General features: G+C 44.2%; 186 protein-coding genes, 6 tRNA genes, 7 pseudogenes and 1 riboswitch (2 of these 200 running past the window's edge). Of the genes and pseudogenes, 107 read left to right on the forward strand and 92 right to left on the reverse strand.

Features of this window, described 5'->3' with window-relative positions; genetic code table 11:
• Positions 1–1036 carry the 3' portion of a glycoside hydrolase family 3 N-terminal domain-containing protein gene (locus CI959_RS11230; protein WP_057317381.1) on the forward strand. The gene continues 1964 nt to the left of window position 1, outside the view, so only the last 1036 of its 3000 coding nucleotides appear in the window; the start codon falls outside the window, past its left edge; the stop codon is at positions 1034–1036.
• A 46-nt stretch (positions 1037–1082) separates the two neighbouring features.
• Complete coding sequence (locus CI959_RS11235) at positions 1083–2111, forward strand: histidinol-phosphate transaminase (protein ID WP_008779949.1); 1029 nt, start codon at positions 1083–1085, stop codon at positions 2109–2111.
• Positions 2112–2162: 51 nt separating this feature from the next.
• Here CI959_RS11235 and CI959_RS11240 read toward each other — a convergent pair whose 3' ends face one another.
• The gene (locus tag CI959_RS11240; RefSeq protein ID WP_008779950.1) at positions 2163–2744 is read right to left on the reverse strand and encodes an RNA polymerase sigma-70 factor; all 582 of its coding nucleotides are present in this window, start codon (positions 2742–2744) and stop codon (positions 2163–2165) included.
• 236 nt (positions 2745–2980) lie between these two features.
• Between CI959_RS11240 and CI959_RS11245 the strand changes: the two genes are divergently transcribed.
• The 4 genes from CI959_RS11245 to CI959_RS11260 all read left to right on the forward strand — a co-directional run bounded on the left by CI959_RS11245 (position 2981) and on the right by CI959_RS11260 (position 11915).
• Positions 2981–3928, forward strand: coding sequence for a FecR family protein (locus tag CI959_RS11245; protein ID WP_057317382.1), 948 nt, complete (start codon positions 2981–2983; stop codon positions 3926–3928).
• A gap of 42 nt (positions 3929–3970) precedes the next feature.
• On the forward strand, positions 3971–7420 hold the full coding sequence (locus CI959_RS11250; RefSeq protein WP_057317383.1) for a TonB-dependent receptor: 3450 nt from the start codon (positions 3971–3973) through the stop codon (positions 7418–7420).
• A gap of 20 nt (positions 7421–7440) precedes the next feature.
• Complete coding sequence (locus CI959_RS11255; protein ID WP_005854053.1) at positions 7441–9072, forward strand: RagB/SusD family nutrient uptake outer membrane protein; 1632 nt, start codon at positions 7441–7443, stop codon at positions 9070–9072.
• Between the two features lie 83 nt (positions 9073–9155).
• The gene (locus CI959_RS11260; RefSeq protein WP_057317384.1) at positions 9156–11915 is read left to right on the forward strand and encodes a GH92 family glycosyl hydrolase; all 2760 of its coding nucleotides are present in this window, start codon (positions 9156–9158) and stop codon (positions 11913–11915) included.
• Between the two features lie 104 nt (positions 11916–12019).
• Here the strand turns inward: CI959_RS11260 and CI959_RS21525 are convergent, their stop codons facing one another.
• On the reverse strand, positions 12020–12190 hold the full coding sequence (locus CI959_RS21525) for a hypothetical protein (RefSeq protein WP_005854067.1): 171 nt from the start codon (positions 12188–12190) through the stop codon (positions 12020–12022).
• A gap of 137 nt (positions 12191–12327) precedes the next feature.
• On the opposite strand from CI959_RS21525, the gene CI959_RS11265 reads away from it, so the two are divergent.
• Entirely contained in the window at positions 12328–13065 is a 738-nt protein-coding gene (locus CI959_RS11265) for a 1-acyl-sn-glycerol-3-phosphate acyltransferase (RefSeq protein WP_005867165.1), read from the forward strand.
• Between the two features lie 9 nt (positions 13066–13074).
• Here CI959_RS11265 and CI959_RS11270 read toward each other — a convergent pair whose 3' ends face one another.
• A complete protein-coding gene (locus CI959_RS11270) occupies positions 13075–14562 on the reverse strand; it encodes a capsule assembly Wzi family protein (protein ID WP_008779955.1) in 1488 nt (495 codons plus the stop codon).
• A 59-nt stretch (positions 14563–14621) separates the two neighbouring features.
• A complete protein-coding gene (locus CI959_RS11275; protein ID WP_022191758.1) occupies positions 14622–15623 on the reverse strand; it encodes an alpha/beta hydrolase in 1002 nt (333 codons plus the stop codon).
• 222 nt (positions 15624–15845) lie between these two features.
• Between CI959_RS11275 and CI959_RS11280 the strand changes: the two genes are divergently transcribed.
• On the forward strand, positions 15846–16607 hold the full coding sequence (locus tag CI959_RS11280) for a LytTR family DNA-binding domain-containing protein (protein ID WP_022191757.1): 762 nt from the start codon (positions 15846–15848) through the stop codon (positions 16605–16607).
• 300 nt (positions 16608–16907) lie between these two features.
• On the opposite strand, the gene CI959_RS11285 is transcribed toward CI959_RS11280, so the two are convergent.
• Complete coding sequence (locus CI959_RS11285) at positions 16908–18047, reverse strand: ATP-binding protein (protein WP_057317403.1); 1140 nt, start codon at positions 18045–18047, stop codon at positions 16908–16910.
• A gap of 228 nt (positions 18048–18275) precedes the next feature.
• Here CI959_RS11285 and CI959_RS11290 point away from each other — a divergent pair, with 228 nt between their 5' ends.
• From CI959_RS11290 to CI959_RS11355, 14 genes are all read left to right on the forward strand, one after another.
• Positions 18276–18920 (forward strand): HD domain-containing protein, encoded by a 645-nt coding sequence (locus CI959_RS11290; protein ID WP_008779959.1) that lies wholly within the window; start codon positions 18276–18278, stop codon positions 18918–18920.
• A 9-nt stretch (positions 18921–18929) separates the two neighbouring features.
• The gene (locus CI959_RS11295; protein WP_005854082.1) at positions 18930–19523 is read left to right on the forward strand and encodes an RNA polymerase sigma factor; all 594 of its coding nucleotides are present in this window, start codon (positions 18930–18932) and stop codon (positions 19521–19523) included.
• A gap of 35 nt (positions 19524–19558) precedes the next feature.
• Positions 19559–20548, forward strand: coding sequence for a FecR family protein (locus CI959_RS11300; protein ID WP_005854084.1), 990 nt, complete (start codon positions 19559–19561; stop codon positions 20546–20548).
• Positions 20549–20761: 213 nt separating this feature from the next.
• Positions 20762–24139, forward strand: coding sequence for a TonB-dependent receptor (locus CI959_RS11305; protein WP_005854086.1), 3378 nt, complete (start codon positions 20762–20764; stop codon positions 24137–24139).
• Between the two features lie 4 nt (positions 24140–24143).
• The gene (locus CI959_RS11310; protein ID WP_057317385.1) at positions 24144–25703 is read left to right on the forward strand and encodes a RagB/SusD family nutrient uptake outer membrane protein; all 1560 of its coding nucleotides are present in this window, start codon (positions 24144–24146) and stop codon (positions 25701–25703) included.
• 23 nt (positions 25704–25726) lie between these two features.
• Entirely contained in the window at positions 25727–27133 is a 1407-nt protein-coding gene (locus CI959_RS11315; RefSeq protein WP_008779963.1) for a sulfatase, read from the forward strand.
• Positions 27134–27145: 12 nt separating this feature from the next.
• Entirely contained in the window at positions 27146–28525 is a 1380-nt protein-coding gene (locus tag CI959_RS11320; protein WP_009017994.1) for a sulfatase, read from the forward strand.
• A gap of 24 nt (positions 28526–28549) precedes the next feature.
• On the forward strand, positions 28550–29908 hold the full coding sequence (locus CI959_RS11325) for a sulfatase (RefSeq protein WP_057317386.1): 1359 nt from the start codon (positions 28550–28552) through the stop codon (positions 29906–29908).
• A gap of 149 nt (positions 29909–30057) precedes the next feature.
• Entirely contained in the window at positions 30058–30651 is a 594-nt protein-coding gene (locus CI959_RS11330; protein WP_049762389.1) for an RNA polymerase sigma factor, read from the forward strand.
• Positions 30652–31129: 478 nt separating this feature from the next.
• Positions 31130–32209: a FecR family protein gene (locus tag CI959_RS11335; RefSeq protein ID WP_005854096.1), complete on the forward strand. Its 1080-nt coding sequence runs from the start codon at positions 31130–31132 to the stop codon at positions 32207–32209.
• Between the two features lie 150 nt (positions 32210–32359).
• A complete protein-coding gene (locus CI959_RS11340; protein ID WP_011966815.1) occupies positions 32360–35746 on the forward strand; it encodes a TonB-dependent receptor in 3387 nt (1128 codons plus the stop codon).
• Between the two features lie 4 nt (positions 35747–35750).
• Positions 35751–37310: a RagB/SusD family nutrient uptake outer membrane protein gene (locus tag CI959_RS11345; protein ID WP_036629955.1), complete on the forward strand. Its 1560-nt coding sequence runs from the start codon at positions 35751–35753 to the stop codon at positions 37308–37310.
• Between the two features lie 38 nt (positions 37311–37348).
• The gene (locus CI959_RS11350; protein ID WP_057317387.1) at positions 37349–38800 is read left to right on the forward strand and encodes a sulfatase-like hydrolase/transferase; all 1452 of its coding nucleotides are present in this window, start codon (positions 37349–37351) and stop codon (positions 38798–38800) included.
• 188 nt (positions 38801–38988) lie between these two features.
• The gene (locus CI959_RS11355; protein ID WP_011966813.1) at positions 38989–40032 is read left to right on the forward strand and encodes an SPOR domain-containing protein; all 1044 of its coding nucleotides are present in this window, start codon (positions 38989–38991) and stop codon (positions 40030–40032) included.
• 32 nt (positions 40033–40064) lie between these two features.
• Here the strand turns inward: CI959_RS11355 and CI959_RS11360 are convergent, their stop codons facing one another.
• Together CI959_RS11360 and CI959_RS11365 are read right to left on the reverse strand one after the other, a co-directional pair.
• Positions 40065–40265: an Arc family DNA-binding protein gene (locus CI959_RS11360; RefSeq protein WP_005854106.1), complete on the reverse strand. Its 201-nt coding sequence runs from the start codon at positions 40263–40265 to the stop codon at positions 40065–40067.
• A 28-nt stretch (positions 40266–40293) separates the two neighbouring features.
• Entirely contained in the window at positions 40294–41244 is a 951-nt protein-coding gene (locus tag CI959_RS11365; RefSeq protein ID WP_011966812.1) for an SPFH domain-containing protein, read from the reverse strand.
• Positions 41245–41379: 135 nt separating this feature from the next.
• On the opposite strand from CI959_RS11365, the gene CI959_RS11370 reads away from it, so the two are divergent.
• On the forward strand, positions 41380–43383 hold the full coding sequence (locus CI959_RS11370; RefSeq protein ID WP_057317388.1) for a tetratricopeptide repeat protein: 2004 nt from the start codon (positions 41380–41382) through the stop codon (positions 43381–43383).
• Positions 43384–43443: 60 nt separating this feature from the next.
• Here the strand turns inward: CI959_RS11370 and CI959_RS11375 are convergent, their stop codons facing one another.
• Entirely contained in the window at positions 43444–46734 is a 3291-nt protein-coding gene (locus tag CI959_RS11375) for a TonB-dependent receptor (protein WP_005854112.1), read from the reverse strand.
• Positions 46735–47170: 436 nt separating this feature from the next.
• On the opposite strand from CI959_RS11375, the gene CI959_RS11380 reads away from it, so the two are divergent.
• Both CI959_RS11380 and CI959_RS11385 read left to right on the forward strand, forming a co-directional pair.
• Positions 47171–50524 carry a TonB-dependent receptor gene (locus tag CI959_RS11380; protein WP_009275592.1) on the forward strand — a complete coding sequence of 1118 codons (3354 nt, stop codon included), beginning with the start codon at positions 47171–47173 and terminating at the stop codon, positions 50522–50524.
• A gap of 81 nt (positions 50525–50605) precedes the next feature.
• Positions 50606–51811, forward strand: coding sequence for an ectonucleotide pyrophosphatase/phosphodiesterase (locus CI959_RS11385; RefSeq protein WP_057317389.1), 1206 nt, complete (start codon positions 50606–50608; stop codon positions 51809–51811).
• A gap of 85 nt (positions 51812–51896) precedes the next feature.
• On the opposite strand, the gene CI959_RS11390 is transcribed toward CI959_RS11385, so the two are convergent.
• The 4 genes from CI959_RS11390 to CI959_RS11405 form a co-directional block, all read right to left on the reverse strand.
• Positions 51897–52745 (reverse strand): sugar phosphate isomerase/epimerase, encoded by an 849-nt coding sequence (locus tag CI959_RS11390; RefSeq protein WP_005854118.1) that lies wholly within the window; start codon positions 52743–52745, stop codon positions 51897–51899.
• A 104-nt stretch (positions 52746–52849) separates the two neighbouring features.
• Positions 52850–53065, reverse strand: coding sequence for a winged helix-turn-helix domain-containing protein (locus CI959_RS11395; RefSeq protein WP_005854120.1), 216 nt, complete (start codon positions 53063–53065; stop codon positions 52850–52852).
• A 126-nt stretch (positions 53066–53191) separates the two neighbouring features.
• Positions 53192–54685, reverse strand: a complete 1494-nt coding sequence (locus CI959_RS11400; RefSeq protein ID WP_009018004.1) for an NAD(P)-dependent oxidoreductase — start codon at positions 54683–54685, stop codon at positions 53192–53194.
• Positions 54686–54780: 95 nt separating this feature from the next.
• A tRNA-Glu gene (locus CI959_RS11405) sits at positions 54781–54852 on the reverse strand.
• 271 nt (positions 54853–55123) lie between these two features.
• Here CI959_RS11405 and mutA point away from each other — a divergent pair.
• From mutA to CI959_RS11435, 6 genes are all read left to right on the forward strand, one after another.
• Complete coding sequence (gene mutA, locus CI959_RS11410; protein WP_011966808.1) at positions 55124–56983, forward strand: methylmalonyl-CoA mutase small subunit; 1860 nt, start codon at positions 55124–55126, stop codon at positions 56981–56983.
• A gap of 12 nt (positions 56984–56995) precedes the next feature.
• Positions 56996–59143, forward strand: coding sequence for a methylmalonyl-CoA mutase (gene scpA, locus CI959_RS11415; RefSeq protein WP_005854126.1), 2148 nt, complete (start codon positions 56996–56998; stop codon positions 59141–59143).
• 129 nt (positions 59144–59272) lie between these two features.
• Positions 59273–60127: a type II pantothenate kinase gene (gene coaW, locus CI959_RS11420; protein ID WP_008773692.1), complete on the forward strand. Its 855-nt coding sequence runs from the start codon at positions 59273–59275 to the stop codon at positions 60125–60127.
• Positions 60128–60146: 19 nt separating this feature from the next.
• A riboswitch (cobalamin riboswitch) is annotated at positions 60147–60350 on the forward strand.
• 291 nt (positions 60351–60641) lie between these two features.
• On the forward strand, positions 60642–61250 hold the full coding sequence (locus CI959_RS11425; RefSeq protein WP_005867222.1) for a porin family protein: 609 nt from the start codon (positions 60642–60644) through the stop codon (positions 61248–61250).
• A gap of 87 nt (positions 61251–61337) precedes the next feature.
• Positions 61338–63800, forward strand: a complete 2463-nt coding sequence (priA, locus tag CI959_RS11430) for a primosomal protein N' (protein WP_057317390.1) — start codon at positions 61338–61340, stop codon at positions 63798–63800.
• A gap of 27 nt (positions 63801–63827) precedes the next feature.
• Positions 63828–64331, forward strand: coding sequence for a low molecular weight protein-tyrosine-phosphatase (locus CI959_RS11435; protein WP_057317391.1), 504 nt, complete (start codon positions 63828–63830; stop codon positions 64329–64331).
• A gap of 15 nt (positions 64332–64346) precedes the next feature.
• On the opposite strand, the gene CI959_RS11440 is transcribed toward CI959_RS11435, so the two are convergent.
• Together CI959_RS11440 and CI959_RS11445 are read right to left on the reverse strand one after the other, a co-directional pair.
• On the reverse strand, positions 64347–64688 hold the full coding sequence (locus tag CI959_RS11440; protein ID WP_008779978.1) for a type II toxin-antitoxin system RelE/ParE family toxin: 342 nt from the start codon (positions 64686–64688) through the stop codon (positions 64347–64349).
• Positions 64678–64929, reverse strand: a complete 252-nt coding sequence (locus CI959_RS11445) for a hypothetical protein (protein WP_005854139.1) — start codon at positions 64927–64929, stop codon at positions 64678–64680. Before CI959_RS11445 ends, CI959_RS11440 begins: the two co-directional genes overlap by 11 nt.
• Positions 64930–65007: 78 nt before the next feature.
• On the opposite strand from CI959_RS11445, the pseudogene CI959_RS21825 reads away from it, so the two are divergent.
• Positions 65008–65103 (forward strand): annotated as a pseudogene (locus CI959_RS21825) (low molecular weight phosphotyrosine protein phosphatase); the annotation flags it as partial.
• Between the two features lie 58 nt (positions 65104–65161).
• Here CI959_RS21825 and CI959_RS11450 read toward each other — a convergent pair.
• From CI959_RS11450 to CI959_RS11470, 5 genes are all read right to left on the reverse strand, one after another.
• Positions 65162–67297 (reverse strand): T9SS type A sorting domain-containing protein, encoded by a 2136-nt coding sequence (locus tag CI959_RS11450; RefSeq protein ID WP_057317392.1) that lies wholly within the window; start codon positions 67295–67297, stop codon positions 65162–65164.
• Between the two features lie 39 nt (positions 67298–67336).
• Complete coding sequence (locus tag CI959_RS11455; RefSeq protein ID WP_057317393.1) at positions 67337–70021, reverse strand: hypothetical protein; 2685 nt, start codon at positions 70019–70021, stop codon at positions 67337–67339.
• Positions 70022–70133: 112 nt separating this feature from the next.
• Positions 70134–70895, reverse strand: coding sequence for a DUF4469 domain-containing protein (locus CI959_RS11460; protein ID WP_008773685.1), 762 nt, complete (start codon positions 70893–70895; stop codon positions 70134–70136).
• Between the two features lie 105 nt (positions 70896–71000).
• Complete coding sequence (locus CI959_RS11465; protein WP_005854148.1) at positions 71001–72179, reverse strand: helix-turn-helix domain-containing protein; 1179 nt, start codon at positions 72177–72179, stop codon at positions 71001–71003.
• Positions 72180–72188: 9 nt separating this feature from the next.
• Entirely contained in the window at positions 72189–74228 is a 2040-nt protein-coding gene (locus CI959_RS11470; protein WP_057317394.1) for an HD family phosphohydrolase, read from the reverse strand.
• Positions 74229–74323: 95 nt separating this feature from the next.
• Between CI959_RS11470 and gltX the strand changes: the two genes are divergently transcribed.
• Positions 74324–75841 (forward strand): glutamate--tRNA ligase, encoded by a 1518-nt coding sequence (gltX, locus tag CI959_RS11475; RefSeq protein WP_005854152.1) that lies wholly within the window; start codon positions 74324–74326, stop codon positions 75839–75841.
• Between the two features lie 2 nt (positions 75842–75843).
• Positions 75844–77079 carry a 3-deoxy-D-manno-octulosonic acid transferase gene (locus tag CI959_RS11480; protein WP_008773682.1) on the forward strand — a complete coding sequence of 412 codons (1236 nt, stop codon included), beginning with the start codon at positions 75844–75846 and terminating at the stop codon, positions 77077–77079.
• A 134-nt stretch (positions 77080–77213) separates the two neighbouring features.
• Here CI959_RS11480 and CI959_RS11485 read toward each other — a convergent pair whose 3' ends face one another.
• From CI959_RS11485 to CI959_RS11510, 6 genes are all read right to left on the reverse strand, one after another.
• Positions 77214–78617 carry a C1 family peptidase gene (locus CI959_RS11485; protein ID WP_057317395.1) on the reverse strand — a complete coding sequence of 468 codons (1404 nt, stop codon included), beginning with the start codon at positions 78615–78617 and terminating at the stop codon, positions 77214–77216.
• A 27-nt stretch (positions 78618–78644) separates the two neighbouring features.
• Positions 78645–79763: a carbohydrate-binding family 9-like protein gene (locus tag CI959_RS11490; protein ID WP_057317396.1), complete on the reverse strand. Its 1119-nt coding sequence runs from the start codon at positions 79761–79763 to the stop codon at positions 78645–78647.
• Between the two features lie 36 nt (positions 79764–79799).
• Positions 79800–80993, reverse strand: a complete 1194-nt coding sequence (locus tag CI959_RS11495; RefSeq protein WP_011966799.1) for a serine hydrolase — start codon at positions 80991–80993, stop codon at positions 79800–79802.
• Positions 80994–81063: 70 nt separating this feature from the next.
• Entirely contained in the window at positions 81064–81579 is a 516-nt protein-coding gene (locus CI959_RS11500) for a gamma carbonic anhydrase family protein (RefSeq protein WP_005854163.1), read from the reverse strand.
• A gap of 10 nt (positions 81580–81589) precedes the next feature.
• On the reverse strand, positions 81590–83377 hold the full coding sequence (locus tag CI959_RS11505; protein WP_057317397.1) for an aminopeptidase P family protein: 1788 nt from the start codon (positions 83375–83377) through the stop codon (positions 81590–81592).
• A gap of 44 nt (positions 83378–83421) precedes the next feature.
• On the reverse strand, positions 83422–84057 hold the full coding sequence (locus tag CI959_RS11510; protein ID WP_005867237.1) for an HU family DNA-binding protein: 636 nt from the start codon (positions 84055–84057) through the stop codon (positions 83422–83424).
• Positions 84058–84458: 401 nt separating this feature from the next.
• Here CI959_RS11510 and CI959_RS11515 point away from each other — a divergent pair, with 401 nt between their 5' ends.
• The 22 genes from CI959_RS11515 (at position 84459) to CI959_RS11620 (ending at position 103603) form a co-directional block, all read left to right on the forward strand.
• Positions 84459–85316: a hypothetical protein gene (locus CI959_RS11515; protein WP_008773678.1), complete on the forward strand. Its 858-nt coding sequence runs from the start codon at positions 84459–84461 to the stop codon at positions 85314–85316.
• Positions 85317–85330: 14 nt separating this feature from the next.
• Positions 85331–86368, forward strand: coding sequence for an S-methyl-5-thioribose-1-phosphate isomerase (gene mtnA / locus CI959_RS11520; protein ID WP_005854172.1), 1038 nt, complete (start codon positions 85331–85333; stop codon positions 86366–86368).
• An 84-nt stretch (positions 86369–86452) separates the two neighbouring features.
• The gene (gene rpsU / locus CI959_RS11525) at positions 86453–86644 is read left to right on the forward strand and encodes a 30S ribosomal protein S21 (RefSeq protein ID WP_005854174.1); all 192 of its coding nucleotides are present in this window, start codon (positions 86453–86455) and stop codon (positions 86642–86644) included.
• A 73-nt stretch (positions 86645–86717) separates the two neighbouring features.
• The gene (locus CI959_RS11530; protein ID WP_005854176.1) at positions 86718–87626 is read left to right on the forward strand and encodes a tyrosine-type recombinase/integrase; all 909 of its coding nucleotides are present in this window, start codon (positions 86718–86720) and stop codon (positions 87624–87626) included.
• Positions 87616–87915, forward strand: a complete 300-nt coding sequence (gene raiA, locus CI959_RS11535; protein ID WP_008778704.1) for a ribosome-associated translation inhibitor RaiA — start codon at positions 87616–87618, stop codon at positions 87913–87915. The genes CI959_RS11530 and raiA overlap by 11 nt, the downstream gene beginning before the upstream one ends.
• 93 nt (positions 87916–88008) lie before the next feature.
• Positions 88009–88082 (forward strand) — tRNA-Thr (locus CI959_RS11540).
• A gap of 19 nt (positions 88083–88101) precedes the next feature.
• Positions 88102–88184, forward strand: a tRNA-Tyr gene (locus CI959_RS11545).
• 44 nt (positions 88185–88228) lie between these two features.
• Positions 88229–88301, forward strand: a tRNA-Gly gene (locus CI959_RS11550).
• Between the two features lie 10 nt (positions 88302–88311).
• Positions 88312–88383, forward strand: a tRNA-Thr gene (locus CI959_RS11555).
• 49 nt (positions 88384–88432) lie between these two features.
• Entirely contained in the window at positions 88433–89620 is a 1188-nt protein-coding gene (tuf, locus tag CI959_RS11560) for an elongation factor Tu (RefSeq protein ID WP_005854209.1), read from the forward strand.
• Between the two features lie 52 nt (positions 89621–89672).
• A tRNA-Trp gene (locus CI959_RS11565) sits at positions 89673–89745 on the forward strand.
• Positions 89746–89763: 18 nt separating this feature from the next.
• The gene (gene secE / locus CI959_RS11570) at positions 89764–89958 is read left to right on the forward strand and encodes a preprotein translocase subunit SecE (protein ID WP_005854211.1); all 195 of its coding nucleotides are present in this window, start codon (positions 89764–89766) and stop codon (positions 89956–89958) included.
• An 11-nt stretch (positions 89959–89969) separates the two neighbouring features.
• Positions 89970–90512, forward strand: coding sequence for a transcription termination/antitermination protein NusG (gene nusG, locus CI959_RS11575; RefSeq protein ID WP_005854213.1), 543 nt, complete (start codon positions 89970–89972; stop codon positions 90510–90512).
• A 67-nt stretch (positions 90513–90579) separates the two neighbouring features.
• Positions 90580–91023, forward strand: coding sequence for a 50S ribosomal protein L11 (gene rplK, locus CI959_RS11580; protein WP_057317399.1), 444 nt, complete (start codon positions 90580–90582; stop codon positions 91021–91023).
• Between the two features lie 15 nt (positions 91024–91038).
• Positions 91039–91737 carry a 50S ribosomal protein L1 gene (gene rplA / locus CI959_RS11585; RefSeq protein ID WP_005854218.1) on the forward strand — a complete coding sequence of 233 codons (699 nt, stop codon included), beginning with the start codon at positions 91039–91041 and terminating at the stop codon, positions 91735–91737.
• Between the two features lie 14 nt (positions 91738–91751).
• Complete coding sequence (gene rplJ / locus CI959_RS11590) at positions 91752–92282, forward strand: 50S ribosomal protein L10 (protein ID WP_005867245.1); 531 nt, start codon at positions 91752–91754, stop codon at positions 92280–92282.
• A 50-nt stretch (positions 92283–92332) separates the two neighbouring features.
• Complete coding sequence (gene rplL, locus CI959_RS11595) at positions 92333–92710, forward strand: 50S ribosomal protein L7/L12 (protein WP_005854220.1); 378 nt, start codon at positions 92333–92335, stop codon at positions 92708–92710.
• A gap of 107 nt (positions 92711–92817) precedes the next feature.
• Positions 92818–96630, forward strand: coding sequence for a DNA-directed RNA polymerase subunit beta (gene rpoB / locus CI959_RS11600; protein WP_057317400.1), 3813 nt, complete (start codon positions 92818–92820; stop codon positions 96628–96630).
• 76 nt (positions 96631–96706) lie between these two features.
• Positions 96707–101002: a DNA-directed RNA polymerase subunit beta' gene (gene rpoC / locus CI959_RS11605; protein ID WP_008779989.1), complete on the forward strand. Its 4296-nt coding sequence runs from the start codon at positions 96707–96709 to the stop codon at positions 101000–101002.
• Between the two features lie 160 nt (positions 101003–101162).
• Positions 101163–102026 (forward strand): endonuclease/exonuclease/phosphatase family protein, encoded by an 864-nt coding sequence (locus CI959_RS11610; protein ID WP_095231443.1) that lies wholly within the window; start codon positions 101163–101165, stop codon positions 102024–102026.
• A gap of 15 nt (positions 102027–102041) precedes the next feature.
• On the forward strand, positions 102042–102926 hold the full coding sequence (locus CI959_RS11615; RefSeq protein ID WP_095231444.1) for an AraC family transcriptional regulator: 885 nt from the start codon (positions 102042–102044) through the stop codon (positions 102924–102926).
• Between the two features lie 362 nt (positions 102927–103288).
• Positions 103289–103603 (forward strand): DUF3467 domain-containing protein, encoded by a 315-nt coding sequence (locus tag CI959_RS11620; protein WP_005854225.1) that lies wholly within the window; start codon positions 103289–103291, stop codon positions 103601–103603.
• 199 nt (positions 103604–103802) lie between these two features.
• Here the strand turns inward: CI959_RS11620 and CI959_RS11625 are convergent, their stop codons facing one another.
• The 8 genes from CI959_RS11625 to CI959_RS11660 all read right to left on the reverse strand — a co-directional run bounded on the left by CI959_RS11625 (position 103803) and on the right by CI959_RS11660 (position 112629).
• A complete protein-coding gene (locus tag CI959_RS11625) occupies positions 103803–104765 on the reverse strand; it encodes an N-acetylornithine carbamoyltransferase (RefSeq protein ID WP_022192799.1) in 963 nt (320 codons plus the stop codon).
• Between the two features lie 79 nt (positions 104766–104844).
• Complete coding sequence (locus CI959_RS11630; protein ID WP_095231445.1) at positions 104845–106320, reverse strand: HAMP domain-containing sensor histidine kinase; 1476 nt, start codon at positions 106318–106320, stop codon at positions 104845–104847.
• Positions 106321–106370: 50 nt separating this feature from the next.
• Positions 106371–107618, reverse strand: coding sequence for a glutamate-5-semialdehyde dehydrogenase (locus CI959_RS11635; RefSeq protein ID WP_095231446.1), 1248 nt, complete (start codon positions 107616–107618; stop codon positions 106371–106373).
• Between the two features lie 5 nt (positions 107619–107623).
• On the reverse strand, positions 107624–108697 hold the full coding sequence (gene proB / locus CI959_RS11640; RefSeq protein ID WP_005854230.1) for a glutamate 5-kinase: 1074 nt from the start codon (positions 108695–108697) through the stop codon (positions 107624–107626).
• Positions 108698–108712: 15 nt separating this feature from the next.
• A complete protein-coding gene (locus tag CI959_RS11645) occupies positions 108713–110368 on the reverse strand; it encodes an AMP-binding protein (protein ID WP_009275612.1) in 1656 nt (551 codons plus the stop codon).
• 12 nt (positions 110369–110380) lie between these two features.
• On the reverse strand, positions 110381–110935 hold the full coding sequence (locus CI959_RS11650; RefSeq protein WP_005854235.1) for a helix-turn-helix domain-containing protein: 555 nt from the start codon (positions 110933–110935) through the stop codon (positions 110381–110383).
• Positions 110936–111633: 698 nt separating this feature from the next.
• Entirely contained in the window at positions 111634–112287 is a 654-nt protein-coding gene (locus tag CI959_RS11655; RefSeq protein WP_005854236.1) for a DUF1349 domain-containing protein, read from the reverse strand.
• Between the two features lie 153 nt (positions 112288–112440).
• A complete protein-coding gene (locus CI959_RS11660; protein WP_005854237.1) occupies positions 112441–112629 on the reverse strand; it encodes a ferredoxin in 189 nt (62 codons plus the stop codon).
• 216 nt (positions 112630–112845) lie between these two features.
• On the opposite strand from CI959_RS11660, the gene pruA reads away from it, so the two are divergent.
• On the forward strand, positions 112846–114477 hold the full coding sequence (gene pruA, locus CI959_RS11665) for an L-glutamate gamma-semialdehyde dehydrogenase (protein ID WP_005854238.1): 1632 nt from the start codon (positions 112846–112848) through the stop codon (positions 114475–114477).
• 90 nt (positions 114478–114567) lie between these two features.
• Positions 114568–115755 (forward strand): proline dehydrogenase family protein, encoded by a 1188-nt coding sequence (locus CI959_RS11670; protein ID WP_008779995.1) that lies wholly within the window; start codon positions 114568–114570, stop codon positions 115753–115755.
• A 62-nt stretch (positions 115756–115817) separates the two neighbouring features.
• Here CI959_RS11670 and proC read toward each other — a convergent pair whose 3' ends face one another.
• Positions 115818–116621: a pyrroline-5-carboxylate reductase gene (gene proC, locus CI959_RS11675; RefSeq protein WP_005854240.1), complete on the reverse strand. Its 804-nt coding sequence runs from the start codon at positions 116619–116621 to the stop codon at positions 115818–115820.
• 154 nt (positions 116622–116775) lie between these two features.
• On the opposite strand from proC, the gene CI959_RS11680 reads away from it, so the two are divergent.
• Complete coding sequence (locus tag CI959_RS11680) at positions 116776–117993, forward strand: aminopeptidase C (RefSeq protein WP_095231447.1); 1218 nt, start codon at positions 116776–116778, stop codon at positions 117991–117993.
• A gap of 108 nt (positions 117994–118101) precedes the next feature.
• Here the strand turns inward: CI959_RS11680 and CI959_RS11685 are convergent, their stop codons facing one another.
• The 3 genes from CI959_RS11685 to CI959_RS11695 all read right to left on the reverse strand — a co-directional run bounded on the left by CI959_RS11685 (position 118102) and on the right by CI959_RS11695 (position 122920).
• Positions 118102–118710: a hypothetical protein gene (locus CI959_RS11685; protein ID WP_005854244.1), complete on the reverse strand. Its 609-nt coding sequence runs from the start codon at positions 118708–118710 to the stop codon at positions 118102–118104.
• Positions 118711–118810: 100 nt separating this feature from the next.
• Entirely contained in the window at positions 118811–120670 is a 1860-nt protein-coding gene (locus CI959_RS11690; protein ID WP_005854246.1) for a mechanosensitive ion channel family protein, read from the reverse strand.
• A gap of 15 nt (positions 120671–120685) precedes the next feature.
• Positions 120686–122920, reverse strand: coding sequence for a S9 family peptidase (locus CI959_RS11695; protein WP_009018026.1), 2235 nt, complete (start codon positions 122918–122920; stop codon positions 120686–120688).
• A gap of 129 nt (positions 122921–123049) precedes the next feature.
• On the opposite strand from CI959_RS11695, the gene CI959_RS11700 reads away from it, so the two are divergent.
• Positions 123050–123565 (forward strand): FKBP-type peptidyl-prolyl cis-trans isomerase, encoded by a 516-nt coding sequence (locus CI959_RS11700; protein WP_011966791.1) that lies wholly within the window; start codon positions 123050–123052, stop codon positions 123563–123565.
• A 222-nt stretch (positions 123566–123787) separates the two neighbouring features.
• Positions 123788–125902, forward strand: coding sequence for an outer membrane beta-barrel family protein (locus tag CI959_RS11705; protein ID WP_022192800.1), 2115 nt, complete (start codon positions 123788–123790; stop codon positions 125900–125902).
• A gap of 5 nt (positions 125903–125907) precedes the next feature.
• Here the strand turns inward: CI959_RS11705 and CI959_RS11710 are convergent, their stop codons facing one another.
• Positions 125908–126495 carry a hypothetical protein gene (locus tag CI959_RS11710; RefSeq protein WP_009018029.1) on the reverse strand — a complete coding sequence of 196 codons (588 nt, stop codon included), beginning with the start codon at positions 126493–126495 and terminating at the stop codon, positions 125908–125910.
• A gap of 148 nt (positions 126496–126643) precedes the next feature.
• The gene (locus CI959_RS11715; RefSeq protein ID WP_005854258.1) at positions 126644–129322 is read right to left on the reverse strand and encodes a calcium-translocating P-type ATPase, PMCA-type; all 2679 of its coding nucleotides are present in this window, start codon (positions 129320–129322) and stop codon (positions 126644–126646) included.
• Between the two features lie 122 nt (positions 129323–129444).
• Between CI959_RS11715 and CI959_RS11720 the strand changes: the two genes are divergently transcribed.
• The 3 genes from CI959_RS11720 to CI959_RS11730 all read left to right on the forward strand — a co-directional run bounded on the left by CI959_RS11720 (position 129445) and on the right by CI959_RS11730 (position 131383).
• A complete protein-coding gene (locus CI959_RS11720; RefSeq protein WP_005854260.1) occupies positions 129445–129780 on the forward strand; it encodes a DUF6565 domain-containing protein in 336 nt (111 codons plus the stop codon).
• Positions 129781–129799: 19 nt separating this feature from the next.
• The gene (locus CI959_RS11725; protein WP_011966749.1) at positions 129800–130774 is read left to right on the forward strand and encodes a S9 family peptidase; all 975 of its coding nucleotides are present in this window, start codon (positions 129800–129802) and stop codon (positions 130772–130774) included.
• 114 nt (positions 130775–130888) lie between these two features.
• Positions 130889–131383, forward strand: a complete 495-nt coding sequence (locus tag CI959_RS11730) for a DUF4251 domain-containing protein (protein ID WP_005854264.1) — start codon at positions 130889–130891, stop codon at positions 131381–131383.
• On the opposite strand, the gene CI959_RS11735 is transcribed toward CI959_RS11730, so the two are convergent.
• Positions 131369–132295 (reverse strand): TIGR01212 family radical SAM protein, encoded by a 927-nt coding sequence (locus tag CI959_RS11735; protein ID WP_005854266.1) that lies wholly within the window; start codon positions 132293–132295, stop codon positions 131369–131371. The two genes, CI959_RS11730 and CI959_RS11735, sit on opposite strands and share 15 nt — an antisense overlap.
• Positions 132296–132375: 80 nt before the next feature.
• On the opposite strand from CI959_RS11735, the gene CI959_RS11740 reads away from it, so the two are divergent.
• The 3 genes from CI959_RS11740 to CI959_RS11750 all read left to right on the forward strand — a co-directional run bounded on the left by CI959_RS11740 (position 132376) and on the right by CI959_RS11750 (position 136581).
• Positions 132376–134550: a S9 family peptidase gene (locus CI959_RS11740; RefSeq protein ID WP_005854268.1), complete on the forward strand. Its 2175-nt coding sequence runs from the start codon at positions 132376–132378 to the stop codon at positions 134548–134550.
• Between the two features lie 3 nt (positions 134551–134553).
• Positions 134554–135399 carry a lipoyl synthase gene (lipA, locus tag CI959_RS11745; protein ID WP_005864229.1) on the forward strand — a complete coding sequence of 282 codons (846 nt, stop codon included), beginning with the start codon at positions 134554–134556 and terminating at the stop codon, positions 135397–135399.
• Positions 135400–135462: 63 nt separating this feature from the next.
• Positions 135463–136581 carry a hypothetical protein gene (locus tag CI959_RS11750; RefSeq protein WP_005864231.1) on the forward strand — a complete coding sequence of 373 codons (1119 nt, stop codon included), beginning with the start codon at positions 135463–135465 and terminating at the stop codon, positions 136579–136581.
• A 5-nt stretch (positions 136582–136586) separates the two neighbouring features.
• Here CI959_RS11750 and CI959_RS11755 read toward each other — a convergent pair whose 3' ends face one another.
• A complete protein-coding gene (locus tag CI959_RS11755) occupies positions 136587–137087 on the reverse strand; it encodes a metallophosphoesterase (protein WP_005864233.1) in 501 nt (166 codons plus the stop codon).
• 58 nt (positions 137088–137145) lie between these two features.
• Here CI959_RS11755 and CI959_RS11760 point away from each other — a divergent pair, with 58 nt between their 5' ends.
• The 3 genes from CI959_RS11760 (at position 137146) to CI959_RS11770 (ending at position 141115) form a co-directional block, all read left to right on the forward strand.
• A complete protein-coding gene (locus tag CI959_RS11760; RefSeq protein ID WP_057317424.1) occupies positions 137146–139224 on the forward strand; it encodes an RNA degradosome polyphosphate kinase in 2079 nt (692 codons plus the stop codon).
• A 5-nt stretch (positions 139225–139229) separates the two neighbouring features.
• A complete protein-coding gene (locus CI959_RS11765; RefSeq protein WP_057317425.1) occupies positions 139230–139913 on the forward strand; it encodes a hypothetical protein in 684 nt (227 codons plus the stop codon).
• Between the two features lie 197 nt (positions 139914–140110).
• Positions 140111–141115 carry a DUF4837 family protein gene (locus CI959_RS11770; RefSeq protein WP_057317426.1) on the forward strand — a complete coding sequence of 335 codons (1005 nt, stop codon included), beginning with the start codon at positions 140111–140113 and terminating at the stop codon, positions 141113–141115.
• A 116-nt stretch (positions 141116–141231) separates the two neighbouring features.
• Here the strand turns inward: CI959_RS11770 and CI959_RS11775 are convergent, their stop codons facing one another.
• Positions 141232–142629, reverse strand: a complete 1398-nt coding sequence (locus tag CI959_RS11775; protein WP_057317427.1) for an rRNA cytosine-C5-methyltransferase — start codon at positions 142627–142629, stop codon at positions 141232–141234.
• Positions 142630–142682: 53 nt separating this feature from the next.
• Here CI959_RS11775 and CI959_RS11780 point away from each other — a divergent pair, with 53 nt between their 5' ends.
• The 5 genes from CI959_RS11780 (at position 142683) to CI959_RS11800 (ending at position 148044) form a co-directional block, all read left to right on the forward strand.
• The gene (locus CI959_RS11780; RefSeq protein WP_005854278.1) at positions 142683–143387 is read left to right on the forward strand and encodes an SAM-dependent methyltransferase; all 705 of its coding nucleotides are present in this window, start codon (positions 142683–142685) and stop codon (positions 143385–143387) included.
• A gap of 10 nt (positions 143388–143397) precedes the next feature.
• Positions 143398–144000 (forward strand): acyltransferase, encoded by a 603-nt coding sequence (locus tag CI959_RS11785; protein WP_022192807.1) that lies wholly within the window; start codon positions 143398–143400, stop codon positions 143998–144000.
• Positions 144001–144014: 14 nt separating this feature from the next.
• Positions 144015–146291 carry a GH92 family glycosyl hydrolase gene (locus tag CI959_RS11790; RefSeq protein ID WP_008780005.1) on the forward strand — a complete coding sequence of 759 codons (2277 nt, stop codon included), beginning with the start codon at positions 144015–144017 and terminating at the stop codon, positions 146289–146291.
• Positions 146292–146498: 207 nt separating this feature from the next.
• Positions 146499–147872, forward strand: a complete 1374-nt coding sequence (locus tag CI959_RS11795; RefSeq protein WP_036628612.1) for an MATE family efflux transporter — start codon at positions 146499–146501, stop codon at positions 147870–147872.
• Positions 147841–148044, forward strand: coding sequence for a hypothetical protein (locus CI959_RS11800; protein ID WP_005854287.1), 204 nt, complete (start codon positions 147841–147843; stop codon positions 148042–148044). Before CI959_RS11795 ends, CI959_RS11800 begins: the two co-directional genes overlap by 32 nt.
• Positions 148045–148064: 20 nt before the next feature.
• Here CI959_RS11800 and CI959_RS11805 read toward each other — a convergent pair whose 3' ends face one another.
• Genes CI959_RS11805 through CI959_RS11845 form a run of 9 tightly spaced genes read right to left on the reverse strand, consistent with a single transcriptional unit; the run spans position 148065 to position 155130 of the window.
• Complete coding sequence (locus CI959_RS11805) at positions 148065–148667, reverse strand: sugar O-acetyltransferase (protein ID WP_057317428.1); 603 nt, start codon at positions 148665–148667, stop codon at positions 148065–148067.
• Positions 148668–148695: 28 nt separating this feature from the next.
• On the reverse strand, positions 148696–148926 hold the full coding sequence (locus CI959_RS11810) for a hypothetical protein (RefSeq protein WP_005854290.1): 231 nt from the start codon (positions 148924–148926) through the stop codon (positions 148696–148698).
• Between the two features lie 39 nt (positions 148927–148965).
• A complete protein-coding gene (locus CI959_RS11815; RefSeq protein WP_057317517.1) occupies positions 148966–150603 on the reverse strand; it encodes an RluA family pseudouridine synthase in 1638 nt (545 codons plus the stop codon).
• The gene (locus CI959_RS11820) at positions 150603–152144 is read right to left on the reverse strand and encodes a family 43 glycosylhydrolase (protein ID WP_057317429.1); all 1542 of its coding nucleotides are present in this window, start codon (positions 152142–152144) and stop codon (positions 150603–150605) included. The genes CI959_RS11815 and CI959_RS11820 overlap by 1 nt, the downstream gene beginning before the upstream one ends.
• A 3-nt stretch (positions 152145–152147) precedes the next feature.
• Positions 152148–152660 (reverse strand): hypothetical protein, encoded by a 513-nt coding sequence (locus tag CI959_RS11825; protein ID WP_005854295.1) that lies wholly within the window; start codon positions 152658–152660, stop codon positions 152148–152150.
• A gap of 56 nt (positions 152661–152716) precedes the next feature.
• Positions 152717–153181, reverse strand: coding sequence for a GNAT family N-acetyltransferase (locus CI959_RS11830; protein WP_057317430.1), 465 nt, complete (start codon positions 153179–153181; stop codon positions 152717–152719).
• A 7-nt stretch (positions 153182–153188) separates the two neighbouring features.
• Positions 153189–153734: a GNAT family N-acetyltransferase gene (locus tag CI959_RS11835; RefSeq protein WP_005854299.1), complete on the reverse strand. Its 546-nt coding sequence runs from the start codon at positions 153732–153734 to the stop codon at positions 153189–153191.
• Positions 153731–154288: a GNAT family N-acetyltransferase gene (locus CI959_RS11840; RefSeq protein WP_036633169.1), complete on the reverse strand. Its 558-nt coding sequence runs from the start codon at positions 154286–154288 to the stop codon at positions 153731–153733. Before CI959_RS11840 ends, CI959_RS11835 begins: the two co-directional genes overlap by 4 nt.
• 14 nt (positions 154289–154302) lie before the next feature.
• Positions 154303–155130, reverse strand: a complete 828-nt coding sequence (locus CI959_RS11845) for an SDR family NAD(P)-dependent oxidoreductase (protein WP_057317431.1) — start codon at positions 155128–155130, stop codon at positions 154303–154305.
• A 149-nt stretch (positions 155131–155279) separates the two neighbouring features.
• Between CI959_RS11845 and CI959_RS11850 the strand changes: the two genes are divergently transcribed.
• Positions 155280–156566 carry a TIGR01777 family oxidoreductase gene (locus tag CI959_RS11850; RefSeq protein WP_057317432.1) on the forward strand — a complete coding sequence of 429 codons (1287 nt, stop codon included), beginning with the start codon at positions 155280–155282 and terminating at the stop codon, positions 156564–156566.
• Between the two features lie 106 nt (positions 156567–156672).
• Here the strand turns inward: CI959_RS11850 and CI959_RS11855 are convergent, their stop codons facing one another.
• The 3 genes from CI959_RS11855 to CI959_RS11865 form a co-directional block, all read right to left on the reverse strand.
• The gene (locus CI959_RS11855; RefSeq protein ID WP_005864275.1) at positions 156673–156975 is read right to left on the reverse strand and encodes a helix-turn-helix domain-containing protein; all 303 of its coding nucleotides are present in this window, start codon (positions 156973–156975) and stop codon (positions 156673–156675) included.
• Between the two features lie 74 nt (positions 156976–157049).
• Positions 157050–157613: a flavin reductase family protein gene (locus CI959_RS11860; protein WP_057317518.1), complete on the reverse strand. Its 564-nt coding sequence runs from the start codon at positions 157611–157613 to the stop codon at positions 157050–157052.
• Between the two features lie 6 nt (positions 157614–157619).
• Positions 157620–158162 (reverse strand): flavodoxin, encoded by a 543-nt coding sequence (locus tag CI959_RS11865; RefSeq protein WP_011966743.1) that lies wholly within the window; start codon positions 158160–158162, stop codon positions 157620–157622.
• 173 nt (positions 158163–158335) lie between these two features.
• On the opposite strand from CI959_RS11865, the gene CI959_RS11875 reads away from it, so the two are divergent.
• Complete coding sequence (locus CI959_RS11875) at positions 158336–159409, forward strand: alcohol dehydrogenase (protein WP_057317433.1); 1074 nt, start codon at positions 158336–158338, stop codon at positions 159407–159409.
• On the opposite strand, the gene CI959_RS11880 is transcribed toward CI959_RS11875, so the two are convergent.
• Together CI959_RS11880 and CI959_RS11885 are read right to left on the reverse strand one after the other, a co-directional pair.
• Complete coding sequence (locus CI959_RS11880; protein ID WP_011966741.1) at positions 159375–160271, reverse strand: HEPN domain-containing protein; 897 nt, start codon at positions 160269–160271, stop codon at positions 159375–159377. The two genes, CI959_RS11875 and CI959_RS11880, sit on opposite strands and share 35 nt — an antisense overlap.
• Positions 160272–160431: 160 nt before the next feature.
• Positions 160432–160746, reverse strand: a pseudogene (locus CI959_RS11885) (hypothetical protein); the annotation flags it as partial.
• A gap of 323 nt (positions 160747–161069) precedes the next feature.
• On the opposite strand from CI959_RS11885, the gene CI959_RS11890 reads away from it, so the two are divergent.
• Entirely contained in the window at positions 161070–161510 is a 441-nt protein-coding gene (locus tag CI959_RS11890; protein WP_011966740.1) for a DUF6078 family protein, read from the forward strand.
• Positions 161511–161693: 183 nt separating this feature from the next.
• The gene (locus tag CI959_RS11895; protein ID WP_057317434.1) at positions 161694–163769 is read left to right on the forward strand and encodes a BT4734/BF3469 family protein; all 2076 of its coding nucleotides are present in this window, start codon (positions 161694–161696) and stop codon (positions 163767–163769) included.
• Between the two features lie 68 nt (positions 163770–163837).
• On the opposite strand, the gene CI959_RS11900 is transcribed toward CI959_RS11895, so the two are convergent.
• The gene (locus CI959_RS11900) at positions 163838–164446 is read right to left on the reverse strand and encodes a type 1 glutamine amidotransferase family protein (RefSeq protein WP_057317435.1); all 609 of its coding nucleotides are present in this window, start codon (positions 164444–164446) and stop codon (positions 163838–163840) included.
• A gap of 317 nt (positions 164447–164763) precedes the next feature.
• Between CI959_RS11900 and CI959_RS22100 the strand changes: the two genes are divergently transcribed.
• From CI959_RS22100 to CI959_RS11950, 8 genes and pseudogenes are all read left to right on the forward strand, one after another.
• Positions 164764–164949 (forward strand): hypothetical protein, encoded by a 186-nt coding sequence (locus CI959_RS22100; RefSeq protein ID WP_305953584.1) that lies wholly within the window; start codon positions 164764–164766, stop codon positions 164947–164949.
• 109 nt (positions 164950–165058) lie between these two features.
• Positions 165059–165295, forward strand: coding sequence for a hypothetical protein (locus tag CI959_RS11910; protein ID WP_034532173.1), 237 nt, complete (start codon positions 165059–165061; stop codon positions 165293–165295).
• A 36-nt stretch (positions 165296–165331) separates the two neighbouring features.
• A pseudogene (locus CI959_RS11915) lies at positions 165332–165490 on the forward strand (ATP/GTP-binding protein); the annotation flags it as partial.
• Between the two features lie 487 nt (positions 165491–165977).
• The gene (locus CI959_RS11920) at positions 165978–166556 is read left to right on the forward strand and encodes a metallophosphoesterase (protein WP_008773628.1); all 579 of its coding nucleotides are present in this window, start codon (positions 165978–165980) and stop codon (positions 166554–166556) included.
• 28 nt (positions 166557–166584) lie between these two features.
• Positions 166585–166824, forward strand: a pseudogene (locus tag CI959_RS21830) (hypothetical protein); the annotation flags it as partial.
• A 2624-nt stretch (positions 166825–169448) separates the two neighbouring features.
• Positions 169449–169769 carry a helix-turn-helix domain-containing protein gene (locus CI959_RS11940; RefSeq protein WP_057317436.1) on the forward strand — a complete coding sequence of 107 codons (321 nt, stop codon included), beginning with the start codon at positions 169449–169451 and terminating at the stop codon, positions 169767–169769.
• A 270-nt stretch (positions 169770–170039) separates the two neighbouring features.
• A complete protein-coding gene (locus CI959_RS11945; protein ID WP_057317437.1) occupies positions 170040–170828 on the forward strand; it encodes a Hachiman antiphage defense system protein HamA in 789 nt (262 codons plus the stop codon).
• Complete coding sequence (locus tag CI959_RS11950) at positions 170828–173746, forward strand: DEAD/DEAH box helicase (RefSeq protein ID WP_057317438.1); 2919 nt, start codon at positions 170828–170830, stop codon at positions 173744–173746. The genes CI959_RS11945 and CI959_RS11950 overlap by 1 nt, the downstream gene beginning before the upstream one ends.
• Positions 173747–174025: 279 nt before the next feature.
• On the opposite strand, the gene CI959_RS11955 is transcribed toward CI959_RS11950, so the two are convergent.
• The 3 genes from CI959_RS11955 to CI959_RS11965 are packed head-to-tail and all read right to left on the reverse strand — an operon-like array spanning position 174026 to position 176624.
• Positions 174026–174715: a TatD family hydrolase gene (locus tag CI959_RS11955; RefSeq protein ID WP_057317439.1), complete on the reverse strand. Its 690-nt coding sequence runs from the start codon at positions 174713–174715 to the stop codon at positions 174026–174028.
• Entirely contained in the window at positions 174712–176127 is a 1416-nt protein-coding gene (gene qatC / locus CI959_RS11960; RefSeq protein WP_057317440.1) for a Qat anti-phage system QueC-like protein QatC, read from the reverse strand. Before qatC ends, CI959_RS11955 begins: the two co-directional genes overlap by 4 nt.
• Positions 176112–176624: a hypothetical protein gene (locus CI959_RS11965; protein WP_253282340.1), complete on the reverse strand. Its 513-nt coding sequence runs from the start codon at positions 176622–176624 to the stop codon at positions 176112–176114. The genes qatC and CI959_RS11965 overlap by 16 nt, the downstream gene beginning before the upstream one ends.
• A gap of 382 nt (positions 176625–177006) precedes the next feature.
• On the opposite strand from CI959_RS11965, the gene CI959_RS11970 reads away from it, so the two are divergent.
• From CI959_RS11970 to CI959_RS11990, 5 genes and pseudogenes are all read left to right on the forward strand, one after another.
• A complete protein-coding gene (locus CI959_RS11970) occupies positions 177007–178167 on the forward strand; it encodes a site-specific integrase (RefSeq protein ID WP_057317442.1) in 1161 nt (386 codons plus the stop codon).
• Positions 178168–178717: 550 nt separating this feature from the next.
• A complete protein-coding gene (locus tag CI959_RS11975) occupies positions 178718–180526 on the forward strand; it encodes a reverse transcriptase/maturase family protein (protein ID WP_057317443.1) in 1809 nt (602 codons plus the stop codon).
• 201 nt (positions 180527–180727) lie between these two features.
• The gene (locus CI959_RS11980) at positions 180728–181099 is read left to right on the forward strand and encodes a hypothetical protein (protein WP_018712106.1); all 372 of its coding nucleotides are present in this window, start codon (positions 180728–180730) and stop codon (positions 181097–181099) included.
• Between the two features lie 33 nt (positions 181100–181132).
• Positions 181133–181249: pseudogene (locus CI959_RS11985) on the forward strand (RteC protein); the annotation flags it as partial.
• A 183-nt stretch (positions 181250–181432) separates the two neighbouring features.
• On the forward strand, positions 181433–182074 hold the full coding sequence (locus CI959_RS11990) for an NYN domain-containing protein (protein WP_018712107.1): 642 nt from the start codon (positions 181433–181435) through the stop codon (positions 182072–182074).
• Between the two features lie 92 nt (positions 182075–182166).
• On the opposite strand, the pseudogene CI959_RS21530 reads toward CI959_RS11990, so the two are convergent.
• Positions 182167–182385: pseudogene (locus CI959_RS21530) on the reverse strand (conjugal transfer protein TraG); the annotation flags it as partial.
• A 604-nt stretch (positions 182386–182989) separates the two neighbouring features.
• On the opposite strand from CI959_RS21530, the gene mobV reads away from it, so the two are divergent.
• The 6 genes and pseudogenes from mobV (at position 182990) to CI959_RS12025 (ending at position 190098) form a co-directional block, all read left to right on the forward strand.
• Positions 182990–184297, forward strand: coding sequence for a MobV family relaxase (gene mobV, locus CI959_RS12000; protein ID WP_057317444.1), 1308 nt, complete (start codon positions 182990–182992; stop codon positions 184295–184297).
• A 287-nt stretch (positions 184298–184584) separates the two neighbouring features.
• Positions 184585–185829 carry a DarT ssDNA thymidine ADP-ribosyltransferase family protein gene (locus CI959_RS12005; RefSeq protein ID WP_057317445.1) on the forward strand — a complete coding sequence of 415 codons (1245 nt, stop codon included), beginning with the start codon at positions 184585–184587 and terminating at the stop codon, positions 185827–185829.
• A 3-nt stretch (positions 185830–185832) separates the two neighbouring features.
• Positions 185833–186525 (forward strand): hypothetical protein, encoded by a 693-nt coding sequence (locus tag CI959_RS12010; RefSeq protein WP_057317446.1) that lies wholly within the window; start codon positions 185833–185835, stop codon positions 186523–186525.
• A gap of 24 nt (positions 186526–186549) precedes the next feature.
• On the forward strand, positions 186550–188055 hold the full coding sequence (locus CI959_RS12015; protein WP_255223116.1) for a hypothetical protein: 1506 nt from the start codon (positions 186550–186552) through the stop codon (positions 188053–188055).
• Positions 188056–188057: 2 nt separating this feature from the next.
• A complete protein-coding gene (locus CI959_RS12020) occupies positions 188058–188702 on the forward strand; it encodes an OmpA family protein (RefSeq protein ID WP_095231448.1) in 645 nt (214 codons plus the stop codon).
• Positions 188703–188865: 163 nt separating this feature from the next.
• A pseudogene (locus CI959_RS12025) lies at positions 188866–190098 on the forward strand (IS256 family transposase).
• Between the two features lie 382 nt (positions 190099–190480).
• Here the strand turns inward: CI959_RS12025 and CI959_RS12030 are convergent.
• The 7 genes from CI959_RS12030 to CI959_RS12060 all read right to left on the reverse strand — a co-directional run bounded on the left by CI959_RS12030 (position 190481) and on the right by CI959_RS12060 (position 200703).
• Entirely contained in the window at positions 190481–192313 is a 1833-nt protein-coding gene (locus CI959_RS12030) for a P-loop NTPase fold protein (protein WP_057317447.1), read from the reverse strand.
• A 23-nt stretch (positions 192314–192336) separates the two neighbouring features.
• Positions 192337–193923: an ATP-binding protein gene (locus CI959_RS12035; RefSeq protein WP_057317448.1), complete on the reverse strand. Its 1587-nt coding sequence runs from the start codon at positions 193921–193923 to the stop codon at positions 192337–192339.
• Positions 193924–193928: 5 nt separating this feature from the next.
• Positions 193929–195929: an AAA family ATPase gene (locus CI959_RS12040; protein WP_057317449.1), complete on the reverse strand. Its 2001-nt coding sequence runs from the start codon at positions 195927–195929 to the stop codon at positions 193929–193931.
• A gap of 8 nt (positions 195930–195937) precedes the next feature.
• Positions 195938–196156, reverse strand: a complete 219-nt coding sequence (locus tag CI959_RS12045) for a DNA modification system-associated small protein (RefSeq protein ID WP_057317450.1) — start codon at positions 196154–196156, stop codon at positions 195938–195940.
• Between the two features lie 5 nt (positions 196157–196161).
• The gene (locus tag CI959_RS12050) at positions 196162–198507 is read right to left on the reverse strand and encodes a DEAD/DEAH box helicase (RefSeq protein ID WP_057317451.1); all 2346 of its coding nucleotides are present in this window, start codon (positions 198505–198507) and stop codon (positions 196162–196164) included.
• 109 nt (positions 198508–198616) lie between these two features.
• On the reverse strand, positions 198617–200446 hold the full coding sequence (locus CI959_RS12055) for a site-specific DNA-methyltransferase (RefSeq protein ID WP_057317452.1): 1830 nt from the start codon (positions 200444–200446) through the stop codon (positions 198617–198619).
• Positions 200447–200460: 14 nt separating this feature from the next.
• The gene (locus CI959_RS12060; RefSeq protein WP_057317453.1) at positions 200461–200703 is read right to left on the reverse strand and encodes a helix-turn-helix transcriptional regulator; all 243 of its coding nucleotides are present in this window, start codon (positions 200701–200703) and stop codon (positions 200461–200463) included.
• A 212-nt stretch (positions 200704–200915) separates the two neighbouring features.
• Here CI959_RS12060 and CI959_RS12065 point away from each other — a divergent pair, with 212 nt between their 5' ends.
• On the forward strand, positions 200916–201731 hold the full coding sequence (locus CI959_RS12065) for a hypothetical protein (RefSeq protein WP_057317454.1): 816 nt from the start codon (positions 200916–200918) through the stop codon (positions 201729–201731).
• Positions 201732–201791: 60 nt separating this feature from the next.
• Here CI959_RS12065 and CI959_RS12070 read toward each other — a convergent pair whose 3' ends face one another.
• The 6 genes from CI959_RS12070 to CI959_RS12095 all read right to left on the reverse strand — a co-directional run bounded on the left by CI959_RS12070 (position 201792) and on the right by CI959_RS12095 (position 206512).
• Positions 201792–202196: a hypothetical protein gene (locus CI959_RS12070; protein WP_081033158.1), complete on the reverse strand. Its 405-nt coding sequence runs from the start codon at positions 202194–202196 to the stop codon at positions 201792–201794.
• Between the two features lie 35 nt (positions 202197–202231).
• Positions 202232–203170: a relaxase/mobilization nuclease domain-containing protein gene (locus CI959_RS12075; protein WP_057317456.1), complete on the reverse strand. Its 939-nt coding sequence runs from the start codon at positions 203168–203170 to the stop codon at positions 202232–202234.
• A complete protein-coding gene (locus CI959_RS12080; protein ID WP_057317457.1) occupies positions 203160–203468 on the reverse strand; it encodes a MobC family plasmid mobilization relaxosome protein in 309 nt (102 codons plus the stop codon). The genes CI959_RS12075 and CI959_RS12080 overlap by 11 nt, the downstream gene beginning before the upstream one ends.
• Positions 203469–203628: 160 nt before the next feature.
• Positions 203629–204681, reverse strand: coding sequence for a DUF6371 domain-containing protein (locus tag CI959_RS12085; RefSeq protein ID WP_057317458.1), 1053 nt, complete (start codon positions 204679–204681; stop codon positions 203629–203631).
• 83 nt (positions 204682–204764) lie between these two features.
• A complete protein-coding gene (locus CI959_RS12090) occupies positions 204765–206132 on the reverse strand; it encodes a DUF3987 domain-containing protein (protein ID WP_095231449.1) in 1368 nt (455 codons plus the stop codon).
• Between the two features lie 11 nt (positions 206133–206143).
• On the reverse strand, positions 206144–206512 hold the full coding sequence (locus CI959_RS12095) for a helix-turn-helix domain-containing protein (protein WP_044229252.1): 369 nt from the start codon (positions 206510–206512) through the stop codon (positions 206144–206146).
• Between the two features lie 240 nt (positions 206513–206752).
• On the opposite strand from CI959_RS12095, the gene CI959_RS12100 reads away from it, so the two are divergent.
• The gene (locus CI959_RS12100; RefSeq protein WP_057317521.1) at positions 206753–207688 is read left to right on the forward strand and encodes a restriction endonuclease; all 936 of its coding nucleotides are present in this window, start codon (positions 206753–206755) and stop codon (positions 207686–207688) included.
• Between the two features lie 6 nt (positions 207689–207694).
• On the opposite strand, the gene CI959_RS12105 is transcribed toward CI959_RS12100, so the two are convergent.
• Positions 207695–208462: a hypothetical protein gene (locus CI959_RS12105; protein ID WP_057317459.1), complete on the reverse strand. Its 768-nt coding sequence runs from the start codon at positions 208460–208462 to the stop codon at positions 207695–207697.
• A 242-nt stretch (positions 208463–208704) separates the two neighbouring features.
• Here CI959_RS12105 and CI959_RS12110 point away from each other — a divergent pair, with 242 nt between their 5' ends.
• Positions 208705–209478, forward strand: a complete 774-nt coding sequence (locus CI959_RS12110; protein ID WP_141235917.1) for a hypothetical protein — start codon at positions 208705–208707, stop codon at positions 209476–209478.
• A gap of 65 nt (positions 209479–209543) precedes the next feature.
• On the opposite strand, the gene CI959_RS12115 is transcribed toward CI959_RS12110, so the two are convergent.
• The 4 genes from CI959_RS12115 to CI959_RS12130 form a co-directional block, all read right to left on the reverse strand.
• On the reverse strand, positions 209544–210650 hold the full coding sequence (locus CI959_RS12115) for a site-specific integrase (protein ID WP_035449428.1): 1107 nt from the start codon (positions 210648–210650) through the stop codon (positions 209544–209546).
• Positions 210651–210742: 92 nt separating this feature from the next.
• Positions 210743–211654 carry a helix-turn-helix domain-containing protein gene (locus CI959_RS12120; RefSeq protein WP_057317461.1) on the reverse strand — a complete coding sequence of 304 codons (912 nt, stop codon included), beginning with the start codon at positions 211652–211654 and terminating at the stop codon, positions 210743–210745.
• A gap of 269 nt (positions 211655–211923) precedes the next feature.
• A complete protein-coding gene (gene mnmE / locus CI959_RS12125; RefSeq protein ID WP_011966701.1) occupies positions 211924–213309 on the reverse strand; it encodes a tRNA uridine-5-carboxymethylaminomethyl(34) synthesis GTPase MnmE in 1386 nt (461 codons plus the stop codon).
• Positions 213310–213317: 8 nt separating this feature from the next.
• Positions 213318–214436, reverse strand: a complete 1119-nt coding sequence (locus CI959_RS12130; protein ID WP_095231450.1) for a DUF362 domain-containing protein — start codon at positions 214434–214436, stop codon at positions 213318–213320.
• Between the two features lie 77 nt (positions 214437–214513).
• On the opposite strand from CI959_RS12130, the gene CI959_RS12135 reads away from it, so the two are divergent.
• Together CI959_RS12135 and CI959_RS12140 are read left to right on the forward strand one after the other, a co-directional pair.
• A complete protein-coding gene (locus tag CI959_RS12135; RefSeq protein WP_057317708.1) occupies positions 214514–215698 on the forward strand; it encodes an AAA family ATPase in 1185 nt (394 codons plus the stop codon).
• Positions 215699–215719: 21 nt separating this feature from the next.
• Positions 215720–216466 (forward strand): nitroreductase family protein, encoded by a 747-nt coding sequence (locus tag CI959_RS12140; protein WP_011966699.1) that lies wholly within the window; start codon positions 215720–215722, stop codon positions 216464–216466.
• On the opposite strand, the gene rpiA is transcribed toward CI959_RS12140, so the two are convergent.
• The 5 genes from rpiA to CI959_RS12165 all read right to left on the reverse strand — a co-directional run bounded on the left by rpiA (position 216456) and on the right by CI959_RS12165 (position 221082).
• Complete coding sequence (gene rpiA / locus CI959_RS12145; RefSeq protein WP_057317694.1) at positions 216456–217160, reverse strand: ribose 5-phosphate isomerase A; 705 nt, start codon at positions 217158–217160, stop codon at positions 216456–216458. The genes CI959_RS12140 and rpiA overlap by 11 nt on opposite strands.
• Before the next feature lie 13 nt (positions 217161–217173).
• Positions 217174–218043: a nucleoside phosphorylase gene (locus CI959_RS12150; protein ID WP_057317695.1), complete on the reverse strand. Its 870-nt coding sequence runs from the start codon at positions 218041–218043 to the stop codon at positions 217174–217176.
• Between the two features lie 90 nt (positions 218044–218133).
• The gene (gene floA / locus CI959_RS12155; protein ID WP_008780036.1) at positions 218134–219126 is read right to left on the reverse strand and encodes a flotillin-like protein FloA; all 993 of its coding nucleotides are present in this window, start codon (positions 219124–219126) and stop codon (positions 218134–218136) included.
• A gap of 10 nt (positions 219127–219136) precedes the next feature.
• Positions 219137–219625: an NfeD family protein gene (locus tag CI959_RS12160; protein WP_009275728.1), complete on the reverse strand. Its 489-nt coding sequence runs from the start codon at positions 219623–219625 to the stop codon at positions 219137–219139.
• An 8-nt stretch (positions 219626–219633) separates the two neighbouring features.
• Positions 219634–221082, reverse strand: a complete 1449-nt coding sequence (locus tag CI959_RS12165; RefSeq protein WP_057317696.1) for a tetratricopeptide repeat protein — start codon at positions 221080–221082, stop codon at positions 219634–219636.
• A gap of 113 nt (positions 221083–221195) precedes the next feature.
• Here CI959_RS12165 and CI959_RS12170 point away from each other — a divergent pair, with 113 nt between their 5' ends.
• Together CI959_RS12170 and CI959_RS12175 are read left to right on the forward strand one after the other, a co-directional pair.
• A complete protein-coding gene (locus tag CI959_RS12170; RefSeq protein ID WP_008780038.1) occupies positions 221196–221942 on the forward strand; it encodes a tRNA 2-thiocytidine biosynthesis TtcA family protein in 747 nt (248 codons plus the stop codon).
• Position 221943: 1 nt separating this feature from the next.
• Positions 221944–222315, forward strand: coding sequence for a DMT family protein (locus CI959_RS12175; protein ID WP_005854365.1), 372 nt, complete (start codon positions 221944–221946; stop codon positions 222313–222315).
• 127 nt (positions 222316–222442) lie between these two features.
• Here CI959_RS12175 and miaA read toward each other — a convergent pair whose 3' ends face one another.
• Both miaA and CI959_RS12185 read right to left on the reverse strand, forming a co-directional pair.
• Positions 222443–223342, reverse strand: coding sequence for a tRNA (adenosine(37)-N6)-dimethylallyltransferase MiaA (gene miaA / locus CI959_RS12180; protein WP_005854367.1), 900 nt, complete (start codon positions 223340–223342; stop codon positions 222443–222445).
• Positions 223342–223902 carry a hypothetical protein gene (locus tag CI959_RS12185; protein WP_005854369.1) on the reverse strand — a complete coding sequence of 187 codons (561 nt, stop codon included), beginning with the start codon at positions 223900–223902 and terminating at the stop codon, positions 223342–223344. Before CI959_RS12185 ends, miaA begins: the two co-directional genes overlap by 1 nt.
• A 335-nt stretch (positions 223903–224237) precedes the next feature.
• Between CI959_RS12185 and CI959_RS12190 the strand changes: the two genes are divergently transcribed.
• Together CI959_RS12190 and CI959_RS12195 are read left to right on the forward strand one after the other, a co-directional pair.
• Positions 224238–224501 carry a hypothetical protein gene (locus CI959_RS12190; RefSeq protein WP_011966693.1) on the forward strand — a complete coding sequence of 88 codons (264 nt, stop codon included), beginning with the start codon at positions 224238–224240 and terminating at the stop codon, positions 224499–224501.
• A 3-nt stretch (positions 224502–224504) separates the two neighbouring features.
• Complete coding sequence (locus CI959_RS12195; protein ID WP_081033170.1) at positions 224505–225170, forward strand: PD-(D/E)XK nuclease family transposase; 666 nt, start codon at positions 224505–224507, stop codon at positions 225168–225170.
• 101 nt (positions 225171–225271) lie between these two features.
• Here the strand turns inward: CI959_RS12195 and lpxA are convergent, their stop codons facing one another.
• The 6 genes from lpxA to CI959_RS12225 form a co-directional block, all read right to left on the reverse strand.
• Positions 225272–226057, reverse strand: coding sequence for an acyl-ACP--UDP-N-acetylglucosamine O-acyltransferase (gene lpxA / locus CI959_RS12200; RefSeq protein ID WP_009018102.1), 786 nt, complete (start codon positions 226055–226057; stop codon positions 225272–225274).
• A gap of 17 nt (positions 226058–226074) precedes the next feature.
• The gene (locus tag CI959_RS12205; RefSeq protein ID WP_005864349.1) at positions 226075–227460 is read right to left on the reverse strand and encodes a bifunctional UDP-3-O-[3-hydroxymyristoyl] N-acetylglucosamine deacetylase/3-hydroxyacyl-ACP dehydratase; all 1386 of its coding nucleotides are present in this window, start codon (positions 227458–227460) and stop codon (positions 226075–226077) included.
• A 6-nt stretch (positions 227461–227466) separates the two neighbouring features.
• Complete coding sequence (gene lpxD / locus CI959_RS12210; protein ID WP_057317698.1) at positions 227467–228510, reverse strand: UDP-3-O-(3-hydroxymyristoyl)glucosamine N-acyltransferase; 1044 nt, start codon at positions 228508–228510, stop codon at positions 227467–227469.
• An 89-nt stretch (positions 228511–228599) separates the two neighbouring features.
• The gene (gene pyrF, locus CI959_RS12215; protein WP_005854382.1) at positions 228600–229442 is read right to left on the reverse strand and encodes an orotidine-5'-phosphate decarboxylase; all 843 of its coding nucleotides are present in this window, start codon (positions 229440–229442) and stop codon (positions 228600–228602) included.
• 32 nt (positions 229443–229474) lie between these two features.
• The gene (prfA, locus tag CI959_RS12220) at positions 229475–230584 is read right to left on the reverse strand and encodes a peptide chain release factor 1 (RefSeq protein WP_005854384.1); all 1110 of its coding nucleotides are present in this window, start codon (positions 230582–230584) and stop codon (positions 229475–229477) included.
• Between the two features lie 9 nt (positions 230585–230593).
• Positions 230594–230686: the end of an AIR synthase related protein gene (locus CI959_RS12225; protein WP_005854386.1), read on the reverse strand. It continues 1074 nt past the right edge of the window; only the last 93 of its 1167 coding nucleotides appear in the window; its start codon lies beyond the right edge, outside the window; its stop codon occupies positions 230594–230596.

Here is a 230686-nt window from a genome sequence, read left to right on the forward strand (position 1 = left end):
GAAATTCACCTTGAACAATAAGATCTCCGATTTTATACCGGAGTTGAAAGAGTCTAATAAAAAGGATTTATCGATAAAAGAGTTACTATATCATCAATCGGGAGTGACTCCAACTATTAATTTCTATCTGGATGCTATTGATAAGGATAGTTATAAAGGCAGTTTATATAGTTCGGCGAAGAACGCCACGCACCCGGTTCGTTTTGACGCTAAAACGTATGTCCGGAATGATTTTAAATATCTTCCGGATATAGTATCAGATACACGGAAACCCGGATTTACGACTGAGGTAGCCCGTAATTTCTATGTGAGTGATTCCTTTAAAGATACGATCCTTCAAGATATCAAGAAATCCCGTTTGGGTACGAGAGGTAGGTACGTATATAGTTGCGTGAATTTCATTATGCTGAAAATGATGGTGGAAAATCTGATGAAATCTCCGATGGACCAGCTTCTTCGGGATGATTTCTACAGCGGGTTAGGGGCTTGGCATACCACTTATAATCCGTTGAAGCGAATGGATACCTTGCAAATTGTACCTACGGAACAAGATGGATTTGTCCGCCGCCAATTGCTTCGCGGATATGTACATGATGAGGCAGCCGCTTTTCAAGGGGGTGTTTCTGGAAACGCCGGATTATTTTCGAATGCGAATGATTTGGCGAAGGTGCTCCAATTGATGCTAAACCAAGGGACTTATGGCGGCGAGCGCTATCTTTCTTTGGAAACCAGCCGTTTGTTTACACAAAGCAAGAGCCCGACTTGCCGTAGAGGGTTAGGCTTTGATAAGCCGGTGATTGGTAATCCGAAAGCCTCGCCTTGTGGGGCTTTGGCTCCCGCCTCGGTCTATGGACATACAGGATTTACGGGTACTTGTTTTTGGGTAGATCCGGATAACCAGCTTATTTATATATTTTTGAGTAACCGGGTGAATCCTAGCCGGGCAAATAATAAACTGGGATCGCTTGATATACGTACTCGCATACAGGATGCGATCTATAAGGCGATTGATAGGAAAAGCCAAAAAGATTCGTAATTTTGTGACAGTTTTAACAGATAGGTATTAATTAAAAAGCAGGTATATGTTATACGGACACGGTGATGATTTTTATAACGCAAAGAACGAGGTAAAGATAAACTTTAGCTCGAATGTGTGGCACGGAGCTAATTTAGATAAACTGAAGGAACATTTGATCGAGCATTTTGATAAGCTGACTCGTTATCCGGAGCCGGACGCCGCTACTTTGAAAAGATTGTTGGCCCGCCGGTATGAGATCAAGGAAGAGAATATTGTAGTGACGAATGGCTCGATCACGGCTTTTTATTTGTTAGCGCAAGCTTGGCGAGGTGCGAAATCCATGATCGCTATTCCTTCTTTCTCTGAATATGAGGACGCTTGCCGTTTGCATGAGCATGAGATCTCTTTCTTCCCGACATCGGACGATTTATCAGAGTTATCCTTGGAGGGACAGGATTTCTGTTGGATTTGTAATCCGAATAATCCGGATGGAAAGCTGATCCACCGTACGGAGCTTCTCCGTTTGATCTCGGCGAATCCGCAGACTACCTTCATTATTGACCAGGCATACGTGGCTTTTACGACGGAAGACATGCTAAAGCCGAGTGACGTGAAAACGCATAAGAACTTAATCCTTGTCCAGTCTATCTCGAAGGCCTATAATATCCCCGGCTTGCGTATCGGTTATCTGGTCGCTTCTCCGGAGATTGCGGAGAAAGTGAACAAGTATATCATACCTTGGTCGGTAAATGCTATCGCTATCGAGGCAAGTAAATATATCTTGATCCATCCGGCGCAATTTACGTTGCCGATCCGTAAATGGCAGCGTGAGACAGCGGATTTTATTTATCAATTAAGTAAATTGGATGGCTTGGAGGTAATCCCGACCTCTACGACTTTCTTCCTTGTCCGTTTGAAGAAGGGTACAGCCGCTGATTTAAAGCAATTCCTTTTAGATAATTACGGGATCTTGATCCGTGACGCTTCGAATTTCCGGGGCTTGGATGAGACTTATCTACGGCTCTCTACCCAGAAGTCTGATGAGAACCAGATCTTACTTGAAGGGGTGAAGGTTTGGTTGGAGCAACAATAAATTGAGGACGAGAAACTTCCGGAGGTATGTGGGTATTTCCGGAAGTTTTTGTTAAAATAGCCAACCAATGAACAGGGGCAAGTAGTCTTTCAACTCTGTCTTTAATATTTCAATCGCCTTATTTTTATATCTTTCTACTGTCCGTATGGATATTTGCATATCCTCCGCGATCTCGCCGTAACTCTTATTCTCAAAGCGATTCTTCTCGAATACATATCGATAGTTTTCAGGTAATTTAGCAAGTGCCTCTCGAAGTAGGGTTTGTAATTCTTCCCAAGTATAAAGCTCCTCGCCACTTTCCGCATAGATAGGGATTTGCTCTTGAGAGAATTGGTCTACATATTCTTCGTGATTGCGTTGCAGATAGTTGAGACTGTGGTTCTTGGTAGCTGTGATGAGATAATTGCGCGCGGAAGTTCTTATTACGATGCGTTTACGATTTTCCCAGATGGAGGAAAAAACTTCCTGTACGATATCTTCTCTCGTTTCCCGGTCAGAGATAAAACGTTTGGTATATATGCAAAGAGCCGGATAATATAACTCAAATAAACGTTGGAAGGAGAGCTTATTATCCTCGGTCGTGATTTGCCGTAAAAGGAAATCGATATCAGTCATTGTTGGATTTCTTTCCATAATGGGACAAATGTATATATTTTTAGAATATATTCCCCTTTGTTTCACAAGCTAAAATCCTTGCTTTTTGTGCAATTGGTGAGGAGGGCCCACACATATATACGTGTTGGGCAATACCTGCTTAGGTGATTTCCTTGCTTTATTGTGGGGTACAAGAGGAAGAAAAATATAAAAAAAGTCGTTTTGCTGTCGTGTTTTTGTTTTGACTGTGTCTATATAGAAAAAGACAATCATATATGCGAGAAAGCGGAGACGAAAAAAGTACATTACGGCAGATTGAGAAGATTAAAGCTCTGTCTGAGGATATGCTAGAATACCAAGCGATAGATGTGCATAAGGCTTGGCAAAGCATGGAACGTCGTGCTAAGCGGAAAGCCTCTATGAGGATGTTTTCGTTGTTTTTTACCCGTGCCGCAGCTATTCTTGTAGTACCGTTGCTCATATCCTCGTTATTTTTTTCTTATTTATATTATACCACAGGTAGGAATGTTAAGACGGGGGCATCTGTGGTTTTTGCGGAGATTAGTTCCATGCCTGGTACAATTACCCGTTTGGTGTTACCTGATCAATCTGTTGTTTGGTTGAATGCCGGCAGCCGCTTGGTTTATCCATCGGTCTTTGATGAGAAAGAACGTAAAGTTCAGCTCTTTGGTGAGGGCTATTTTGAAGTTGAAGCCGATTCGGAACATCCTTTTAGTGTGTCTACCTCTGAGGGATTGCGGGTAATAGCGTATGGAACGAAGTTCAATGTGAATGCCTATGACGATGAACCTTTTATCGAGGCTGTGCTGGAAAAAGGAAAGATCGATGTTATCCGGAACGATGAACGGATCCGCTTGGAACCGAACAAACAGGTCGTGCTTAATAAGGAAAGCGGTGTGTTCCGTGTTTCTGCTGTCAATTTGGATGAGAAGATGGATTGGAGAAAGGGGCGGATGGTATTTCGAAATACTCCTTTAGAGAAGGTACTAAAGCGACTGGAAAAACGATATAATGTGGAGATCGTACTGCATAAGAACTCGAATGCGGAGTATAAATACCGTGCGACTTTCACAAATGAGACCTTGGAGCAAATATTGGATTATCTAAAACAGACTGCCCCTATTGAATGGTCTGCCCGACAACTTTCCTCTCATTCGGATTCCACGTTTGTCCGGCAGAGGATAGATGTTTATCAACGATAAAAAATCATTTCAAAATAAATTTTGTGTAATCACTAAATCTACATGCTTATGAGTGCATTTCATTTACGTAAGAGGAATCTTACTCGGTATTTACCTCAATCGAATCGTATCTTAAATCTTGGTACGGCATTTACATTCTTGACTGCCTTCCAGTTATATGCAGGTACCTCTTATTCACAGACAACAACACTTTCCTTGTCGTTGAAAAACGCTACGTTGGAGCAAGCGATCGATCGGATAGAGGAGGAAACGGGTTATTCATTCTTGTATGCGGATCATGTTTTGGATGTGAGTCGTATTGTCAATTTAGAGGCCAATAATAAGGATATTAATTTGGTTTTATCCCGGGTTTTCGATAATATGAATGTCGATTATAAGATTGTAGATAAGCAGATTATCTTATCTCGTAAATTAGAGTCTATTCCTTTGGCACAGCAACAAGGACGCATGGTACAAGGAGTCGTGTTGGATTCGAACCAAGAACCAGTAATCGGCGCTAATGTATTGGTGAAGGGAACGACTGTCGGTACGATTACAGATATTGAGGGGCGTTTCACGTTGGAAGTTCCGAATAATGCTGTATTGGTTGTTTCTTATATTGGTTATTTATCTACAGAGCTGGTACCCGGTTCAAAGACGGATTTGACCATTTCGTTGAAAGAGGACTCACAAAACTTGGACGAGATTGTGGTCGTAGGTTATGGTGTATCGCGTAAAAAAGATCTTACGGGTGCGGTTTCGGTCTTGAAGATCGATGACTTGAAAGATACACCGGTTTCTAGCGTAGATCAAATGATGCAGGGTAAGCTCTCCGGAGTGAACGTGATGCCGGATAATATGCCGGGTGGAGGAGTTGCGGTGCGTATTCGCGGTTTCAGTACGATCCGTAACAATGATCCGCTTTATATCATTGATGGTATTCCTGTGGATGGTGGTATTAATTTTTTGAATCCAAACGATATCGAGTCTATGCAGGTATTGAAAGATGCTTCCTCAGCCTCTATCTATGGAGCACGTGCGGCTAATGGTGTCGTTATTATCAATACAAAAAGAGGGAAAGAGGGTGAGTTTAATGTCAATTTAGATGCTTACTTTGGTGTACAAAAAGCAGCGAAGCAATTGAGGATGTTGAATGCGCAACAGTTTGGTGATATGTTGTGGCAGGCTATGAAAAATGATGGAAAAACTCCTTCGCATGATGTCTACGGAAATGGTGATCAGGCAGTTGTTCCTGAATATTTGGATAGTAATCATTTAATTCCTTCCGATGATGTGGATTGGGTCGATGAGATTTTACGTGCGGCCGTGGTACAGTCTTATAACCTCTCTTTTACGAAAGCAGATAAAAAATCTAATCAATTATTCTCGTTAGGATACTATGATCAGCAGGGACTGGTTAAGTTTAGTGATTTCAAGCGTGTGAGCGGTCGTTTTAATTCCGAGTATAAATTGTTTGATGATCATCTCCGTATAGGAGAAAATATCTCTCTTTCTCATTCTTGGGGAACAAGTGTCTCTAACAATGCCGCCTTGGGAGGAACTTTGTATGAGGCTTATAAATTCCAGTCTATCACGCCTGTGAAGAATCTGGAAGATGAGTATGCCGGAAATGTATTCTCGGATATACCGAATCCCATGGGTAAATTGTATAGGAACAAGGATAATCAGGATAAGAAGAGTCGTTTGGTAGGTAATTTGTATGCCGAGTTACATTTGTTTGATGGGCTTATGTTTAAGACCTCTTTTGGTGTTGATTACAATAATCTGTATAGACGTTCTTTCAGTCCAAAATATGATGAGTTGAATGCCTCGGAGAAATTAAGTAGTTTATCCAACCGAAATGCTTGGAATTTTAACTGGGTATTCACGAATACCTTGACTTATAATAAGACATTTGGCGACCATACGATCAATGCCTTATTAGGTATGGAGTCTTTGAGAAATAGATATGAGTATTTTACAGCTTCAAGAGACGGTTTTCCGTCAGACGATCCTAACTTCCGTTTTTTAGATGCGGGGGATGTAGGAACCCAGAAGAACTCGGGTGCTGCTACGGAGTATAGTATGGTCTCTTATTTCGGTAAGCTCGATTATAATTATCATGATCGGTATTTGGTGGCGTTTACTTTGCGTCGGGATGGTTCATCTCGTTTAGGTAATAACAAATGGGGTAATTTCCCTGCGGCATCAGTTGGATGGCGCATTAGTAATGAGCCGTTTTTTGATGTTGAGGCAATTAGTAATTTGAAAGTACGCGTTGGTTGGGGACAGAATGGAAACTCGGATGTTCCGTCGTATGCGACGATTGACTCATATAAGAGTAATTCTACGAACTCGAATTACCCGATTGATGGAAATCAAAGTGGTGTAGATCTAGGATTGGTGCAGACTCGAAACGGAAACGTTAATTTGAAATGGGAGACAACCACACAAACGAATGTCGGTGTGGATTTGGGTTTTTTGAATGGTGACTTGAATTTGACTTTGGACTATTTTAATAAAGATACCAAGGACTTATTGTGGCGTAGAGCCTTACCTGCCTCGATCGGGGGAACAAATATGACTGTTTGGGATAATGTAGGTAAGATGAACAACAAAGGTTTTGAGATGGAGATAAATTATCAAAAGCAAATCAATCAGGATTTTGGTTTCTCTGTCGCATATAACTTCTCTGTTATCAAGAATAAAATGACCGAACTGAATGGGGTGGATTATATAGGTCTTTCCAGTAGTGAACTTCACGGACGTAATTTCGATCAAGAGACTTCTCGTTCAGCGGTAGGACAACCGATCGGATCCTTCTTCGTGTATGAGGCTGATGGTCTGTTCCAAAGCGATGCGGAGATCCAAAACTATAAGAATGATAGAGGTGAGTTATTACAACCGAATGCGAAACCGGGTGATATTCGCTTCAAGGATTTGAATGGAGATGGCGTTATCAATAGTGATGACCGCGATTTCAAGGGAAATCCGTTGCCTGATTGTAGCATGGGGTTGACGTTGGGTTTCAATTATAAAAACTTTGATGTTAGTGCCTTCTTCCAAGGTGTATTTGGTAATGAGGTCTATAATTTGACGAATTATTTGGGTGAGTTTTATAACCAGGCTCAATATAATAAAAATTCTACGATCTTGGATGCTTGGCGTCCGGATAATACGGATACGGATATACCTCGTGTCACATTGGATGATCCGAATAATAATATTCGTCCTTCTACCTATTATATCCATAATGCCTCTTTTGTCCGTTTAAAGAACTTAAAGGTGGGGTATACACTACCGGATAAAGTAGCATCTAAGTTGAAGTTGAAACGTACGTATATTTATTTGCAAGGACAGAACTTGTTTACCATAACGGGATATGAAGGTATTGATCCGGAGGTTGGTTTGCAGAGTTATTCTTCTGAGAACCGTAATTTGGATATGGGGGTGGATCGTGGAGTGTATCCATTACCAAGAACATTTACTTTAGGGGTTAACGTTAGTTTTTAACATAAAAAGAGATATATACAATGAAAAAGATATTTTATTTTGCGGCATCAGTGTTGATGATGTGTTCTTGTGCGGACTCATTCCTTTCTGAGGAGCCTGTGGGTGAGTTCTTGCCCGGACAGGTAGAGAGTGAGGAAAATATAGAGGGTATCGTGACCGGTGCATATGCTGTGTTGGATGGGTATTATGCCTCTGATGCGATTAATTCCGGTTGCTCAAACTGGCAGTTCGGGGATGTTGTCTCTGACGATGCGTATAAAGGTGGCGGCGGTACCGGTGACCAGAACCAAATCCATTTGATGGAGATCTTTAATGCGAATCCCACAGGGATTGACTTTGAAGCTCGATGGGCTGCTCTTTATGAGGGAATAAAACGTTGTAACCAAGCGATTCGTTTATTGAATGGTAGTGAGGTTAAAAACAAGGAACAGCGTTTAGCTGAGATGCGCTTTTTGAGGGGGCATTATTATTTCAACTTAAAAATCATTTATAATCAGATTCCTTGGATCGATGAAACGTTGGTGGATCCAAATGAATACAATAAGAAATCGAATATCGAGTTTTCATCCGATCAATTGTGGGAGAAGATTTTAGAAGAGTTCTCTGCTGCTTATAAAGTATTGCCGGAGAGCCAAGCGGATTATGGCCGGCCTACTAAAATGGCAGCTAGAGCTTATATGGCAAAGGTTTATTTATATCAGTCCAAGTGGAAAGAATGTTTGGAAGCTTGTGATGAGGTGATTCAATCTGGAAAATATGAGCTATTCCCTGATTTCCGGAATGTGTTCTTGCCTGAAAATGATAATTGCTCGGAGATTATCTTTGCGATCCAGCTGTCCATTAATGATGGTTCTCCCAATAATGAGAACGGAAGTTATGGCGATCGCTTGTTGCCTCCGGGAGGTCCTTATCCTGTATATGGCTTTTTGCGGCCGACTCAAAATTTGGTAAATGCTTATAAAACGGATGTTAAAGGCTTGCCTTATAATGATGGTAAAGATGTGTCAGAGAATGACTATGTAGATGTTCGTTTGGATCATACATTAGCTAGACCAAATATACCGTTTATGGATGTACAATTGTATGATTGGACTCCTAGAGAGGCTAGTGTGTATGGCCCGTATAGCCCGAAGAAGCGTTTGGTTTCATTGAATTCTACTTATTATTCGCCGATATGGCCTTATGTGAATGCTTTGAATTTCTATGTGATTCGTTATGCGGATTTGTTATTGTGGAGAGCTGAGGCTGCTATTGAGACAGGTGATTTAGAGACTGGGCGTAAGTATATCAATATGATTAGAGAGCGTGCGAAAAATACTCAGCATGTCAAGACAATGGATCAATCACAAGATGCTGCTAATTATAAGGTAGGGGTTTATGATGAGCCTTTTAAATCAAAAAATGAAGCCGTGCAAGCGTTACGTATGGAGAGACGTTTGGAGATGGCGCATGAGGGAATTCGTTTCTTTGATTTGGTGCGTTGGGGTGTCGCGGATGAAGTTATCAACGCTTATATCGCCAAAGAGAAAGTGTTCCGTTCCCACTTGCAAAATGCTCATTTCGTAAAAGGTAAGCATGAGTATTTCCCGATACCTCAGTCTATGATTGATATTTGTGGTACGGAAGTAATGAAACAGAATCCGGGTTATTGATAAATTAAATGAAAGAAAAGGCGGTGTGTCAAATAGTTTAATATCCATTTGATGCACCGCTTTTTCACGATGTAATAAAAAATATGAAGCAGCTAGGAGTTATTTTATATCTATTGTGTTTGACTACCTGTTATGAGTTATGGGCAACCCCTCATAATGTCGCTTATCAAGCTAAAGTTTCCTGTTCGTCTGCCTTGAGCCAAGAGCAGGAAGGTAAGTATGTGATAGATCAGGTGATTCGTATTTCCGGAAAGGGAGAATGGGTAGCCAAGACAAAATTGGATGCGCGTGGTCGGGTGTATCCGTATCCTTGGATACAATTAGATTGGGATCATGCGATTTATACGAATAAGGTTATTTTATACGATCGGGTGGATGAGCGAAGCCATTGTGCTGCGGGTACCTTGTTCTTTAGTGACGGTAGTTCGGTAACGGTTAATTTGATTCCCAATGATGGAGCGCCAAGGGTGGTTGAATTTGATACTCGGAAGACGGAATGGATTCGTTTTCAAATGACGGATGGAGAAGGACAAGATTTAGGGCTGTCTGAGATAGAGGTGTATCCTGCTCCTGAGTCTTATCCGGATTATATCTCTTGGGTGAATCCTTATGTCGAGACCGCTAAAGGTCGATATTTTTTCTTTGTGACCGGAAGTTTGCCTTTCGGTATGATAAGTTCCGCTCCATTAACCCGCAATATCAATCAAGGAGGAGGAGGTTATAATTATAATTCTACTAAGGTTTTAGGCTTCCCTCAAATTCATAATTGGATGATTTCAGGATTGTCTTTGATGCCGGTGAAAGATGAGGTAGATGTTTGCAGAGGAGATAAGGTTTGGCGTTCTTCTTTTTCTCATGATGATGAGATTGTCCAACCTGGTTATCACCGTTTGTTCTTGGATACTTATAAAATATGGGTAGAACAGACGGTTACGGATAGGGTAGGACTTTATCGTTTTACGTATACGCAAGATGGTTTGGCGAAGGTCTTGGTAAATCTGGGAGGTCATATAGCTACTTCTACTTTGTTGAACGCTCATGTGACAAAGGTGAATGATACAGAGATCTCCGGATATTTTGATACGGCTGGTCGTGTATGGGGAGGTGTCGATGTGGCTAAAGTTTATTTTGTTGTTCAATTTGATAAACCTATGGATGCTTTGAACGGTTGGGTTGGAGATAGAAAGGAAACGGATATCAATAGTTTGATAGGTTCTCCAGAATTAATTACCGTGCCTAAGTCTTCTTTTAAACAATCTCCTTCTTCTGGCGTAGAAGCTTGTTTTGGATCTTTTAAGGCTGGTGATGAGCTATTGTTGAAGACCGCTATCTCTTATGTGAGTGAGGAAAATGCCCGTGAGAATATAGAGCGGGAATGTAAACATTGGGATTTTGATCAAGTTAAGAGTGCGTCCGAGCGTATTTGGAATGAGTGGTTGGGAAAAATTGATGTGCAAGGTGGTTCTTTTCAGCAAAAGACCAAGTTTTATACCGATTTGTGGCACGTATTGTTGGGGCGTCATAAGATAGATGATAGCAATGGCGAGTATCCGGATTATTTGTCCGGAGGAGAACGTATTGGAAAACAAACAAGGATACATACGATTGCTCCTAAATTCCAAGTACGGACTTTGCCTAAAGATAAAACAGGAAAATCAAGGTTTCATATGTATAATTCAGATGCTCTATGGTTGACACAGTGGAATTTAAACACGTTGTGGGGACTGGCGTATCCTTCTGTTTTAGACGAGTTTTCCGCTTCTTTTATCGAATATGACAAGAATGGAGGTCTATTACCTCGTGGGCCGTCCATAGGGTCTTATACTTATATTATGACGGGCTGTCCGGCTACCTCCTTGATTACTTCCGCTTATCAGCGGGGGGTGTTTCATAAATGGTCGCCCAAGGAGGGATATGCGGCTATGAAAAGGAATCATGAGAAAGGTGGTATGCTTGCCTTTGATATGGATAAAGAGTTGGAGTTCTATATTAAACACGGATATTGCCCAGAAGAGGCAGGCTTGACTATTCAATGGGCCTTTGAGGATTGGGCTTTGGGAGAAATGGCGAAAGCTATGGGAAAACTCAAGGATTATAATTATTATAGAAATCGTTCCTTGGGCTGGCCTGCGTCTTGGCATCCGGATTTGAGGTTGATGATGCCTAGAAAAGAAACAGGAGAGTGGGTCCATTTGGATCCTTTGTCCGAGCGTGGGTTTGTACAAGCCAATGCTTGGCAGGCTACTTTTGGATTATCTCATGACATTGAAACATTGGCTCGTTTGATGGGAGGTAATGACAGCTTAGCTACTCAATTGAATTATGTGTTTGAGATGTCGAAAAATGCAAGATTCCTGTCTAGTTATGTTAGTTATGCCAATCAACCCGGTTGCTCGAATGCGCACATTTTCTCACATGTAGGAAAGCCTTGGCTGACTCAATATTGGGTGCGTCAGGTCGCTAAACAGACCTATGGTGATATTACGCCAGAGCGAGGCTACGGCGAAAATGATGAAGATCAAGGACAGATGGCTGGAATAAGTGCACTGATGGCTATGGGATTATTCAGTTTGGATGGAGGCTCTGCCTATAATCCGATGTATGATATTACAAGCCCTGTTTTCAATGAGATTACGATTCGATTGGATTCTCGGTATTATAAAGGGAACGAGTTTAAGATTAAAGTACATGATAACTCCCCTGAGAATTGTTATATCCAGAAAGCTTCTTTGAACGGAGAGATGTATCATAAATATCAATTGCCGCATACCGTATTTGAGCAAGGTGGCCTTTTGGAATTATGGCTTAGCGATAAACCAAACAAGGAATGGGGAACTCAATAACGATTTGGGCATATCTCTCAATTTGCATGATGATTCAAAAAAAGGATGTGCGAAACAATGAGGCACATCCTTTTTCATTTCCTTTTAAATCTAAGTAGCGTGTATTATTCTACTCGTTTGTTGATTACGATATGACCAAAATAGCCAAGGAGAACCAATCCCAGACCTGTAAGTAGAATACTATTTGTCATACCACCGGTAAAAAACGGTACAGCCAAAACTGCCGCACCAATAATGAGTACGATCACTCCTAGATTTTTAATTAACTCATTCATGGTTATAGATATTTTATAATTATTTTCTTTTCTACCGCAAATAAAGCAATAATAACCCGATCGTGAAAATATTTTCGGAGAAAAATAATGAAACGATTGAAATTAGCTTCTATATTTGTGTTATAATATAGTTACGTATGGGAAGAATACTTTACATAGTTTATTTGTGGCTGTTTTTTGTACCTGTATTTCTGGTACTGACTATACTTACGGCTGTGACGGTTATCATCGGTTGTCTATTGGGGGGAGAGAAAATCTTCGCTTATTATCCGGGTATGATCTGGTCTCGATTGACTTGCTATCTGGCGCTTTGTCCGGTGACGGTAAAAGGGCGTGAGCATATAGACCGGAAACAATCGTATGTTTTCGTAGCTAATCATCAAGGTGCGTTTGATATTTTCTTGATATATGGTTTCTTAGGCGTTCCCATTAAGTGGGTGATGAAGGCGGGTATCGCTAAAATTCCATTTGTCGGTACCGCCTGCCGTGCGGCCGGTTTTATCTTTGTCGATAATTCTACGCCGAAGGCTGCCGCTCGTAGTGTTTTGGAGGCGGAGCGTTGTCTTCGGAACGGGGCTTCCGTGGTTGTTTTCCCGGAAGGTTCGCGTACGTATACCGGGAAAATGATCCGTTTCAAGAAAGGGGCTTATCAAATGGCGCTAGATCAGCATTTGCCTATTATTCCGATCACCTTAAACGGGCCGTTTGATGTCTTGCCGATCGGGTCGTTGAATGTCCATCGTCATCGGATGGAGATGGTGATCCATCCGGCGGTTTCTACCGAGAATATAGACACTTCCCACAAAGGAATGCAAGCGTTCGCTGATCAGACTCAAGAAATCATAGCATCTGCCTTGTGGGAAGAATATAAATAATTTAGGTTATTATTTCCAGCTTTTCAAGATGCCACGTTTCGCTACTTTCAGGCTGAATCCGAAGTTATCGCCGAACATGGAACCGGCATCAGCTGCCAAAGACCCTGTAAATTCCCATCCCGATAAACGGGGATGTTGATAAGAGATATCTAAAAGTCCGGAAGCTCCTCTTTTCTTGCTAAGGAAAGGGGTGGCATGTCTACCCCAACTATTCATCACGGTGACTAATACCCGATAAGATACTTGTGAGGAGATAGCGCCTTCCGCACCGAAATGCCAGTCACGAACACGGTTGTTCTTGAATCCTAATGAACCGTTCTCGTTATACTCCGGACTTGGGATCAGAGGAGAACCTATCGCCCGGTTAAAATAAGAGGCTCCGGTAGTGTATTCTCCGTTGTTATAATAATCATCACCACCGCCACCTACGCCGGGATGTAGGTCGTGATCAAAATCGATGAAGTGGAACTGTCCGCTTTGGTCTCTTGTAACCAGATACTCCACGACCACCTTACGCAACCACGGGAATTTTGGTAAATCCAATTGTCCTCCCCATAATCCGTCGGTATTGTTTACGAATATCATACCGGATTTATCCTCGAAGAAATGTTGGTAATAGGCGGATACTTGCCAGTTAGGTTGTGTAAAAGCCAATTTGAAATCGTAAGAGCCATAATGATTACCCAGTACGTTGATTTGATCGGAGACTGTTGCGTCGCCACCCCCTTCGCTGCCGCAAATAACCCGGATAAGGTCCTTGATGGATTGAGGCTGCTTTCCGATCTTAGGATTGGTTGAGGTTCCTCCCCATTGTGCCCAATGCTGTACTCCGATTACACCGGATAACGGGAAGTCATTGCGTGTATCCTTAATCTGTACAAATAATGATTTATGATGCCATAAAACGTTATCTACATAAGTCTGCTTATTGTTTGTGAAGTTAGCCAGATAATCCTTGTCGAAAGAACGACCGACGGCAAAGTCTCCTTTGACTTGCATCCAGCCTTTAGTTAAAGGAACGACGGTAAATTCCGGAATGCTGATGTTCACTTCCGGAATCGGGCGGGCATTGGCGGATTGCACGATATCGCCCGAGCTAAGCCAACGATCCCAAAGTGAATTATAGCGTTCCTTGCTTCCTACACTCAATAGCAAGCATTTGTAACCTAACTCGGCATATATTTGTTGGATAAAGAAATTGCGATGACGAGGAACTGCGGCCACTACGTCTAATCCGGCTCCCCAGCGAAAACCTTTGCCAAAAGTTTGATTATGGAATACTCCCGCATTCAAATATCCGTTATTCGCTTCCAAAGGAACAATTCCGTATCGATTGCTAACCATCCAGAAAGGGGCATTGTCGCCACTAGCTACCGATCCGAATATTTCGGCCTTGTAGGTAGTCGCTTCCGGAGTTGTCTCTTCTTCTTGAGCGAAACTAGCCGTTGCCATCCCCAGACAAGTCAGACCTATAAAAATTGATCGCACTGATTTCATGTATATATAAATGTTTTGTCTGGGCGCAAAGGTAAGGATTTATATGTTTGGTGCAACCATTATTGTTTCTTTAACCACTCGAATATAGTTTGATAGGCATCGTTCCGATAGGGCTTTTGAGATAGGATCAGATCGTGGATGCCGTTTGGAATGGTATCTCTCGTGACTTTGTCTCCTAGTTTCTCCCCGTATTTTTGAATGTCTTGAACATCCAAGACGATGTCGGAGGTCATGTATTCCTCATGCCATGTCTCTGTTTCCGGAAAAGATTTGTTGGAAGACATCACTAGTATCGGACAATCCAGTTTTAACCCTTTTTGTACCGTCTGTTGCGCTTCTTGTATGGCTTTGATCCATCCGGCTTTTTTCGGATGCCCGAATATCATTTTCCAGTTCGTATCAAATTCCCATTCTCCTTTATACTGCTTAAGCAGGCTATAAGCGTAATTCGGATCACCCAAACCTTGTACGGTAAGATTCGGAAATAGCCTCCCGACAAACGCAACGGTTGGCAGTACGACTTTCTCCATTAACCATCCGAAATTCCAATCTAGAAAAGGGCTGTTCAAGATAAGCCCGTCTATCGGTAACTCCCCTTTCTTGCTATTCAAATAATAAGGTGTGATCAACCCGCCCGTAGAATGCGCCATTAATAATATCCGTTCATTACCTTCGGACCGGATGGTGGCTAAAGCGGTATCGATATCAGCGAAATACTCTTTTAGGCTCTTGCAAAAGAACGGGTTTTGATTGGGTAATATCGAACGTCCGTATTTCCGCAAGTCCATCGCATAGAAATTATATCCGTGAGCGTTTACGCTATCCCCTAATTGTTTCTGGAAAAAATAGTCATTATAGCCATGGATATACAGCACGGCCTGTTTTACGCTATCCAGTTGAGGTTTCTTGACCAGTGTGCAAACTACCTTCCCCTCATAATCATCCGGCATCTGGAAGGTACGGCGTAAATAACCATCTCCCAATACATCGGGTACGTATTGGGCATATACCTCGCATAAAATGAAACAGAGGAATATAATAAGATTTATTTTTCGAGACATAAATATATTGTTTCTATTTTATAACTGTATTTGCAAAGATAGGGTTTATCAATCAATGGTAATTAACCAAGATCATAAAATAAAAAATGACAGATAAGCATGAAAAACGATAGGATAAACGTAAATATTGCAACTTATACGTAAAAAGCACTATTTATGGTAAGTCGTTAATTTTTTATCTTAACAATAAATATTTTACTTTGTTGGAAAATGGAAGCGTGTATGGAACCGGAAATAACAGTAATAATCATAGATGATGACCTTGGATCGATTCAAAAATTGCAAAACGATCTATTGGCCTTCTCGGAAATAAGGATATTGGATACAGCGACAACGGCGGAATTGGGCAAGAGGCATATCCTTAAGTATCAACCGGATTTGGTGTTTTTGGATGTGGAACTTCCGGACATGTCTGGCTTTGATTTGCTGGATGATATACGGGATGATATTCTTCCGAACTTGAGAGTCGTTTTCTATACGGTATACGATAAATATATATTGGATGCCCTACGTGCCTCTGCGTTTGATTATTTGTTAAAACCTTATTTAATTGATGAGTTAGCGGCACTCATCGAACGTTTTCATACGACAGAACCTGCGGATGTTGCCTGCATGGAGAGATCTTTGCGGAAAATATTGAATCGGGATAGTCGATTTGCGATCCAAACCGTCTCGGGTCTTTTACTAGTCCGTTGTGAGGAGATATTCCTGTTTCAGTTCTTGGGAGACCAACGTTGCTGGCAGATTGTCTTGACTTCCCGTACTACTCATAAACTAAAAATGAGCACGACAGCGAAAGATTTGTTGTCTATCAATAATACGTTTGTTCAAATAAGCCAAGATTGCATTGTGAACTTGACTTATTTGATGTTCATCGAGAATAAGACCTTACGATGCGAGTTCTATCCCCCCTTCCAAGAGGAGGAGAGGATCGCCTCGCATCGCTATTTTAAACAACTGAGAGAACGGTTGGATATTATTTGATGGTTACTCTTCTTTTCTCCCTAATTTTATCTGTTTTGCAGGGTGTAATAGGCTTCTGAAGTGAATAACTAACGGCTTGTCGAGTGAATAACTAACGGCTATACCTAGCCGCTAGTTAACGGCTTGGGAAGTGAATAACTAATCACTTGAGAAGCCTTTTGCAAGCGATTAAGTATGTTGTCTAAATAATTCATTTTCACCGCATAAGGAATTTACATTTCAAGTCGTAAATTATTTACTTCAGTAACGGATAGTGCCTACTAAGATTTGCTTATTTTCTGACATTTACATACAAGAGAGTCAATATATTCTAGCCATCCAATCCGCAAAAAAGTAGTCATATACCCTATAAAAGCCATCTTCCTGTGTTATCAAATCATTTTTCAACAGAGGTTTGACCGCAGATTGTACAGAACTGGCTGAAGGTAGCTTGTATTTTTTGATAAATGCTGATGACGTGAGACCTTCTGCTCTGCCCTCTTTGGCGATAGCTTGTAAAACAAGTTTTTGTTTGGGAGCAAGATTGGCAAGTAGATCCTTGTAACTACTTTCTTGTGTTAGAATCACATTCTTGCGGGCTATTTCTATCTTATCCATACCACAACGCTCACCTTCTTCGGTCAATGCGAAAAGTTCGTTCATTATCATTTGCACAAACCAAGTATAGCCATCGAACATCCGATAAACTTCTTCTATTACGGATTTGTCAATAAGCTTTCCCCTTTGCTCAAAAAGCCGGTTGGCGAACTCCACATAGATATGAATGGGTATTGGCTCAAGTCCTATACTAATAGCGCTTTGATAAAAAGGCTTGGAAGAGGAATTAAACATATTACTCATCAAATGGCGTTTACTGCCGGAGAAGATAAACATAGTCTGCTTGCATTGTTGAATCTTGGTTCGCAACAACGCTTCTACATTTTTCTCCTCATAGCCGCCAATTTGTTGGAACTCATCGATCGCCACGATACATGGTTTATCTGCGGTCTCTAGATAAGCGAAGATCTCATCAAGTGTTGTTTGTGGTGCTTGAATGTCTCCTAGCCCAATATCAAAACAAGGTTCTCCGGTTACCATATCCAGTTTAAAACCCGCACGCAATGAGGTTATGATTTGAAAGAACCGTTCCGTCCAAACCGTTTTCTTTGGCTTCAATTCGTCATAGATGGCTTTTCCTAATAGATATACGAACTCTGTTAATGAAGTAGTGGCATAAATATCCACAAAGAACGCATGATAATTTTTTTCTATCGATTCTTGACGAAAAAGATGTTGGATCAATCCGGTCTTACCCAAACGGCGTGGAGAAATCAATGCGACATTACGTCCGTTCTCAATCTGTTTAATCAAGAAGCTTGTCTCTCCCTCACGGTCACAAAAATATTTGTCTGATACATACCTACCCACGACAAAAGGATTCATCATTGCGATTGTCTCCATAATATAAATACATTTTATTGCAAATATAATAATTATATCCATAATAAAGAAAGGAAACGGTATGTTTCACTTGCACGTGTGGGAGTCCGTGGCAAATAATTTGATATATAGTGATTTAATTCGATTATTTATATATCTTCGCATTGTAGAAACCGTCGTTTCGGAAACAGCGGTTTCGGAACTGTGTATTATTGCCATGCGTAAAGATTAATCTTTAGTATCGAAAGAATGGAAAAACAATCATTTATCGCTCTAGTAAAGCGTTATTATCCTTGGATCTGCAGTATGGAGAAGGCTGCTTTTCGTATACATGATGATGTGAATCAGAAATATGATCATGTGTTGCCTTATGGATTTCATCTGAAAATGACGGTATCGTATGTCTCTCGCTACGGATATCTGGTAGCTGAGACCGAGGCGGATATACTGATATTGTATGCCTCTGCTTTTCTGCATGATACGATAGAAGATGCACGGATGACCTATAATGATGTCGTGAAATTTCTGAAAGAGTTCAAGGGGGGAGGCTTTGTCTTGCCGGAAGGCGTGAGACAGCACTTGGAAGACCAAGTTCCGGAAATCGTATACGCCTTAACGAATGAAAAAGGACGAAACCGGGGAGAACGGGCGAATGACCTGTATTATCAAGGAATACGGCAGACTAAATTCGCTTCTTTTATAAAAATATGTGATCGGCTGGCGAATATCCAATATACGATGATGTTTGTTTTTGCGAACCGGATGTTGGATGTTTATCGTAGAGAGTATCCGGAATTTATCCGATCGATCAGTGAAGGTGCGGTTACACAGGTGCCGGATGCCATGAAGGAGGAAGCGGAACGTCTGTTAAATAGCGAATCGTATATTATATAGTCTCCTCGAATGTCTTTTTTTCAGAAATCCATACGGAGCGATGAAGATCTGCTCACCTCATTGAGGCAGGGGAGCGAGGATGCGTTTACTGTTATTTATGAGCGGTATCATAAATTATTGTATGTGTTGGCCTATAAATATTTGAAAAGTACATATTCTTCGGAAGATGCCGTACAGCAAGTTTTTCTGAAATTGTGGGAGGCACGTTCCCTACTGATGGTGAACGTGAATTTAAGGAACTATCTCTATACAATGCTAAAGAATCACGTATTAAATGAGATCCGGAATAATAATAGCGCCGTAGAGAAAAATTATGAGATCGTACAATCAGCGCCGGAATATGAGGATGAACTGCTTATAAAGATAGAGGAACAAGATATGATGTCTCATTTTTACCAAGCGATCGATCACTTGCCGGAGCAGAAACGCCAAGTCTGTCTGTATAAGCTGAAAGGGAATCTTTCTAATCAAGAAATCGCCGATAAGATGAATATCTCGGTCCCCACGGTAAAAACACATTATGCGCAAGCGATAAAAATACTGCGGGCACATTTCGAGAGACTATTTTTATTTCTTTTATATTTGTGGAACTCATCCTATTGATGGCTTTGCGTGTCAATTGATAAAAGAAAATGAATATGAAAATACCCGATCTATCGATCATAGAGAAAACGCTAAATAATGAGGCTACTTCCGAGGAGTCTTGTGAGGTTGTTCGTTGGTTTAAGACCCCGGAAGGACAGGCATGGCTTGCTGAGCGTATCGATCAGGATGAGAAAACGATTCATATGGGGGAGGAAGAGGCATGGATCGACCATCCGATACCCTCAGCCGTAATGTATCAGAATATTATGCGGCAACTCCGCCGACAAAAAATACGCCGTTTTATAGCGTATGCGGCTGCGGTCTTTATACCGATCGCTTTAATTATAGGACTTTTCATACGCATAAACTCACAAGTGGATTTGTTGGCGGATGATGGCTATGACGAGGTGTACGTACCTAATGGGGAACGCATGCAAGTGCTTTTTCAAGATGGGAGTAAGGTCCATTTGAATTCGGGAAGCCGTATTCGTTATCCGAAAAAATTCGGTCTCTCCGAACGTAAGGTTTATTTGGAAGGAGAGGCTTGGTTCGAGGTCGCCAAGAACAAGAATCGGCCTTTTATCGTGGATCTTTCTTATATGGATATAAAAGTGTTGGGTACTACCTTTGATGTGAAAGCCTATCCGGAGGAAGAAGCTATATTCGTCGCTTTAGAGACAGGATCTATCGAGTTGAAATCAAGATCCTTCAAATCTTATCAATTACGCCCGGGAGAAAAAGCGGTTTATAACAAGGCTTCCGGACGTTGTGAGGTACTCCGTTCCCACGATGTCAAGATGTATTCGGCATGGAGACGTAATGTGCTCGTATTTAAGAGCGCCCCTTTATCGGACGTAATGAAAACATTGGCTCGAACTTATGATATATCCTTTGACGTGAAGGATTCTGCCGCTTTGCGATATACGTATACGATAACGACCGATAGCGTCAATTTGACCACGGTATTAAAAGAATTGGAAAAAATCACGCCTGTACTATTCGAGGAAAAAGGGGGCAAGATAGAAGTCCGGATGAAAAAATAAAAAAATTAGCTATAACGACTCATCCTTTTAGATTTGTCGTGTGTCTATTTGATAGGAGAGCAGGAAACAGAGTGTTAACCTTAAAATAGATATGCGTATGGATTCCTCATAAATAGATAACATAAGAACAGCCGAAAAGCTCCTACCCTTTTCGGCTGCCGATCGTATTAAAAATAAATTTCTAATACCAACTATTAAAATCAATACAAATATATGAAAGAAAAGCAAGAAAGCCCTCGGCGTAGGTGCCTTTTAATATTAATTGAGAAAATACCGAATGCCATGAAGTTAACCTTTCTATTTTTAGTCATATCCTTGCTGAGTTTCACGGCTACCGCCTCGGCTCAGCGGGTTTCTATTGTGCTGGACAATGCGAAAGTGGAGAAAGTTTTAGCTACCATCACCCACCAAACCGGGTTGAGTGTTGCGTATAGCAAACAAATCGTAGATTTGAATCGGAGAGTGAGCGTTAATTTTACGAATGCAGAATTGACAAATGTATTGGATAAAATAACGGAGGGCACGTCATTAAGTTATGAAGTTAAAAATGGAAAGATCTACTTATTTGAAAAACCTATAGCGAATGCGGTCACCCAGCAAGCCAAAAAAATAACGGGTGTTGTTGTCGATTCAAAAGGGGAACCTATCATTGGAGCGAATGTTGTGGAGAAAGGTACTCAAAATGGTACGATAACAGACTTTGATGGTAAATTTATTTTGGAGGTATCGGATAACGCGACACTTCAATTTTCTTATATCGGCTTTATGCCAACAACTGTCGCTATTGCGGGACAGACTTCATTGAATGTACGTTTAAAGGAGGATACACAGGCTTTGGAAGAGGTTGTGGTTGTTGGTTATGGAACCCAGAAGAAGGTGAATTTGACAGGTTCTGTTTCTTCAGTCAAATTTGATGAGGAATTGGCGAACCGTCCGATCACTGATGCTTCTCAAGCACTTTCCGGAAAGGTTTCCGGCGTGTGGATCAGCCAGAATTCGGGTAAGCCGGGAGATGATGGAGCGCAATTGAGAATTCGTGGCTGGGGTACATTGAATAATTCGGACCCGTTGGTGATTATTGACGGAGTAGAAGGGGTATTCAGCCAAGTAAATCCGAGTGACATCGAAAGTATCACAGTCTTGAAGGATGCGGCTAGTGCGGCTATTTACGGATCAAAGGCCGCTAACGGTGTCGTTTTGGTTACGACGAAGATGGGAAAGAATAATGAGAAAACCCAAGTAGAGTTGAACTCTTACGTCGGAATGCAGCAGATCGGACGTCATTTTGATTTAGTGACGAATAGCGCCGAGCATATGACTATGGCGAATCAAGCTTTGGTGAATGGGGGAGAGAACCCTCTTTTCTCGGAAACATTGATCTCTAATTTCGCTAATGGAACAGATACTTATAAATACCCGAATACGGATTGGTATGACTCTCTTTATCGGAATGCTTTAATAACAGGGCATAATTTATCCATTCGCGGTGGATCGGAGAAACTATCTTCCTTCTTGTCTTTGAACTATTTGAGTCAGGAAGGTATTTTGATGAACTCTAAGGCGGAGCGGTTCGGTATCCGGGCAAATGTGGAGTATAAAGTGAATTCATGGTTGAGAGTTGGCGCTCGTTTGAATTATACTCGTAGGAATTCCCAAGAGCCTTTTGATTTGTTCCGTGTATTCGAACAGCAACAAGGTGCGGCTCCTTTCATCGCTCCATATACCCGGGATGGCCGTTTCGGTTCGGTAGAAGCGATTAAGGATGATGGTACTTTATTGTATACGACTTATCAGCCGGTTATAGACGCTTCGAACGGGGCGACTAAAACATCCAAGGATTATATGGCTGTAAATGCTTTCGCTACCGTAGATTTTACGAAAGACTTGAACTTACAAGTAACATGGGCCTCTAATGGCAATTGGAAAATGGTTGATAAATATAATGAGACCCTTTATGGATATACGGATTCTGGCATAGAGACGATACCGAAAAATTACAATCGTGATGGTATTGTGTTGAGTAGAGAGCAAGTATCGACTATGCGTAATAATTTCCAAGCGACATTAAACTATAGCAAGCGATTTGCGGATAAGCATTATGTTGCCGCTATCCTTGGTACCCAATTGGAGAATTACAGTATAAAGAACGTATTTGCCCGAAGAACCAACCCACCCAAAGAAGGATTAACCCAAGTGGATGCGGGAACGGAAGGTATCAAGGGAGAGGGAAATTTTGAAGGTCTACGCATGGCATCTTATTTTGGTCGATTGAATTATGCCTTTGCGGATAAATATTTATTTGAGATGAATCTCCGTGCCGATGCCTCCTCTCGTTTTAAACGGGGAAATCGCTGGGGTGTTTTTCCGGGCTTCTCTGCAGGATGGCGTTTGAGTGAAGAGGCGTTTATTAAGAACCTGAATCTGTTTTCTAATTTGAAACTACGTGCGTCGTGGGGACAATTAGGCAATCAAACCATTGAAGGATATTGGCCTTATTTAACAGTGATCTCCCAAAATTATGACTTGAGTTATAATTATGGAGGCTCATTGGCTCCGGGTGCTGCCGTAACCGCTTTGGTGGATGAGGATATTACTTGGGAAACTACCTCTTCCTTGGATATTGGCGTGGATTTGGGCTTCTTAGGTAATAAGTTGAATATAGAAGCTGATTACTTCAATAAAAAAACAACCGATATTATCGTTCAATTGCCAATACCAAACGTATTAGGGGATAAGACCGCACCGTTTGAGAATGTGGGCGAGATGAAAAATAATGGTTTTGAGTTAGTCGTGAATTATGATAATCTTGAGACGAGCAGAGATCGCCTTGGATTTAACGTAGGACTAAACTTTACGTATATCGATAATAAAGTAACGAAATTTCAAGGTGGAAACTCTCCGGACCAGCTTTATTTGATTCGTGAGGGATATCCGTATAAGGCTTTGTATGGCTATAAAGCGGTTGGCATCTATCAATCGGACGAAGAAGCCGCTCAACATATGCATAGCAATGGGCTTAAGCCGGAAATGGGAAATCTGAAATACGAGGATGTTAATAATGATGGAAAATTAGACTATCAAGATAAACAAGTACTTGGTAATACGATTCCTAAAATTACGTATGGACTTACTGCCGGCTTACGCTATAAAGGGTTTGACTTAAATATCTTATTCCAAGGTTTGGGACAGGCGAATGCGTTTACGAAGAGCGGCATGACCCGTATGCAATACGAATGGCTGACTATTTCTGATAAATGGCGGGATGCGTGGAGCCCAGAGAATCCGGACTCAAATATACCGATGCTTCGGTTTGACTCTTCATGGGACACGTATGACTCCTCATTTTGGGTACATCGTATCGATTTCTTGAAATTGAAGAACTTACAATTAGGTTATGCGTTCCCTGAATGGATTACCTCAAAGCTAAAAATGCAACGGTTGTATGTATATGCGAATGCCCAGAACCTGTTTACGATTATGTGGAAAAAAGGGTATGAAGGATATGATCCGGAAAGAAATACGTTTGATTCGGGTACCAATTATTACCCGACTCCGAGAATATTTACATTTGGTATAAATCTTAATTTCTAAAAGTATGAAACAGTTATTAGCATATTGCTTATCAATTATACTATGTGTCTCTTTCACGGGATGTATGGAGAATTATTTGGATTTGTATCCTGAGGATAAGATTACTTCGGCGAGTTTCCCGGAAAATGAATCGGATATCAAACTCCTTTTAAATGGTGTCTATGCTCAATTGAGGGAAAAAGAGGTTTATAATCAAGGCTTGTTTGGCTTTGGCATAACGGATGGAGCTACCCCTAACGCATTTAACTGGGGAACGGATGAGGTTTTTAATAAGTTGGGTGCCGGGCGATTGAGCTCTAGTGACGGAGGAGTCGTAACGTATCGTTGGAAAAGATGTTATGAGATAATCTCCCGGGCAAACTATTTGTTGGCCTGTATGGATTTAGTGGATTTATCGGAAGAAGCGAAAGCCAAATATTCAGGTGAGACTCATTTTCTACGGGGACTGGCTTATTCTGTGCTAGCGGAAACCTATGGTGGGGTACCTATTATATTGACGAACATTTCCACGGAAGAAGCTCGTAGCTTGAAGCGGGCGAGCTTGGAGGAGACTTGGCAACAAGCGCTGGATGATTATGAGGTTGCGATCACCAATCTGGGAGTGGATGCTCCTGAGCCGGGGCGTGCTACCAAGGGGGCGGCTTTAGGTATGAAAATGCGAGCCTACTTATACCAAGGTAAATACAAGGAGGTTCTGTCTTGTGTCGAGCAAATTGATGCGTTGAAGAAATATGGTCTATTCCATAGTTATGAGGGTTTGTTTGATCCGGCTAATGAGAACAATAAGGAAGTATTGTTTGATATCCAATATATTGAAGGCGAGAATTCGCAAGGTTCCTATATTGACCAGTATTGCGGAACGGGTACCGGAAGTTGGACCCGTGGAAGCCGTTATGTCCCTACGGATGATTTGGTAGCGGCTTATGAGACGATCGACGGCTCTCCTGTAGATCCCGAGAATCCTTATGAGAACCGGGATCCTCGTTTAGGTTTCACGGCTGTACTTCCGGGTTCTTATTTCTTGGGCTATCGTTTCCCTAATTACCTGTATCCGGGAGGTGCGTTTAATCATGCCGGTAATCGGTTGAAACATTTAAGTACCCGTAAATATCGGATTCAGGATGAGTCAAAGCTTCCTCCTTCCGGGCAGTCTTATATCAATGATATCATACTGAGATATGCGGATGTCTTATTGTCAAAAGCGGAGGCGATTATAGAGACGAATGGAAGTGTAGCGGATGCGATCGCTATCCTCAACCGGATCCGTACGGAAAGGGATGACGTTAAGATCTCTTTGCTGCCGACATCTATGAGTCGTGAGGAGGCTCGTGAGAAAGTGAGACATGAGAGACGGATTGAGTTAGCATTAGAAGGACGTTATTGGTCAGATGTAAAACGTTGGAAAATCGGTAAGGAACTTTACCCTATGATTATTAAGGATCATGAGGGTAGCGTGATCGAGAGGAAGTTCCCAAATGGCTATTTGGAATATTACGATTTATTACCGATTCCTGATAGCGAGCGTTCTTTGAATCCGAATTTGGATCAGAATCCGGGTTGGTAATGTGCAACTAAAAGAAAAATGAAATGAAACTTATATCTAACATAATATCGGTATTAGCCTTTTCAGGAGCGGCCGTGGCTACTCAAGCGGCGGAAAGGCCAAATGTGATCATCGTATTTATCGATGATTTCGGATATGGGGATTTAGGTTGTTACGGGAGTACGAAGCATCGTACTCCCCATATCGACCAGATGGCTAAAGAGGGAATACGACTGACCGATTTTTATGTGGGTTCGAGCGTGAGCACACCTTCCAGATCGGCTTTATTGACAGGGTGTTATCCAAGGCGAGTCTCCATGCATGTAAATGCGGACCCTACACCTTTGATGTCCAAAGGGAGGCAAGTGCTATTTCCAGCTTCGCATAAAGGCTTGAATCCCGGTGAGATAACGATCGCCGAGTTGATGAAGGAGCAGGGATATGCGACGGCTTGTATCGGGAAATGGCATCTAGGGGATCAATTGCCATTTCTTCCTACCCGGCAGGGTTTCGACTACTATTATGGTATTCCTTATAGTAACGATATGGATCGTCCGTATTGTCCGTTACCCTTGATGGAACAGGAGGAGGTAATAGTGGCTCCTGTCGGTCATGATTCCTTGACGATTCGTTATACCAATAAGACTGTGGAGTTTATAAAGTCTCATAAGGAATCTCCGTTCTTTATTTACTTGTGCCATAATATGACTCATAATCCGTTAGCGGCTTCTCCCGCTTTCAAGGGAAAGTCTCAGAACGGACTCTATGGAGATGCGACCGAGGAATTGGATTGGTCGATGGGAGTCTTGCTTGAGACTTTAAAGGAGGAAGGATTGGATCAAAATACCTTGATTATCTTTACTTCCGATAATGGTGCGGATGAACACTTCGGTGGTACGAACCGTCCGTTGAGAGGCCAAAAGGGTACGACGTATGAAGGTGGGTTCAGGGTGCCTTGTATAATGAGATGGCCCGCTAAAATACCGGCGGGACAGGAGACTGATAATCTGGTGACTTCGATGGATTTCTTACCGACATTGGCGCATTATTGCGGTTATGCGGTTCCTTCCGACCGGGTGATAGATGGGCATAATGTGTCTGGAATCTTGGAGGGAGAATCGATGGCATCGCCCACGGAGACTTTCTATTATTACCAGAAACAACAATTACAAGCGGTACGTTGGGGAAACTGGAAGTATCATTTACCTTTGAAGGAACGTATCAAAGGCCCTCACTTCCCGGATACGGAAGTCGGTGAAGCTCGTTTATATAATTTGGCGAATGATTTGTCGGAAACAACCAATGTCATCGATAAACATCCCGAAGTAGTAACGAAGATGAATCAATGGATCGAACAGGTTCGTAGTGATATGGGAGATTGGGGATATGAAGGCCGGAACCAGCGTCCTGCCGGTATCATAGATGAACCTTTTCCCCGTTTACTTAAATAAAAAGATACGTATATGAAAACACTGAAATCATTGTCTGTTTTAACAGCGGCGGTATTATCGAACAGCTTGAGCTTGAACGCTGCCTCGGATGCGGCCAATAAGCCTAATTTTGTAATCATATTCTGTGACGATATGGGATATGGGGATTTGAGTTGCTATGGGAATCCCACGATCCGCACACCGAATATAGACCGTATGGCTTGTGAAGGAATGAAGCTGACCCAGTTTTATGTGGGGGCCGGAGTTTCTACGCCAAGTCGGGCCGCGTTAATGACCGGACGTTTGCCGGTTCGAAATGGATTATATGGAGATCGGGTAGCCGTACTTTTCCCTAACTCAAAGGCTGGGTTAGGACAAGATGAGGTCACGATCGCCAAGGTTTTACAACAAAGCGGGTATGCGACCGGCTGTGTAGGCAAATGGCATTTAGGAGCGTTCTCTCCCTATTTACCGACGGATCATGGTTTTGATACCTATTTCGGCATACCTTATTCCAATGATATGAGCCCCGTTCAGAATAAAGGCGCGCATGCCCGGAATTTTCCACCGACTCCATTGATATTGGATGGTAAGGAAATCGAATCGGAACCGGATCAGGGAGAATTAACCCGTCGCTATACGGAGAAAGCGGTATCGTTCATCAAGGATCATTCAAAGGAACCTTTCTTCCTTTATTTCGCTCATACCTTCCCGCATATCCCATTGTACACGAATGCCCGTTTCGAGGGAACGAGCAAACGAGGCCTGTACGGAGATGTGGTTGAGGAAATAGACTGGAGCGTTGGGGAGGTGTTGAAGGCTCTGCGTGAAAATGGCTTGGACGAGAATACGTTTGTTATTTTTACCAGCGATAACGGCCCTTGGCTGACGGAGCATGAGAATGGTGGTTCCGCAGGTCCGTTGAAGGATGGCAAGGGTACTTGGTGGGAAGGTGGCTTCCGGGTTCCGGCCATTTGTTGGATGCCGGGAAAAATCAATCCGGCGATCAACGATGAGATTATGACCTCGATGGATTTATATCCGACTTTCCTCTCGATGGCGGGTATCGAGCAACCGAAAGATCTTGTATTGGATGGCGTGAATCAAACCGGATTATTGTTTGAGGAAAAGCATTCCGCCCGTGATGAGGTTTATTATTGGTGGGGAAGCGAGTTGATGGCGATCCGTAAAGGGGAGTGGAAGTATTATTTTAAGACGATCAAGGACCAATATCTGCGAACCTGTAAGATCGAGACTCCGGCAGAACCCTTGTTGTATAACGTGGAGACAGATATCTCGGAGAGGTTCAATCAGGCGGAGAAGCATCCGGAGATCGTGAAATTACTGATCGAGGCCGGTGAGAAACATAAGAAAGGAATGAAGATCAAACCTTCCGTATGTGATATGATGTAATGGGAAATTAAAAACAACAGATAGATGAATAAATATATACTGACAGCGGCTTGCGGATTGGCTTTTTCCGCAGCTTCCGCACAAACAAAGGCTTTGCCGGATAGCCCGAATATCCTGCTGATTTTGGTGGATGATTTGGGATATGGTGATTTGTCCTGTCAAGGAGCCGCCAAGGACATTCAAACTCCACATATCGATAAATTATTAAATGAAGGAGTTCGTTTCACGAATTTCCATGCGAACTGTCCGGTCTCCTCTCCTAGTAGAGCTTCCTTATTAACCGGTCGTTATCCGGATATGGTAGGCGTACCGGGAGTTATTCGTACGCATAAAGAGGATAGCTGGGGGTATCTGTCGGAGGATGCCGTATTATTACCCCAGATGTTGAAGAAAAGAGGCTATCATAATGCGATGGTTGGAAAATGGAATTTAGGATTGGAGTCTCCGAATACCCCTACGGAAAGGGGCTTCGATTTCTACCGGGGATTTTTAGGGGATATGATGGATGATTATTATACCCATCGTCGTTTCGGAAATAATTATATGCGTGAGAATTTGAAAGAGATCGATCCACAAGGACATGCTACAGAGGTTTTCTCTGATTGGGCGATCCGTTACCTGTCGGATATGAAGCAAAAGCAAGAGCCTTGCTTCTTGTATCTAGCTTATAATGCCCCACATACCCCGATACAACCTCCTCAGGAATGGCTGGAAAAGGTGAAAAAGCGTGAACCGTCACTTCCTGAGAAGCGTGCTAAGATTGTCGCCTTGATTGAGCATTTGGATTATAACGTCGGACGTGTGTATGAGGCCTTGGAACAGAATGGCCAGTTGGAGAATACGATCATTATATTTACCTCTGATAATGGAGGGCAGGACGATGCGGGTGCGAATAACGGCCCGTTCAGAGGCGCGAAGCAGGATATGTATGAGGGAGGGATCCGGGTAGCCGGAGGTATTTATTGGAAGAACCAGATCCGTCCGGCGGTACGTGATAATTTCGTCATGCTTTCGGATATGTTCCCGACCTTATGCGATCTGACAGCCGTGCCTGTATCGCATGAGATCGACGGTATCAGTATCTTGCCTCTTTTACGGGGTGAGGAACAAGATACCGGAGATCGAATGGTGCATTGGGTGCGAAGGGAAGGTAATTCCCGATATGGTGGTAAAGCCTATTACGCATCTCGCTATAAAGATTATAAGATCTTACAAAACACACCTTGGGAACCTATCCAATTCTTCAATCTGAAAGAAGACCCTAAAGAGCAAAACCCGATCGCAGAGCGTTCTTCCGCTGCCTATAAAAACTTGTTCAATGGCTTGATGGAGCATATCCGCCAGACGGGTATGATCCCTTGGCAAAGTAAGCGATATAAGTAACCTTTTCGTATTATTTCAATGAACACGTGTATAATGTATTTTGCGTTATACACGTGTTTTTCTATAAAATCTCTTCTAGCTAATCTGAAAATCGAATGTTTTGTGTATGTTTGCGTCAAATCTGCGGGAGTTATTTCTACATGATCTATATGAAAATATCCGATGAGGGGCTTTGGGAACTGTGTCTGAAGGGAGATATGAGAGCTTTCCGTGAGCTGTATTGCCGATTTTACGCCTTATTGCGCAATTATGGTATCAAGCTACTTCCTGACAAGAGCTTGGTGGAAGATTGCGTACAGGATATTTTTATCAAATTGATTCAAAACCACGAGACTTTATCTCCAACTGTAAATGTCAAAGGTTACTTACTCAAGACTTTAAGGCATAAGTTGTATGATACGATCGAGAAAAACAGGAAGATGGAGGACATCTCTCTTTATGAGGATACTTTCCAAACAGATGAATTATTTTCTCGTATCTCACTGGATACGACGGAAGCGGACGAACGGGTTAAACTCTTAATGAAGGCTTTGACAAAACTTTCCCCCCACCAGAGAGAGATTATTTATCTTTATTATGTAAATGGATTGGGACACGATGAGATTGCGGAGATCTTAGGTATAAATTATCAATCGAGTAAAAATTTATTATCCAGAACGCTTAGTAAGTTAAGAAGGTGGTTTTCCCTGGACGCTTTAATAATGGGGGGCATCCATTATGTTTTATTCCCTATGCTTACATAAGCGATTGGTTTTTAAAATATCTACCATATCTACAACTATGTCTTATATGCCCTATAAATAAGTATATTACATGGTGGTTGTAGATATAAAAACATCTACAATTATCACTCTTGACCTACCATGTTTTAAGGAGAATGGCAAGAAAGCAATTTATCACTTAGGCTTGTGAGTAGGGAATGGAGTCTTTAAGAGTTGTTTCCCTTAGGGAAAACAAAAGTTTCGTACTGAAGAAACTTTTGTTTTACTATAGGTAAACTAAGGTTTAGTGTACGGAAAACTTTTGTTTGATACTAAGAAAAAACTGTAAATGTCATATTATTAGTTATTTATGTATATTGGAGGGATACCGGGTGTCGATATATAGCGAGTGTGGAAGATCGTGCTTTTCAAAACACAAGAATATGAAAAATTGTGTTTTTTTCCGCAAAAGTGAGTACCAAAATCAAATTGATCCGTAATAAGAATAAAAATGTAACCTGTGAATAAGAAACGAGACATATTTGAAAAAGATTTATTCCGGCAAGCTGGAGAGGATTTATGGCGTAAAGTCCGAGAAGTGGAACAATTGGATTCCAAGTTCGCTTTATCCTCATGGCAGAAGGTCGAGGAACGTTTGAAAGCTCCCCGTAAAACCTTTGTTTTACGCATACGCTATCTAGCTTCTTCTGTGGCGGCGGCGGTCGTGTTACTCCTTGCCATAGGATGTTATTTCTGGATGGTGGGGGATGATAAATCCTCCTTGCCATTGGCTTTGTTGGAAGAAAAGAGCATAGACTCTTTGCCGGACGATGAGATTGTGCTGGTGGAAAATGGAAGCTGGGTACAGCTTAAAAATGGGGCTACAATTACGCATGATAATATAGGTAAACCAAGTGTAAAAGACTCTCAGATAAAGAAGAAAGTATTAGCTACTAAGACTGGAAATTTGAATCAAATCATAGTACCGAAGGGCAAGCGGGCAAATATTATATTTTCAGATGGTACCCAGATATATGTAAATGCCGATACCCGTGTGATTTATCCGGCCGTGTTTGCTAAAGATAAACGAGAGATCTTAGTTACGGGAGAAGCCTATTTGGATGTTACCCCAGATTCTTCCCGCCCTTTTATCGTAAAGACAAATGCGTTTAATGTAAAGGTACTCGGTACCCAATTTAATGTTTGCGTCTATGGAGATGAGCCGAAGGCTTCCGTTGTATTAGTCGAAGGCCGGGTGGAGGTAGAGAATGATAAGCATGTTAAAGAGGTGCTAGCTCCTAACCAGATGATAGAGTTGGGAAATAAAGGGGTATCTATTAAGGAAGTGGATGTGTTTGAGTATATCTGTTGGAAAGATAATCTGATGCAAGTGAACGATCGTAAGGTTGGGGATGTCTTAAATAAATTAGCCCGATACTATGGGCGTACGATTGTGTTTGATAAAGAGATCGCGGAAATACCTCTTTCCGGTAAACTTGATTTGCGAGGAAGTTTGGAAGATGTTGTTGAGATTATTTGTCAATCTCTATTCTTGCGACAAGAGACGGATAAAGAGAATAATATAATCATATTAAAATAGATTGCCTATGTAAAAGAACTATTTGGTGAAAAGACTTTGTGTTAAAAAGAAAAATTGACAAAAAGAACCGGAAGATACCGTCATATCCACCGGTTCAAAGACTTCGTTTAATCAATTAATTATGTATTAAAGAAAAAACATTACAAATGTATGAAAAAAAAAGATGATTTCTGTAGAGAATCGAATCATTTTCTCAAAAGTGTTTGTTTAGCCTTATGCTTGATCAGTTCTGGAGGCTCTGCGGTGTACGCCGCTACCTTGCAGACGGAACAAACCACGTTGACAGTCCGTATGAATAATTGTACCATAAAGGATGTATTTGACCACATTGAGAAAAATAGTGAGTTTGTTTTTGTTTATCATGGCGCTAATATCGACTTGCATCGCAGGGTAAATTTTGACGTACGGGATAAGTCCGTTGAGGTTATATTGGAAAGGTTATTTAAAGGAACGGATGTTGAATATATTATCAACAACCGACAAATTATCGTACGAAGGAACGAGAAAAAAGAAAACTCGTCCCTTTCTATTCAGCAAGCTAAAAAAATCACGGTCACTGGTATTGTGAAAGATACTCATGGGGAACCTCTCATTGGTGTAAATGTACTGGTGAAGGGGAGTAGAACGGGTACGATTACGGATATGGACGGACATTTTTTATTAAATGAGGTAAGTCCGAATGCGATGGTCTCTATTTCTTATATAGGGTATAAGACAGAAGAAATAGCCTTGAATAATCGTTCTAGCCTAACGATTACACTGACAGAGGATAGTGAACAACTGGATGAGGTTGTCGTTGTTGGCTATGGTACTCAGAAGAAAGTGAATTTGACAGGATCTGTTTCTTCCGTGAAGTTTGATGAGGAATTGGCAAACCGGCCTATAACGGATGCCTCACAAGCCCTTTCTGGTAAAGTGTCGGGTGTATGGATCAGTCAAAATTCGGGAAAGCCGGGGGATGATGGCGCTCAGTTAAGAATCCGGGGTTGGGGTACGCTGAATAACTCGGATCCGTTGGTAATTATTGATGGAGTAGAAGGCGTTTTTAGTCAGATCAATCCAAGCGATATTGAGAGTATCACCGTGTTGAAGGATGCGGCTAGCGCAGCTATCTATGGATCGAAAGCAGCGAATGGAGTCGTTTTGGTAACGACGAAGATGGGTAAAAATAATGAGAAGACGCATGTGGAATTGAACTCATATGTAGGTGTACAACAGTTGGGGCGGAGATTTGATCTGGTGACAAATAGTGCGGAGTTAATGACCATGGCAAACCAAGCCTTGGCTAATGGTGGCGAGAGTCCTTTATATCCCGAGTCCTTGATCTCTGATTTCAAGAATGGCACGGATCCTTATAAATACCCGAATACGGATTGGTACGAACACGTTTATCGGAATGCTCTAATTACAGGCCATAATTTATCAATTCGAGGTGGTTCGGAAAAATTATCTTCTTTTTTGTCCTTAAATTATTTGAAGCAAGAGGGTATTATTACGAATACAGATGCGGAGAGATTCGGTATGCGGGCTAATCTGGAATATAAGGTTAATTCGTGGTTGAAAGTTGGCGCTCGTTTAAATTATATACGCCGGAATTCTCAAGAACCGTTTGATTTATCGCGTGTATTCTTTATACAATCGGGAGCAGCCCCTTTTATCGCTCCTTATACGAGAGATGGACGTTTTGGTTCGGTTGAGGCGATTGCGCAGGATGGAACTTTATTGTATGATAACAGGAACCCGTTAATTGATGCTTCCAATGGCGCTACCAAGACGACTTTGGATTATATGTCGTTAAATGCGTTCGCTACTGTTGACTTTACGAAGGACTTGAATTTGCAAGTCACTTGGGCCTCTAATGGCAATTGGAAAATGGTCGATAAATATAATGAGACCCTTTATGGATACACGGATTCCGGTATAGAGACAATGACCATAAATTATAACCGGGATGGCTTGGAGATGAGTAGAGAGCAAATATCTACTATGCGTAATAACTTTCATGCGACCTTGAACTATAGCAAGAAGTTTGTGGAAAAACATTCGGTCGCGGGAATCTTGGGTGCTCAATTAGAAAATTATAATATTAAGAACGTATATGCACGTAGGACGGATCCCGCTAAAGACGGATTAACCCAAGTGGATGCGGGAACGAATGGCATTCAGGGCAAGGGTAATATGCAAGGATTACGTATGGCTTCTTACTTCGGTCGTCTAAATTATGCTTTCGCTGATAAATATTTATTCGAGATGAATCTTCGTGCGGATGCCTCCTCCCGTTTCAAACGAGGTAATCGATGGGGTGTTTTTCCCGGTTTCTCAGCTGGTTGGCGGTTGAGTGAGGAAAGCTTCATTAAGAATGTGAATATTTTTTCTAACATGAAATTGCGAGCTTCTTGGGGACAATTGGGTAACCAGACGATCGAGGGGTATTGGCCTTATTTAACTGTTATCAATCAGAATTATAATTTAAGTTATAATTATGGAGGTTCCTTGGCTCCGGGTGCGGCTGTAACAGCCTTGGTTGATGAGGATATTACTTGGGAAACAACTTCTTCTCTAGATATTGGTCTGGATCTGGGCTTCTTAAATAATAAATTAAGCATTGAAGCGGACTATTTCAATAAAAAGACTACCGATATTATTGTTCAATTACCAATCTCCAATATCTTAGGTGATAAGACAGCGCCTTTCGAGAATGTTGGGGAGATGAAAAATAACGGTTTTGAATTGGTTGCGAATTATGATAATTTGGAAGCCAGTAGGGATCGATTGGGATTTAATGTAGGATTTAATTTTACTTACATAAATAATGAAGTAACAAAGTTCCAAGGTGGTAATTCTCCGGATCAACTGTATTTGATCCGTGAGGGATATCCTTACAAAGCGTTGTATGGTTATAAAGCGATTGGCATTTACCAATCGGATGAAGAAGCGGTAGAGCATATGCATAATAATGGCTATAAGCCTGCCATGGGTAATTTGAAGTATGAGGATGTAAATAATGATGGAAAATTGGACTATCAAGATAAGCAAGTATTAGGAAATACGATTCCGAAGATCACTTATGGTATTTCTGCAGGGCTGCGTTATAAGGGATTTGATCTGAGCCTCTTGTTTCAGGGTTTAGGAAAGGCGAATGTCTTTACTCAAAATGAAATGACTCGCTTAGGATATGAGTATATGCGAATCGCGGGCTTTTGGAGAGACGCATGGACACCGGAGAATTCAGGTTCTAGTATCCCTATGCTTCGATATGACTCTACTTGGGATCGATACGACTCCTCATTTTGGGTACATCGGATTGACTTCTTGAAATTGAAGAACTTACAATTGGGTTATGCATTTCCGGAAAGGATTACGTCAAAGTTGAAAATGCAACGGCTTTATGTATACGCTAATGCTCAGAATTTATTTACGGTTATGTGGAAAAAAGGCTATGAGGGATACGATCCGGAAAGAAATACGTTTGATGCGGGAGGTTCTCCGTATCCGACACCGAGAATATTCACATTTGGTTTAAATCTTAATTTCTAAAGCTATGAAACGTTTAATAATATATTGTTTGTCGTTTTTGTTATTGATCTCTTTTGGTGGTTGTATGGAGAATTATCTGGATTTGTATCCGGAGGATAAAATCACGGCCGCTAACTTTCCGGAAAAAGAATCGGATATTAAGTTACTGTTAGATGGAACGTATGCTTGTCTAAGGGAGACCGCTGTCATAGATCAAGGTTTGTTTGGGTTTGGAATGACAGATTGTGCGACTCCCAATGCATATAATTGGGGAACTGTCGAGGTTTTCAATAAATTGGGAGCCGGACGTTTGAGCTCTAGTGATGGCGGTGTCGTTACTTTTCGTTGGAAAAGATGTTATGAAATGATCTCTAGGGCTAATTATTTATTGGCTTGTTTAGAAAAAATAGAATTAGCGGGGGAGGCGAAAAAGTTGTATGTTGGCGAGGCTCATTTCTTGAGGGGATTGGCTTATTCGGTACTTGCGGAAACTTATGGGGGTGTTCCTGTCGTACTTTCAGAAATCTCAACATCGGAGGCTCGTAACCTAAAGCGTTCCAGTCGAGAAGATACATGGCAACAGGCGTTGGATGATTATGATGTCGCCATCGCTAATTTAGGTGCGGATGCTCCGGAGAAAGGACGTGCTACGAAAGGCGCTGCCTTGGGTATGAAAATGCGTGCGTATTTATATCAAGGTAAGTATAAGGCGGTTTTGGAATGTGTAGATCAGATTGATGCTCTGAAGAAATATGGCTTGTTTCATAGTTATGCGACATTGTTCGATCCGGCTAATGAAGGAAATAAGGAGGTTCTATTTGATATCCAATATATAGAGGGTGAAAATTCACAGGGTACTTTTCTGGATCAATACTGCGGAACGGGAACCGGTAGTTGGACACGTGGTAGTCGCTATGTTCCTACAGATGATTTGGTGGCGGCTTATGAGACCGTGGATGGGAGCCCTATTGATCCGGAAAATCCTTATGAGAACCGTGATCCTCGTTTAGCGTTCACGGTTGTGCTTCCGGGCTCTTATATTTTAGGACATCGTTTCCCTAGTTATTTGTATCCGGGGGGAGCTTTTAATCATGCGGGTAATCGATTGAAACATTTGAGTACTCGTAAGTACCGGATTCAGAACGAGGCGGATTTACCTCCCGCCGGCCAGTCTTATATCAACGATATTATCTTGCGATATGCGGATGTGCTATTGTCGAAAGCGGAAGCGATTATTGAATCTGGTGGAAATGTTTCGGAGGCGATCGTTATATTAAACCGGATCCGTACGGAACGAGATGACGTGAAAATTTCCCCATTGCCTTTGTCCTTATCTCGGGATGAGGCCCGTGAGAAACTAAGGCATGAAAGAAGAATAGAATTGGCGTTGGAAGGTCGTTATTGGTCGGATGTGAAGCGTTGGAAAATAGGAAAGGAGCTTTATCCGATGATTATAAAGGATCATGAAGGAAGCGTGATTGAGACAAAATTCCCGAACGGCTATTTGGAATACTATGATTTATTACCTATTCCTGATAGTGAGCGCTCTTTGAATCCAAATTTAGAGCAAAATCCGGGTTGGTGATTTAGAGAATATATTTATTAGAATTTAGATTATATAAAATGAATTATAAAGAGATCTTTGTTGCGGTTAATAGTGCCGCATTGATGTTGTCAACCGTAAGTTGTGGCGCAAAAGAGGAAGCTGTTCCTAAGCCGAATATCATAATTTTATTAGCGGATGATTTGGGATATAATGATGTCTCTTGTTATCGAAATGAGAATTTTCCGCAGCAGTCGGATAGCTTTCCTACTTCCCAAACTCCGAATTTGGACTTATTGGCCCGGCAAGGTATTCGCTTTACGAATTTTTATTGTGGTGCGGCTGTTAGCTCTCCATCTCGTGCGGCTCTAATGACCGGTCGGAATTGTACTCGTACAGGGGTTTATAATTATCTGGAGCAAAACTCACCGATGCATTTGAGAGATAGTGAGGTTACTATAGCAGAAGTACTGAAACAAGCAGATTATGCGACGGGGCATTTTGGAAAGTGGCATTTAAGTTCGGGACGTCCGGATCAACCTTATCCCAATGATCAAGGTTTTGATTATAGTTTTTATGCCTTGAATAATTCAGTCCCGTCTCATCATAATCCCACGAGCTTTTTCCGGAATGGAGAACCGCAAGGTGAGATCGAAGGTTATTCCTGTGATATTGTGGTAACGGAAGCACTCCAATGGCTAGACAAGAATAAACAGGAACCTTTCTTCTTAAATGTTTGGTTCAATGAGCCTCATTTTCCAATGGCGGCCCCGGAGGAGTTGAAGAAAAGGCATGCTATTAATCCTGAGTATTATGGGTGTATCGAAAATATGGATATAGCGATTGGTAAATTAATGAATTATCTAAAAGAACAGAATCTGGAAGATAATACGATTGTCATATTTGCTTCTGATAATGGTTCTCAGTGGGATTATTCTAATTTGCCATTTCGGGGAGAGAAACATTTTAATTATGAGGGAGGATTGCGAGTTCCATGTATTGTTAGATGGAATAAACATGTACCAACCGGTGTGATTAGTGAGTTTAACGGTTGTTTCACGGATATATTACCAACGTTAGCGTCTTTAGCGGATGCTCCGGTTCCTACAGATCGTGTTATTGATGGTATGGATATTTCTCCGGTGTTTTTGGGGAAAGCTGAAACGTTGGAAAGAGAAAACCCTTTGTTCTTTTTCCGGTATATTCATGATCCTATTTGTATGATACGTGAAGGCGACTGGTGTCTACTGGGATACGATGAGCCTCTACCATGGGCTTTTAGTTTGGATGAATTAGCGCTTGGTAAAGTGAAGCCTTGGTATTTGACAAAAGAACATATGGAGTTCGCCAAGAAGGTGTTTCCAAAATATTTTGAGTTATATAATTTGAGAGATGATCGTGAGGAACGAATAGATGTGGCAGATAAACATCCTGAAATTGTAGCGAGACTGAAATCAAAGATGTTGAAACTTAAGCAGGAAGTTGTAGCTGAAGGTGGAGATTGGTTTGCGGAAGACGTGGATGAAAGATGACAAAGTTGCTTGCGTGTCAAATGATATGAGAAAATAAGTCCTAATAACTTGTTTAAAATTCATAGTTATGATTTTCTTGAGACATAGTTATGTTTTGAGTATTTCATAACTATGTTTTTCCGGGTCATTTCAAAGGAAAAAAGTGCTCTTTTTTTGTTATTTCTATAAAGATATTTACCTTTGTCTCTATGTTAAGGATAATAACACATATTGAACGCTTATTGCTGACGCATGATTGTGTGATCTTGCCGAAGTTTGGTGGTTTCGTGCTGCAAATCTTGCCGGCGACGTATGAGGAAGAGGAACATTCGTTTCGGCCGATGCGTAAAGAGGTTATGTTCAATGTAACGCTACAGCATACAGACGGCTTGCTTTCCGAGTCGTATATGCAGACGTATGGCGTTGATTACCGGAAAGCTCAATTGATGCTGGAAGAGGATATCGAGGCTTTGAATGTTTCTTTGGAACAAGACAAGCGGATAACATTGGGGCGAATCGGGACTTTCTCTATAGGAGAGGAAGGGCAGACCATTTTTACGCCGGGCGATTCTGGGGTATTTAATGCGGATTCGTATGGTTTATCATCGTTTCATTTTCCGGTTTTGCGATCGTTGGAGGAAGAGCGGGAAGAGGTTGCCTTACTTACGGGTAAGAAAAAGAAAGATGTGTTCTATATCCCGGTTAGTCGTAAGTTGATCCGGGTTGTTGCGGCGTCAGCTGCTGCTGTCGCATTATTCTTTGTGGTTTCGACTCCGGTGAAAGAAGTAAACCTGTCCGCTTATACAGCTAGTTTTGTTCCTACGGAGATGATAAATTATAGGTTTGAGGAACCGATTTCTCAGCTGGAGGAAATTCAAGTATCCCAAGAGGACGAGATGGTAGCGGAGGTAACTCCCAAAATAGAAGCGACTAAGGAGACAGAGATTGCCAAAGCGGCTTCTGCTCCTGAGGTAAAGAAAGAGCTTGTTGCTCCCGCTCCGAAAGTGAAATCCGTGGCACCAAAGAAGATGTATCATATCGTGATAGCGAGTTTCCCGACAGAGGAGCAGGCGAATGAGTATATATCCGGTGTAGACCGTGCGCAATGTAAAAATGTAAGCAAGGTGGTTCGTGATGGTAAATATCGTATTTATGCGGATAAGTTTAATAACCGGGCGGATGCCGAGAGCTACATGGCGACACTTCGAAAAATAGAAAAGTATAAAGATGCTTGGCTGTTCATTAGCCGTTAATAAAAAAGCCTGATCGAAAGATCAGGCTTTTTTTATGACTTGTCGTCGTTTTGTGGCCGGGGCAGTCTTTTCTTCTTCAACCGTCCTGCCTTTCGTAAGGCTTGGTCCAGAATGTACTGGATTTGGCCATTGGTGCTGCGAAATTCGTCCGCAGCCCAAGCTTCGATAGCTTCCATCATATCAGCGTCCACCCGCAGGATGAAGCTTTTGACAGTATTATCTTTTTTGGCCATATACTAGTATTAATATTAAATTCTTACATTAATGATGTAGAGTCCCGGTATTTACGACAGGTTGCGCTGCCTCGTCAGCACAAAGGACAACCAACAGATTACTGACCATTGCGGCCTTTCGTTCCTCATCCAGTTCCACAATATTGTCTTTATCCAGTTTGTTCAAGGCGAGTTGAACCATGCTAACCGCTCCTTCCACGATCCGTTCTCTGGCGGCGATAATTGCTTCCGCTTGCTGGCGGCGTAACATGACTCCGGCGATCTCGGAAGCATACGCTAAGTAATTGATACGGGCTTCCAATACCTCAATACCTGCTATCGCCAGACGGCTGTTTAATTCCTCCTCCAGCTTTTGAGCGACCTCCCCGTCATCGGACCGTAAGGTCACGGGATCTTTGCTCTCGTTATAATCATAGGCATACATGCCAGCGATCTTACGGATGGCGGCATCACTTTGTATCTGCACGAAATTCTCATAATTCTGCATTCGTTGGGATAATTCAGAGGATTCTCCCATTGATATGAATGATTTATTCGAAGAGATACTAATGGACGAAGAATCGATGTCGAACATCGCTCTATAAGTATCCTTGACTTTCCATACCATCACGGCCCCGATCATAACCGGATTACCGACCTTATCGTTAACCTTGATAGGAGGGACATCTAAGTTACGGGCACGTAACGTGATTTTCTTTTTGCTGTAAAGTGGATTGACCCAGAAAAATCCGTTATCAGTAATTGTCCCTTTATATTTTCCGAAAAAGAGCATTACTCGGGCATTGTTGGGCTCGATTTCCATGAATCCCAATAAACAAACCACTAACAGGCAGAGTCCGACGATGCCGGTGATTACGCTCCAAGTCCCGTTGGTGCCTGCGATTAAATAGCAGCAGAGACCCGATAGAGCCAATAGGAGAAAAAGAGCAATAAACCCCGAGATTCTCAGTCCGTTGAATGTCTTTTCGGTTGCTTTCATGATGATTTGTTTTTGATATTAATTTGATATCACAAAATAAGTGATTTTTATGGAGACTGCCAAATATTTTGAGGGATATTATTAGAGTGATCTGTAAATATTTTCATAGCTTTGTCTCATCTAAAAATTATATACTTGGACTTTCAGTTAGACACGAACAATAAGGAGTTTCAGGATGCCTTGCAACTGATCACCCACACTCGCCAGTCTGTTTTCCTGACAGGGAAAGCAGGGACCGGCAAGTCTACTTTTTTGAAGTATATTTGCAATCATACGAAGAAAAAGTATGTGGTGCTGGCTCCTACCGGAATAGCGGCCATAAATGCGGGCGGCGTTACCTTGCATTCCTTTTTCAAGCTCCCTTTTCGGCCGATGTTGCCGGATGATCCGGATTTAAGTTTGTCTCATGGTCGTATCTTTGAGTTTTTTAAGTATCCGAAGGAGAAACGGAAAATTATCGCGGAGGTCGATTTGATCATCATTGACGAGATATCGATGGTGAGGGCGGATATTATTGATTGTGTAGATCGTATCTTGAGGGTCTATTCCGGTAATATGCGATTGCCTTTTGGCGGAAAGCAGCTATTGTTCGTGGGAGATGTCTTCCAGTTGGAACCGGTTGTTCCGTCGGATCAAAAAGAGATATTGAGTTTGTTCTATGCGAGCCCTTTCTTTTTCTCGGCTCGTGTGTTCAAGGACATTAATTTAGTGCCGATCGAGTTGCAAAAAGTGTATCGCCAGACCGATTCTGTTTTTATCAATATATTGGATCGGATTCGTAATAATGCCGCTAGAAAACAGGAGTTGGATACGTTGAACGGTCGTTATTTTCCGTCTTTCGAGCCTCAGAATGAGGATATGTATATCACGTTGGCCACTCGCCGGGATCAGGTTGATTTTATCAATGAGAAGAAGTTGGCCGAGCTTCCCGGAGAAGAGTACGTCTCCGTGGGAAAGATCGAGGGGGATTTTCCAGAATCCTCACTACCTACCCAGCTGAATTTATCCATCAAGGAACAGGCGCAGGTTATTTTTATCGATAATGATTATGAGCGTCGTTGGGTGAACGGGACGATTGGTATGGTATCGGGTATCGATGAGAATGGAAATGTTTATGTCTTGCTGGAGAGCGGTGTGGAACATTTGGTGGAACCTACCTCATGGCGAAATTATAAATACAAATATAACGAGAAAGAGAAACGGATCGAGGAAGAGATTGTCGGTACGTTCGAACAATTGCCGATTCGTTTGGCTTGGGCGATCACGGTGCATAAGAGTCAAGGCTTGACTTTTAGCCGGGTGGTAGTTGATTTGACCGGGGGGGTATTCGCCGGGGGACAAACCTATGTGGCGTTGAGCCGTTGTACCTCATTGGAGGGATTGGTGCTAAAAAGCAAGATCTCTTCCCGGGATATCTTTATCCGGAAAGAGATCGTGGAATTCAGCCAAATATTCAACAACCAAGCGTTAATAGAGAAAAGCCTCAAGGAAAGTGAGGCGGAACTACAATATGGTCGGGCGGCTCAGGGATTTCGGCTAGGTAATATGCAAGAGGCGGTCGAGGCTTTTGCCGCCGCTGTATCTAAACGGAATGAATTGGATAATCCGATGGTACAACGGCTGCTTCGTTTGAAATTGCAAGCGTTGAATAGTCAAAAGGCACAGATTAAGGCTTTGCGGGAAGAGTTGCATTCGCTTCGTGAGACCCAGAAAGAGTATGCGCATGAATATTACTTGATGGGCAACGAGTGCATAACGAAGGCCCATGACGCGAATGCCGCTATCCGTTGTTTTGATAAGGCCTTGAATTTGAATCCGAATTATGTGGAAGCTTGGGTACGCAAAGGGGTTACTTTATTGGATATAGGTGAGGACTATGACGCTCAGGTTTGTTTAAACAAGGCGGTAAAATTAAGCCCGAAGTCTTTTAAGGCTCGCTATAACCGTGGAAAATGCCTATTGAAACTCAAATATTACGATGAAGCTATTCTGGATTTCCAGCAGGCGATAAGCATCAAACCTAAACATGCGGCTTCCCACGAATATCTAGCGGAAGGGTTCCGGGCGATAGGAGAGGACGAATTAGCCCAGCAGCATCAAGATATTGCGGATGCCTTGCGAGGGGGAGAGGATATATGATGAAATAGAAAAGGCGAGAAAATTTATTTCCCGCCTTTTTTATGGAGTTATATCTCTTGATTAATTAAAGATGTAACGGATACCAACCTGCATTTTCCAGCATTCAGTATAGATACGGTTATAAGAATAAGTCTCAGTCGGATATTCACCATTGATCTTATACATGGAGAAAATTGGAGTCTTGTTATCATCCATGCCTTCATATTTCAAGATACGGCAACCGTTGGAAGAAGATGCGTTCTTCATTACACCCCATTTCGAGTTGATCATATTACCGATATTCATGAAATCAAGGCTCAATTGGAAATGATGTTCGGTTTTACCTGCCTTGAATGAGAAATCTTCCGTGATACGAAGGTCGAAACGATGTACCCAAGGTGCACGTGCGGCATAAGCCTCAGCGTATTCTCCCTTGTGATTCTTTAAATAAGAATCTTGGTCTACGAAGTTCCAGAAAGCGGTTCTATCTGCTTCATTCTTGAATTTGATTTCACTGTCATCTTTCGGGATATACATCATATCATTATTGATACCGTCGCCATTCATATCATTCGTATAAGCGAAGCTATATCCGGAAGCGGAATAACCGGAATAGAACAGATTTAAGCTTGTTTTTCTGAGCAGACCTTTATGGCGGAAGGGTAGATTATAATTGATCGCTGCGATTACCTTGTCGGGCACTACATACCGTGAACGTTGTACGGTTGCGAAATTCGGTCCGTCTATCGTTAACATTCCCTGCCATGTAGATACAGGGTCGCTACCCGGAAGACCGGAAATTTCTTTGGATTCCGTGTGCGTATAAGCCAACATCATGTTCAAATCCTCTACGGGTTGAGCGTTAACCGTAACATTGGCGGTATAACCATGTCCTTTGGATGTGTTAGTTAATACAACCGCATTCTTACCGGATACATACGTATAATCAGATGGATAAATCAAACGGTTATCCGCTCCGTTAAAATGTTCCCAATTTGACGGGTCCTTGATGTTGATATTCTCAAGGGTTACGGCATTGATGTTCTTGTTATAGATGAACTCGCCGGTTACGGATAATGGGAAGGAAGTAGGGAGCTGATAATCTACAGCCAAGGAGGTTTTCCATATTTGTGGCATCTTGAAGTTGTCCTTTACGCCAGAGATCTTAGAACCGGCAACCGGATTCTCTATCGTGGTAGGAAGGCCGAATTTCTTGATCGCATCGTCTACATTCGTAATCATGCCGCCAGCCAATTGATCCAGACGGGAATCATGACTTACCGCAATTCCATTCTCATATTTTGTACCGAATACTACAGCATTTTGTACCATATTCGAGTTTGTCGGCATATTCGTAAAGAATACCAAGGGTAAACGTCCGGTAAATATACCTGTACCACCACGTACTTTTAAGGAATTATCCTTGAACACATCCCAAACGAAACCTACACGAGGGGATATTTGCATTCTAGACTTAGGCCATTTGCCGGTGTCGATATGTTTGCCTCCGAAATCAAGATCGTAGATTGCGTCGTTTCTTTGAAGATCACTATTGTCGAAAATTAAATCATCGAAACGTATGCCATAAGTTAACTTCACGTTCGGACGAATGTTCCACTCATCCTGTGCGTAGAATCCGATCTGGTTAAAAGTAACCTGAGCTTTCGGGTCGGAAACACCGTTGTAACCGTATGTCCATGCGAACGTTTCAGGAGCGGCACCGTTCAAGAAATCATCTAAGCTGCTGTAACGATAATATCCCGTACCGTTGCGCATATAAGCATTGCTAGCAAGTTGGTGCTCGAAACTGATACCAGCTGTGATCTTATGGTCGCCGGCAAAGTAAGTGAAGTTATCGATAACACTTGTGATCTTGTTCTTCACGCCGTTGTTGTAAGTAAATAATTCATATCCGGCACTCATATAAGGCTCCATGATTTGGTTACCTTCCGCATCTTTACCTGCCAAGATATCAATAAAGGGAAAAGGGGAAGAGTTGGTTCCGCGCATATCCTCGATATCCGTATAAGTGAAAAGTAACTGATTGGAAATCTTATCAGAGAAGCGACTGTTCAAATCAGCGGATACGGAAGACACTTTATTGTCTTGGGAATACATGCTGTTGGCAAAAGACATGGATTGGTAACCTACACGGCTTGTATTATACAGACGAGAGCCGGAACCACCATCCATAGAGTTAGCGTTGGGAGCGTTCCATGCGGTATTCTTTGTATAGTTGTACCGTACGCTCAATTTATGGCCATTCGTGATATTCCAGTCGATACGACCTAACAATTTCAAATTCTTTTCGTCTGCGGGGAAGTTCGTGGCTGATCCTGTATCATAACCATATTTATCTCTTAAGAAATCGGATACCTTTTGCATGTCGGAGAGTGTAGTGCGAGATATGTAGTTATTCTCGTCCGGTTGCTCTCCTTCGGTACGAGCTCTCCATTTGATCACTTGTTGCGGTTGTTTTTCCACCTCTACATTGGCGAAGAAGAATAATTTATTCTTGATGATCGGACCGCCGAACGTAGCTCCGTAAATCGTTTTGGATTCCTTAGCACGTGCGCCCAAGTCTTCTCCATCGATTGAGTTTCCTCGCATATTCTGGTTCTGGAAGTAAGTGTAAGCGGAACCTTTGAATGTGTTTGTACCGGATTTGGTGATAGCGTTGATACCGCCACCAATGAAGTTTGTCTGGCGGACATCGAACGGGGCGATTACCACTTGTACTTCCTCGATAGCGTCCATAGAGATCGGGTTACCGCCTCCGGGAAGATTATCCGAAAGGCCGAAGTTGTTATTAAAGTTCGCTCCATCTACCGTAAAGTTCGTGGAACGGCCATCGCCACCGGCAAAACTCATGTCGGAGGCATAAGGAGAAAGGCGTGCGATATCGGAGATACTACGGTTAATGGTGGGTAAAGAGGTGATCTGTGACGAGGAGATATTGGTTGTCGCACCCGTCTTTTCCGTATTGAACTTCGTTTTCGCCGCTGTGATTACGATCTCGTCCAAGGTCTCAGAAGATTCTTTCAACTTAACATTCAAGTTGTAGTTCTCTCCCAATTGCAGGGTAATGCCGGAATAAACGGCAGATTGATAACCAACGTAAGAGATCGTAACTTTGTATGGACCTCCTGTACGCATACCTTGTAAGGAAAAGCGTCCGTCAACGTTTGTGATCGTACCATAATTTGTCCCAGAAGGTTCGTGAACCGCCAAAACGGTCGCACCAATAACGGGTTCATCTTGAAACATAACTGTTCCACTCATACTGGCTGTTGTTACCTGTGCTTGTGTCGGGATGACAAACAAGAAACTCAGTACAGCTAAAAGGAATAGCGTCTGTAAATGTCTGCTCATAATTTAAAATAGTTAATGTAATAAAAACTTTCGCAAAGTTATGGGTTATTTTTTAATATCATTGTATGTTTCTTATTTAATACTTGTTTCATATTCATGAAGTTGTTGTGACGGGGCGGAATTGAGTAATGTCCTTATTCGGAGATGGATGGCTTGTATTGGCAAAACAAGAGGGTTCTTTATGAAATTTTTAATTTGATGATTCTTAACTAACATTCCCTGTTGGGCGGTGATTTAAAAGAATTATAGACGCTTTTCCTGCATATTGTTGGATTATGGATGTGATTGGTTGAGAATAATAATCTGGAGATCTGTGTGAGGAATGTTAATGCTATGAATATTATATATAGTTTGTGACAAAAAGAGATATCTAATCCCTATCTTTGCGGCGATATACAAAAATGTTATAATTATTTTAAATATAAATACTTCTTGTATGAGGAAAACTTATCTACTTTTAACGTTACTTTTGTTGTGCGTGGGAATATCCATACATGCTCAGGTGACGACGGCGAGTATGAGTGGTAAAGTCACGGATACATCATCGGAAGCGATGATCGGAGTGAATATCAAGGCTACGCATACGCCAACGGGTACCGAATACTACACGATTACCCAGCCGAATGGTTCTTATTCTTTTAACAACCTTCGTATCGGAGGCCCTTATGTGGTAGAGTTCTCTTATATTGGATACAATACGGAGAGCCGGACAGGAATAAACTTGGTTTTGGGTGAGGATCTGAAACTGAATGTAGTAATGCGGGAAGATACCCAAGCTCTCGATGAGGTAGTCGTGGTTGCGGATAAGAACCCCATTATTTCAGGAAGCCGTACAGGTGCGCAGGAAATCATCACTCGTGAGAAGATGGATAAGCTGCCTACGATTAACCGTTCTTTGGATGATTTCGTGAAATTAACCCCGATGAGTAGCGGAAAGAATTTTGGCGGTGTCTCTTACCGTTTTAATAATGTAACGGTGGACGGTGCCTCCTTTAATAACTCGTTTGGTCTGGCTTCTGCTCTTGGAGCTTCCGGTACGGAACCGATTTCTTTGGAGGCACTCGAGCAGGTACAGGTGATGATCGCTCCTTTTGATGTTCGAAATGGAGGATTCACGGGTGCGGGTATTAACTCCGTAACGAAATCCGGTTCGAATGAGTTTCATGCTTCTGTATATATGTACACGAAGAGTCCGTCTATGATGGGATATCGTGTGAAGGATGAGACGATTGGTGTTTCAGAGTTCTCTAATCACCAATACGGTATCAGTTTATCCGGTCCGATCATTAAGAATAAGTTATTCTTCTTCATCAATGGTGAGATGGATCGTCAGGAGGAACCGATTTCTTATACGACCGCTAATTCTGCGGCGGATGCGACAGTCTTGCAGGGTTTATCTGATTTCTTAGGTGATGAGCTTGGGTATAATCCGGGTAAATTCGACGTGAATAAGACAAATACTCAAGCGGATCGAATCACGGCTCGTTTAGACTGGAATATCAACTCAAATAATGTGTTGAGCTTAAAATATTATTATTTGAAATCGTTTAATACGAATAACCCTTCTACTTCCGGTGCGCCGAATAACGGACGTGGACCGAATGCGTTCGCTATTCCGTTCTCTTCTTCTTTCTACCGGACGAATAATAACTTCAATATTTGGATGGCCGACTTGAATACGACCATTAATGACCGTATGTCTAATTATTTGAAGATCGGTTATTCCCGTTTGCGTGATTATCGCGATATGGATGGTGGTTACTTCCCGCAAGTGGATATCTTGGATGGTGATAACAATGCTTATACGACTTTCGGAACCGAGGCAAACTCCTATAATAACCAGTTGAACAGTGATATCTGGCAGATACAGGATAACTTCTTGATGAATTTTGGCAAACATCAGATTACGGTTGGAACGCAAAGTGACTATCGCGCCTTTAAGAATGGTTTCGCTCAAAACTATCCGGGTTCTTGGGTATTTAACTCTGTCGATGATTTCAAGTTCAACGTATTGGCTACAAAACAATACATGGCCGCTCATAACGGAAGTGTACAAGGATTTGATATCCGTGAGTTTAATCCGAAAGATTTTGGATTTGGTTCCAATGTGACAGGTATTACGAATTCTTCTTCTACGGGGTACCAGTACTATGCGCAAAGATATTCGATGACGGATGATTTTCCATTCGCCGAGATAAATGTATTCCAGTTAGGTTTGTATGCCCAAGATAAGTGGACGGTAAGTGATAAATTGAACTTGACGTTAGGTTTACGTATTGATGTTCCGTTCTTTATGACTGATTTGCAGTCGAATGATAAAGTCGCCGCCGAGACCTATCGGGATGGCATCAAGATCGATGTTTCTAAATATCCGAACGCCAAACCTCAGTTCTCTCCTCGATTTGGTTTTAACTACAAACCGTTTGACGATGAGAATGGAAGTTTGCAGATCCGTGGTGGTACGGGACTCTTCACGGGTACTCCTCCTTATGTATGGATCAGTAATCAAGCCGGCAACAATGGCGTTTTGTTTGGTGACTTGAATGTCCGGGCGGTAAAGGACAAGAATGACAATATCATTAGCGATGGCAGACCTTCGCTAGGTTTTACCGGAAATATGGATACTTATAAACCGGCTGAAGGTAGCGCTACCCGTTCGGATATAGCGATTACGGATCCGGACTTTAAATATCCGAGCTTATGGAAAAGTAATATCGCTGCCGATTATAAGTTTGGTGATGGCTGGGTAGCTACCGTAGAGTTGCTGTACTCAAAAGACATTAACGCTATTTATCATGACAATATCGGATTGTATCGGACCGAGCAATTTGTAAATGACGGTGGAGCGGGTAACGCACGTCCATATTATAATGGCTATTATAGCGATAGGGAAGGAAATCAAAAGGCCGCGAATCATGTCGTGATGCTGCGTAATACCAGCAAAGGACATTCGCTTTATACGACCTTCCAGTTGCAGAAAAACTTTGTTGATGGAATCTTGAAGGGATTGTATTTGAATGGATCTTACTCTTTCGGGCAGTCTAGAGGTGTAACAGACGGAACATCGTCTGTGGCGACTTCCGCTTGGAAGTACCGTGCGGCCTTGGATGGAAATGCGGAAGAAGTAGGTTATACGGCAGGTTCTTTTGATGGTCGTTTGTTATTGTCCGCTTCTTATACGGCTAACTGGAGTAAATATGCGGCAACAAGTTTTGGTTTGATCTATCAGCGTTATCGTCCGTTCCGTTATTCTTATTGTTATAATGGTGACGCGAATGGCGATTCTCAGTTCTCCAATGACTTGATGTATATCCCTGCGAATTTTGACGAGGTAAAAGATCATTTGTTACCGGGCGATTTCGATAGCCAAGAAGATGCATGGAAAGCGATGAATGCCTTTATCGAGCAAGATCCTTATTTGAGCAAACATAGAGGTGAGTATGCCGAACGTAACGGTGCTGTCGCTCCATTTGCGAATCAATTGGATTTGAGCGTTTCTCATGATATAAAGATTTACCAGAAGAATGGTCGCTCACATACCTTGCGCTTTAGTTTCAATATCGCCAACTTCTTGAATTTGTTGAATCGTAACTGGGGTGTGGTACAAACAACCGTTTTGGGTAATCAGCAATATCAGTTCTTGACGATCCCGAAAGGACAAGGCCCGAGTGCGGCGAACAACTATACGTTGAAGTATACGATGGCGAAAGATTTGGATGAGACCTTCAAGGATAATTTGAACGATGTGTCTCGTTGGCAGATGCAATTCGGTATCAAGTATATCTTCTAAAAGAAAAATCTTTCATTAGATAAAATTTAATAATTAGAAGAGGTTCACTATCTTTGTGGACCTCTTTTTTAATTTAATGATATGTGGAATAATCGTATTGAGTTCTTACTCGTTAGTTTCTTTTGTATTTGTTCATTGGCTTTTACCGGTTGCCAAACGAAAAAACGATCGGATCGTTATGTCGTAGTTTTATCAATGGACGGTTTCCGCTCTGATTATCCCTCACGTGCTCATACTCCGACGTTGGATTCTTTGGCGAATGTAGGGGTTCGCTCCACGTTTCGCCCATGTTATCCCAGCGTGACTTTCCCGAATCATTATAGCATGGCTACCGGATTGCATCCGGATCACCATGGTTTGGTAAATAATTTCTTTTATGACGCGGAGCTTGATAGTTCATACCGGATGGGAAACCTGGATCCGCGATTTTATGGTGGAGAACCTATTTGGAATACGGCGGAACGCCAAGGGGTTCGTACCGTTTCCTTCTATTGGGTTGGTAGCGAGGTGCCTTTGGCGAGTGGCCAGCCTTCAATATGGAAGCCGTTTGATAAATCGGTTTCTTTTTCAGATCGTGCTGATTCCGTGATCTCTTGGCTGAAGTTGCCGGAAGATATACGTCCTCATTTGATTATGTGGTATATGGAAGAGCCGGATGCGATAGGTCATTCCGCTACCCCGGATTCCTCGGCAACCTTGGATGTGGTAGAGAACTTGGATAAAGTCTTGAATCATTTCTTCACGGAAGCCCGTAAGCTGGATATTTTCGATAAGATCGATTTTATCGTTCTCTCGGATCATGGAATGGCCACCTATTATCCCGAGAGATATGTGAACTTGAATGATTATCTACCCCGGGATAGTTTCGATTATGTCTTTGATGGCGTTCCTACATTATTATATCCGAAGAAAACCTATGTGGATACGGCCTATGCGATTTTACAGAAAGTGCCGAATATAACCGTATGGAAGAAAAACGAGATCCCTGAGAAATTGGTTTACGGAAAGAATCCTCGAGTTAGTGATCTGGTTGTTTCTCCACATATTGGAACGTATGTGCAATTCCGCGAGAAATCATCTCCCCGTTATGCGGCGACACATGGTTACGATAATTTTACACCGGAGATGGAGGCTATATTCTATGCGGCAGGTCCCTCGTTCAAGAAACACGTAGAGGTTCCGCAAATGGCGAACGTGAACCTCTATTTGATGATCGCACGCTTATTGAATATACAGCCCGCCCCGAATGATGGAGATAGCGCTGTCGTTCAGCGGTTATTTAAATGATAGGACTTCGCGCTACTTTCTAAATGGGGATTTACTGCACGGGCCTTGCAGTACTACTGTAAAGCCGGTTGCAGTAATTGATGCCTTATTGATGTTCGCATGTCATCTTACGCATGAAAGCGAGACTGCCTTTAGCTAGCTCATCTGCGTTGTATTTAGATGGACGCCAAAGAGATACGGCTTCCGCCATGCCGGGAACGGAATTGGAGAAATTCTCCAGAACTAAGTTTCCATTGAAATCGATTTCCTGTAGTCCCCGAAACAAATCATCCCAGCGTACGTTTCCTTCACCCAGCATTCCCCGGTTGCTTTCAGTCATGTGAATATGGCGAAGTCGGCTGCCTGCGGCGATAACCGGTTCATAGAAACTAGTCTCTTCTATATTCATATGGAAAGTATCCAGATGCAAAGATAAATTCGGAGCGTCTACGCGTTTGATAAAGCGCAAGACTTCCTCCGCGGAGGTACACATATAGCTTTCATAGCGATTGATCGGCTCTATACCGATCGTGATTCCGGATCGGCCGGCGTATTCGGCAACCTCCGCCCATACCTCACAAAGCGTATTCTCTTCTTCCCGTGTTCGCTGTTTGCCGGAGAAGACCCCGATGCCGGAATGTAAGACCCCTCCCAAGTAATCAACCTCCAGTTCGCTCGCTTTATCCAGCGCCGCCTTGATCAGGCGAGTCGCTTCCTTGGGATAAAAAGGAATATGCGCTTCTTGGGGAAGGTTGAGAGAACAAGTCGCCTTCAATCCGTGTTGTTTCAATTGTCGCTTTACGGTTGGAGCGTCGAACTCCATGGAAGGAGGCAATAAGATTTCCAGTAAATCAAAACCGGCGGCAGATGCTTGCTGGATGGCGAAAAGACCGCCTTCTGGTGTCCACATAGGTGGTATCCAAGAAAGGATGGAAGCTCCGAAAGTAGGATTCATAATCGTATTGTTTTTATTCGTTAGGGTTACAAAGTAAGTACTTTTTTGAAGATTTCATTGCGAAGAAAGTGAAATCCTTCGCAATGAAATATCATAAATGTCATTTAAAAATAAAAGTTGGTACCCGGACAGAAGATAGGGTGGCTGCTGGTGTTATCAATTTCAATCTTATTTTCTCTAGCGAGCCAACCGATAGCGGACCATAGATCCGCATCTGTTAGAGCGGATTTTGCTCTCAACGCCTCAAAACTCCAATGTTGGCCATCTGAAAGCAAATTCCAGATAGCTCCTGCATTTAATCCGATCGATCCTTTTGTCATGATAAAATCTGTTTTTATGTTTATGGTATATAGTGCTTATATTGTTATAACAGATAATATCCGGTAAAAGTATGTTGCGTTGAGATAAATAATCTAAAAAACAAAAATCTCTTGATGCGTTGAATTTTATTCCTTGAAGTCAGCGAATATGGATTCATCGTATACATTGTGTTCCTTTTTATCGTGGAATGGATACCATACTTGGGCGAAGAACGGATTTCCTTTAGCGATCTCGTCGTAATTCCAAGGGAGCGGTAAACATTCCGGGCACCAATGGCCTCCTAATAATACTAATGTGGGAGAGGCCTTAAAACGGTGACCGAATTGGCATTCCCAATCGAGTGGGGTCGATAAGTCTCCTTTTGTCATGGCCGGGGACAAGCATTTTCCTCCCCTGAATTCTGCGGCTTTACGCATATCCTCGATATCCCATTCCGACTTCGGCTTACTTTCATCATAACCATGATCCAGAAAGACGGGTGTTTCGGAGGGGCGTTTTGTCCGGATCTTATCCCAACCCGGGATTGCTTGCCAATCCTCATACGAGCCAAAATAGGCGGATATACGATCTTGGTGTCTGTTCTTGATCCAGTTACGGGTTCCCAGTCCCGGCTTTTTAGCGATGGCTCCCATACCCAGTTTTATGAAGATAGGAGGGACGATCTTTGCTAGGTGGAAATACCAAGGGACTTGGCTGGCCATCCATTTAAAATAATCGTCGCAAGTTTGGTTACTGCGGAAATGCAGATATCCTTCTAATAGATCTGAATCGGTATACCATTGTCCGTGGAAATTACGGGTAGCGAACCAGTTCGGTTCGAATATTTTCTCCGGGGCGGGACAGCCGATCGCTTTTAACAATTTACTCTCAAACTCATAATTCGTCAGGCGGAAAGATGGGCCGCTACTAATGTTATAGAAACGGTTCCAAAACTCATCCGGCACCTCTTCCTCGCATACATTCGCTAGTAAGCGACCGGAATCCTCGGCGGTAGCCCATTCCAGCACGCCGTCTAGCGGTACGTGGAATGTGATTGGGTCCGAACCCTTGAATAATAATTCGGGGCATAAGATACCGGTTTGGCGAAGGCACGCCCAATGTTTAATACCCGACTCCACGAAAATACGTTCGGCTATTGTCTTTGAGATGGCATAATGATCATAGACACTTATATTGATCGGATCTCCCGTACGTCCCCAATGAACCGGTGCGTTACGGTGGCCGGTTTGCGCCACGGAGCCGATATAGACTACCTTGATCTGATCTGCGTTCGGTTGCGCTTTTACGGCATCCACGATGTGTTGAGCGGCGGTCGTGTTTACTTTCAAGGTCTTTTTAGGGAAATAATCCGCCGCCGGCGAAACCATTCCACCTACGTGTAATACGTAGTCCGCCCCCGTTACTCCATTTAAGACATCTTGATAACTCGTCAAGTCTCCCCAAACGATACGGATCCCTTCCATAGCCTCATAGGTGGCCAACTTCTCTTTATTGATTTTGCTCGGACGAGCCAAGAGTGTTATATTAAAACGATCTAGCCGTTTGGACAACTCGACCAATCCGGCATGGCCCATCGTCCCGGTGGCTCCGGTCAGAAAGACGGTCTTTTTACTTTTCATGATATAATTTAAGTGTATAATAAAAATCTTAGGATACTATCGGGTAGCGAAGGTATATAAAAAAAAGCTCCCAACCAATAGGTTGAGAGCTTTTGTAGTGGATACGAGAATCGAACTCGTATTGCATGCGTGAGAGGCATGTGTCCTAACCGTTAGACGAATCCACCATTTAGATGTCATTGTTTTTGTTTGACGATGCAAAGGTAGATATATTTTTTAATTCTGCAATAGTTGGACTGAGTTTTTTTGAAGAAAAAGTGTGTTTTTTATCAAAATGCCAAGAAAACGGGGAGAATACCACTAAAAGGCGTTAAAAGTAGTTGCGATTTCATTGTTTTTTCATTGTCGGTACTGTTTATTTATTCTACCTTTGCCATCTGTAATTGAACAAAATAGTATTGAACATTACTAATACCAGTTTAATAAACAACTAATATTATGGCAGAACTTAAAGAAAAACTTTTCTCAGAATTCGCACCTGTGTCTACTGAAGAGTGGATGGCGAAGATAACGGCCGACCTGAAAGGGGTACCGTTTGAGAAAAAGCTTGTTTGGAAGACAGGCGAAGGATTTAATGTAAATCCTTTCTATCGTGCAGAAGACATCGAGGGTTTAAAGACTACAGAGTCTCTTCCCGGTGAATTCCCTTATGTTCGTGGAACGAAGAAAGACAACGATTGGAAGGTACGCCAGAACATTGAAGTTTGCTGCTTCAAGGGTGCTAACGAGAAAGCACTAGACCTTTTGACGAAAGGTGTTACTTCTCTTGGGTTCATCATCAAAGGTGATGAGGTGAACGAGGAGAACATAGCTACTTTATTAGAGGGTATTTGTCCGGCTTCCGTAGAATTGAACTTCAACACTTGCAACTGCAAAGCGGAGAAGTTGATCGGTATCTTGGCTGACTACTTCAAAGGCAAGGGTGTCGATGCAGAGAAGTGCTACGGTTCTGTAAACTATGACGCTTTCAAGAAACCTTTAGTAAAAGGTAAAGAAAACAGTGAGTGGGTAGAAGGTGCCGCAGCTGTGCTCAAAGCTGGACAGGCTTTGCCTAACTACCGTGTATTGGCTGTAAATGCGTTCCTTTTCAACAATGCTGGCGCTTACATTTCTCAGGAATTAGGTTACGCCTTGGCTTGGGGTAACGAATTGATGGCAAAACTAACCGAGGCTGGTTTCACCGCTGACGAGGTTGCCAAGAAGATCAAATTCAATTTTGGTATCAGCTCTAACTACTTCATGGAAATCGCTAAGTTCCGTGCGGCTCGTTGGTTGTGGGCCGAGATCGTAGCCGCTTATAAGCCGGCCTGCGAATGCGCTTGCAAGATGGTTGCTCACGCACAGACTTCAGAGTGGAACATGACGGTTTACGATGCTCACGTAAACTTGCTTCGTTCTCAAACTGAGGCTATGTCTGCCGCTCTTGCTGGCGTAGACTCTATCACGGTTCGCCCGTTTGATAAGATTTACCAGACTCCGGACGATTTCTCCGAGCGTATCGCACGTAACCAACAATTATTATTGAAGGAAGAGTGCCACTTGGATAAGGTCGTTGACCCGTCTGCCGGTTCTTATTATGTAGAGGTATTGACGAATTCCTTGGCCGATGTCGCTTGGAAGTTGTTCTTGGAGGTTGAGGAAAAAGGAGGATTCTCCGTTGCCGTGAACGCAGGTGAGATCCAAAATGCCGTTAACGCTTCGAATGTAGTTCGTAAGAAAGCGGTTGCTACCCGTCGTGAGATCCTGTTGGGTTCTAACCAGTATCCTAACTTCACGGAAGTAGCTGCCGATAAGATTCAGGAAAAAGGTTCTTGCTGTTGTGGCGGTGGTCATTGCGGCGAGGCAACGATCCCGGCTCTTGATTTCTCTCGCGGCGCTTCCGAATTCGAGGCTTTGCGTATGGCGACAGAGAAGAGTGGCAAGACTCCGAAGGTATTCATGTTGACGATCGGTAACTTGGCGATGCGTTTGGCTCGTTCACAGTTCTCCGCTAACTTCTTCGCTTGTGCCGGATATAAGATAATTGATAACTTAGGCTTCGATACGGTTGAGGCTGGTGTTGAGGCTGCAGTCAAGGCGGGTGCTGAGATAGTGGTTCTTTGCTCTAGTGATGACGAGTATGCTGAATTCGCTCCTGCTGCTTACAAGGCTTTGGCCGGACGTGCCGAATTCGTTGTAGCCGGAGCTCCTGCTTGTGCGGACGACTTGAAGGCTCAAGGTATCGACCAGTTCGTAAATGTAAAGAGCAATGTGCTTGAGACATTGAAAGCATTCAACGCTAAATTAGGAATCGCTTAAGTATAAACAATTATGAGACCAAATTTTAAAAACATAGATATAAAGAATGCCGGATTCGCAGCTACAAACGCTGCCGAATGGGCAAAAGCCAATGGTATCGAGCCCAATTGGAAAACACCCGAGCATATCGAGGTGAAACCTGTATATACAAAAGAAGACTTGGAGGGTATGGAGCACTTGAACTATGCTTCCGGTCTGCCTCCTTATCTACGTGGCCCGTACAGCGGTATGTACGCTATGCGTCCTTGGACAATCCGTCAGTACGCGGGTTTCTCTACCGCTGAGGAGTCTAACGCTTTCTATCGCCGTAACTTGGCTTCCGGTCAGAAAGGTTTGTCCGTTGCGTTCGACCTTCCGACTCACCGTGGTTACGATGCCGACAACGAACGTGTGGTTGGTGATGTAGGTAAAGCGGGTGTATCTATCTGTTCCTTGGAGAACATGAAAGTGTTGTTCGATGGTATTCCTTTGAACAAGATGTCTGTTTCCATGACCATGAATGGTGGTGTGCTTCCGGTATTGGCATTCTATATCAACGCAGGTTTGGAGCAAGGTGCTAAGTTGGAGGAAATGGCCGGTACGATCCAGAACGATATATTGAAAGAGTTCATGGTACGTAATACCTATATTTACCCGCCTGAGTTCTCCATGAAGATTATCGCTGATATCTTCGAGTATACCTCTCAGAAGATGCCGAAGTTCAATTCTATCTCTATCTCCGGTTATCATATGCAGGAGGCTGGTGCTACGGCTGATATCGAGATGGCTTATACGTTGTGCGACGGTATGGAATATCTTCGTGCCGGTATCAACGCCGGTATCGATGTGGATGCGTTCGCTCCCCGTTTGTCATTCTTCTGGGCTATCGGTGTAAATCACTTCATGGAGATCGCCAAGATGCGTGCGGCTCGTATGTTGTGGGCGAAGATCGTGAAGAGCTTCGGCGCTAAGAACCCGAAATCATTGGCATTGCGTACACATAGCCAGACTTCCGGTTGGTCATTGACCGAGCAAGATCCGTTCAATAACGTAGGACGTACTTGTATCGAGGCTATGGCCGCTACATTAGGACATACACAATCTTTGCATACGAACGCATTGGATGAGGCGATCGCTTTGCCGACCGATTTCTCCGCTCGTATCGCTCGTAATACACAGATTTACATTCAGGAAGAGACTAAGATCTGTAAGGAAATCGACCCGTGGGCTGGTTCTTACTATGTAGAGTCTTTGACGAATGAATTGGTACATAAAGGTTGGGCGTTGATCCAAGAGATCGAGAGCATGGGTGGTATGGCGAAAGCCATCGAGACAGGTCTTCCTAAGATGCGTATCGAGGAAGCGGCCGCTCGTACACAGGCTCGTATCGACTCAGGTGTTCAGACCATCGTTGGTGTTAACAAATATCGTTTGCCGAAGGAAGATCCGATCGATATCCTTGAGATTGATAATACAGCCGTACGTAACGAGCAGATCGCCGCTTTGAAGGAGTTGCGTGCTAACCGTGACGAAGCCGCTGTTCAAAAAGCTTTGGCTGATATCACGGAGTGCGTGAAGACGAAGAAGGGCAATTTATTAGAGTTGGCTGTTAAGGCTGCCGGCTTGCGTGCGTCATTGGGAGAGATCTCCGATGCTTGCGAGGTGGTTGTAGGTCGTTATAAAGCAATCATTAGAACTATTTCAGGCGTGTATTCATCAGAAACTAAGAAAGACGCAGACTTCCAGAAAGCTTGCGAGCTTTGCGAGCAATTCGCTAAGAAAGAGGGCCGTCAGCCTCGTATCATGATCGCTAAGATGGGTCAGGACGGACATGACCGTGGCGCTAAGGTTGTTGCTACCGGTTATGCTGACTGTGGGTTCGACGTAGATATGGGACCGTTGTTCCAGACTCCGGCCGAGGCTGCCCGTCAAGCTGTAGAGAACGATGTTCACGTAATGGGCGTTTCTTCTTTGGCCGCTGGTCATAAGACGTTGGTTCCGCAGGTTATCGAGGAGTTGAAGAAATTAGGTCGTGAGGATATCATCGTTATCGCTGGTGGTGTAATCCCGGCTCAAGACTATGACTTCTTGTATAAGGCTGGCGTTGCCGCTATCTTTGGCCCGGGTACTTCCGTATCGAAGGCAGCTTGCCAGATCCTAGAGATCTTGTTAGGCGAATAAATAGCATTTAAACCTTACGGTTTTTTAATAAAGAGAGGCTGGACAATTGATTTTGTCCGGCCTTTTTTAGTATTGTATACGGGTTTATGTACTTTTGTAGCGATTATTCAATTAAAAAGGGAAAGAATCATGGGAATCGTTATAGGTATAGATGTGGGAGGTAGCACGACTAAGATCGTCGGCGTGGAGGATAAGAAGATCAAGAACCCGATGTTCGTGAAAGCTACCGATCCGGTAACCTCTTTATTCGGAGCCTTCGGTAAGTATATTTATGATAATAACATCTCGCTCTCGAATATAGAGAAAGTGATCTTGACGGGTGTAGGTAGCGCCTATATCGATCAACCTTTATATGGCTTACCAACTGCGAAGACGGATGAGTTCCTTGCGAATGGGCTAGGGGCGCAATATAATACGGGACTGGACAGTCTATTGGTGGTCAGCATGGGAACGGGTACCTCCTTTGTCAAGGTACAAGGCTCCACGATCGAGCATATCGGGGGATTGGGTATCGGTGGCGGAACAATCCTCGGCTTGTCTAAGCTATTATTGAAAACGCATGACTTTCACCAAATAGCGTCTTTGGCCGAGCACGGTTCCTTGAATGATATCGACTTGCATATCCGGGATATTACGCCGCATCCGCTACCCGGCCTGCCGCTGGACGTGACAGCCTCTATTTTCGGAAAAGCGGACGCGAACGCTAAGGTTGAGGATATCGCTCTCGGTATCGTTCATATGGTCTTGCAGACCATCGGGCAAGGAGCTGTTTTCGCCTCGTTAAATGGCGATATCAAGAATATCGTATTGATCGGTAACCTAACTCGCTTGCCACAATGCCCGGATATTTTCCCCCGTCTGGAGGAGATGTGCGATGTCCATTTCAAGATACCGGAGTATGCCGAGTATCGCACGGCTATCGGGGCGGCTTTATGCTATATCAGGAACCGGGAATATAAGGATATTTTTTGTGGAAAGTGTTAGGCTACATCAAAACTTTATGTATCTTTGCTACATGCTTTGTTCCCTTTCGGCAATCGCCGGATAGGGATTAAAAGGGAATCGGGTGAGAATCCCGGACAGTCCCGCTGCTGTAAGCTTCATAAACGGGTTGAGCAATACTGTTGCCACTGTTCATTCAAGTGAATGGGAAGGCGCTTAAGACCGGAAGTAAGTCAGAAGACCTGCAAGGCGTGTATATTTTCGACGGCTTCGAGGAAAGGCCGGAAGAGAACGCAAGAACCGTATCCGGTTTTTACTATTCTTTATCCAAGGTTTTCTTATCAAGTCGTCTCATGGTTTCGGATAATTATTTTGCCATAATAATTAGGGAAAGAAGCATGAATCTGACCGACGGGATGAGCTCCGTGTGTAAGATGCATGCTTTCTTTGCGTTTAAAGGACTGGGGTATTCCGTGAACACTCTATAGAGAATATTTGTTTATTATTAGAAAAGTGCGTTTATTTGCAACGAGTAATTAACAAAAGAAGTATGAATATGAAGAAAATTGTGGGACTTGTTATGGTTGCCTTGCTAGCGTTGATGGCGCTTCCGGCGAACGCTCAGCTTAAATTCGGTATCAAGGGAGGTGTGAATATATCGTCTGTTCATTTCAACTCGGACGTGTTGAAAGCGGATAATGTAACCGGCTTCCAAGTGGGTCCGATGATCGAGACGACCTTACCGTTGGTCGGTGTCGGGATCGATGCGGCGGTGTTGTATTCGCAAAAAGGTTTGGAGACGACCTCGGCTGGCGGGGTTAAGACTTCGATGAAGACGGATTATATCGATGTTCCGGTCAACTTGAAATGGAAATTCGGTTTACCGATCGTCAAGGCGTATTTGGCAGCCGGTCCGTATATCGGTTTCCGTGTAGGCGGTGATAAATTTTGGGATATCCCGGGTTCCGTAGCGGATCAGGTGAAGGCGAAGAATTTCAGCGCAGGTCTTAACTTCGGTGCCGGCGTGGAGCTGATCAGTCACTTGCAGGTGGGTTTCAATTATGGTCTGGGACTGACTGATAACTATAGCATTGAGAAGGTGAACCTCTCCGACGGTGCCGGAAAGAACCGTGGATGGTCTATCACGGCAGCGATCTTGTTCTAAATAGGTGAAAATAAAATGAGAGAGGCTGGGCTTTAGAAGTCCGGCCTTTTTTGTTATTTTTGGGCTCGTAATGAAACACCTGTTTGAATGAAATACGCGGACGTCATACTTCCCCTTCCTTTGGAGAATAGCTATACCTATCGGATACCCGAAGATCTGGAAAGAGCCGTGACTCCCGGTTGCCGGGTGATCGTGCATTTCGGGAAGAAACGATATTATACGGCCATCGTCATGGAGGTACACGACCGGGAACCGGTATCCGATTTTGAGACGAAGGAGATCTACGCTTTGCTGGATGCCACGCCGGTGCTCCGCCGTCCGCAACTCCGTTTCTGGAAATGGATATCTTCTTATTATATATGTAAGCTGGGCGACGTGTATAAGGCGGCCTTGCCTTCCGGTTTAAAGTTGGAAAGCGAGACGGCGGTTACCTATAATGAGGATTTCGAGGCCACCGCCCCCTTGCGCCCGAATGAGCAAGCGGTACTGGATGCCTTTAGCGGGATCTTGAAATTGACGATCTCGGAGTTGGAGAAGAAGACCGGTCTTCGAAATGTTGTCCCGATCGTCTCTTCCTTGATGGTGAAAGGGGCGGTCGAGGTGAGCGAGGAGCTAAAGCGAGGATTCGTTCCCAAGACACAGGCGTTTATCCGTTTGGCCGAGGCTTACCGGGATGAGACGAAATTACAGGCGGTGTTCGAGGATTTGAAACGAGCGAAGAAGCAAGAGCTTCTGCTGGTCAGTTTCTTGGATTTAAGTCATACGTTAAATCCTGCTTTATCGAAGGAGCTTTCCAAGAAAGAGCTATTGGAACGCAGTGGTTATACCTCTGCGGTATTGGAGGGTCTGCTGAAACGGGGTATCTTGGAGAGTTACGAGAAAGAGGTGGGGCGTTTGCAAGTATCCGTCTGCCGCTTGCAAGAGCCGAATCCGCTCAGTCCGGCGCAAGAGAAAGCCTATGGAGAGATCCATGAGGCTTTCAAGACGAAGGAGGTCTGCTTGCTTCATGGCGTGACTTCCAGTGGTAAGACCGAGATATACGTCCGTTTGATCCATGAGGTCTTGCGGCTGGGGCGGCAGGTTTTATATATGTTGCCGGAGATCGCTATCACGACCCAGATCACGGAACGGCTGGCGAAATTATTCGGGGATAAGCTATTGGTCTACCACTCTAAGTTCTCGGACAACGAGCGGGTGGAGGTCTGGAACAAGCTGCTGCATAGCGACGAGCCTATGCTGGTATTGGGGGTCCGTTCTTCCCTCTTCCTTCCGTTTAAGGACTTGGGCTTGATTATCGTGGACGAGGAGCATGAGAATACGTATAAGCAGCAGGACCCGGCACCCCGTTACCATGCCCGTAACGCTGCCATCGTCTTGGCGGGTATGCACGGCGGTAAGACCTTATTGGGTTCCGCCACTCCCTCCATCGATTCCTATTTCAACGCTACGGCGGGGAAATACGGTCTGGTCGAGCTATCTACCCGCTACGGTGATTGCTTGATGCCGGAGATTATTACGGTGGACGTGAAGGAGCTAAAGCGCAAGAAGATCATGAAAGATACCCTTTTCTCTCCTCAGTTGCTGGAGAAGGTGCGGGAGGCCCTATCCCGGGGCGAGCAGGCGATCCTATTCCAAAACCGCCGGGGATTCGCCCCGATGATCGAGTGCCGAGGGTGCGGGTGGGTGCCTCGTTGCGTGAATTGCGACGTTAGCCTTACCTACCACAAGGCGCATAATCAGCTGGTTTGCCATTATTGCGGTTATACCTACCGCTTGCCGCAGGTATGTCCAGAGTGTAAGGGGACGGAGTTCAAGATGCAAGGCTTCGGTACGGAGAAGGTAGAGGAGGAGATCGCTGGGCAATTCCCAGCGGCGAAGGTGGAGCGGCTGGATTTCGATACGGCCCGTACCCGCACGGCTTACGAGCGGATCATCTCGGATTTCGAGAAGGGGAAGACACAAATCTTGATTGGTACCCAGATGTTGTCGAAGGGATTGGATTTCGGGAATGTCAGCGTGGTCGGAATCCTGAGTGCCGATAGCCTGATGAATTTCCCTGACTTCCGGGCGCACGAGCGGGCTTATCAATTGATGGTACAGGTTAGCGGACGTGCCGGACGACGGGATAAGCGGGGTACGGTGATCTTGCAGACTACTCAGCCGGAGCATCCTTTGATCCGTATGGTGCAGCATTTTGCTTATAAGGAAATGGTGAGCTTGCAATTGAGCGAGCGTAGTATGTTCCGTTACCCGCCTTACTACCGTTTGATCGTCTTGATCCTTCGAAGTCGGAATGAGGAGGCTTTGCAGGAAATGTCTGCTTTATACGCCGAGAAACTTCGTGCTCGTTTGGGTGAGCGGGTGTTGGGGCCGGTTACGCCGCCTATCACTCGGGTACAGACGCTTCATATCAAGAAGATCGTCTTGAAGATCGAGATATCCGCCGGGATCGCTCCGCTTCGTGAGATATTGGAGGGGATTCATACTGAGATGCAAGGATATGTACCGTTTAAGCAGTTGCTTGTTCATTATGATGTGGACCCGGCTTGAGAATTGAAAATGGAGAATTGAAAATTAATGGAAAGGAGCTTAGTGATGAAGGAGGAGAAGGTACGGTTATTGTTTGTGTGCTTGGGGAATATATGTCGCTCTCCGTCGGCGGAGGCAGTAATGAAGAGGTTGGTGAAGGATGCGGGATTGGGAGATCGGATTGAGATCGATTCCGCCGGGATAGCCGGGTATCATGAGGGAGACCGGGCGGATTCACGGATGCGGGCGCATGCGGCCCGTAGGGGATATGTGTTGGATTCGATCTCCCGTCCGGTACGTCAGTGGGACTTCCATGACTTCGATTTGATTATCGGCATGGACGACCAAAATATAACGGACTTGAAACGGATGGCTCCCGATCTGGAATCCGTCGCTAAGATACATCAGATGACAGAGTTCTCCCGGAATAAGTTGTACGATCACGTCCCGGATCCTTATTATAGCGGTGCCGAAGGTTTCGAGTTGGTCTTGGATCTATTGGAAGATGCTTGCGCCGGGTTGTTGGAATATTGTAAGGATCGTATCCTGTGAGTTTACTCTGATAGGCTACCTTAATCCGTTTTTATGAAGCAGTCTCTCTATTTCGTGTGTGCTGATGGAGGGACGATCCGCTTTATCATAGATATAAAGGAGATTAATTTCGCTTTCTTCCATCGATACAATAACAGTAAAAGTGATGACCCTTGCGCCACCACTTTTACCCTTTCCTTTGGAGGTGATCTGCATACGAATTTTGCGGAGACCACTTCCAAGGTCGATACCGAGTCGGGGATTTTGTGCCAGTTCATCAAGGAGTGCGGCATAGTCATTTGCGATGGATGCGTAGTGTTTACCAAGCCGCTTGATTTCTTTATCGAAAGATTTGGTTGTTTTTATTCTATAATTCATGACGTAACTCCTCTAATAACTCATTCGCTGGCCGTGTTCTGCCGGCTATCATGTCTTTCAGTCCGGCATCTATTCCCTCCAGTACCTCTTCCTTACTAATATATTCAGTCTCTTCAGTCTGTGCTTCCTTTTGCTGCGCAAGACGGCGGATGGCTTCTACGGCTTTACGCATCAAGGTCTCATCTTCGGCGATGATACTGAGTTGGCGGAATAATTCTGCGTTGAGTTCTAATGCTGTCATATCTTTATCCTTCTTTTGTCTCTGGTTTTCAATGGCAAATATACGAAATAGAATCAGTTAGACAATGCTTCGGTAGTTTATTCTTGTGACTGTCTTTATTCTATTCCCGTCCCGGATCCTTATTATAGCGGCGCCGAAGGCTTCGAGCTGGTCTTGGACTTATTGGAACGCTAAAAACGACCTCTTTTTGTGAGAGCGGCGATGACAGCCGCTCTCACTCGTGAAACCTTGCCTATCGGATTATCACTTTCTTCGTTATCTCATTGGATAGGCGGACGATATAGATACCGCTAGCCAAGCCATCTACACGACTGTCTCCGGCGGGAAGCCGTACCGTGCGGACTACGTTTCCGGTGAGGGCGATCACCTGCGCTGTCACGGAGACTGGCGTACGGATCAGCAAGGCTCCGCTCTCGGCACGGATCAAGGTAGCGTTTTCCACTTGCTCGATACCGGTTGTGGTATTTCTCACGATACCGGTGATCGCTACGGTCAGGTTGGCGGAAATATCGGCGATCGTGTACTTGCCGCTTGCGTCGGGGGTGAGGGCGTTTCCGTTCATGGTCACTACGGGGACGGACTGGTCATAGTCTGCGTCCAAGGTGAGGGTGAAGGAGAAGCCGTCGCCTTCGGTTACCGTATGCGCTCCGGCTGCCGGGGTGGTGGAGGCTCCTACCAAGGAGGGGAGGGTTACGGTATAGGTAGCGGGCTGTGGCGTTATGGGAGGAACGTAAGACGTTACGGCAGCCGGGGGCGTGGCGAGCGCTGTGGTCGTGGTCGTGCCGCCGTCTCCGGTTACGGTGGCGGTAACTAGGCAACGATACTGGCCTACGGTTCTCGTCCTGTAGGTATTCGAGGCGTTGCGCAGCTGCGAGTCATCCGGGGCGGTAGACCATGTGCCGGCCTGTGCGTTGAAAATCTGCCATAGATACGTCAAATTCATTTGGGTGCCTTCGGGGGCGGTTATGCCGGCCTCAAGCTCCGCGTAGCCGTCAGTGGATGGTATCGGGGTGCTTGCCGCCGGGTCTACCCGTTCGAGGGTGATGTTGCCGGGGAGTGTCACGGTGGGCACTCGTGCGGTAAGATCCGTGAAATGGCCCTTGTTGGTGACCGCGGTGTTGACAAGGTCGCCGGCATTCTCGCCGGGGGTGAGCGTCAATTCGTTGCCGGGCTCGATCGTGACCGCACCCAGACTGTTCGTGCCGTTCAAGGTGAGGTTGGTCTTCCCGGTCCCGTTGATGAGGGTGGTCGCGGAGGTTACCTCGTTGAGCTTTATTGTCATATCGGTATCGGCGGGAGGGGTGAGGGTGAGTTTGTTTATGGTCTTGCCCTCCTCTCCGTTGATCTCTCCGTTGAAGTAGTTGTCGGTACCACCGTCTTGTTGGAACTTGTTCTCGTCCGTTATCGTGATCTCGCCGTTGTCTTTCGGTATGATAGGGGAGGCTTCGAGGTAGACCTGCGTGGTGCCGGACATCACGTACCCATTGCCTTTCACGCCATCAGGCAGCGGTGTGGCTGTCCAGATGAAGGGGTTCTTCTTGCCGGGCGTGAGGTCGAGGGTAGCGCCGTCTTTCAGTTTCCACGAGATCGGGCTATCTATCACGTCGCCTCTGTCGGTGGTGAAGGTGAACTTGGGCCATGTGGCGGCAAGAGCGGCCAGAATCTCTTCGGCGGTCATGATGGTGGTGACGATCCGGGTCTCGTCCGGCCCTCCTACCACCTCTGCCAGCTCGCTCTCTTTCCATTGGGCGGTGAGGGAGAGATCGCAGGTGGAGCCTTTCGCCACGGTCGCTACCGTATTCCCGTCGGCGTCTTTCCAGCCCTCGAAGGAGAGGTAGGTATTGGCGTGTGTCGGCGTAGGGAGGGTGAGATCGTCCGATACTATGGTATATTGGGTGGGGCTGCCCTGCGGGAGGGTGCCGCCGGCCGGATCGTAGGTGATCGTGTAGCGGATAAGCTCGGCCTCGGCGGTAACCGTCACCGGCTGGGCGGGCATCGTGAAGCTACGCTGTGCGGTGTAGCCCTTGTCGTTCGGTGCTAGGGGCTCCGCGGTCGTAGCGTTGCCGTTGTAGGTGATGGAGCCTTCCGTCAGTCGGTAGCCTTCCTGCGGGGCGAAGAAGAGGTCTACCTTGGTCCCGTTGTAGACGGTCTGGCCGGAGGATACGGCGGTGTACGTGCCGGCGGCGTTCATGATCATTACGTCCAGCGTCGCTCCCTCGGCGGGTTGCTGGATGGTGAGGAGGTATGGGAAGACTGGGTCGGAAGGTTGCGCCTTCGTGCTCGTCTCCGGGGCTTGCGCCATCGCCGGCTGCGCCAGCAGGGCGAGCGTAGCGGCTAGCAAGGATAGGATATATCTGAATGTTCTCATATTTGTATCTGTTTTAGTGTATATAATATAATGTATGCTCTACAGGACGACCTTGATCGCGGTACCGCCTTGGCGGACGAGATAGATGCCGGAAGGAAGGGCGATCGTCGTCTCGCCGCGCAAGAGCGGCAGATAGCACTTCAAGGTCCCGCTGACGTGGTATACGGCCACCTTCTCGGCATGGTCGGCGCTAAGGTGCAAACGTCCGTCGGCGGTCCAAGCGCGGAAGCTGTTGTCCGCCGGGATCTCGGCCAGCTCCGTACCCGTGACGATACCGTCCAAGCGGAGGCTCTTCAGCAGGGCTTGGGTGGCGGCATTGGCCACGACATAGCTCTCAAAGGGTCGCAGGGTAACCCGGTCCTTCAGCTCGAAGCGGCTGCCGTCGTCGCTGAGGACGTATATGTTTCGCATCTCCACATTGTACGAGGCCCGATTGCCCTTGAAGAGGAACACGCCCATGTTGAGCGGCTCGGCGGGGCTGGTGGGCTCGACGGGGGAGTCGGGGCTGTCCTTGAAGAGGTAGGTATTGCCGTAATTGAGGCGCAGCGTGTCTGTCTCCGGGCCTTCGCCGGCGATCAGCACGGGGTCACCCGCGGCGAACTGCATATACAGGTTGTCGGGATCCGCCGGCTGCCAAGTCTGGTCGGTGGCGTCGGGATATCCGGTACGTACGTAGCAAGGGGTTCCCGCATCGCCGGCTAATTTGTCGGCATTATCGGCCGCTAGCGTGGTAGCCCGCCATTGGTTGCGGTTGGGGAAGAGGTGGGTGAAGCGGGCCGCTACGAGTCCTAGCACGCCGTCATCGGCGAACCGGATCTGCCCGCCGTCCTGCAGCTCGAGATCATTCACCAGTGGAAATACTCCATTTTCTCCTATCTTCCCTACCGTAAGGACACCCTTCTCGGTGACGCGCAGCCATTGGCCCGGCATGCTCGCGTCGAAGGCCGTCTCCTTGTCGATCACGATCCATGCGGGCGTGATTTCGCGCAATCCCGTGTAGCTTGTCAGCCGGTCGGGATGGGCGGCGGGGAAGGTGCTGAGGTAGGTTTGCTCCGGGTCGTCGGAGCGGTAGCCTTCCTGTTTCAAGCCCGTCGACTGATTCTCTAGGTAGAAGGAGAGCGGGTAGTTCGTGGCTATGCTCTTCATGCCTGTAATATTGAAGGTCAGACCATTCGGATTCTCCGCCGGTTCCGCCGGTTTGAGGTAGATGTAGCCAGACGGAGATTCCGGCCATGTGAGTTGGACAAGGCCCTTCACGGTGCCGCCGCCTTCGGGGTGGATGGCCTGCTCGGCGGCTGTAAGCGCCAAGGTGTTATCTGGGTCGGCGGGCGGCGAGATGAGGCAGGTGGCTCCCGTCTCTACCCGGAGCGCGTGGGTTCCGGACAGGAGGGCGTTGTAGGTGTTGTTTTGGAGCGTCACCGTCCCGCTCGCTACCGTGAGGGCCGTGCCCGTCGGGAGCTGGAAATTTACCTTGTCCAGCGTAAGCGTAGCCTCGCCCTCGGCATGGATGGTGGCGGGGATGTTGATGTAGGATGAGCTGCCGTTTGTCGTCACCGTCCCGTCGAACATCTTCTCGTCGCAGTACCATCCGTCCGCGGGGTCGAAGAAGAGGTCGATGCCGGTGCGGGTGCTGCCGTAGCCGTAGTCCTTGGAAAGGTCGAGCGGCTGCGGGGTGGGGCGGGTGGCGGTGGCGCCGGAGTATCGGCAGTATGCCCCGTCTGTCCGGAAGAAGGGGTAGTTTCCGTCTTTATAGGAAGACCCGCTGTAACGCCTGCCGGCATATAGCCGCTCGCCGTCGAGGGAGGCGGTATACCGCGTATCGGCCGCGGCGAGGAAGGCGTAACCCCAGCAGGTCCCGTCGGTCGCGAAGGTGGCCGCCGGCTCGTCGTCGCCTGCCGGGGTGACGGACAGCGTCCGGCCATCGGTCGGGGCGGTATCGAAATCCAGTTCGATAAAGCCGCTTACATAGGTGCAGAGCGCGTTCGCTTGCAGGTGGATCCGTGCGTTATCCCCGAACGTGATCGCGTCCGGCGAGGTATTGTCGTTTTTAAAGGCTGAGCCACCTGTTTTACTGATGACATGTATCTCTCCGTCCAGATGCATCCGGGCATTCTGGAAGTTGGAGATGGCGCCGATGCTGAGCGGCGCTTGGGCATAGACCGTGAGCGTACCCGTGCCCGCGGGAGATCCGTTTAGGATACCTTGGCTTATCTCCTGCGCATCGGCTACGGTCAGGGTGAGCGTGCCTAAGTTATAGATGAGGTCGCTCATGATCTCGATCCGGTTCTCCCCCTCGATCCGGAGGGTCGGTTCCGCGCCGGCCTTGATATAGAAGAGCTGGTTGAAACTTGAGGTTATGACGGCGTCTTTCAGCGTCAGCGCCGGTGGGTTGCCGCTGTCGGGATCGGCGGAGGGGTGTATGACGAACTGCCGGCCTACCTCGGGCATCGTGCCGGTGATGGTACCGTTGAAGGGGGTGCCGGTGGTCGGGGCCTGCGTGTCGGATGCCCCTACTTTGTACACCCACGTGCCGTTTAGGTACGCGAGGTTGATGTACCAGTTATTGTTCAGGGTGCCCGGCAGGGTGGCAAGGTCGAGTGCCCCGGGAGGTTCCGCTTGCGCGCGGGCCGCTGTCGGGAGGGTGGCGATCAGTGTCGCGACACTGATCAGCAAGGCGAATATTCGCCTTGCCGGTAGGTGGATGTCATGTAATGATGTTCTCATGTTCTATGTGTATAATAGGGTTTATAAATCGGTTGTTTTTTCCGGCAGGCTTGGCAGCCGTTGTCCTCGATGCTTGGCAGCCGTTGTCCGGACATGCCGGACAACGTTGTCCTCAGATCTCGTCCGGACTCTCGCTGTCGCCCCCACCGCCTTCTCCTACGATAAGGATGATGGGGAAGGTGTAGGTGCGGGGCTCTTTTACGTTACGGCTTCCGCTGTATTGCGTGGTGAGGCTCACGGTGTACTGCCCGTCGGCCAGCGTCGGCATCTGCACGATCACCTGCGAGGGCGAGTTGGCGATCACCACGGGTGCCTTCATCGGCGCGGCCCCTTCGGTGGTGGGGGTGAGGTAGACACCGATGGAGGGATCATCACCCTGTATCTTCAGGTTTACGCCGCCCAGCACGAGGGCTCCGCCGGAGCTGAGCTGCCCGTTGATGGCCTTGGAGGTGGAGTCGGTCACGGTATTGATCACCGGACCTACGGCCGCCACGCCGTTCACCACCACCTTCACCAGCTTGAGGGTCTCGCGCAAGAGCTTGCCCATGGTGTAGGTGATGCCGAGGGCGTGCTTCCCGGGTTCGAACTGAGCCTTCTCGCCTTCGAAGGCCCCCTGCACGTTGACGAGGTATTGGCCTACGCCGTCCACCACGCTCTTGCCCTCGGCGATGGCTTGCACCTTATGGCTGTCGGCCATGTCGAGGATGTTGAGGATCGTGCCGTGTTGGTACTCGGTACGTGCGGCCACGATGCGTGCGGCGATGTCCGTGTTATACAATGTTCCGGTGATGCGCGGCTTGGCGGTGTAGTCGCCCTTGCGCTCGGTGAGCAGGTTATCGTACAAGTCTGTGTTGAGAATGATTTGTTCTGCCATGGTATTCCTTTATTAAGTGATTACTGCCGGCAAAGAACGGGGTTCGGGGTAAGAATGAGAGGACAAATCCGGGAAAAAAGAGGACAGATCTCGGAAAAATGCTCATTATTGCGCCTGCCGCCGGTATTGGGCGGGGGTGACTCCCAGTATTTTCTGGAAGATACGTGAGAAGGTGCGGGAGCTGGTGAAGCCCGCGCCGACAGCGATCTCTTCCATGCTCCGGCTGTCGCCCGGCATCAACAGCTCGGTACGGGCGTGGTTCACCCGGTAGCGGTCGATGTATTCCTTGAGCGTGATGTTCAGCTTGTCCTTGATGGAGGTGGAGAGATACTTCTCGTTGGTACCGAGGGCACGTACTAGGTCTTGCCGGCTGAAATTCGGGTTGAGGAAGGGTGAGGAACTGGCCATATAGTTTTGCGCTTGCTGGAACAACTCGTCCTCCTCGATTTCCAGCAACCCGCCGATCAGATCCTCTAGGTCCATCCGGTTGGGATCGGTATCGGCGTCGGCTTGCGGGGCGAGGTTGAGCCGCAGGTATAGTTGGTCGTACGTGTAATGGTAGTTGGCGTAGTGGATCGATACCGAGGCGTAGAAGAGGGCGAACACGAAGTTGACCGCCGTGTTATAGTAATTATTCGGGAAGAAACAGAGGCTCACGGCGGCGATGCCGATACCCAGCGCCCATAGGAAGGCACGGGTTACCCAGCGCAATTCCAGTCGCTCGGGTGATTGGGGTATCTGTTTCAGGTTACCTAGATAGATCGCCCGCTCCCGGAAGAAAAAATGCGTATAGCCCCCTAGCTGGACAAGGTATACGAGGCACGTGAGCGTACGTATCAGCAGGGGCGGGTTCCCAATATTATCCCACCATACGTCGAAACGATACGTATGGACATCCTCCCGGAAGAGACAAGCGATCGTGTAGGCTACGGTAAGCGCGATCGTAGGCATGGCGTGGAGGAGGATATTCCTCCGGGTCACGTTCTTTCCCCTGAATAAGAGGGTGAGCAGGAACGTGAACAGCAACGCTTGCGAGGCGCTGATTAGCAGGATGGGGAAGTAGAACAACTCCATGATGGTTCGCTCGTCCGTGCCGGAAGACAAGATGAAGATATGCCCTATGCCTACCAATGCCGAGGCCAAGGCGAGATACTTGCAGGCCGTCCGGTACTTGGGGATCGTGCTTTCCCGCAAGGTCTTCAGCGACAACAGCAGTCCGCTGACCAGAAGACAGGTAAAGGCTACGATCCCTGTCGAGGCTAAGTAGAGTAGGTGGTCGTTCATGCTGGTTCGCTATTGTTTTTTCAAGTCCGGATAGCTGATTCGGGTATGGAACATGGTTTTCAGTTTGTCTACGAATACGCTCTTTATGGTCTCCACGTCCTTGAAGGTCAGCGGAGCGCTCTTTAGCAAGCCGTCGGCGATCTGCCCGTCGATGATCTTGTTCACCAAGGCGCTGATACTCTCTTCGGTATGTTCCTTCAAGCTGCGGGAGGCGGCTTCCACGGAATCGGCCATCATCAGTACGGCGGTCTCCTTCGAGAAGGGATTCGGGCCGGGGTAGGTAAATAGCTCGTCGTTAATCGGTTTGTCCGGGTATTGGTTCTTGAAAGAGTTGTAAAAATACTTCGCCTTGCCACGTCCGTGGTGCGTACGGATGAAGCTGATAACCGCCTTGGGTAACAGGGCCTTCTCGGCGATCTTCACGCCCTCGGTGACGTGGCTGATGATGATCTGCGCGCTTTGGTCGAACGATAACTGGTTATGCGGGTTCACGCTCGATTGGTTCTCGGTGAAGAAGACGGGGTTGCTCATCTTCCCGATGTCGTGATAAAGGGCGCCGGTACGTACCAGTTGGGCGTTGGCGCCGATCTTGGCGGCCGCCTCGGAAGCGAGGATGGATACCTGCAAGGAGTGCTGGAACGTGCCCGGGCAAGTCTCGCTAAGCTTCTTCAAGATCGGGTTGTTGATGTTGGACAGTTCCACTAGCGTGATGCTGGACACGTATCCGAACGTCTTCTCCAACATATATACCAATACGTAGGTGAACATCAGCAGGATGAAGTTGATACCGAAATAAAGCATCATCATCCAGTTGATCTTGTTTAAGTTCGCCTCTTGATACAACGTGAGACTGAGGTAGCAGGCGGCGTAGGAGAGGAAGATGAAGACGGCGCAACGGATCAGTTGCGAACGTTCGCTCAACTCCTTCAAGCTGAACGTCACTACCATACCCGCCACGATCTGCAACAACAGGAACTCATGCGGGAAAGGTACCATCAACGAGCAGATCAGCACGATAATAAGGTGCGTGAAAAGCGCCGTCCGGGAATCGAAGAAGGTACGTACCACGATCGGTACGATGGCGAACGGCAATATATATACGTTGAATAATGCGTAGGTAACACATAGTTCCGTAAAGATGCAGCTCACGAATATGCAGAGGATCAAGAATAGTACGTTCTTCCGGTTATGGAATATCTTCAAGCGGAAAGACCATAGGTAGAGCCAGAAACAGAACATCAGCCCGAAGACGAGCACGAATTGCCCGGCCAGTATGATGCCTTGCGTCTGCGTGCCCCCCGTCTTGGCCTCGTGTATGGCCTTTAGGGAACGGAGCACGTTGTAGGTATGGTTGTCGATGATCTCGCCCCGGTCTACGATACGCTCTCCGGCTTGTACCATACCGTTAGCGATAGATACGCTCTGTAGCATATCCTCCTTGATCTTGTCGGACATGTCGGCGGCATAGGATATGTTCTCGGTGAGGTAGTTATTGATGTCACACGATTGCAGGATCGATTTGTCCAGCCGCGGCGGGCAGTTGTTGATAATGAACTCGTAGGCGGTGCGCACGGTGAAGAAATCGCTCACGTAGCGGGGCTGCGCGACGGCGTTCTCCAAGAGGTTGACACGGGAGTATTCCTCTTTCCGTAGCTCGTCCAGATCCTGCGACGAGATGATACCGTTCTTGTATAAGTTGATCAGGCTGCTCTCTATATACTGCATGTAAGCGGGGGATACTTTGCTTCGCAAGTTATTGCCGTTATTGTAGTTGGCACGCAGTTTCTCGACCTCTTGCTTCTGGATGTCGGGGTTCATGCGGTAATAAGGCTCGAACTTACGGAGTACGCTGTCTTTCTCCGCTTTTACCTCGTCGTCGGTCTTGTAGATCGGGAAATCGCTCGGGGCGGTGAGTAATCCATATCTCCAAGGCTTGCCCTCATAGAACTGATAACGGAATTTTCCCTCCCGAGGGAAGAAGTAGGCGATAAGTAACGCGGTCACCACGAAGTAGACCACGGTCGGTATATTGTAATTCTTCTGTTTCATATAGATTCCTTTTTGCGTCCGAAATATACGTAAAAAACTTCACTAAGCGGAAAAAAAGGCGTACTTTTGCCGCATTATTATAGAATGTAAGTATTATGACTCAAAGAAAAGTAAGAGTACGCTTCGCACCTAGTCCTACGGGGGCGCTGCATATCGGAGGTGTCCGCACGGCTTTATACAACTATTTATTCGCTAAACAGAATGGCGGTGATATGATTCTCCGTATCGAGGATACGGATTCCCAACGCTTCGTTCCCGGGGCGGAAGACTATATCATCGAGGCCTTGACTTGGCTGGGTATCAAGTTCGACGAGGGCGTGAGCTTCGGCGGCAACTACGGTCCGTATCGCCAGAGCGAGCGTCGTGAGATCTACAAGAAGTATGTCGATCAATTGCTGAACGATGGCCATGCTTATATAGCGTTCGATACGCCTGCCGAGTTGGAGGAGAAACGGAAGGAGATCGCCAATTTCCAATACGACGCCTCTACCCGTTCGCAAATGCGCAACTCGTTGACGCTTTCTCCGGAAGAGGTTCAGAGCCTGATCGAGTCAGGTCATCAGTACGTAGTTCGTGCCAAGATCGAGCCGAATGAGGATATCCACGTGAACGACTTGATCCGTGGCGAGGTCGTTATCAACTCCTCTATCTTGGATGATAAGGTATTATATAAATCGGCCGACCAATTGCCTACTTACCACTTGGCGAATATTGTTGACGACCATTTGATGGAGGTTACCCATGTGATCCGTGGTGAGGAGTGGTTGCCGAGCGCGCCGCTTCACGTATTATTATATCGTTTCTTCGGTTGGGAAGATACGATGCCTAGTTTCGCCCACCTGTCATTGCTGTTGAAACCGGAAGGTAATGGTAAGTTGAGCAAGCGTGACGGCGATCGTCTGGGCTTCCCTGTATTCCCCTTGGAATGGCACGATCCGAAGACGGGTGATGTCTCATCGGGCTATCGTGAGAGTGGCTACTTCCCCGAGGCTGTCGTAAACTTCCTTGCTTTGCTGGGTTGGAATCCGGGTAACGATCAAGAGGTGATGAGCATGGATGATTTGATCCGTTTGTTCGACCTGTCTCGTTGCAGCAAGAGCGGTGCTAAGTTCGATTATGAGAAAGGCAGATGGTTTAACCATCACTATTTGCTGGAGAAGAGTAATACGGAGATCGCTGACCTATTCTTGCCGATCGTGGAAAGCCACGGTATCCAGACTACCCATGCTTATGTAGAGAAAGTAGTCGGCATGATGAAAGGCCGTGTCAATTTCGTGAGTGAGTTATGGGATCTTTGCTCTTTCTTCTTTATCGCCCCGACGGAGTACGATGAGAAGACTCGCAAGAAACGCTGGAAGGAAGATTCGGCTGTTCAATTGGGTGAGTTTATCGAGCAATTGCGTGCCCGTGAGCCGTTCGACGTAGAAGGTACCGAGAACGAGTGCAAGGCTTGGATCGAGAGCAAGGGATATCATTTGGGGAATATCATGAACGCCGCCCGTCTGGCCTTGGTTGGCGAGGGCAAGGGCCCCGGCATCTTTGATATCACCGAGGCTTTAGGTAAAGAGGAGTCTATCCGCCGTATCCAACGGGCTATCGAGATATTAAAATAATCATGTACAGTTTAGCAATACATCTCTACGCTTTTGTAGTCGCTTTGATCTCGCCTTTCCATAAAAAGGCGAGACTGATGCGATTCGGGCAATGGAAAACAAATTCCATACTTCGTGAGAAGATCGACCGGAACGCTAAATACATCTGGTTCCATGCCTCCTCGCTGGGCGAGTTCGAGCAAGGGCGCCCTATGATCGAGAAGATCAAGGCGGAACATCCGGAGTATAAGGTGTTGCTGACTTTCTTTTCTCCCTCTGGCTATGAGGTACGGAAGAATTACAAGGGAGCGGACGTGATCTGCTATCTTCCTTTCGATACGCCTTTCCGGGTGAAGAAGTTCCTGAATTTGGCGAACCCGGCGATCGCCATATTTATCAAGTACGAGTTTTGGGGGAACTATTTGCGTGAGTTGCGGAAGCGGGGAATACCGGTTTATATCATTTCCGCTATATTCCGCCCCGACCAGCTATTTTTCCAATGGTTCGGAAAGCCGTACCGGAAGATGCTATCTTATTTTAATCATCTTTTTGTTCAGGACGAGCGTTCGATGAAACTCTTGAACGAGTTCGGTATCACGAATGTGACGGTGACCGGCGATACCCGTTTTGATCGGGTGTTGGATGTCCGTAAGCAAGCTCGTGAGCTTCCGTTTATCGAACGTTTCTTGGAAAGCAAGGAGGGTAAGAGGCCGATCGTGATGGTGGCCGGCAGTTCATGGCCTCAAGACGAGGCGATCTTTATCCCTTATTTCCATGAGCATCCGGAGATGAAGTTGATTATCGCCCCGCATGAGATTCACCGGGAACATCTCCTTTCTATCGAGGCGATGCTAAAACGTCCGTCCGTCCGTCTATCGGAGGCGCATGAGGATGATCTGGCCGATAAGGATTGCTTGATCATCGACAGTTTCGGACTCTTATCTTCCATTTATCGCTATGGACAGATCGCTTATATCGGTGGTGGTTTCGGAGCGGGTATCCACAACACGTTGGAAGCCGCCGTTTATGGGATGCCGGTCTTATTCGGCCCGAGATACCATAAGTTTAAGGAGGCGAAGGATCTGATCGCCGTAGGTGGTGGTTTCTCCATCACAGACGATTCCTCTTTCCGAACGAAGATGGACGAGTTATTGACCGACCCGACAGCCTTGGAAACCTCCGGGCAAGCTGCCGGTGATTTTGTGAAAAACAGTGTAGGAGCGACGGATCAGATCTTGCGGCAAATCCATATCCGTTAATAGATAAAGCCGGGTTTGCTATTCGAGTGATTGTATGCCCAGACTCTTTTGATATAGCAATGGAATACGGATGAGATAGATGTACGGATTGGTAATTGAACGATTCGCGTTGTCTATCTCATCCGTGTTTTATTTTAATCCTCTTCAGCGAACATCGGGTCCCAAGCGGGAAGACGAGTCGGTGTTTGTTTCAAGATCTCTTTTACTTGATCCGTGATGTATTTCTTGTTGACTACCAGACGGAACATATACTCATTAAACCATTGGTCTGTCATGATGAGGTGGCCGGCGTTCGCTCCGGGGCCCCAACTATTCTCAACCATCCATTTCTTCGGCTTTCCATTCGCATCGAGGTCAACAGCCATCAAGGTCATGGCGTGTGAGGAACCGCTGGCGAATGTTTGGATACGTTGTTTCTTATCCATGCCGAAAGTCGTACCCATCAGTGAACCGTAATCGTAGAAGTTTACATCCAGAATACCTCTGTCACGATCGAAGAACTTGCCCACGTCGCAAGAGAAATACATCATGGTGCTGTCCTTGATGGAAGCGATAGCCATTTGTTTGATATCCTCGATCGGAAGGTTTACGTAAGTCCAGTTCTTGCCATCGTAAGCGTGGCGGTCGTAATCGATCTCATACAACTTATAATAATCGCGGCTCGGATCGTTCATTAACATGACATAGTTGTTTTTCAAATCGTCCCCGATATATTCTTGGAAGAAGGACTGAGGCGTATATTCCTTCGTCTCTACCGGATTCCCTTTAGCGTCTTTGCGAGTCCACGTGAATTTCGTAGGCGGCTCTCCCAAGTTCAATACGAGCATACGGTAAATCGTACCTAGCATCTCTGTTTTCTTTTTCTCCAGATCCGCTACGGTCGTGCCTTTGGTCGTAGACAGGTCGCGAAGTTGCAAGCCGTATTCTTTCAGCTTTAATCCGATCAGGTTGCTCATGCGTCCGGTACTGTTGCTACTGTTGGTCTCTACCATGACCTCGGCGGGAACCACGCCATACTTGGTCAAGATATCGGAGACACCCGTGAACTGCCCTCCGTCTCCGATCGGGTTCTTGAATAACCATTCCACCATCTTGTCGTCCATCGGTTTCAGACGAGTATCGATGATGCCCTGTAAGAAAAGGTTCGCTTTCTCCAATTGATCCCAGAAGAAAGAATAATTCTGGGAGAATTGGAATTCACCCATGTCGTATTTATGGATCGCCTGCGCACGGAATACGTTCAATCCCGTGAAAAGCCAGCAACGGCCCGAGGAACGTTGGTTGGAGATCCCTTTGCTCTCTACCTTATTGGAGAAGTAAGTATCCAAATTGTTCTTGCTCTCCCCATTAACGGCAAGCTTGTTGATATCGTTATTGGTGATTGCGTTACGGATCGCCTTATCGGTCGGCGTTCCTTGATAAGACTGTTTGATTTGCTGCAACATCGTGGGTGAGATGCCTCCACCGCTTTGTTGTCCGTGAGCCGATAGCGTGATGCCTAAAGCCAAGGCCGCTATCCATAAATTGTTTTGTTTCATGATATGTAAGTTGATTAATAAATTATGTTATTTCTTTTTAGGCCATACCAGACCGTCTTGCCGGATATTCCATACCGTACCGTCCGATGTGGGTAGCGATATCTCGTACATAGAAGGTGTCGTATGTATTTCCAGTTGATTGGCGATCTCTTGCGGGCATAGCTCGTTTGCCTTCAAGTCGTTGATGTTATCGGCATAATGCCCGAAGGTCGCGGCGAACTCATTCTGACGGTAATATAAATTACGCAAGATCCATTTCGTCTCCTCCGAAGGATGTTTTACGAAAGGAGTCTCACCTTCTCCCGCAATCTTATCCGATATTTGAACATAACCCCAGTATTCGGGCATATGGATATTGATTACCCCGGTAGGAGCCCATACCCAGTTGTACTCGCGAATCTTATCCTCTCCTTGGATAGGGACTTTCACGTATTTACCGTCTTTCACGTCCGTTGTCCATTCCACACGGGAGAAGTTCACACGGATCTGCTCGCCGATTTCCGGCTTTTCTTTTCCTCTGTCCATTTGGAATACGGAAGTCCAAGGAATGAATACCTCTACGCTCCATGATTTATCCGTGTCTTTCGGGTTATTCAGCGTACCGTCCACATAAACAGCGGATTTCATTCCGGCGAACTCCCAGTTATTCAATACTTGCGGATTATCCCGGTAGGGGCGGGTTAAGAACAAGTCCCATTCCGTACCTAAGGCGTTCACCTCGTACTCCAGATAATTATGGGTGTCGTTCGTAGGATTCAGGAAGATCTCGAAGTCGTTGTCATGGAAGATCACGGCGTCGTGTTCCGTGATGGTCGCCCATACGTGCGGCTCCTCCATAAGGACGGCGAAGTACATTCCGTTATCATCGTAAGTCATCTTGGCCCGGGTCTGGAAGTGAGGGGCCGGGCGTTTGTCGCCTTCGATATCTACGAAGTCGTTGGTCCAAGGTATCGCGTCCCATTCCCCGGGAGAAAGCTTTCCGTCGATCTTGATAGGAGCGGGGGCCTTGTAGCAAACATACGTTGGCGGATTGAACGGTGGTTGCGGCATATACGTGATGTCCGGTTTTTGCGTACTGGGTTTCTGTGCGCAAGAAAGCAATAAGAGTGCCGCCAATGGCGCTGTCGTTAAAATCGTTTTTCTCATGTGCGTTTATTTTTAGATCGTTTGATAAATAGATTCTTATTGAAGTAAGTCCATCGCCGCGTCCAACCATGTATTTATATCGTCCGGATAATGTTGGTCGGCGGTATAAGTATCGCTGCGTTTGTGCCCGAGTCTTACGATCACGGCGTTCTTTTCCGGGAGCGTGAAGACATATTGCCCCAAGATTCCTCTCATATAAGGGATCTTCATCCCTTTGTAATCGAGAATCCAGTATTGGAATCCGTAACAATGGTTGGGTTTGCCGAGATCCTTATAGACAAGACGGGTATCGGGGCTTGTCGCTTCCGCCAAATAAGCGGGAGAGATCAATTGCCGGTCATCCCATTGGCCGTTGTTGAGTAATAATTGTCCGAAGCGGGCGAAATCACGGGCGTTACTGTTGAAACAGCAATAGGCTTTTTCCATGCCGTCCTTCCGGTCGAGGCTCCAAAGGGCGCTTTCCTCGGCGTGCATCGGAGTCCATAGTTTGCGGGATACATAATCGCTGAGTTTCTCCCCGGTAGCCTTCTCCACGATAAAGCCTAGCAGTTGTGTCACGCCGCTTTGGTAGATAAAGTTTACGCCGGGCTCGTCGATCTCTTTCATCCCGAAGGCAATTTCCTGTAGGTCATCGCCATAATACAACTGGGTGGTAGGAGAGAAAGGAGAGCTGTAAGCCTCGTCGAAATCCACGCCGGCGCTCATGGTCAGCAAATGGCGAAGCGTTAGGGCCTTTCCGTCGTATCCCTTGAATTCCGGGAAAAAGTCGCTTACCGGTTGATCGACATCGCGGATAAATCCATCGTCGATAGCGCAGCCGATCGCTAACGAGACGATGCTTTTCGCCATCGAGAAGGAGTTGCTATGCGATTCCGGCGAGTAATCTTCCCAATATTGCTCGAATAGCAATCGATTGTCTTGGATGATTACATAGGCAACCGTACCCAGCTCCTCAAACCGGGGAAGATAACGCTCTGGAATACTTTTCGTATTGTAAGCTTCCGATAGTTCCCAAGGGCGGGGCGAACCTGCTTTTACGACCCGGTTCTCGAAAATCGGATATTGATCGATCTTGGGTAACAAATGGATAAGGGCCCTACGTAGATAATAATTGGAGGGTAACGCCAGATATCCGCCTATTCCCAGCATAAAAATAAACACTATCCATCCCACTCTTCGGGACAAATAGTGTTTATTGGCTGGAACCCTATTATTTGAATCATTTTTCATGTAACCCTTTGGTTGTTACTTTACAGATACAAATATATGGTTTATAATTCAAATAATCAAATACATGCTATTATTCTTTATACCAAGAAGAATACATATGATAGTTCTTGGCTATCTTTTGGTTGATCTCCTTCGCTTGCTCGGGATCTACCTTCTTGACGAACTTAGCGGGAACTCCGGCGTAGATACTGCCTGGCTCGACGATCGTTTTGCTTAGTACTACGGAACCTGCGGCGATGATCGCTCCCTCGCCTACTACGGCGTGATCCAATACCACGGAGCCCATTCCGATCAAGGCGCCATTGCAAATCTTCGCCCCGTGGATCGTTACGTTATGGCCGATGGATACATCATCGCCGATCTCGATCGTCGATTTCTCATATAAGGTGTGAAGGACGGAACCATCCTGTACGTTTACGCCGTTGCCGATGCGAATCGAGTTCACGTCGCCGCGAAGCACGGTGCCAAACCAGATGCTGCAACCTTCACCGATCTCTACGTCACCTATAATCGTGGCGTTGTCTGCTAAAAAAGTGTCTTTACCGATCTTCGGGGTAAAGCCACGAACGGATTTGATTAATGCCATTTTTAGTTGTTTAAATTTCTGTTGTTTTCTCTTTCAGCCAAGCTTTCTCCTCCTCGTTCAAGAACGGGCTGATCTTTTCGTAGACTATTTGGTGGTATTTGTTCAGCCAAGCGTGCTCACGGGCAGAGAGCATGGGGATGATAATCAGGCTCGTGTCGATAAAGCAAAGCGTCAGCGTATCGAATCCTAGGAATTTCCCGAATTCCGTCTCGCTGTCCTCACGTACCAAGATCATGTTCTCCGTACGGATACCGTATTCGCCGGTACGATACATGGCCGGCTCGTCGCTGATCACCATTCCGGGCTTCAAGGTCACCGGGTTCTCCTCCATGCGGATGCTTTGGGGGCCTTCGTGTACGTTTAGGCAATGGCCGATACCGTGACCGGTTCCGTGCAAGTAATTGATTCCGGAATCCCATAGCGCTTTACGGGCAAGGATATCGATCTGGGAACCTCGTGTACCGGCGGGAAACTTGCTTTTCGCCAAGCTGATCGTACCTTTCAATACACGGGTGAAATCCTTTTTCATCTGCTCCGTCGGTTCTCCAAGGGCGATCGTGCGGGTGATATCCGTCGTACCGTCCAGATATTGCGCGCCGGAATCGATCAAAAGCAATCCTTCCGGCTTCAAGGTCGCATCCGTTTCCGGCGTAGCGGAGTAATGAACGATCGCTCCATGCTCGGCGTAGCCGCAGATCGTGCCGAAGCTATCCATGATGTATTGCGGTTGTTCCGCACGTAAGGCTGTCAGCTTCTCGGCGGCGCTGATCTCTGTAACTTGGGTTCCTTCCGCCATTTGTTTCTCCAGCCAGATATAGAATTTTGTCAAGGCGACACCATCTTTTACCACGGCGTTTTGGAAGCCCTTGATCTCGGTCTCGTTTTTGATACTCTTCAAGTGGTTGGCGGGAGAGATCCCTTCCACGATCGTACAGTTTCCCGGGATCGCATCGTATAAGGAGACGTTCGTCTTGTTCATATCCACGAATACCCGGCTGTTTTCCGGTAGGCGGGACAGATATCTCTGGATCATGGAGTATTCGGCCAGCGTAACCCCTTCTTTCTTCAAATGCTCGGTGATCTCGGCGGTCAGCTTCTCCGGCTTGATGAATAGCACGCTCTCATCCTCCGATACGAAGGCGTAGCTGACTACGACTGGGTTATAGGTCACGTCCGTACCCCGGATATTGAATGTCCACGCGATCTCGTCTAAGGCGGCGAGGATCAAGCAGTCGGCGCCCTCGCTCCGCAACTGGTTATTGATTAGGTCTAGTTTCTCGTGCACGGAGGCTCCGCTTAATGCTTCCGGCATCTCGAATATCGGGTTTCCGGGAACGGCGGGACGGTCCTTCCAGATACCCTCGATCAGGTCGGCCGAGGTATCCAGCTTGATTTCTTTACGGCTTAGTTTATTTGCCAAGGCACTCGCTTCGGCGGCGCTATAGGTTTGCCCGTCTAGCCCAACGGCCTGTCCGGCGTGTAACTCATGCAAGAGGAATTCCGTGATAGACGGTGTCTCCGGAAGCGCCAACTTATAGAGTTCGATACCGGAACCTTCCAGTTGGCTGGCCGCTTGCAGGAAATACCGGGAATCAGTCCATAAGCCCGCCTTGTCCGCGGTGACCACGATCGTTCCCGCCGAGCCGGTGAAGCCGGATATCCATTCTCTCGATTTCCAGCGATCGGCCGGATACTCGCTTAGATGCGGGTCGGAACTGGGTATGATGTAAGCGTCAACCTTCTGTTGCCTCATAGCCTCCCGTAGGGCGGCGATACGTTCAGGAATGTTTGTTTTCATCGCATTTTATTTTAGTCAACATTAATACTCGCAAAGTTAATGAATTATTTTGGATTTGTCTCGCCGGAAACCGGCTCTTCTACCTTATAATATAGATGGGAAGTACCCAGCTTTTCCCACCGCAGTTTCCCTTCCTCTACCAGCCGCCGCAAGTCGAGGGAAGCCTTACTTCTGGAGCATCCGCAGAGCGACATATACTTCTTCTGGTGGATAAAAGGGTTCGTCTCCAGATAACGGAATACCTCTTGCTCGCATTCCTTGGCGGAGGGATATGCGGGATCGCTAACCGTGTACTCGTCACGAAACACCGGCATGGTCTTCAGCCGGTCTCTTAGTTCCTTGGACGATCTGAACTTCACGTCCTTGAAATGGATGGATTCCGCCCGGATCTCATTCTTTTCCATCACGGGCCGGCTTTTCAGTGAGACGCTGAAAGTACCGATCCCCTCTAGCTCCACGTTATAACCGAACATGAGGAAGTCCACCATCATGTCTTGGAAAAGCTGCAAGATCCCTTTCATATCCGCGGGAGAGAAAGAAGACCGGGACTTCGCTCTGCTGATGAACTCATCCGTATGTATCGTCCCGCAAGAGACCAAACGAGGATGTAGGGGTAATGACTTCCCGGATTCCTCTGGATTCGGGTTGGGATTTCTGACTAGCTTGTAATTTGCTGACATCTGTGTCGTGTTTAAATGGTTATAGATCTTTTGTCCGATTCTTCTAGATCGCTTACTCGTTTCTATAGGCGAGCTTAGCGGTTTCTTCAAGAAGAATTCATCTTCCAACAGCCGTTGCATGATCATGCACCAACTGTTGGAAGATCATCCACCATCCGTTAGATGATCGTCTAACGGATGGTGGATAATGAATACTTCAGCTTCAAAGGTACAATATATAAAAGAGAAAAGGGTAAGGATTCCGGATAAAAAAGCTAAAGGTTATGATAAATGTATATGGGCTCACAGCCTTGTGGTCCACAACCTTGTGAACCGATCCCTTTAAATCAAGTTAAAGATAAGGCACCCAATAGATATCAAGGAATAATTTGCTAGCTTTGTAGAAACAAATAAGAAGTGCCATGAGGAATCTACTTTATCTTTTTGTCTTTGCGGCTCTGCTTCTCGGCTTGAGCGCATGTTCTTCTTATTATTATTCGATGTTGAACTCGAATGACCCCGTCGGGGAGAAGAATGAGAGAGGTGATTTTGTGCAGGAAAACGATACGGTACGTATCTCTTATCGTTTCTGGGGAGAGAACGCCCCGGTTACTATTACCATTTATAATAAACTGGATGAACCCTTGTACGTGGATTGGGGGCGGTCGGCGCTGATTATCGATGACGTGGCTACCACCTACGACCCGAAAGTGGCCTCGGTGAGAGGCGAGAGCTCTAGCGTGGCATCCGGTAGCTCCTTTCATTGGAGCGATAGGAGCAGCAGCGGGTGGAGCTACTCGGAAGGTTCCTTCTCCGGTGATGTGAGTTTGCCAAAGGGCGTTGAGTTTATCCCGCCGCATTCCAAATTAGTCAATACGCCTTTGCAATTAGCCAACTTCCCGTTTAACGAGATCCCGAAAGAAGAGTATGTAAAGGAACAAATGACAACGAAAGCAAACACAACCGTAAATATCCGAGTGAAGGATTTTACAGAAGAAGATTCTCCGCTGAGATTCCGTAGCTACCTGACGTTGTTCGCCGGAGGGACTAATGGGAAGCCCTTGAAGCATTCCTCTTTTGAGCGGAACTTCTATCTGGCGAAATTGATCAAGGTCGGCGACGTGGCTCCCCAGTATTTCGATGAGGGACAGCAGCAATCCGGCGATTTCTTTTACGTGAAAGAGACTCATGGGGCTACGGCAGGCCTTGTCGTAGGAGCGATAGCGGTTACCGCCGCAGGGGTGGCGATAGAAGCTACGCTGGGTCCCGTGAACTATTAATATATTCATATCGAATGATACAAACTCTATCTGATTTAAAGACCGTGCGTTTCAACGAGCAAGCGGACGGTGTGATCATTTTGGACCAAACTCTGCTGCCGGGTAAGGAAGCGTATCTGACCCTTACCACTGCCGAGGAGATATGGGACGCTATCTATAAATTAAAGGTACGTGGAGCACCTGCTATCGGGGTAGCGGCCGCTTATGGTATCTATGTCTGCGCCCGTCGGATCGATACGGCGGAGAAATCCGTTTTCGTGAATGAGTTTCGGAAGATCAAGGAGTATCTGGCCGGTTCCCGTCCGACAGCGGTGAATCTGGTGGCGGCGCTGAACCGGATGGAGCGGGTATTGGTCGCTCATCCAACCTTGTCTGTCCCGGAATGGAAAGAGCTATTATATAAGGAAGCGATCGCGATCCGGGAGGAAGACGCCGCCGCTTGCCGGCAGATCGGCGAGAACTGTCTGGAGCTACTCCGTCCCGGGATGGGAATCCTTACGCATTGTAACGCCGGACATCTGGCGGTCTCGGAGTATGGCACCGCTTTGGCGCCGATTTATCTGGGGCAGGAGAGAGGTTATGGTTTCAAGGTCTTCGCCGACGAGACCCGTCCTTTGTTGCAAGGCGCCCGGCTCACGGCCTATGAGCTAAGCAGGGCCGGCGTGGACGTGACGCTGATTTGCGATAATATGGCCTCCGTCGTCATGCGGAAAGGCTGGGTGCATGCCGTGGTCGTAGGTTGCGACCGTGTAGCCGCCAATGGCGACGTGGCGAATAAGATCGGCACGTCTGGAGTGGCTATCTTGGCCCGGCATTACAAGATCCCCTTCTATGTATTAGGCCCGACATCCACCATCGATGGCTCGTGCCCGGACGGCGATTCCATTGTAATAGAGGAACGTAACCCCGATGAGGTCACCGAGATGTGGTATTCAAGGCGTATGGCCCCGAAAGACGTGAAAGTCTACAACCCCGCCTTCGACATTACTCCCCACGAGCTAATCACGGCTATAATTACGGAGAAAGGCATCTTTTATAAAAATAATCGCTGAAAGTTTTGCTAATCCCGAAACAATCAGTAATTTTGCCGCTCAATTTGAGGATATAAATAATTAAACAATATAACAATTTAAATTATGATCGTAGTTCCATTAAAAGAAGGCGAAAACATCGAGAAGGCGCTTAAGAAATTCAAGAGAAAGTTCGAGAAAACAGGTGTAGTCAAGGAATTGAGAGGCCGTCAGGCTTTCGAGAAACCGTCTGTTACGAAGAGAAAGCAGACTATGCGTGCTATCTACGTACAGCATTTGCAACAAGTAGAAGAATAATTATAGCTTCCGGGCTTGTTTTATTGAATTCTTATTCCTATTTTCGTTGCATGAATGTTGATGCAACGAGAATATGCTGATCGATGACTTTCTAAACTATCTCCGGTATGAGCGGAACTATTCCAATTATACGATTGGTGCCTATTCGAAAGATTTGGACCAATTCCAGAGGTATGTAAGAGAGCATCGAGAAGGTGTATTCAACCCCGGGGAAATCGACTCGGATTTCGTGAGAAGCTGGATCGTCAGTTTGATGGACGAGAAGCTCTCTCCCGTATCGGTAAACCGGAAATTAAGTTCTTTGAAATCTTTTTTTAAGTTTCTCATGAAACGGGGCATTGTCTCCGCGAATCCGTTGAGATTGGTGAGCGGTCCGAAAACGAAGAAACCCTTGCCTTATTTTATTAAGGATAGCGAGTTGGAGGCGTTGTTGGACGGGGACGGATTTGATGAGGATTTTGAAGGTGTGAGGAATCGGTTGGTCATTGAGATGCTATACGATACCGGGATGCGCCGCTCAGAGTTAATCGGCATACGAAACGTGGATGTGGATTATGAGGCGATGCAGGTCAAGGTAACCGGAAAGCGGAACAAGCAGCGGTTGATTCCTTTTGCGGAGGGTTTAAAAAACTTAATGCTTGCATACACGGAAGTCCGTGATCGTGAGGTTGAGGCAGCCGGTGAATGGTTTTTCGTTCGAAAGAACGGGAATCAGTTGTCGACGGGGATTGTTTATAATATAGTAAAAAAGCAATTGTCGGAGATACCCATGCTGGCGAAACGAAGTCCACACGTGTTACGACATTCATTTGCAACGAGTATGTTAAACAACGGAGCCGAGCTGAACGCTGTGAAAGATTTATTAGGTCATAGCAGTTTAGCGTCTACCAGTGTTTACACGCATACAACCTTTGAGGAATTAAAAAAAGTGTATCATGCTCATCCAAGAGCAAAAAAAGAAGGAGGTTATTATGGACGTTAGAATTCAAGCAATTCATTTCGACGCAACTGCACAGTTGGAGGCGTTTATTCAGAAGAAAGTTTCTAAATTGGAGCAATACTTCGATGGTATTATATTGGCAGAGGTTACATTGAAGGTGGTTAAGCCTGAGACGGTGAAGAACAAGCAGGCCAGTATAATGTTGTCCGTGAAGAACGGGGAATGTTTCGCTGATAAAATAAACGATACTTTCGAAGGGGCGATAGACGATTGTGTTGAGGCTTTGGAGAAGCAACTGGTTAAATTCAAAGAAAAAATCAGAGCCAAATAAAAAAAACGGTAGATAAATTTGGTATGTAAGAAATAATATCTAAATTTGCAGCCGTTTCGCCGTGGTGACGAAACGGCTGCTTTTAGAAGTATCGCCTCTTTAGCTCAGTTGGCCAGAGCACGTGATTTGTAATCTCGGGGTCGTTGGTTCGAATCCGACAAGAGGCTCAAAAGAATGTATTGGAATGGGCAGTTACCAGAGTGGCCAAATGGGGCTGACTGTAACTCAGCTGGCTTTCGCCTTCGGTGGTTCGAATCCATCACTGCCCACACGAATGAAACAAAGGAGAGAATCGGTTGGTTCATTCGGTCTTGCGGAAGTAGCTCAGTTGATAGAGCATTAGCCTTCCAAGCTGAGGGTCGCGGGTTTGAGCCCCGTCTTCCGCTCTTATAAGTTGCCTGTGTAGCTCAGCGGTAGAGCACTTCCTTGGTAAGGAAGAGGTCCCGAGTTCAAGTCTCGGCACCGGCTCAATTGAAAATTGAACATGATCATTAATCAAATAAAGAACAATTAAGTTATGGCAAAAGAGAAATTTGACAGATCGAAACCACATGTGAACATTGGTACGATTGGTCACGTTGACCACGGTAAAACAACTTTGACAGCTGCTATCACAACAGTATTGGCAAAGAAAGGTCTTTCAGAGTTGCGTTCATTCGATTCTATCGACAACGCTCCTGAAGAAAAAGAGAGAGGTATCACAATCAACACTTCTCACGTAGAGTATCAGACTGCAAACCGTCACTATGCTCACGTAGACTGTCCGGGTCACGCCGACTACGTAAAGAACATGGTAACTGGTGCTGCTCAGATGGACGGTGCTATCATCGTAGTTGCTGCTACTGATGGTCCTATGCCTCAAACTCGCGAGCACATCCTTTTGGCTCGTCAGGTAAACGTTCCGAGATTGGTTGTATTCATGAACAAGTGTGACATGGTTGACGACGAGGAAATGTTGGAATTGGTTGAGATGGAGATGAGAGAGTTGCTTTCATTCTATCAATTCGACGGTGACAACACTCCGATCATCCGTGGTTCTGCTCTTGGTGCATTGAACGGTGATGCTCAATGGGAAGATAAAGTAATGGAGTTGATGGAAGCTTGTGATACTTGGATTCCTCTGCCTCCGCGCGAAATCGACAAGCCGTTCTTGATGCCGGTTGAGGACGTATTCTCAATCACAGGTCGTGGTACTGTTGCTACAGGTCGTATCGAGACAGGTATCGTTAAGGTAGGTGAGGAAGTTCAAATCATCGGTCTTGGCGCTGCTGGTAAGAAATCTGTTGTTACAGGTGTTGAGATGTTCCGTAAGTTATTGGATCAAGGTGAGGCTGGTGACAACGTTGGTTTGTTGCTTCGCGGTATCGATAAGAATGAGATCAAGCGTGGTATGGTAATCTGCCACCCGGGTCAGGTTAAAGAGCATTCTAAGTTCAAGGCTGAGGTTTATATCTTGAAGAAAGAGGAAGGTGGTCGTCACACTCCGTTCCACAACAAATATCGTCCTCAGTTCTATATCCGTACATTGGATGTAACTGGTGAGATCACTTTGCCGGAAGGAACAGAAATGGTAATGCCGGGTGATAACGTAACGATCGAGGTTGAGTTGATCTATCCGGTAGCATGTAGCGTAGGTCTTCGTTTCGCTATCCGCGAGGGTGGACGTACAGTAGGTGCAGGCCAGATCACAGAATTAGAGAACTAATTCAAACATTAGATAATGTTATAGCCAGTCTTTTTAAGGGCTGGCTATTTCTACGGAAGTAGCTCAGTCGGTAGAGCACTGGTCTCCAAAACCAGGTGTCGGGAGTTCGAGCCTCTCCTTCCGTGCTAAAATCTATAGATTCGATGAAAAAGATAATTACTTATATTAAGGAATCTTATAACGAACTTGTTTATAAAGTTTCTTGGCCTACGAGAGCAGAGCTTTCCAATAGTGCGGTTGTTGTTATGTTTGCTTCCCTTATCATCGCCGCATTGATCTTTGTTGTTGACGGGGCCTTTGAGGCTGTTATGCGTTTCTTCTACAACCAAATTTTCTAATCAGTTAAGGTATGTCTGATATCCAAAAGAAATTTTATGTTCTGCGTGCCATCAGTGGCAAGGAGAACAAGGTGCGGGAATATCTAGAGGCTGAGCTGAAGAATACGGATCTGGGAGAATATGTATCTCAAGTCTTGATTCCGACCGAGAAAACCTTTACGGTACGAAACGGTAAGAAGGTCATGAAAGAAAGGGCTTACTTGCCGGGTTATGTGCTGGTCGAGGCTGCTTTGGTCGGTGAGGTTGCTCATCGATTGCGGAACATTCCGAACGTGATTGGTTTCTTGGGTGGTTCTGATACCCCCGTGCCATTACGCCCTGCGGAAGTGAATCGTATTTTGGGTACGGTTGATGAGTTGCAGGAACAACAAGAGGATCTGGATATCCAGTTCTATGTTGGCGAGAGTGTGAAGATTACTTTTGGACCGTTCAGCGGTTTTACGGGTATAATCGAAGAGGTCAACGCCGAGAAAAAGAAACTTAAGGTGATGGTTAAGGTCTTCGGACGAAAGACTCCCCTTGAGTTGGGTTATATGCAAGTTGAGAAAGAATAGTACTCTGGTTACGAAAAGTGCTACCTTTCTGTTATTGATGTTATATATCTAAAAAATTTTAGAAACAATGGCTAAAGAAGTTGCTGGACAAATCAAATTGCAGATTAAAGGAGGAGCAGCAAACCCTTCTCCCCCAGTAGGACCTGCTTTGGGTTCTAAGGGTATTAACATTATGGAGTTTTGCAAGCAATTTAATGCCAAGACCCAAGACAAGGCTGGTAAGATATTACCTGTTGTAATTACTTACTATGTCGATAAGTCTTTCGACTTTGTCGTTAAAACTCCTCCTGTGGCAATCCAGTTGTTGGAAGCTACTAAGAAGAAGAGCGGTTCCGCTCAACCTAACCGTGCTAAGATCGCTGAGATCACATGGGAGCAGGTGAAAGCTATCGCTGAAGACAAATTAGTCGATCTAAACTGCTTTACTGTCGAGTCAGCCATGAGAATGGTTGCGGGAACAGCCAGAAGTATGGGTATCACTGTTAAAGGGACATTCCCGGGTAATAATTAATAAACTTCAATTGAGATGAGTAAACTTACAAAGAATCAAAAGTTGGCTTTGGGCAAGATTGAAGCTGGGAAAGCATATACATTGAAAGAAGCTTCAGCTTTAGTGAAGGAAATTACTACAACTAAGTTTGACGCATCCGTAGATGTTGATGTCCGTTTAGGTGTTGACCCCCGTAAGGCCAATCAAATGGTGAGAGGCGTGGTTTCATTGCCTCACGGAACTGGTAAGCAGGTTAGGGTTCTCGCATTATGTACCCCGGACAAGGAAGCTGAAGCTACTGCCGCTGGAGCTGACTATGTTGGATTGGATGAGTATATTAATAAGATTAAAGGCGGTTGGACTGACATTGATGTTATCATCACTATGCCTTCTATCATGGGTAAGATCGGTGCTCTTGGTCGCGTATTAGGCCCTCGTGGTTTGATGCCTAACCCAAAGAGTGGTACGGTTACCAATGAGATCGGAAATGCGGTGAAGGAGGTTAAGCAAGGTAAGATCGACTTTAAGGTAGATAAGAGCGGTATCGTTCACACATCTGTTGGTAAGGTGTCTTTCACTCCGGAACAGATTCGTGACAATGCTAAGGAGTTTATTTCAACTTTGATCAAGTTGAAACCTACTGCGGCTAAAGGTGCGTATATAAAGAGTATTTATCTTTCTAGTACTATGAGTGCGGGTATTAAAATTGACCCCAAATCAGTTGAAGAAAACTAAAAAACAATTGAACAATGAGAAAGGAAGATAAAGGAACTGTTATAGGTCAATTAACTGAAACATTAAAGGAATATCCTAATTTCTATTTGACGGATATCGAGGCGTTGGACGCTGAGAAAACCAGCAAATTGAGAAGAGAGTGTTTCAAGCGTGAGGTTAAGTTAGTCGTTGTAAAGAATAACTTGCTTAAGAAAGCGTTGGAGAACATTGAGGGTGACTTCTCTGATCTTAACGTAGCTTTGAAAGGCAATACGGCTGTGATGTTCTCACAAGTCGCTAATGCTCCCGCTCGCCTGATTAAGGATTTTACTAAGGACGCTAAAAAAGGTGTAGTCGTTAAACCGGCTTTGAAGGCTGCTTACGTACAAGAAAGTTTCTACGTAGGTGCTGAGAATCTTGAGGCATTAGTAAATATCAAGAGCAAAAACGAACTTATTGCCGATGTTATCGCATTGTTGGAATCTCCGGCGAAGAACGTTATCTCTGCTCTTCAGTCATCAGGACAAACTATCCATGGTCTGTTGAAGACTTTGGAAGAAAGATAATTTTTCATTAAAACATTACACAGATAAATAATCATTTAAATCATACAAAAATGGCAGATTTGAAAGCTTTTGCAGAACAATTAGTAAACTTGACCGTTAAAGAAGTTAGCGAATTAGCTACTATCCTTAAAGAAGAGTACGGTATCGAACCTGCTGCTGCAGCTGTTGCTGTTGCTGGTCCTGCTGCTGGTGGTGCTGCTGCCGCTGCAGAAGAGAAGACTTCTTTCGATGTTGTATTGAAAGCAGCAGGTGCTAATAAATTAGCTATCGTTAAGTTAGTTAAAGAATTAACAGGTCTTGGCTTGAAAGAGGCTAAGGATATGGTAGATAGCGCTCCTAGTGCAATCAAGGAAGGTATCGCTAAAGCTGATGCTGAGGCATTGAAGAAACAGTTGGAAGAGGCTGGAGCTGAAGTTGAGCTTAAATAGTATTTATAACCTGGTTTCCAGGTGATTTGGTTAAGAGTCTCCGACTACGAAGACTCTTAACCTTTTTGTGTCTATAATTTCAATAAGTTCAATAAATTCCTTACTAGATGTCTTCAACAGCTGAAAACCAAAGAGTTAATTTTGCTTCGATAAAGAATCAGTTCCCGTATCCGGACTTTCTCGAAGTTCAATTGAAGTCGTTCCAAGACTTTCTTCAACTTGACACTCCTCCTGAAAAGAGAAAGAAGGAGGGATTGTATAAGGTATTTGCCGAGAATTTCCCGATTGCGGATACCCGTAACAATTTTGTGTTGGAGTTCTTAGATTACTATATAGATCCGCCTCGTTACTGTATTGATGAGTGTATCGCTCGCGGGTTAACCTATAGCGTGCCTTTAAAAGCGAAGTTAAAACTGTACTGTACGGACCCGGATCATGAGGACTTCGATACGGTGATCCAAGATGTATACTTGGGTCCGATCCCGTATATGACGGACAGAGGTACTTTCGTGATCAACGGCGCCGAGCGTGTTGTCGTGTCTCAGCTGCACCGTTCTCCGGGCGTATTCTTCGGGCAAAGCACGCACGCAAACGGAACGAAGTTGTACTCCGCACGTATTATTCCGTTCAAGGGGTCATGGATCGAGTTCGCTACGGACATCAACAATGTGATGTACGCTTACATCGACCGTAAAAAGAAATTGCCTGTAACTACTCTTTTGAGAGCTATTGGTTTTGAAAGCGATAGAGATATTCTTGAAATCTTCAACCTTGCGGAAGAGGTGAAGGTAACGAAAGCAAACCTGAAGAAGTTTATCGGACGTAAGCTGGCCGCTCGTGTTTTGAAGACTTGGGTGGAGGATTTCGTAGATGAGGATACCGGTGAGGTGGTTTCTATTGAACGTAACGATGTAATCATCGACCGTGAGTCTGTACTGGATAGCGACAATATCGAGGCTATCTTGGATTCAGGCACGCAAAATATCTTGTTGCATCGTGAGGACCAGAATCTGTCCGACTATGCTATCATATATAATACGCTCCAGAAAGACCCGAGTAACTCCGAGAAGGAAGCTGTGTTGTATATCTACAGACAGTTGAGAAATGCGGAACCGGCTGATGAGGCTAGCGCACGCGAGGTTATCACGAACCTGTTCTTCTCAGAGAAACGTTATGATCTGGGTGAGGTAGGACGTTACAGGATCAACAAGAAGTTAGGCCTTACTACAAGCGCTGATGTTAAGGTCTTGACTAAAGAAGATATTATCGAGATCATCAAGTACCTGATCGAGTTGATCAACTCGAAGGCTATCGTGGATGATATCGACCACTTAAGCAACCGTCGTGTACGTACGGTTGGCGAGCAATTGTATAACCAGTTCGGTATTGGTTTGGCTCGTATGTCACGTACAGTTCGTGAACGTATGAACGTTCGCGATAATGAGGTGTTTACTCCGATTGATTTGATCAACGCGAAGACGATTTCTTCCGTGGTTAACTCTTTCTTCGGAACGAATGCCTTGTCTCAGTTCATGGACCAGACGAACCCGTTGGCGGAGATCACGCACAAGCGTCGTTTATCAGCCCTAGGTCCGGGAGGTTTGTCTAGAGAGCGTGCCGGATTCGAGGTTCGTGACGTTCACTATACGCACTATGGTCGTCTTTGTCCGATTGAGACCCCGGAAGGTCCGAACATCGGTTTGATCTCTTCTTTATGTGTATACGCTAAGATCAACGATCTTGGTTTCATCTCGACTCCGTACCGTAAGGTGGCAGATGGAAAGGTCGACTTCTCTGAGGAAGGCTTGCAATACTACACGGCGGAGGAAGAGGAAGAGTTGACAATCGCTCAAGGTAACGCTCCATTGGATGATAACGGTAAGTTTATTCGTGATAAGGTGAAGGCTCGTTTCGAGGCTGACTTTCCGGTTGTTCCTCCTTCTGAGCTTGACTTGATGGACGTGGCTCCGCAGCAGATCGCTTCTATCGCAGCTTCTTTGATCCCATTCTTGGAACACGATGACGCTAACCGTGCGTTGATGGGATCTAACATGATGCGTCAGGCAGTTCCTTTGTTGCGTACGGACGCTCCGATTGTTGGTACCGGTATTGAGGCGCAGGTTGCCCGTGACTCCCGTACTCAGATCATGGCTGAGCGTGAGGGCGAGGTTGTGTTCGTTGATGCTACTTGTATCAAGATTAAATATGACCGCACGGAGGACGAGGAATTCGTTAGCTTCGAGGATGCGGTTAAGACATATAATATCCCGAAATGGCGTAAGACCAACCAGAGCACGACGGTCGATTTGAAACCGATCTGTCATCGCGGACAACGTGTAAAAGCCGGCGATATCCTTACCGAGGGTTACTCAACCCAGAAAGGCGAGCTTGCTTTGGGACGTAACGTGAAGGTGGCTTACATGCCTTGGAAGGGTTATAACTATGAGGATGCTATCGTGTTGAACGAGCGTATGGTTCGCGAGGATTTCTTTACGTCTGTTCACGTTGACGAGTATATCCTTGAGGTACGTGAGACAAAGCGTGGTATGGAGGAATTGACTTCCGATATCCCTAACGTCAGCGAAGAGGCTACCAAGGATTTGGATGAGAGAGGTATTGTTCGTGTTGGTGCTCGTATCGAGCCGGGTGATATCTTGATTGGTAAGATCACTCCGAAAGGTGAGTCTGATCCATCTCCGGAGGAAAAGTTGTTGCGTGCTATCTTCGGTGATAAGGCGGGTGATGTGAAGGATGCTTCCTTGAAGGCTACTCCGTCTTTGCGCGGTGTGGTTATCGAGACCGCTTTGTTCTCGAAGGCTGTCAAGAAACGTAAATCCAGATTGACTGATAAGGCGATCTTGCCGAAGTTGGACGAGGAATACGAAGAAAAGATGGCTAGCTTGAAGACTTTGTTAGTTGATAAGTTGTTAGTGCTTACAAACGGCAAGGTTTCTCAAGGTGTTAAAGACTATATGAATACGGAGATTATCGCTAAGGGTGCTAAGTTTACCCGCAAATCTCTGGAAGAATTGGATTATAACTCCATCCAAGTAAGCAAGTGGACGGCAGACGCTCAGAAGAATGAGTTGATCAAGCAGGTTATCTTGAATTATTTGAAGAAGTACAAGGAGCTTGACGCTGAGTTGAGACGTAAGAAGTTCGACTTGACGATCGGTGATGAGCTGCCGACAGGTATCGTACAGATGGCTAAGGTTTATATCGCCAAGAAACGTAAGATTCAGGTAGGTGATAAGATGGCCGGTCGCCACGGTAACAAGGGTATCGTATCAAAGATCGTTCGTCAGGAGGATATGCCGTTCTTGGAAGACGGTACTCCGGTGGATATCTGCTTGAACCCGCTGGGTGTGCCTTCTCGTATGAACTTGGGACAGATTTTCGAGGCCGTGTTGGGTTGGGCCGGACGTGAGTTGGACGTTAAGTTCGCTACTCCGATCTTCGATGGCGCGACTTTGGATGATTTGAATGAATGGACAGACAAGGCTGGTATTCCTCGCTATGGTAAGTCTTACTTGTATGATGGTGGTACTGGTGAGCGTTTCGATCAACCTGCTACGGTGGGTGTGACTTACTTCTTGAAGTTGGGCCACATGGTTGACGATAAGATGCATGCCCGTTCAATCGGTCCGTATTCTTTGATTACGCAACAGCCGTTAGGTGGTAAGGCACAGTTCGGTGGTCAGCGTTTCGGAGAGATGGAGGTTTGGGCACTGGAAGCCTTCGGTGCCGCTCATGTTCTTCAGGAAATTCTTACGATTAAGTCTGATGACGTTGTAGGACGTTCGAAGGCTTATGAGGCGATCGTGAAGGGTGATCCGATGCCACAGCCGGGTATTCCTGAATCTCTGAATGTATTATTGCACGAGTTGAGAGGACTTGGTTTGAGTTTCACTCTGGATTAATTCAATAACAATAAAGAAGTAGGTGGGCTACGGCCCGTCTACTTTATCTATTGATAACTCTTTATAAATAAATAATATGGCCTTTAGAAAAGAAAACAAGATAAAGAGTAACTTTTCAAAAATAACCATCGGTCTGGCATCCCCTGAGGAGATCCTAGAGAACTCCAGCGGTGAGGTTTTGAAACCGGAAACAATTAACTATCGTACGTATAAGCCTGAGCGTGACGGTTTGTTCTGTGAGCGTATCTTTGGTCCGATCAAGGACTATGAGTGCCATTGCGGTAAGTACAAGCGTATCCGTTACAAAGGTATTGTCTGCGATCGTTGTGGAGTGGAAGTTACGGAAAAGAAAGTTCGTCGTGAACGTATGGGACACATCCATTTGGTGGTTCCTGTTGCCCATATTTGGTATTTCCGTTCTTTGCCTAATAAAATCGGTTACTTGCTAGGTCTTCCTACCAAGAAACTGGATTCCATCATCTATTACGAACGCTACGTCGTGATCCAGCCGGGTTGCGTAGACACGGTCGGTGAGTTAGACCTATTATCTGAGGAGGAATATCTGGATATTTTGGATAGCCTTCCAAGAGAAAATCAATTGCTAGAGGATACGGATCCGAATAAGTTCATCGCTAAGATCGGCGCTGAGGCTGTTTATGATCTGTTGGCTCGCTTGGACTTGGATTCTCTTTCTTATGAGTTGCGTCACCGTGCGAACACGGACACATCTCAACAGAGAAAGAACGAGGCCTTGAAACGCCTTCAGGTGGTTGAGTCTTTTCGTGCGTCCAGAGGTCGTAACAAACCGGAATGGATGATTATGAAGGTGATCCCGGTGATCCCTCCCGAACTGCGTCCGTTGGTTCCGTTGGACGGTGGCCGTTTCGCTACTTCTGACTTGAATGATTTATATCGTCGTGTTATTATCCGTAATAACCGTTTGAAACGATTGATCGATATTAAGGCTCCGGAAGTGATCTTACGTAATGAGAAACGTATGCTTCAGGAGGCCGTGGACTCTTTGTTTGACAACTCTCGTAAATCGAGCGCTGTTAAGACAGACGCCAATCGTCCGTTGAAGTCCTTGTCCGACAGTTTGAAAGGTAAACAAGGTCGTTTCCGTCAGAACTTGTTGGGTAAGCGTGTTGACTATTCCGCTCGTTCGGTTATTGTCGTAGGTCCGGAATTAAAGATGCACGAGTGCGGTTTGCCGAAAAATATGGCTGCCGAGCTTTATAAGCCTTTCGTTATCCGTAAATTGATCGAGCGCGGTATCGTGAAGACGGTGAAATCCGCCAAGAAGATCGTTGACCGTAAGGAACCGGTTGTTTGGGATATTTTGGAGTACGTAATGAAGGGCCACCCGGTATTGTTGAACCGTGCCCCGACATTGCACCGTTTGGGTATCCAAGCGTTCCAGCCGAAATTGATCGAGGGTAAGGCTATCCAGTTGCACCCGTTGGCATGTACGGCATTCAACGCCGACTTCGACGGTGACCAGATGGCTGTTCACTTGCCGTTAGGTAATGAGGCTGTTTTGGAAGCTCAAATGTTGATGTTGGCTTCACACAATATCTTGAACCCTGCGAATGGTGCTCCTATTACCGTACCTTCTCAGGATATGGTGCTTGGTTTGTATTATATTACCAAGTTGCGCAAGGGTACACAAGGCGAAGGTTTGACTTTCTATGGTCCGGAAGAGGCTACGATCGCTTACAATGAGAAGAAGTTGGATATCCATGCTCCGATCCATGTTTACGTGGAGGATTTGGATGCGAACGGTAACTTGGTGAAGACGATGGTAGAGACTTCTGTAGGTCGTTTGATGGTAAATGAGTTTGTTCCGAAAGAGATTGGTTATGTAAACGAGGTGTTGGGCAAGAAGTCTCTTCGTGACATCATCGGTCGGGTAATCAAGGCTTGTGGTGTGGCTCGTACCGCTCAGTTCTTGGACGATATCAAGAACTTGGGTTACTATATGGCATTCAAGGGTGGTTTGTCCTTCAACTTAGCGGACGTTCTGATCCCGCCTGAAAAGGATGAGTTGGTTCAGAAGGGATACGATGAGGTTGAGCAGATCATGGCTAACTATAATATGGGTTTCATTACCAACAACGAGCGTTATAACCAGATTATCGATACTTGGACACACGTTAATAGTAACTTGTCTAATATCTTGATTAAGCAATTGACGGCGGATAACGATGGATTCAACTCAATCTATATGATGATGGATTCCGGTGCCCGTGGTTCTAAGGAGCAGATTCGTCAGTTGTCCGGTATGCGTGGTTTGATGGCGAAACCGCAGAAGAGTGGTGCAGAAGGTGGTCAGATTATCGAGAACCCGATCCTTTCTAACTTTAAGGAAGGTTTGTCCGTGTTGGAGTACTTTATCTCTACTCACGGTGCTCGTAAAGGTTTGGCCGATACCGCTTTGAAGACTGCCGACGCCGGCTACTTGACTCGTCGTTTGGTTGACGTCTCTCACGACGTGATCGTAAACGAGGAAGACTGTGGTACATTGCGTGGCTTGGTTTGTACGGAATTGAAGAATAACGAGGAGGTGATCGCTTCCTTGTATGAGAGAATCTTAGGTCGTGTATCTGTTCACGATGTGATCCATCCGATTACGGGCGAGGTTATCGTTCGTTCCGGTGAGGAAATCCGTGAGGATGCCGCTAAGGCAATCCAAGACTCTCCGATCGAGAGCGTCGAGATTCGTTCCGTATTGACTTGTGAGTCTAAGAAGGGTGTCTGCGCTAAGTGCTATGGACGTAACTTGGCTACGAACCGCATGGTTCAGAAGGGTGAGGTTGTCGGTGTAATCGCCGCACAGTCTATCGGTGAGCCGGGTACACAGTTGACGTTGCGTACATTCCACGTCGGTGGTATCGCATCCAACATCGCTACAGAGAATAGTATTACATCTAAATATGATGGTATTTTAGAGATCGACGAGCTTCGTGCTGTTGAGGCGGTAGACGAGGTGAGCGGAAAGAAACATTTGGTAGTAGTAAGCCGTTTGGCTGAAATGCGCATTGTTGATCCGAACACGAAGATTGTGTTGTTGACTCATAATATACCTTATGGTTCTAAGTTGTTCTTCAACAACGGTGACTCAATTAAGAAGGGTGACGTGATCATCGAGTGGGACCCGTTCAATGCCGTAATCGTGTCAGAGGTTTCCGGTAAGATCGAGTTCGAGAGTTTGGTAGAGAACGTGACTTACAAGGTTGAGAGTGATGAGACTACCGGTTTGAAGGAGAAGATCATCATCGAGTCTAAGGATAAGACGAAGGCTCCGGCCGCTCATATCGTGGATGAGAATGGTAATTACTTGAAGAACTACTCTTTGCCGTTGGGCGCTCACGTCGTGAAAGACAATGGTGATGTAGTGAAAGCTGGTGAGGTTTTGGTTAAGATCCCTCGTGCCGTAGGTAAGGCCGGTGATATCACCGGTGGTCTTCCTCGTGTAACCGAGTTGTTCGAGGCTCGTAACCCGTCTAACCCTGCTGTCGTATCTGAGATCGACGGAGAGGTAGGATTCGGTAAGATCAAACGTGGTAACCGCGAGATCACCGTAACGTCTAAGTTGGGTGAGGTTAAGAAATATATGGTTCCTCTGTCTAAACAATTATTGGTTCAGGAGAACGACTATATCCGTGCGGGTATGCCGCTATCAGACGGTGCTACCACTCCTTCGGATATCTTGGCGATCAAAGGTCCGACGGCTGTACAGGAATATATCGTGAATGAGGTTCAGGATGTATACCGTCTACAGGGTGTGAAGATCAACGATAAGCACTTCGAGGTTATCGTTCGTCAGATGATGCGTAAGGTAGAGGTGGTTGATCCGGGAGATACTCGCTTCTTGGAGCAGCAGATTGTTGATAAGTTGGAGGTAATGGACGAGAACGATCGTATCTGGGGCAAGAAAGTTGTTACCGATCCGGGTGATTCTCAGACATTGCAAGCCGGACAGATCGTGACTGCACGTAAGTTGAGAGATGAGAATAGTATGTTGAAACGCCGTGACCTTAAGTTGGTCGAGGTACGTGACGCTATTCCGGCTACAGCCAACCAGATCCTTCAAGGTATCACACGTGCCGCTTTGCAGACGAACAGCTTTATGTCCGCCGCATCTTTCCAAGAGACGACGAAAGTATTGAACGAGGCTGCTATCAACGGAAAGGTAGACCGTTTGGAAGGTTTGAAAGAGAACGTTATCTGTGGTCACTTGATTCCTGCCGGTACCGGTCAGCGTGAGTTTGATAAGCTGATCGTAGGCGCAAAGGATGAGTTCGATCGTATCTTCGCTAATCGCAAGAACGTGGTTGATTTCAATGCCATGGACAAAGATGATGAAGAATAGGAACGTTTAATAAACTATAAAGAAAGGCCGGCAGAGCAATCTGTCGGCCTTTTTTGTTCTTCCTTATTTGCTTAATAAATGGATAAACTTTATTTTTGCGAGGTAACAAAGACCATAGATAAATACTGAGACATATAAGAAACATATAATAATCAATATCATGAAGAGAATTTTACTTTGTTTAATGGTGGCTTTATTTGCCACTGGCTGCTTATTCGCTAAAAACAACGATGAGAAAATGAATGTAATGTCTTATAACATCCGTTACGATAATTCGGGTGATAAGGATAATCAATGGAAATTCAGAAGAGATTTCGCTGCTGATTTAGTGAAATTCCATGAGGCGGATGTGTTCGGTGCGCAAGAGGTCTTGAATAATCAGCTGAATGATTTGCTTGATCGTTTACCGGAATACGCTTATGTGGGTGTTGGTCGTGAGGATGGCAAGACGAAAGGGGAGTACGCTCCGATTTTCTATCGTAAGGATCGTTTTTCCGTTGAGAAAAGCGGTAATTTCTGGTTAGCCGAAGATATAAATGCCGTTGGTAAGAAAGGTTGGGACGCCGCATGCGAGCGTGTAGCTACTTGGGCGATCTTGAAAGATAAGAATACGGGAAAGAAATTCTTCTTCTTGAATACGCACTTGGATCATATGGGGAAAGTGGCTCGTCATGAAGGAGCTTCTTTGGTGCTGGAGCAAGCGAAGAAATTATCCGAGAATTTACCTATAATCGTGACTGGCGATTTCAATGCCGTGCCTTCTGATGAGCCGATACAAGTATTGATTAATCCGAGTGATCCTCGTCATTTGACTCATTCCCGCACGATCGCAGGGTTTACTTATGGCCCGGAATGGACATTCCATGATTTTGGAAAGATCCCTTACGACAAGCGTGAATGGATTGATTATATCTTCGTGAAAGGGAATATCAAGGTATTGCGTCATGGTGTATTGACTGAAACGTTGAATAACCTGTTCCCATCCGACCATTGCCCGGTAATCAGTACGTTGATACTCGAATAAAAAAGCTTTGTGTGTATGGGGAAAGTAGACGTATTGAAGGAAACGACCCCGCTTTCATCAGAAGATTGCTTCTTGGTCATGCAACGCCCGAAATCGGGGTTTAATTTTCCGTTACATGTACACATGGAGTTTGAGTTGAACTATCTGGAGAATGCCGCTGGTGCTATCCGGATAGTTGGCGATTCGGTCGAGGAAATCGATGATCTTGATTTGGTGTTGATCGCGGGAGGAACGAAGCATGCTTACTCGAACCATAAGTGTCCGTGTAATGGGATCTTTGAGATAACGATACAATTTCATAAATCGTTATTTGATAGCTTGATCAATAGACGGCATTTCAAGACCATGAAGGATATGTTTGATAACGCTTCCAGTGGTCTTGTTTTCAGCCGGGAAATGATACTTGGCATTCAAGATAAATTAAGAATGTTGTCGAACGATAACAAGCCGGATTCTTTCAAGAACCTGTTGTGTTTGGTCGAGATTCTTAAGATTCTATCTTTGGATAAAGCAGCCCGTCGGTTGAATGCCGTGAACACGGTAAAGAACTATAATAATAACGATACCGATCGTTTAGATAGTATCATGTTATATTTACACGAAAATTATCAAAAACGTATCACCTTGTCGGAAGTGGCTAAGTTAACAAATATGAGCGATGCCTCATTGATGCGTTTCTTGAAGAAGTGGACGGGAAAGACATTTATCGATAACTTGAACGAGATCCGGGTAGCCGAGGCGGTATGCCGTTTGACCGATACAAGTGACAGTATTTCTGAAATATGTTACAGGTGCGGTTTTAATAATCTATCGAATTTCAACCGGGTATTCAAACGGCGTAGGGGGAGTACCCCTACAGAGTACAGGGAGAAATATTCCCGTTCGAGGTTTATAATTTAAAACATGATTTAAAGCATGTTTACATTGATTTGTGTCAAGTGTTGATGATATAGTATTATTTATTGCACATATAGTATTTGGTGGTCTTTGCTAAAGCCCTTACTTTTGTAAAGTTCAAGTGAAAGAGATTAGCACTTAGACAAAACAAACCTTAACTAAAACGCCAAAACCAATTATATCAAACACAAAAGGTATTTTTACATTGGTCTAAAGAATTGAGAATTAAAAACACAACTAGAAAACGACTGCCTGAGAAGGTAGTCGTTTTTGCATTTATAGTCTTCAACCCCTTTGTAACCCGGAATAAATATGTATATTTGTCTTCGCAATTTTTAATCACCATAAATTTAAAAAAAGAAAGTATGGAAAACAACAAACCTGCCAATAACGAGATTCAGATCGAGTTATCTGAAGAAATGGCACAAGGAACTTACGCCAATTTGGCTATTATATCTCATTCAAGCTCTGAATTTATCCTAGATTTTATCCGGGTGGTTCCGGGAGCTCCTAAGGCACAAGTCAAAAGTCGCGTAATCTTAACTCCGGATAACGCTCAACGTTTGTTATTCGCTTTGCAAGACAATATCAAGAAATTTGGGGAGCAACTTCAAGCAGGAAATAATAATAACAAAACAGCTAATTTTGAGGACTTCGCAGGTCCGACAGGAGAGGCTTAATAGATTTGTTTTCAGCCATAGAAAGAGTACTTTTCTACAAGAGTAGGGGAGTACTCTTTTATTGTTGGGATGGCTCGTTTACATTGAAAAACCTTGATGCCTATTCTTAGATGCTTACAATGGGCATTCTAAGGTGTTAAGAATGCCTGTTATAAACACCTAAGAATGCCCATCGTAAAGAATACCCTATCTCTCTATCCTAAAGATTAGATAATCCCATCAATATTTTCTTCAATACGGTTTGCGCAGAGATCTCACGGTTCGCGGCCTCGGGGATTACGATACTTTGCGGACTCTCTATCACGTCATCGGTAACGATCATATTGCGACGAACCGGCAAGCAATGCATGAAATAAGCGTTATTCGTAAGCGCCATTTTCTCTGCGTCTACGGTCCAGCTACGATCTGTGCTGATTACTTGTCCGTAATTCGGATCTTTATAAGCGGACCAGTTCTTTGCGTAAATGAAATCCGCTCCTTCAAAAGCCTTCTTCTGATCGTATTCCACTTTAGCGTTGCCTACGAATCTAGGATCAAGCTCATAACCTTCCGGATGAGTGATAACAAACTCATAATCTGTAGCGTTCATCCATTCGGCAAAGCTGTTTGGAACGGCTTGCGGCAATGATTTCGGATGAGGAGCCCAAGTCATGACTACCTTCGGACGAGCTGTTTTCTTATATTCCTCTATCGTGATCAAGTCGGCGAAACTTTGCAACGGATGGCGTGTCGCCGCTTCCATGCTAAATACCGGCCGGTCGGAATGCTCGATGAACTGACTCAATATCTTTTCGTTATAATCATCTTCTTTATTCTCAAAGCGTGCGAAAGAACGGACCCCGATCACATCGCAGTAACAGCCCATTACAGGAACAGCTTCCAGCAAATGCTCCGGTTTATCACCATCCATGATAACACCTCGCTCTGTTTCCAGCTTCCATGCACCTTGGTTAACGTCCAAAACGATCGTGTTCATACCTAAGTTCATGGCAGCCTTTTGGGTGCTTAAGCGGGTACGTAGGCTTGAGTTGAAAAATATCATCAACAACGTCTTGTTTTTTCCCAGTTCACTAAACTGGAAACGATCTTTCTTGATCTCGAAAGCTTCATTAAGCGCTTGTTTCAAGTCACCTAAATCCTGTACGCAAGTGAAATGTCTCATATCTGTTACAATAATATTTTGTTAAAGGCAAAGATAATGACTACTTGTCAATTATCCTTTAGAAAGACCAAGGAATTGTTTAAGAGATCGTATCCGGAGGTGTTATGGGTAGTTTGAAACTGAAGGTAGAACCTTTCCCTTCCTCCGAGTTCACCCAGATGGTACCTCCCATGGCGGTGACCAGACCTTTACAGATCGAAAGCCCTAACCCGGTGCCCGGCTGGAATTCGTTCAATTGCACGAATCGTTCGAAGATATGTCCCAGTTTGTCCTTCGGGATACCGTTACCTGTATCGGACACGTAAAATTGCACGCTGACCGGATACAACGATTGGTATCCGAAATGAATTTCTCCTTTCTCCGTATATCGGAGGGCGTTAGAAAGTAGTTTTTTCAAGATAAGCATAAGCTTATGTTTATCCGTGTGAAGAGATACGTTTGGAGAATCATCCAAGATTAACCGTACGTTTTTGGATATGCGGGGAGAGGCGTATTCGTATACATCGTGCATGATAGCGAGCGGATTTACATCCTCATATGACCAATTGATCGTATTGGACTCGATTCTGGACATCTCGAGCGTGTCATTGATTAATTCGAGCAAAGCCGTGTTATTTTCTTTAATCATGGAAATATACTGTTCACGCATTTCCGGATCATCTTCCAGTCCTAACATATCGGAGAAGCCGACGATGGCATTTAGCGGAGTCCGGATCTCGTGCGTCATATTTGCCAGAAACGTAGATTTCAATAGGGAAAGATCCTTGGATTTCTGATGATCCGCGATAGCTAGCTCGTCGTTTTCCTTTTCGATAATGCTACCTATAATGACATGTGGGGTGCCGCTTTCATCAATATCCATGCTTTTACCCGATATTTCATACATCTTATAAGTCCCGTCTTGATTCCTCAGGTGGAAGGTGACGTTGTGAGACGATAATTTCTCGTCCCGGATTTTATTGAACAGATAGAAGAAATCCAAACTATCCTCGGGCTTACGTACGGATGATAAAGCCCTGCATATAAACCTGTTTTTATCTAATAGAGTATTGGTCGTGCCGTAGAATTGAAAACAGCGGTTACAATGCTTTTTGTCGCAAGTGGAGAAACGGTCGAAGCTGAATGAGTAAGCGGCTAATTTACCGTCTTCCAACGCTTGCCGCATCAATATCCGGCTCTCGTTCAATTGTCCCATCAATAGTTTATTTTCCCTGTCAGTTTCTTTTTCTCCCTGCTGCGTAAGCCAAAGCGTATACCCGCTAAGCCCCTGTTCATCGGTATAGATGGGTTCTACTTTAAACGTGACGGGCTCTTCGCATATAATTGCGTCACCTTTTCTTAAAGATGACTTCAAGGAATCGGTTAGTACGATGTTATTAAATAGATGTTCTATAATAAAGTCATGCTTATCCGCCAAGGAAAAATGAGCGAACATCGCCTTATTCAAGTCTATCAGATTTCCTTCCGTATCATAGATAGCCCCTCCTAAAGGACAGGAATAGAATATATTTGAAACTAAAGTGTTGAAAATATTTGAATCTATTACTGTTGACATTATTCGTTTAGATTTAAGTGTTGTTCAAGAAGAAAGAGACAGGCGAGTTCCTATATTCTCGTCTGCCCGTCTCCTTCTATGATGTATTTATAAGTCGTTAATTCAGGAAGCGCCATCGGTCCCCGGGCATGTAGCTTTTGGGTACTGATTCCGATCTCCGCCCCGAATCCGAATTGGGCCCCATCAGTAAAGGCGGTAGATACATTTGCGTATACGCAAGCGGCATCTACCAATTGCTGGAAGCGCCGGATAGTTTCCGGATCTTCGCTGATTATGCTTTCGCTATGTTTTGAACTGTAGCGGGCGATATGTGATAGAGCCTCGTCTAAAGAGGATACGGTACGGATACTCATTTTGTAATCGAGGAACTCGGTACCGAAACTGTTTTCGTTAGCCTGTTGTAAAAGCGTCTCCGGATAATGTTCGGATAGAGCGGCATAAGCCGGTTCGTCCGCATAAATGATTACGTTGCTGTCCGGAAGCTTTTCACAGATATACGGAAGATCAGATAGACGTTCTCGGTGGATGATTAAGCAATCCAAGGCATTACATACGCTGACCCTCCGTGTCTTTGCGTTATTTACGATCTCACGTCCCTTGCCTTTATCTCCGGAGCGATCAAAATAGGTATGACAGATACCAGCGCCAGTCTCGATCACCGGAACTTTCGCATGTTCCCGGACGAAGTGAATCAAGGAACTGCTTCCACGAGGAATGATTAAGTCAACCAAGCCGACCGCTCCCAGTAATTCCGCCGTAGCCTCTCGATCCGGAGGTAGTAAAGTGCATACAGCCGGATTTATACCCTGACGCTCCAATACAGAATGGATGATGCGTACCAAGGCTCGGTTAGAGAAGTCCGCATCCGATCCACCCTTTAGTACGCAAACATTACCGCTTCGGAAACATAAGGAAAAAACATCGAAGGTAACATTCGGACGAGCCTCATAGATCACGCCGATCACCCCGAAAGGCACGGTTACTTTTCGGATAACCATTCCGTTCGGGCGGATAGTCTCACTCAAGACCTTATTTAATGGAGAAGGTAATGTCGATACATTCTCCATATCGGCGGCGATACCTTGTAGCCTTTCCTCTGTTAATTTCAGCCGGTCGTATTTCGGGTTCGCTGGGTCCATACGTTCCAGATCTTGGCGATTCGCGGCGAGTACCTCCTCCGTATGAGTCCGTAGAACCTGCGCTGTCTCCTTTAAGATCCCGATAATCGTTTGATCCGATAGCGTTATCAATTGTTTAGCCGCATCCGATGCCTGTCGCAGCATATCTTTTACATTCATACTTTTTAATCCAGATATAGATAATCATAATGTATAAGCGGTTTTAAATCCCGTTGCCCTATTTGCTTACGTGCTTCCTCGCTGTCATAGGCGGTACAGCCTACGCCGATTTGCACGCCTTCCTCATTCATTATCTTTACGATATCATCTTTTTCGAAATCACCCTCGATGCGGGTTACTCCAACCAATAATACGCTAGTCGCTTTCGGGGCGGTCAATGCCTCCTCGGCTCCTTTATTGATATGTATTTCCCCTTTGGCGAAACCCTCGGAGTGGGCGATCCATTTCTTTACGCTGCTGACGGGTTTCGAGGCCGGAATGAAACGGGTGCAGACCGTGTCGCTATCCACCGCCAATAACATCGGAAGGATATTATCCTTTTTGCCGTTGGCGATGATAACCGCAATACCTTCGTCCGCCACTTTTTGGGCGATATGACATTTCGTCAACATACCTCCCCGTCCAAAGGATGATTTGCTAGTCTGTACATATTCCGACAAATCTGTTTTCCCACATTCGATTTCCCGGATCACGGAACTATCCGGGTCCGACGGATTTCCATTGTAAATCCCGTCTATATTACTGAGAATCACCAAGGCATCCATTCCCATCATCGTAGCGATCAAGCCGGATAACTCATCATTATCCGTGAACATCAGCTCGGTTACGGATATCGTATCATTCTCATTTACGATGGGGATCACCTTGTTTTCAAGCATTACCTCCATGCAATGCTTCTGGTTCAGGTAATGCGTACGACTCCCGAAATTCTCTTTTGTAGTAAGCACTTGCCCGCAAGTCATGCCATGCTCCCGGAATAACTCGTAATACCGGTTGATCAACTTGGCCTGTCCTACCGCCGAATACAGTTGCCGGGCTGATACGGGATCCAGCTTTTTGCCGGCCTTTATCTCGCTTCGTCCAGAAGCCACGGCACCGGAGGAGATCAAGACGATCTCCATACCTTGCCGGTGCAAGTCCGCTACTTGGTCAACCAACGCGGACATGCGGGTGATATCTAGCGTCCCATCCTTGCGGGTCAGGACATTGCTTCCTATTTTTACAGCGATCCTTTTCAAGAAAGTTATGATTTATTATTTATTATCTTTATCCCGGATCTCTACCCGTCGGATCTTTCCGCTGATTGTTTTCGGCAGTTCGTCCACGAATTCGACAACACGGGGATATTTGTAAGGAGCGGTGACACGTTTCACGTGATTTTGCAATTCTTTGACCAAGGCATCACACGCTTTATCCTTATAATCCTTCGCCAATACGATCGTGGCCTTTACTACCTGTCCGCGGATCTCGTCGGGGACACCGGTGATAGCACATTCCACTACCGCAGGGTGAGTCATCAAGGCACTTTCCACCTCGAACGGCCCGATACGATAGCCGGAACTCTTGATCACGTCGTCCGCGCGGCCAACGAACCATAAGTAACCATCCTCGTCACGCCAAGCCACGTCTCCCGTGTAATACAGGCCATCGTGCCAAGCTTCCCGGGTACGTTCTGCGTCCCGGTAATATTCCTTGAATAACCCGATAGGCTTGCCATTTGTTGTGTGGATCACGATCTGTCCTTGCTCGCCATCCTCCGCACGGCTTCCGTCCGGACGCAATAAATCGACATCGTACTGCGGGTTGGGAACACCCATAGAGCCCGGTTTCGGCTCCATCCACGGGAAAGTGGCGACTGTCAGCGTAGTCTCTGTCTGGCCGAAGCCTTCCATCAATTTAATGCCGGTCAACTTATAGAACGTGTCGAACACGGCGGGGTTCAAGGCCTCGCCGGCGATCGTACAATATTGTAAAGATGATAAATCGTATTTAGTCATATCCTCACGAATTAAGAAACGGAAGATCGTAGGAGGAGCGCAAAGCGAGGTGATCCGGTAATCCTGTATCATCTGCAACATATCAGCAGGCGTGAATTTCTCGTGGTCGTAAACAAATACGGTCGCTCCGGCGATCCATTGCCCATATAGCTTACCCCAAACTGCCTTGCCCCAGCCCGTATCCGCGATCGTCAGGTGAAGGCTGTCCTTATGCAAGTTGTGCCAGAAACTACCGGTCACGATATGCCCCAGCGGATACGTAAAGTCGTGGGCCACCATTTTCGGGTTTCCAGTCGTACCGGAGGTGAAATACATCAAAGAGATATCGTCATTGCTATTTGGGTGAGACGGGCGGACGAAAGGAGCGGCGTTTTGGATACCCTGTTGGAAATCCTCGAAACCTTCCGGTATTTCCGGCCCTACGGATACAACACTTTTTACGGTCGGTGAGTCCGGCAAAGCCTCTATGATATGTTTCGTTATCACTTCCTCTCCGGCGCAAACGATCATCTTGATATCGGCGGCATTCGCACGATAAACGATATCTTTCTTGGTCAGTAAGTGTGTAGCCGGTATCACGACAGCCCCTAATTTATGCAATGCGATGATAGAGAACCAGAACTCATAACGGCGTTTGAGTATCAGCATCACCATATCGCCATGTCCGATCCCCAAGGATTGGAAATAAGAAGCCGTCTGGTCCGTATACCGTTTCAAGTCGGCAAACGTAAAATCAATATGCTCTCCATGATCGTTTGTCCAACATAACGCTTTCTTATCAGGTTCTTCCTCCGCCCAAGCGTCTACCACATCATATCCGAAGTTGAAGTTCTCCGGAACCTTGATCTTGAAGTTTTTAATAAAATCTTCTTGCGACTCAAACGTCGTTTTATCTATAAATCTTTCTAACATGCTGTTGATCGTTTATAAAATGACGGCCAAGAAACTGACCTTTTCCCCATCCAGCGCTTTCATACCGTGAGGAAGCTCTGAGTTAAAATAAATACTATCACCTTCTTCTAAGATAAGATCTTTATTGTTGATCTGTAGTAACAGACGTCCTTTTAATACCATATTGTATTCTTGCCCCGGATGGGAATTGAGATACATCGGCTCATCCTCTGGTTTGGGATGTACGGTTACCAAGAAGGGGTCCGCTTTACGTCCGACGAAACCGGCGGCCAATGATTGGTACTTATAGGCTTTCGTACGCTCTACGGCAACACCTTTTCCGTTACGAGTAATAAAGTACGTACTCATTTTAGGCTCGTCGCCAAACATCAACGTGGTTAATTCTACGCCATAAGCCTGTGAGATCTGGTGCAATACGCTAACGGAAATATCAACCGTGCCGCTTTCCAGCAGCAAATATTGCTCAGTCGTGAGGTTGCAGACCTTTGCCATTTCTTCCGGCGTAATCTCCAGTGCGTCCCGTAATCCGGCCAGACGCTCTGCGATTTGTTGTATCTGTTCGTTCATTTTGCTGAAGTTATTGTATTATGTCGCTCCAAAGATAGGAATAAAAAGCAAAAAGAAGGTGAAAGCCCTTGTTTTCTTTTCTAATTAACAGGTATGGATAGGATGGTTGAGGATTATAATGAATAGGCGCTTCATTTGCTTCCGGATGGAGAATGGTGATTTATATATATGGGCGATTATCATTTTGACATTTTGTAAACTCAAGTGCCGGAGAGTCGCATATTCCGGACGGAGGTACACCTTGTTGCTAAAAACGGGAAAAAATAACAGCAACTACTTGTTCCCTTGATTATTATCGAAAAAAGGGTGTTTATTCTAGCTGAAGGAATTCATCCTAGTTCATATTTATTAGAGCGCAAGCCTTGTTTTTATCCGGATCGGAGCGTATTTACATACGGTTATATCGCTTCATGAGACTAAATGTATCGCTTTACGTCTCCTATTGTATGGGATAACGCCGCTAGTCGCATCACTTTACGCCGGTATCCGTGTGAAAAAGCAAGGCTTTTTGAGTGGAAAATGGCCTTCAAACGTGCTTTTTACCATCTTCTAGTATCTGATTGAGCCCTTTTTAAAAAGAGATGTGTCAGAATTATTCCATTAATTTAAGCAAATAGATAGGATTACCTCATCAATATAATCTCCTTCACCTCATGATCCTTGATAAGGGCATACATGATATGTCCGGCAATTATAAGCTATTCGGCATTTTTCTTTAGCCATTCTAACCGGCGCTGATCCGGGAGGTGTTTTACCTTGAAATGCTCGAATGTCACATTAAATCCTTTCCCGTCGGGACAAGCGGCCATAAACCCGACTTGTACGGGGATATTGTCTTGTAGCCAAGCGTTACGCATAAGGGTGTATTCCTTATCATCGAATGAGTAGAAGATCTCCACGGCGTCCAATCTCCGGACAGCTTTTATCCATACATAAGGGATCGCTTTGTCTAAGGTGATAACGCTCCAGTCGGAGGTCTTATGCGTAACGACCGCGCTTAGGTTGTATTTACCATCCACGAACTCTATACCGGCTTTTATATAATTTTCATGATTGATGCGAAGCATCAGGCCGGCTTGGTCAAAACGCTGCTTGTAATCGCCGGTTATCTTGACTTTCACTTCGAATTCACCCCCATAAGTCGCATAATAAAAAGGAGCGTCATCTACCGTAAACCCGTAATGGGAAATCCTCCAATAGTCACTTTGGGGAGTGACCTGCATGGAAAGTGACTTGTCTTTAATCTCCCATTGCTCCGGCTCGTTGAACCATTGCATCTTATCTAATGATTGCGCCCCGCAAAATTGCAAAGAGGCGACAATAACAAAACTCAGTAATACTAATTTTCTCATTTTACTTCTTATTTCTTATTTTGATTCTTTCTATTCCCGTAAGAAGTTAATGTTATTAACCTTACCTCCGCAAAGGTAACGTGTTATTATAGATCGCGCAATGATTCTGTGATTTTATCTAGGAAGGAAAAGTAAGGGTTAATGTGTTTTCGTCTATTCGTATTTGATAACCTCGACCGGGCAGCTTTCGGCAGCCTCTTTAATACCCGCCTCGAAATCATCGAAATTAACTCCTTCGTTTACACGTGAACGATCTGTAACAGTGAATACTTCCGGGCAAATGCCCTCGCATGTACCGCAAGCGATGCAATCCTCTTCAATCCAAACTCTTTTAATTGCCATAATTTTATTCCTTTAAGATGATTAATATGTTAATGTAACAAACAGCTTTCGCGGATTGTTTTCGGGAGAGGTCTTTTAGATCATTGTATAGACCGTGAAATGAGCTTATCTTTGGTTGATATATATTAACGTTTACACGCCACTGTTTTAAAATAAATTTGCTACGTTTACAGCAGAAAGTTTCATTGAATAACCATTTAAAAAATCTGAAGTATTATGGATAATGCTATTTTTAGATTTCCTAAACCCATTAATGAGCCGGTAAAAGCGTATGCTCCCGGATCAAGTGAAAAAGCATCCTTAAAGAAAGCGTTGGCGCAGATAAGTTCCGAGGAATGGGATATACCTCTGGTAATTGGCGGAAAAGAGATCCGTACGGGTAATACCGGTAAGGTCGTTATGCCTCATGATCATCATCATGTATTGGCTACTTATCATAAGGCGGGCGAGAAAGAAGTACAAATGGCTATCGACGCCGCCATGAAAGCGCATAAGGAATGGTCAGAACTTCCATGGGTGGAACGTGCGTCTATTATGCTTCGTGTAGCTGAGTTGTTGGCTACGAAATATCGTTATATCCTGAACGCTTCGGTTATGTTGGGACAGAGCAAGAATCCGTTCCAAGCGGAGATCGACGCTCCCTGCGAATTGATCGATTTCTTGCGTTTCAGTACCTTCTACGCTAGTCAAGTATATGCCGATCAACCCTATTCCGAGACGGGTATATTGAATCGTATGGAATACCGAGCCTTGGAAGGTTTCGTGTTCTCGCTCACGCCGTTTAATTTTACGTCGATCGCTTCCAACCTGAATATGGCTCCGGCTATGATGGGTAACGTGGCGGTATGGAAACCGTCTACTACGGCGATCCATTCGAACTATTTCTTGATGAAGGTTTTCCAAGAGGCCGGCTTGCCCGATGGCGTAGTGAATTTCATCCCGGGACAGGGTAGCGTGATCGGTAAGGTGATTACGGGTAGCCGTGATTTGGCGGGATTCCATTTTACGGGCTCTACCTCTACGTTCAATACCTTGTGGCGTCAGATCGGAGAGAACTTGGGGCATTATAAATCTTATCCGAAGATCGTAGGCGAGACAGGTGGCAAGAACTTTATCTTCGCTCATCCTTCCGCTCCGGCGTTGGATGTGGCTACCGCTATCGTACGCGGCGCGTTCGAGTATCAGGGGCAGAAGTGCTCGGCGGGTTCCCGGGCCTATATCCCGGCTTCTCTCTGGAAAGAGGTGAAAGATTACGTGGGCGATATGCTGAAAGAGATCAAGATGGGTGACGTGCAGGATTTCACGAACTTTGTCAATGCCGTGATCGATGAGGCTTCGTTCGATAACATCATGAGTTATATCGATTATGCGAAACAGTCTCCGGACGCAGAGGTTCTTTTTGGTGGTAACGGGGACAAATCTGTAGGTTATTTCGTGGAGCCAACGGTTATCCAGACCACGGACCCGATGTTCAAGAGCATGGTAGAGGAAATCTTCGGGCCGGTGATTACGATCTACGTATATGACGACGCTAAATATGAGGAGACTTTGGAACTTTGTGATCGTACTTCTCCGTACGGATTGACGGGTTCTATTTTCGCCCGTGATCGCTATGCGATCGATAAGGCATTCAATACCTTGCGCTATTCGGCCGGTAATTTCTATATCAATGATAAACCGACCGGCGCCGTGATCGCCCAGCAACCGTTCGGCGGTTCCCGTGCGTCCGGAACGAATGACAAGGCCGGTGGCCCGCTGAACTTGATTCGTTGGACGAATCCTCGTTGTATCAAGGAATGTTTGGTTCCTCCGACGAGCTACGGGTATCCGTTCTTAGGTGAGAAATAATTGTCATAATTAAGAAATACCAACTGATTGTGGGGGAGACGGGGCACGCCCCGTCTCTACGCTATGACGTTACCTTTATCTACATACAATATGTTAGACTTTAACAATACCGAGATCGCTTTCTCGTCGAAGTCGCGGGGAGAACTACAAAATGCTTACTGGCTTTTTAATACGATAAAATATCCTTGGTTGGTAAAATGCGCTAAAGTAGCCACGAGTATAGCCTTGAAAATACATTTCCCGCTGGCTTGGGCGGTGAAGCCTACCTTATATAAACAGTTCGTTGGGGGAGAAACTTTACAAGACTGTTCCGCAGCCATCAACCACTTGATGAAATACAACGTGAAATCGACGCTCGATTATTCGGCGGAGAGCGAGCAGACCCCGGAGGGCATACAGGCGACTTTCGAGGAAACCTTGCGCTCGATAGATTTTGCGAAAGGAAATACGAATCTGGCCTATGCCGTATTCAAACCATCCACGATCACGACCGATGAGTTACTGGCCAAAGCTTCCGAGAAACGGGAAGAGCTTACGATAGACGATGTCCGGCATTTCCGCGAGTTCCGCGAGCGTTTTATGGCGCTTTGCCAACGGGCTTACGATAACGACGTACGTATTTTAGTGGATGCGGAGGATTATTGTTTCCAAGATGCCATTGATGCGTTGACCGATGAGGCGATGCGTAAGTTCAACAAGAAACGTGCGATCGTATTCGCTACCTTGCAAATGTATCGTCATGACCGGATGCCTTATCTGCGTCGTATCTACGATGATGCCGTGGCGAAAGGTTATATTGCGGGCGTGAAATTCGTGCGCGGGGCTTATATGGAAGCGGAGCGTGCCCGTGCGGCGGCGTTGGATTATCCCGATCCGATTTGTAAAGATAAGCAGGCCACGGACGAGAATTATGATGCGGCGGTCCGTTTCACCATGGATCATTTAGATCGTTTTGAGATGTTTATGGGAACTCATAATGAGGAGAGTAATTATAAGTTGGCGAAATTGATGGACGAGAAGGGGATCGCCCGCGATGACTCCCGTGTTTTCTTTGCGCAGCTATTGGGAATGAGCGATAATATTTCCTTCAATTTAGCCCATGCGGGATATAACGTAACCAAATACGTACCGTACGCCTCGGTAAGGGATGTACTGCCGTATTTGATCCGGCGTGCGGAAGAGAATACTTCTGTCGCGGGGCAGACCAGCCGGGAACTCCGGATGTTGGAGATGGAAATGACTAGGCGGAAAGAACATAAACCTGCCGAGGGCAGGTAAAGTAGTTTGTCAGCATATTTCGGGGCGTATTGGTGCTGGCAAACTACTTTGTCTGCCTATTTTTATTTACTGGCCTTCAGCCCCCGGATCACGGAAGAGGTAAAACCGGAAAGTTCCATCTCATTTAGACCCTTGATCGTGATTCCGCCCGGAGTTGTTACCTTATCGATTTCCATCTCCGGGTTACTTTTGTTCTCGAGCAATAAATCAACGGCGCCTTTCACGGTATGCACCACGATCTCTTGCGCTTGTTTCGGATAGAAACCCAATTCCACGCCGCCTTCTATCGCCGCGCGGATATAACGCAAGGCGAAAGCGATGCCGCTGGAAGCCAATGCTGTTCCTGCGCCCATCAACCGTTCTTCTACCAACATGGCGTTGCCAAGCTCGTTGAAGATATGGATGATTAGATCCGTTTGCTCCTTGGAGGCGTTGCGGGCGGAAACGAAAGTCATGCTGCTCATCACCTCGATAGCCGTGTTGGGCATGATCCGGAAGATCGTGGGAGTAGCCAGACAATCGAAGTCTGTATTCTTGGTCAAATAAGTATTCAACAGGTCGAAAGTCACGCCAGCCGCTACGGATACGATGATTTGTTTCTCGAAGTCGAGCACCGACTTAATCTCATCTATAATCATTTCTACACGCCAAGGTTTAACGGCGATGATGATGATATCAGCGTTTCGTGCCGCTTCCACGTTATCATGGGTCAAGATAAAGTCCGGATCGATCTTTCTCATCTTCTCCAAGGTCTCGTCCGATTGGGCGGTACAAGTGATATCAGAGGCTTTGAACATGGTTCCTTTCGCTAAACCTCGGGCGATCGCTCCACCGATATTACCCGAACCGATAATAGATATTCTCATTTTGCAGATAATTAGTTATATATTATGTTTTCTGAAGAGGCAAACTTAGATAAAATATCTCAAATACGTACGACTTTGTAGAGTTAGCTACGGATAAAAAACTTACATTTGCGGTCGATACGGACTTAATACTAATATAAATATATAAAATTACATGAAAAAGACAATTCTAGTTTCAAGCATGCTATTCGCTCTGACTATGTCCGCTACGATCCAAGCGCAAGACACGGATAAGAAGGTGAGTGAGGAGGGATTCGTGTTCACGACCGTGAAAGAGAACCCCATTACATCTGTTAAGAACCAAAATCGTGCGGGTACGTGCTGGTGCTACTCCTCGTACTCTTTCTTGGAGTCGGAGTTGCTTCGTATGGGAAAGGGCGAGTATGACTTATCCGAGATGTTTACGGTATATAACACCTATCTGGATCGTGCCGACGCTGCTGTGCGTACGCATGGGGATGTTTCGTTCTCGCAAGGTGGATCTTTCTATGATGCGCTTTATGGAATGGAAACATTCGGCTTGGTTCCGGAAGAGGAGATGCGCCCGGGCATGATGTATGCCGATACGTTGAGTAACCATACCGAGCTTTCCGCCTTGACGGACGCTATGGTGGCCGCTATCGCCAAGGGAAAGTTACGCAAATTGCAGTCTGATGAGAATAACGCCATGTTATGGAAGAAGGCGGTCGCTGCGGTACATCAGATCTACTTGGGGGTTCCTCCTGAGAAATTCACGTATAAAGGGAAGGAATATACACCGAAATCTTTCTTCGAGTCTACAGGTTTGAAGGCTTCGGATTATGTCTCATTGACTTCTTATACGCATCATCCGTTCTATACCCAGTTCCCGCTAGAGATTCAGGATAACTGGCGTCACGGTATGTCGTATAACTTGCCGCTGGATGAGTTTATGGAGGTCTTTGATAATGCGATTAATACGGGTTATACGATCGCTTGGGGTTCCGATGTGAGCGAATCTGGTTTTACTCGTGACGGAGTGGCCGTTATGCCTGATGATGAGAAGGTACAGGAGTTGAGCGGTTCCGATATGGCTCATTGGTTGAAATTGAAACCGGAGGAAAAGAAGCTGAACACAAAACCGCAACCTCAGAAATGGTGTACCCAAGCAGAGCGTCAGTTGGCTTACGATAATTACGAGACGACAGACGACCATGGTATGCAGATCTACGGTATCGCCAAGGATCAAGAGGGGAACGAGTATTATATGGTAAAGAACTCTTGGGGAACCAACAGCAAGTATAACGGTATTTGGTATGCTTCCAAGGCGTTTGTCCGTTATAAGACCATGAATATCGTGGTTCATAAAGATGCCTTGCCTAAAGCGATCAAAGCCAAGTTAGGTATCAAATAACCGATCTGCCAAGGAGGGTTCAAATAAAAACTAAACCCCGATAGCTTCCGGCGATCCGGTAAGTCTATCGGGGTGATCTATATATACAAAGATGTGCTGCCTATAAATTTATTGGACAAGTCTTAGCGTGTAGTTAAGATCTGCCGCCGCTTTTTGCAACGCGTCGTTCATCAAGGTCAAGTTATCCCCTTCTACTAGGAAATAGATGACGGGTTCGCCATCACTGGGAATCAACTCGTAGATTACTGCGCTAGCGTCATCGGGAGTTCCGTGCTTTACTTTTTGTTTACCGGTTGTAATGGCTTTCTGAGGAGCTTTCTTCGCCGCTCCGGTACTTGAGGCTACTGCTTCCGGTACGGTATAAAGAGCATCCAACTCGAATACGCCTTCCTCGTCTGCGTTATCTTGTTGATAATACAAGGTTAAGTCATAATCTACGTTCACGCTATCCGGAGAAGTCAGGGTTCCCTTATACTTTTTTTGGATAACCGGTCCCTTTTTAGGATCAGCCTTCAAGGAATCCCTCATATTCACGGGCTTTGCCGGTTGGGTCGCCTTAACAGAATGGATCAGTGGCAAAGACGGAGCGTCCGGAGCCGCCGACATTATGGCGAATTCTTCTTCCTCTACTTCTACGGGTACATCCTTTTGGGCTTGCTTCCCGCTACATGCGGCCAAAAATGCCATAGCCGCTACTGCGATAAAATACTTTTTCATTACCATTATTTATTTTATTAGTGACGTTTGGACATATAACATAAAATCCCCCACGATTTGTTTCGTGAGGGATCATTTTTAACTATTTACCGTGAAATATTTATTTCTTGGAAGGCTCTACCCAGTCATCCGGATAGGGAGCGGTCGGGATCGTGGAAGCGCTTCCGTCTCGTCCGGCGAAATAGTGCGGTGACATGATCTCTACGCCAGCCTCATTGAATACGTCCTGTATGTTTTGATGCAGGTCGGAATAGATATCTCCGAGTTTATCGGCGTCCTTTATATAAGCGTTGATTTGATAACAGGGATAGTAATCGCTTAGTTCGGTCTCCAATACGAAAGGCTTCGGCTCTGGCAATACCCCGGTGGTCTGGCGGGCGGCATTAATCAATAATTGATGAACTTGCCGCCAAGGTACGTCGTAGCCGATCGTAACCGTGCTGTGGATGATTAATCCGTATTGCCGTGCGGATACGCTATAATTTGTTGTATGGGAGGACATGATAAAGGAGTTCGGGATGGTCACTACCTCATTCTTAGGGGTACGTAAACGGGTTACAAACGGAGTCTTCTCGATCACGTTGCCAGTCGTCTCGTTTAGTTGGATACGGTCACCCAATTTAAAGGGCCTCATATAAGTAATGACCAGCCCTGCGATGATATTTCCGATCACCGTACTGGAACCCAACGATATGATCAAACCGACAAATACGGATATGCCTTGAAATACCCCCGAGTCCGATCCCGGCAGATAAGGATAGATCATGGCGATCATAAAGGCGTATAGCAGGAAACGGATGATATTAAACGTCGGTTGCGCCCAATCCGGGTAAAAACCTGATATTTTCAGGTTCTCGCTCTCTATCTCGTTGGCTATGTATTGGATTCCTTTTACGATGTATTTGATGCAGTAATAGATCACCAAGATGATAAACAAGTTCGGAATATAGGAGGCTACCGATTTAAAGATCATCTTTACCGGCTCCAACAAATAGGAGAATATCTTCAAGGCTAGATCTTCTGTTTGCGGGAAGATAGCGAAAAGGATCGGTACACTGATGGTTAATTGGATTAGTAACACGATCCATCGTATTACGTTGGTGAAAAACATCAATACACGTCCTTGGCGATGTGTGTTGAGAAATTCATAATCCCGGATGGTAATAGATCTGAGTCGGTTCTGCTTTAACCAGATAATTTTCCTGCGTAGCTTCTTAAACAGATAGTTGGTCAGCTTAAACAGGAAATATTGGATGATAATTACGAGGATGAACAATAATACCCGTTTCGCTATCTGCAAGATACTATGTTGCTCCCTTAACTCTTGTATCTTGTTTTGGATAATCGGTTGATATTGTTCAGCGAGGGCTATACGACTGAGATTTTGCCATAGGGCATCTTGATCGGTGATACTTAGGATAACCTTGTCTCCGTACATGATATCCGTTACGTATTCGCTGTCATAGATATAGATGGAATCCTTCTTCAAGGAATGCGAGGTCCCGATCTTTACCATGATATTGAGGATGTCCTCAGCCCGGTCAACCGGGGTGCGGCCTCCGCGCTTGGCGTAAAGGTGAAATAAGGTATCCCCCTCCACGACTACAGGTACGCCGGGAGTCAGTGCCCGAAGGGAATCGATACGGTTTCGTTGCTCGGACCTTTTTAGGGAGTCGGCGGTAGCGTTGCTGTTTTTCGTGCTTTCCAGCTCGTCTTTCAGTAAGATCTCGTTTAGTTTCATCTCTTGCAACTGGAGGGCTAGCTCCTGCATCTTGATGGAATCCTTCCGGTGCTGCTCATCGAGCGAAAGCGTATCGGTTGGGGTAACTGGTTCCTCCGGATCATTGCCTAATGTCGTAGACAATAGTTCTTCGGCCTTTTCCCTTAATTGGGCGTTGGACACCGTTGGCAGGAAACTGATTCCTGCCAAGATCACTAATCGCAATAAAAATTGTTTCATCGAATCGTGGATTAACTATTTACCACCGGCCGGAAGATGTTCCAGCCAGTATTTAGCCATTGTCTTACGTAGGTGAAGAGTTGTTCCTTCCCTTTCGTTGATGCTATGGCTACGCATCGGGTAACTGATTTGCGTAAACATCTTTCCGTTCTTGATCAACTTGTTCACCAGCATCTCGCAATTTTGGTAATGCACGTTATCATCTCCCGTACCATGAATAAGCAGCAGATTACCTTCCAGTCCCTCGGCATAGGTAATCGGGGAACCTTTGTGGTAGCCTTCCGGATTGTTCTGCGGAGTATTCATGTAACGTTCTTGGTAGATCGTGTCGTATAAACGTTGGTCGGCTACAAAAGCGATCGCTATACCAGTATGGAATATTTTCGGATAACGGAACATGCAGTTTAAGGTCTGGCTACCACCACCGCTCCATCCGGTAATACCGATCCTGTTGGCATCGATAAACGGATATTGACGGGTCATATCCAGAATACCCCTGCTCTGGTCTTCGGAAGCGAAAGTACCCACTTCCCCGTAAATACATTTCCGCCATTCACGTCCACGGGGAGTATTCGCACCCCGGTTCTCGATACTTACCACGATATAACCTTGGTTCGCCATATATTGTTGCCATAAATCTCCGTTACCCCATACATCTTGTACGGTGGCGCTCGCCGGCTCGCCGTATACCTCTATGATAACCGGGTATTTCTTGGATGCGTCGAAATCGACAGGTTTTATCATCCATGCGTCCAAGGTTAGATTGCCGGACTTGACCTTGATAAATTCTTTCGGGTTTAATCCTAAGGCGGCGTATTGGTCCTTGGCTTGGGCATTATCCTCAAGCATGCGTACGGATTGATGTTTCGGGAAAGAAACCATGTCGATAACGGATGGGGTAGAGGCGTTACTATACGTATGTATGGCCCATTTGCCGGTGGGTGACATATTGTAGCGGTGCTGTCCGGATTGTTCCATGGGGCTTACACGCTCCACTTCCCCATTGCCGAATGCTTTAGCCCGGTACAAGTAACGTTGGGTGAAATTGTCCGGGGAGGCGATGAAATAGACCCAGCCCTTTTGTAGATCGGTCCCGACCGGCGAGATATAATCAAAATCACCTTTGGTGATGGGTTGTATCTCTTTTCCGTCCCGGCTTATCCGGTATAAGTGTCGCCAGCCACTACGCTCGCTTTCCCATGTGAAATAGCGGTTGTCCTTTAACCATTGTATGTTATCATTCGTGTCCAGCCATGCGGCATCCGTATCAGTGAAGATATTATTCAGCGAGTTATCGGATATCTTGGCGATCCATACCTTATTTGTATTCTGCGGGCGGTTTAGTTGCTGTATGAACAACTCGTCGCTTTCGGGGATGAATTCCATACGGGGCAGGTAGTTGTTCCGGGGATCTCCGGGTATGGCGATCCAAGTGGTGTTCCCGCCGGTAGAGGAAACGTAGCCTACTTTTACGGCTGAATTGGTGGTTCCTGCCTTGGGGTATGGGAAATGGATTACCTTTGCGTAGATGGAGTCTACATTATTAATAATGTCGAACACTCCCGTTCCTTTCGTATCGCTTTGCCAATAGGCGATATGCTTTCCGTCCGGGCTCCAGCGGAAACCATCCCGGCAACTGAACTCCTCCTCATATACCCAATCGAAAGTTCCGTTGACAATCGTATCGCTTCCGTCTTTTGTTAGCTGCGTGATTTTCCCGGAGTCTATATCTTCTACATATATATTATTGTTGGAAACATAGGCCACACGTGTGCCATCCGGAGAGAATTTAGCGAACATCATGGAGGATTCCGGCATTCCTTTTCCCAATTGACGTAAAGCGCCGTCCTTTAGGTTTAATACCCAATAGTCACCCCGGGTATCATAACGCCATACCCGTTGGGTATTGTTATAAATCAAGACTTTCTCATTATCCGCACTCCAAGAGATACTACGTGCGGGAATAGGCTTTCCTGTAGATTTGTCTGTCAATAGGGATGAGGGGATAATGACTTCACGGGAGTTATCTTTTGCTTGATAGGCGACGATATCCGTGCCTCCGGTTTGCTTATTATTTTCCAAGCGGCTATAACGTTCACCGTCTTTTAGCCAAGTCATGCTTCCGATGCCTTTTGTTTGTATGACGTTACCGGCAACGATATCCTCAAGATTCAACGCTTTTTGTGCCATGCTTATACCTCCCGACAGAAGGCTGATCGTGGCGATCGCTATTAATTTATTTAGTTTCATGTTGTATTAGTTGGTTACTACTATATTTATGCAAAGAACGGAAAGTTAGTTGATATAACAAAATGGATTTGTATATTCGCGCCTCGGAAATCAAGAATAATTATAATTTAATTTTATATAGAAATCGGAATGAAAGCACTTTCAATGTATGTATGGTCACTTTTAGTGATCATGATGATGGGACTTACTTCTTGTGGGGATGATGATGAGCTTCAATTCTCGGAAGAACAATTGGCTTATATCAACAAAAACAAGGAATACATCTGGGAAAAGAAAACAGAGAAAGATGAGATGGGTGAATTAAGATATAAGCAAGTTGTTCTAGGGGGTGATACCGCCTTATACCGGATCATTCGGAAAGAAAATGAGTGGACAACAACACCCACGATGACTTCCGTGGTCTATTTGCTAGGTCTGGAAGGGAAGTTTATAGATGGACAGGTCTTTCAAAAGAAACTGGATAGATCAAGTTTTTCTATGAACGGCATTATCCCGGGCTTAAGCGGTGTCTTATTGAATATCCATCTGGATGAGACCGTGGAGGCGATTATCCCGGCTTCGCTAGGTTATGGATATGGAGATTATAGCGGTATCCCCGGAGGTTCTACTTTAATCTTTACTTTTACCTTGGATAAGGTCGAATGAATATTATCAGACTAAAGGCACATTTGGTTTGATCTGACTTTTATCTTTATAAGATTTGGCACGGTTACTTAATTCCGCCAACGGGTTAATAGTATAAGTAGGTGTGGTGTAATTGCTTTATTTTGAATATGTATACGATTTGTTCGTAAATATTCGATAGTTTCGTTGCTTATCTCCTTTTTTCTTTTTAATTTGGCGGATTATAAACATAATCTTGATATTATGAAGACTGCCATTGTTCCTTTCTTGTTGCTTCTGAATGTTCTTGTCGCTGTAAATGCACAGACTAAGGATTCTGTTATCTTGGTGAAAGATAGTATTACGGTAAAATTGCCGGATGTCTACGTTACTTCCGAGCGTCCTTTGGTTACGGTTACGGACGATGCCTTATCTTTCGACGTGCCTAACTTGATCATGGCCAAACCGGTGAATACTGCATTTGATATTTTAGGAGAGATTCCCGGATTGGTGAAAGAAGGGGACAACGTTAGTATCATCGGCGTCCCTGCTACGAACATTATTATTAACGGACGTAGAAGCTCAATGTCATTGTCCCAGATTGTAGAGCTTCTGAAATCTACCTCGGCCAGCAAAGTAAAGAGTATAGAGCTTTTGTATAGCTCTCCTCCAAAATATGGCGTAAAAGGAGGTAGTATAAATATCATTATGGAGAAGAAAGTGAATGAGGATTTAAGTGCCGATATCTCTTTGACCGGAAAGCAAGCTTTCTACTTCTCGCCAACCGGATTAGTGAATTTATCCTACTCCAAAAAGAAATATAGTCTGGATCTATCTTATTCCGCTAATTATAACCATTCCCGTTCAACCGAGGATATGAACGCCTATCCTATCGTGAAGGATCGCCCTTATGAGATCCTGCAAGAAAATACGGCGGTAGGTCGTTCTATGAACCATACGATTGGGGCGAGTGCCAATTGGTTTATGGATAAGGGGCGTGAGGTGGATATTTCTTATTATGCCAAGATAACGGATTCTAATTCCAAACGATATTCGAACACTCTATTTGTGGGTATTGAGAATGCGGAAAGTAATAATAAGTTATCGGGCCCGAAGAATCTTCAAAATGTACGATTGAATTATGCACATTCCAAGAACTTGAGCGCAGGGGTGGATTATACCTATTATAAGGATCGCAGGGATCAATATATGATCTCGGATTATCCCGATACGAAACAAGAGGTGGAGGCTACCTCCCGGCAAAATATCCATTTGGCGAATGTATTCGTCAACTACGAACGGGTATTTGGAAAAGGATGGAAAATTAACGCGGGCACGAATGTGCAGTTATCCTTTACGGATAATAGCTCCTTTACCTACCAAGATAAACAGGAGGATTTGTCAGCTACGTTTGCCCAAAAAGAAAAAGAGTATACGGCGGGATTGTATGCCGGTTTCTCTAAGCGTTTTGGCAAGAAACTGGTGTTGAGCGCTTCTCTTTCGGCGGAGTATAATAAGGCGGTGATTGATTCGGCGGGCCGGAAGTGGACCTTATGGTCTGGGGTAAATCTCTATCCACAATTGAACTTGAGTTATACGATCGATCCATCGAATATGCTTCAAGTCAATTTTTCCAGCGATAAGAAGTATCCGGCGTATTGGGCCATGAGCTCGAATGTTTCTTATTTGAATGTGTATAGTCAGGTACGGGGAAATCCTTATTTGGAACCGGAACGTATTTATATGGCTAGGGCTAATTATATCTTGAAAAAGAAATATGTTTTTGGACTATTTGCCAATCATCATGTGAATTATATTCGCCAATTGTATTATCAAGATACGAAAGCGTTGAGAGCCTATTACCAATCGGTTAATTTCGATAAGCATAATACTTTCGGGGCGATGGCAGTTATCCCGTTTCGGATCGGTGGGGTGGTTAGCTCACGGTTCGTGGCATCGGGCTTCTTAATTCAAGATGAGGGAGTGTTTATCGATATTTCGTTTGATCGGAAAAAGTTATTCGGGCAGTTGATGTTGTTCAATACGTTTACTTTATCAAAGAAGAAGAACTTATCGCTGGAAGTGAATGCTCGCTATAGTGCGCCTTCGATACAAGGTATCTATGATGTGGATGGTAATTATAATGTATCGGCAGGGCTTGTCTGGAATCCGATACCGAAAAAGTTAAGTGTAATGCTGCGAGGTGAGGATTTGTTAAAGGGCTTACGTGCGAAAACGCATATTGATTATCCCAGCCAGAAGAGTGATATGACGATCTATTCGGATACTCGTTCAGTATCGCTCACTTTAAAGTATACATTGGGCAAGATGAACCGGAAGAATAAGAAAGAGATCGATTCTTCACGGTTTGGTCAATAATGTTCTTATGGAATCCATTCGATAACGCCTGTGACTGGATGTTGTTTTTTCCAGTCCTCTAATTCTGCATACGTACGCACGCCGTCTTGAATGACTGCTAGGTAATATTCCACGCCCATGATTTTCGCTGTATCCGGTGTCTCATATTTCAGTTTTAAGATGGCCTGTCGAGTCTCGTCAGTCAGTACGGCGGTTATACGTTCGGCCATTTTCTCGAAATAACCGTCATAACGGGAACCTTTTACGATATGGATCATATCAATTTGCCAGAGTTCGTTATTCGGATCTTGGAACCATGCGTGCCATTCTACACATCGTTCTTCCGTATCGAGCGAGTTTCCGTATTCGATTCGTTTAATGAGCGGGTTCTCCGCTAGCCGGGCCATCGCTTGGAAGCTGTCGGATATACGGAAGGGAGAGGTGTAAATATGGAAGTCGATATCCTTATGTTTCATGAGTAGTCCCATATTTAAGGAGCCTACTAAGTTTATTTCCGCCCCGACAGATTTCCAGATATTTATAATGTCGGTTTGCCGGATCACTTCCCAAGCTCTTTCTTGGTTTCTTTTCGCTAATTCTAATAGATGTTCCATGATTTAAATAATTTGGGATGCGAAGTTAAAAAAAGAAATGGAATAAGGAAATAGCTATTTATAGCTAGGTTGATATATTATATAGGTGTACTATTTTCAGTTGTAGAGACGGAGCGTGTCCCGTCTCTACAAGTTGTACAATATATATTTATCTTTTGGATAACCTGAATAACTCACCGATCCATAAAACTAGAGAGGAAGATCCGATAATAATCGCCCAATCTCTCAAGGACAAAGGTATTACGCTAAACATCTCGCCTCCAAAAGTGACGATCAGGTATTGACCGATCAAAATCAGTAATGCAACTAGCAAGAAACTTTTACTATCCTTTAAATTGGCGAAAGCGGAACGTCCTTCCATAAAAGCCTTCGCGTTAAACATATTCCAGAACTGTAGCATCACGAAGAAGCTGAAGAACCATGATAAGTCGTGTGGCGTTAAGCCGTCTTGCGCATGGAAATAGAACAACAAGCCCATCAAGATTACGACAAATGCGAATCCGACACCGAAAATATTGTAAGCCATCGGGCGAGTGATAATGAAATCTCCATCCTTACCGCTCCGGCGAGGTTTATCTTTCATCACTCGTTCATTCGGTGGGAGAGAGGCCAATGCTCCGGCTGCGAATGTATCCATGATCAAGTTTACCCATAACATCTGCGTGATGGTCAAAGGTGATTCCGTACCTAATAAGGAACCTAATAATACGATCAGACAAGCGGCAACATTGATGGTCAATTGGAATAACAGGAATTTCTGGATATTCCGGTACAAGGAACGTCCCCACATCACCGCACGGGTAATGCTACTGAACGAGTTATCGATAATCGTGATGTCGCTGGCTTCCTTGGCGACGGAAGTACCGTCTCCCATGGAGAGGCCGACTTGAGCAGCTTTCAAGGCTGGGGCATCGTTTGTCCCGTCGCCGGTAACCGCTACCACAGCGCCTTTTTGCTGTAATAATTGTACCAAACGCTGTTTGTCCGTAGGACGGGCACGACACATGATCTTCAAGTCTAAGACACGCTCCAAGGCCTCTTGGTCGCTAAGCGCCTCGAATGCGGGACCTGTTATAATGTTCCTGTCGCTATCATCCGTTTTCCACGTACCGATCTGCCGTCCGATTTCTTTGGCCGTACCCGGTGTATCTCCCGTAACGATCTTCACGTTGATACCTGCGTTCAAGCAACTTTGAACAGCGGGCGGCACGTCCGCACGTACCGGATCGGAGATCGCTACAATACCTAAATACGTTAAATCCGTATCATGCAAACGACCCTCCACGAAGAAAGTCTCATCCTTTCCATCCTCGATAATTTGGTAAGCGAAGCCAAGCGTACGCATCGCTTGGTTCTGGTAATCCAATAATTGTTTTTCGATGCCGGCTTTACATTCCGCCACCGGTTTGCAAGTTCCGTCTATCGCCACCCGGTTACTTTTGGCCAGTACGATTTCGGGAGCACCTTTCACGTAAAGTACCTTCTTGCCGAGTAACGGTGATTGTACGATTGTAGCCATATATTTCCGTTCCGTAGAGAAGGTCAATTGATCTAGGATCGTAGCGTTCTCTCTTAATTCCAGATAATTTTGGTGTTGTCCGTTCAACCAGAGTAAAAGGGCGGCCTCCGTCGGGTTTCCAAGGGTTTTTACCTTTTCTTCCGAGAAATCGAGGAATGCCGTGGAGTTCGTGGAGATACCTTCTTTGATCAGGTTACTTAACTCATCCTCCCCAAGCTTTTGTTCTTTCAGGTTGTAGAAATTCGTTTGGTAGACTTGCATTTGATTCTGTGTCAACGTTCCGGTTTTGTCCGTACAAATTACGGTAGTTGCTCCCATGGTCTCGCAGGCATGCATTTTGCGGACAAGATTATTCGTCTTCAACATACGGTTCATGCTGAGGGCCAAACTTAGCGTGACACTCATCGGTAATCCTTCCGGAACGGATACCACGATCAACGTAACCGCTACCATAAAGTAGTTGAGGATATGGGCGATGATGTCCATCGCCGGCATCCCGGGGAAGCTATCCGATAAAAGGAATTTTACGGTCAAGGCGATGAACGTCACTCCGGCGATCGTATATCCGGCTTTGCTGATCACTCCGGCCAAACCTTTCAATTGGATCTGTAAGGGAGTCTCTACATCGCTCTCGATTTGCGAGCCTTCGTAGACCTTACCGTATCCGGTAGCATCACCCACTTTTTCCACTTGCATGACGCCATGTCCGTCCACGACCGTCGTTCCTCGCATGACTACATTGGACGGATAAGTCGCTTCCGTATCGAAATCCGCCTCGTTTGTTGTCTTGCTAATAATCGGTTCACCGGTTAGTGTGGATTCGTTGATCTGTAGGGAAATGGCTTCAAGCAAATGTCCATCTGCGGGAATTTCCTCACCTGTCTCCAAAACAACGATATCGCCTACGACGACCTCTTTTTTCGGTATTTGGCAGATATTCCCGTCACGGATTACCTTCACTAAAATATCATCATTGACTGTATTCAAGATATCGAATGCCTTGTTCGCTTTCACCTCGAAGAAAAAGCCCACGCAACTGGCAAGCATGATAGCGAAGAAAATGCCGATCGGCTCCAAGAAGGCCGTAAAACCTTTCGCCTCAGGTCCCCAGCAATGTACGCCAGCGATTATCATGGACAAGAGCCATGCCACTAATAATATACGAATAATAGGATCTTCGAATTTCTCCAAGAATTGGCTCCATAACGAAGCTTTCTGGGGCGGGGTAAGTACATTCTCGCCGTGAAGGCGCCTGCTCTCTTCTACTTCTTGTTTGGTTAATCCTCGGTACTGATGTTTTTTCTCCATAAATTTATTAATCTGATTAAGAAAATAGGATAGCAAATTACGTAAAGTTATACGACATATACAAGGGTTTAACCTTTTTGCATATATTTGTGTTGTATAACGAATTAATTTTTAATTAAAAGATGAAGAAAGTACTATTCATGTTATTGGTTATGTTCGCTTTGAGCGCCTGCCAATCAAAGGATTCATATGTGAAGGAGTTTAGTGATTTTGTAGATAAGGTGGAAATGGAGGCCGCTGATTATACCGATAAGGACTGGAAGAAGGCGGATCTGAAATTCTCGGATCTATCCACGAATCTTTACGCCAAGTTCGAGGAAGAGTTAAACGCTGATGAGAAAGCGGAGATCATTAAATTGCAAGCGACATACGCCGGATTGAAAATGAAAGCGGGCGTGAAAGACGCTGCCAAGAAAGTGGATAAGTTCTTGGATGGTTTGAAGGAAGGAACAAAATAACCTCTAATACGAAAATAAGATGAACAGAAATTGGGTGTATTCGCTATTTGCTTTATGGATCGTCTGCTCGTTCGCTTGTACGCAGCCTAAACCTGTGGCGAATGTGGAAGTTCAGAAAGAGAATTTCGTATTCTCTATAAAAGGGACAGACACATTGTCCTTGGACAAGTATGAGTTACCTTCTATATCGCCCGCCTCAAAAAAGCCTGTGATGATTTTTGCTTTTGGCGGTGGGTTTAAAGGGGGAGATAAGGCGGATAAAGGATATATTCCCTATTTCGAGTTCCTCGCCCGAAACGGATTTGTGGTCGTTTCTACGGATTATCGTACCACCTTGAAGAATCTGGATCCTTCTAAAGTCTCTTCTCCGATGGACTTTATCGCGGCCTTGCAGCATGCGATCGATACGGCGGTAGAGGATTTTTATGATGCTACCGGTTTTGTGATCAACCAAAGCTCGGATTGGAACATCGATGTGGAGCAGATCGTAGCGAGCGGTTCGAGTGCCGGGGCGATTACGGTATTGCAGGCAGAGTATGATTTATGTAACGGACATGAGTTGGCGAAAAGGCTACCGGCAGGTTTCAACTATGCCGGTGTGATCTCATATGCCGGTGCGGTCTCTGGTGTGCTTCCTCCACATTGGGAAAAGATGCCTTGTCCGATTATGCTATTCCATGGCGATGCGGATAAAACCGTTCCTTTTGAACAAGCCGCTATGGAGAACCTCGGCGGTTTATGGGGATCATCCGCTGTAGCGAAAAGTCTGGAAAATCTTCAAGCTTCCTATTATTTTTATAAGGTAGAGAATGCGGGGCATGAGATCTCTGGGCTCCCTATGTCCCGGAACCAATACGATATCATGAGCTTCTTGAGCCGTCAAGTCTTAGGCGATGAGAATTTAGCGATCACGACAGACGAACGTGTTCCCGGTGATACGATCGTACGGAAAGATTTTACCGTACAGGATTATATCTTGGATAATTTGCGTTAATATGATAATGAAATATAAACAGCCTTAATTTGACCTTTTTAGATTAAACTATTCACCCGAAGGATTGTCTTTACTATATAGAGTGATTAATAGTGTGTTTAGTTTATTAAGGTTATGAGATTAACAAGGTTAGTTGGATTTTTAGGGATTGTCCTTTTTTGTGCAGGGCAATCCCTTTTTGCTCAAAGTAAGCAAGAGCGGAAGGAGCAAAAAGAGAGAGTAGTGAGGGAGATCGTGGATAGCGGTCGTATTAAGATCGATGTGGATCGTGCCGTACCGATGGCCGGGAGATCCGTCAATCTTACTTCCCCCTACTCATTGGAAATACATGGTGACTCGATCCTGTCTTATCTTCCTTACTTTGGACGTGCTTACTCTGCTCCTTATGGTGGTGGAGAGGGCTTGACGTTTAAAGAAGTGGCGACAGAGAAGGAGCAAACCTCTGAAAAGAAAGGTAGTTCCGAAATCAAGTTCCGTGTAAAGACCAAAGAGGATGTATACATGTTTCGGGTGGAAGTCTATCCGAATGGCTCGGTGACAATCAATGTGACACCCGTGAATAAACAGGCTATTACCTTTTATGGTGATGTCGCCTTAGACTTGAAATAGTCGTCCTTGCCGTGTATCTCTTTCCTCGATCCGCTTATTTACCTTAGCGGTAAATTCGAAATTCTTTAAACCCCAATCCGGTGCGATCAGTAGCTCTTTGGGGGATTGTGATACGAACCTCTCTACTACGATAGAGGGGTTCAGTCGTTCTATGAAGTCAATCACTAATTCGATATATTCATCAGCCGTATATAAATGGAAATCAGAAGGATCTTCCTTGAACTCTTTCGCCATGCGGGTATTCTTGATTAGCTGCAATTGGTGCAGTTTAAGTGTCGTGATCGGGAGGCGTGATAAGACATCCGCATGGTGTAATGTTTCATCCCTACTTTCTCCCGGTAGTCCGAGTATCAGGTGTGCCCCGGTGTAAATACCTTTTGCCGCCGTACGACGGATAGCGGATTCCGATTCTTCATGGGTATGCCCTCTGTTTATGCGGACTAAGGTCTTATCAAGCGTACTTTCCAATCCATATTCAATCATGACGAATTTTCGCTGGGAAAGCTCCGCAAAATAATCCAATAAACCTTCCGGCATACAGTCCGGACGAGTGCCGACAATCAATCCTTCTACTCCGGGATAGGCAAGCGCTTCCTCATATTTGAGAATAAGAGAGTCTAATCGGTCGTATGTATTCGTGTAGGCTTGGAAGTAGGCCAGATACCGCATATCCGGATATTTGCGGGAAAAAAAACGTACGCCTTCCTCTAATTGCTCGGTAACGCTTTTCTCCGTATGACAGTATTCTGGACTGAATGTTTGGTTATTACAATAGGTGCAACCGCCCCATCCTTTAGACCCGTCTCGGTTCGGGCAGGTGAAGCCTGCGTTTATGGAAATCTTCTGAACCTTGAATTTGAATAGATCCCGTAGAAAATCCCCAAATTCATAATATCGTTTAGTTTTTTTCATAAGACAAAGATACGATTTCTCGCAATTTGAATCACTTTTTTATGCTAACTTCGCGTTTCAATCTGAAATAAAGAGTATAAATGAAACGATTAGGTTTTAGTTTATTGCTTTCGTTGGCCGTATTCGGAAGTGTGGCCGCACAAACCGGAAGCAAGCATGTTGACTTAAAAGAAATAACCGATGGGAAATTTCGTCAAGTGACGGCTATCGGAGAGATGCGATCCCTGCCGGATGGAGAACACTACACAGCCATGAACGCCGATAAGAGTATGATCATTAAATATTCCTATCGTACGGGAAATCCTGTGGATACATTGTTTAATGCCCGTAAAGCTCGTGAATGTACCTTTACGGATTTTGATGGATATACAATCAGCAGCACCGGGCATCATATCTTGGTTTGGAGGGATACGGAGTCTATTTATCGTCGCTCTACCAAGGCTGTGGTTTATGATTATGACGTACGTCGTAATTATGTGAAGCCTATTTCCGATGCCAAGGGTAAGCAAATGATCCCGACATTCTCGCCGGATGGTCGTATGTGCGCTTATGTACGGGATAATAATATTTGGATACGTAAGTTTGATTTTGATACCGAGGTACAAGTTACCAAGGACGGTGAGTTGAATAAGATATTGAATGGTATCACGGATTGGGTGTATGAGGAAGAATTCGCGGTGACAAATCTAATGGCGTGGTCTCCCGATAGCGAGTATCTGGCCTTTGTCCGTTTTGACGAGTCCGAGGTGCCCGAATATTCTATGCAGATGTATGGTGAGGGACTTTATCCGGGGTATTACGAATATAAATATCCGAAGGCCGGGCAGAAGAATTCAAAGGTCTCCGTACATTCTTATAGCGTAGTCACCAAAGACACGAAAGAGATGAAGGTCCCGGTAGAAGGCGACTTCTATATTCCCCGCATTACTTTCACGCAGAATCCGGATCAGTTGGCTATCATGACATTGAACCGCCAGCAGAATGTATTCAATATGTATTATGCAAATCCGAAGAGCGGTGTGTTCCGTTTGATCTTGCGTGAGGAAAATAAATGCTACGTGGATTCTGATTGGTTGACTTCCATCCAGTTCTTGAACAATGGGTTTACCTATGTGAGCGAACAAGATGGCTATTCCCATATTTATTTGTATTCCCCGACAGGTGTTATGCAACGTCAGGTAACTCAAGGGAACTGGGATGTCACGAAGTTCTTGGGCGTGGATGAGAATACGAAGACTTTCTATTACGAGTCTGCCGAGGAAAGCCCGATCCGCCGCTCTATCTATAAGATCGACGCGAAAGGCGTGAAGACAAAACTCTCCACGGAAGAGGGTATGAACAAGGCGGTCTTTAGTGACAATTTCGCTTATTTCGTGAATACCTATTCCAACGCGAATACCCCGGCGAAGATTACAGTGAATGAGACGAAGACCAAAAAGGAACTACGTGTCCTGCAAGATAACGCTGCGTTGAAGAGTAAACTGAAGGAATATGCTTTTGCCAAGAAGGAGTTCATGAAGGTACATACGGCCTCGGACTATGAGTTCAACGCTTGGATCGTAAAACCCGCTGATTTTGACCCGTCGAAGAAATATCCGGTGATGATGACGCAATATAGTGGCCCTAACTCCCAGCAAGTATTGGATCAATACGGTTTCGATTGGGAGCAATATCTGGCCTCAAATGGTATTATCGTGGTATGTGTGGATGGTCGTGGAACCGGTGCCCGTGGTGAGGCATTCCGTAAATGTACTTATTTGAGAATGGGCGAGCTGGAATCCAGAGACCAAGTGGAGGCTGCGCAAGCGTTAGGCAAGTTACCTTATATCGATAAGGATCGTATCGCGATCTGGGGTTGGAGTTTCGGAGGTTATAACACGTTGATGGCCTTGAGTACCGGAAACGGAACGTTTAAGGTGGGTATCGCTGTAGCTCCTCCGACGGACTGGAAATATTATGACTCCGTTTATACGGAGCGTTTCATGCGTACCCCGCAAGAGAATTTCGAGGGCTATGCGGCTACCTCTCCGTTACGCCGGGTGAAAGACTTACAAGGCAAGTTATTGCTGGTTCATGGAACCGCCGATGATAATGTTCATTTTATGCAAACAATGGAATATGCCGAGGCTTTGGTTCAAGCCAATAAGCAGTTCGATATGCATGTTTATAAAGATCGGAATCATAGCATATATGGTGGTAATACCCGTTACCATTTGTATACGAAGATGGCTAATTATTTATTCAATAATTTGTAAGACATGGCGCAGCATTTAAGAAAGCCGGATTGGTTGAAGATCCGGCTTGGCGGAAATGAGCAATTCACGAAGACAAAAAGTATTGTTGAATCTCATTGCCTTCACACAATATGCACAAGTGGTAAATGCCCGAATATGGGTGAATGTTGGAGCCGGGGAACAGCTACATTCATGATCGGTGGTGAGATCTGTACTCGCTCTTGTCGTTTTTGTAATACGCTAACGGGTAAACCTCTTCCGTTGGACCCGAAAGAGCCTGCGAATGTAGCGGAGAGCATCCGTTTAATGAATCTCAAGCATGCGGTGATCACGTCCGTTGATCGTGATGACTTACCAGACTTAGGCGCTTCTCATTGGGTAAATACGATCCGTACGATCAAAGAGGTGAATCCTCAAACGACTGTGGAAGTCTTAATCCCGGATTTTCAAGGACGATTGGATCTGGTTGATCAGGTCGTGGATGCGGCGCCTGAGATTATCTCCCATAATATGGAGACTGTACGCCGTATCAGTCCGCAAGTGCGTAGCGCCGCAAAGTATGACGTGAGCTTATCCGTTTTACGACGAATCGCTGAGCGGGGTGTGGTAGCCAAGACTGGTATCATGGTCGGACTGGGCGAGACCGAGGATGAGGTGCTTGAATTAATGGATGATGTTTTGCTGGCGGGTGTTTCTGTTTTAACAATCGGGCAGTATTTACAGCCCTCTCGCAAGAATATTCCCGTCTCTGAATATGTGACTCCTGAATGCTTTGAATATTATAGACAACAAGCCGTTGGCAAAGGTTTTAAGAAAGTAGAGAGCGCTCCGCTGGTACGCTCGTCGTACCATGCGGAAAAGCATATATGATTCATGAACTTTTGACAATCTTTGTTGTTATTAATATAAAAGTGGACTAAAGGGGGGGAAGGAATGAACAGAGTAAAGAAAGGTCTAGATAATCAGGCGATAGGTTTATTGCCATTGTTGTTATTCATGTTTTTGGATAACTATTTTTCTTATTTATTATCTTTTATAATTGGGGTTACTTTCTGTTTTGTTTGTATTTTTTTGTTTCAGGTGTTGAGCAAGGATAAGGTATACCAATTTATGCTTCTGCCATCGGCGGGCACATTGGTCTTATATTCCGTATTTCTTTGTCTCAAGCTTGAACCTGTGTTGTTTATATACTCTCCTCTTATCACGGAAGTATTACTGGTCGTGGCGTTAGCGATCGTGGGGTTCACGAGGAGAACGGTCATACAACGTATACGCGATTCGAAACGTCCCTCTTTTAAACGTACTTTGCTTCGTACTACCTTGAACGAATTTTATTTCCTCGCTCAGTTGGTACAGAACCTGTACACGTTGCATCTTTTCATCATCTTGTTATATAGTATCTTGCCGGAAACGATGCAGAATATGCGTACCGAACGTTTTTTATACCGGGAGTTGGGATTGGTAATCGGTGTTTTGGTCATTGTTTATGAGCAAATACGTTTGTCCTTGATGCAAGGTAGCTTGAAAAAGGAAATGTGGCTTCCCGTATTGAATGACAATGGGAAGGTGATCGGTTGTATCGCACGTTCGGTCAGCCGCTCTTTACCGAAGAAATACTATCATCCGATCGTGCGTATCGCCGTTGTTTATAATGGTATGTTATATCTGGTGAGACGAAGTAAGGATGAGTTTGTCTCTCCGGATACGATGGATTATCCGTTCCATAATTACGTGCTCTTCCGACATAGTATAGATAGCACGGTCAAAGAGACTCTCGGAAGTTTGGCGCAAGATAAATCAATTGCTCCACGCTTCCTGATCCGTTATACATTTGAGAACGAGAAGGTGAAACATTTGGTATCTCTCTATGTTATTTGTTTACGTACGGAAGAGCAATTAAATCAATGTAAGCGCCGTAGCGGAAAGCTTTGGACAGCGAAACAAATCGAGGAGAACTTGAGCTCCGGGGTGTTTAGCGAATATTTTGAGAAAGAGTTCGCTTATTTGCAAAATACGATTCTTTTCGCCGAGAGTTTCTGTTGCGGTAACTAATCATCTTATAATGCCCGATTCCCTAGCTCTATAACTTCCAAATCTTTGATATCCTTTCCCGCAATAACGAAACGTAATAAGGTACGTACTTGATGAAAGCCACTTTTTCCAGCCGCTCCCGGATTCATATGCAGACACTTCAAGCTTCGATCGAATACTACTTTCAGGATATGCGAATGTCCGGAGATGAATAGATTTGGCCGTGTATCGTATAATTCTTTGCGGATCTCGGGATTGTAGCGGCCCGGATAACCTCCGATATGAGTCATCATAACGTTCACGTCTTCTACCTTGAAATGAGCTACTTTAGGATATTGCAGGCGAATGGCTTGTCCGTCTATATTTCCGTATACGGCCCTGAAAGGTTTCAATGCCTCGAATTTCGCGGCCAAAAGATCGGAGCCTATATCGCCCGCATGCCAGATTTCATCGCAATCTTTAAAATATTCGGCGTACTTATCATCCCAGTACGCATGGGTGTCTGAAAGCAATCCAACTTTAATCATAACAATTTCTTTTATTGCTCGAAAGTATCTATATTTACACGCCTAAGATAAGAATATTATGGAGAATTCATATCAATATTTTAAACGGGACTTAAGCTGGTTGTCGTTTAACTACCGTGTCTTGCTGGAAGCGGAAGATGATACGCTGCCTATTTATGAGCGTATTAAGTTCCTTTCTATCTATTCCTCGAATCTGGAAGAATTTTATGAGATCCGGGTTGCGGAACACCGGGGGGTAATCATGAAAAAGAATTATTCGGAGGAGAGCGCAGCTGAGGCGGAAGAGACCTTGGCGGCTATCACCCGGGAGGTTAACCGCCAGCAACGGGACTATTACCGTATTTTCTCGGAGAAGATATTGCCGGAATTGAATCGCCAGAATGTTTACTTATACCAGAATGAGAAGCCGGAACCTTTCCATGAAGAGTTTGTCCATAATTTCTTTAATGAGGAGGTTTTCCCATTCCTGTCGCCGGTCATGATTCAAGCCGGTGATATACGTACGTTCATCCGGGATCGTCGGCTTTACCTTGTGATCCGTATGATTAAGCGGAGCAAGCGGATGAATGAGCCGGGCTTCGTACCCGAGTATCATTATGCGTTGATGAAGATTCCTTATGCGAAAGTTCCCCGTTTTATCGAGTTGCCTCAGCATGACGGGAAATATTATATCATGTTTATCGACGACATTATCCGTGCGAATTTACAGAATGTTTTTCCCGGTTATATTATTGATGGCTGTTACAGCATCAAGATTTCCCGGGATGCGGATATTTATTTGGATGATGAGAGCCGGGCGAATATCGTGGAGAATATCCGTAAGAAGGTGAAGAAGCGCAAGATCGGAGCCTTGAGCCGTTTTATGTATGATCAAGCGATGCCGGGTGATTTTCTGGCTTTTGTTTGCGATGCCTTTGGTATTACGTCGGAGGACTTGGTGTTAGGTGGACGATATAATAATTTGCAGGACTTGATGAAATTGCCGAATCCGGCAGGAAAGCATTTGGAGCAGCAGCCACCGGTGCCTATGCGTGTGCCTTTCCTTGATGAGATGGGGTCGGTATTCAAGGCCGTGAAGAAGCGGGATATCTTATTGCATTTCCCTTATGAGTCGTTTGATTATTTGATCCGCTTTTTGATGGAGGCGGCCTTTGATCCGAAGGTGGATGAGATCAAGATTACCCAGTATCGAGTGGCAGAGAATTCGGCCGTGATTAATACGCTGGTCAGCGCTGCCCAGAATGGTAAGAAAGTGACGGTATTTGTGGAATTGAAAGCCCGTTTCGACGAGGAGAATAATATGAGTACGGCAGAGCGTATGGAGCAGGCCGGTATTCGTATCATTTATAGTATTCCGGGCTTGAAAGTACATGCGAAGGTTGCGGTCATTCTTCGGAAGGATACGTCCGAGGGACTTAAACGGCGTGATTTCGCCTATTTGAGTACCGGTAATTTCAATGAGAAGACGGCTAAGATCTATTCGGATATGGCGCTGTTGACTTCGAATACGGAGATTATTACGGATATCAATAAAGTATTCGCTGTTTTGGAAGGGCGTATGAAAGAACCTACTTTCCGCCATTTGTTGGTGGCCCGTTTCAATATGGTCTCGGAATTGACTGGTAGGATTCGGCGGGAGATCGAGCATGTGCGGGAAGGCCGAAAAGGACGGATCATATTAAAGATGAACGGACTGCATGACCAACATATGATCGAGGAACTCTATCATGCGAGTGAGGCGGGGGTAGAGATCGATCTGATTGTTCGGGGGATTTGTTGCCTGGTACCGAACCAACCTTATAGCGCAAACATCCGGGTTACTCGTATCGTGGATATGTTTTTGGAGCATTCACGGGTTTGGTATTTTCTGAATGATGGTCAGGAGGATCTTTTCCTTACCTCGGCTGATTGGATGCGTCGGAATTTGAACCGACGGATCGAGACGGCTTTCCCGATCCTTGATCCGGATCTGAAGAGGGAGATAATCGATATCTTGAATATCCAGCTAAGTGACAACGTGAAAGCTTGTTATTTGGATGGCGAGTTACGTAATAATTTTAAGTGTGATGATAATCCAGTAAAAGTGCGTTCGCAATTGGCTATCTATGATTATCTGAGAAATAAATCCATGCGGTAATCGGGATGGGGGAGTTTTGGGGATTTGTTGATTGGGGGGCTGGTTGCTTAGCCTTGATCGTGGCGGTGGTATTTAGCTTTTTGTTGGGAGTACGTACGGGACGTATCCGGGAGAGAAATGAATCTGTCCGTTCTCGCATTCGGCAGAATAAAGCGAATATGTATCGCTATAAACAACAATTAGCCTCCTATCAAGAGCAAGTCGTACGCTTGGAGCGGGAACGGGATTCTCTGGTCATCCGCTCGGAGGCTTATGACCGGATCGAGACGGAGCTGACGGCCTATCGCCAGAAGATGGAGCAGTTGGAGAGAGAGATCCTTGTTCTTTCCGGCGATAATAACTTATTGGACAATGCTACCGGAAAAGTAGATGTGGATGTACCTAAGCTTTTATGTGCCCTTAAAGATGATCCTCTCCATGTGAATCCAAGTAAAGAGGAATGGTCTGAGATTATTGGTATGACCGATCTTCTGTTTAATAACTTCTTAACCGATCTGAGAAATAAATACAGTATTACCCGCCATGAGCAGGAAATATGTTGCTTGATCAAATGGAATTTCTCCCGAAAGGAGCAACTAGCCGTGTTTAATAATACTCCGGATGCGTTAACCAAATCGAAAGGCCGTTTAAAAAAACGTCTAGACTTGGATGAAAAGACGGATTTGGATGCTTATGTTCGTTTATTATAAAGCTTAAAGTTATTTTGTTTGTCGTGATTGTCCGGCAATATTATCCGTTTATCTCCCATTGCGTGGTTTATATGTGTGATTATTAGTTGTTTGATGTTCGCTTGTTTTGTCCGGTACCATTTCTTTCCTCTTTACGATCCTTCCTGTACTTTTGCGGTGTGTGATTTAATTTTTAAGAACGAATAATCAGGAATGCTATGAGAACACAAATTGTACTACTATGGATCAGCCTTAGCCTAATGGTGGGGTTTTCCGCTTGTGATTGGACTTCGTCCTCTCCGGTGGCCTCGCTACGGCGGGCTACCGGATGGCCTTTCGAGGTGGTGGTTGTAATGGATCGAGACGCATGGAATGGTGAGGTGGGGGAGTTGCTGCAAGAACAATTGCGAGCGCCGATTCCTGCTTTGCCTCAAGCGGAAGCATCTATGCGTGTCACCTATTCGGAGCCATCGGGCTTTTCCGGTTTATTACGATACGTACGAAATATCTTGATCGTATCCGTAGATCCGAATCGGTATACGAAAGCTGGAACAAGAGAGAGTCCCGATGAATGGGCCAGCGGTCAGAATGTTGTGACTCTGTATGCTCCGACTACCGCTGCTTTAACCGAGTTCCTTTTATTAAATGAAGGACGGTTGGTCAACCATTTCAATCGAGTGGAAAGGGAACGTTGGATAGTTGGACTTTCTAAGAACCATAGCAGTTGGATCAATGAGAAGTTGAAGTCCCGTTTCGGTATTTCGCTGTTCGTGCCGGAAGATATGTCGGCCTATAAGGAAGAGACCGATTTCTTTTGGGGCTCGAATAACGCAAATCGGGGACGGACTGATATCTTGGTATATAGTTTTCCCTATACGGCTCAAGAGGCATTTACCGAAGATTATCTGGTCGCTATGCGTGATTCTGTAGTGAGGCGGAACGTACCGGGCTCTTTCCCGAATTCTTATATGAAGACTGAGAAGCGCTTCGAGCTTTCTTACGAGCCGATCACCTACCGTGGCGAATACCGCGGCGTATTGCGTGGTCTTTGGCGTATGGAAGGAGATAAGATGGGCGGCCCGTTCGTCAGCCATGCCCTGCTCGACAAGAAAAAAGGGCGGGTTATCGTAGCGGAAAGTTTTGTCTATGCCCCGGAATCAAAAAAGGCGAACTTGATCCGCCGGATGGAGGCCGCCTTGTTTACGTTGCGATTCGTGGATTAGGATTGATTCTCTCACGTATATAGGCGTAACCTCATGCGTATATACGCATCGGCCTACACGTACGTAAGTGTGGTCTTATACGTATATACGTGTGGCTTTATGCCTATATAGTGGTCTTATCGTCCTAAAAATAGTTTGATTTCCTCCGGAATATATCCCGTCCGTATACGCCACTCTTGCGGATACAGGTTATTGGCCCGGTTGCCAAGGTTCTTTACAAAACCTAGCGGAAGTCCTTGGTAGCGTACCAACACATATCCCTTATCTGTACCGGAGGGTAAGACGAGCGCCTCTTTCTTTAAGAATTTAATAGCGTCTTCCCATTCCAGTTCTACGGATGGAAAGGCGTTGGGGGTTAAGGCAGTACTTAAAGCCAGCTCTTGAGATGGGATAAAGTCTTTCCCTTTCGCTTCTCCTAGGCAAATACCGGCGGAAAGTACCCGTAAAGGCTTGGCATTGATGAGTGAAAATAGATCCGAATGGGCTTTGGGATACGCTCGAAGGAAACTGTCGTTCCATTCGAGAGAAAATGAAGTTTCATCCGAAAGGAACAGACGGGCCTCCTGTGGGATGGACGGAGCGGCTTTTCCTCGCTCTTTTTTCCCTTTGGACTTGACACGAATTTCCTCGATCTCGCCTTCCGCTTTCCGGAGGGCGGCGAGGAAAAAGCCTTCGCCCCGTGTCTTATGCGGGAAGAAGCGGTAAACCGGATGTTCAAACCGGAGGGCGCCGGTGATCTGCCATTCCTCTTGGGTAGGGATAGGCAATGCCTCGGCTCCCAGCTCCTCTATTATATAATGTATGTTCTCCTCATCCTCTTCCGTATTATAGGTACATGTACTGTAGATCAAGATACCTCCGGGTTTCAAGGCGTTCCAGATATCATGGATGATGCGCCGCCCACGGGAGGCGCAAAGCCGTACGTTATCTACGCTCCATTCGCCTGTGCTATCCGTATCTTTCCGGAACATGCCCTCACCGGAACAAGGTACGTCGGTGACGATCACGTCGAACAGATGAGGCAATGCCTCGCCGATCTCCTCCGGGTCATTATTGATAACGATCGTGTCCGGGTGGCCCCATTTAGCGATATTCTCGGCCAATACATAACTCCGGCTGCGGATCACCTCATTGCTCACTAACAGGCTTCCATCCGGCAATAAGCTCGCCAGATGCGTGGACTTGCCACCCGGGGCGGCGCATAAATCCAGGCAACGTACCGGCTCTTTCACGTATGCCTTGATCGCTTGTTCCAGAAACATGGAAGACGCTTCCTGCACGTAATAGGCCCCCGCATGGAATAGAGGATCGAAGGTGAAAGACAACCGTTCCGGCAAATAAAAACCGCTCTCGCACCAAGCGACTGGAGCACCTGCTTTGGGAGCGGAAGTCCCTTTCATCGGGTTGATACGGATACTTACGGGAACATCAGCGCTTAACGCTGCCTCTAAACGATCGAACTCCTCGCCAAGTAAAGCCCGTGTACGGGTAATAAAATCAATAGGAAGTGCCATGATTATTCTGTTAGTTTGCGGCAAAAATACTACTTTCGCGGAAAACAAACAGTATGCGAGCATCTCTTTTCCTTATACCAGTTACCTTGGGCGATACGGAACATCGCCGTGTTTTACCAGAGTACAACCGTGACGTGATCTTATCCATCCGGCATTTTATCGTGGAAAACGTGCGTACGGCACGCCGTTTCTTGAAAAAGGTGGAGCCGGGGATCGTGATCGATGACTTGACATTTTATGAGCTGAATAAACATACCTCACCGGAACAAGTAGCTGGTTATCTGGCTCCTTTGGCGAAAGGCGAGAGCGTTGGCGTGATCTCGGAGGCGGGTTGTCCGGCGATCGCTGATCCGGGTGCTGACGTAGTGGCTATCGCCCAACGGAAGGATTATCCGGTGGTACCGTTGGTCGGGCCTTCGTCTATCTTGATGTCGGTGATGGGATCGGGCTTTAACGGACAGAGTTTCGCTTTTCACGGTTATCTGCCGATTGATGCTTCCGAGCGAACGAACACGATCAAGAAATTGGAGGGAAGAATTTATTCCGAGCATCAGACGCAATTGTTTATCGAGACTCCTTACCGGAATAATAAACTGGCCGAGGAGTTGATCCGTACGTGCCGTCCGTCTACGAAACTGTGTATTGCCTCGAATATAACGTGTGAGGATGAGTATATCCATACTCGCCCGGTCAAGGAATGGGCGGGTAAAGTTCCCGATCTGAGCAAGAAGCCCACTATTTTCCTAATCTATAAATAAAAGGATTGATATGAGTTATCAAGCGCACGAGACAGCGGTAATCGATGCCGGTTGTGAGATCGGGGAAGGAACCCATATCTGGCATTTTTCCCATATCATGACGGGATGCGTGATTGGCAGGACGTGTAATATCGGCCAGAATGTAGTCGTATCGCCGGGCGTGGTCTTAGGGAATAACGTGAAGGTACAGAACAATGTGTCTATTTATACGGGGGTGATTTGCGAGGATGATGTGTTCTTGGGGCCTAGTTGCGTGTTTACAAATGTAACCAATCCGCGTAGCGCTATCTCTCGGAAAGACCAGTATAAGGAGACGGTGATTGGCAAGGGGGCCTCGATCGGAGCTAACGCTACGATTATTTGTGGACATACAGTCGGGCGGTATGCCATGATCGGTGCCGGGGCGGTGGTAACGAAGGATGTTCCGGCTTATGCGCTGGTCGTAGGAAATCCATCCCGCCAGATCGGTTGGGTAAGCGAGTACGGCCATCGCCTTGTATTTGACTCCGAAGGATTCGCCACCTGTCCGGAAAGCGGCCAACGTTACCGCCTACACAATCACCAAGTTGATGAGACGGGGCACGCCCCGTCTCATCAATACAGACAATATTAATATTCTATACAAACATGAAAACATCTTTTTTCAAGAAAGGAATCTTAGCGATGGGGATAGCTTGCTGCATGCAGCTTTCCGCCGTAGAGAATCCTGTAGACTACGTGAATACGTTAGTCGGTACCCAATCCAAGTACGAATTATCTACCGGAAATACCTATCCGGCCACGGCCATGCCTTGGGGTATGAACTTCTGGACTCCCCAGACCGGCGAGATGGGCAACGGCTGGACCTATCGTTACGATGCGGATAAGATCCGGGGATTCAAGCAAACCCATCAACCGAGCCCGTGGATGAACGATTACGGGCAGTTCTCCATTATGCCTACTACCGAAGGCTTGGTCTTCGACGAGGAGAAACGGGCTAGCTGGTTCTCTCACAAAGGCGAAGTGGCTACACCTTATTATTATAAGGTCTATCTGGCCGATCATGACGTGACTACCGAGTTGGTTCCGACGGAACGTGCGGCTAAGTTCCGCTTTACATTCCCGGAAACCAAGAAAGCGTATATCGTCATCGACGCTTTCGATAAAGGCTCTTATATAAAGGTATTGCCTGCGGAACGTAAGATCATCGGTTATTCCACGAAGAACACGGGCGGTGTTCCCCGTAACTTCAAGAATTATTTCGTGATCCAATTCGATAAGCCATTCACGTTCTCCTCTACGGTTAAGAACGGGGCGATCCAGTTGGATGAGTCGGAGGTGAAGACAAACCATGCCGGCGCTATCATCGGTTTTGAGACAAAGGCCGGCGAGGTGGTGCATGCCAACGTGGCTTCTTCTTTCATCAGCACCGAGCAGGCCGAGTTAAACTTGCGTGAGGTGGGAGATACTGGTTTCGATCAGCTAGTGACCAAAGGGAAGGAAATCTGGAACCGGGAATTAGGTAAGATCGAGGTAGAGGATACGAACATCGATAACTTGCGTACTTTCTATTCTTGCTTGTATCGTTCCTTGCTTTTCCCTCGTAGCTTCTATGAGATCGATGCCAAGGGCCAAGTCGTACATTATAGCCCTTATAACGGTGAGGTCTTGCCGGGCTATATGTTTACCGATACCGGTTTCTGGGATACGTTCCGCTGTCTTTTCCCCTTCTTGAACCTGATGTATCCGGAGATGAACCAAAAGATGCAGGAAGGTTTGGTGAACGCTTATAAAGAGAGCGGTTTCTTGCCGGAATGGGCAAGTCCGGGCCACCGGGATTGCATGGTCGGCAATAACTCCGCTTCCGTGGTAGCCGACGCTTATATCAAAGGCTTGAGAGGATACGATATCGAGACGCTTTGGGAAGCCTTGAAGCATGACGCGAATAGCCAACTGCCGAGAACGGCTTCCGGTCGTGTCGCTTACGAGGAGTATAATAAACTGGGTTATGTACCGAATAATATCGGTATCGGACAAAACGTGGCTCGTACCTTGGAATATGCTTATAATGACTGGACGATTTATACCTTGGGCAAAAAACTTGGCAAGCCGGCAAGCGAGATCGATATCTTCAAGCAACGGGCTAACAACTATAAGAATGTGTACGACCCAAAATATAAGTTGATGGTCGGACGCTCTGATAAGGGCGAGTTCAATCCGACTTTTAAAGGTACGGACTGGAGCCGTGATTTCTGCGAGGGAAACAGCTGGCATTGGAGTTTCTGTGTTTTCCACGACCCGCAAGGCCTGATCGACTTAATGGGAGGAAAGAAGGAATTCAATCATATGATGGATTCCGTCTTCAAGATGCCTAGTCGTTTGGGTATGGATAGCCGCGGTATGATCCATGAGATGCGTGAGATGCAAGTAATGAACATGGGACAATACGCCCATGGCAACCAACCCATCCAGCATATGGTGTATCTATACAACTATTCCGGCGAGCCTTGGAAAGCCCAATACTGGGTGCGCGAGATCATGCATAAGCTCTATACCGCTGAGGCGGATGGTTATTGCGGCGATGAGGATAACGGACAGACTTCCGCATGGTATGTATTCTCTGCCTTAGGCTTCTATACCGTATGTCCGGGTACCGACCAATATGTATTAGGTACCCCTTTGTTCAAATCCGTAAAACTCCATCTGGATAACGGAAAGCAGGTGTTGATCCAAGCGGACAAGGCTGATCGGGAGAACCGTTACATCAAGGGTATGAAAGTAAACGGCAAGACATATACCCGCAATTTCTTGACACACGAGCAGTTGCTAGGTGGTGCGAAAATTCAATACCAAATGAGCGATACCCCTAATAAACAGCGAGGTACTCAGGATAGTGATCGCCCCTATTCTTTCTCGTTGGAATAAGAAAACCATGATGCCCATTGTAAGCCTGTTACAATAGGCATTCTAAGCACCTTACGATGCCCATTGTAAAGACCTTACGATGGGCATTGTTGTTTCTTGTAGACTACCGCTTAAAATAATAGCGGGCGGGAATTGTTTTTTATTAGTGATTGATTACCTTTGTAGCGACTTATCCGTCTTTCTTAAATCCTTTTATTTGTTAGATGTATGGCAAACTCAAAAGAGATGACGGGGGGAGCTGTATTCCCTCTTCTATTCAGTTTCACGATGCCGTTATTGCTAGGGAACTTACTTCAGCAGACTTATTCTCTGATCGATGCCGCTATCGTTGGTAAATTTCTAGGTATTAATTCGCTGGCTGCCGTAGGAGCCAGTACCTCGGTGATTTTCTTGATTCTGGGATTCTGTAACGGATGTTGCGCCGGTTTTGGCATCCCGGTAGCTCAGAAGTTCGGGGCGAGGGATTATGCGACGATGCGCCGTTACGTGGCGGTGGGGTTGCAATTGGCTACGGTGATGTCCGTGGTGATCGCCGCTGTCTCCGGTTTCTATTGCCGGGATATCTTGCGGGGGATGCAGACACCCGGGAATATCTTCGATGGGGCCTATGATTATTTGTTTGTTACTTTTATCGGTATTCCTTGTACATTCTTCTATAATTTGTTGGCAAGTATCATGCGGGCTTTGGGAGATAGCAAGACTCCATTCTGGTTCTTGCTGTTCTCTACGGTCTTGAATGTTTTCTTGGATTTATTTTGCATCTTGGTACTAGGATGGGGCGTGATGGGAGCGGCTATCGCTACGGTTTTCTCGCAAGGGCTTTCCGCCATTCTATGTTATTTATATATGCTTCGGAAATTCCCGATCTTACGGGCTACTTCCTCCGAGGACCGAAGGTTCCATGCCGGGCTGGCCCGTACCTTGTTGGCGATGGGGGTCCCGATGGGATTACAATTCTCTATTACCGCCATCGGCAGTATCATGTTGCAGAGCGCCAATAATGCGTTAGGTACGGCCTGTGTCGCCGCCTTTACTTCCGCCGCCCGTATCAAGATGTTCTTCATTTGTGCTTTTGAGAGTTTAGGTATCGCCATGGCTACGTATTGCGGACAGAATTATGGGGCGGGAAAGCCGGAGCGTATTTTGCGGGGAATTAAAGTAAGTGCGTTGATGATGCTTACGTATGCCGCCGCTACATGGATGATCTTGATGCTGGGATCTCGTTCGTTGGCTTTGTTGTTTGTAGCTCCATCCGAGGTCGAGATACTGGACTATACGGAGCAGTTTTTGCATATTTCTTGCTGGTTCTTCCCGGCTGTCGGGCTACTGTGCATCTTGCGTTACGCGATACAAGGGGTAGGTTTCAGCAACCTTGCGATGCTCTCGGGTGTTTCAGAGATGATCGCACGTATCTTGGTGAGCTTGTATGCGGTTCCCGCTTTTGGATTCTTAGGCGTTTGCTTCGGTGATCCGTTGGCTTGGGTCGCCGCTGACTTATTCTTGATACCGGCGTTTTTGTATGTTTATAAAAAGATAAAGAAAAGATTAGATGATGAGAAAGTATCGGTGTCCGCAGTGTGATATCCCTTCTATGTATGTAAAGAATGCGGACGGGGAACGTCTTTTAGTGTATGTTTACGAGAATGGGGAGGTCGTTCCCAAAGATCCTACTGCGGATCTGTCCGGATTTGACTTGACAGAGGTATTTTGCCTAGGATGCTCATGGCATGGAGCGCCTAGGAAATGCCGGTGATTTTAATGGGTGGCAAGTTCTTATAAGTCTTCTTTGGGTAACTCTCTGATCACTCTACATGGGTTACCGACGGCCACGCTATAGGTGGGAATGGATTTTGTCACTACACTGCCTGCCCCGATCACGCTGTTCCGCCCGATCGTGATGCCGGGTAAGACGATCGTTCCACCACCAATCCAAACATTGTCTTCAATGGTGATGGGGAGGGCTTTTGTCCTGAAAAATAAATCCCCCGATCGTTCGTCCCAATCATTCACGAAGCGTTCGTTCGCATTTATCGGGTGCATAGCCGTATATAATTGTACGTTGGGGGCGATGAGGACGTTATTTCCTATTTTGATAATATTATCGTCTAAAAACGTACAGTTCATATTGATAATGACCTTGTCACCAATAAAGATGTGCTTCCCGCATTCGCAATGGAAATTTATATCAATGCTGGAATACTTGCCAATGCTTCCTAGCATTTGGCGTAAGAGGGCATCTCTTGTAGCGCTGTCGGTTATATTGGTTGCGTTCAAACGAGCGAGTAGGTTTTTCGTCTGAACGATCATTTGCAGGACTTCTTGATCCAGATGGTTGCAATACTCGCCCGCCAAGAACTTTTGATAATTTGTTTCCATAATGATTACAGGGATTTGATACGGTTATTTACATATGTTGAAGTTGTATATAGAAGACGATGAAAAAGGCGATAGTCGCAATCAGGGCGATAGAAGAATATAGACGGAAAGGCTTATCTTGTTTATAGCCTCCATAGGCTAGTCCTATCAAGGCGCACAGTAGTATACCAGTAGGGATGCCGAAGAAGCCTAAAACAATGACGCTAATAAGCATTACCCATCCCATGGCTATTAATATTTTACTTCTGATAGTTCTCATCTTTAGTATCTGTTTAGTTATTGGATATAATAGACAGTTTTAGTGTTGAGAAAATGGAATCTTGGCACGTATCTCTATCCTTTCGGAAGTGATAGGATGCGTAAACGCTAAGTATTCAGCGTGCAGATAGAGCCGTTCCGCCTTTCGTCCGTAAAGCTCGTCGCCAAGGATGGGGCAATGAAGACCTAGGGGATGGGCGGCGTGTACCCGTAGCTGGTGGGTACGTCCGGTTTGGGGATAAAAGGCGATAAGGGTTTTTCCGGAAGTCCGTTCCAATACCCGGTAGCGCGTGAGGGCAGGTTTCCCAAATTCTTCGCTTACGATTTGCCGGGGTCTGTCCAAAGGATCGGGACATAGCGGGAGACGGATCTCACCCTCATCTTGGGGAACTTCACCCTCTAATAAGGCGATATACCTTTTCTGGATGGTTCGGTTCTTGAATTGGGCTTGTAGGTTCTGATGCGCTTCTTTGGTCTTGGCGGCGAGTAGCAAGCCGGATGTCGCCATATCCAAGCGATGTACGATAATTGGACCGGTGGCTTCCGGGTAAAGGATCGATAGCCTTTGATAGACAGAGTCCACATCTCCCTTGCCGGGGACGGAGAGCATACCTTCCGGTTTATTGATGACCAACAAATAGTCATCCTCATAAAGGATATCCAGCTTCGTCTCCCGGTGAGAGTCCGCCAATAACGGATTTTCATCTACCCGCAATCCCTGTAGCATATGATGGAGGATCGGCTCGCATTTTCCTTTGCAAGCCGGATAATAATATCCATGGTGCCGAATCTCCGTCTTGGGAGAATCGCCCCACCAGAACTCTGCCATGGCGATCGGTTCCAACTGATGCTGGTAGGCGTATTGTAAGAGTTTAGGGGCGGCGCACTCACCCGCTCCGGCAGGCGGCGTACCTTGTGAGGTAGGAGCGAACAGTTCGCATAAGTCCTTCACCTCGCCCCGGGCGTTCAGGATTCGGAATTGTTCGAACAACTTGCGTTGCAAGGCCGCCGACCGTCGCTTGCGTTCTTGCTTCAGTTGCTCGATCTCCTGCTCAAGCCGATCCACCTTAGCTTGATCCTCCTCCAGTATAGACCGCAATGATTTCTTGGTTAGCTTGTGAGCGGCTTTCATGTGTTGGCTCTCTTTAATAAGAAGTGCGGTCTCTTCTTCCGTGAGAGGGAATTGCCGAAGTCGGTCGCGCTCCTCTTTCCTCTTTTTCATCAAGTCTTTTGCGGCCTGTAATACGAAATCGCAGTATTCGATCGTGCTTTGTAACCTCGACCGTGCGTCTTCGAGAGCTGGAGAGGCTTGCTGGGTTCGGATACGGGCATTGATCTCATTGATCTGCTCCTCCTCTTGCCGGAAGAAACCATCCGGTTGTAATAGGTCATAGATCGGGGGGACGAAGAAAGGATGTACATTCTTCCCCGCTAGGTTACCGGAGAACGCAGCCAGATAGCCGACCTCTCCGGCGGGAGTACGAACCACCAATACGCCGAACATTTTTCCGGTTTGTAACTCTTCCCGCCATTCGGTTCGTTCTTTCAGGTATGCCTGCGTCTCCTCAGCCGCTATTACGCATAGAGGATGCGGTGTATAGTGAAAAGGATACGTGAATCGTTCCGGTAAGGGGATCGATTGTATCGGTTGGGCAAACGTGTGAAACTTAGATTCCATCATTCATTTTTTAATAGACAATAAGCGTAAACGGCCGGTGCCGTAGGATCTCCCTCTTGATACAATCCCGGACGGGAGATACGATCCCATTGGATCAACGACCGGGTCTCTTTCGCGGAGAGAGCTTCGCCGACGATCTCGTTCCATGCTTGTCCGTCCTTACTCCAGTAGAACGTGCTATGCGTACCGTCGGTCACTTTCATCTGTAGATATAAAGGCGAGGCGGGAAGAGGAAGATCGGCCAATTGATGTTCTTTCCCCTCTAAGATATATTTCAATATCAAACGGTCTCCTGCGCATCCGCAGGTGATTAGGTTATTTGCGTCTCCGTATATCGTGATTCCTTTCCAACTGTCATTCCGGTTTACGATCGCTGTTTCCAACGTGTAATTCGGGGAGGTTGGGCGTAAACAAAGTGCCGCTCCGGTCTTTACGCCGGGTTTCGGTGTTCCGGATAGAGATAGTTTACCGTTCTTGATCTCGGTCTTGACATCCGTGTAAGGATAGTTCCAACTCCATTCGGGACGCAAGGTCGCACCGGTGAAATCATCCGAGAAATCGAATACCGGCACTTGTGCGGACTCGGCAAATGGCATGGGTTGCGTGCGGCTCGCGTATTCCCCGGTTACGAAGTGAGGCCAATGATCCTCACCCATTCTCACCTCTTGCAGGTAAGGTTGGCGACCTTGGTAGAAGCCGCTTCCCGGCTGGTAAGCGTGGCATAGGTAATACATGCGTCCGTCCGGTGTAGTCGTAATCGTTCCGTGACCGATGGAGAGAACCTCCTTGCTTCCGTGCAAGATCGGGTTTCCTAGGTATTTCTCGTAAGGACCTTCCAGCTTCTTCGAGCGAGCCACGGATACGGCGTAATCGCTCTGCGGGCCGCAACAGCCTCTCACGGAGTAGATGATATAGTAATATCCGTCTTTCTTGAACCAATGCTGACCTTCCATACCTTGACGCTCATCGTCACGCAGCAGGCTGAAAGGCTTTCCGTCTAGGCGAAGCCCATCGTCCGTCAACTTACAGGCCAATAACTCTATGGGTTGGTTATCCAATCCATAAGCCTTCCAACTGATGTAAAGTTTGCCTTTATCCTCCAAGATAAATGCGTCTATCGCTTCCTTCCCGAACTCTACCACCGGGCCGTGATCCTTGAACTTGCCCGTAGGTGAATCCGCCACGGCAACACCGATGCACGAGATGTTATCCGATTGCTTCCGGGCCGTATAATAGACATATACCTTCCCTTTATGCTGATACCATTCCGGAGCCCAGAAAGAGGACTTAGTCCATTCCGGCTTCTCGTCGAATACATGTCCGGTTTGCTGCCAGTTCACCAGATCGGTAGAAGTGAAAACCGGATAATAGGGGGCCCATTCCGAGGAGGTGCCGGTGATATAGTAAGTCTGATCGATCCGAATAATGGAAGGATCAGCTACGTCACCGTGGATCACGGGATTGGTAAAATAGGATTCTTGTTGCGCTAGTCCTGTGGCCAAGGAGGCGGCACAGAAGAATAGTGTGAAAATCTTTCTCATGTTTTATCGTATTTTTTTTAAGATGTTCTTACGTACGGTTCGCAAAGAGATTTGTAGTAAATCGGGTTCCGCCAGATCGAGTAGTGTCTTATACTCCTGTAATAGCTCTGGAATGGGACGGCATAACTCATATCCCAGTTTCATGCAAAGCGTTTGCACACCGGGTAATTCCTTCGCTGAAAGCATCCGGTCTAGGCAGAAGTTCAGGAAATCCACCCGTGGGGGATTCGCTTGAGGCTGTCGTAAAAGCAAATTCAATAGAAGACGTCGTTTACCGGGATGCTTGCAGACCAGAATCTCGTTTATCAATTCATCTTGTTTATCGTATAGCCATTTATTCTCATCTGCGGAAAAATGGCTACAGGCCCATAACGCTTGATAACCGATGGTCTCGTCCGGATCGAAGATCAAACCGTATAGTTCCGATTTCCGTTTCTGGCTTCCTTGCACATATCGCAATATCTCATGGATATCCTCTATGTGGATGCGGTCAGATAATCTCTCTCTTAAATCCATTTACAACATTGAATCTTATATCTTTCGATCTTTTATGCCGTAAAGTTATAGTCTTTTTAGCAAACTTTCTCTAATTCTCTTACTTTTGTTCCCATTCGTTTCATCGGCGTATACTTCATCCCATGCGTCACTTGTTCCTCACAGACAGGCTCGAATCCGAGCTTTCTGTAGATGGGGATTGCGTAAGAAGAGGAGTTAACCGTCATTTCTGATACGGGCTGATTTAAGATCGCGGTCTTGAACAATTGTTTACCGATTCCTCTTCCATGATAAGACGGTTTGATAAAGAATAAGGAGATATGTTTTCCCTCGTTTTTTGTCGCGATTACGCCAATTAAAGACTCTCCATCGAAGGCTCCGTAGAAGGTTAATTCATTTACTAGTTGCTTATTATAAATGAAATTCTTGAAAGTTTCCAGCCCCTCTTCATCGAAATCCTTTCTTCCGCATTCGATGAAAACGTCCAGAGATAAGTCTAATGCCTTATCGTATTCATTTGCCGGTAATTGTCGAATTTCCATAGATATGTTATTCTTTTTGATTCTCTTCTAGTTTCTTATCTGCTACCAATTCAAAATGATGCGCATCAATGAATTGTCCGTTTTTGTAACAAGCCTTTCTGAAAATGCCGGTCTTCCTGAATCCAGCTTTTTCTAATACTCGCATGGAGGCCGGATTATATTCGTAGACCGTGGCGAATATACGAATAACCTCCGTATGCGCGAAATAATACTGGATGGCCTCGGTTAACGCATCCGAAACAATTCCTTGATTCCAGTATTTCTCACTAATCCAATAACCCACTTCCGCATTGAAACGCTCTACGTCCGTACCTCTCACAAAACCAATGTTACCAATAGCCTCGCCACCAACCGTAATACAAAAATCCGATATATCTGTTTTCTCCTGCGCTTGTTTGATGAAGAAGCGGGCATTCCCTTTTGTATAAGGATAAGGTAATCCATCCCGGCAGTTATCCCAGATTTTCTTATTGTTCAAATGGAAGGCTAGGGATTCGGTGTCTTGATCTTCCCAGCTCTTGAGCGTATATAAATCCTTTATTACTACAATCATAAGATGTTGTTTTTACGGGATAAGGACGGATTCTCAAGATAATAGCACAGGTGGTCATATATTTGCCCATTATACATTAACTCCGCTTGGTGAAGCAGCCCTTCGTATATAAATCCATTTTTCTGTAATACACGTTGTGAACGTTGATTATGAGGATAGCAATTGGCCGTGATCAAATGTAAACCCATTTGGGTGAATCCGTAATTCAATACGCTCTTCACTGCCTCGCTCATGAAGCCTTGTCCCCAGTATTTCTCATCCAGCCAATATCCCAGCATGCGGGCATGCGGATTCTCCCGCTTTGGATCGGGAATGATGCCAATGGAGCCAATGACTTGTTTTGTCTCTTTTGATACGATAGCCCAAACCCCTTCTTTCCCGATAAAAATGGCATTTAGAACATCGATTGTCTCCTCGATCGTTTCATGAGGTTTCCATCCGGCGTTATTGCCTAGGTTTGGATTCTTACAGCTCTCAAAAACATCAGGAGCATCGCTTTCGCTGAAAGGACGGAGCACAAGACGGTTGGTTTCTATGTTCGATGTTTGTGTCATATACGGATGTTTATTTAGTCGAGATAGATCATTTTCTTGGTCATCCCACCGTCAATCGTAATATTCTCGCCATTAATGAAATCGTTTTCCTCTTGACAGAGAAATAAGCACATACGGGCGATATCCTCCGGCTTTCCCACCCTTCCGGACGGATGTTGAGCATGATCCTCCGGACGAAGCTGGTCGTAATTGTTATTCTGTATCCAACCGGGAGCGATAGAGTTTACCGTGATATGCCATTCCGAGAGCGATAAGGCCAACGCATGTGTCAAAGAATAGATACCTCCTTTAGAGGCGGCATATCCCTCGCTACCGGGTTCACTCATCAAGTAACGGGTAGAGCAGATGTTGATAATCCTGCCGTATGGATTGGGGGTATCGAGAGATTGCCGATGGAGCGCTAATTGGCGGGAGGTGATAAACGCCGGGCGTAAGTTTATGGATAGTATCTTGTCGAAATCCTCTACGCTTGTTTCCGTGATGAGAGAGAACCGACTGACACCTGCGTTGTTGATAATGATATCAATATCTCCCCACTCCTCGATGATCTTTCGCAGGCAATCTTCCAGTGCGGTTTTATCACTAACGTCCACGAGATGGAATTGCGTCCCGGTTTGTAGGGCAGTCTCTTTTCCTAAGGTCTCGTTCTTGTCGCAGAAGGCCACACGATGTCCGGCTCCTCTGAAAGCCCTTACGATCGCTTTCCCGATCCCCTCAGCTCCACCGGTGATGAAGACTCTTCTTGTTTTATGAAGTGTCTTCGTTGTATGCCCCGTTCTAGTGCAGGAAGTCTTCCGGGCTTGGTATTCTGCGTACTTATTTTCCAGATAATTGTCTGCCATGATTCAGTCACTATTAAATGAGGACAAATATAGTTGTTTTCTGTCGAACCGATTTCTTTTAGTCGATATTCTGTTTGGGATACTAAAATAGGACCGGAAATTGCCATCTAAATTGCTAGTGGATTTGTTTTAATAGAAAAGTATTGATTATGAGAATAGCGATCAGCGGGGCAAGCGGATATATCGGTCAGCATCTTTCATCTTTTTTGGAGGGAAAAGGATATGATGTTATCCCTTTAGGGCGGGATTTGTTTAAGGAAGATTGTTTTGATGAATTATGCCGATGCGTGGAATCCTGTGAAGTCGTCATTAATTTGGCGGGCGCTTCCATTAATAAACGTTGGACGGAGGCTTACAAACAGGAGTTGTATGATAGCCGTATTTACGTGACCAGACAGTTGGTGCATGCCATAAACACGAGAAGGGTGAAACCTGAGTTGTTTATTTCGGCCTCCGCCGTAGGTTATTATCCGGCTTTCGGGGAATATGACGAGTATCATGATTATCGGGGAATGGATTTCTTGGCCCGGTTGTGTGGGGCGTGGGAGGAGGAAGCGTCCGCATGCTCATCGGACGTGAGGCTTGTCATTACCCGTTTGGGTGTCGTATTGTCTGAGGATGGAGGGGCCTTGAAAGAGATGCTTCGTTTGCAACGCCTCTCACGGGTAAGTGTCGTGGTCGGTAGCGGGCAACAGCGTTTTCCATGGATCAGCCTGTTTGATCTATGCCGCTCTTTTGGGTATATCATACGGAATAGGCAGATGAGGGGTGTGGTAAATTTGGTTTCTCCAGACCTTATCACCCAAAAGCAGTTGGCTCATACGTTAGCGAGAGCGGATAAGATCCGTTGGATCATCCCTTTGCCGGAGTTCTTTTTTCGGCTGAAGTTTGGCGAGGGAGCGTCGTTCGTGACAAAAGGGCAAACCGTTCATCCCACCAAATTACTGGAATCTGGGTTTACATACGTTTATCCAACAATAGAGAAACTTATGAATATAACAGATCATCATACCGTACCGGAACTGGATGTTAAACGGTATATGGGGCGATGGTATGAAATCGCCCGTTATGAGAATCATTTTGAGAGAGGCATGACGGATGTGACGGCCACGTATACGTTGCTTCCGGACGGAAAGATCCGTGTGGAGAACGAAGGATATAAAGGCGGCGTTCACAAGAAAGCCACCGGTCGTGCGAAACAACCGGACCCTAAAAATAATCCCGGAAAATTGAAAGTGGCTTTCTTCTTATGGTTCTATGCGGATTATTATATCTTAGAACTTGATGCGGATTATCAATATGCGGTGATAGGAAGCAGCACGGATAAATACCTCTGGATCTTGAGCCGTGAGAGGAACTTACCGGAGGCGGTTCGGGAAGATTTACTGGGGAAGATAACGGAACGTGGGTATGATATCTCTAAATTGATTTCATGAGCTGATGTATAAAGGGGTAAAGCCGTAGTGATTACGCCTTTGCCCCTTTTATTACTCATATTGGAAAACAATATTAACAGAGGCGATCTGAGAGAGTTCCTTTTGCTCACATGATAGGCTTTACGATTTCAATTTTAAGGCCAAGCGCATCAATAATACGGAAAAATAAACCAACTCCCGGTTCTATGATTCCTTTTTCAATTCTTGATATATAGGTCTTATTAGTTCCTACTTTTTCGGCCAACTCGGATTGTGTCATTTTCTCTTGCTTCCGTGCGTCACTAATAATTTGCCCCACACAATAAGAGTATGCTTCTTTGCGAAACTCCTCTCTTTCTGGTGAGCCAACCTTGCCGTATAATTTATCTAATACGGCGTCCATACTCCCGATCTTAGGATTTGCTTGCATAATATTCATTTTTTTTCCATAGTGCAAATATAAATTAAGTTTATATATATAACAACTTTAGATAGACTTTTCTTTTATGTTTTCAGTAGCTTTCCATCGGAAAAGGCATTTCCTACCTTTTCGCCCACTCTCAAATAGTCGTTGTTGAATGGATCAAAGATGATGGGAGCGGCTTTAGCTACATTCACCTTGCCGTTCTCATCAAGTACACGCTCGTCAACACTGACATTTACGATCTCGCCACGGAGTATGCAAGTATCCGGATCGTAATCTTTCAATTTACATTCGATAGCCACGGCCAATTCGTCGATCAACGGAGCATCTACGAAGTCCGATTTTGTAGCGTGAAATCCTGCTTTGGCAAACTTGTCGGTAACTTTATTGCCCGACACGATACCTACATAATCACAAGCTACGACATGATCGGCATCTGCCATGCTTACCGTGAAGGCTCTACGCTTCAGGATATTCTTAACTGTCTTGTGACCGGCGCTAAGACACATGCTGATCTCATTCATCTCACTGATACCGCCCCAAGCGGCGTTCATCGCATCGGGAGTTCCATCTTCTCCATACGTGGCGATAATAAATACGGGTTGCGGATAGCTCAAAGGCTTCGCACCAAAATTCTTTCTCATAATCATTTATTTTTTAGTCCAATTCTTGATATCTTCTTCTGTCGCTCCGTTCATCAACTTCCCTTTTTGCCAGTTCACATCCGGATAGGCTTTCCGCAATTCACTCTCTGCGTTCGAGATATTGCTGCTGCCTGATGTGGCGAATGGGATAACGGTTTTGCCCGAGAGATCGTATTTCTCCAAAAAGGTGTTGATGAGTCTTGGAGCTTGATTCCACCAGATGGGAAATCCTAGGTAAACGGTGTCATACTCCGCTAGGTTCTTCAAATCATCGATAAAGGCCGGTCGTGATGTCGGATCGTCCATCTCTACGCTGCTGCGTGAGGATTTATCCCGCCAGTTCAGATCGGCGGAGGTATAGCTTTTCTCAGGTTGGATCTTGTGAAGATCACCGCTGACAATAGACGCGACTTGTTGGGCCGCTTTTTCAGTATTTCCCGTTGCCGAGAAGTAAGCCACTAAAACTTTTGTCCCTTCGGCAGCCTTTTGCGCATAAGAGGCGATACATACCATTGAGACCATGACCATGAATAATACGATTCGTTTCATACTTCTTGAATTTTTGTTGTTTTTATATTCATTACGAGAATGCTATGTATTTATGGCGATAAAGATAGGAGAGAAAAATGAAACAGTTTGTACCCAAATTACTGATATATCTGATATTTTTGGCGATACGATCCTTATCTTTGTAAGGCGATTAACAAAAAGAAGGAAGTATCATGCTTGCGTACACTTATATTGAACAAGGGAAATTTGAATTGCGGGAGAAACCGATACCGGAAATAAAGGATTCACGGGACGCTATCGTACGAGTGACTTTGGGTAGCATTTGTTCTAGCGATCTTCATATTAAACACGGTAGCGTACCACGTGCGGTATCCGGAATAACCGTTGGGCATGAGATGGTTGGTGTGGTGGAAAAGGTGGGTGCCGATGTTACTGCAGTCAAGCCGGGTGACAGGGTGACCGTGAATGTCGAGACCTTTTGCGGAGAGTGTTTCTTCTGCCGGCGTGGATATGTCAATAATTGTACCGATCCCAATGGCGGTTGGGCGTTGGGCTGTCGTATCGATGGGGGGCAGGCGGAGTATGTCCGGGTTCCTTATGCGGATCGAGGCTTGAATCGTATCCCAGATACGGTCAGTGATGAGCAGGCTTTGCTGGTCGGTGATGTGTTAGCGACAGGTTTTTGGGCTGCCCGCATCTCGGAGGTTTCAGAGGAGGATACGGTTCTCATTATTGGCGCTGGTCCTACGGGGATCTGTACTTTGTTGTGCGTGTTGTTGAAGAAGCCACGACGTATTATTGTTTGCGAGAAGTCTCCGGAAAGGGCCCGGTTCGTTCGTCAGCGTTATCCAGAAGTCTTGGTGACAGATCCCAAAAACTGTAAGGAATTTGTTCTTCGTAACAGCGATCATGGCGGTGCGGATGTCGTATTGGAGGTCGCGGGGAGTGAGGATACCTTCCGCTTGGCATGGGATTGTGCCCGTCCGAACGCCATTGTCACCATCGTAGCCCTCTATGATAAACCTCAGCTTCTTCCTTTGCCAGACATGTATGGCAAGAACTTGACGTTCAAGACTGGTGGGGTGGATGGCTGCGATTGCGCCGAGATTCTTAACCTAATAGAAGAAGGTAAGATAGACACGACGCCTCTTATTACCCATAAGTTTCCATTGAACGAGATTGAGGAGGCTTACCGTATCTTCGAAAACAGGTTGGATGGGGTTATAAAGGTGGCGATTGAGGGGAATCTCATCAAACCTGTCTTTGTTTTGCCGCATACACTTTGATTCTCTCCTCGCAACATTGTCGTGTGATATCCCGGAGCAGTTCTACTTTGGGGATAAGCGCCTCGATATCTTCTTTAGTGACGCGGAAGTGTAAATTATAACGAGCCTGAACGTATGCGTCCTGCAGCAAATCGAAAAGTCGTTTTTCTTCTTCCGTATCCCGGGGAAAGGCTTCGGATGACTCTAGGGAATGCGTTTTGGCTCTGCCGGATAACGTTATTAGGCTATGCTCTTTGGGACTATACAATGTAAAAGTCAAGATTATGCTGTTGTAATAATTCTCACAAGCTTGATGCAAATGAAAAGAACATATTTTATATCTCTCGTCGTTTTTGTCATACATTGCATTTCGTAAAAAATCATTCGCACGTTCAAACCTGTCGTTGTAATACTCCTCCGCCAACTCTTTTATCTCCCGATAGTTCAGTTTACGACGGCGGGCCAACTTATAACGGCCGCTGTTGTAAAGCATGATACCTTCTCGCTTGATATCGGTATAGAAATATCGGTTTTTATCGATGGCTTTATTCAAGTCGTCGATGCTTTCGTCTATAAATTGTACGGTGGTGGATGCGTATCTGTTCTTCCCTTTGTAGTAATTATCGGTGGCCTTGCTCAAGATGTGATTGATAATATATCTTTGGAAACGGGTATTGGTAACTACCAAAATATCATAATCGCTCATAAAACAGGTGCGGATACCGTATTCGATGCGTTGGTCGTAGTCAACGTATGTATTCCGGGCATAACTTCCGTAGAGAATGATCATCTCGCAATCGGGAAGTACTTCCAGTACGCACTCTACAATTCTTCTGAGGTCATCCCGTTTTTGTTCGGGAAGGTAATTGATGGATGTTTTCATTCTTTGTTTATCTATGCAAATTGTTTGTAATCACTTTTTACTTTCAATGAACATTGTTCTGTCCCGATAGCCTTTACGATAGCTAAAAGCGGTGCGCTGAACTGTTCGGTTAGCTTGTTCGGTACTTGTTCGGTCGACTTGTTCGGTTGGCTGTTGTGGGGTCATGATTTTCTCCCATCATTAAGTTTCTGAAAAATGCGATCAAGAAACTCATATCCGGTTCAACGTCTTTTCGCACATTTCTATAATTCGCACGAACCAGCGCATTGCGAAAGTACCAAGAGTTGTCGGCAAACAGATCATTGTTCACGTCAAAACCGATGCTACGCAAATGCTTTATAGCTGTATCTTTTAAATAATCGGATGTTTGCAAGCCATCTACAGCTTGTAAACCAATGGCTGTTTTCCAAGCTGAAGCCTTTTCTTTTTTGTCGGGCTCACTACCACGGATGTATGATTCGAAATCTATGTCCATATGTATCCAATCATGATTATAAACAGGCAATAAAGATATAAAATATCCTGCTATGTGATAGTGAAAAGATGAAGAAGTTGTATTGGCTCGGTCTTTTACGTATTATGAGTTTCCTGTAACATTGAATTTATAAAAATATCTACAATATCTACCACTCTATTATATACTTTTTGTAAATGAGAGTATTATCTGTTGGTTGTAGATCTCCAAACATCTACAATTATTATTCAATATCTACCATTTATTATTGATTTTCATGCAATTTTCTTTTCGCATGAAGGAAAAAAGTGTTATATTTGAGGAATACTGAAAATCTAAAAGATATGATAGAAAAACTCGATTACGCTATGGTGCCGACAGGCTTTGTACATTGTTTTAATGGAAATTGTAAGAACGCCAACCGCTGCTTGCGGCATCAAATCATCCGTTTTATCCCCGATACGCTTTGGGCGGTGAGTGTCGTGAATCCCGCACGTACCAGTCCTACCGGAAAGTGTGCGGCTTTCATGGCGGATACTCCCGTGCAATACGCTGTCGGCATGGATCACCTATTAGACCAGATACCTTATCTGGAGGCGAAACGCATCAAGCAACGTCTGTTGATGACATACGGTAAGAATAAGTTTTATCAGTTTAAGCGCAAGGAAAGAACCTTCTCGCCTGAAGACCAACAGTATATCCGTCAGGTCTTTCGGATGTACGGAGTAAAGGATGAGCCAGTCTTTGATGCTTGGCTGAGTGGCTACCGATGGACGAAAGGATAAGAGCTGATAAGAGTTTCCCTTAGGAGAACAAAGAGTTTCTCTTAGGGAAAACAAAAGTTTCTCCTAGAGGAAACAAAAGTTTCTTTAGTAAGAAACTAAAGTTTTATTAGGGGAAAACTTTTGTTTTTCTATAGGAAAAACTGTAAGCATAAGACATTCAACTTCTTAAATGATATATTAGACATGAAAATAACCAAGCAAACAGCCTATCGACATACCGTCGCGCAGCGGGCGATGCGTATGGAGGAGATCGTGGCATGGGTAAAGGATGAGCGGACGAGGGATAAGCTTGCGCTCTTTCGAGAGAAATTAAGGCGGGCTTATCCCGACAAACGGTATCCGTTTACCCGGAAATTACCTCAGTTGCTCTTTGCCGGAACTTTTCGAAAAGGCGAGTTGAAGGAGTATAATGGCTGGATTTTGCTGGAGATCAATCGATTGAAGAGCATAGAAGAGGCTTTGTCCTTGAAACAAAAAATAGTGGAATATCCGCAGACACTGTTCGCTATGATCGGCTCTAGCGGACGGAGCGTGAAGTTCGTGGTGGCTTATACCTATCCCGACGGGTCGCTTCCCCGTTCGCGTACGGATGCCGAGGTTTTTCATGCGCACGCTTACCGACATGCGCTCAAGACGTATGAGCCTCGCCTTTCTTATCCCATCGAGCTGAAACGTCCGGTGCTGGAGATGGGTTGTCGCCTCAGTTATGATGCCGATGTGTATTACAATCCGGACGCTCTTTCCATTCATCTGGAGCAGCCTGTGGCTATGCCCGACGAAAGCGCCTACCAGGAACGGTTCGAAAAACGGGTGCCGGTACCGGTAGAGAGTGCCGGGCAGACGCTTTATGACCAATACCGTTACGTTGCCATCCAATATGAATTCGCTTTGCAGCGGGCTTTGGAGGAACATGGAAGTTTGAGCATAAAGGTGGATTTCAAACCTTTGTTGGTCACTCTTGGAAGACTTTGTTTCGCGGCTGGGGTAGAAGAGGAGGATTGTGTGAAGTGGACGATGCTCTATCTGGGGAATCTGATCTCGGAAGTGGAGATCCGGGAGACCTTGAGGCAGTCGTATCGGTTAGCCTCCGATTCGGACTTTGGTTGTACGTCCCTTTACAAGCCGGAGCAACTACAGAGCTTGAAAATGGAGGAGTTTATGAACCGTCGTTACGATTTCTGGTACAATCTGATGTCCGGCGGACCGGAATATCGGGAGAAAAACACGTTCTGTTTTGACTATCGCCCCGTGACGGATCGTGTACTGAACAGTATCGCCTTGAATGCCCAGAAAGAAGGATTGCAGCTATGGGACAGGGATGTACGGCGTTTTGTCTTTTCAGATCGCATCCCGGACTATGCGCCTATCGAGGACTATTTGACCCGCTTGCCCGTGTGGGATGGCAAGGATCGCATCCGTCCGCTGGCCGCACGCATCCCTTGCGACAACGTACGGTGGGAACAGTTGTTTTACACTTGGTTCCTGTCGATGGTAGCGCACTGGCAGGGACGTGACAAACAGCATGGCAACAGCCTTTCCCCGCTCTTGGTGGGCGGGCAGGGGTGCGGAAAGTCCACGTTCTGCTTCAACCTGTTGCCACCGGACTTGAATAAGTATTACACGGACAGCATCGATTTCAGCAAGAAGCGGGATGCCGAGCTGTATCTTACCCGTTTCGGATTGATCAATATTGATGAGTTCGACCAAGTGAGTGCGAGGCATCAAGGCTTCTTGAAGCATCTGTTGCAGAAGCCGGTCGTAAATGTGCGCAAGCCTCATGCTACGCAGGTGGAATCGGTGAAACGTTACGCTTCCTTTATCGCTACGAGCAACCATACGGATTTGCTGGGCGATCCTTCCGGCAGCCGCCGTTTCATTTGTATCGAGGTGAAAGGGATGATAGACAATGCCCAGCCTATCGATTATCTCCAGCTCTATGCGCAAGCGGTTGCCGCCTTGAATAATAACGAGCGTTATTGGCTGACGCATGAGGAAGAGGTTTCGCAGATGCAAGCGAACGAGGCGTTTCAACAACGTCCTTTGTTCGAGGATCTGTTTTTTCAATATTATCGTCCCGCTTCGCATAAGGAGGAAGGTTTGAAGATCTCTGCCGGAGAGATCTACCTATCGCTGCAAAAAAAGAGCGGCGTAAAACTTCCGATGAGCAATGTCTCCGTCTTTGGTCGTTTCTTGAAAAAGATAGGGCTTAAGACGCAGTTAGCGAGTAGGGGACGGTTGTATTTAGTGGTCGAAAAGTAGTAAATGATGGTAGATGTAAGTTGTTGGTGGTAGATGTTTTTATTATCTACCACCATTAGATAAGTGATTTATCCCACTTCTGGATCTTCCCAAACACCTGTTTTGTTCATTCGATAGCTTCTCTCTATCTTTGGGGAAGAGTCTGCCTCCAGCGCATAGAGTATTTCACGACAGAACTCCAGAGTGGCAAATCCGTTGGCGGTAATAATGTTTCCGGCTCTGACAGCCGGTTCATTTATATAAAGGCTTTCACCTGTATAATTTGGCCCAGCGAATTGTTTGAGGTAATCCAATCCGTTACTGGTATGATTTACATGGTTCAAGAAACCGTGCCTGCCAAGAAAGACGGAGGCGTTACAAATTCCGGCTACCAGCCTCTTCTTCTCGATGGCCTCTTTTACCAGAGGAACAATGGCTTCGGCTTCCGGGGTGAACCAGCTCATGCCACCTATTAATACGATCCCTGCATAATCGGCCGGAATGTCATTGATTCCATAGCCGGGCAGCACCTTGAATCCTCCGATCGATACAACCGGCTCTTTCCTGACAGATACGGTTTTAACTATATATTTGCTTTCACTTCCGGGTTCAACACCTGCATTGAGGTTTGGAGCGATATAAGCCCCTTCCCAGTCGGCAAAGTCTTTTAACAAGACGAATAGAATTTCTTTTTTCATTATTTATTGTATTTATCAAAGTTATACTTCTTTCTAATCTCGTTTTGCTCGTCAGGCGAAAGAGATTTGAAATATCCTTTCCAACCTGGGCAGAAGTTTATGTGCCAACGCCAAAAGCGTCCCATTAATGACTGAGGGCTTTTATCGTATTTTTTCCTTAGAGGGCAGTTGTTGCAGTTACTTTTTTGCATGGATGTTACAGAATGCTTGTTGTTTACAAAGGTAGTGCTTTTATTGGAATTGCTTTATTTCAATCTTTGTTTATTATGATAATATACCCCATCTGATATAATTGCCAATATTTATCGTAATTTTGCATTATTCGTGAAGATGGTAGTTGTTATGAGCATCCTCATTGGTTTGAATTGGCAAAGGATAAATGGGCGCAGGTTTATAAAACTACGGGAACTCCATGTAGTTGTTGGATGTGTAGAGGGGAGGAGTACGACCGCAAAGGATATAAGCAAGAGATTTTGCGTATTACCAAAGAATCAGAATATTAGATGTTTAATGAAAAGAAAGAAAAGATGTTGAAAGGTAAAACAGTTCTTGATGGTTTGTAAGTGTTTAATAGAGCCGTACACTGTTATAGGCTCAAAAATCTTACAAACAATGAGTAGAAGTAGAAAGAAAACTCCTGCCAGTACCATTGCGTGCTGTAAATCACAAAAGAAAGACAAACAAATGTGCAATCGTCTTTTCCGTAGTAAGTCCAAGCAATATATTCGTGTAGGTAAGGAACCCCCTTGCAGGCTTCGTGAAGTGATGAATGTTTGGAACTTTGCCGGTGACGGTAAAGTTTACTGGGGATATGATTGGCAAGGAGTTGAGAAATTGATGAGAAAGTAATTAAACATCTTCCCCTTTGCGCTTTCGTACAGAGGGGAAGATTTGCTTAGAAAAGATAATATCTGGTTTACGGAAAAGAATACAGATGGATCAAGTGTACTTTATCCTCTGACAGATTTCAAAGGATTGAATAGAATCAGTTCTCTCCAAAAAGCATACAAGTTCGGTAAATTTGGTGCAGTTCCTAACCTATAATCAGTAACCTTATGAGAAAAGTTCGAAAGAATACAGCAACTAGACAGGTCATTCAAAAAGTTAGCGAATAGTTAATTGGTTCTCAAGAAAATTCAGTATTTTTGCACTCACAATTGAATAAAAACAATTAGCAAATTACAATGCTGCAGAATAGAGTGAACATATTAGTAAACACATTATGTCGAAGCACAGTATGCTTTGAGCGTATGCCGTATGTTCATACTTTAGGCATTGAGTCATTCGGTAAATTCAAAAACACTTTCCAGCGAACGTTTTATAGACAGGTAGGAGTACATTAGATGCAGGTATTCCTATTAAAAAGATAAATTGAAGCCGTTGAAAAGTCCTTACTAAATTTTTCAACGGCTTTGTTTTTGCCCATTGGTGACGTTCGCATTATGTGCTCTACTCCGTCATTTCCGTCCATGGGCATTGAAAACTTCAGTTTTATTAACCAGCGCAGTGATGTGCATAAAAAAAGAAGATTATGGATTACAAATTCAACGGAAGCGGGGTGTTCTTTACATCCGATACCCACTTCAATCATACCAATATCATCAGGTTCTGTAGCAGACCATTCAAGGATGTAGAACACATGAATGAAACACTTATTGCCAACTGGAACCGTGTGGTCGGTCCGGATAATATCGTATTTCATCTTGGCGACTTCTGTCTTGGTGGCTCTGCTGAATGGACAAAGATACTCAAAAGGTTGAATGGGAAAATCTATCTCATAGCCGGTAATCATGACATGAAGAACTTGAGGCAGAATTATACAAAATATTTCGAACTGATCACGATGCAGATGTACATCGAGGTGGATAAACAGAAGATTTATCTGAATCATTGCCCGTTCCTTTGCTATAGCGGCTCATACGATGATACTTGGCAGCTTTTCGGCCATGTGCATACAAGCAGGAATAACACCGGAAAAGATAAGCCTCGCCTTCAAATGCTTTTCTCTACACAGTATGATGTGGGAGTTGACAATAACGACTTCACTCCGGTTTCATTCGCACGGGTAAAGGCAATCATAGAGAAACAGGTTGAACTATCAAAGAAATGAGAATACAATACATGAGTGATCTGTACCTATGCCCACTTTTCAGGTAGTTGCACCTTGCCACAAAGATTTGGTGCTGAACAGTGCCTTTGCGAGTGACTATGGGGACTTGATAAGCAACAACCGGATTGATGCCTGGATATACGGTCATTCACATACGAATATTGATGCAGAGATTGGTGGAACCAAAGTATTATCCAATCAGATGGGATATGTTTTCCAGAACGAGCATCTTATGAATGGGTTTGATTCGGGAAAGTATGAAAATAAAGAAGATTTTTTTCGGGATTGGCATTCATTCAACCCGATGGAAACACGCTGGTTTCATGTCGCTTCTTCCATATACATGGAGGGAAGGGCAATCCGGTTTACAGACCGGAAATATACCCGTTTCGTTGTTTCAAATTATTCTTCGTATGTTTCGGATAATAATGAATACTATAACGATGAATGGCGCAGGGAAACTATTACCCGTATTTTTGCCTATCTGCGCAGACTGGTGGATGCCGTTATTGCCGATGCTGATGGCTTCAATGAATATGTAGCCGGCAATCTTCCATATCAGCAACGGACAGGAAAGATAGCACGGAAGGATTTTAACAGGATAGAGCCGCGATTCAGGATTGAGTCGAAAGACAGGGAAACTTCCATAAAAGCTTTGGAAGATTCCGTGAACGGACGTTCTGTGCCTCCATTAGAGACTATGACAATACGACAATATTGCAAATATTTCCGTATAGCGCACGAAGTGTATGAGTCGTTCTACAGAAATTTGCCTGTCAGTAAATACAACCAGACTGAACAGACTTATGGCCCTAATGAATTGCATGGCGTAGCTTATTATAATCGGATGAAGTTTGCAAAAATTGATGAGCAGTACGATATTGATAGTCCGGATGATTTCATCTGGTTTGCCAAGGATCATTATGGAGAACTGGGGCTTTCCCGCCTGAATATCTTTGCATCAGATACAGAACGGTCAGGATGGGTGATTGTCGTTTCCAACAGTTATTCTGCGAATGCCGGTCTCGCCATTGAAGTTGCCACAGCTCTGTATAAGTCCGGTGTTCCATTAATAATCCACGATGCCGACAAGCTTCTGAAGATTCTTGAGGAAGAAGATTATGTCAGGTTGGTTCCTTATTCATACCATAACTATATGGGCTATCAGGAGGAAGGCTCCGTTTATGAGCTACCGGGAATACGAATGTAGTGAAGATGGCGGATCATCTCTGACTGCTGAGCAATACAAAGAGATTGTCTCGTTTGCTGAATGGCAGGAAGAGGAGAGGGTGAAGGTAGACTAATGTCATATTTCATGTGTTAACGCACATCTGGCAATCCGTTTGGTTAGTCAGTAACATGCAAATTATCGGCACTGATTCGAAATAGTGCCGATAATTTGCATAATTCTGATATTTCAAATATGACTTAATCAAATTCTAACTAACAGGCATTGTTCGATGCAATAGAATTCCCTACGATAGATGAAAGAATAAGAAATCTTTCTAATATGATGGATTGGATGAGATATCTTCCATCAGTTTCATTAGGTGGAGATCAAGAATAGTATTCAACAACGAAATAATAAGTTATAGAGTAATGGTGTAAGATTCTATTAGCATATCGAGGATAATTTCAATAAACTTGGTGTTCGTTGATAACAACTTCTAGAGTTGCTGAAATAATTAACGAGAATATTTTTCTAACATTCTAAACGGAATATCATTTGTAGTAACTTTATCTATAGATATTTTGTTTGTATTTAGCTGTATATCATTATTATAACATTTGTATGTATTCACAAATAAGAGATCCAAACAGCTTTATGAAATGATAATTGTCTATGATTTTGCCTAATTTGATAGGAATAAGTCTTCAAATTGCATTGAGGGACATAAATTTGTCTCCCGTGTGCGACTTGAGGGGCAAATGGGGGACAAAAAACTGAAAAAATAATTATAACAAGAGAAAATACGAGTGAAAAAAGAAAATGGAGTAATGCTTTGAAGTGACTGATTTAACTCATTTTACGACTTTATATTTTCTCTTTTTATGATTTTGTTTTCATTTGGTTATTTGCCGATGCAGTATGTGTACGTCATTGATTATCAATAGTATAGCGCTCTAAAAGGTACAACCAGCAGGTTGGCAAGTATTTGAGAATGTGTAAGTTAGTGATTTTTAGCACCATTCTCGGCTTGTACCTCCATTTTGGAAAGTAAAAGTAAGTGTAATTTCTTGAATATCAAAATATGCGGTACAAAAACTTGTGAAAAATGGCGTTTTTTGATGAGAAAAGGTACAAAAATGGCTCTGAAACAAGAAGGGACATTATGATTACTTTGCGAAGTACTCTGTCTTCAACTAATAGGCATAAATCGGATTCTGAAACGAGATTTCACCAGCCTTATTATCCAAATATATCATTCTTGATAAGAGCAGCCTTTGAACGGGATATTTAGGTTGTTGAAGAGATTTGATAGCGATGCATCACTTCAGTCGGACTGATGGCCTTTTCTCCGGTTATAAGAGCCTTGAGGCAGTTCAAGTTGCTGTGTGGTCAGTTTGTCGGTGATTGTTATAAACAACAGACTTATGTGACAGCAGTCGCTATTTTTAAAAATAGCCTAAGTAGCAATATTCTGAACAGAAAAGGAAGTATTATTTCTTTTTCTGTTCAAATTATTGCTATCTTTCTATAAACGATATATTGTTTGTTATCTGTAAAATATCAGCCTTATGAATAATATAGTAGCATTTAATATCTCCAACAACGCCCAATAATGTGACCAAAGCAGATTTCAACAGGAATAAATTCAAAAATTATCTCTGTAACATATCATAAAATAAAGCAAAACTACTATATTTGCATATTATATGATATGTTGAGCTATGACGAAAAGTACGATGGGTACCAAGTTGCCAAGAAAGTTGGAGCAGAAGATGCAGATAGTAGGAGAACAGATCAGGCTGGCCAGATTACGCAGGAATCTTAGTATTGCCCAAGTCGCCGAACGTGCCACCTGTTCACCTCTGACAGTTTCACGCATAGAGAAAGGTGTACCAACGGTGGCAATAGGCATTTATCTTAGGGTGCTTTATGCGCTTCAGCTAGATGATGATCTTCTTCTGCTTGCAAAAGAAGATGCAATGGGAAAAGCATTACAGGATTTAAGTCTTAAACAAAGGGAAAGGGCATCAAAAAAAGAATAAGGTATGAAACGACTACTCTAATTTGCCGAATACCTAGTTATACTAAAATTATTAATGCTGTGCGAATGCAACCAAGATTGACGATTACGGAGAAGAAAAAAGAAACCAGCATTAGCGTAATTACTATTCAAAAGTTATCGGATCAGTTGACCTAGAAATAGTATGTGAAGGAGGAAGAGAAAGAAAAGTCTTTGATAGTGTTTTTAATCCGATGACATATCATTAATAAGTTATATGTAGTCATTGATTTCTAAATAATAAAGTGCAATAATGGTAAACTTGATTTCATACTTTACTAAAAACAGCATTTTGAGTGCGAGCGCGGGGCTTGAGATATATGATTTTACAGGTGATTCTATAGCTTTTGTACAGGATTGTGTACGGCGTTTTCGGGAAGCATATATCAGCGAAGAAAAACTTGAAAGAATTGTAGCTGAGTCCAAAACAGCTACAAGAAAAGATGCTATAGAACGACGACTGCCTCAAAAGGCATCAAATAAAGCAGGTGATTTTGGCGAGATTCTATCATATTATCTTTGGACAGAGACGTTTGCTAGTGATGCAAATATACGCCCAATGAAAATCAGGTGGAAAGAGCACCCTGACATGCCTAGTCATTTGGTAGATGTTATCCTCCTCAGGCGTGTAGATGAAGACAGTGCCTGCCCTGATGACAAGATGTACACGATTGAATCTAAAGTGTGGACCTCGCCAATGAAAGAAGGTCATAGTTCTTTGACGGATGCCTTAAGCGATGCTATTAAAGACAAAACAGAACGTGCCGCAAAAACAATACCTTATCTTGTGTCACAATATGAGCGAGATGATGAATACGCTTTGGCAGATCAAGTTCGACGGTTTGGTGATCCCGTAAACTATCCTTATATTAAAAAGCATTTTGCGATAGCAATAGTTGAGTCAACCCAAGCGAATGATCATATTGCAAACTTTAATAAGGTATTGCAGGCAGCAAACACTAATATCCCTGTGTATTTGCTTCCTATTGCTGATTTGAAGAACATATATAATCAACTTTACCTCAATATTCCGAATAACTGATGGCAGACATATTAGAAGAGTGGATTAATGATGCAAATGCGTACGAATTACTCAATATTTACAGGATTGAGCAACAAGTGTTATACCAATTTGTAAATAAAAGTGATGATTTCTATATCTCCTTATTGAATAGGATGTTCTTTACGATGCGGAATAGAGAACTAACATTGGAAGATAAGAAAGAACGTCTGTTGCGGATAGTAACAGGCTTATTGGTTTATTCTGAAAAAACAACAGCAGGAAATTTTGATGGTGTAAACCGTAATAACAACCTTCTTTATATTGCAGCTATTTACTATCTATGTGAATATAATGCATTGTCGCAACTATTTATTTGGAGGGCGAAGGGATATGAATTTGAAAATGAATCTGCGCAATTGCTCTACAGCATAATGGCCGGGTCTGAGAAGTATGCAAATAAAGAGAATGAACTTTGTTTGCTATTGAAAAAATATATGTTGACAGGGGATGAAGGTGCACTAAATGTTATAGATGATAGGTTACGAGAGAAAATAGAACACAATATTTATCTTGGCTTGGATGATTTTTTTGATACACAAGTAGTTGTATGGGTGATGAAACGCTTTCGTGAGAGTAATCTATGGAAGATATTAATTCCTCATGGCGGTAAAGAAATTTGGGGAGAATATATAGCATACTCTGTAAAAAATCATATTTATACGTTGTTGCCATCACAAGAAGATGCCATAAGTAAAGGCCTTTTAGACTATACACGCTCGTTTAGCCTCAAGATGCCGACAAGTGCAGGTAAGACTTTTCTTACTGAGTTATTGGTATTTCAAGAATTAAAAAATAATCCAGATGCAAAAATATTATACTTAGCTCCATTGCGGTCGTTAAGTCGTGAGTTAAAAGAACGCTATGGTAGGCTTTCGTATAAATTCAGCTTTGATTTTCGTGCAGCTTATGGTGGTTGTACTACATCTGCTGAAGAGGAGACAATTGAGAATGCCAAATTACTCATAGCTACCCCAGAAACTTTCACAACGTTGGAAGGTTCAATAGATGACCTCACGGAAGGATATACTTTGGTGGTATGTGATGAAGGACAACTGTTAGAAGATAGGAGCCGAGGTGTAAACTACGAGTTGTTATTGACTCGCTTGAAGAGAAATAAACATATTAGATTCCTTTTTATCTCTGCAATTATACCTAATATCTCTGATATAAATCAATGGCTTGGTGGAACAATTGGCGAAGTGGGAAACAGTACATATAGACCGTGTAAAATACGATTTGCATTGGCGACGGAAACAGATGGTCATATCATAGTTCAATACGCTAATGATGCAATAGACGACTGGTCGGTAAAAGTTAATGACTTTTTAAATGATAGGCAGGCAAAACTGGTTGGTACAACACAAAGGTCATTGAGTTGTGCTCTATCCCTAAAGGCAATGGAAGCGGGACCAGTAATGCTTTATTGTTCAATGAAGGATGGCCCTCGTGGTTGTATAAAACATGCGGAAGAACTCTTAAATATGCTTAGTGAGTCCGTATTCAAGAGGCCATTCTCTTTCGTTCAGGATATGAATTGGCTATCTAAAGTTGCTGAATACTGTACGTATCAATTTGGCGATGACCATCGTCTTACTCAATGTGTAAAAAAAGGATTTGCATATCACCATGGACAAATGCCTCAGGACATGAGGGAATTGATAGAAACTGCTATAGCAAAGAAGTCTCTACAACTTGTGGTCTGTACAAAGACACTTTCTGAGGGTATCAATATGCCCATTAAGACCGCGGTGCTTGCAAATATAACAAACCCTACTGACGGAACTTTCAAAAATACTCTTGAGTTGAGAGACTTGAAGAATATTGTAGGAAGAGTAGGTAGAGCCGGTAAAGAGTCATATGGTCTTATCCTGCTACCTATTAAGAGTAAAAACACAGAACCTATTGAAAGAGTAATTCAAGTAATTAAAAATGAGGTGAATGTGGAACGAACAAATGGGGCACTTTATTACATAGTACAACAAATACGTAATAGTGGATTAGTAACCGATGAAGAAATCAATACTTTTTTAGAATCAGAAGGCGTAGCAGAACAGATAGATACGTTGATCAACCTCAATAAGGATGATACGGAGCTTATTGATATTAATTTGGATAATATAATAGAAGATTCTCTTGCATATTATTTAGGTGATAAAGAGACAAAGAAAGAAGTTAAAAAGATCTTTACTATCCGCTATGAGCATTTACGAAAGACTCTGTCTAATAATGAATATGACAAGTATTTGCATATAGGGTTGCCTCTTGCTGACTATAAAATGTTAAAACGACTATTTGCTGATAAGACGACTGAAGATTTTGAAATACACAGCCCTGTGGATGATAGTTGGATTCACCTGATGATGGAAACAGTATATGCTTTGGAATCAGTAAAATTTGATTTGAAAAATGTTTCGAAGTCGAAACCATTGTTCAGAATACATAAAGATTTAACATTAGCAGAGAGAATTCTTACGTGTTGGATATGTGGAAAACAATATGTGGAGATTGCCGCTGAGTGCAGATGCTCGGCAGAACAAGCAGCACTCTATGTTGACTTTATTCAAAAAATTATAGCTGTGAAGGCGCAAGCTGTCGTGTCATACATCGAAGAAACCTATCAGATTGAATCAACTTTGATGCAACTTTGGCCTGATATGGTTAAACGAGGTGTTTCTGATAAAAAGGCTCTTTGGATAATTGATTCTGGCTTGGGTGATCGTGTTGTTGTTAATATGCTGGCATCTTACTTTGATGGTAATAACCTCTATGAGGATGATAAAGCCACGTTTTTACATGTTATTACTCATAATGCAGCTATAGACAAATATGTGATGGAAAGTCCTATTCCAGTACTGCTAAAAGAACGGTGGAAGCAGTATATGAGTGCTAACAGCTAGATGTAAAATTACTATGGCAGCTTTAGCTAAATTGTATGAATTCCTTGAAAAGAAACGAGATGAAGAACATATTGACAGTATGTTCTGTTTTCATATGATGCATTTTCACCTGAAGAAAGCCCCCTGTACGGCTTGGGATTCTTTCGTGGTGGGAAATAGAACGGCTTGTAGAGAATGAGAATTGCCTTATGGGTAAGTGGCTTATTTTGTGTATCTGGAAATACGAGACTCAAACTTGGTTCCCGTATTTCCATTACACAAAATATTTTTAGTGCCTAACTATCTTCTAATAGTAGATATAAGGCGGCTAAAATTATCATAAATGACACTTTCTCCCAAACCTATATTTGTTAAAGTATTACTGATTGAGCAAACTTTATTAAAAGGGGCATCTGTTTCTGTTAGAATAAGATTACGTGGTATGCGCTTAATTATTTCTATTCCACTATTAGTCTTTGTCATTTTTTCGTTGACAGAAAAATAATATCCATGTTCTACTATCTTAGGAATTAGAGAGAGAGGACCTGAATACCAATGGAATATTACATTCTTAATGCCATAGGTAATCAGCATTTCGAACAAGACTTTTTCAGCTCGTCTGGAATGGACACTTACTATTTTATTTTTTTTACTTAATAGCTGCAATACTTCCTCTAAAACGAAAACTTGATCATTTTTAGTTTTTAGTCCTTCGTTACTAAAATCTAGACCGATTTCACCGATATAGCTAGTTTTATCTAAACACTGGCTGAATAGCCGTAATTCACTTTTATTTTTGCTTGCATATAATGGATGAAATCCTAAAGCCAGACGTGAAAACTTATATTGTCTTACATGCTCATAGCCCAATAAAAAATGACTTGGTAGATTTGTCATTCCTATCGAGATATTCTTTTTTACCTCTTGTTGTTTGAGATACTGTTCAGGATTTGGCATCATGTCAAAATGACAATGGGTGTCTATAATCATATTCCTGCTCTTATTTGTATTTCTTTTGTAGCTTTTTTCTTAAGCCAATTTATAACTTGTCTGTATGAGTGTAAGGCTAATGATGTATATTCATCTAACTCTTGCTTTTCTATAATTCCATTAAAGAATAGTTCTTGGCGAATTGTACGTTCATTCATTCTATTTTTTAGGAAATACAGAAGAGCGTTAAAATCCCTATTCCTTTTTTGATGTTTATTGTCAAGATTAAATTTAATGCCATGAAGTACATCAGTGCCAAGCAATGCCTCATTATCTAGACCTATTGTATCTAGTGCGACTCTTCTATATAAGCATGGCAAACACATACCACAATGTTTGATTTTGGCATTGCGTATTTCTATTCCGCTTTTGTCCCAAAAAACATTGTGACCACGTTTTGCACAAGAGCATGATAAGTCAACTAATGATTCTAAAATTGCCTTTTTCGAAGTATCTTGACAGCACTCAAGAACCATGTCTGCTTTTGATTTTAATCGATATGGGTTGTATATTGAGTTTGATATACCTATAGCATATAAAGCCTCCTGTATGCGTTTGATAAAAGTAGGATGCGTAGTTCGAGTACTGCATGAACTCCTTCTTCCACTATCAAGAGGTATATTTATTGATATAGTTCCATTCTCTGGAACTATCAATTGACATTGTGGGGATATTTTGTTTGCAATATATATTCCTGCTGCAAAAAATAATAAGGAACGTGAGCGGAATGTACTCTCTGTTGGAGTTTTAATATTCCAAAAATGAGGTTTAAGCCCTGCGTTCAGCAACACTTGTTCGTATTTATTCGAAAAGATATTGTTTTCCCTGCAATATTCTAAAATGCTTTTTTGATCACTATGCTCTTTGCCGAGTTCCATATGTGAAACAAGTAGTATCTTTTTATCAACAGAGAGAGTGCTGGCCTCATCTATAAATCCAATCAATGAGTCTAAACCTCCTGAAAACAATGCAACCTTTTCAAAAAACTGAGGATCATATTCCTTTACTTTTTTAGTTGGATTATACGAGTATGAATCTGCCTGTATAAAGTGAATATCCCAATTGTCGCCCGTAAGAAAATTGATTGCTTTATTAAAAGCTTCACGACCTTTATTCATATCCTCAAGATTTATTACAGGAACATTCAATAATATCAAGTTTCGTTTCCATCCATCATCTGAATTAGACAAACGCAGTACAGCTCTGTCCACATTATATACAATCATGGATAAAACTAATAAATCAAAAGCAACAGATGATGTATCTCGTGAAAACTCCCATAACTGTTTGGGATTAAACTTTGTGTTGACAGAATGAATTTTTCCGTCACTTCCTTGAAATGAAAGAGTAAAAAGGCCAAAAACTTCGCTTGTTTTTGACGGAGTATAATTAATGTTTATTCTTGTTTCCATATATCCAATATTTCTGATGTTAAAGAATCCAGGTATTCTTTTCCTTCTCGGCTATTGAAGTCGATTTGAGTTAGTTCTTTGCTTAACTTCTCATCTAGTTCGTTATGAAGCCAACCTCTCATGTCCTTCTTTATTTCTTCGGGATTACTCCCTTTGTCAAATATGTGGCTTTGAAATAATTCTGCAGAATATTCCAGTATGTATTCAATTTCAAATGTTATAATCCATTCATGAAGATCGTCATCTGTTGCATTCTGAAGTTTATCTTCAATTTCTTGTCCGTCTTTACAATCTGACAAAATATCATTCAGCACTTTATCCATTGCATAAGTTGCTGCTGCATCATCCATTGTAGAATCATTGTCTCCAATGATCTCGTGCAAAAGCAATTCCTTGAAATCATGTGGCGTTTTCGGCTTTTGTGTATCAGGCAGTCTATCAATGCCTAAACTTGATACAAGTCCATATTGTTTAATATTGTTTAAAACAGTAGCCAACCCTCTGACTGCATGTCCACCAGCACGTCCAAACGAACTGCTGCCTCTCTTACCTCCATGTCCTCCAATTCTGCCACCCCTATACAAACCATTGCCGAGCGCTATTCCTAAATTACGGAAAAACTTCGGAATATCCGCCGAATTGCAGCAGATTAACGCAACAGGATTTGATAATTAGGGAGTTAGAGGAAAAACGCAGAAGTTGGGCAGACAGTTGAAAACCGTCTTAAAGCAGATTAAAGCAAAAGAACGGTTTCCTAATCATTACCCGATGAAAGTGCAGATTTAACAGTTCCTGTTTCATTTTGCGGCGTTCTGCGCAGTTTTGCTTATCAATAGGTAACTCGTTGATTTATAGTTTTGCAACCAAAAAGAAACGAGTATGGCAAGAAGCACATTCAAGGTGCTGTTCTACGTGAACGGCAGTAAGGAAAAGAACGGAATTGTCCCCATCATGGGACGAGTTACAATCAATGGTACGGTAGCACAGTTCAGCTGCAAGCGGACTATCCCGAAAGAGCTTTGGGATGCCAAAGGGAACAAGGCAAAGGGCAAGAGTATGGAAGCGAGGGAAACCAATCTTGCCCTTGACAACATCAAGGCTCAAATCATCAAGCATTACCAGCGTATATCCGACCGTGAAGCCTATGTAACGGCAGAAATGGTACGCAATGCCTATCAGGGATTGGGCGGTGAGTATGAAACGTTGCTCGGTGCTTTCGACAAGGAAAATGAAGTGTTCAAGAAGCGTGTCGGAAAAGACAGGGTCAGGGCTACCTATATGGCAAGGGTACGGGCAAGAAACCATGTGGCGGCATTCATCAGGTCACATTACAAGCGGAACGACATCTCCATGCCTGAACTTACGCCCGACTTCATCAAGGAGTTCGCCGTGTTCCTTTTCAATGAAGCCGGACTGCACAACGGTTCGATATGGGAAAACTGCATGTGGCTGAAAGGTGTGGTGATGCGGGCGCATTTCAACGGACATATACCGAGGAATCCGTTTGCCCAGTTCCATATAAGCCCGAACACGAAAGAGCGTGAATATCTGACGGAGAATGAGTTAAAAACATTGATGGAATTTCAGTTCAAAGACCCCAAGAACTCCTATCTCCGTGATATTTTTGTTTTCGCCAGTTTTACCGCCCTCTCATTCGTGGATATAAAGGAATTAAGCAACGACCAGATTGTGGAAGTGAACGGTGAGAAATGGATTATTTCCAAACGACACAAGACGGGTGTACCGTTTCAGGTGAAGCTGCTGGATATTCCCTTGCAGATAATCGAGCGTTACAAGGCTTTTCAGGAAAACAATCTTGTATTCCCCAATCTCAACTATTGGTCAATATGCAAGCGTATGGGAAAGATGATAAAGGAATGCGGCATCACCAAGAAAATCAGCTTTCATTGCTCAAGGCACGGATTTGCGACCCTGGCTCTCAGCAAAGGGATGCCAATCGAGAGTGTCAGCCGTATTTTGGGGCATACGAACATTGAGACTACGCAAATCTATGCGAGTGCGCCCAGAATGGTCGCTTAATAAATACTTCTTTAGCAAGAAGTTAGGATTGGGTTCGATATAGTCCTATCGTCAATCAGTTTATCCAAAAGGGAAACCCGATGGAGAGTGTAGCATACTGATTAAAGCTCCAAGTCCACTAATAGTCAGGTGGCGACTGAGGGGCAAGACGAAAAGACATACATAAGGATGAAGCCTTGATTGGTTGAATGATAGTTCAGTGGTACCAAATCTTGCAACAACGGAAGACTATTATACATACGTTGTTTCATAGTACTCTGCCTATTTTGTGCGTTAGTGCAGAGCATAAAGAACCGACTATGACACAGCCGCAATAAGCGGACAAGAACGAAAGTCGCATCCGACAGTATGTCGTGCTAATAGTTATTAAGAGAACTAACTGGGGATTACCTAAGTCGGAACGCTGGAACAAACAGCTATAAAGAAAGCTTTTGAATATCCGATATGGTAACGGAACTTCCGTAGTAGTCTGAGCAAGGGAAAGCCTTGTACATGGCGAAGGGAAGTAGTCTGTAACTTTAATACAAACAACGGAAAACGTGAGAGACGTATGAGAAATCCAGAGCAAGTATTAAACATTTTAGCTGGACACAGCAATGAGCCCGAGTATAAATACGAAAGGCTTTACCGTATTCTATTCAATGAACAGATGTTCTTTGTCGCCTACCAACGTATGTATGCAAAGCCGGGCAACATGACACCCGGCACAGATGGCAAAACTGAGGATGAAATGAGCATTGATAGGATAAACAAACTCATAGAGAGTATAAAGGATGAGACTTATAGTCCCAATCCTGCAAAGAGAACTTACATTCCGAAAAAGAATGGGAAGATGCGTCCGCTAGGAATACCGTCTTTTGAAGACAAATTGGTTCAAGAGGTAGTAAGAATGGTGCTTGAAGCCATATATGAGGGACACTTTGAGTGGACATCGCACGGTTTCAGACCAAACCGAAGCTGCCACACAGCACTGAAAAGTCTACAAAACAATTTCAACGGTGCAAAATGGTTCATTGAGGGAGATATAAAAGGCTTCTTTGACAACATAGACCATAATGTGCTGATAGAAATAATGAAAGGCAGAATAGCAGACGACAGATTTCTTCGTCTGATACGGAAATTCCTCAATGCAGGGTACATGGAAGAGTGGCAATTCAACAAGACTTATTCAGGGACACCGCAAGGTGGTATCATAAGCCCTATTTTGGCAAACATATACCTAGACAAGTTCGATAAGTACATGGATGAATATGCCAACAAATTCAATAAAGGGACAGCAAGAAGCCGCAACAAGGATATTTGCAAACTCAACAGCAGAGTACACGACCTAAAACGTAGGATAAATGAAGTTGAGGATGTAAACGTAAGAACAAGGATGGTAGAAGAACTGCACGAAAAGCAGAAGCTGATACTTACAATGCCAAGTGGCAATGATATGGATGTAAACTTTCGCAGGTTGAAATACGTGCGCTATGCCGATGATTTCCTTATCGGAGTTATCGGAACGAAAAACGAATGTGAGACAATCAAAGCTGACATCACTAAGTTTATGCAGGAAAAGTTAAGGCTGGAGATGTCACAGGAAAAGACTTTGATTACAAATGCACAAGACAGCGCAAAATTTTTGGGTTACGAAATATATGTCCGTAAAGACTATGCCACAAAGAGAAACAGTAACGGAACAGTGCGCAGATACTTCAACGGGAATGTGATACTACACGTTTCAAGAGAAGTAATCAAGAACAAGCTGCTCAGCCTCGAAGCCATGAAAGTTGTCACCAAACACGGCAAGGAGACATGGGTGTCAAAAGGCAGGACTTATATGATTGACAATGAAGCGCACGAGATTGTATCTCAGTTTAATACCGAAATACGAGGGTTCTACAACTATTACTCAATAGCAAACAATGCATCGGCTTTGGGACGCTCTTTCGGCTGTATTATGAAGTTCTCCATGTACAAAACTCTTGCTCAAAAGCTGAATATGTCAGTGAGAAAAGTCATTGAAAGATACCGCAAGGACAATCTCTTTGCAGTGCCTTTTGTAAACAAGGGAGGAGAAACCAAGTACAGGGTATTCTATAATGAGGGATATGCCCGCAAAACGGATTGTGAAACAGCCCCAAGTGACAATCTGCCGTACATGTTCAAAACGCCATCGTTGAGTCTGATAGAAAGGCTTACAACAAAAACGTGCGAACTATGTGGCAAGCACGGAGAAGTGGTAATGCACCATGTCCGCACACTCAAAGAGTTAAAAGGTAAAAATGACTGGGAACGCAAAATGCTCTACATGCACAGAAAGACTTTGGTTGTATGTGCGGAGTGTAACGCAAAAATCCAGAGATGTGTCAAGTAAGATGATGTTACAGATGGAGAGCCGTATACATGGAGACGTGTAAGTACGGTTCGGGGGCAGGTAAGCGAAAACCTACCGCTGTAAAGCGGAAAGGCGTTGTTTGCCGAGCCTACAGATAACCGTGCAGAAATTGGATAATGACCTCACGATACTGGGCGACAAACTGAGCAAATCATTCGGAAACGTGAAAATAGCTGGGATATGAAACGGGAAATAATCACAACGGACAGCTATGGTAGAATTACCATACCATCCGATACAGGTAATATATGGATGAATGAAATGGAGCTGGTGGAGCTGTTCGGGGCAATCGCCCCGACGCTCCGTGCCGCCATTCGTGCCGTGTACAAGTGTGGAAATTTTAATCCTCTTGAAGCTGAAAAACGTATCAAGCTGCTCAACGGCTATTACGCGGACATGTATGCCTTGCCGATGGTGGTGGCACTCGCTTTTCGCATTGACACGTCAGGTGCCGCAACGGTTCGCAATGCACTGCTGGAAAGATTGTGCCGACGAAAAGAAAAACAAGTCCTGCTAGTGTCAATGAATAACAGAATGCCGTATGAATGTTAGGGTGAACTTTTTATGTTCAGCCACTACAATACCTATGCGGACATCAAGCGGCGGAAGAACGAGAGCCGGACGTATTTCTTTGACAGGGCGGCGGAACGGCTGAACCGCAGGATGATGCGGGACGAGGAGGCGGAACGGAAGAGGCGGTGAAGCAAGAAAATAAGCGATAAGTCCGCCTTGATTTATTACGAAAAAAATAAAAAAAGTTTCTACTATATTTGTATTATCAAATATAAATTGTACTTTTGCAATACAATATCGCCCTTAGGTGGAAAATACTAAGGCTCGCCACCCCTAAAAAGGTGGCTTATTTTTTATATATACAATTGGAATATGGAGCAAAAACAACGCGTTATAGTCTATATTGATGGATTCAATTTCTATTTCGGACTGAAGAGCAATGCTAAATGGAAGAAATATTATTGGCTTGATATAGTCAAGTTGTTCGAGATGTTCATGCGCCCGAATCAGGAGCTTGTTGCCGTCAAGTATTTTTCGGCAAAGCCTGATGATATAGACCAAAGTCTTCGCCAGAATGCCTTTTTTCAAGCCAATAGAGAAAATCCAAAATTCAAGTTGATATTGGGTAAGTATCTGAAAAAATCTATAACCTGTTTCAAATGCGGAAATGTTATTCATACCCATGAGGAAAAGGAAACTGATGTACGAATAGCCACACAGATTGTAGCAGATGCCTATCAGAAGAATTGTGATATATCCATTGTAGTATCAGCTGATAGTGACATGATACCTGCTATCGAACTTGCAACAGAAGCTTGTCAAAAGGTTTTTGTATATTTCCCTCCTTACCAGTACTCCAGTAATCTTGCTACTATGGGTATGGGTAAGCCTATCCATATGAAACAATATGAAACTCGTTTCAGGCAATGTCTTTTACCTGATGTGGTACATCTTGGAAAGGCAAACTTTGATTTACAGATACCTAAGAAATGGAAGGCTTTTCAGTCAATCTGAATCAGAAATACGCGTTATAAAAAAGGAAAATCCGTAATACAGTCTGGAATATCCAGTCGTATTACGGATTTTTCTTTTCGTCTATGATATTTCTATTTGTTCTGCAAGAGGTATTGCAGTTCGGGGTCGGACTGTATGCGCTGCAACTCGTCAGCGACAATCTGCCGGACCTCGGCACGGATACGGTTGTAGTTATCCTAGTTCATCTCCTTCATGCGGTCGTTGCCGCCGGCATCTGTAAAGTCCGTGATGACGGGTATAGACCGGTAAGCCTGTTCCTCACGCTTCACTTTCTCGGCATCGACCACAATTGGATGATTAACGGTTTAATCTGACGTAGTGACGACATGAAGTCATTAAATCCGTAAATCAGTGCGTCAGTCAATCTGTAATTATCTGCAACAACCAGTCCCCGAAGACGTGCATATTCCACGACTTCGGGCTTTTTTATCTCCTTTTACCTGAAAGAGTAACCCGTTTATACTGCATTTTCTTTTGGCATGACCTATTTTGCGCCGTTCCGCATAGATTTGCGTATCAAGATTTTACCGACACTTCCGTAGCTTTGCAACCATGTTTAACCCGTTGCCGACAGAATGTAGGCAGCACTAAAACCTGTATCAAGAACATGAAGAAAAAAAGAAATCATTTGCGTAGGTACAACTCTCTACAAGATTGTGAACCAGTCCCGCATTGACGGAGGCTATATGAAGAAGGTACTCTCACAGGCTTTAGGAAACAGAAAAGCCATAGCTCATTAGGGCATTTTCTTTACGCAGTGCAGGCACAGCTAAAAATGCCCCAATGAGCCAACGGGGTTACACCCCTCTGGACACCCCCGTTTGCCATGCGGCATGACCGCAGCGGACGGAAACCAACAAACCAAATTGTCAAACTTGAAAACGAAAAACAAGCATGGGATATATAAGCATTCAAATCAACAAAGCGAAAGGCTCGGCTGACACGGGCGCATCCGACCACATAGAACGTAAGACCATACCCAAGAACGCAGACCCTACACGTACACATCTCAACCGTGAACTGGTGGAGTTTCCTGATGGAGTGTCCGACCGTACCGAAGCGATAAGTCACCGTATCCGTACGGCAGGTATCAAACGTAAGATAACCCCCGACCAAGTGCGGGCAATTAGAATCGTGCTTTCGGGTACGCACGAGGATATGATGAAAATCCAGGACGAGGGCAGACTTGACGAATGGTGTGATGACAACCTGCAATGGCTGCACCATACCTTCGGCAAGGAAAATACAGTTTCAGCAGTCCTGCACATGGATGAGCACACACCGCACATTCATGCCACGGTCGTACCGATAGTAACAGGAAAGCGCAGGAAAGCCAATAAGGAACAGGAGGATGGTAAACGCTCGTACCGCAAGAAAGCCAATACCGTGCGTCTGTGTGCTGACGATGTATTGACACGTGAGAAGCTGGTAACATATCACGATAGTTATGCAAAAGCAATGGAGAAATATGGCTTGCAACGTGGTGTGCGTGGCTCGGAAGCACGGCATACGACAACCGCCCAATACTACCGTGATTTGAAACGACAGACGGGTGAACTTGAAGCCAATGTACAACAGTTACAGACTGAGCAGCAACAGGCAGAGCAACAGCTTGACGAGGTAAGGCAGGAAGTCAAGTCGGAGAAACTTGAAGCTGCCAAGACGGAAGCGAAAGCCGCATTCGTGGCAAAGGTCGGTTCTATTTTCGGTGGTGGTAAACTGAAAGAGTTTGAACACAGGAATGAAGATTTGCAAAACCGCATAAAGGAACTTGAAGAAGAAGCCGTACAACGAGAGGTACAACATGCCAAGCAGATACAGGAAATGAAAAATGCTTACGAACAGCAGCACCGAAAACTGTCGGAATTTACAGATTTTGTCAAACGCTACTTCCCTTATGTGGAAAAACTGATGCCTACTATCAAGTTTTTGCGTGAAACTCTGAATTTTAGCGATGGGCTAATCAAAAAGCTGTGTATGTTTAAGGATGTCACTATTAAAGGTAAACTCTATTCTTCTGAATTCCGACAGCTCTTTAAGACTGATGGTTCGGTTTGCTCGCTTAAAGAGACCTCGGATGGGAAATTTGATCTCAAAATAGACGGCATTTCACATGTTAACTGGTTCAGACACAAGAAAGACGAGTTTATGGAAGCATTGGGATTGCCAACGAAGAAACAAAATCGAAATATTAAGTTGTAAATCAAAATAAAGTCTGTGATAGTTGGTGACATATCACGGAGTTTTTGTACTTTTGTAGCTGGATTGAGATAACTCTTTCCAAGACATATTAGAAAAAGAAGAAGCGTTATGCTAATCGTGGTGTCGGAAACCTAGGAAATTTCCCAAACATACAAACGATGATTGCATAGTGGTTCTCACGCTATAGCGTGGGCTGCTATTGTTATATCTGTTTGTATAGGTTTCCTAGGACCTCCGACACAGGTGAACGATTTGTAGTTCACGCTTCGTGTTAAAAGGTATATGGTATGATTTTTAAATGGCTTAAAAAACTATTTGGATTATATGATAGTTCACCAACTGAAATCCCTGCAAATGGTGAACTCAAGCCATCTGCCCCTAAGTCGCTTTATGATGAACTTGACAAAAGGAAAGAACATGTAAAGCAAAATAGGGACAAACTCAAACAATCGCCAATTGATTGGTATTCTTTAAATACTCCTTCCCAAAAAGATGAATTACAAACTCGCGTCTTTTCTCCGCGTAAATTTGAGAATATACCTTCTCTTCAAACTTTAAAAGATGACAGATTAAGAAAAGAGGCACATGAATTAAAGGTGCAAGAAGAAAAGGTAAAGTTATTATTAGACAAACTTGAAACCTTTATTGCGCAACAAAAGCTTCAAGATGCAAATCAAATAATGGATGTAATTACGCATGAAATAGTGCGCACAAAAGAGCCGTCCATAAGAAGGAAATACACGTTTTTACAGAAATCCTTAGCTGAATTAGAAAGAAAATTAGAACATGAAAGACTTGTTAGGTTAGCCGAAGAACAAAAGCGCAAAGAGGAAGAAGAACGCAAAAAAAGAGAAAGAGAAGAAAAGGAAAGGATAGAGAATGAAAAAAGAATAGCAGAAGAACGAAGACGACGACAACAGGAAGCAGACAGGCTTGCCGAAGAAGCCAGAAAAAAAGAGCAAGCAGAATTAGCAGAAAGGAAACAATTAGAAGTCCTATCTACTGAGCGAAAAGAAAACTGGTTTGCTTTCAAACAAGTATTGGATAATAATGGTATTCAGTACCTATATCATTTTACAGATAGGCGAAATATTCCATCAATTAAATTGCATGGCGGTCTATTCTCATGGCATTATTGCAAGAAAAACAATATAACTATTCCGTGTCAAGGTGGTGATTATGATTCACAAGAGCTAGATAAAAAATATGGCTTAGAAGATTATGTTCGTTTGAGCTTTTGTAATGACCATCCTATGGCTTATCGTTTACAACAATCGGGGAGCGATATAGTCATTCTAAAAATTGAAGTAGATGTTGCCTTATTAAAAGGTACACTGTTTTCCGATATTAATGCAGCAGATAAACTTCATACTCACGGAGGAGAATTAGATGATTTGAAAAGAGTTAATTTTAACGCTACTAAAAGGAATTATGTCCGTAAAGATGATGATGATTTTAAGCCTCATCAGGCTGAAGTCATGGTAAAGACATTTGTTTCGAAGAAACATATTGTAAATCTTGATAATTTTTGAATTATGATTTATATAGAAAGTAAAAAAAGGAAATTAGAAAAAATAAAGGAAGAATATCCTAATGCTGTAATATTGGATATTACCTCTAATTCAGAGATGCGATATGCAAAAATATTAAGTCCGTTTTATCCACATAGAAATATACCTATTCCTTTTACAGACGGATTAAAGGCTACCTGTGTCGAAGCGGTGTGGCAAGGATTAAAAGTCTTTGAGAATGCAGGCGTGGATTTTGCGACATTCAAAAATGATACAATGCGAGATTTAAAACGGACTGTGCGAAAATATGGAATACCCAAAGGACACAGTAAAGGAGCTTATAGTAAAGAGTTATTAGGATACTTTGAAGCGAGGATGCTTATCTATCTTCCAACGTATAAATGGGTGCTGGATAATGTCCCCGAAGTTCATCGTGTAATAGAAAAAATTAAAGCACAAAGCAAAATTCAAGATATTGTATTATTAGATTATAATACAAATATAGACTTTCGAGATATTTCAAAGCCATTGTCACACGCAGGTTTGGTAAAATTATACATTGACGGTAAATACCCCAATGGCATAGAGGATTACCAACCAATGACACAGGAAGAAATGGATGCAAAGAAAGTTAGGGAGAAAGAACTAAAGAAAAAACTAAAACGTAAGGTAAAAGAACGCAAAAGCGCACAAAGTAAAAAACTGTTTGAAGAATAAATTGAACAATTAGAATTTGTAAAGATGGAAATGATACAAGAATACATCGGTTTAATTATTGCAGTCATCGTTGTAGCTGCTGTTATTATATTTCAAATTCGTAGTTTCCTTAAAACAAAAGGAAAAATTAAAGAACTTGACAGCTTGTTTGAAGATGTTGACACTCTGTCACTAAAAGAAACGTCTATTACACCAAGTGTACTAAGAAACAAAGAATCTCTACAGAAATTTTTGCAAAGCATTCCATCACGCCATAATGATGAAAACGGTGATGAAAGCAAAGATTATACAGACTTATCACTTCTTGTTTTTCAAGGTGGGAATAAGTCGTCCAATAAGAAATTTAAAATGATTATTGATCGTACGAATGAGTACTTGTGCAAAAATACAGGGACAAGTGCTGATTTAGGGGTATTAGAAGACATATGTGACAGTCAAAAAGAAACATTAGAGGATGAAATACAAAATAGCCTTAATGTTCCTCTATATTTAGGGCTTGCAGGCACTTTTATAGGAATTATTACAGGATTATTGGGTGTTGATTTTGACCAAATTTTTGGTAACACGAATAACTTGAATGGATTACAGCATTTATTATACGGCATAGTTGCAGCTATGTGTGCAAGTTTATTAGGCTTAGGTTTTACCGTATATAATAGTGCTGTAACATATAAGACTGCTGTAAGCAAATGTGACGACGGTAAAGGAAATTATATGAATTTTCTAAGACGTGAATTGATGCCATTATTATCAAATAGTATGGCTTCAAACCTTAATTCATTAAAGGGAGTATTAGGACACTTTGTAGATAAATTTGGAAGGAATTTAGATGCTTATGCTGATTCTGCAGAACTGTTAAACGACAATTTGGAAAAACAACATTTGGTTCTAGCGGAAATAAACAAATTGAGCTTAACGCAAACTGCAAACAAGATTGCTGAAACCTTTATGCAATTAAAAGATTCAGCTGATTCATTAACTGTTTTTCGTACATATCAAGAGCAGCTAAATTCAACAATAGCTAATACGTCAGGAGTTATAAATCAAATACAAACCTTAATAGGCAAATTTGAAAATTTTTCCACTGGACTTTCTGTTGTGATAAGTAATCAGAATAAAACTACCGAGCTTCAGCGAGAGTTTCAAGAAGCAATAACAACCCATTTCCCGACAGGAGCAGAAGCAAGGGAGATTTGGAGAAAGGAATTTGATTTGCTTATGTCTGAGGGGAAGCACGTTTCAGAAAGTTTGTCAGCACAACTTACAGCATCAACGGAACACATTCAGAATTTTGTCACAAATAACAAAGAGTTCTTTGATACATTTGATAAGCTGAAAGAAGTACTTGATATAATGATACAATATACGCAAGTTCAAGCGGAATGTTATAAAGATATGAAGGGTGAAATCTTAAATCTGAGAACGGATTTTCATAACGCTCAACTTGAGGATATAGAGTTAAACAAATCGATTCTTAAGGCTATAGAAACAATGACAGAATCTATTAAGAACTTAAAAGAAGAAAAGTAATTATGTCAAAAAACAGAAGTAATACTTTCTGGTTAAGTTATTCAGACCTCATGACAAGCTTGTTTTTCATTATGCTTGTTCTATTTATAGTGTGTGTCGTTAAGATGAAAGGTATTAATACACAATTAGATAAGGAGGTAAACGCTAAAGAGGAACAGCTCAGAAAAATTGAAGAACTAAACAATTCTATTAAAGAGATAGATAATAAGTATTTCGAATACGATGAGCAATTCAAAAGACATAAATTAAAAGACATTGAAGTCTCTTTTAATACCTATAGTTCTAACATCAATGATATAGGGCAAGAGCAGCTTGATAAATTACTAAAAGCTGGTCAAGCAATTGTCCGTTTTATGAATAGTGCAAAGAACAAAATCCCTGAAGCTCAATATATGCTTATAGTAGAAGGACAATCGTCAAAAGATTATTATACAAGGAATTATGAACTTAGCTATGAAAGGGCATTGGCTTTGATTAAATTTTGGTCAAATAATGGTATTGAATTTGATACACTTGGTAATTGTGAAGTTTTAATTTCAGGAAGCGGACAATCAAGTAAATTTAGAGTTCAACCTGATGTTAGAGGGAATAAAGATAACCAACGATTTGTTATACACATAATTCCGAAACCCGGCATCATAGAATAATTGGAAAGTGGCAATAGGGAATCTTTATTGTGTCTGCTGAAAATTATAAGAAATGATATTCCTGTTTTATTCATTAGTTCGGGCACTATAAAATATTTTATGTAAATGGAAAATACGGGGTTCAAGTTTGAGTCTCGTATTTTTTATTTTATAGATTTGCAAAATGAAGAAGATTATGAAAGAAAAGAATCAAGTAGTGCCTGATGAGGTGTTAAGCAAGGAGTTCCTTAGCCAGTTCAAGACAGAAGCGGATGTGAGCAAGTTTCTGAAACAGTTGCATGCCCAGGGGCTGGAGAAGATGCTTGAAGGCGAAATGGATGCCCATTTGGGCTATGAAAAGAATTCTGTGGCAGGAAATAACACCGGTAACTCCCGTAATGGAAGTTATCCGAAGAAAATCCAGACCGAACATGGAGAGTCTGTCATTTCCATTCCACGTGACCGTAACGGCCAGTTTGAGCCGATAGCAGTGCCCAAACATGAAAGCCGTGGACTTTCTATAGAAAAGCTCGTTATCTCTCTATACGCCAAAGGAATGAGCGTTTCTGATATAGAGGAAGAGATGCGTGAGATTTATGAAATAGAGCTCTCTACATCTGCCATTTCCATCATTACCAACAAGGTCAATCAGGCTGCCCAGGAATGGCAGAACCGTCCCCTTGATCCTGTTTACCTGATAGTCTGGATGGACGGTATTGTTTTCAAGGTACGGGATAACGGTAAAATCATAAATAAGACCGTTTATCTTTGTGTCGGACTGAAACAAAACGGTTTGAAAGAGGTTCTTGGCATGTGGGTCGGCAAATCGGAAAGTTCTTCTTTCTGGATGGGTGTCCTGACCGACTTAAAAGCCCGTGGAGTACAGGATATACTGATTACCTGTACCGACAATCTGAATGGATTTACGGATACTATCCGCAGTATATTCCCTCAGTCATCCACTCAAATCTGTGTGGTACATCAGATCAGAAACTCCTGTAAATATGTCGTTTATAAGGATAAGAAAGAGTTTACAACGGATATGAAGAATATCTATAATGCACCCAACAAAGAGGTTGCGGCCACGGAACTTGATAACCTGGAAAAGAAATGGGGAGGAAAGTATCCATACGCCATACTTTCATGGAGAAACAACTAGGATGATTTGACTGTTTTCTTCCAGTTCCCACTGGAAATCAGAAAAATAATCTACACAACCAATCTCATTGAGAATCTAAACGGAAAAATCAGAAAGTACACCAAATCAAAGCTTTCATTCCCTTCGGACGATGCCGTAAAAAAGACCGTTTATCTTTCGCTTATGGAGATTGAAAAGAAATGGACAATGCCTATTTCAAACTGGGGCTTGATTATGAATCAATTTATGCTTATGTTTGAAAACAGAATCCAGATATAAGAACAAACTTACAACTGAATCCTGTTTCCATTTACACAAAATTTTGGACAGTGTCTTAGTTCGATGCTTATAGATACACTTTAAATGAATGATATTTAAAATATTCTCTGTATTTTTGCATCTGTAAGAGTTACCCGAACAAGCAAAGCGAGGCAGACCGTAACAATTAGAACGGTTGCCAACTCATTACCCGAAAACGGGATATTTCTTCTAACTCTCTTGATTTTAAAAAGGTATATTCCTTATACAGATTTACGGAAAAACTTTGCATTTGAGGCAGGCTTATTGTCTGTTCCATTTGCTAGACTCGTCATGGCTCGTTTTGCTGCAGACCAATTAGGCGAAGATTTCAAATTATGTGATTGTGATGTACCCATATTTATTATTTTTGAATTTTTCGTTCGATAGCTTTTGTTAAAGGGTTCGCTTTTGGCAAACTATTTATATAGTTATGTATCTCATTGCTTAATGAAAGCATTCTAACAAAAAATATATCCGCTTTTGTATCTATATCTTCGGTCTTTATATTACTGAATAATAATTTTAATCTGTCTATTTTGTCACCAAATAATAAATTATTCTCATCGCAATTAAGTATTCTCCAACAATTTTCTGACTTTGGATCTTTTCTTAGGTTATCATTAATCAAGTGAATAATCATGTCTTTTTCTGAATCATCGCAAGCATTAATAATTCCAGGCAAATCTCGCTTCATCATACTGTTTGTTTGCAAGGTACATAATCTTCGGAATAACAGCATGACTTTGTTTGTAACCAACGAAGCTATTGGTTTTTCATTTTTCAAAGCATCTCGTGCTATCCAGAAGTAGTTTTGTAAATTTATATCTTTTAATGACGGATCTGAGCTTAACCATTGCCTCAAATAATCTGACGACCAGTTGTCTTTCCATTGTGGATTTTGAATACCATTTTCAGTTTTTGCTTCTTGCTCAACATCATCCAATGGCAAAACACCTCCATTTGCATTTTGAAGTTTATAAAGTTCTTCAAAACGAGAATTGTACAGTGTGTTGTACTCCAATACCATTAGTTTGGTTAATACTTCAGGGCGTATATCTGTAAAACCTGCTACCTCAGCTAACTCTTGACGTACATATAAGGTATTTAGAAAACGTTTTAGTTGTCGTGGATTACCATTTAAAAAACGCTTAATAAGAGGTACAGTTGGTAAACGATATTCTACTGCATGAAAATCAATTTTTTTATCTTTGGAAATATTTGCTTTGATGTCATCTATATTATATTTGGAATGCTTGTCTGTTTTTCTGAACTCCAAATATTTCTGATGTATTTCATTAAAGTAGATATCATTTAAATGATTTTTGCATAGAAGAAGTGTGATATAAGTCTCTTGCTCGTTGTCAGACAAACGTGGCAGTTTGTATGGTAGCTGAATGAGTTTTTCCAAATAGTCTGAAAATGGACTGGATATATCTTCTTTCTTCATTTGAATAGGATAATGCTGACTAATAGCATATTCAATAATACGTTCATCTGCACCAATGATAAATGCGGTTTTCCTTACATTTACAAACAACTTGACGGCCTCCAGGCAACCAATAATTCTTTTGGGTTCACATCTATCCAAATCATCAATATAGACAACAACAGCCTTATATCCCATATCGTCAACCAATTCTTCAAAGAGTTCTCTGAATGTTGCGATAAATTTTGATGTATTACCTTTTGCTACATCTTTAAGTAGATTGTTGTATTTATCCTTGTTTGTTATCTTATCAAGGTCTTCCTTTGTTGGCAACCATTTCTTCAGCCAATCAGGAGTGAGATTTTCATAGGCTTTCTTCAAGATAAATACGCCTGCTTTCAAAAAGTTGATTCGCTCGAGCAAATCATCTACCCGTTCAAATACATCTTTTCGCTTATTAATATCTTTGTCAAGTGCTTCTAATATACTTTCTATCATTGTCAGTTTTGTTGAGTCATAGCTTTCAAACTGCCAACTATTAAAATACACTTGAAGTATAATCTTACAATCCTTTTCATGTTGAGATTTTTCCCATTCATGCAAGGACTTTTGAAGCAATAGCATCAAACTACTTTTTCCAGATCCCCAATTTCCAAATACCCCTATGGAAATGGGTAACATATCATCATTCAAAATTATTTTTTTGAGTAAATCTGCATGGACCTGATAGCCAAGCAAATCTTGCGTTGTTTCATTATCTGACCACATTTTATACTCTTAAATTAAATTGTTTATATCAAGTGTGTCACATTAATTTTCTTATACTTATTCCCCATGCCAAGGGCAAAAGCCATCTGGTCTTTTATAATCAGCTCACCCTTTTGAAGCCCGGCTATAGCAGTCCTGATTTCCTGGAGTTCCTGGCCACTCACGCCAAACAAGTCTTTAATGACCTTATCATCAATAGTCTGCTGTTTCATAATCAAAGGATACTGAGCATTGGCATAAAAATCAAAACCTTTTGATTTGAAGCTACTCATGTTCTGAGTGGCAAGGATAATACTCAGACCTTTATTTCGTCCTACAGCAATTAGATTACGCAGGGGGCGATTGTCAAAGTCAAGCATATAGTGAGCTTCATCAATAATAGAGAAATGACGTATTTGCACGACTTCGTCATTTACTGCTTGCTTATCCAGTAGCTCATAAATGTTGTTAAGTTTAGACATCAAGAAATACACAATAGCTTTGGCAATAGGGCCATCTTTGGGATATCCATCCATTTTAATAATGTAGCTGTCATCAATCAAGGAAACTTTATCTTCTGATTCAAAGATATGCGCATTAACCAATTGTTTCAGAACAGAAGAAATACTATCATCATTATTTGCATCTTTCATTCGTGATTGATAGCATTTCAGCATTAATTCAAATGAAATAGGGGCGCCATTTGTCGATTTGTAGGCTTCTACAATAGCTTCACTAAGACGGTTGTTCATGTTGGCACTCGCACTTACTCGGTCTATAGAACATAAAGCAGAAGACATTTCTGTAGAGTACAGATTAATTTCATTGATAGAGCGTCCAGTGAAATCCTTAAATGGAGTAAAAGGCAATGGCTGTGTCAATGGATCCAGAATACAAGAACGGTCCACATCGAAGAGAGATAACCAATGGTTATTCTGTATATCGCTGAACTCTCCTTTGTAATCAAACAAAAGAAAATTCACGGGATATTGTGATTCTGTGGATAACATTCTGAATTGCTGAATCAAGACTGCCAGCAAATTGGTCTTTCCGGAACCTGTGGCTCCCGCAATAATAATCTGTGAGTTGGTAATGGAACGACTGTTTATATCCAAAGTTGCTTCCATTTCTTCATCACCATAATTACCAATCAGAAGATTCAGAACTGGAATATCTTTTGCCATGGCTACTTTGTTGTTCATGGCGTATAAGAAGGAATCCAGATTGTTGTCAGCCATCAGATAGTCACGCCCACGAAGCATTTCTGCTGCGATAATTCGAGAAAGGGTGGCGTTTTGAGTCCAATCAATGTTCAAGTCTGCGTATCTTAGTTTTAACAATGCTGAATATAAGGTGCTTAAATCATGCATTGTGAAAAAACTGGGAGTAATTCTTATGGATGATACAGACAATTGTATGTCCTTGTAATCATCCATGGAACGCTTTGTAGGCAAACTTAGTCCTACGATGAAGCAGATACGCATTACCTTATTCTGATTCAAGTTTATACGTTTCTCCCGATCAGCCGTTCTCGAAAGATTGATTTTTGATTCAATCAGTTCCTTGATTGGATTGATTGCATCAAACAATCCTTCCATTTGGCGCGTATTTGAAAAATTTATGATGCTCATTTCTTTTACTGATTAAGAGTTAAACCAAAATAACCGTCTTCAACCGTAGTATTCTGTGCTTCTACATTGCGATGAAGTGTATAGGTTTTGGAAATAAACGGTTCCAGTTTGATGTAGTCGCTGTCTGTTCTGATTTCAGAGGTCGTACAAAGCAAAATAGTTTGTTCTGCCAATTGTGGAAAATATTCTTCCATCAAGGCATCACGACTTTCATTGTCAAGAACACCCATTACTGTATCAATCATTACAGGTGGATTATAATCTCCCAGGTTTCGCAATACTTTCAATAAAACTTGGATAAAGATTTGTTTGGATGCAGCATTAAGCTGATTCAATGAAATCTCATTTCCGGCAGTATGATAGAGTTTTATATTGAATTGTTCAATGCTGTCGGACAACTCAACTCTGGCTACATGACCTTTGTATGAAACAAGTAACTTGTTGAGCTGTTGCTGCATTTCACTTTCAATCTGGGCTTTTTTCTTCTTCAGCAAACTGTCTGCAATCTTTTCAAACAGAGGCTTGAGCTTGACCAAAGTGTCGAATTTAATATCAGGTTCTTGCTGAATTTGTACATCAAACTGATGAATCCGTTTCTCAAGACGTTGAATGTCTGCTTTCAGAGTCGCTTCCTGACCTTTCAGTTTCTCTATCTGTTTTTGAGCGGCTTCATAATTTTGAATTAGATATTCATTACCACCGGCCTGTGTTTGTTCCAAGGTCTGTTTTTGAGAACGTAAGTTATCCAACGTGGAAAGTTGAATTTCAAGTTCCTGGCGCTGGCGGTCAAGTGCAATGAACTGATTAGAGCCAGTTCGTTTTACCAAATTAGATAAAGCGGTTACTTCCGCTTCGTCAAGATAACCAAAAGGATCTTCTTTATTAGTGCTATTTTGGATAGCTACAATATGAGATACAACCTGTTCTTCATCCACCGATTCACTGCACAGTGACAAATCTTTTAAGTAAGTTATAATTTTGTTTGTCACATCTTTCAATGTTTCCAACGGATAGGCACCTGTATTCTCTTTCTGAAGTTGTTCCTTTATGTGCAGGATATTATTGATTTCTTGTGCCAGGTTCGAAGCGAATTTAGGTAAGAATAAATCAATTTCTATATTGTCAACAAATGCTTTCAAGTCCTCAGCATAAGTTGCTGCACGTTTTACAATATCGTCAATTTTACTGGCAAGCTCCTGTATCTTTTTGTTAAGGGCAGAAGCTTCTTGGGCACCGTCTTTTGCCCGTTTATATTCCACTTCTACCGACGCAAGATACTTATATTTTGTATCTTGTTCTGCTATACAAGTATTTAAGTCTGCGGTCAGCTTATCCTTTTGTGCGCACAGCTCATTATATTCCTGAGCTTCTTTTTCTGCTTCAAGACGTTGTCGAGCCCATTCCTGTTGTAGTTTTTCAGCGGCACGCTTTAACTGAAGGTATTTTTTGAAGCCCAATACATTCTCGAAATTATCACGAATGGTTTGGGCAAATACATTTTTCTTCAGCAGTTCACTCGATTGCATTGCATCAAACAGGAAATACTGACTCAGTTCCTGAGGCAGATTGGCTTTGATGATTTTATTGATTTCCTGTTCTGCCTTTACCCGGTCCTTGGGGGCAGTCATTGTACCATAAACATACATGTTACCGTTCATGTTCAGCGATACGCTTTCCAATGGCTTTCCTTGCGGATTTAACTGATAAACACGCTTTAATATGTACTTCTGTTGCTGACCGAGTACTTTCCCTACAAATGTTATCTGTAAGGAAATCTCAGGTTTGGCTGTGTTTAAGGCTCCCTGATTGAGCAATTCCATGAAATGCTCTTTGTTTTCAATTTTCAAACCATAAAGAGCTCCGCTTATGGCCTCGAATAAAGTAGTCTTACCGCCACCATTTGCACCGCCAATCAGAATAATAGGGCGATCATCATCGACTGTCAAATCCAAATCAAGTGACAAGTAAGTCTTATAATTGCTTATTTTAATTCTCTGTATCAGCATAATCGTATTTATTGACGTATTTTTTGGATTGCATTACGGATGATGTCTTCCGTTTCATTATCACTCATTTCTATCACGTCAACCTTCTTGGCATGATAGGCCTTCAGAATATCTTCACTTAACCAGTCAAAATCTATACCTTCCGCTTCACAGATTGCTTCTATCATAGCTAAATCATCTTTGCGGATGCCGTAGTGAACAAATTTTGGATCTATACCTTTAGCCATAATCTTTATGCGTTTTCAGGATAAAAAGCATCCCAGTTTAACAAATCAGTTGTATTCTCAATGGGTAGTTTGGAATATAGCCAGTTACTTCCATCTTGAATGATAACTCCTCCATAAAGAGGTGTATCTTTAGTTGAATATTCCTGGATATATTGCAACAAGGCATTATGTTTCTCAGGAGCAGTTACATCACTTCCGGCACTTTTCGTATCGAAAAGATATACATGTCCATTCTTCATACGGATAACGAAATCAACATAAAATAAAGATTTTCCGTATGCAATGGCGTAATGTTGTTTCCCTTTATCCCCATTCTTATACCACCAGTCAATCCATTGTGAATGTTCTTCCAAATATTTCACAAATTCCTTCTCCGGATTAGAAGCTTCGTTAAGTTGAACGAATGGCAACAAAGCATGATTTTTTGCAGTCTCAATATGATTGGTTTCACTGTCATAGACTCTTTCTTCCGGAACTTCCCAGTTATATTGTTTTAATTCTCTGGCTGCCGCAGATCTTTTCTTAGCCCGCTCTCTTTTACGGGCGTATGTTTCTAAGGCCGTGTCCAGTAAACGGTCAAATTTGGGTCTGTTATCATAATAAAGAACGACCTTCTTGGCATCTGTATCGAAAATTCCAAAATAGTCGGCGAGCATTTCAAGCAGATAGTTGACTATTTTATCGGCTCTACCTTTACTTTCAAATTGATGTCCCTTACCGCTTATATATGCCATAAATACGCGATCTATTTCAGATGCTTTACGGGCAAAGCGGACTTGATCTACCTTCAATATCTGTTCTTCATTTTGGAAGTGAACATCCTTTGGAATTTCCACATTTATTGTCTTGACATCCAAACGAATTGAATTCTTTACCCGTCTTCTGTTTTCATTTACTAAATCGTCATCACTTTCTGGCAACGGAGTAAATTCATCATTATCATTTCTTAAAGCGGCCAATTCAGCGATAGAAAACAATCCGGCACCTCTTTCCAGTTTCCAGAATTCATCAGCCACTTCATACAATGTTTTTTTGAAGTCGGGTCCTAAATAATTTCGTTCCACATTAGGGCGTTCCGAATAGTAAGCCGGTAGAGATACATTCTCAAGATTTTCACGTCTGCATGCCGTAATCGTATTTTTCAAGATATAGTCGGAATCGGCTGTGACAATCTGAATTTTATCTTTTGCAATATCGGTATAAACATAGCCGATATTAAGCTGTTCTTTCGGATAATGTTTCTGTTCCGGCATTCTCAGAATACGTCCTACAGTCTGTATCGTAAACTGATCGCTTTGCAATTTTCTGAAGATTAGCAGTACTGCTGCACGAGGGCAGTCCCAACCCAAAGCAATTGCTTCTTTGAATAGCAATACTTGTGTCATATTATCGGGACGTTCCAATCCGGCGAGATTCTCTTTTTCGTTGGCGAGCCATACGGCCAATAATCCGTTTTCTGCTGTTATTCCACAAATGGCTTCCAAATAAGTTTTTACCTGTTCTGTGATAGCTTGGTCTTCCGAAGTCATGGATTCCTTCGTATCGTTGGGCAGTTGGATAAGTAATAGTGGATTGATTTTGACACCTAATTCCTGATAAAGCTCTGCCAACTGATTACGTTTTGCCAATGCCGCTTTAATCAGATTTTCGTTCAGTGTGCGTTCTTCGCTGAAATCCAGTTCTATATCCGGATTCAGCACGACTTCTTTCTTAATCATTTCAGCAGCAATAACATCCTGTCGGTAAACTTTTACTTTTTCATCAGGATGAAGTGTTTTAGGTGTAGCCGAAATACGCAATTCTACAGCCGGATTGATACGTTCCAGCACCGCTGCCGATTTATCTGCAGTCTTTGACCAGAACATGTGTTCCTCATCTATGATGGCAACAATGGGCAAATCGTATTCCTCTTGTGTTCGTCGTGCAATTTCATACAAAGAAGCAAAGCTTTCGTTTTCGCGAACCATAACATTACTTTCTTTGTTTACACTTTCCCAATTGACAAACAATATTTCTCCGGGTTGTATGCCTTCACTTTGGTCAATCTCGTCAAACATTACAGGCCGAAGTTTGCGTGTTTCACCAAAAGCATTCTTTAAACTGGCATAACTTTGCAGATGAAGTTTACGAGGTGCAAACCAGATATATGCAACTTCCTGATAACGGCTGTCACCACGCTCCTTCAATTCATCGGTTATATATGCCAAAGCCTGACAAGTCATGACCGTTTTCCCCGCACCGGTTGGCGCTTCAAACACAATTTTATGTCGTTTGCCGCCGAGGTTTAACAGACGGATTGTTTTATCGGTCAGCTCATTGATAGCGTTCTGTTGGTATGTTATATTTTTCATTATTCCTTTTTTATTTTCAGTGTTTATTATGGAATTACCTTTTTCCAGAAGCAGTTATTCGAAATTTTCGAATAACTTAAACCACATATCATGTTTCTATCTGATATATCTATACTTCCTCATTGTATTCAAAATTCAACATTCCATTAAACTGCTCTTCCTTTTTTTCTGTAGTAGCCAAAACATCTTCTTCAGGGAAAACGACAGCATCCTTTTTCTTAGGCAATATTCTGCGGTAAGTATTATAGATGGCTTGTGGCAGAGCGCACAGTTCCACTTTGTCACTGACATCATCAAACGAACCTTCCCATGGGTCTTCACTGGGTGAGAACACATAAACCTTTATTGGTTGAGATATGTCCATATCATAGATAATATCAACCAGTTCATCGATAGCTTCTTCACGATAAATAATAAGCATCTGTTTTTTCCCATCATCGAAATAACGGAAGACACCTTTATAGGTTTTTTGCCCTCCAAAAGTATTCTGTTCCGTATAGAGGTTTTCCTTGATACAAAGCATATCTGTAGCAAGATTTACCAGTTTTCGCATATTCTGCATCGAGCGACTACGACCAACAAATCCGGTACGGTAGTAACGGAGATTATTCTTTGTTAAACCAGCTACTTCTTCACCTTTTGAGTTTGTATAACCTTGAATCACTCGTCTGTTTCGTTCGTATGTAACTTCTTCACATATATTGTTTTCATTATTAGTGACAAGAATACATTGACGATGGCCTCCATCTTCTACATTCAGTTGCATAGTGGCGTGAAGAGTTGTTCCGCTGCCTGCGAAGAAGTCAAGAATTGTAATAGAGTTCAAATGAGGTAAACTAATATTTAAAAGATATTTTATTAATGAAAGGGGCTTTGGATATCCAAAAGCCTTTTCACTAAAAATATTTGTAATATCTTTAGTCCCATCTTGAGTCATACCAACACTATCACCCATATATGAGCTTACACTTGTATATCCAAATCTATCTCCAGATTTAGCTATATCATCTTCTTTCCAATAACGAAGTACAGGTTTAGATATTTTAAGGAAATCGTAATCACCTGGGAATACAATACGATTCTCTTTGTAATATCTTTTAAATGTTTCTTCAGTTATAGCCCAAGTCCTATTAGGATTAGCTGGAAATTCTTCTTTGGTTATAGGATTAATTATAGTAAAAAAACTATTAGGTCTTTCTAATGCTGTTGTTTGTTTTGTTAAGTCATGTATTCTCCATGGTCTATTAGGAAAATCTGAACTTGTATAATATTTGCGCGTTTCTTTCTGAAGACCTGCTAAAAAATTTTTATTAGCAAAACATAATATCCATTCATAGTCTTGTGATAGATAATGTGGTACATCCGATTTCGCAGTTCTTTTACGCCAAGGTATTGTTGCAACAAAATCTATGTTATGTAAGATCTCATCACAAAGCATTTTTAGCTGAGCCTGTTCATTATCATCTATTGAAATAAAAATCACTCCACGGTCAGATAACAACTTCTTAGCTATTTTCAAACGGCGGCTCATAAACGACAACCATTTGGAGTGTCGATAAGAATCCTCCTTATCCACATAGCTATCATTATATATAAAATCCTTATTCCCTGTATTGTACGGAGGATCTATATAGATTATATCAATTTTACCCTCATGCGTATAAGCTAAGGTAGCAAGGGCTTCCAGATTATCTCCTTCAATCAGAATATGGTTTGGTGCATCTTTATCTTCACTGATAATGGCACGTTCCGGCACCTCTGTCAAGATAGGCAGTTCATCACGAAGACGTTCTTCTACGACTTCGGGCTTATCTTCCCATACCAAACCATAAGTTTTATTCTCTCGTAGCAAACCTAACAGGGCACTACGTTCCTTATCGGTCAGTCCTTCTAAAGTGTTGATACGTTTTATAAGATTGGCTCTATCATTACTGTTCATAACATTACTTGGCTTTACTGTTTTTGAATTCTGACTAACTGAACATCATCACGTGTAGAGTTCAGCAGTTCTTTAATATCTACATCCAGAACACGTGCTATCTCCAGCAGCGTTTCCAGTCCGGGTTGTGATGTGTTGGTACACCACTTCGATACTGTGGCAGGGTCCTTGCCCAATTGTTCGGCCAACCATTTGTTGGTCCGCTTCCTCTCCACAAGCACAACCTTGATGCGGTTTATGTCTTTTTCTTTTTCCATAAGGATTTTCTTTCGTTCTATGCAAAGATAAGAAAGCCTATCTATTTTTCATCATTCTAATAGGACTATTTGCAATATAAATTGCGAATTAGTTCAATATTATAAGTTATTTCTTGATAACATAATTTCTTTTTGGAATAGAAATCTGTATCTTTGTAGGTAACAATGTTTTGATATAGGCAATTGCTGATAGAAATATAAATATTAATTATATGGAACAAATAATAACAACAACAGTTGTAACATTAATATCAGGAGCTATCGGTGCCATAATTGGTACCTATGGCGGAGCGTTATTTGCTGCAAAAAGACAAGAAAAACATATAAAAGAACTTAGACAAGTCGCTATAAAAGCTTTAAAAATATTCCAAAAGTATGCTCGTAATAAACAAACTTACGATGTTGCAGCTTCTGAATTCAATAATGCATTAAGTATTGCTGAGAAAAGAGTTTTTATTGTTGCATTACATAAGTTGGGTATCCCTATTCTGGCGACTCCAGATTCTAAGTTTGACATACAAAATATTGTATTTGAAAAAAGAGAAATAGATAAAGACGAAATAGAAGCTATTATCAGTCAAATACAATTAGGACATTGTGATCAGTTATTTTACATTGAACCTGATAATTATTTTAGTGAAAACATTCGTTTAAAAACATTACGTTATATTGCCAAAAGATGGGTAAGAGAAGTTTTTGGTAAAAGCAAACTTGATCGTTCTCAGAATCCTATTGTTATAGTTTATCCTACTAATTGGTGGCTAGGTTATACATTAGGGGAAAGGTTAGGAATTGCGGTTTTAAGAGAACGTATATCTTTAGACGAATATTTTGATGAACAAGGCTTGCCTAAGGAAGATTCTATTGAGCGTTTAATAACAGACATAGATCGTGGTCTTTGGGATAGTAGCTTCTTTTGGGATATAGAAAATTATCGAAGTGTAACTGCTACAAATTCTCTTAATAATATGATCTCTCAATTATTAAACAATAATCAGAACAATACTATTCAGAAAAAAGAGAGATAAAAGACAAAAAGTTTGTAAAAAAAGCAACAGAGAGGATTTTCCTCTCTGTTACGAAAAAAGTTACACCTCTAACTCCTTCAACGGCAATCCATAATTATATTGTCTGAAAAGTCCTCTGTGGATAAGTTTCAGACCAAGGGTCTGATAATACTTGTAGTCGTCATCCTCGGTGCAGAGGTATTTGTAACCATAGCGCGGGGCGTACTCCTTGAAGAAGCGGGCAAGGTCTTTCAGGTTTTCCTGCTGGTTTCGTTTGAAGTTGCTGCGTACAATGATAATGCTCCAGTCGGGGATGCTGCCAACACCACAACTGTATTCCCAAAAGCGGATGTATAAATCCATTTCGCCTACATGAACAGAAACACAAATGCCGTTGGCGTTGTGCATAATGGAACAACAGTTTCTGTAACCGAATCTCTCACACAAATAGAGATTGAAATCGTAAATAAAATCGGAATAGTTCATAATAATTTGAATTTTGATGGTTAATAAAAATTTGATTATAGACTGAAACCTCGCTTGCGTTTCGGTTTCTTTTTCTTCTTTTTAAGCCGGTTGGCCTGTATCGCTTCCTCTGTATCATAATCCGTAGGAGAGGGTGTGAACAATCCCACACTGATGCCGGAATGATTCTCCTGCTGGTATTCATGCCGAGGTTCCTCGCGTATGGTTGCTGCCTGTACCTGACGCTGGTTCATGGTAGCGGAAAGAGCGTTATATCTCAGTTCCTGGTCGATGTTCAGGAAACTGAACTGACGATCAATCTTGGAACCGCTAAAAGTCAGTTGGTCACATGTGAACTTGACACCTTGCATCTCTCCGGTCGTGCGACTTAGCTTCCATTGCGTATCAATTCCGTACTTCCGTAAGGCCAGTCTCAGTTCACTCCAGCTTCGGGCGTTCGGAACTTCTCGTTTCAAGGCATGATAGATAAAATACTTTACCTTGTCATGACGACGTAACCGCATGAAATTGACATGCTCTTTTCCTTCGGCAAAATGCAAGCGGTAACGGGCTGTCAGCATCTTGCAAACCTTTTCATTTCGGTAGCGGTCGTTCTTGTCGCTGATGGTGTAGCCATCATTATCCACCCGGTTGTAAACGATGTGACAATGCGGATGGTCACGATCAGTATGCCGGGCGATGATGAACTGTGTGTTCTCGATTCCCATCAGCTTCATATAGTCGTGGGCGATTTTCAGCATCAGTCCATCATCGTCACGGATGCGGTCACCGTCCTCTGCGGAGAAGCTCAATGATATATGGCCGACCGTATTCTTGACCTTGTCGTTCAGTAAAGTCTGCAACTCGAATTGTTCCGCTATTTCTTCAGGTGAACCGTAGACACCAACCGCTTTCAGCAGGCGCGATTTATCCTCTTTCAGCACATAGTTTACGCACCCGGAAAACGATGTGCCTTTGACAATCTTACCTATCATCCTTGAGCTGTTTTATGAGTTGGGAAATCTCTTGGGCGACGGTCCGACACTCATCAGCCACACGATAAAAACCGTAAACGTTGGCTCGTTTGGCAAGCTGATTCAGGTTCGTGCTTTCGCCAATCAGTTTACGGATGATGTCAATATTTTCTCTTGTAATCCGTTCGCGTACTGTACCATGTTCGATGAGCGAACGCACTACTTCGCTTTGACTGCGTTTACTGCGTCGGCTGAGTGCTCTGAGCCAGCCGAACTGTTCGTCTGTAAGACGGATTGTAACTGTATTTTTCTTGTCCATACTATTTGCTTTTGAGATTAATAATTGTGACCATCGGGAGCTGTCTCACCGTCTTTTGAGGTGAGCAAGTGGCCGGGAAATGTAATACACCGGCATAAACTTGCTCCAGTGAAAAAGAAGTGAATCAGACATCAGAAAGTCATCGTTTGAAAATTCCTTTCTAGGAACGTTGAGCCATTGCTGAAAGAGGTGTTTTCTCCACATTGACAAGCTGTAAATCGAAAGTCTCGACCAGTGTTTTTAGGGCTGGATTCAATGTGATAAGACGATTAAAAATAGCCTCCTTAGTTTCTTCTCTCAGCAGAAAATCGGCAATGTCATAACCTGCATCACGTTCTTCTTTTGTTGCATTTCTTTCCATAAAATCGAAGAGAGAAACCTCTATTCCCAGGCTTCGGATCATCTCCATTTTACTGTTCCAATAGTCGGTCGCACCCAGATCGGGGAAGAGCAGGACACGTCGGTTTCTCAATACGCTCATGGCATCCCGATTGAACGCTCCGTTCTTTCCGCCCGAAGCAATCCATAGATATTGCGGCAGATAGAAACTGGATATCAAAGCGCTTTTTTCACTCTCCACAAGGGCAACCGGACGCTGCTGGTCGGAGGACAAAAGATGTTCACCAAACAGGCATTGCCGGAGGTTGAAATTTTCTTTCTTCAATAGGGAATGTACCCACGTGATGTAGTTGTGCGGCTCTTTAATCCGTCTTCCGTTTTCGGGATTGTAGAGCATCACTTTCCCGGTGCGTACCCGTCCGGAGATATCCACTTGCCAGAAGACAGTAGCTCCCGGCCAATGCTTTGAGGTTCCCACATGGTAGCGCAACATCAGCTCTTCGGTAACCTCCTGTCCGAAATGAAAACTCAGGAACTGAAACAGTTTGTTCGTGTGATACAACTTCAGGGACTGCCTCATGATTTCCGGCTCAATGAATGAAGGTTCAGTAGGCAGACTGATGCGTGGCCTTGACACCGGTACAAACTCTTCGCTCAATCGCTCCTTGGCCGTTGGGTTTTCGTCAAAGTACATTTTGGGCGTATAGTTGTAGCCGCACTTCTGTTCATGGTTGCATCGCCCTACATAATCAGGAAAGCTGATTTGCTTTTCCGTATCGATGTATTTGGCGAAACAACTTTTGCGGTGGCAGTTCGGGCATGTGTGCCGGGTGCTGACACCTTTGTATGGTTCTAATGTGAATCTGTAGCTCATTTTTCTTTCTGTTTGGATGTTACTATGCACATTTTCGCAACTTCACAAACCCCTCGGTTGCGAAAATGTGCATAGTAACAGGTTTATTTACTGTATTCTCCATGATTCTCTTTTCTGAATAATGTTCCGATGTGGCGTTTTAGAAACATCTTGAAAGCATGCTCCTTCATCCCGTAGCTTTCAGCAATGCCGATACCTTCTGCCGTCGTAAATCTCTGAGGCAGGTTCAGGTAGATGTTGCGGTGCAATTCGCTCAACTGTTCCTGACTGACGGCGGTCTGCACCTTTACGGCTGTAGTCCGAAAATATTCAGTCAGTAGGATGGCACGGTTCACGCTTTCAAGGTCAATCGTATGCTTGTCGCACTCTCCGCAAGTCCATCGGGCAAGCTGGATAATCAGACAAAACCGGATAATGTAGATTTCCAGTTTGCAGTAAATACCTACCAAAGCATCATTGGTTTCCATATCACATTGGCGGGCATTTTCATGCTGCCAGCCGTAAAGCCGCTGCTTGGCGTCTTCATCGAATGGCAGGCATTGAGGCTGCAATTCATTATTTTCGTCATACGGACAATCCTGTGCGATCAGCTTGTCTATAATCTGTTGCCACTGGATTTCAAGTTCTTCAGGAGTTTCCCGGTCGTTCCATCTGCTTTTCAAGACAGATTCAGGCATCACGAAAAGAATACGGTCAATGAAACCGTTACTCGAACGCTCGCCCTTGACCAGTTCGCCCAGAATCTTCTTTTGAATGGTACCGATAACGGAGATGTAAGGACGTCTGATAAAAATGGAACTTTGCGTACTCTTGCGGTCGGAAATCGTGGGCTTGGCATTGAACACCGAAAGCCAGAACTGTTCTTCCGAACCGTTATTATAGCGGTTGAAGTTTTTGAACCAGGCAGATAGCTCGTCCGACCAAAGGCAGAGTCCTCTGGGATTCTGAGCATGTATCAGGCTCAATCCTTCGGGAGTGATATCCGAAACAAGAAAGCGTTTGCGCACGGGAGCCTGCGGAAACTCATCCAAACCGGCTTCCATGCGTTCCTTTTTGCTCATGGACATAGTGCGTTCATACTCGGCAGACAATTTCTGATACTCCTGATTCTGACAATAGTCGTGCTCAATGAACGGCTGGAAAGCGAAGCTCAGCGGATGACTCTTATTGGCTCCGGGGCGTCCAATCAGTGCCATGTACAGAATGGGACTTTCCAGCCAGTTGCGCTTCACCTGCACCAGATGGGAGTTGCCAATCCCCACGGCAATGGCCGCAAGGATAGCCGCAGCAACATAATCCACGGGATAGCCCTGACAATCGTGCAAACTGCTGATGATACGCTGAATCCTGATAGGAAAGACCTCTATCGGAAACTCACTACCGGACATCTTGGCTCCAATACGCACAGCCTCGCCGATGATACCTTCTGCTGTTAATTTGGTAGTTTCCATAGCCGTGCAAATCAAAAGTTATAGCCTCCCTTTGGTTTGCGCTTCGCTCCATGTACTATCTCCGCTGCCTGTTCTTGGATCGACATGGCCTGCATCTGCTTGCGCCCGGACTCAATCCATTGCAGCAACTCATCTTCATAGAAGTAGAGTTTCTTACCTTTTTTATAGGCTGGAATCAGTCCTTTACGTGCAAGCGTGTAAATGGTAGGCTTCGCTTTTCGTGTGATTTTACAGGCTTCGTCAATTTCAACAAGACGATGCTTGTCTAAAGAAGTTTGTGGCTGTAGTGCCGCCACCATTTGTCGGATTTGTTCCATCTGTTCTGTGAGATAACCTACCGCCTGCGGCAGCTTATCAAAAGTGATTTGTTCGTTTGCCATACGTACTCGTTTTTAATTGTTCGCTGGCAAAGGAAATTGGTGTTTTGATGGTGGAAAACATCACCGGAATATAACTGTGAGATAACTTTTGATGATGATTGTTGACGGTAAATAATTAAATATCAATATAGAAAGCGATTGGATACACAGAGTTCGTGTATAAAAGAAATATATTATTAGAATATATGAGGAAAAAGCAGTAACTTTGTTTGTTATCAATTTAATTTAGTGAATACCAAAATGATACCGCAATTTGATCAAATTAGGATACAAGCGCTGAAAACACTAAAGTCGGGGGCCGTTATGAGAGCCAAAGATTTTAGAGTTCCTTTAGCAGAACATTTTCATTTGACAGATGAAGAGATGAATGCATGGTATCCATCAGGTAATGGAGAAATATTTTTAGATCGTATTTCCTGGGCTTTGTCTTATCTATTCATTGCTGGCTTAGTTGAAAAGCCTAAAAGAGGAGACTATAAAATTAGTGATAAAGGATTGTCTATGCTTGAATCATGTTCTGATGAACAGATAAGTGAGTATATTAAGACAACTGTCAACGCACGAACTCCGAAGAAAGAATCTAAAATTAAAGACACATTAGAAGAAGCATCAGAAACAACCGGAGAGAATGAACCGACTCCTCAAGAAAGTTTATATAATTCGTATGATAATATAAAACAATCCATTCAATCAGAAATTCTCACGACAATACTTAGTAAAAAGCCCCAAGAATTCGAACGATTAGTTGTGAGATTACTTCAAGCAATGGGATATGGAGGTGAAGTAAAGAACTCAGGATTTGTTACAAAATTTTCAAATGATGGAGGTATTGATGGCATTATAAAAGAAGATATTCTTGGCTTTAATCATATTTCTATTCAAGCTAAACGATATGCATTAGGTAATAATGTTGGACGTAATGAAGTTCAGAGTTTTGTGGGAGCTGTAGCAGGAACTCCATCTAAAAAGGGGGTTTTTATCACTACTTCAGATTTTACAAAAGGAGCTATGGATTATGTAGATAGCTTAAATGGTTCGCCTACTGTTATTTTGATTAATGGCCATCAATTAACAGAATATATATATGATTTTGGATTGGGGCTTCAGACAGAAATGACCTTTAAGGTGATGAAAATGGATAGTGATTATTGGGACTCAATGGAAGATGATAAATGACATATATTACTCTTTTAATTGTTGTAGTTTAATGTAACATTCAGATTCCGTATGTGACATTTTACGTTCAATCGTTGAGATCTCCAAGTCACGGAGGGTATGGGCAAAAACATTCTTGATGAATGTGGCTGTGTGAATGCGCTTTATACCAAAAGCCTTGCCAATGTTCCAACCAAAATGCATAATATCAATGCTTTTAAGTTGTGAATCCACCTTTACGGGCGTTATCTTTTGCAAGGTATCGCCTGAACTATATTCAGCAACGTATGTACATAGACGGTTGAGATCCTCTTCACTCATATAGGCAACCATTGTTTGCTTCGTATAGCTAATGACCTTTTCCAATTTAGTTTGAATAGCACGATTCTTTTTTGCGATAGAATTGGTTCGCATAACTTCATATTCTGAAGGTCCAGAGATTGTTTCTTCAGCGGTAGGAGCAGACTCAATGACATCAGGCGTAGCTTGGTTTGAATCTTTGATTGTAGGGGCTTCCGGAACAGAAACGGTATCATTGTGATTTTTCATCGTTTGAAAAGCAGAGAAACTCAATAGAAAAGCTTCTATGCGTGGCAGCAGAAACTGATTGAAAGTTGTCTGTAAACTAACATAGATCGCCATCAAGACAATTACTGTCGCAAAAAATGCAACACTACTACTGAAATCGTCAACGCCTTTGGATAAAACAAACTGCCGAGCTAAAACGCCAACGACAAGAGTACCTACCAATACAAGGGAATAGAGTGCTATATGTTCTATACTTTTCTGATTCATAGTGATATTTGCTAATTGTTTGTGCGCAAATATATGTTATTTCATAGATACCATATTATAAATCCAAGAAAGTGGCAGCATTTGTCCTCAATATGTAGCTTTTTTCCTTGTCAAGGTGTCATTGTTTGACAAAAACTCAAAGGGAAATATATGTAAATTCATATTGGGGAGATTATTTTACTTTCTCTATCTAAATGGCTGAATGAAAAATCCTATATTTGTATAAATATAAAGAAAAGACTATGTTACTTCCAACAATGACATACAAAGAAATGTATGATAATCTTAGTAAAGATCTTAAAAAAGTAAAGATTCGAGAAGATTATTTTCTTCCAAAAGCAATAAAAGAATTCAAAAAGGAAAGAAGATTCCCAGCTTGGAGGTGGTATGAATACACTGTACCTGCATCACAAAACAAGTATATTATATTTTTTTATGTTGAAAGTCGTGCTTTCATTGAAAAACCAGAAATTGGCAATTATTGTGTAGTTTTTGACAACAAGAATAATAGGTTTGTAATTAAATGGGGGGCTTGTGGATATAATCACACAAAAGATGGACCATTAATGCTTCTTAGGCAGATTCAAGTATATACAAGTCATTTTTTTGATAGATATAAAGAACGATGTTTAAAAGATTTATCACTTAATGCGAACGATGTTGTTTGTAGATATTTGTCAAGAAACAAAGAGGTAATGCCTATTGAAATGAATAATGAGATTAATAGACATTTAGATCAATACGGAGCTGGTGCAAAATATGGTTTTCGAGTTAGAGATGGCTTCTGCTTTGCATTGCTAGACTTACAGGTTATGCAAAGTAAAGATGGAGATTGTGAAAAAGATAAGCCACAAGCGATGTATGTAGTTTATAAAACATTTATGAATGAGGCTGATATGGCTGATACGCAATTATCTGCGATAGACAAATCTCATTATGATGCATGGTTAAGATATATACAAACTCTTCAAAAAGAGGCAACAGATGGAAAAATAACTCTTACACTTGATGCATAATTAATAAGAACAAACTATCTGCATTATTAAGGTATTGGTTGCAGATAGTTCGTTCTGTAAATTCTTTATTTCAACGAAATCTTATTCGCCGTCTCGCGTTTCTTAGAATTAACCAAATCAGCATATATCTGTGTGGTGGTGACATTCTTGTGCGTCAGCATCTTCGATACTGTGTAAATGTCTGTGCCTAAAGAGATTTGGATGACCGCATACGAGTGCCTGAAGCAGTGGAAGGTTATGTGTTTTCTGATTCCGGCTTCGGCAATCCATTGTTTCAAGGGGTGATGGGTCATGGAGCGGGTTAAGCCTTTGAAGACTTTTCCGGTGCCCCATTCGCCACACAACTCCAGTGCCTCCTGACTGATGGGAAGGGTGGCCTCGGTTTCTGTCTTCTCGGTACAGATACGAATGTAATAGCCTTGATCCGGACCGACTTCAAAGTCACGCCAGTCCAGTTTCAGAATATCACTGATACGGAGACCGGTCATGCAGGCAAACAGGGAGGCCTGTTTCAAAACTGGAATTTTGCAGGGTGTAGCGGCCAGTTTCTTGACTTCATCAAGTGTCAGATACTCTTTCTTGACCTCTTTCCATTCAATCTTTTCCAAAAAGTCGTTCAAGTTCTCACGTAGCATCTTCTCTTTATAAGCTATTTTCAACAGAGCTCGGAAAGTAGAATAATAGCCGGCTGCCGAATTGCGTGAGATGTAAGCATTGGGATGATTGATTTGTTTGCATTTGAGCAGGTAATCCCTGAACTTCTCACACAGTTCCACGGTGACATCGCCAAAGGTGCATTTGCCACCGACAAATTTCTCGAAGTGATTGTAAACACAATCCCATTTCTCATACTTTTCCCGTGCCTTTGTCCGGAAGTAGGCGAGGAAATCTACCTTTTGCTTGTTCTTGTCCAAGAACCCGAATTCTTCATTGATAAGCGACTGGACACGGATACAGCGGATTGCCTCTGCCTTGTTCAGCATATCCTGATTGAACATTCTTTGCTGCTCGTTCTTGGGCTTGGCATAGATGTAGATGCCGAGGAATTCCCGGCGACTCATCTTCATCGTGTAAGGATTGCGGATGGCCGGATAATAATCCAGATAAAGAGATATGCGGTCGTTACGCAATGGCTTTTGTCTCAAAGTTACGTTGGTACATGTAAGTGTCATAGCTATATTGTTTTTTGATGAATACTTGTTTTTGTTGCAAATAAAATAGGTGTTCTAATGGTGGTATTTATCACCGGAAAATAACTTTTGCCTCATTCTATCTTTGGAGGCTCAAAGAACTTGTCCAGCTCTGCCCGCAGGATCTTGGTATATTTACCGACCTTAATACGGGGAATATTATGGTATTTCACATAATGGTAGAGTTGGTCTCGTGTCAGATTAAATCGCTCCATCGCTTCGGCAATGGTGTAGTATTTGGGCTCTTCTGGAGCTATGAGACCTTTGGCAATGTCCACATGCTTTTTGGAGTAATACACCATAATGCCGACTTTCTTTTTGGGAATGGCATTCTTTGATACAAAAGAATAGATGGCCGTCAGCGTCATGCCGAACTTCTCTTGCATGTCTTGCGTGCTGTACCATTCCTTGATTTCAGGATCAGGAGCTTTTTTTGCAAAGTAGTCATCAATATGCTTTTTGCTCCAATAGGTTTTCCCACGGTTAAATGTCCGGGGTATATTATGCTCTTTAGCTATATGAAATATCCAGGAATCTTTGACACCGAATTTCTCTTTAATCTCATTGGTGGTATAGAAGTCTGTGATGGGGATTGTATCTTTGGGCATTCGATATTGATAAGGCTTATTTTGAAGCATAGCATCAATATCAGCCCTCCTGATAAATGAAAGCCTACTGCTAATTTTAGACGCTTTAAGGTGACCAGCCTTTACCATGGTATAGATAGCTTGGCGAGATAGACCTAACAGACGTCCTGTTTCTGAAAAGGAAAGATATTCCTTCTCCTTAATGTCTTCAATGATGCGTTCAGCTTTCTGAACTTGAGTTTGTGACTCTGTTGTCTGCACTCGTTTTGTGCGTATAGCCCGTTTATAGGCAAAATTTGCACACCTGTGTGAACAGAACCTCGTAGAAACTTTCTGAGCCTCGAATTCTTTACCGCACCATTCACAAATCTTTTTAATTCTAAAGTTACTAGTTGCCATTTTTACTTAATATTTAGGGGTTAATTCTCCTTCATTTCTCCTGTTTTTTGTCAACCATCGTAAACTATTGTCAACCATAGTCAACATTCTCCACGACCTTGCCAACGATAATCCTCGGATTTTCGTGGTGAGGTACACAGGAGGTACAAAAAATGGCGTAAAAAGGCTTAGCAACGATTATCAACGATACTTGAGCAACAAAAAAGGCACCCGTAAAGAGCGCCATATTAATCGATTATAATCAATTTAACTATTTGGTAATCAATAATTTACTTACCGATGCAAAAATGCCGAAATATATTCCCCAGTACCTGATCTGTCGTAACCTCTCCTACGATATCCGATAAATGGAATATACACTCTCGTAAATCTTGCGAGATGAAATCCCCGGAAAGGCTGGAGTTCAAACCTTCTTGTACCCTATGTATAGCTTCCAGCGCATGCGTAAGTGCCTCGAAGTGGCGGACATTCGTTACGATGATGTCGCTTTGGTGGAGGGTGGGAATGGAAGAGACTTCCGTGAGGAGTTGTTGTAGCTCTGCGATATGCAGCTTGCTCTTGGCGGAAATAGCGATTTGATGCCAGCCTTCGGTGGGGAAAGAGAAGGTTGGGAGAGAGGATGTGGGTAATACATCGCATTTGTTCATCGCTAAGATAACAGACTTATTTGTTAATCTCGGAGCTATTTCTTGATAGAAAGCCTCGAAATCCTTGAGGTCACGGGTTAAGTCGTACATGAGGATGACGATTTGCGCTTGGTCTAGAGCCTTGAAACTACGTTCAATACCGAGAGCTTCGATCGCATCGCTTGTTTCACGGATACCGGCGGTGTCGATGAAACGGAAGAGTTGGCCGTTGATATTGATCGTATCCTCGATAACGTCACGGGTCGTTCCGTGGATGTCGCTGACGATCGCTTTATCCTCGTTCAACAAGGCGTTTAGTAAAGTAGATTTGCCGGCGTTCGTCTCACCGATGATGGCGACGGGAATACCGTTTTTGATCGCGTTACCTACGCTGAAAGATTGGGCGAGTTTGGAGATGACCTGTTCGATATGATCCGCAAGCGTGCGAAGCTCGCTACGATCAGCGAACTCCAATTCCTCATGGTCACTGAAATCCAGTTCCAGCTCCATGAGAGAGGTGAAATGGAGCAGTTGGTTCCGAAGTTCGGCGAGTTCCCTACTGAAACCACCTCGCATCTGGCTTAGAGCCAAACGATGTTGGCCGGCCGAAGTGGAGGCGATTAAATCCGCAACGGCCTCCGCTTGGCTAAGGTCCATCTTGCCATTCATGAAAGCACGTTGCGTATATTCACCCGGTTGCGCTATACGGCATCCGCTGGAGATAAGGGATTGCAGGATTTGTTGTTGGATATACGTCGAGCCGTGGCAGGTGATTTCCACCGTATCTTCCCCCGTGAAAGAATGGGGGGCACGGAAAACAGCGGCGATCACCTCATCTATGGTTTCGTCATTGTTACCGACGATGGAACCATACGTTAAGGTATAAGCCTTTTGGGTAGATAAACTTTTACCTGCCTTCTTCGGCCGGAATATCCGATCACAAATCTTGAAAGTATCCGGTCCGGAGACACGAATCACTGCGATTCCTCCTACTCCCGGAGCTGTAGATATAGCGCAAATTGTACTCATTCCGTCTATTAAACCGTTATTAATTCATACGCTTGAGAACCCAGTCCGATTTCTTCCGCATAACGTAGGCCGGCTTGCCAGTTCGTATCCGGATGAATCAAATGGAATTTATCCTCTCCCTCAAGGTGTTCGTGAGGATGAGCCTCGGCTAATTTATTACCTCCGATGATAGGAGCGTTGATAACCATATCGGCGCAAGCCTTATCCAAGGCCACCGGATCGAAAGATGCGGCGATCCCCAAATCAGGGATGATGGCGGCATCGTTATGATTCCAGCAATCGCACTCCGGAGATACGTTCATGATAAAACTAACATGGAAATGGGGCTTGTCTGATAATACGGCTTTGGTGTACTCGTCGATCTTGTAATTCAATCGCTCGGAAGTATCACCTTCGCCCATTACGGCACCGTCGTATTGGCAAAGAGCCACACATTGCCCGCAACCTACACAACGCTCGTAATCAATTTCGGCCTTTCGGTTGTTATTCAAATGGATGGCATCGTGAGCACAGTGCTTTACACAGATGTTACAGCCTTTACAAGCCTCCGTATCGATACGGGGTTGTGAGGCGCAATGTAATTCCAGTTTACCGCCTACGCTGGCGCATCCCATCCCGAGGTTTTTCAGCGCACCGCCGAAACCGGCTTGCTCGTGACCTTTGAAATGGTTCATGGAAATGATGATATCGGCATCGGCGATAGCGGCACCTATTTTCGGGGCCTTGCAATATTGCCCGTCAATCTCGATTTCCCGGTAGTCCGTACCTTTCACGCCATCGGCGATGATAACGTTGCAACCGGCGGACATGGGATTGAACCCATTTTCCATGGCGCTTTGAAGATGATCGACAGCGTTGGAGCGGCGGCCCGAGTATAAGGTGTTACAATCGGTAAGGAACGGTTTCGCACCTAATTCACGTAACAGGCTTACCAAGCGAGCGGCGTAATTAGGACGAATGTATGCCAAATTCCCCGGTTCGCCAAAGTGGATCTTAATGGCTACAAATTGATTTTTGAAGTCGATATTGGCGATACCGGCACGTTTTACCAGACGTTCCATCTTATCCAGCAGGTTGCTGCTGGGGGTCGTGCGTAAATTAGTAAAGTAGACTTTGGATGTATTCATCTTTTTATTGGTTTAGTGTTGACAAAGGTACGAAAAACACGGAACATTTTTTATATTCGCGTAAAACAGATTTGTATATGGACTTGCTTCAGCGGAATCATCAGCTATTGTTGAAAGGAATAAATTGTACATTCCTGCGTTATTTGCATGCACGGATAGAGTGGGAGGATCGGTTAATCGGCATCTTCGGCTCTCGAGGGGTTGGTAAGACTACCTTGTTGTTACAGCATATTAAGTTGAAATTTGAAGATTCACGGGAAGCCCTGTATGTGAATCTGGATGATTTCTGGTTTGAGACACATTCATTGACCGATGCGGTTAAGGAGTTCCTGCAAGCCGGGGGGCATTATTTGTTTTTGGATGAGATCCATTTCTATTCGAGCTGGATGGAAGAGGTCTCAACTTTATTGGATGCCAACCCCGCCTTAAAGATTGTTTTCGCTACCACTTCTTTGTACTCGCAGACAGTGGTGCGGAACGGGTTAAGGCATGAGGCTGCTTTTTATACCATGCATCCGATGTCGTTCCGTGAATTCCTTTCTTACGAAAGCATTCTGGATAAAGATCCCATTCCGTTGGAAGATATCTTAGCGAACCATCATGATTTGGTAAAGGAGATCAATGCGGAGATGAATATTGTGCCGATTTACCGGAACTATCTGGAACATGGATGTTATCCTTTTTATTGGCAAGACCCGGATATGTATTATTTCCGTCTGCAAGAATTAGTGAGAAAAGAGATTTGCCGGGATTTGCCTTCGGTGGTTTCTATTTCGATGAGTAATCTGGAACGAGCTCAAAAATATTTTATGATGGTGGCTGAGTCGGCTCCTTTACGTCCGAAATCGATTGATGTAACCCGTAAGATAAATATGCTTCGTCAGCAAAGCGATAGCCTGTTGCGTTTCTTCCATGATATGAGGCTTATTTATTACTCGGCAGACCAACTGGGAACCACTCCGGCCAAGCAGAAAGTCTTTATGGGGGATACCAACTTGCTGATCTCTTTTTTCGGAGATAAGGAGAATCGGCAATTGATGTGTGAAACCTATTTCTTAAGCCAGATGCGTTCCGTGGCGAACGTGGAATTCATGGCGAACGGGGATTTCTTGATTGGCGGTAAATATATCTTCGCCGTAGGTGATCCCTTAAGGGGATATGATCGTCTCCGCTTCGTACCCGACGCTTATGCGGCTATCTACGGGTTACCGAAAAGCGTGTTTAACCGTATGCCGGCATGGATATTAGGATTTAGTTATTGAGAATTTAAAAATAGGATTGCTATGTTAGAATGCATGAAGAATAGAAGAAGTATCCGTAAATATACGGATCAGGATATCCCGGAGTCTTTGCTGAATGAATTATTGGAAGTGGCTACTCGTGCCTCGAATACAGGAAATATGCAATTGTATAGTGTCGTGGTTACCCGCGACCCTGCGAACAAGGAGAAACTGGCTCCGGCTCATTTTAACCAGCCGATGATTACGGGAGCGCCGGTGGTACTTACTTTTTGTGCGGATGCGAACCGTTTCGTGAAATGGGCGGAGTGCAGGAAAGCGGAGGCCGGATTCGATAATTTACAAACGTTTATCGCTTCGACGATAGATGCGATGTTGTTCGCCCAGAGTTTCTGTAATGCCGCTGAGGAAAAAGGCTTAGGCATTTGCTATCTGGGTACGACGGCTTATAATGCGGACCAGATCATTGAGGCGCTTTCTCTTCCCCGTCTGGTTGTCCCGATCGTTACGGTTACGGTGGGTTATCCGGCAGAGCCTATACCCGCTCAAGTAGAACGTTTACCATTGGCAGCTGTGGTACAAAACGAGACTTATACGGACTTTACTCCAGCTTCCATCGATGCCTTGTATGGCGAGAAAGAGGCATTAGAGGTGAATAAACAGTTTGTGAGGGAGAATAATAAGGAAACACTGGCGCAGGTCTTTACGGACGTACGCTATACGAAGAAGAATAGTGAATATTTCTCCGAGGTGCTTTTGAAGGTATTGAAACAACAAGGATTCATGAAGTAAGTCCCAGTACTTCTACCTTATAGTTGATAAAGAGTCCACTCTCGAGTACGCCTGTAATCGACTTGAGGGTGGATTCTGTATTTTCAGGGATGTAGTCCATCCATACGTCAAGGATCATATTGCCATTCTCGGTAATGATCGGTCCATCCTTACCTTGCCCCATACGAAGTTTTATCTCACGGGGATTCAAACGCTGGAGTTTGTCCTCTACATAGGTGAGAGCTTCCGGGAAAATCTCTATCGGGATCGGGAATTTAGCTCCCAGCCTCTCCACTTTCTTGGAAGGATCGACCAGTATATAGGTCTGCGGACTGGAACTGATTAACAGCTTTTCCTTAAACATGGCGCCTCCACGCCCTTTGATCAAGTTAAAGTGGGAATCTACTTCATCAGCCCCATCGAAGGTCCAGTCCGGCTTGTGGGAAAACAGGCTGGTAACCGGAATGCCTAGCTGGGCGCAAGTCATCCGGATTTCTAAAGAAGTGGGGATCGCCAAGATGGAAAGACGTTCCGTCCGGATACGTTCCGCTATGCGAATCAACGCTAGATAGGAGGTAGAACCGGAGCCAACACCTATGACTTGTCCGTTTTCGACTTTAGATGCAATAAGGTCCGCTATCTTTATTTTATCTTCCTTATGGGAGATCTGATTCCCCCATTCCAACGTATCGATTAGTGAATGATCCCACTTCATGGTCTTGATATTATTATATACGGTCTAATACAGTTTCAATCAGTTTTTCCAAAGAACCTTTATAATCCGTATTCATATGATTATCCACACGTCCGGCGATAATACAACATACGGTCATTGCCCGGTGTCCCATGAGAGCGGCCAGACCAGCTAAAGAGGAGCTCTCCATCTCGAAGTTCGTAATCTTTCGCCCGTTGTAATCGAAAGCCTCTATTTTCCGGTTCAATACCGGATCGGTCAAGGGCAATCGGAGCTCACGTCCTTGCGGCCCATAGAAGCCATTGGCCGCGATAGTCGTTCCCCGGATAATATCATTACGGGTGATTTGCTCGATCAACGATGGATCTGCCGATACGACATAAGGCCATATGCCGCTAAGCCGCCAATCAAGCTGTTTTATTAATTCAGACTCCAAGTCTGCGTCACGAACGGTATTACTATTTGCGTAGAAATAAATGACCCCGTCGAATCCGATCGATTTCTCCGCTGCCACATAAGTCCCGATCGGGACAAATGGCTGTAACCCTCCGGAAGTCCCGATACGAACCAGGGAAAGTTGCTTGAATTCCGGCTTGATCGTACGGGTTGAGAAGTCTATATTAGCGAGAGCGTCTAGCTCATTTAATACGATATCGATATTATCTGTGCCGATGCCATGGGATACAACCGTGATACGTTTTCCCTTGTACTGGCCCGTGATGGTATGAAACTCCCGGCTGGAAACCTCACATTCCTGAGAATCAAAATAGGAAGCGACGGTTGTAACCCGTGCGGGATCACCAACAAGTACCACACGATCCGCAAGTTGCTCCGGTTTTAAATGCAGATGGAAAACACTGCCATCTGAATGGATCACTAATTCTGAAGCGGGGATTGTTCTCATATTCAATCAGATAATTAAGTTTATATTATAATCATGAAAGGGCAAGGTATGAACCCTGCCCTTGGAGATAGTTCTATTTATATAACTATTTTAGTCCTTTAATGGTTTTGATGGAGCACCGGTCGGTTTAGCTATCGCTTCACGCATAGAAGTGTCCGCCTCGATGTTCTTCATCTTGTAATAGTCCATTACGCCTAGGTTTCCTGTGCGGAAAGCGTCTGCCATTGCCTTGGGAACTTCCGCTTCTGCCTCGATCACCTTGGCACGGGCTTCTTGAGCTTTCGCCTTCATCTCTTGCTCGAGGGCGACAGCCATCGCACGACGTTCCTCGGCTTTCGCCTGAGCGATATTCTTATCCGCTTGAGCTTGGTCCATTTGCAAGAAAGCGCCGATGTTCTTACCTATATCGATATCGGCGATATCGATGGAAAGGATTTCGAAAGCTGTTCCGGCGTCAAGCCCTTTGCGAAGCACTAATTTCGAGATGGAATCCGGATTTTCCAATACAGTCTTATGGCTTTCGGATGAACCAATGGAAGATACGATACCTTCACCTACACGGGCTAAGATCGTCTCTTCTCCTGCACCACCCACTAATTGCTTGATATTCGCACGAACGGTGACACGTGCCTTGGCGATTAACTGGATTCCGTCTTTCGCAACCGCTGTTACCGGAGGGGTATCGATCACTTTCGGATTTACCGACATTTGTACAGCCTCGAATACGTCACGTCCGGCCAAGTCGATAGCGGTAGCCATCTGGAAAGGAAGGTCGATATTCGCTTTCGACGCGGAAACCAGCGCATGCACTACTTTCTCGACATGTCCACCCGCTAAATAGTGCGCTTCCAGCTCGTCGCGTGTAAGCGTCTTTATTCCTGCCTTATGCGCTTCGATCATCGCACGAGTGATGATGTAGGGAGGAACTTTTCGGATACGCATCAAGAATAACTGGATCAAGGAGATATTGACTCCTGATACTTTGGCCGAGATCCATAACAGGAACGGCACATAATAGAAAAAGATTGCCAGCAGAAGTACTGCGGCCCCCAATAGGATAAGTGGCAAAAAGGTTATTTCCATATATAAAAAATTAAGCGTGAATATTTGTTTCTTCTTTAGGACGGACAATTACGTTGTAACTGTCTACCCTGATCACTACGATCGGCGTGTTCTCATCGATTAATTCGTCTTGAGATTTCGCTTCCACGTTAATACCTTTAATCCGGGCCTTGCCGATAGGGGCTAAGCGTGAGAGCGTGATCCCCTCGTCTCCGGGTTCTATTCCGAGATCCCTGCTGGATGTCAGCTTGGAATCGATATCTGTCTTTAAAGCGATCTTGTTAAAAGACCGGGAACGCAATAACCAAGCGAAGATTATTCCGAATGTAATGATTGATAAGGATAAAGTCAGATGCCCTACCCATATACCTACCGTATAAGCGAAAACGACTCCGCCGATAGCGAAAATAGCCCCGCCTATACCCGCAAGTGTTATTCCCGGAAGAAGGAATATCTCCGCCAGTATCAGTAGGATGGCCGCTACCATGAGGAAGACGATGATGGCTATGTCCAGTAGCATAGTTCTTCTTATTTATGGTTGTTTCTTAGGTATACGATCTCTGCGTTACGTGCCTTTTTCTCCCATTCGTCCGGTTGAGCGAGCAGGTTGTTTAACTTTTCTTCCGCATCAAGAATCGTAGGCTTCAGTTGTTCTCGCTTCGCCTTATTCCCTTTGATGTAGCTGGCTCGTAAACTCTCTAGTTTCTCATTTAGCTCCTTGATCTGTTTATGGATGGAAACTACTTTCTCGTAGTAGTTCTTCGCTTCCGGACTTTGGATATCGTCCAAGGTGTAATAAACGATATCATTGTGGATCGGGAACGTGAAATCTTTCTTTATCTCTATACGTCCGTAAGGAATCTCGGTATGGGCCAAATGAATAAGCTCTTCGTAATTCGATCCGGGTTTCCATGAATCCTTGATCGAGGCAATAGAGGCCCGGGCACGTTTTAGTTCGATATCCTCGCTATCTACTCGCTCGCGGTTGTCATTCGGGATGAATAGGTATACGCAGACTTTTCCTTCCGGTTGATAGCGATCGGAAACGAACCATCCCAATTGCTTGGCTTCGTCGATCACCATCATGTAATCGTTAAACGGGGAGTTATAGGGCATGCCCAATTGCTCCGGTGTAAGATAAGTATCGGAATTGATGTTGTAACGAGTGACGAATAAATCATATCCGCCCAGAGAGCCGTTCCCTTTGGATGCGTAATAAATCGTTACGCCATCGGATAGCACGAATGGATACCCATCGTCGGCGTCACTATTGATATTCATTGGTAACTGTTTCTCGTCTCCCCATTGATCCATGAGTTTGGATTGGGTAAAAAGACAATTGTGGTTACCGTCTGTCGAGTGGGCGTAATAAATCTTATCCCCCTTCTGGTTCATGTATACCGATGAGTTGCCCGGATCGTTTGTCTGGAAGAAATCTTGGTAAGTGGTCAACGTACCGCTTTCCTCGCTTAAGGTATAGGCTGATAAGAAATCATCTTTATCAACGACCAAGCTATCGATAATCTGGACATTCTCTACCTTATCAAGCATACGGCTTGCTTTGTTCGCCAAGTCCATACGGATCTGGTAAGGCTCCACATCTTGTTTCTTTTTTGTTAGGAGGGTGATGTATTCGTCGAACATCTCCTCGGCTTCGTTAAAACGATAGGTCTGGTAGTATACTTCTCCAAGGTATCGATAAGCGTCTTGTACCCTACGCTTTACGGCGACCTTAAGATGTTTCTCCGCTCCTGCTAAATCTCCGGTCTCGAAACAGCAAACACCATACCATTGATTATAAGAGGCATTGCTTGGCGCTTGTTTCACTAGTTTCTCGAACACAGGTTTGGCTTCTGCGTATTTCCCATCGTTATATAATTTTTTTGCCTGATCAAGACTTTGCGCATGTAGTTGCATTCCTCCGCATATGAGTGTAACTCCTAGCGTATAAAGCAGCTTTTTGGATAACCGTTTCATTTTGTCTATTCTAGATTATATATAGTTATGCAGTTTCAAAGATAAGAATATTTTTGTAGAGGCATACAAATCGAAAAGATAAATATATAATTTTGCGCCCGTAAAGGAAGTATATGGCAAAATTGACAGAGGACGAACGTTTGTTTCGCAAGATAGAGGATAAGATAAAGAGAGCGATTTTCGACTATGGCTTGATCAATGATGGCGACCGGATCTTGGTCGGGTTGTCCGGAGGAAAAGATTCCTTGGCCTTGGTGGATTTACTGGGGCGCAGGTCGAAAATCTATTGTCCTCGGTTTGAGGTCGTGGTAGCGCATATCGTGATGACGAATATCCCTTATTGTTCGGATCGGGAATATCTTAGAAGTTGCGCGGAGGAGCATGATTTGCCTTTCATTGTCCATGAGACAAGTTTCGATCCTTCTACGGACACTCGCAAATCCCCCTGCTTTTTATGCTCTTGGACTCGCCGGAAAGCTTTGTTTGAGATCGCTAAGGCTCATAAATGCAATAAGATTGCGCTAGGGCATCATCAAGATGATATCCTAGAGACACTGTTGATGAACCTGACCCACCAAGGGGCTTTCGGAACAATGCCTCCCCGGTTGAAAATGGATAAGTTTGATATGGAGATTATCCGTCCGATGTGTCTGGTGGAAGAGAGGGAGTTGATTCAGGTCGCCGCATGGAAAGGGTACCGGAAACAATTGAAGAACTGTCCTTATGAGTCGGGTTCCAGTCGTTCGGATATGAAAGAGCTGCTGAGAAGTCTGGAAGCGATCAATCCGGAGGCTCGTTACAGTCTTTGGGGGAGCATGACGAATATACAAGAAGATTATTTACCTCGAAAAATAAGATAATATGCAAAGTGTTTATACGATTTTATTGTTGATCGTGTCTAATATTTTTATGACATGCGCTTGGTATGGTCATTTGAAGATGAAGCAACAGTTTAGTTGGTTCGAGCATCTTCCTTTGTTTGGCGTAATCCTGTTTAGTTGGTTTCTCGCTTTTTTTGAGTATTGTTTCCAAGTACCGGCGAATCGCATCGGTTTCCGGGATAACGGGGGGCCGTTCAACTTGATTCAATTGAAAGTGATCCAAGAGGTGATTACGTTGGTGGTATTCGTGGCCTTCAGTACCATTGCTTTTAAGGGGGAGTCGTTTAAATGGAACCATGCGCTTGCTTTCGTATTCTTGGTAGCGGCGGTTTATCTGGTTTTCAAGAAATAAAGTCGTTGCGTTTGGCTTTGATAGTCAGCGGAAAACCTTGATGCCTATTGTAAGATGCTTACAATGCCTATTCAAGCATGTTTATAATGCCTATTGTAAACACCTTATAATGGGCATTGTTAAAACGCTATATGATCTGTTGGCTCAGATGTGTAAATATAGCTTCGGTCTCATCCGGATGGAACCATGTTATTTCTGGGTCCCGTTTAAACCAAGTCATTTGCTTCCGGGCGTAGACCCGGGAGTTTCGTTTGATTTTCTCCACGGCGAGGTCTAATGTCCATTCTCCGCTGAAGTAATTGAATAATTCTTTATAACCTACCGTGTTCAAGGAATTCAAATGACGGAAGGGATAAGCCCGGCGAGCCTCTTCCAATAATCCTTCGCTCATCATTAGATCTACACGTTGGTTGATGCGGTCGCATAATTCGTCGCGATCTCTATTAAGCCCTACTTTGATGATCCGGAACGGACGCTCTTTCTTAATGTTCGTGCGGAAGGAGGAGTAAGGCTTGCCTGTCATCCGGCAAATCTCTACGGCATGGATCACTCGTTTATAATTATTCCGGTCCACTTCCTCATAATGGACAGGGTCTGCTTCTTTTAATTCAGCGAGGATAGGGGCTAGTCCCTCGGTTTCAAATTGCATGTATAGGGCATCCCGGATCTCCGGTGTAACTGTCGGGATATCGTCAATACCTTTACATACGGCATCGATGTACATCATAGAGCCTCCGGTCATTACGACGGTCGGGATCGTTTTATGTAATTCGGATAGGAGGGAGACCACGTCTTCCTCGAAGTTGCTGGCGCTGTAATAATCGGTAAGCGAGAGAGTGCCTACCATATAATGCTTGACACGAGCCATTTGTTCCGGTGTTGGGGCAGCCGTGCCGATCGGAAGGTCTTTATAGAGCTGACGGGAGTCGGAAGAGATAATCGGAGAGCCGAAACGTTCCGCCACTTGGAGGCTTAACTCGGTCTTTCCGACTCCTGTCGGCCCAAGTAATATAACGAGGGAATTCATCAAAAGCGCTCGTCGTCGTAAGGATTATCCATCGGGCCTTCGCCTAAACCGTCGAAGCCGCTTTTGTCTAATTCGTCCATATCGTATTCGGAATCCCCGTAAAAATCTTCTCCTACGTCCGTACTGCCGTTCTTAGCCTCGAACTCATCGAAAGAAACTATTTGGGCGGGAGGCGTACCTACCGATTTGCTGCAAATAGGAGCATCCAAGTCTTTTCCCGGAACGATCTCACGAAGTTCCATGAAGAAGGCACGTTCGGTCATATAATCGAAAACGAAAAGTAGTTTTTGGTGCTCGTCTTCCAACAATTCTTCCAGTTGAGTATCGGCCATGACATAGCTGTCTTCCTCGGAAGAGGTATCCATCTCCACTAATGTGATCTCTGTCTTTTTACTCCAGTCATCGTCACATATGAAGAAAGAGGTCATTTGATCCTTTGTATAACCTACAGAGTCGAGAATGGCGTTTTGCAAATCCAAGAAAGTAGACTCGGAATCAATCTTGATCTCGCGCTTGAAGTCATCTGCTTCATCTGATAGGATTAGAAATCTAAATAGCATAGTCGTTTAGTTTTATTATCGCCTCAAAAGTAGTAAAAATATGGATATACCCAATATACGTCGCTATAAATAATGAAAGAGGGTGCGCGTCTGATCCCTGTATGGGATTTCTTCTGAACCTGAGGCGACCGTCGTAGCTTCGTCTTCAACCTTCGTCAAAGAGACGGAACCTGCGGCTGAGATATTAGTGGCAGTTGTCACCTTGAATAGGTAATTGTAATATGGGTAAATAATAAAAATCACAGTATCAGATATCAATCTTTTGCATTTCGCCCGAAAAGACATATCTTTACGGCACCGCCCGCTATTGGGCCGTAACTTAAAACCTATCAACTATGGATAAAAAAGAGGAGGATCAACGCATGAAAGAATTAAAAGACCGATACATACGTTTCGATTGGGCGATCAAGAGACTGCTCCGGCAAAAAGCCAACTTCGGTGTGCTGGAAGGTTTTCTCACGGTTTTTCTTGGAGAGAAGATTACCATCGTGGAGCTACTGGAGAGCGAGGGTAATCAACTGTCTGAGGATGACAAGTTCAACAGGGTGTACGCCAAGGCACTTAACGACAAGGGCGAGATCATCATCGTGAAAATATAAAATATTCGCAAGCTATATTATCTCGAACAGGTACTCTATGGCGTGGCGAAAACCATAACCGAGTACATATCACTGGGCGAGGACTACCACAAGGTTAAGAAAATATACTCAATCAACATATTCTACTTCGACATCGGACAGGGCGAGGACTACCTTTATCACGGGCAGAATCATTTCATCGGCGTACATACCAAGGATCAATTGGTAGTCAACACGAAAGAGAGGAGCGTAATTGTCTCCAAGCTATCCCCCGAGATTTTCCCCGAATATATACTCATACGGACCAATAAGTTCGATAAGATAGCCGTCACTCCCCTAGAAGAATGGATGGACTACCTTAAAAGAGGAACAATTCGTCCTGACACCATGACTCCGGGATTAGGCGAGGCTCGAGAAAAATTGAGATACTACTCCATGACCCCCGAGGATAGATACGCTTACGACGAACACCTGAATGCGGTCATGATACAAAATGACGTATTGGATTCGGCGAAGCTTGAAGGATACCTGGAAGGACTAGCGGAAAGTAGAGCGGAAAATAAGGAGAAAGGTAAGGCGAAAGGACTGGCAGAAGGCGAGGCAGAAGCGAACCTAGAAAACGCCAAGAAGATGAAAGCCATGGGGATCGATCTTGAAATGATCCGGCATATCACGGGAATTACCCTATAAATAACCTTTTGGCGACATAAATAGCGAATCGGCGCAAACCCCTCATCGTAAGATGCAGATTTGCGCCGATTTGTTTTTGGTTGTCCGGATGTCCGTGTCGCTTATTCGTCGATCGAACCTCTTACGATACCCCGGCTGGAAGACTTGATGAAATTGAGGATCAAATCCCGTTCCTCGCTAGGCTCGTACTCGGTCTCGATCGCTTTCAGCGCCTCCGTATTATTCAAGCCTCGGGTATACAGCGTGCGATAGATGTCTTGAATCAAGAATACCTGCTGATTCGTGAATCCCCGGCGACGTAAACCTACGATATTGATACCGCAATAAACGATCGGATCACGGCCGATCAAGGTATAAGGAGGGATATCTTTTCCGATACGAGAACCGCCTTGTACCATCACGTGCTTGGATATACGCGTGAACTGATGCACCAAGGAACCTCCGCTTACGATAGCGAAATCATCAATCTCTACCTCCCCGGCGATTTGCGAAGCGTTACCGATGATAATATGGTCTTTTAAGACGCAATCATGGGCCACGTGCGAATAAGCCATGATTAAGCAATTGCGACCTACCACGGTCTTACCTTTGGAAGCGGTACCCCGGTTGATCGTCACGCATTCGCGAAGCGTCGTGTTATCTCCGATTTCCGCCGTCGTGGTTTCCCCCGCGAATTTCATGTCTTGAGGGATACCGGCAACGACCGCTCCCGGGAAAATATTGCAATTTTTACCAATCCGTGCGCCATCCAAGATAACGGCGTGAGAATATATATGGCAATTATCACCGATTACGACATCTTTCTCAATCACGGCAAACGGATCGATAGTTACATTCTGGCCGATCTGGGCCTCTGGATGAACGACTGCTAGAGGAGATATATTCATTATCGTACTTTATCTTATTATTTGTTTTTTACAATCTGAGCCATGAACTCGGCTTCACTAACCAATTTATCACCAACGAATACATACCCTTTCATGGTAGAGATCCCGCGACGGATCGGTGCCAATAATTCCAGACGTAATATCAACGTATCGCCCGGAACGACTTTTTGGCGGAATTTCACGCCATCTATTTTCATGAAGTAGGTAGAATAGCGCTCTGGCTCATCTACGGAATTCAAGACTAGCAAACCACCTGTTTGTGCCATAGCCTCAACCTGCAGGACTCCCGGCATGACCGGTTCCTGAGGGAAATGCCCTTGGAAGAACGGTTCGTTGGTCGTGATGTTCTTTACGCCTACGATATAGTTCCCGCCAACCTCGATGATCTTGTCAACCAATAAGAACGGATAGCGGTGCGGCAATAATTCACGGATACGGTTGATATCCATCACCGGCTCACGGTTCGGATCGTATACCGGGGCTTGCACCTCGTTCATCTTGATATCCTTGCGGATCATACGAGCTAACTGGTTATTGATCTTATGTCCCGGACGGGTAGCGATCACACGTCCGCGGATCGGCTTACCGATCAAGGCGATATCTCCGATCACGTCGATCAATTTATGACGTGCCGGTTCGTTATCGAATACAAGCGGCTTGTTATTGATATAGCCTAATTCCTGCACGTTCTTGTGAGGGATGTTCAGCATATCCGCCAATTTGTCCAAAGATTCTTGCGGTATCTTCTGGTCGTAGATAACGATCGCATTGTCTAAATCGCCACCCTTGATCAAGTTGTGGTTGAGCAACATCTCCACTTCGCGTACGAATACGAACGTACGTGAAGCCGCCAATTCTGTCGGGAATTCGCTGAGATCGTTCAACGTGGCGAATTGGTTGGAAAGCACGGGCGAATCGAATGAGATCAATACGTTCACGCTGAACTTATCATCCGGAAGGATGATCAACGAAGAACCGGTTTCCTCATCTTTTACCTCGATCTTGTGCTTTACGATATAATAATCCTTCGGAGCGTTTTGCTCAACAACCCCTGTCTTTTGGATTTCCTCGGAGAAGAAGCGAGAACTTCCGTCTAGGATCGGAAACTCGGGTGCGTTTACCTCGATCAAGCAGTTATCGATCTCATAAGCGTATAAAGCCGCCATCGCGTGCTCGATCGTACTTACTTGAACGCCATTCTTGCTAAGCACCGTACCCCGTTGTGTATTAACCACGTTCTCGGCCAAGGCGTCAATCGTCGGTTGGCCTTCCATATCGACACGTTTGATCTTGTATCCATGGTTCTCGGGTGCGGGATTAAACGTAATCTCTATATCTAATCCGGTATGCAACCCTTTTCCTTTCAAGGAGAAACTTGCCGCAAGCGTTTTCTGTTTTTGCATAGGTCTTTATTGTTTATTAATTTCTTTCTTGAGTTGTTCGATCTCCCGTTGCATTTGCCCCAGCGAGCGGTATATATCCGGAAGACGGTTGAAGATCGCGCTGGAACGCATAAAGTTCTTAGCGTTGATCGCCGGCGCCCCGAGCAATGTCGTCGCTTCCTTCACGTCGCTGATAACGCCAGCCTGAGCTCCGAATACGACGTGGTCCGCCACATGGATATGTCCGGCCAAACCAACTTGTCCGCCAAACATACAATGCTTTCCTACTTTTACGGAACCGGCGATGCCGACTTGCGCCGCCATCACGGTATTCTCGCCTACCTCCACGTTATGAGCGATTTGTACGAGATTGTCCAGCTTAACGCCTCGGCGAATGATCGTAGAATCCATCACCGCACGGTCAATTGTCGTATTGGCTCCGATCTCTACATCATCCTCGATAATAACGTTGCCTAATTGCGGGATTTTCTTGTAAGTCTCACCTTCGGGAGCGAATCCGAAACCGTCAGCCCCGACTACGCTACCGGCATGAAGGATACAATTATTGCCGATTATACAATTCTCGTAAACGGTGGCATGCGGATAGAATACGCAGTTATCTCCTACCGTCACGTGATCACCGATATAAGCGTGCGGGTATACCATACAGTTCTTACCCATTTTTACGCCTTCTCCGATGTAGGCGAAGTTACCGACATAACAATCGTCGCTCACGGTCGCGGAAGCGGCGATAAAAGCGGTAGAATCAACCCCCTTCTTTTTGCTCTTCGATTGCTCTACCAAATTTAATAACATCGCGAGCGCCGCATAAGCGTTCTCTACTTTTACAAGTGTGGCTCTTATCGGTTGTTCCGGTTTGAAATCATTATTCACCAAAACAATGCTTGCCTCGGTATTATAAATATGATGCGCATATTTAAGATTCGCCAAAAAGGTCAATGTACCTGGCTTTCCTTCTTCTATTTTAGAGAAGTTGCTGACTTTAACGTTCGGATCTCCTTCAATCGTTCCGTTCAGGAAGCCGGCAATTTGTTGGGCTGAAAACTCCATTACTTATTCAATTATATATGTATCTTCGTTGACTGTCCGCTGTTTATAGACAGTTAGTTTGCAAAAATGGTGAAAATTCTTTATATAGCCTATGCTTTGCAGGGAATAATTCCCTTATCATGTAGATAACCGGCCATTTCTTTCTGTACGGCATGTGCCGCCTCACGGGCTACGTTGGCGAAAGCCTCCGTCTTATCCGCGTAAATAATCGCACGGGAAGAATTTACCAAAAGACCGCATTGGTCGTTCATCCCGTATTGAGCTACTTCCGCCAAGCTTCCACCTTGAGCGCCTACGCCCGGAACTAACAAGAAATGATTCGGGGCCTGTTTACGGATATCAAGGAACATCTTGCCTTGGGTAGCGCCCACTACATACATCATTTGCTCATCGTTAGCCCATTCTTGCGATTTCTTTAGTACTTTCTCGAAAAGACGTTCACCATTTGCGTCTTCCGTCATTTGAAAATCATGTGAGCCTTTATTGGAGGTCAAGGCCAATAAGATTACCCAAGCCTCCGGGTAGATCAAGAATGGTTTTACGCTATCCTCGCCCATATAGGGAGCGACCGTTACGGCATCTACCTTGATATGATCGAAGAAAGAACGGGCATACATCTCGGAGGTATTTCCGATATCACCACGTTTCGCGTCGGCGATGATAAATTGATCGGGATAATTCTCCCGTAAGTAAGCCACAGTCTTCTCAAAAGCCATCATACCCTTTGTGCCGAGGCTCTCGTAAAAAGCCAGATTCGGCTTGTAAGCGACACAATAATCGGCGGTAGCGTCGATGATCGCTTTATTGAATGCGAAAATAGGATCTTCTTCCGACAATAGATGTTGCGGGATCTTTTTTATATCTGTATCTAATCCGACACAAAGGAAGGATTGTTTCTTTTTAATATTCTCGAATAGCTGTTGTTTGTTCATTTTCTTATTCAGTATGAAATGATTGGATGTGTTTACAATTCAGACTCTTTCAGTCGCTCAGCGTTCTCCGCTACGATCAGGTGATCCAAGCAATCTTGAATTTCACCGTCCATAAAGGCTGAAAGATTATAGATCGTGTAATTGATACGGTGATCCGTGATACGCCCTTGCGGGTAATTGTACGTACGGATCTTCGCGGAGCGGTCACCGGTAGATACCATGGTCTTACGCTTGCTGGCGATATCGTCCAAGTATTTCTGGTGTTCCTTGTCATAAATGAACGAACGAAGACGGGTAAGCGCCCTTTCTTTGTTCTTCGGTTGGTCTCGTGTCTCCGTACATTCGATCAAGATTTCCTCACTCACACCTGTAATGGGGTTCTTCCAGACATAACGCAGACGGACACCTGATTCCACCTTGTTTACGTTCTGACCACCGGCCCCACCGGAGCGGAAGGTATCCCATTTAATCTCCCCTTCATTAATCTCAACATCAAATTCATCCGCCTCAGGCAATACGGCAACTGTAGCGGCGGAGGTATGTACACGTCCTTGCGTCTCCGTAGCCGGTACACGCTGTACACGGTGTACACCGGACTCATACTTCAACGTTCCGTATACTTTCTCGCCCGATACCGTGAAGATGATTTCCTTAAAACCGCCGGACGAGCCTTCGCTAAAGCTAGACACGCTTATTTTCCATCCCTTCAGTTCGCAATACTTCACGTACATACGATATAGATCACCGGCGAAAAGGGCGGCTTCGTCACCTCCCGTTCCTCCTCGTATCTCAACGATCGCGTTCTTGTCGTCTTGCGGATCAGCGGGAACGAGCAATAATTTTATCTCTTCTTCCAAAGCGGGAATACGTTCGTTGCAGGTATCCAGCTCCTCACGGGCCATTTCCCGCATTTCCGGATCTTGCTCGGACTCAAGCAAGGCTTTCGCTTCCTCGATCCCGTTCAATACTTTCACGTATTCCGAACGAGCTCCCACAATTTTCTCCAAATCACGGTACTCTTTGTTCAGTTTTACGAACCGTTTCATGTCGGCGATCACCGCCGGGTCGGTAATAAGGGTACCGACTTCCTCGAAACGGCTCACTAATCCGTCTAATTTACCAAGTAAACTATTTTCGGCCATTTATCTTTATTAATAGGTGAAGCGACCTTTCTCGCTTTCGATAATCAATTCATTTTTATCAGCTTCCTCTACGAAGCCCACGATTTGCGCATCAATACCAAA

This window comes from Parabacteroides sp. AT13, from assembly GCF_002272965.1.
GTDB classification, from domain to species: Bacteria; Bacteroidota; Bacteroidia; order Bacteroidales; family Tannerellaceae; genus Parabacteroides; species Parabacteroides distasonis.

Excerpts from the sequence above, each read along its gene's own strand:
- CI959_RS11715 (WP_005854258.1), bottom strand. The coding sequence starts at position 129,322 with ATGGAGAAAAAACATCAGTACCGAGGATTAACCAAACAAGAAGTAGAA.
- CI959_RS11485 (WP_057317395.1), bottom strand. The coding sequence starts at position 78,617 with ATGAAACAAAACAATTTATGGATAGCGGCCTTGGCTTTAGGCATCACG.
- CI959_RS11825 (WP_005854295.1), bottom strand. The coding sequence starts at position 152,660 with ATGGATTTAAGAGAGAGATTATCTGACCGCATCCACATAGAGGATATC.
- CI959_RS21525 (WP_005854067.1), bottom strand. The coding sequence starts at position 12,190 with ATGAATGAGTTAATTAAAAATCTAGGAGTGATCGTACTCATTATTGGT.
- lpxD (WP_057317698.1), bottom strand. The coding sequence starts at position 228,510 with ATGGAGTTTTCAGCCCAACAAATTGCCGGCTTCCTGAACGGAACGATT.
- CI959_RS12175 (WP_005854365.1), top strand. The coding sequence starts at position 221,944 with ATGCAAAGTGTTTATACGATTTTATTGTTGATCGTGTCTAATATTTTT.
- CI959_RS11880 (WP_011966741.1), bottom strand. The coding sequence starts at position 160,271 with ATGAAAACATCCATCAATTACCTTCCCGAACAAAAACGGGATGACCTC.
- CI959_RS11380 (WP_009275592.1), top strand. The coding sequence starts at position 47,171 with ATGAGGAAAACTTATCTACTTTTAACGTTACTTTTGTTGTGCGTGGGA.
- mnmE (WP_011966701.1), bottom strand. The coding sequence starts at position 213,309 with ATGAGTACAATTTGCGCTATATCTACAGCTCCGGGAGTAGGAGGAATC.
- CI959_RS11295 (WP_005854082.1), top strand. The coding sequence starts at position 18,930 with ATGTCTTTTTTTCAGAAATCCATACGGAGCGATGAAGATCTGCTCACC.
- CI959_RS12060 (WP_057317453.1), bottom strand. The coding sequence starts at position 200,703 with ATGGAAAAAGAAAAAGACATAAACCGCATCAAGGTTGTGCTTGTGGAG.
- CI959_RS11470 (WP_057317394.1), bottom strand. The coding sequence starts at position 74,228 with ATGAAACAGAAGAATTACAATATACCGACCGTGGTCTACTTCGTGGTG.
- CI959_RS12010 (WP_057317446.1), top strand. The coding sequence starts at position 185,833 with ATGATTTATATAGAAAGTAAAAAAAGGAAATTAGAAAAAATAAAGGAA.
- CI959_RS12120 (WP_057317461.1), bottom strand. The coding sequence starts at position 211,654 with ATGGCAACTAGTAACTTTAGAATTAAAAAGATTTGTGAATGGTGCGGT.
- CI959_RS11895 (WP_057317434.1), top strand. The coding sequence starts at position 161,694 with ATGAAAATAACCAAGCAAACAGCCTATCGACATACCGTCGCGCAGCGG.
- CI959_RS11900 (WP_057317435.1), bottom strand. The coding sequence starts at position 164,446 with ATGAAAAAAGAAATTCTATTCGTCTTGTTAAAAGACTTTGCCGACTGG.
- CI959_RS11625 (WP_022192799.1), bottom strand. The coding sequence starts at position 104,765 with ATGAGACATTTCACTTGCGTACAGGATTTAGGTGACTTGAAACAAGCG.
- CI959_RS11235 (WP_008779949.1), top strand. The coding sequence starts at position 1,083 with ATGTTATACGGACACGGTGATGATTTTTATAACGCAAAGAACGAGGTA.
- CI959_RS11920 (WP_008773628.1), top strand. The coding sequence starts at position 165,978 with ATGGATTACAAATTCAACGGAAGCGGGGTGTTCTTTACATCCGATACC.
- CI959_RS11465 (WP_005854148.1), bottom strand. The coding sequence starts at position 72,179 with ATGAACGACCACCTACTCTACTTAGCCTCGACAGGGATCGTAGCCTTT.
- CI959_RS12055 (WP_057317452.1), bottom strand. The coding sequence starts at position 200,446 with ATGAACAGTAATGATAGAGCCAATCTTATAAAACGTATCAACACTTTA.
- CI959_RS11330 (WP_049762389.1), top strand. The coding sequence starts at position 30,058 with ATGAAAATATCCGATGAGGGGCTTTGGGAACTGTGTCTGAAGGGAGAT.
- CI959_RS12105 (WP_057317459.1), bottom strand. The coding sequence starts at position 208,462 with ATGAATCAGAAAAGTATAGAACATATAGCACTCTATTCCCTTGTATTG.
- CI959_RS11710 (WP_009018029.1), bottom strand. The coding sequence starts at position 126,495 with ATGGAACATCTATTAGAATTAGCGAAAAGAAACCAAGAAAGAGCTTGG.
- CI959_RS11660 (WP_005854237.1), bottom strand. The coding sequence starts at position 112,629 with ATGGCAATTAAAAGAGTTTGGATTGAAGAGGATTGCATCGCTTGCGGT.
- CI959_RS12160 (WP_009275728.1), bottom strand. The coding sequence starts at position 219,625 with ATGCTACTGGACATAGCCATCATCGTCTTCCTCATGGTAGCGGCCATC.
- CI959_RS11635 (WP_095231446.1), bottom strand. The coding sequence starts at position 107,618 with ATGAATGTAAAAGATATGCTGCGACAGGCATCGGATGCGGCTAAACAA.
- CI959_RS11350 (WP_057317387.1), top strand. The coding sequence starts at position 37,349 with ATGAATTATAAAGAGATCTTTGTTGCGGTTAATAGTGCCGCATTGATG.
- rplA (WP_005854218.1), top strand. The coding sequence starts at position 91,039 with ATGAGTAAACTTACAAAGAATCAAAAGTTGGCTTTGGGCAAGATTGAA.
- CI959_RS12035 (WP_057317448.1), bottom strand. The coding sequence starts at position 193,923 with ATGAGCATCATAAATTTTTCAAATACGCGCCAAATGGAAGGATTGTTT.
- CI959_RS11320 (WP_009017994.1), top strand. The coding sequence starts at position 27,146 with ATGAAAACACTGAAATCATTGTCTGTTTTAACAGCGGCGGTATTATCG.
- nusG (WP_005854213.1), top strand. The coding sequence starts at position 89,970 with ATGTCTGATATCCAAAAGAAATTTTATGTTCTGCGTGCCATCAGTGGC.
- CI959_RS11720 (WP_005854260.1), top strand. The coding sequence starts at position 129,445 with ATGAAGAAAGTACTATTCATGTTATTGGTTATGTTCGCTTTGAGCGCC.
- rplL (WP_005854220.1), top strand. The coding sequence starts at position 92,333 with ATGGCAGATTTGAAAGCTTTTGCAGAACAATTAGTAAACTTGACCGTT.
- CI959_RS12085 (WP_057317458.1), bottom strand. The coding sequence starts at position 204,681 with ATGAGCTACAGATTCACATTAGAACCATACAAAGGTGTCAGCACCCGG.
- CI959_RS11955 (WP_057317439.1), bottom strand. The coding sequence starts at position 174,715 with ATGATTATAGACACCCATTGTCATTTTGACATGATGCCAAATCCTGAA.
- CI959_RS11400 (WP_009018004.1), bottom strand. The coding sequence starts at position 54,685 with ATGAAAAGTAAAAAGACCGTCTTTCTGACCGGAGCCACCGGGACGATG.
- CI959_RS11975 (WP_057317443.1), top strand. The coding sequence starts at position 178,718 with ATGAGAAATCCAGAGCAAGTATTAAACATTTTAGCTGGACACAGCAAT.
- rplK (WP_057317399.1), top strand. The coding sequence starts at position 90,580 with ATGGCTAAAGAAGTTGCTGGACAAATCAAATTGCAGATTAAAGGAGGA.
- CI959_RS11910 (WP_034532173.1), top strand. The coding sequence starts at position 165,059 with ATGAGTAGAAGTAGAAAGAAAACTCCTGCCAGTACCATTGCGTGCTGT.
- CI959_RS12005 (WP_057317445.1), top strand. The coding sequence starts at position 184,585 with ATGATTTTTAAATGGCTTAAAAAACTATTTGGATTATATGATAGTTCA.
- CI959_RS11390 (WP_005854118.1), bottom strand. The coding sequence starts at position 52,745 with ATGAATCCTACTTTCGGAGCTTCCATCCTTTCTTGGATACCACCTATG.
- CI959_RS11645 (WP_009275612.1), bottom strand. The coding sequence starts at position 110,368 with ATGTTAGAAAGATTTATAGATAAAACGACGTTTGAGTCGCAAGAAGAT.
- CI959_RS11480 (WP_008773682.1), top strand. The coding sequence starts at position 75,844 with ATGTACAGTTTAGCAATACATCTCTACGCTTTTGTAGTCGCTTTGATC.
- CI959_RS12100 (WP_057317521.1), top strand. The coding sequence starts at position 206,753 with ATGATACCGCAATTTGATCAAATTAGGATACAAGCGCTGAAAACACTA.
- proC (WP_005854240.1), bottom strand. The coding sequence starts at position 116,621 with ATGAGAATATCTATTATCGGTTCGGGTAATATCGGTGGAGCGATCGCC.
- CI959_RS11455 (WP_057317393.1), bottom strand. The coding sequence starts at position 70,021 with ATGAGAACATCATTACATGACATCCACCTACCGGCAAGGCGAATATTC.
- tuf (WP_005854209.1), top strand. The coding sequence starts at position 88,433 with ATGGCAAAAGAGAAATTTGACAGATCGAAACCACATGTGAACATTGGT.
- CI959_RS12050 (WP_057317451.1), bottom strand. The coding sequence starts at position 198,507 with ATGAAAAATATAACATACCAACAGAACGCTATCAATGAGCTGACCGAT.
- CI959_RS11755 (WP_005864233.1), bottom strand. The coding sequence starts at position 137,087 with ATGATTAAAGTTGGATTGCTTTCAGACACCCATGCGTACTGGGATGAT.
- CI959_RS11765 (WP_057317425.1), top strand. The coding sequence starts at position 139,230 with ATGGGGGAGTTTTGGGGATTTGTTGATTGGGGGGCTGGTTGCTTAGCC.
- CI959_RS11990 (WP_018712107.1), top strand. The coding sequence starts at position 181,433 with ATGGAGCAAAAACAACGCGTTATAGTCTATATTGATGGATTCAATTTC.
- CI959_RS11690 (WP_005854246.1), bottom strand. The coding sequence starts at position 120,670 with ATGAAACAATTTTTATTGCGATTAGTGATCTTGGCAGGAATCAGTTTC.
- CI959_RS11365 (WP_011966812.1), bottom strand. The coding sequence starts at position 41,244 with ATGAAAGCAACCGAAAAGACATTCAACGGACTGAGAATCTCGGGGTTT.
- CI959_RS11460 (WP_008773685.1), bottom strand. The coding sequence starts at position 70,895 with ATGGCAGAACAAATCATTCTCAACACAGACTTGTACGATAACCTGCTC.
- mutA (WP_011966808.1), top strand. The coding sequence starts at position 55,124 with ATGGCAGAACTTAAAGAAAAACTTTTCTCAGAATTCGCACCTGTGTCT.
- mobV (WP_057317444.1), top strand. The coding sequence starts at position 182,990 with ATGGGATATATAAGCATTCAAATCAACAAAGCGAAAGGCTCGGCTGAC.
- CI959_RS11790 (WP_008780005.1), top strand. The coding sequence starts at position 144,015 with ATGAAAACATCTTTTTTCAAGAAAGGAATCTTAGCGATGGGGATAGCT.
- CI959_RS11245 (WP_057317382.1), top strand. The coding sequence starts at position 2,981 with ATGCGAGAAAGCGGAGACGAAAAAAGTACATTACGGCAGATTGAGAAG.
- CI959_RS11255 (WP_005854053.1), top strand. The coding sequence starts at position 7,441 with ATGAAAAAGATATTTTATTTTGCGGCATCAGTGTTGATGATGTGTTCT.
- CI959_RS12150 (WP_057317695.1), bottom strand. The coding sequence starts at position 218,043 with ATGAGAACAATCCCCGCTTCAGAATTAGTGATCCATTCAGATGGCAGT.
- rpoB (WP_057317400.1), top strand. The coding sequence starts at position 92,818 with ATGTCTTCAACAGCTGAAAACCAAAGAGTTAATTTTGCTTCGATAAAG.
- CI959_RS11345 (WP_036629955.1), top strand. The coding sequence starts at position 35,751 with ATGAAACGTTTAATAATATATTGTTTGTCGTTTTTGTTATTGATCTCT.
- CI959_RS11500 (WP_005854163.1), bottom strand. The coding sequence starts at position 81,579 with ATGGCATTAATCAAATCCGTTCGTGGCTTTACCCCGAAGATCGGTAAA.
- CI959_RS11805 (WP_057317428.1), bottom strand. The coding sequence starts at position 148,667 with ATGGAAACAAATTATCAAAAGTTCTTGGCGGGCGAGTATTGCAACCAT.
- CI959_RS11300 (WP_005854084.1), top strand. The coding sequence starts at position 19,559 with ATGAAAATACCCGATCTATCGATCATAGAGAAAACGCTAAATAATGAG.
- CI959_RS11375 (WP_005854112.1), bottom strand. The coding sequence starts at position 46,734 with ATGAGCAGACATTTACAGACGCTATTCCTTTTAGCTGTACTGAGTTTC.
- CI959_RS11800 (WP_005854287.1), top strand. The coding sequence starts at position 147,841 with ATGATGAGAAAGTATCGGTGTCCGCAGTGTGATATCCCTTCTATGTAT.
- CI959_RS12065 (WP_057317454.1), top strand. The coding sequence starts at position 200,916 with ATGGAACAAATAATAACAACAACAGTTGTAACATTAATATCAGGAGCT.
- CI959_RS11680 (WP_095231447.1), top strand. The coding sequence starts at position 116,776 with ATGAAAAAGACAATTCTAGTTTCAAGCATGCTATTCGCTCTGACTATG.
- CI959_RS11815 (WP_057317517.1), bottom strand. The coding sequence starts at position 150,603 with ATGGAATCTAAGTTTCACACGTTTGCCCAACCGATACAATCGATCCCC.
- CI959_RS11940 (WP_057317436.1), top strand. The coding sequence starts at position 169,449 with ATGACGAAAAGTACGATGGGTACCAAGTTGCCAAGAAAGTTGGAGCAG.
- CI959_RS12095 (WP_044229252.1), bottom strand. The coding sequence starts at position 206,512 with ATGGCAAACGAACAAATCACTTTTGATAAGCTGCCGCAGGCGGTAGGT.
- rpoC (WP_008779989.1), top strand. The coding sequence starts at position 96,707 with ATGGCCTTTAGAAAAGAAAACAAGATAAAGAGTAACTTTTCAAAAATA.
- CI959_RS11650 (WP_005854235.1), bottom strand. The coding sequence starts at position 110,935 with ATGAACGAACAGATACAACAAATCGCAGAGCGTCTGGCCGGATTACGG.
- CI959_RS11240 (WP_008779950.1), bottom strand. The coding sequence starts at position 2,744 with ATGGAAAGAAATCCAACAATGACTGATATCGATTTCCTTTTACGGCAA.
- CI959_RS11875 (WP_057317433.1), top strand. The coding sequence starts at position 158,336 with ATGCTTGCGTACACTTATATTGAACAAGGGAAATTTGAATTGCGGGAG.
- CI959_RS12165 (WP_057317696.1), bottom strand. The coding sequence starts at position 221,082 with ATGAAACGGTTATCCAAAAAGCTGCTTTATACGCTAGGAGTTACACTC.
- CI959_RS12030 (WP_057317447.1), bottom strand. The coding sequence starts at position 192,313 with ATGTGGTCAGATAATGAAACAACGCAAGATTTGCTTGGCTATCAGGTC.
- CI959_RS11505 (WP_057317397.1), bottom strand. The coding sequence starts at position 83,377 with ATGAAAACAAACATTCCTGAACGTATCGCCGCCCTACGGGAGGCTATG.
- CI959_RS11620 (WP_005854225.1), top strand. The coding sequence starts at position 103,289 with ATGGAAAACAACAAACCTGCCAATAACGAGATTCAGATCGAGTTATCT.
- rpsU (WP_005854174.1), top strand. The coding sequence starts at position 86,453 with ATGATCGTAGTTCCATTAAAAGAAGGCGAAAACATCGAGAAGGCGCTT.
- CI959_RS12020 (WP_095231448.1), top strand. The coding sequence starts at position 188,058 with ATGTCAAAAAACAGAAGTAATACTTTCTGGTTAAGTTATTCAGACCTC.
- CI959_RS11325 (WP_057317386.1), top strand. The coding sequence starts at position 28,550 with ATGAATAAATATATACTGACAGCGGCTTGCGGATTGGCTTTTTCCGCA.
- CI959_RS11970 (WP_057317442.1), top strand. The coding sequence starts at position 177,007 with ATGGCAAGAAGCACATTCAAGGTGCTGTTCTACGTGAACGGCAGTAAG.
- CI959_RS11860 (WP_057317518.1), bottom strand. The coding sequence starts at position 157,613 with ATGAGAAAGAATTTTGGTGCGAAGCCTTTGAGCTATCCGCAACCCGTA.
- CI959_RS11315 (WP_008779963.1), top strand. The coding sequence starts at position 25,727 with ATGAAACTTATATCTAACATAATATCGGTATTAGCCTTTTCAGGAGCG.
- CI959_RS11945 (WP_057317437.1), top strand. The coding sequence starts at position 170,040 with ATGGTAAACTTGATTTCATACTTTACTAAAAACAGCATTTTGAGTGCG.
- CI959_RS11795 (WP_036628612.1), top strand. The coding sequence starts at position 146,499 with ATGGCAAACTCAAAAGAGATGACGGGGGGAGCTGTATTCCCTCTTCTA.
- CI959_RS12070 (WP_081033158.1), bottom strand. The coding sequence starts at position 202,196 with ATGAACTATTCCGATTTTATTTACGATTTCAATCTCTATTTGTGTGAG.
- CI959_RS11705 (WP_022192800.1), top strand. The coding sequence starts at position 123,788 with ATGAAGACTGCCATTGTTCCTTTCTTGTTGCTTCTGAATGTTCTTGTC.
- CI959_RS11670 (WP_008779995.1), top strand. The coding sequence starts at position 114,568 with ATGTTAGACTTTAACAATACCGAGATCGCTTTCTCGTCGAAGTCGCGG.
- CI959_RS11285 (WP_057317403.1), bottom strand. The coding sequence starts at position 18,047 with ATGGAGACAATCGCAATGATGAATCCTTTTGTCGTGGGTAGGTATGTA.
- miaA (WP_005854367.1), bottom strand. The coding sequence starts at position 223,342 with ATGAATTCCCTCGTTATATTACTTGGGCCGACAGGAGTCGGAAAGACC.
- CI959_RS12185 (WP_005854369.1), bottom strand. The coding sequence starts at position 223,902 with ATGCTATTTAGATTTCTAATCCTATCAGATGAAGCAGATGACTTCAAG.
- CI959_RS11780 (WP_005854278.1), top strand. The coding sequence starts at position 142,683 with ATGCGAGCATCTCTTTTCCTTATACCAGTTACCTTGGGCGATACGGAA.
- CI959_RS11850 (WP_057317432.1), top strand. The coding sequence starts at position 155,280 with ATGAGAATAGCGATCAGCGGGGCAAGCGGATATATCGGTCAGCATCTT.
- secE (WP_005854211.1), top strand. The coding sequence starts at position 89,764 with ATGAAAAAGATAATTACTTATATTAAGGAATCTTATAACGAACTTGTT.
- CI959_RS11830 (WP_057317430.1), bottom strand. The coding sequence starts at position 153,181 with ATGGAAATTCGACAATTACCGGCAAATGAATACGATAAGGCATTAGAC.
- CI959_RS11785 (WP_022192807.1), top strand. The coding sequence starts at position 143,398 with ATGAGTTATCAAGCGCACGAGACAGCGGTAATCGATGCCGGTTGTGAG.
- CI959_RS11840 (WP_036633169.1), bottom strand. The coding sequence starts at position 154,288 with ATGACACAAACATCGAACATAGAAACCAACCGTCTTGTGCTCCGTCCT.
- floA (WP_008780036.1), bottom strand. The coding sequence starts at position 219,126 with ATGGAAATAACCTTTTTGCCACTTATCCTATTGGGGGCCGCAGTACTT.
- CI959_RS11360 (WP_005854106.1), bottom strand. The coding sequence starts at position 40,265 with ATGGCCAAAAAAGATAATACTGTCAAAAGCTTCATCCTGCGGGTGGAC.
- CI959_RS11290 (WP_008779959.1), top strand. The coding sequence starts at position 18,276 with ATGGAAAAACAATCATTTATCGCTCTAGTAAAGCGTTATTATCCTTGG.
- CI959_RS11280 (WP_022191757.1), top strand. The coding sequence starts at position 15,846 with ATGGAACCGGAAATAACAGTAATAATCATAGATGATGACCTTGGATCG.
- CI959_RS11760 (WP_057317424.1), top strand. The coding sequence starts at position 137,146 with ATGGAGAATTCATATCAATATTTTAAACGGGACTTAAGCTGGTTGTCG.
- priA (WP_057317390.1), top strand. The coding sequence starts at position 61,338 with ATGAAATACGCGGACGTCATACTTCCCCTTCCTTTGGAGAATAGCTAT.
- CI959_RS11685 (WP_005854244.1), bottom strand. The coding sequence starts at position 118,710 with ATGAAAAAGTATTTTATCGCAGTAGCGGCTATGGCATTTTTGGCCGCA.
- CI959_RS11695 (WP_009018026.1), bottom strand. The coding sequence starts at position 122,920 with ATGAAACTAAATAAATTAATAGCGATCGCCACGATCAGCCTTCTGTCG.
- CI959_RS11890 (WP_011966740.1), top strand. The coding sequence starts at position 161,070 with ATGATAGAAAAACTCGATTACGCTATGGTGCCGACAGGCTTTGTACAT.
- CI959_RS11385 (WP_057317389.1), top strand. The coding sequence starts at position 50,606 with ATGTGGAATAATCGTATTGAGTTCTTACTCGTTAGTTTCTTTTGTATT.
- CI959_RS11275 (WP_022191758.1), bottom strand. The coding sequence starts at position 15,623 with ATGTCTCGAAAAATAAATCTTATTATATTCCTCTGTTTCATTTTATGC.
- CI959_RS12140 (WP_011966699.1), top strand. The coding sequence starts at position 215,720 with ATGTTAGAATGCATGAAGAATAGAAGAAGTATCCGTAAATATACGGAT.
- CI959_RS11770 (WP_057317426.1), top strand. The coding sequence starts at position 140,111 with ATGAGAACACAAATTGTACTACTATGGATCAGCCTTAGCCTAATGGTG.
- CI959_RS11490 (WP_057317396.1), bottom strand. The coding sequence starts at position 79,763 with ATGAGAAAAACGATTTTAACGACAGCGCCATTGGCGGCACTCTTATTG.
- CI959_RS11775 (WP_057317427.1), bottom strand. The coding sequence starts at position 142,629 with ATGGCACTTCCTATTGATTTTATTACCCGTACACGGGCTTTACTTGGC.
- CI959_RS11445 (WP_005854139.1), bottom strand. The coding sequence starts at position 64,929 with ATGACAGCATTAGAACTCAACGCAGAATTATTCCGCCAACTCAGTATC.
- CI959_RS11510 (WP_005867237.1), bottom strand. The coding sequence starts at position 84,057 with ATGTCAGCAAATTACAAGCTAGTCAGAAATCCCAACCCGAATCCAGAG.
- CI959_RS11735 (WP_005854266.1), bottom strand. The coding sequence starts at position 132,295 with ATGAAAAAAACTAAACGATATTATGAATTTGGGGATTTTCTACGGGAT.
- CI959_RS11530 (WP_005854176.1), top strand. The coding sequence starts at position 86,718 with ATGCTGATCGATGACTTTCTAAACTATCTCCGGTATGAGCGGAACTAT.
- CI959_RS11305 (WP_005854086.1), top strand. The coding sequence starts at position 20,762 with ATGAAAGAAAAGCAAGAAAGCCCTCGGCGTAGGTGCCTTTTAATATTA.
- mtnA (WP_005854172.1), top strand. The coding sequence starts at position 85,331 with ATGATACAAACTCTATCTGATTTAAAGACCGTGCGTTTCAACGAGCAA.
- CI959_RS11845 (WP_057317431.1), bottom strand. The coding sequence starts at position 155,130 with ATGGCAGACAATTATCTGGAAAATAAGTACGCAGAATACCAAGCCCGG.
- pyrF (WP_005854382.1), bottom strand. The coding sequence starts at position 229,442 with ATGAACAAACAACAGCTATTCGAGAATATTAAAAAGAAACAATCCTTC.
- CI959_RS12075 (WP_057317456.1), bottom strand. The coding sequence starts at position 203,170 with ATGATAGGTAAGATTGTCAAAGGCACATCGTTTTCCGGGTGCGTAAAC.
- CI959_RS11250 (WP_057317383.1), top strand. The coding sequence starts at position 3,971 with ATGCTTATGAGTGCATTTCATTTACGTAAGAGGAATCTTACTCGGTAT.
- CI959_RS12190 (WP_011966693.1), top strand. The coding sequence starts at position 224,238 with ATGGATAAAAAAGAGGAGGATCAACGCATGAAAGAATTAAAAGACCGA.
- CI959_RS11260 (WP_057317384.1), top strand. The coding sequence starts at position 9,156 with ATGAAGCAGCTAGGAGTTATTTTATATCTATTGTGTTTGACTACCTGT.
- CI959_RS11700 (WP_011966791.1), top strand. The coding sequence starts at position 123,050 with ATGAAAGCACTTTCAATGTATGTATGGTCACTTTTAGTGATCATGATG.
- CI959_RS11340 (WP_011966815.1), top strand. The coding sequence starts at position 32,360 with ATGAAAAAAAAAGATGATTTCTGTAGAGAATCGAATCATTTTCTCAAA.
- CI959_RS11750 (WP_005864231.1), top strand. The coding sequence starts at position 135,463 with ATGAACAGAGTAAAGAAAGGTCTAGATAATCAGGCGATAGGTTTATTG.
- qatC (WP_057317440.1), bottom strand. The coding sequence starts at position 176,127 with ATGGAAACAAGAATAAACATTAATTATACTCCGTCAAAAACAAGCGAA.
- CI959_RS11630 (WP_095231445.1), bottom strand. The coding sequence starts at position 106,320 with ATGTCAACAGTAATAGATTCAAATATTTTCAACACTTTAGTTTCAAAT.
- CI959_RS12130 (WP_095231450.1), bottom strand. The coding sequence starts at position 214,436 with ATGAATACATCCAAAGTCTACTTTACTAATTTACGCACGACCCCCAGC.
- CI959_RS12205 (WP_005864349.1), bottom strand. The coding sequence starts at position 227,460 with ATGCAAAAACAGAAAACGCTTGCGGCAAGTTTCTCCTTGAAAGGAAAA.
- lipA (WP_005864229.1), top strand. The coding sequence starts at position 134,554 with ATGGCGCAGCATTTAAGAAAGCCGGATTGGTTGAAGATCCGGCTTGGC.
- pruA (WP_005854238.1), top strand. The coding sequence starts at position 112,846 with ATGGATAATGCTATTTTTAGATTTCCTAAACCCATTAATGAGCCGGTA.
- rpiA (WP_057317694.1), bottom strand. The coding sequence starts at position 217,160 with ATGAAGTGGGATCATTCACTAATCGATACGTTGGAATGGGGGAATCAG.
- CI959_RS11615 (WP_095231444.1), top strand. The coding sequence starts at position 102,042 with ATGGGGAAAGTAGACGTATTGAAGGAAACGACCCCGCTTTCATCAGAA.
- CI959_RS12170 (WP_008780038.1), top strand. The coding sequence starts at position 221,196 with ATGGCAAAATTGACAGAGGACGAACGTTTGTTTCGCAAGATAGAGGAT.
- coaW (WP_008773692.1), top strand. The coding sequence starts at position 59,273 with ATGGGAATCGTTATAGGTATAGATGTGGGAGGTAGCACGACTAAGATC.
- CI959_RS11425 (WP_005867222.1), top strand. The coding sequence starts at position 60,642 with ATGAAGAAAATTGTGGGACTTGTTATGGTTGCCTTGCTAGCGTTGATG.
- CI959_RS11835 (WP_005854299.1), bottom strand. The coding sequence starts at position 153,734 with ATGATTGTAGTAATAAAGGATTTATATACGCTCAAGAGCTGGGAAGAT.
- CI959_RS11655 (WP_005854236.1), bottom strand. The coding sequence starts at position 112,287 with ATGAGAAAATTAGTATTACTGAGTTTTGTTATTGTCGCCTCTTTGCAA.
- lpxA (WP_009018102.1), bottom strand. The coding sequence starts at position 226,057 with ATGAATATATCTCCTCTAGCAGTCGTTCATCCAGAGGCCCAGATCGGC.
- CI959_RS12110 (WP_141235917.1), top strand. The coding sequence starts at position 208,705 with ATGTTACTTCCAACAATGACATACAAAGAAATGTATGATAATCTTAGT.
- CI959_RS11865 (WP_011966743.1), bottom strand. The coding sequence starts at position 158,162 with ATGAAACGAATCGTATTATTCATGGTCATGGTCTCAATGGTATGTATC.
- CI959_RS12015 (WP_255223116.1), top strand. The coding sequence starts at position 186,550 with ATGGAAATGATACAAGAATACATCGGTTTAATTATTGCAGTCATCGTT.
- CI959_RS11355 (WP_011966813.1), top strand. The coding sequence starts at position 38,989 with ATGTTAAGGATAATAACACATATTGAACGCTTATTGCTGACGCATGAT.
- CI959_RS12115 (WP_035449428.1), bottom strand. The coding sequence starts at position 210,650 with ATGACACTTACATGTACCAACGTAACTTTGAGACAAAAGCCATTGCGT.
- scpA (WP_005854126.1), top strand. The coding sequence starts at position 56,996 with ATGAGACCAAATTTTAAAAACATAGATATAAAGAATGCCGGATTCGCA.
- CI959_RS11610 (WP_095231443.1), top strand. The coding sequence starts at position 101,163 with ATGAAGAGAATTTTACTTTGTTTAATGGTGGCTTTATTTGCCACTGGC.
- CI959_RS12080 (WP_057317457.1), bottom strand. The coding sequence starts at position 203,468 with ATGGACAAGAAAAATACAGTTACAATCCGTCTTACAGACGAACAGTTC.
- CI959_RS11440 (WP_008779978.1), bottom strand. The coding sequence starts at position 64,688 with ATGAATTATAGAATAAAAACAACCAAATCTTTCGATAAAGAAATCAAG.
- CI959_RS11265 (WP_005867165.1), top strand. The coding sequence starts at position 12,328 with ATGGGAAGAATACTTTACATAGTTTATTTGTGGCTGTTTTTTGTACCT.
- CI959_RS11820 (WP_057317429.1), bottom strand. The coding sequence starts at position 152,144 with ATGAGAAAGATTTTCACACTATTCTTCTGTGCCGCCTCCTTGGCCACA.
- CI959_RS11495 (WP_011966799.1), bottom strand. The coding sequence starts at position 80,993 with ATGAAAAATGATTCAAATAATAGGGTTCCAGCCAATAAACACTATTTG.
- CI959_RS11435 (WP_057317391.1), top strand. The coding sequence starts at position 63,828 with ATGGAAAGGAGCTTAGTGATGAAGGAGGAGAAGGTACGGTTATTGTTT.
- CI959_RS11855 (WP_005864275.1), bottom strand. The coding sequence starts at position 156,975 with ATGCAAGCAAATCCTAAGATCGGGAGTATGGACGCCGTATTAGATAAA.
- CI959_RS12040 (WP_057317449.1), bottom strand. The coding sequence starts at position 195,929 with ATGCTGATACAGAGAATTAAAATAAGCAATTATAAGACTTACTTGTCA.
- CI959_RS11395 (WP_005854120.1), bottom strand. The coding sequence starts at position 53,065 with ATGACAAAAGGATCGATCGGATTAAATGCAGGAGCTATCTGGAATTTG.
- CI959_RS11810 (WP_005854290.1), bottom strand. The coding sequence starts at position 148,926 with ATGAGAACTATCAGAAGTAAAATATTAATAGCCATGGGATGGGTAATG.
- CI959_RS11980 (WP_018712106.1), top strand. The coding sequence starts at position 180,728 with ATGAAACGGGAAATAATCACAACGGACAGCTATGGTAGAATTACCATA.
- CI959_RS12135 (WP_057317708.1), top strand. The coding sequence starts at position 214,514 with ATGGACTTGCTTCAGCGGAATCATCAGCTATTGTTGAAAGGAATAAAT.
- prfA (WP_005854384.1), bottom strand. The coding sequence starts at position 230,584 with ATGGCCGAAAATAGTTTACTTGGTAAATTAGACGGATTAGTGAGCCGT.
- CI959_RS11450 (WP_057317392.1), bottom strand. The coding sequence starts at position 67,297 with ATGAGAACATTCAGATATATCCTATCCTTGCTAGCCGCTACGCTCGCC.
- raiA (WP_008778704.1), top strand. The coding sequence starts at position 87,616 with ATGGACGTTAGAATTCAAGCAATTCATTTCGACGCAACTGCACAGTTG.
- CI959_RS11270 (WP_008779955.1), bottom strand. The coding sequence starts at position 14,562 with ATGAAATCAGTGCGATCAATTTTTATAGGTCTGACTTGTCTGGGGATG.
- CI959_RS12045 (WP_057317450.1), bottom strand. The coding sequence starts at position 196,156 with ATGGCTAAAGGTATAGATCCAAAATTTGTTCACTACGGCATCCGCAAA.
- CI959_RS11730 (WP_005854264.1), top strand. The coding sequence starts at position 130,889 with ATGAGATTAACAAGGTTAGTTGGATTTTTAGGGATTGTCCTTTTTTGT.
- CI959_RS11950 (WP_057317438.1), top strand. The coding sequence starts at position 170,828 with ATGGCAGACATATTAGAAGAGTGGATTAATGATGCAAATGCGTACGAA.
- rplJ (WP_005867245.1), top strand. The coding sequence starts at position 91,752 with ATGAGAAAGGAAGATAAAGGAACTGTTATAGGTCAATTAACTGAAACA.
- CI959_RS12090 (WP_095231449.1), bottom strand. The coding sequence starts at position 206,132 with ATGGAAACTACCAAATTAACAGCAGAAGGTATCATCGGCGAGGCTGTG.
- CI959_RS11515 (WP_008773678.1), top strand. The coding sequence starts at position 84,459 with ATGAGGAATCTACTTTATCTTTTTGTCTTTGCGGCTCTGCTTCTCGGC.
- gltX (WP_005854152.1), top strand. The coding sequence starts at position 74,324 with ATGACTCAAAGAAAAGTAAGAGTACGCTTCGCACCTAGTCCTACGGGG.
- CI959_RS11725 (WP_011966749.1), top strand. The coding sequence starts at position 129,800 with ATGAACAGAAATTGGGTGTATTCGCTATTTGCTTTATGGATCGTCTGC.
- CI959_RS11310 (WP_057317385.1), top strand. The coding sequence starts at position 24,144 with ATGAAACAGTTATTAGCATATTGCTTATCAATTATACTATGTGTCTCT.
- CI959_RS11740 (WP_005854268.1), top strand. The coding sequence starts at position 132,376 with ATGAAACGATTAGGTTTTAGTTTATTGCTTTCGTTGGCCGTATTCGGA.